Genomic DNA, 223,746 nt, shown 5'->3' with positions numbered 1-223,746 from the left:
ACTGGGCGCGTTCGGCGAGGCGCTGTTCCTGCACCTGGACGAGATGGCCGCGGCGACGACCGCCGGGTACACCGAGGCCCGCCTGCACGCCGCCGGCGAGCTCCAGCAGCGCCGCATGCGCCTGATCGACCTGCTGACCGCCGACCCACCGGCGTCACCGGAGGCCATCGCGGAACTGGCACACAGCGCCCGCTGGCCGGTACCGAAGTCCCTAGCGGTGGTGGCGATCGACTACACCCCACAACCACCACCCCCTCCGACCACCCCGCCCTGGCCGACGCCGGCCGGAACCGCCATGAGGCCATCGCCGGCTACCGGCTCCGCGACGCACCCACCGACACCGACGACCGGGCCGGTCGCGAGATCATCGCCGACAACGGCCGGGCGGCCGGACCCGAAGTCCGCACCGCCCCCCGGCGGCCCGGACCCGAGGCGCTCGCCGTCGACGGACGGGCAGAGCCCGAGGCCTTCGGCGTCGACGGGCCGGCCGGACCCGAAGTCCCCACCGCCGCCCAGCGACCCCGCTCCGAGGTCGACAACCCCGACGGGCGGGCCGGACCCGAGCCCGTCCACGTCCCCCGGCGGACCAGACCCGAAGCACTCGCCGTCGACGGGCAGGCAGAGCCCGAGGACTTCGGCGGCGATGGGCGGGCAGGGCCCCAGGGCTTCGGCCTCGACGGGCGGGGCGGCCAGCAGGTCATCACCGCCGCCAGGGAGGCCTGCCCCGGGGTCAACACCCCCGATGGGCGGGCCGGTCCAGAGATCATCGCCATCGACGGGCGAGCCGGCCACCAGGTCATCGCCGTCGACGGGCGGGCCAGTCCACAGAACATCCCCGTCGACGGGCGGGCCGGCCCCCAAGGCAGCTCCCTCGGGGAGCGGGGCCGGGGGAAGGCCGTCGTCGTCGGCGCACGGCCCCGCCCCGAACCCGGCCTTCCCGGCGCGTGGGCCCATCGTGCCGCCCGAGTTTCTCGGTCGGTTCGATGTGGAGCCCGCTGTGCTGGTGGTGCCCGATCCCGAGGGGCCGGGGCGGGCGCGGGCGGTGGCCGGGGCGTTGCAGGGGCTGCGGGCGGCGATGGGGCCGACGGTGTCGCTGCAGGAGGGCGCGCGGTCGTTGCGCTGGGCGTCCGAGGCGCTGGAGCTGGTGCGCCGGGGTGTGCTGTGGGACGCCGAAATGGTGCGCTGCCAGGACCACTTGGCCACCCTTCTGCTGCTGCGCGACGACGCCCTCGTCGACGCCATGGCCGAACGCCGGCTGCGTCCACTGGAGCAGGTACGGCCACCGCAGCGCGAGCGCCTCGCGGAGACGTTGCTCAGCTGGCTGAGCTCCGGCCACAACGCCAGCGAGGTCGCCGTCCGGCTCGCGGTGCACCCGCAGACGGTGCGCTACCGCATGCGCCAGCTGGACGAGCTGTTCGGAGACCAACTGCAGGACCCCGCGGCCCAGTTCGAGATGATGCTGGCGCTGCGGGCGCTGCAACTGCGCCGGGGCGTCAGAGGGTCCGGCGCAGAGTGAGCAACTGCGGACCGAATCCGTTGCGTTCGTAGAAGCGGATGGCGTCCGTGTTGGCGGCGTAGGCGGTCACCTCGACCTGCTCGGCACCCGCACCCTTGGCCCAGGCGAGAAACTTCCCCATCAGGCGCGCCCCGGCCCGGGCCCGCCGGTGCGCCGGGCGGACGTACATGCTGATCAGCGTGGCCGAGCTGACCAGCCGTTTGTCCGTCGGCCCGGTCACCGCGCCCATCAGATGCCCGACCACCTGTCCCCCGTGGTCGACCACGAGCACCAGCCGCGTCGGGTCCTCGATGGCCGCGGCGAACGACTCGGCGCCGTGCTCCCGGGGCCAGTCGACGTTGATCGTCGCGTCCCGGGTGCCGCCGTCCTCCGCGAAGAGCCCCGCACTGGAGGCGACGAGTCCCGGTAGGTCCTCCGTGCGGGCCCACCGCACGATCACGTCCTGATCATTCATGCCCGCACCCTAGCGGCCGTCGGTGACATCCTGGACACCTGTCCAGCTATAGTGGACACCTGTCCAGCAAACAGGTCCACGCCCCGAGGGAGATCATGGAAGCCGTCGCGAACGTTCTGGTGGGCCTGGTGGCCGCGCTGCACGCGTACATCCTGGTGATGGAGATGTTCCTGTGGCAGAAGAAGCCCGGGATGCGCTTCCACGGCTTCGACCGGGACATGGCCAAGGCCACCGCCGCGATGGCCGCCAACCAGGGCCTCTACAACGGCTTTCTCGCGGCCGGACTGGTCTGGGGCCTGATCGCCGCCGACCCGACCGGCTTCCGCGCCCAGGTTTTCTTCCTGTCCTGCGTGATCGTGGCCGGCGTGTACGGCGCGGTCACCGCCAACGTCCGCATCCTCGTCGCGCAGGCCCTGCCCGGTGCGCTGGCGCTGGGCGCGGTCCTGCTGGCGCGGTGACGGCCGCCGAGGACCCGCGGGCGGCTCGCACCCGCGAGAAACTGCGCCGGGCCCTGCTCGCCGAGTGCGCCGAACGCCCGCTCGCGGAGGTCGGCGTGGCCGCCCTGGTGCGCCGGGCGGGGGTCGGCCGGGCCACGTTCTACGTCCACTACGACGGCCTGGAGGCCCTGGCCGTCGACGCCTGCGCCGATGTCGTACGCGAGGCCGTGGAGGCGCTGCACGCCTGGCGCGGCCGGCCCGACCCGGTGCACGCGCCGCCCGCGCTCCCGGAGTTCTTCGCCTCGCTCGCCCCGCACGCCGGGCTGTACCGGGCCCTGCTGAGCCCGGGCGGCGGCGGCCCGCTGGGCCGGGTGCTGCACCGGGACCTGCGCGCCTACAGCCTGCGCGAGCGCGAACTGGCGGGCGCCGCGGACGCCCCGCTGGTGGCCTCGGCGGTCGCCGCCACGTTCGCCGGGGTGCTGGCCGACTGGCTGCACGGCCTTCTGGACGGCGACGCGGGTCACATCGCCGACCAGGTCTGGCAGTTGCTGGTCGCCCTGCACGCCAGCCGGTGACGGATCAGGCGCAGAGCTTGCCCTTCACCCGCGGCCAGGCCTCCACGCCGTCGGGGGTACGGACGTACGCCGTGCCCTTGTCGGCCGTCAGCCACAACTGCCAGTCCCCCCGGCGGTATCCGGTGTCCTCGGCGTCGGCGGGCAGGCGGACGTCTCCGTCGTAGGGCGTCGCCAGCATGTCGCTGCCGAGCACCCCGTGCGGATCGCGGGCGTAGATCTTGTGGCCCCTGCCCTCGCCCAGGCCCAGGAAGTGCGCCTCCTGCCAGTCGCAGTGGGCGGGGCCGACCGAGCTGTTGATGACGGTGAGCGGCACCCGCTTGCCGTCGCGGTTCGTCCAGATCTCGTACTCCTGGGAGTCGGTGAAACTCGGCTCGAACTCGGCGGGATCGCAGGCGGCGCTGGTCTCCGGCCCCCAACCGGGCCTGTTCTTCTGGTCCTTGGCGACGATGACCGCCACCTTGGTGCGGCCCCCGACGTCGTAGGAGAACAGGACGCGCCCGCCCTCCTTCCGCTCCACCCGGTAGCCCTCCTGCGGCACGCCGGGCTGCTCGATGTCGAAGTACGCCTTGAGCCCTTCCTCCGGTGTCTCTCCTCCGTCGCCCTCGCTCCACGGCTCGCTGCCGCCGGCGGTGTCGATCGGCCAGTCGCACTCCAGGGCGCGGGCCGCGGCGCCGGTGTTCACGAGGTCGGACCGGTCGTCCTTCTCCTCGTCCCAGTCCTTGGCCGGGATGTACAGCGGGCCGCTGTAGGGCGTGGGCGGAGCCGTGCCGGTGACGACCAGGTCCCCTTTTTCCGTCCCGCACGCCACGGCCGCCACCCCGAGCAGTGCCGTCAGTGCCACGAGTCCTCTGCGCATCCCCCACCCCTGTTCACCCGCCGTGGTTCCGTTCCTCCGACGCGGCAGCGCGGGGAAACGTTCAGCGCGCCGCCTGGAACGTACGCCGGTACGCCTGCGGCGACACTCCGATCGCCGCGTGCAGGTGCTGGCGCAGTGAGGCGCCGGTGGCGAAGCCGACCTGGCCGGCGATCTGGTCCACCGACAGGTCGCTGGACTCCAGGAGATGGCGGGCGCGGGCCACGCGCTGCTGGATCAGCCAGCGGCCTGGGCTGAGGCCCACCTCGTCGTGGAAGCGGCGGGCGAAGGTGCGCAGGCTCATCCGGGCGTGGGCGGCGAGGTCGGTCAGGGCGAGGGGCTCGTCGAGGCGCTCCAGGGCCCAGGCGCGGGTGGCGGCGGTGCTCGCGGCGCCGCTCTGCGGGACCGGCTGCTCGATGTACTGGGCCTGGCCGCCGTCCCGGAAGGGCGGCACGACGCAGCGCCGGGCCACCGCGTTGGCCAGTTCGCTGCCGTGGTCGGTGCGGACGATGTGCAGGCAGACGTCCACGCCGGAGGCGGCGCCGGCCGAGGTGAGGATGCGGCCGTCGTGGACGAACAGGACGTCCGGGTCCAGCTCGACGTCCGGGTGGAGCCGCCGGAAGGCCTCGGTCACCTGCCAGTGCGTGGTGGCCCGGCGGCCTTCGAGGAGGCCCGCCGCGGCCAGCACGAAGGCGGCGGTGCAGATGGACACGACGCGGGCGTCCGGGCGGATCAGCGCGAGCGCCGCGGCGACCTCGGCGGGCAGCTCGGCGGGGATGTGGGCCGGGGCCATGGAGGCGACCACCACGGTGTCGGCCGTGGCCAGGATCTCCGGGCCGTGTTCGACACCGATCGTGAAGTCCGCGTTGCTGCGAACCGGCCGGCCGTCGACGCTGCACGTCAGCACCTCGTAGTGCCCGTCGGCGGCGCCGAAGATCCGGCTGGGGATACCCAGCTCGAAGGGGTAGACGCCCTCCAGGGCCAGGACCACGACTCGTTCGACCCGCCGCTGCGCACTCATGGCACGATTCTATCGAAGCTTGGCAATCATGCCATTTTCCGTGGAGGCGGCCCCCGGCAGGCTGGTTGACCATGAGCACTGTGAAGACGATGCGAGCCATCAGCCAGGACGTCCTCGGCGGTCCCGAGGTCCTGAAGGAGATCGAGGTGGAGCGGCCCGAGCCGCGCGCCAACGAGGTACTGGTCCGGGTCCGGGCCGCCGGGGTCAACCCCACCGACTGGAAGCACCGCGCCACCGGCGGCTTCCTGGGCGAGCCGCCCTTCGTCCTGGGCTGGGACGTCTCCGGCGTGGTCGAGGCCGTCGGCATCGGCGTCGCCCGGTTCAAGCCCGGCGACGAGGTGTTCGGCATGCTGTCGTACCCGTACGGCCACGGTTCGCACGCCGAGTACGTCACCGCCCCGGCGCGCACCTTCGCGCACAAGCCGGCCTCGATCGACCACACCGAGGCGGGGGCGCTGCCGCTGGTGTCGCTGACCGCCTGGCAGGCGCTGGTGGAGTACGCCGACGTACAGCCGGGGCAGCGGGTGCTGATCCACGCGGCGGCCGGCGGTGTCGGGCATGTGGCGGCGCAGATCGCCAAGGCGCGGGGCGCGTATGTGATCGGTACCGCGAGCGCGGGCAAGCACGAGTTCCTGCGCGGTCTCGGCGTGGACGAGACGATCGACTACCGGGAGGCGGACTTCGCCGAGGCGGTCAAGGACGTCGACGTCGTCCTGGACACCATCGGCGGTGAGACGTCCGTGCGCTCGCTGCGGGTGCTGCGGCCGGGCGGGCTCGTGGTGTCGATCCTGCCGGTGGGTTCGGACGAGTTCTACGAGGAGGCCGAGCGGCTCGGCGTGCGGGCGCTGCGCATGCTGGTCGACGCCTCCCACAGCGGGATGACGGCGATCGCGGAACTGGTCGAGGCGGGGAAGCTGCGTCCCACGATCGCCGGCACCTTCCCGCTGGCCGACGCCGCCGAGGCGCACGCCCTCGGCGACACCGGCCGGACCACGGGGAAGCTGGTCCTGGTGACGGACTGACTCAGAAGGTCAGCACGGGCTTGATCGCCTTGCCCGTGCCCATGTCCCGCACCGCCTGGTCGATGTCCGCGAACGCGTACGTGCTGATCAGGCGGTGCAGCGGCAGCCGTCCCTCCTTCACCAGCCGGACCAGGGCGGGGATGAAGGACTGCGTCTCCGCGTCGCCGAGGGTCAGACCGACGACCCTCTTGCCGCCGAGCAACCCGTTGACGTCCAGGGCGACTTCGGTGCCGAACGGCGGGGCGCCGACGACGACCAGGGTGCCGCGGGCGCCGAGCGCGTCGACGCCCTGGCGGAGCACACCGACGTTGCCCGTGGTCTCGACGACCCCGTCGGCCCCCTGGCCGCCGGTGATCTCGGCGAGGGCCTTGCCGAGGTCGTCGTCACCGGCGTTCACCACATGGGTGGCGCCCAACTCCCGTGCCAGCGCAAGGCGTTCGCCGACCCGGTCGACGGCGACGACCGTCGTGGCGGGGGTCAGGGCGGCGGCCATGACCGCGGAGAGTCCGACGGCGCCGGCGCCGAGGACGACGACCGTGCTGCCGGTGACCGGCTTCAGTACGTTCCACACCGCGCCGACACCGGTCTGCACCCCGCAGCCCAGCGGGGCGATCGACGTCAGCGGCACCTCGGGGTCGACCTTGACGAGGCTGCGCTCGTCCACCAACGCCCGTTCGGCGAACGAGGACTGGCCGAAGAAGTGGCCGCCCAGCGGTTCGCCGCCGCGGCTGATGGTGCTGCTGCCGTCGGCCCGCCGGCCACCGATGAGGTTGAGCGGCAGCCAGGTCGCGCAGTACGCCGGGTGGCCGCCGTCGCAGTTGCGGCAGGCGCCGCAGGACGTGAACGACAGCACGACATGGTCGCCCGGCGCGACACCGGTGACGGCCGGGCCCACGGCCTCGACGACCCCGGCGCCCTCGTGGCCGAGCACCCCGGGCAGCGGGAAGGGCAGGCCGCCGCTCGCGACCCCGAGGTCGGTGTGACACAGCCCGGTGGCCACCATGCGGACGACCGCCTCGCGGGGCCCCGGCTCGTCCAGCTCGACGTCGGCGAGGGTGAAGGGCGCCCCGCCGGACTCGACGACCGCGGCGCGGGTGGGGATGGACATCGTACGAACTCCCTTGTCTTTGCAGCCGGTTCGGGACGGTTCAGCCGAGCGACACGACGACGGACTTGACCTTGGTGTAGGAGGCGAGCGCCTCGGGGCCGTACTCACGGCCGAAACCGGAGTCCTTGACGCCGCCGAAGGGGACCGCGGGGTCGAGCATCGCCCAGTCGTTGACCCAGACGATGCCCGCCTGGAGCCGGTCGGCGACGCGGTGGGCGCGGGCGAGGTTGCTGGTCTGGACGCCCGAAGCCAGGCCGTACGGCGTGGAGTTGGCGAGGGCGACGGCCTCGTCCTCGGAGTCGAAGGGCTGCACGGTCAGGACCGGGCCGAAGATCTCCTCCTGGATCACCCGGGAGTCGTTCGGGAGGTCGGCGACGACCGTGGGTTTGTAGTAGTAGCCGCCGTCCAGGTCGAGGCGTTCGCCGCCGCAGACGATGCGGCCGCCTTCCTTGCGGGCGAGTTCGACGTATTCCTCGACCTTCTTGAGGTGCTTCTCCCCCGCCATCGGGCCGACGACCGTCTCCGGCTGCCGCGGATCGCCCAACGGCACACCGGGGACGGCCTGTTCGAGGATGCCGAGGAGGGTGCTGTAGACGGAGCGGGCGACCAGCAGCCGGGGGCCGCCCATGCAGAACTGGCCGGAGTTGAAGACGAAGGCCTTGATGATCGCGCCGACGGCCTGCTCGAGGTCGGCGTCCTCGAAGACGATGTGGGCCGCGTTGCCGCCCAGCTCCATGGTGACGGGCTTGAGGTTCTCACCGGCGACGCTCGCGGCGTGCCGGCCCACCGCGGTGGAGCCGGTGAAGGCGATCTTGTCGACGCCGCTGTGCCGCAGCAGCGCCTCGCCGGCGACCGGTCCGGCACCGGTGACGACGTTGACCACGCCGTCGGGGACACCGGCCCGCTGGAACAGCTCGGCCATGTAGAGCGCGCTGAGCGGGGTCTCGTCGGCGGGCTTGTGCACGACCGTGTTGCCGGCCGCGAGCGCCGGGGCGATCTTCGAACCGGCCAGGATCAGCGGGAAGTTGAACGGGGTGATCGCGGCGACCACGCCGAGCGGCTCGCGCCGGGTGTAGGCGAGGGCGTTCATCGGGGTGTCGCGGTGGGAGCCGTGCAGGGAGTGGGCGAGGGCGGCGAAGTGCTCGTAGTCGTTGGCCGCGTTGGTGACGTCGACGGCGTGGGCGAGGGTGATCGGCTTGCCGACGTCGAGGCTCTCCAGGCGGGCGATGTCGTCGGCGTTCTCCCGGATGAGCTCGGCGACGCGGTGCAGCACCCGGCCGCGCTCCCGGCCGCTGAGTCCGGACCAGGAGCCGTCGTCGTAGGCCTTCCGCGCGGCGCGCACGGCCGCGTCGACGTCGGCGGCGCCCGCCTCGGCGACGGTGGTGACGACCGCGCCCCGCGACGGGTCGACCACCTCGGTGCGGGCCCCGTCGGCGGCCTCGCGCCACTGTCCCCCGATGAACAGCCGCCCGGGTTCGATCTCGAAGGTGGTCATCGCCACTCCTCAGCCTCATTGCCAAGATTTCAACCAACAGGATTCCTGTTGGTCCGCGTCATGGTCCGCAGTCTCATTACAGACAGGATTCCTGTCAATGCTCTAGGCTGAACTCATGCTCGACACCCAGGCGACCAAGGCGCCCCCGTCCCTGCTCTACATGGTCAAACAAGTGGAGCTCGTGGTCCGTTCCCACCTGGACGAGCTGGTCAGACCGTCCGGGATCACGGCGTTGCAGTACACCGCGCTGACCGTCCTGGAGCGGCACGACGGACTCTCGGCCGCACAGCTGGCCCGCGACTCGTTCGTCACGGCCCAGTCGATCGCCGATCTCGTCCGGTCACTGGAGAACCGCGAGCTGGTGCGCCGGGAGCGCAATCCGCGCAATCGCCGGGAGCTGCTGATCCTGCTGACCGACGCCGGGCGCGCACTGCTCGCGCGGCACGAGGAGCCGGTCCGCGAGCTGGAGGAGCGGATGGTCCGGGACCTCACCGCGCACCAGACCGAGCAGTTCCGCCAGGCCCTGTCCCGCGCGTGGCACGCCCTGTCCTGAGGCTGGGTCGCAATTCACAGACATATGTCAATCGAACATGCTCAAATTCACTCCATCGAGGGTAACTTGCAGGGCGGGGAAAGAACTTGCACGCACTCCGGGCACGGTGACACGGCGGTAGCTCGTACGCTCGCCGCACGACGTCACCCCAGCCCCCGGTGACCTGCACCCCGTCACTCGAAGGGCCGGTTGGAGGCGATGTCGTCGTGCAGCAGGAACCTGCACCGATCGGTCGGCACCTGCGCGTCCGCCAGGACCGGGGACACACGGTGCTGGAGTTCCGCGGCGAGATCGACATCGCCGCCGCCCTGGAGATCGTCCCGCATCTGGACCGGGAGACCGGGCGCGACCACTCCCGGGTCGTGATCGACCTGCGCCAGGTGGAGTTCTTCGACTGCTCCGGCCTACGGCTGCTCTACCGCGCCCGCAGCAGGGTGCTCGACCACGACGGGCAGCTGCACCTGGTCTGCGCCCACCCCCTCACCCTGCGCATCATGAAGGTCACCGGCCTGCACCGATTACTGCCGCCGCACGCGACGCTGGACGCGGCCCTGGGACAGTCCGAGGCCACGTCCGGGTCGCTGTGACCGCGCCTATTTGAGGATCTTGGTGACCTGACCTGCGCCGACGGTCCGCCCGCCCTCACGGATGGCGAACTTCAGCCCCTCCTCCATGGCGACGGGCTGGATCAGCTGCACGTTCATCGTCGTGTTGTCGCCCGGCATGACCATCTCGGTGCCCTTGGGCAGCGTCACGACCCCGGTGACGTCGGTGGTGCGGAAGTAGAACTGCGGGCGGTAGTTGTCGAAGAACGGCGTGTGCCGGCCGCCCTCGTCCTTGGACAGGATGTACGCGCGCGCCTCGAACTCCTTGTGCGGGGTGACCGAGCCCGGCTGGATGACGACCTGCCCGCGCTCGACGTCCTCCCGCTTGATGCCGCGCAGCAGCAGCCCGACGTTCTCCCCGGCCCGGCCCTCGTCGAGGAGCTTGCGGAACATCTCGATGCCGGTGACGGTGGTCTTCGTCTTCGTCTCGTGGATGCCGATGATCTCGACCTCCTTGTTGACGTGCAGGACACCGCGCTCGATCCGGCCGGTGACGACGGTCCCGCGCCCGGTGATCGTGAAGACGTCCTCGATCGGCATCAGGAACGGCTTGTCCACGTCCCGCTGCGGCTCCGGCACCGCCGTGTCCACCGCGTCCAGCAGCTCGAGCACCGACTGCGCCCACCGCTCGTCGCCCTCCAGCGCCTTGAGCGCGGAGACCTGTACGACGGGGACGTCGTCGCCGGGGAACTCGTACTCGGTGAGCAGCTCGCGCACCTCCAGCTCGACCAGCTCCAGGATCTCCTCGTCGTCCACCATGTCGGTCTTGTTGAGGGCGACGACGATGTACGGCACGCCCACCTGCCGGGCCAGCAGGACGTGTTCCTTGGTCTGCGGCATCGGCCCGTCGGTGGCGGCGACGACGAGGATCGCCCCGTCCATCTGGGCCGCGCCGGTGATCATGTTCTTGATGTAGTCGGCGTGGCCCGGGCAGTCGACGTGCGCGTAGTGCCGGGCTTCCGTCTGGTACTCGACGTGGGCGATCGAGATGGTGATGCCGCGCTGCCGCTCCTCGGGCGCCTTGTCGATCTGGTCGAAGGGCGTGAACGGGTTCAGGTCGGGAAACCTGTCGTGCAGCACCTTCGTGATGGCCGCGGTGAGCGTGGTCTTGCCGTGGTCGATGTGACCGATGGTGCCGATGTTCACATGCGGTTTGGTCCGCTCGAACTTCGCCTTCGCCACTGGGGCCTCCAGGTCACCTGAGGGGCGCCGGGCCGAACCCGGCTCTCCCTCCTGTCTATTCGCTCGGCCGCGCGTCGAACAGGGCGCTGACGGACTCGCCGTTGTGAATGCGCCGCACGGCCTCGGCGAGCGCCGGGGCGATGGACAGGATGCGCAGCTTGTCGGTGCGCTCCTCCTCGGGCACCGGCACGGTGTTGGTGCAGACGATCTCCAGCACGTCCGGCTGCTCGCCGATCCGCTTGAGCGCACCGGCCGCGAACAGGCCGTGCGTGCAGGCCACCCGGATCGAGCGCGGCTTCAACTCACGCAGCCGGTCGAGGAGTTCGAGGACGGTGCTGCCCTTGGCGATCTCGTCGTCCAGGACGATGACGTCCCGGTCCGTCACCTCGCCGATGACGTCGCTGATGCTGACCCGGTCGTCCGCGAACCGCTGCTTGGCCCCGGCCGCGACCTGCGCGCCGATGAGCCGGGCGAACGCGGCGGCCTCCTTGGCGTTGCCGAGGTCCGGGGAGACGACGGTGGTGCGCGTCAGGTCGTACTGCTGGAAGTGCGCGGCCAGTTCACGCAGCGCGTGCAGATGGTCGACCGGGACCGAGAAGAAGCCGTGCACCTGCGGCGAGTGCAGGGTCATGGCGAGGACCCGGCTCGCGCCGGCCGACACCATCAGGTCGGCGACGAGACGGCCGCCGAGCGAGATGCGGGGCGCGTCCTTCTTGTCGGAGCGGGCGTAGGAGTAGTGCGGCATGACGACGGTGATCCGGCGGGCGGAGGCGCCGCGGGCCGCGTCGCACATCAGCAGCAGCTCCACCAAGTGCTCTTGGACGGGTTTGACCAGCGGCTGGACCAGGAAGACGTCCCGTTCCCGGCAGTTGGCCTGGAGCTGCACCTCCAGACAGTCGTTGGCGAACCGGCTGACCCGGGTGGGGCTGAGCGGCACACCGAGATGCGCGCAGACCTCCGCCGCCAGCTCGGGGTGGGCACTACCGCTGAACACGGCGATGTCTCGCACGATCCGCTCCTCGCATGATCATCTCGGGCTGCCGCCCTCATGCTACTGACCAGGGAAATTCGGTTGCGCGCGGCCCACACCGGCAGGCCATCATGGCGTCGTCCGTGTTCCCTCACGTCAGGAAGACCCGCATGCGCCGACTCCTCGGAATCCCCCAGCCCCTCCACAGGCCCACGGTTCTCGAGGACTCATTCACGCATGCACACCCTGAACATCGGAATTCTGGCCCACGTCGACGCCGGTAAGACCAGCCTCACCGAGCGGCTGCTGTTCCATTACGGCGCGATCGACCGGCTCGGCAGCGTCGACGCCGGTGACACCCGTACGGACGACGGGGCGATCGAGCGGCAGCGCGGCATCACCATCCGCTCGGCGGTCGCCGCCTTCACGGTCGGCGACACCCAGGTCAACCTCATCGACACCCCGGGTCACTCCGACTTCATCGCCGAGGTCGAGCGCGCCCTGGCGGTCCTGGACGGCGCGGTCCTGGTGCTCTCCGCCGTGGAGGGCGTCCAGGCACAGACCCGCGTCCTGATGCGCACCCTGCGCCGGCTGCGGCTGCCGACGCTCGTCTTCGTCAACAAGGTCGACCGGGCGGGCGCCCGCGCGGAGGGCCTGCTAGACGACGTCCGGCGCAGGCTGACCCCGCACATCGCGCCGCTCACCACGGTCCGGGACATCGGCACCCCGCAGGCGCGGGTGACACCCCTGCCGGTCGACGCGCTGGCGGAGCCACTCGCCGACGTGGACCCGGACATCCTCGCGGCGGTCGTCGACGGCCCCACGCCCACCCCGGCCGACCTGCACAAGGCCCTCGCCGCACACACCGCCGACGGCTCCTTCCACCCCGTCCTCTTCGGTTCCGCGCTCGGCGGTGAGGGCGTCGGCGACCTGGTCGACGCCCTGGTCCGACTCGTCCCGCCGGCACCGACGGCCGGGGGCGGCCCGCCGCGCGGCACGGTGTTCGCCGTCCGGCCCGGACCCGGCGGCGAGCGCACCGCGTATCTCCGGCTGTACGACGGTGAGGTGACGGAGCGTCAAAGGTTTACACTGCTGCGGCGCGACGCCGACGGCCGGACCGGCGAGGTCTCCGGCCGGGTGACGCGCCTGGACGTCATCGGCGGCAGCGGTCCCCTCACCGCCGGGAACATCGGGGCGCTGACGGGCCTCGCGGGCGTCCGCGTGGGCGACCGGCTGGGTGAACTCGGCGACCAGGAGGCCCAGTTCGCGCCGCCGACCCTGGAGACGGTGGTCACCGCCCGTCGCCCCGACCAGGCGGCCCGACTCCGCTCCGCGCTGCTCGCCCTGGCCGACCAGGACCCGCTGATCCACGCCCGCCCGGCGGCCGACGGCAGCACCGCGCTGCTGCTCTACGGCGAGGTCCAGATGGAGGTGCTGGCGGCAACCCTCGCCCAGGACTTCGGCATCGAGGCGGAGTTCGAACCGGGCCGGGTGCGGTTCCTGGAGCGCCCGCGCGGGGTCGGCGAGGCCGCGGAGGAGAACCCCTGGCTCGACGGCACCCGCTACTGGGCGACGGTCGGGCTGCGTGTGGAGCCGGGTGAGCGCGGCTCCGGTGGGGTCTTCACGTACGAGACCGAACTCGGCGCGCTCCCCCGGGCCTTCCACCAGGCCATCGAGGACACCGTGCACACGGGCATGCGGAGCGGGCTGAGCGGCGCGCCGGTGACGGACTACCGGGTCACCCTGATCCGCTCCGGTTTCGTCGCCCCGCTCAGCACGGCCGGGGACTTCCGCGGGCTCACCGCGTACGTGCTGCGCCGCGCCCTGGAGCGGGCACGGACGCGGCTCTACGAGCCGTACCACGCGTTCGAGACGGAGATCCCGCTCGACGCGCTGGCGCCGGTGACCGCGCAACTCGCCTCACTGGGAGCGGAGTTCACCGGTACGACCGGCGGCGGCACGGCGTGGGTGATCACCGGCGAGCTCCCGGCCCGCCGGGTGCGCGAGATGGAGCTGCGACTGCCGGGGCTCACGCGCGGAGAGGGGGTGTGGTGGTCCCGTGCGTCGGGCGACCGTGAACTGCGTCCGCACTGACCGGCGTTGTCACCACGACACCGGCAGCCGCAGCGGACTCCGCGTCATCTGTCCCACCCGCCACTCGATCGTCTCCGGCGCGAACTCGGCCCGTAGCTCCGGGAAGCGGGCGGCGAGATGGTGCAGGGCGAGTTCGAGTTCCAGTCGGGCCAGCCAGGCGCCGAGGCAGTGATGGGGTCCGGCGCCGAAGGCGATGCTGGGCGAGGTGAGGGGCGCGGACAGGTCGGGCGGGCCCGGCGGGAAGACGTCGGGGTCGCGGCCGGCGGCGTTGGTCTGGACGGCGACCACGCCGCCCGCGGGGATCAGCACCCCGCCGACCTCGACGTCCGCGACCGCGCGCCGGATGAGGCCAGGCAGGACCCGCCCCTCGCTGAGCGGCACGGTGCGCAGCAACTGCTCGGCCGCGGTCGCGGCGGCCTCCTCGTCGCGGGCGAGCAGCGGCCAGCCGTCGTGTCCGTCGGTGAGGAGGTAGACGACGGCGTTGCCGAGGGCGCTCATGGTGGTCTCGTGGCCGGCCACCACCAGGCCCAGGGTGAGGGTGATCAACTGCCGTTCCTCGATGCCCAGTTCGTCACCGGCCGCGACCAGCCCGCTGACCAGGTCGTCCCCCGGCTCCTTGCGCCGCTCGGCGATCAGTCCGGCGGCGAAGACACCGAACTCCGTCATCGCCGCCACGACCTCCTCGGCCGTGTGGGCGCCGCCGGACAGGGCGTGGTCGGCCCAGTAGCGGATGCGGTCGCGGTCCAGGTGGTCGAGTCCCATGAGCCGGCAGATCACGGAGACGGGCAGGGGCCGGGTGAACCCCTCGATGATGTCGGCGGGTTGGGGCCGGGCCGCGAAGTCGTCGAGCAGCGAGGCCACCACGGACCCCACCCAGGGCCGCCAGCGTGCGATGGCCCGCGGGGTGAACGCCCGCTGGACGGTGCCGCGCAGCCGCTGGTGGGCGGGGCCGTCCTGGTTGAGCAGCCCGTTGGGGTCGTCGAGCAGATTCGGTACGACGAGCAGCGGCGGGGCGTTCTCCGCGTGCAGCGACCGCCGGTCGAACCGGGGGTCCATGAGCACCTGCCGCACCTCGGCGTACCGGGTCACGAGCCACACCGGGGTGCCGGTGGCGAGGGTGACGAGCCGGGGCGGCCCGGACTCGGGAAGGCCGATGCGATGCATGGGACGTAACGGCCGGGACGCGCTCTCCGCACTCATCCGGTTCTCCAGAAGCGCCGACAGGGACGGCCTTCCACGCTAGTGCGCCGCCCGTGCCTCCGTCAGGGGTGCCAATCGGCCAACGGCCCGGTCTGGCAAGGGCTTTGGGGGGCATTCGTTGAAGGAGGAAGGAGGGCCGTCGCATGACGACTCCCACTAGGAGCACGACTCCCACTAGGCGCGTGACTCCCATCAGGCGCATGTCCAAACGCATGCCCGGCTGGGCGAAGCTGGTGAGCGCCGTCGTTCTGGTGCTCGTCGTGTTCTTCGCCGGTATCCGGCTCAGCGTGCTCCCGGGCCTTAAGGACCTGTTCGGCACCGAGACCCAGGACCGCTCGGGCCCCGCTCTGCTCCAGTCCATCCAGGACATCAGCCGTTACGACGCCGCCTCCGGCAACTTCCAGGTCGTCGTGGACCTGGAGAAGGACGCCAAGTACCTGCCCGACGCGATCCGCGGCAGCCGCACCCTGTACGTCGGGGCCGGCACCGTCGACGCCTTCGTGGACCTCGGCAAGGTGGGCGAGAACGACGTCACGGTCAACGAGGACCGTACGTCCGCCACGCTGGTGCTGCCGCACGCCCAGCTCGGCAAGCCCGCCCTCGACGCCGACCGCTCCTACGCGGTGTCGAAGCAGCGGGGTCTCCTGGACCGCCTGGGCGACCTGTTCTCGGACAACCCCAACAGCGAGCAGGCCGTGCAGAAGCTCGCGGTGAAGCACATCCGCGACGCGGCGAAGGAGAGCGCGCTGACCGGCCGTGCCGAGAAGAACACCACGGACATGCTGGAAGGCCTGCTGCGCTCGCTCGGCTTCAAGGAGGTGAAGGTCACCTACAAGGCCTGATCAGGGGGTCAGGATTCCCGGCAGGGCCAGCGCCCCGAGCAGTCCCGCGCCGACCAGCAGCCAGGCCACATAGTCCCCGATGTGCCCGGACTGCAACCGGCGCAGCGGCAGCGCCCAGCCCGGGGCGGCGAGCAGCTTCGGGCGGGTGACCGCCACCGCGGCGAGGCCCGCCGCCAGCAGGGTCGAGGTGATCCCCAGCAGGACACCGAGCGGCGTCCAGTGCACCGGGGCCACCACCACCCCACCGGACCCGGCTTCGTTCACGGCGTGGGCGACCACGTCGCCGAAGCCGGGTGCCACGCCGACCGTGAGCGACCCGGCGAGCAGCAGTGCCGGGACGGCCGTCATCGTGCCGGGGACCCAGCGCAGCCGTTGCCCGGTCTCGGGCTCCTCGCCGGAGCCGGTCGTCTCGTAGCCGCCGCCGTCGGACGGCCTGGGCCCGAGCCCGAGGAACACGCGGGCGGCGACGCGCAGTACGGCACCGGCCGTGACGGCGGTGACGGCGACGTAGAGCACGGTGAGGGGGCCGCCCGCGGCCTCCTCGGTGACGGCCTTGCCGAGCGCCGTGCCGAAGGGCGGCAGCCCGGCGAGGCCGAGGCCGCCCAGGGTGAACAGCACGGCGACACCGCGCAGTTGGCGTGCCTTACCGTGCAGGGCGTGTTCGTCGACGCTGCCGTAGCGGTCGAGGAGGATGCCGGTACAGGCGAACAGTGCGGCCTTCACCCCGGCGTGGCCGAGGAGGTACAGGGCGACGCCGTCGTCGGCCTCGGGCTTGAGGAGGCCGATGCCGATGAGGAACAGGCCGGTGTGGGCGACGGTCGAGTAGGCGAGCAGGCGTTTGATGTGGCGCTGGTACCAGCACATGACGGCGCCGACCGCGGCGGTGAGCACGCCGAGCACGAGCAGCAGCCGTTCCAGGTCGTCGGCGGGGATGCCGCCGGGCCCGGAGAACACGGTGGTGTAGATCCGCCAGACGCCGTAGGTGCCGAGTTCGACCATGACGCCCGACAGCAGCATGCAGACGGGGGTGGGGGCGACGGCGTGGGCGTCGGGGAGCCAGAAGTGGAAGGGGACGGCGGCGGCCTTGACCAGCAGCCCGGTGAGGACGAGGACGAAGGCGGCGAGGACGAGCGCGTCGGGCGGGCCGTGCTCGTCGAGGCCGCGTCCGATCTGGGTCATCGCCAGCTCGCCGGTGCGGGCGTACAGCAGCCCGATGCCCATCAGCAGGGCGTACCCGCCCAGCGAGGTGACGACGGCGAAGGTGAGGGCGCCCTGCACCGCCTTGGCCTCCTCCACCCGGTGGCCGGTGAGGGCGTAGGCGCACACGCTCATCAGCTCGAACCACACGAAGGCGTTGAACAGGTCGCCGGCGAGCGCGAAGCCGCACATGCCCGCCTGGAAGAGCAGCATCAGCGCGGGGAAGGAGCCCGCGTGCCGGCGCGGCGGTTCGTCGAAGTAGTGCCAGGAGTAGGCGAGCGCCGCGAGGGTCAGCAGCGAGGCGAGCGCGGCCATGCCGAGCCCGGGCCCGTCGCCGACGAGGACGATGCCGACGCTCTCGCCGTTCACCGGCACCCAGCTGCCGGCCCACTCGACCATCGGCGGCGAGGAGTTGAGCAGCAGCACGATCGCGAGCGCGGCCGTGCCCGCCGACACCGCGCAGCCGGTGGACTCGGCGACGACCCGGGGCAGCCGGCGGCCCCCGGCGACCAGCAGGGCGGCCCCGAGCAGGGGGACGGCGACGAGGAGCGGCAGCAGGTCGTTCATCAGCCGCGCAGCTCCGAGAGTTCGTCGGGGTCGACCGTGCCGTGCCGCTTGGAGACCTGCACCACGAGGGCGAGCAGTAGCGCGGTGACGGTGGCGCCGACCACGACGTCGGTCAGGGTCAGCGCCTGCACGACGGGGTCGACGACCGGCCGGGAGCCGGGCTTCACGTCGGAGAAGACCGGCGCGGTCGCGTCGTCGCGATAGCCGACGGCCAGCAGCAGGACGTAGGTGGCCGACTGGCACACGGACAGACAGCCGACGGCGTGGATCAGATTGCGGCTGGTGGCGAGGCCGTAGCAGCCGGCCAGGAAGATCCACGCGGCGACGAGGTACGGCAGGACGCCCATCACTTCCCCTCTTCCTCGATCTCGACGGCCTGGTCCAGGAAGCGGGCGAGCAGCACCACGACCGCGCAGGCGACCTCCATGCCGATGGCCGCGTTCAGCAGCGGGACGGTGCCGCCGGAGGAGAGCGTGTTGAAGGTGCCGTACGGCAGCAGCGTGTTGGCGAGGAAGGCGGAGCCGCCGATGAGGCCCGCGATGCCGGTGACCAGGTAGGCGGAGACGGCGAGGGCGTCGCCGACCTCGTACAGGCCGACCGGGCGGATGCGTTCCAGGGCGCGGTAGTCGGCGCCCAGGTAGAGCAGGTGCAGGGAGGTCGCGGCGACGACGCCGCCCTGGAAGCCGCCGCCGGGGCTGAGCTGGCCGTGGGCGACGACGTAGAGGCCGGTGAGCAGGGCGACGGGCAGCACGACGAGGGCGTAGCGGCGGACCGGCAGGGCCACCGGCTCGGGCTCGGGGCGGGCGCGGTGCTCGTCGCGGGTCTGGCGCAGCAGGACCACGCAGCCGAGGACGGCCGCGAACAGGATGGTCATCTCGCCGAGGGTGTCGAAGGCCCGCTGGTCGAAGTTGACGGAGGCGACGGTGTTGGCGGTGTGCCGGGCGAGCGCTTCGCGCACGGCCCGGTCGCCGTAGGGGTGCCGGGCGCCGCCGAAGGCCGGCAGGTCGAGGCAGGCGGCCACGAGCAGCGCGGCGAGAGCGCCGCCGCCGACGGCCACGAGCCACAGCCGGACGCGCCGGCTCACTCCTGGCGCCCCTTGCCTCGGGCACGCCGTCTGACCTTGCGGACCGTCAGCAGCAGCAACAGCGGTGTGAGCGCGGAGCCCACGGCGAGCTGCGACAGCCCTACGTCGGGCGCTTGCAGCACCGTGAACAGGACGGCGAGGACGACGCCGAGGACGGACAGCACGAGCGCCTGCCGCGCGGGGTCGCGGACCGCGACGGCCGTGGTGGCGGTGGCGCCGACCAGCAGGAGTACGACGACGATCACGGCGTCAGCCACGGCCGACCCCGCGGAATCCGCCGGACAGCGCGCGGGAGGCGACGACGTTGCCGCCGATCAGCAGCGCCCCGATCACGAGGAGCTTCACCATGGCCCGGCTCGGCCCGGTGGCCGCGCTGACGACCCCGACGACCACGGCGCCGAACCCGGCGACCGCCCAGGTCACGCCCCAGGCGCGGGGCGGGTCGTCGGCCAGTTCGTCGGCGAGCAGCCGGGCGAAGACGAGGGTGCCGACCGGGCCCAGCAGCGCGAGCACCAGGGCGAGATCGACGTACGACGGCCGGGTGTACCCCTGGGAGAGCAGCAGGAGGGCCGGGCAGACCAACGCGGTCGACATGTTCTGGGCCACCACCCGGCGGCGCAGCGGACCGGTGGCGACGCCCCACAGGGCCGTGCCCACCCCCGCACCGAGCGCGACGGTCGCGGCGAGGATCCAGCCGTTCACCGGGCGCTCACCACCCGCCGGGCGGCGGTGGCCGCGAGCGCCGCCACGCCCGCGGCGCTCGCCCCGACCACGAGTTCGAGGGTGTCCACCGTGCTGATGAGGACCAGCCACAGTGCGGCGAGCGCGCACCACCAGGCCAGGGCCTCGGCCGCGATGAGGAGCGTCGTACGCCGGTTCATGCGCCACCTCCTCGGGACCTGCCGGCACGGCTTTCGCGCCATCCAAACACCGCCCCGGGGACGGGTGGCGGCGGCGCGCGCGGGTCTCAGCCCGGAGTGCCCCGCCCGTACGAAGGGAAACCGCGGGCGTCTGCGACCGGACCGGGCGGCGCCGCATTCTCGGCCCGTTCGCGGGTAATCGCCTTACGACGCAGGGAAGTTGAAGACTGGAGGACCGCATGGCCCGAGCAGCCTTACGTCCGCGATCCGCGTTCCGCCTGCGCACCACCAAGTCCGACAAACCCGAGCCCGCCCCGAAGCCGCGGCGGAACCCTTTGGCGGTCGTCCGCCGACTGGTGGCGATGGTGGCCGCGTTCGCCTTCATGGTGGCGTTCGCGGTGGTGCTGGCCCGGCTGACCCTGGAGCCGTCGCCCGCGTCGGAGGCGCTGACGCACACCAATCTGCACCCGGGCCGCTCCCTGCGGGCCTATCTCGACCAGCCCGAACTGCGGGACGCCGTCAAGCAGATCGGCGGCAACCTGCTGCTGGGCATCCCGTTCGGCGTCCTGGTCCCGGTCCTCGCGCCGCGAACGCGCGGGGTGCTGCGGGTCCTGCTGCTGACGGCCGTGGTGATGCTGCTGGTGGAGTTCGCGCAGGGCGCGCTGATCACGGGGCGGGCCTTCGACATCGACGACGTCATCCTGAACACCACGGGGGCGCTGATCGGGTATCTGCTGCTGGGGCGGCGGCTGAGCCGGGCGGTGCACCGCTGAGGGTCAGCGCGTCGACAGCTGGACGATGGCCACCGTGCCGACGACCACGATGAGGGTGCGCAGGACCGCCGGACGCAACCGGCGGCCTGCCGCGGCCCCGATCTGACCGCCGGCGGCGGACCCGACCGCGAGGAGCGCCACGGCCGTCCAGTCGAAGTCGGCGGCGAAGAGGAAGAAGAGCGCGGCGACGGTGTTCACCAGGGCGACGAGGACGTTCTTGACTGCGTTGAGCCGTTGCAGGCCGTCGTCGAGGCGCATGCCCATCAGGGAGACGTAGATGATTCCCTGGGCGGCGGAGAAGTAGCCGCCGTAGACGCTCGCCAGGGTCAGCCCGACCAGCAGCGGCGGGCCGCCGTCGGCACGGACGGCGGTCCGGCCGGTGCGGGCGCGGCGCTCGCGGAGGCGTCGGCCGATCAGCGGCTGGAAGGCGACCAGCACGAGCGCGAGGCCCACCAGCACGGGCACGATCGCCTCGAACGCCGCGGCCGGCAGCACCAGCAGCAGCGTGGCCCCGGTCAGTCCGCCGAGCACGGCGCCGGCGCTCCACTTGAGCACCCGGCCGCGCTGCCCCGCGAGTTCCCTGCGGTAGCCGATGGCGGCGCTGATCGAGCCGGGGACCAGGCCGAGCGCGTTGGAGACGGTGGCGGTCACCGGCGGCAGCCCGGTCGCGAGCAGCACCGGGAAGCTGATGAGCGTGCCCGACCCGACGGCGGCGTTGACGGCACCGGCGCCGACGCCCGCGGCGAGGACGGCGAGTATCTCTCCGAGGCCTTCCATGGGGCGATCTTAGGAACCGGAGACTTCGGCGCCGACCGAAGTGTGGCCGCGCATCGGGTCTCGCCTCTCAACTCCTGGTCCGTACCAAGGTATTGACGGACGCTTATCTCACTTCTTAAATCAAGAGGCGACGCCTTCACCCCCCACCTCAGGAAGGGAGCACCGTGACAGCCCCACGCCTGCTCCGGAAGTGCCTGTTCGCCGCTCTGTCCGCCGTCCTCGTGGCCACCGCCGCCACCGGCTCCGCGCAGGCGCAGCAGCCTGCCGACGCCATCGCCGCGGCCGTGACCTTCTCCGACACCTTCGACGGCCCCGCCGGCGCCTCCGTCGACACCTCGAAGTGGCAGATCGAGACCGGCGACAACGTCAACAACCACGAACGGCAGTACTACACGGCGGGCAACCGGAACGCGGCCCTCGACGGCCAGGGCCATCTGGTCATCACCGCCCGCCGCGAGAACCCCGCCAACTACCAGTGCTGGTACGGCACGTGCCAGTACACGTCGGCCCGCCTCAACACCTCGGGGAAGTTCACCGCACAGTACGGGCACGTCGAGGCGCGGATGAAGATCCCGCGCGGGCAGGGCATGTGGCCGGCGTTCTGGATGCTCGGCACCCCGGTCAACTGGCCCGACTCCGGCGAGATCGACGTCATGGAGAACGTCGGCTTCGAGCCCTCCACCGTGCACGGCACGATCCATGGCCCCGGCTACTCCGGCTCGGGCGGCATCGGCGCGGGGTACACCCTCCCGGGCGGGCAGGCCTTCGCGGACGCCTTCCACACCTTCGCCGTCGACTGGGCGCCGGACTCGATCACCTGGTCCGTGGACGGAAACGTGTACCAGCGACGCACCCCGGCCGACTTGGGCGGCCGCACCTGGGTGTTCAACAAGCCGTTCTTCCTGATCCTGAACCTCGCGGTCGGCGGCTACTGGCCCGGCGACCCCGACGGTTCCACGGCCTTCCCGCAGCAGCTGGTCGTGGACCACGTCTCGGTGACCACCGGCGACACCGCCACCGGCACCGCGATCAGGGGCCTCGCCGGCAAGTGCGTCGACGTCGCCGGCGCGAACCCCGCGAACGGCACCCCCGTACAGCTCTACGACTGCAACGGCACCGCCGCCCAGCAGTGGACCGCCGGCGGCGACGGCACGCTCCGCGCGCTCGGCAAGTGCCTGGACGTGACGGGCGGCGGCACCGCGGACGGGACCGCCGTACAGCTCTACGACTGCAACGGCACCGCCGCCCAGCGCTGGACCGTCACCGCCGCGCACGACATCGTCAACCCGCAGGCCGACAAGTGCCTGGACGTGACCGGCAACAACTCGGCCAACGGCACCCGGCTCCAGCTCTGGACCTGCACGGGCGGCGCCAACCAGAAATGGACGGTCGGCTGACGGTCAGGGCTGGTGCCGGGTCCAGGTGAACTTGTCGCCGCCCACCCAGCGGACCACGTCCGGGTCGTCCAGGTCGTGGACCGTGATGCCGAACGCGGCGGCGGCCTCCAGGACGTCGGTGACGGTCTTCGCCTCACCGACCACTTCTCCGTCGATCTCCACGATGCGGAACGGCGGCGTTCCGGGCTGGACCCCGAGCACCAGGATCCGCGGATGGGAGATGTGCGGGCTCGCGACTTCGGTCATGCAATAGAGCGTAGAACGCATTCCGGATCGGCGAACCGTGCGAGAACCGTACGAGTTGTCCCGGATGTACCCGACGGGCTCGCCGTGCGCTCCCCTCCGGGCCGGGGAACCCTGGAAGGGACCCCGGTCGAGGAGGTGGCGATGGAGCCCGTGGCGGCACTGGACCGGATCGCCTTCCTGCTGGAGCGGTCCCTCGCACCCTCGTACCGGGTGCGCGCCTTCCGTACGGCCGCCCGGGTGCTGGCCGGCCTTCCGGAGGCGGAGCTGCGCGAGCGGGCGGCCGCCGGGACGCTGGAGGACCTGAAGGGCGTCGGCCCCAAGACCGCGCAGGTGGCGGTCGAGGCGCTGGCCGGACGGGTGCCGGGATACCTGGAGAAGCTGGAGGGCGAAGCGGCGGAGCGACCCGCCACCCGGGGCGGCGACAAGCTCCGGGCCCTCCTGCGCGGCGACTGTCATCTCCACTCCGACTGGTCGGACGGGGGCAGCCCGATCGAGGAGATGGGCCGGACCGCGGCCGAGCTCGGGCACGAGTGGGCCGTGCTCACCGACCACTCCCCGCGCCTCACCGTGGCCCGGGGCCTGTCCCCCGAACGGCTGCGCGAGCAGCTGGACGTGGTGGCGGAGCTGAACGCGACCTGGGCACCGTTCCGGCTGCTCACCGGCATCGAGTGCGACATCCTCGACGACGGCTCGCTCGACCAGGAGGAGGAGCTGCTGGAGCGGCTGGACGTCGTGGTCGTCTCCGTGCACTCCAAGCTGCGCATGGACGCCCGCTCGATGACCCGCCGCATGGTGGCCGCCGTACGCAATCCGCACGCCGACGTCCTCGGGCACTGCACGGGACGGCTGGTCACCGGGCGCGGACGGCCGGAGTCGGAGTTCGACGCGGACGAGGTGTTCGGCGCGTGCGCCGAGTCCGGCACGGCCGTGGAGATCAACAGCCGTCCCGAGCGGCTCGACCCGCCTCGCCGGCTGCTCCGCCAAGCTGTGGCGGCCGACGCGCTCTTCTCGATCGACACCGACGCGCACGCGCCGGGCCAGCTCGACTGGCAGATCCTCGGCTGCGCCCGCGCCGAGGAGTGCGAGGTGCCCGCCGAGCGGGTGATCACCACGTGGTCACAGGAAGAGCTGCTGGCCTGGACCCGGGACCGCCGGACGCCGTCCCGAGTGATCGGCTCCTGAGGTGGTACCCGTGCGGTGAGGCGAGGGAAGGACGGGGCGTATGGAACGGGCCGCCGTGTTCGACGTCGACGGCACACTCGTCGACACCAACCATCTGCACGTCACCACCTGGTGGGAGGCCTTCCGCCAGGCAGGGCACCAGGTGCCGATGCACGCCGTCCACCGCGCGGTGGGACTCGGCTCCGACGATCTGATCGCGCATCTGCTCGGCGACGACCGGGACAAGGACGAGGACGAGCAGCTCAGCGCCGCGCACAAGGCGCTCTACGGCCAGTACTTCGACCGGCTGCCCCCGCTGCGGGACGCCGGACGGCTGCTGCGGCGCCTGGACCACGAGGGCTGGACGGTGGTGCTCGCGACCTCGGCGGGCGGTGCGGAGCTGTCCGCGCTGCGCCGTGCGATCGGCGCGGACGACGCGATCACGGCGACGGCCAGCGCCGACGACGTCACCGAGGGCAAGCCCGCCCCGGAGCCCGTCGAGCACGCCCTGGAACTGGCAGGCGCCCCCGCCGAGCGGGCGGTGTTCGTCGGCGACACCGTGTGGGACATGAAGGCGGGCAGCCGGGCCGGGGTGCGCTGCGTGGGCGTCCTGTGCGGCGGCATCCCACGCGCCGACCTCGTCGGGGCGGGCGCGGAGGCGGTCTACGACGACCCCGCCGACCTGCTCTCCTCGCTGGCGGACAGCCCGTTCGCCTGGCTCCCGTTCGGCCAGTGACACAGCTCACGCCATAACGCGACAGACCGGGGAACACCCAAGGGTGGTTGCCCGTTGAACGACACGTGGGTACGGACGGGACAGTGTCCCCGGGCCTCACCTTTTGCCCACAGGGACGATCGTTCGGCTGAAGCCCTGTGGAGCCTTTCGCCGAGAGGCGACCGCCGTCCGTGCCCACCACAGGACCGCCCCGACCGTGATTCCCCCGTCCGGTCGGGGCTTTCTCTTGTCCGGCGCACGCACGGCTGTCCGCGCTTGACTTCGAGAGCACTCCAATTCGTAGCGTTCCGAGCATGAGCACTGCACAGCACAAGATCGGTTCGGGATACGACGCCCACAGCACGGCCGAGGACGTCCTCGCCGGCATCGACCTCTCCGGGAAGCTCGCCGTCGTCACCGGCGGCTACTCGGGGCTCGGCCTGGAGACCACCCGTGCGCTCACCAAGGCGGGCGCCCGCGTGGTCGTCCCGGCCCGCCGCCCCGACACCGCCCGTGAGGCGCTGGCGGGCATCGACGGCGTCGAGGTGGACGCCCTCGACCTCGGCGACCTGGACAGCGTCCGCGCCTTCGCCGAGCGCTTCCTCGCCTCGGGCCGCACCATCGACCTGATGATCGACAACGCCGGCATCATGGCCTGCCCCGAGACCCGGGTCGGCCCCGGCTGGGAAGCCCAGTTCGCCACCAACCACCTCGGTCACTTCGCCCTGGTCAACCGGCTGTGGCCGGCGATCGCGCCCGGCGGCGCCCGCGTGGTCTCGGTGTCCTCGCGCGCCCACCACTTCTCGGGGATGCGCTGGGACGACGTCCACTGGCGGCAGGGCTACGACAAGTGGGAGGCGTACGGCCAGGCGAAGACCGCGAACGTCCTGTTCGCCGTCCACCTCGACAAGCTCGCCGCCGACCAGGGTGTGCGCGCCTTCTCCCTCCACCCGGGCGGCATCCACACGCCGCTCCAGCGCCACATCCCCAAGGAGGAGATGATCGAGCGCGGCTGGATCGACGAGGACGGCACCCTCCTCAACCCCGGCTCCTTCAAGACCCCGGAGCAGGGCGCGGCCACCCAGGTGTGGGCGGCGACGTCGCCGCAGCTGGACGGCATGGGCGGGGTCTACCTGGAGGACTGCGACATCGCCGAGCCCGCCGTCGACGGCGACACGAGCGGCGGCGTCAAGGCCTGGGCGACCGACCCGGAGCAGGCGGCCCGCCTGTGGGAGCTGTCGGCGGAACTGACCGGCGTGAACGCCTTCGCCGCCTAGTCGTCCTCGGCCGCGGGGTCGGGTTCCTCGCCGACGGTGTACGTGTCCTTGACCTTCACCTCGGAGACCCCGCGGCCCTCCGGGAAGACCCGCCGCCAGTCACCGATGACATGCAGCTCGTCGGTGCCCATGGCGCGGACGACCGTGAGGCCCTCCTCGTGGGCCTTGAACGCCTTCATCCAGAGGTTGGCGAAGGCCTGCGAGCGGATGAGGTGCATCCAGTCGGGGCGGTACAGCTCCCGGTTGTAGTTCGACTCCCCCATCGTGGAGACGAACTTGGAGTACATCGCCTTCACGTACTCCAGCGTCACGTCGTCGTCCTCGGCGATGGCCCGGTCCCGGGCCTCCTTCAGCGCGACCCGGAACTTCTCCAGCAGGCCCTCGGTGGCGCCCGAGGTGAACGACTCGTGGATCTCCGGAGGGTCGCACAGCCCGTACTTCGGCCCCGACAGCCGCAGCAGCAGCCGCAGCGTCGGTTCGGTGACCCAGAGCGGGCCGGGTTCGTCGCGGTTGCCGATCGGGTTCGGCAGCTCGGCCTCGTGGTCCCAGGCGGGCGGGGTGATCAGATGGACGCCGGCGCGGCGGCGGTCGTGGTCGAAGCCGGTGGAGTGCTCCAGCTGACCGATCGGCAGATGGGTCTTGAGCGCCGACAGATACGCGCCGTTGATGTCGAGCGCGGTCACCTCGTGCAGGCCCGGCGGGAGTTCGGTGCGGGCCCACTTGGGGCGGGCCTCCCAGATGCGGTCGGCGCCCCGGGCGGTCTGCTTGCGCAGGATCTCCGGGATCCAGGGGTGCGCGACGACGTCGTACCGGCCGCCCTTACGGGTCTCGTCCAGCAGCGCCATGGCGTCCGGGATGGCCTTCTTGACCAGCGCCGCGGTCGCGGCCTCCAGATCGCCGCTGTGCTTCTCGAGGGCGGCGGCCACAGCCGAGGCGATGAGGTCGGGCTCCTGGGAGGCGGTCTGCATACGGCGTCCTACGGGGACGACGCGGACGGGTTTGGTGGCGTGGGCGGACTTGGTGGCCTGGGCGGACTTGGTGGCCTGGGCAGGCTCTGTCTCCGGCTCGGGTTCTGGAGCGGGCGCCGCCGGTGTCGTCGTACCGCAGTCAGCCGGGTCGAGATGCTGGGGGAAGCCCGCGACCTGGTGCCGGGCGGGCATGCCGCACAGGACGCAGGGCTCGGGGGACGCCAGGGCCTCGACCTCGTCGGACCCACCCGTCTCGTCATCGGCGGTCGCGGGCTCTACGTCCTCCTCGGCGTCCGGCGTGTCCGGTGTGTCCGCGGCGTCGGCCGCCCGGTCCGCCACCTTGGCCTGGGCGCCCTCCAGGAAGTACGCGTACTTCTCGCGCACCTCTCCACTCGGGTCTCGCCCCGCCTCCCAGCCGCCGACGGTCGAGGGGCTCACACCGAGGGCCTGGGCCACCTGGGCGCGGGAGAGGTTGAGGCCTTCGCGCAGGGCGCGTCGTACGTCGACCGGCGGCAGCGGCGCTTCCTGGCGGGCGCCGGCCAGCAGGGCGTCGATCGCGTCGAAGTCCGTCATCGGGCCACCGCCTTCGGGCCACCGGGGCGGCGCTTCCGTACGGGCAGGGTCTCGCAGGCCCGGGTGGGCCCGGCGAGGAGGTCGAGGACGTCGATGCCGAAGTGCGCGGCGAGCGCGTCGCAGTCGGCCAGGCTCCAGGCGGCTGTGCCGGACTGGCGGCGGCTCACCTGCGCCTGGCTCACGCCGAGTGCGACGGCGACGTCCGCCTGTGACTCACCCGTCGCGTGCATCAACGCGGCCACCGACGACCTCACCCGTTCTCCCAAGGACAGTCCCACCCCGGCAACCCTACCCGGCCTCATGCGTCAGCCGTATGAAGCATGCTGTCCGCGCATGGGCGCGTCGGGTGCGGCTGCCCGGGTACTCGGGTGCTCCCCCGCAGCGCAGGCCCGAGAGGAGCCGAAGGTGAGCAGCACAACGGGCAGCAGGATCGTCGTCACGGGCGCCACCGGCAACATCGGCACCAGTGTGGTGCGGCTCCTGTCGGAGGATCCGGACGTCGGCTCCGTGGTGGGGCTGGCGCGTCGGGCCCCCGAGTGGTCGCCGCCGAAGACGGACTGGGTCACGGTCGACCTGTCCTCCGAGGAGACGGATCTGGCGGCGGAGTTCACCGGTGCGTCCGCCGTGGTGCATCTGGCCTGGGCGTTCCAGCCGACGCATGATCCGGCGGTGACCTGGCGCACCAACGTCCTCGGTTCCATCCGGGTGTTCGAGGCGGTGGCCGCGGCCAAGGTGCCGACGCTGGTGCACACGTCGTCGGTGGGCGCGTACTCGCCGGGTCCGAAGGACGAGGCCGTGGACGAGTCGTGGCCGACGCACGGGTGGCCGGACGCCGCGTACTGCCGGGAGAAGGCCTATCTGGAGCGGGCCCTGGACACGTTCGAGCGCGACCACCCGGAGGTACGGGTGGTGCGGATGCGGCCGGCGTTCCTCTTCAAGCGGGAGTCGGCGAGCGAGCAGCGCCGCATCTTCGGCGGCCGCTTCCTGCCCGGCCCGCTGGTCCGCCCGGAGCTGCTGCCCTTCCTGCCGGACATCCCCGGTCTGCGGGTCCAGGCCCTGCACACGGACGACGCGGCCAAGGCGTACCGGCTCGCGCTCCACTCGGACGCGCGGGGCGCCTTCAACCTGGCGGCGGAGCCGCTGGTGGACGCGGAGCTGCTGGGCGAGCTGCTCGGAGCCCGCCCGGTCCGCCTGCCGCGCACCGCGGCCCGCTCGGCGATCGCCGCCGCCTGGGGCCTCCATCTGCTGCCCGCCTCCCCGCACCTCTTCGACGCGGTCCTGCGCCTGCCCCTCATGGACTGCACCCGAGCCCGTACAGAACTCCGCTGGCGCCCGGAGCACACGGCGAACGAGGTGCTGGAGGAGTTCCTGAAGGGGCTCCAGCAGGGAGCCGGGGCCGAGACGGAGCCGATGCGGGGGCGGAAGGCGGGCTGAGCCCGCGCCTCCTCGCCCGGTCAGTCGGACGGCTCCTGTGGTTCCGGGTGTTCGGGGTGCACGGTGGCGGAGTGCGGGGCGCCCTGGCGGCCCGTGCCCGCCTCGTCCGTGTCGGGGACGTCGGTGGCGGGTTCGTTCTCGTCGGACGGTTCGGGGGCCGCGTCCCAGCGGTCCTCCCCCTGTCCGGCCTGCTGGTCCGGCAGATCCCTCGGGACGGGTTCGCCGTCCGGTCCTGGGCGGTGCTTGTCGGCCACGGCGTCCTCCCTTCGCATCGTGCGGGAGACACGCGAGTACCTCCGCCGGTCGCCGATGAAACCCGGCGACCGGCCTGCGGAAAACCTCAGTGCGGGGTCCGCTCCTCCAGGGCCGTGCGCCAGGCCGGGTGCGGTCCCTCGGGGGCGGGCTCGGGGCGGCGGCCGCCGCGGGCGAAGAAGTCGGCGAGCGGCAGGATCGCGGCGCCGACGGTGACCGCGTCGGGGCCGAGCCGGCCGAGGTCGATGGTGACCTTCTCGGCCGGGTGCCGCAGGGCGTACGAGGCCGCGTGGCGACGTACGGCGGGCAGGAACCGGGTGCCCAGCTGGAGGCCCGCCCAACCGCCGATGAGGATGCGTTCGGGCTGGAAGAGGTTGATCAGGTCGGACAGGCCCGCGCCCAGGTACTCGGCGGTCTCCTCCAGCACGGCCAGCGCCACCGGGTCGGCGGCGCTGTCGTCGGCCGGGTAGGCGGCGGCGAGCATCGCGGTCAGCGCCGTCTCCTCGTCGGTGTCCTCGGGCGGGCGGCCGCCCTCCTCGCGCCAGCGGTCGAGCAGCGACTCGGCGCCCGCGTACGCCTCCAGGCAGCCGAGCGCACCACAACGGCAGCGGCGGCCCCGCACCCGTACCGTCAGATGCCCCCACTCGACCGCCCGGCCGTTCTCCACCTCGGGCGTGACCAGACAGGCGCCGACGCCGGAGCCGAAGAGGACGACGACCGCGTTGTGCGCGCCGCGTCCGCCGCCGAACCACATCTCGGCCTGACCGAGGGTCTTGGCGCCGTTGTCGATGAAGTACCGGACGGTGTCAGGGAGTCGGGAGGTCGAGCGGAGCAGCGCCTCCAGCGGGACCGCGTCCCACCCGATGGTCTGGCCGTGCACGACCGCGCCGCGCTCCGGGGTGCGCTCCACGATGCCGGGGACACCGATGCCGACGCCGAGGAGCTGCTCGGGGGCGATGCCCGCGTCGGCGAGCACCTCGGCGACGCCGTCGCGGATGTGGCCGACGATGACCTCGACGTCGTAGCGCTGCTGGGTCAACGGCCGTTCGGCGCGGGCGAGTTCGGTGAGGGTCAGGTCGAACAGCTCGACGCGGACCCGGGTCTCGCCGACGTCGACGCCGATCATGTGGCCGCTGCCGGGGGCCACACGCAGCAGGGTGCGGGGGCGGCCCCCGTCGGAGTCGACGCTGCCCGCCTCCTCCAGCAGGCCGTCGGCGACGAGATCGGCGACGACGTTGCTGACCGAGCCGGAGCTGAGGCCGGTCGCCGGGCCGAGTTCGAAACGACTGAGGGGCCCGTCGAAGTAGAGCCGTTGCAGCACGGCTGTCCGGTTGGCCCGCCTCAGATCGCGTACCGTACGCCCGTTCCGCCCCGCCATGTGGCTCCCCTCCGAACCCTGTCCGACCTGCAACATACCGCTGCGGGGTCCAGGAAGGCGACTTTCCCCACCCTCTTAATTCACGATGTGAACTATGCGGGGTCCCGCATGGACCGCCTGATCGGGTGCCCCTCGGTGTCCCTCGGCCCTCGACGAGGGCCGTTCAGGGCAGTGCCCGCTCCCTCCGGGGCGCCGTAGCGGGCGAGGGTGTGCCAGACCATCTTCAGGTCTTGGAGCTCATGGCGGCCGGTGCGGGCGGCGTCGCCGATGATTCTCGGGTCGAGGTGGCCGTCCTCGGCGATCCGGGCACCCAGCTCGGCGTACTCCTCACCCCGGTAGTGCGCGCGCCGGCGCAGCTCCGGCACGGTCAGCCGGTACCCGGGGTGCCACTCGACGGGGCAGGGCAGCAGCCGGGCCGCCGCCTCGACGGGCGTGCCGCGGTAGCAGGCGTCCAGCACCAGCGCCTCCACGTCCCCGGCGAGGGTGATCCCGCCGTGGATCTGGGCCTCGATGTAGTCGTTGAGGGCGTCCTGCTCGTCCGCCTCGGCCAGCGCGATCAGGGACATCCCGGCGGCCACGCCGAAGTGGGCGGGCTCGGCGGCGCTGTCGGGGTAGCAGAAGGTGGCCCGGGACAGGGCGGTGCCGGTCAGCCGGAAGTGCGAGGAGCCGAACCTCGGGGCCGCGCCGACGATCTGCCGACGGAAGTTCAGCGCGCCGTACACGGGCCGGTCGTACGGGGCGGCCTCGTCGTAGGCGCCGCCGAAGATGCGACTCTCCCAGCGCCAGCGATCGCCTCCGGGGTGCGCGGTCAGGCCGCCGTTGCTCGTTCCCGTCACGAACTGGGAGTGATAGGTGCCGTCCCGCAGCAGCGCCTCCAGGATGGGCAGTCCGCCGGTCAGCCGGTCCGGGTGGAAGTTCAGCGTGATGCGTACGTCGGGGTCGACGGCAGGCCCCGACGACAGTGCCGCCACGTGCCGCAGCGCCGCCCGGGCCCGCGGTGACCGGACGCCCTCGAAATTCACTGGCTCCCCCTCGGAGTCGTCGACTACCCTCACAGAACCTAGGGATACTAGGTAATTCGCCCCCTTGTTTCACCTGAAGCAAGACTCCCAAGGAGGCTCTTCCATGAGATCACTCACCGAGCACGACATCCGCAATGCTTTCGTCAATTGCTCCAAAGGAGAGGCCAAGCGACTGACCGTGCCGCGCGATCTCGACGAACGCCCTTGGGACGACCTGGACTTCCTCGGCTGGCGAGATCCCGGAGCGCCGGACCGCAGCTACCTGGTCACCGAGCGGCGCGGGCGACCGGTCGGCCTGAGCATGCGGCTCGCGTCCGCGCACCGCGGCTTCCTGCACCGCAGCATGTGCTCGCTCTGTCTGACGACCCACCCGGGCGGCGGCGTCGCGCTGATGACCGCGCGCAAGGCGGGCGCGGCCGGGCGCGACGGCAACTCGGTCGGCCTGTACATGTGCTCCGACCTGGCCTGTTCGCTGTATGTCCGGGGCAAGAAGGTGCCGCAGAGCACGCTGCGGATCGAGGAGAGCCTGACGCTGGAGGAGCAGATCGCCCGCACCACGGGCAATCTGTCCGCCTTCCTCGACAAACTGGACGCCTGACTCAGTCCAGATCACTGACGGCCAGCACGATCTTGCCGCGGTTCGCCCTGTTCTCCAGCCGCTCGTGCGCGGTGCGTGCCTGTGCGAGCGGCAGCACCGTCTCGACCGGTACCCGGTAGACGCCCGCGGCGACCCGGTCGGCCAGTTCGCGCAGGTCGGACCGGGGGTCGTAGCCCTGCAACTGGCGGTTGGTGAGCTGGAAGCCGTGGATCGTCACGTTCTTCGGATAGAAGTCGCGGGTGTCGATCGTGCTGGGCTCCAGCGCGACGTTGGCGAGCGCGACGACGCGGCCGCCCGGCCCGACCTGGCGCAGACTCCGGCCGAAGGCCGCACCGCCGACGGTGTCGAGGACGACCTCGGCACCGCGCCCGCCGGTCAGCCGCAGCACCTCCTCGACCTCGGCGTCACCGGGGTGCGCGGAGGTGTCGACGACGGCGTCCGCCCCGAACTCCCCCGCCCAGGCGGCCCTCTCGGCCGATCCGGCGAGCGCGATCACCCGCGCCCCCGCGTCGGCGGCGATCTGCACGGCCGCGGTGCCGACTCCGCTCGCCGCGGCCTTCACCACCACGGTGTCGTCCTTGCCGACCCGGGCGAGGTGCCGTACGCAGTACCAGGCGGAGAGCCAGGCGATGGGCAGGGTGGCCGCCTCGGTCAGGCCCACGCCGTCCGGCAGCACGACCACCTGGGTGGCCGGAACCACAGCCGACTCGGCATAGAAACCTGGGGACTTCCCCCCGTCCAGGGCGACGACCCGCTGCCCGACCGCGAGCCCCTCCACCCCCTCCCCCAGCTCGGCGATCACACCGGACGCCTCGGCGCCCGGGATCAGCGGGGGCTTGCCGGCGCGGTGGTAGACACCGCGCCTGACGAGGGCGTCGACGCGGTTCACGCCGGCCGCCGCGACCCGTACGAGCACCTCCCCAGGACCCGGTACCGGATCGGGCACCTCGACCTCGACCAGCACCTCGGGCCCGCCGAACTCGTCGATCCGCACCGCACGCATACCCCACCCGCTCTCACCCGCCGCTGACACCGCTTGAACAGGTGTCACCTTGCGACACTGGTTCAAGAGGTGTCAAGGCCTGGCCCGCGGCAGGTAGGCTCGACGTCGTGACCGTCACGAGCACCGACCCCGATCTCGTCTTCCCGTTCATCGGGGGCCGCCCCTGTCTGAATTTCGTCGCCACGCTCGGCAAACGGCACGCCACGCCCAAAGAGCGGCTGCCGGACACCGCCGCCCTGGCGCGCTGGCTGACCCAGGCGGAGCTGGCGGCGGGCGAGGAGCCGGTGCGGGTGACCGCGCGGGATCTCGCGGACGCCCGGCTGCTGCGCGAGGCCGTTCATCGCTTCGTGCGGGCCGCGATGGCGGGGCGGGAGCCGGAGGAGGCCGACGTCGAGCTGATCAACGCCACGGCGGCGCGGCCGGATCTGGCACCCCAGTGGGGCGCGGTGCGCTGGACGGCGCGGCATCCCGCGCGGGCGGCCCTGGCCACCGTCGCGCGGGACGCCGTACTGCTGGCGAGCGGGCCGCTGATGGCACGGGTCAAGGAGTGCGAGAACCCGGAGTGTTCCCTGCTGTTCCTCGACGACTCCCAGGCCCGGCGGCGGCGTTGGTGCTCGATGGAGCGGTGCGGCAACCTCGCGAAGATCGCCGGTTACCGGTCCCGCAGCCGGGCCGCCGGCACCGCCTGACCCCGGGGGTTCAGGGCTTCCAGTGCGGGTCGCGGCCGAGGAAGGCGAGCAGGGACTCGGCCCGGCTCGCGCCGGCCGGCACCTGCCGTGCGGGGGCGAACACCTGGTAGGAGTCGCGGAGATGGTCCACGAGGCGGTCCGCGAGTGGCCGGATGCCCTCGGCCAGCGCCTCCGTGAGCGGTAGGTCCTGGCCCGTCGCGACGGCAATGTCCCAGGCGTGCACGGCCGCGTCCATCGCGGCCGCCGCAGCGGCGAACGGCAGGGGCAGCGGGCCGAGGGGCGTGGGCACCGCCTCGGCGTCGGCGGGCAGCCCGGCGTAGGCGGCCTCGACCGCCCGCAGCACCTCGTCGAGCTGCGCCGACGGGTCCGCGGCGAGGGCGTCCTCGGGGTGGAAGGGGTCGGAGTCGGGGCGACCGCCGGTGAGCGCGAGACCGTAGCCCTGCTGGTCGAGCCGCGCGTGGTTGAGCACCTGGCGTGCCGTCCACGCGCTGCACGGCGTCGCCGCTCCCCAGGCCCCCGCCGGCACCCCCGCGACCGCCTCGCGAAGATAGTCGTGCGCACCTGTGAGAACCTCGAAGCCTCGGGTGTCCGCCATCACTGGTCTCCCCTCTTGCCGCCGACCTGCTGTTGCCAACAATCTAGGCATCCTTGCGGACAGTTACGGTCCGCAATGAGTACGACGGTGCCCCTGTGGAAGAGGAACAGCCTGAGGATGCTGGATGTACGTGAGTGGATGGCGTCCCTGGTGCGCTTCGTGAAGCGACGCAGGGACCCCGCGGTCGTCCATGCGCTGCGGTCCGCGGCCGCGGCGACGATCGCGTACGTCATCGCGCTGCGCCTGAGCCCGGAGGCGGCCCCGCTCACCGCGCCCCTGACCGCGCTGCTGGTCGTCCAGGTCACCCTCTACGCGACGCTCACCAACGGCATCCGCCGGGTCAACTCGGTGGTGGCCGGTGTACTGGTCGCCATCGCCTTCAGCCTGCTGGTGGGACTGACCTGGTGGAGTCTCGCACTGCTGATCCTGGCCTCGCTGGCGGTGGGGCATCTGGTGAAGGTCGACGAGTACGTGCCCGAGGTGGCGATCAGCGCGATGCTGGTCCTCGGGGTGACGACGGTCGGGGACACCGCGTGGGCGCGGGTGCTGGAGACGCTGATCGGGGCGGTCGTCGGGCTCGGCTTCAACCTGCTGTTCGCGCCGCCGGTGTGGGTGGACGAGGCGGGCGAGTCGATCGAGGGACTGGCACGCCGGGTACGGCAGTTGATGCTGCGCATGGGCGAGGAGGCCGCGGGCCGCACGCCCGTGGAGCGCGCGCGGGAGCGGCTGCACGAGGCACGCCGGCTCGACCACGACATCGTCGAGGTGGACGCCGCCCTGAGACAGGCCGAGGACAGCCTGCGGCTCAATCCGCGCGTCCGCGAGGGGCTGCTGCACCGGGTGGTGCTGCGCACCGGGCTGGACACGCTGGAGATCTGCACGGTCGTGCTGCGGGTCCTCGCCCGCACGTTCGCCGACCTCGCCAAGCAACGCGACCCCGAGCCGTTGTTCCCCGCGCAGCCGGGCGCCGTCGTGGACCAGCTGCTGTCCGAGGTCGCCGACGCCATCGTCAGCTTCGCTGTGCTGGTCACCGCCCATGTCAGCCAGAGCGCCGAGTCGGCCGAGGAGCGGCTCGCCTCCGAGCTGCGGCAGGCCGCCGCCACTCGCGACAAGCTCGCCCAGCTGCTCCTGGAGGAGGTGCAGCGCGACGCCCGTCAGTGGCAGCTGCACGGGGCGGTGCTGACCGAGGTGAACCGCATCCTCGACGAGCTGGACACCGAGCACCGCTCGCGCCGGCTGCTGGAGGAGCTGGACCGCACCTCCCGGGAGCAGCGCGAGCGGCTGCCCCGGCTCACCAAGTTCCAGGAGCGCGTACGCAGGAACCGGCTCGCCCTCGCCAGGCGTTCCAGGTGACCGCCAGGGGCGCGTGTTTGCGTACGGGACGTGGTCCGGGTCATGGTGGCTGGCGAACGGGCAACCGACCTTAGGTGCGTGCATGGGCAGGGGCGACTGGAGCAGGCGTCGGTTCGTCGGCGCGCTCGCGGGGACGGCCGCGGTGACGGTGGTTTCCTCGTGCGACGACGCCGGGCCCGAGGCGCCTCAGGCCGCCTCTCCGGAGGCGGGCCCGGACACCGCCGCCACCTCACCCTCCCCCTCGCCCACGCCTTCCGGCCCCCGCCCCCTGGCCCTCGGCACCTACACCTCCGTCGAGGACGGCGGCACCGGCATCTCCTTCGCCACGTACGACACCGAGACGGGCGAGGTGACCGGCGGCAGCACGCTCACCGGCGTCGGTGACCCGTCGTACCTCGCCCTGCACCCCGACGGCCGCACGCTGTACGCGGTGAACGAGCGGGAGAAGGGCGCCGTGACCGCCGTACGGCTCTCCGACCGCGAGGTGCTGGGGAGCCGGAGCAGCGGCGGCGGGGCGCCCTGTCATCTGTCGGTGCATCCGGGCGGGCGCTGGCTGCTGAGCGCGAACTACGGCGACGGCAGTGTGGCCGTGCATCCGCTGGACGCCTCGGGGGCGATCGGCGAGCGCGCCGACCTCGTCACGCACTCCACGCCGGAACCGGGGCCGGGGCAGGAGGGCCCGCACGCCCACCAGTTCGTCACCAGCCCGGACGGCGGTCATCTCCTTGCCGTCGACCTGGGCACGGACACGGTCTACACGTACCGCCTCGACGAGCGGACCGGAAAGCTCACCGAGGTGGCGCGGGCCCACACCCGGCCGGGGGCCGGGCCGCGGCATCTCACGTTCCATCCCGGCGGCCGGTACGCCTACCTCGCCAACGAGGTCGACAACACCGTCGCCGTCTGCGCCTACGACGCCGACACCGGCCGGCTCACCATCGGCGCGGCGCAGTCCACGGGCACCGGCCCGGGCACCAGCTATCCGGCGCAGCTCGTGGTGACGCCGGACGGCGGGTACGCCTACCTCGCCAACCGGGGCCACAACAGCCTCACGCGCTACGCGGTGGAGACGGACGGCGCCCGGCTCCGGCTCCTCGACACGGTGCCGGTGGCCGGTGACTTCCCGCGGCAGATCGCCCTGTCGCCGGACGGCACGCTGCTGTTCGCGGCGAACCAGCGGTCGGGCACGGTGAGCGTGTTCCGCGTGGACGCGGACAGCGGTCGGCTGCGGCTCGCGGGCCGGCCGTTCGCGTCACCCGTCGCCGTCTGTGCGCTGCCGCTGTAGCGCACGCGCGCAGGAGGCGGAGGCGGCCTGGCCGAGCAGGACGTGCATGCGCTCGGTGAGCTGTCCGACGTCGTCGGCGGGCCGGTGGAAGGGCAGGCGTACGTCGCCGTGGGCGCGGGCGCGTTCGATGCGCAGGGTCAGTCCGTGCCGGTCGACCGCGACGGGCTGGACCTTGACCGCGCCGTGCAGGCTGTCGGGTTCGACGAGCCGGGTGAGGCGCTCGACCGCGTCGGAGTGGCAGTCGGCGAGATGCGTCAACAGCCGGGCCTCAGCCGCGGCCAGCGGGTCGGGTGCGGCGGCGGCGAACTCGTCGAGGTCGACGACGACGGCGCCGGACGGCTGCCGCAGGACGACCCGGGTCGCCGTGAACGCCAGCCGCTCGTCCTCGGGGGCGAACCAGCCCGCGAGCCACATACGGGCCCGGATACGGTTGCGCACGGGAACGGGCGAGACGTCGGCGAACTCCAGCACGGCGGACGGCTCTCCGCGCGGGGCGCAGATCGCGGCCGCGAGCAGCGCGCTGTCGTCGGGGACGTCGAGGAGCACACGGCCGTCCTCGGCGACCGTGTGCGCGCCGACGAGCTCCTCACGACCGCCGTCCGCGGTCACCGCGCACGACCACGCGGTGGCGAGCACAGAGCGCGCCCGCTCCGCCGCGGAGGGCGCGGCCGCCCAGCTGTGGCTGTCAACCGTCCCAGCACCCATCCCAGAACCTCCTTAGGTAAGCCTTGCCTAACCTATCGGAGATCGGGGTGCACGCCAACCACCACCCCTGACCCTTCGCGAAAGTTCAGACGCCGAGGACGCCCAGCAGCGCGCGAGCACACAGGTCGCGCACCTGCTCCCGGGACAGCTCCGAGCCCCTCAGCCACTCCAGGCAGACGGCCGTGATGAACGCCAGCCAGCCGCGCACGGCGAGCGTGGTCTCGGGCCGCGCCTCGAAGCCGGCGCCGAACTCGGGGTCCGCGGCCAGCGCCGCCAGGATCTGGCGTTCCTGCGCGGCCAGGGCCCGCTGATAGACCTTGCGCACGGCCTGGTCCCCGGCCGCGTCGGCCCGGTGGAAGGCGCGGAAGCCGTGCGCGTGGGCCTCGACGTACTCCAGGAACGTGTCGAGCCCCGCGGCCAGTTGCTCCCGCACCGGGATGCCGGGGACCGCCGCGGTCATCCGCAGCATCCGGCCGCTCTCGCGCTCGACGACCGCCGCGAAGAAGTCCCGTTTGGTCGGGAAGTAGTAGTAGAGCAGGCCGCGCGAGACACCGGCGATCTCGGCGACGCGCTCGATCCACACGTCGTCGTACGGGCTCTCCGAGAACAGCCGCGCGCCGACGACGAGGAGTTGTTCCCGGCGCTCCTCGGTGCTGAGCCGGCGGCGGGTGCGCTCCCCCTGGTTGGCGGCCATGACCGCACCTTATCCCGGCCACGGTTCCTTTACTTGACGCCGGTTCAACAACGGGACCAGACTTGAGCGCGTTATTGAACCCACGTACAACACGCCCAACCCGCCCCCGTACCAAGGGAGATCGCGTCATGGCGGAGACGAGCAACCAGGCGCTGCCGAAGGGGTTCCGCAGCGCCGAGCAGGGCTGGCCCGAGCTGCACCGCATCCCGCATCCGCCGCGGCGGCTGCCGCTGCTCGGCGATGTGCTCGGGGCGAACCGGCGCACCCCGCTCCAGGACTCCCTGAAGTACGCCCGTCAGCTGGGGCCGATCTACCGGCGCAAGGCCTTCGACCGGGAGTTCGTGTTCGTCTGGGGCGCGAAGCTGGCGGCCGACCTCGCGGACGAGACGCGGTTCGCGAAGCATGTGGGGCTCGGGGTGGCCAATCTGCGGCCGGTCGCCGGGGACGGGCTGTTCACGGCGTACAACCACGAACCGAACTGGCAGCTGGCGCACGACGTGCTCGCGCCCGGCTTCAGCCGGGAGGCGATGGAGGGCTACCACCCCATGATGCTGGCCGTGGCGGGGCAGCTCACGGACCACTGGGACGCGGAGCTGGCGGCGGGCCGCACGGTGGACGTGCCCGGCGACATGACCAAGCTGACGCTGGAGACGATCGCACGGACCGGCTTCGGCCATGACTTCGGCTCCTTCGCACGCTCGCGCCCGCATCCCTTCATCACCGCGATGGTGGGCACGCTGACGTATGCGCAGCGGCTCAACTCCGTGCCGTGGCCGGGGTTGCTGCGCCGGGCGGGGCGCCGGAACGAAGCCGACATCTCCTATCTGAACCGAACGGTCGACGACTTGGTGCGGCAGCGCCGGAGGGCGGGCGGCGGCAACGGCGACCTCCTCGACCGGATGCTGGAGACCGCCCATCCGGAGACCGGTGAGCGGCTGTCCGCGGAGAACGTCCGCCGCCAGGTGATCACCTTCCTGGTGGCCGGGCACGAGACCACGTCGGGCGCGCTGTCCTTCGCCCTGCACTACCTCTCCCGGCACCCCGACGTCGCGGCGCGCGCCCGTGCGGAGGTGGACCGGGTGTGGGGCGACGCGGAGACACCCGGCTACGACCAGGTGGCCAGGCTCCGCTACGTCCGCCGGGTCCTCGACGAGTCGCTGCGGCTGTGGCCGACCGCGCCCGCCTTCGCCCGGGAGGCCGTCGAGGACACGGTGCTCGCCGGGGAGCATCCGATGCGGCGCGGCGCGTGGACGCTCGTCCTCACGCCGATGCTGCACCGCGACCCGGAGGTGTGGGGCGCGGACGCCGAACACTTCGACCCGGACCGCTTCGACCCCAAGGCGGTACGCCAGCGCGCCCCGCACACCTTCAAGCCGTTCGGCACGGGCGCACGGGCCTGCATCGGCCGCCAGTTCGCCCTGCACGAGGCCACGCTGGTACTGGGCCTGCTGCTGCGCCGCTACGACCTGCACGCCGACCCGACGTACCGCCTACGGGTGACCGAGCGGTTGACCTTGATGCCGGAGGGGTTGCGGCTGGGGCTGGAGCGGAGGCGGGTGGGGGTGCCGGTCGGTGCGGAGGCTGGGGCGGGCTCGGGGGCTGAGGTGGACTCGAGGGTTGAGGCGGGCTCGGGGGCTGAGGCGGAGGTGATGCCGGGGGCGGAGACGCGGTGCCCGGTGCACGGGGTGGGGGACTGAGCCCGGGGCGTGCACGGCGGGCGTTCGGCGGTCTTCGGAGACGGGGAGCAGGCCGCTGTCAGCGCGCGGGGCCCAGCCCTGCGGTCTTCGGGGCCGGAAGCAGGTCGCTGACGCCCGGCGCTTGCCCAGCCCCGCGGTCATCGGGGCCGGAAGCAGGCCGCCGTCCACCCGGGCGCGGCCCAGTCCCGCGGTCGCCGGAGCCCGGCAGCAGAGCGCCGCCACCCGGGCGCGACTCAACCCCGCGGTCCTCGGAGCTGACAGCAGCCCGCCGCCACTCGGGCGCGAGTCAGCCCCGCGGTCCTCAGAGCCGGCAAGCAGACCGCCGTCACCCAGCGCGGCCTAGCCCCGCGGCCTTCGGCGCCCAGCAGCAGACCGCCGTCACCCGGGCGCGGCCCAGCCCCGCGGCCTTCGGCGCCCAGCAGCAGACCCCCGTCACCCAGCGCGGCTCAGCCCTGTGTCCAGTGCCCCGGGCGCGTGACCGACGTCGGCAATCGCGTGCCCGCACTCCCCCGCGCCGCGTTCACCTGGGGCTGGGTCAGGAAGAAGGCGTCGGTCAGGTCGGCGTTCGTGAGGTCGGTGTCGCGGAGGTCGGCGCCGATCAGGTCCGCGCCGCGCAGGTCGGCGCCGGTGAGGTCGGCAGCGATGAGGTAGGCGCCGCGGAGGTTCGCGCCGCGCAGGTCGGCGTTCCGGAGGCGGGCGCCCATCAGGTCCGCGCCCCGGCGGTCCTTCTTCTTGCCGCGGGTACCGGCCCGCACCAGTTCGCTGGTCCGCAGCAGGAGCACGTTGACCTCTTGGCGGTGCGCGCCCACGTCCAGCGCCCCCAGTTCCTCGGGGGTCCAGAGGGTGAGCTTCTCTGTCCGCTCCAGCATGCGGCGCAGGTCGGCGTGGACCGGGCGGGCGGCGGGGAGGGTGAGCGCCTCCGTGAGATACCAGAGCAGTTCGTGCAGCTGGCGCACGACCGGGAAGACGTCGAACATGCGGCGCGCGTGCTCAGGCCCGCCGGTCCGCCAGTCCGCGCCGCCGAAGGTCACCTGCGAGACCTTCTGTCCGGCGCCGAAGCAGTCGTAGACCGTGCAGCCCGTGAAGCCCTGCTGCCGCAGCCGGGCATGGATGCCGCACCGGTGGTCGTCCTGGAGGTTCGCGCAGGGCTTGCCGGCCGGCTTGTCCACGGCGAAGTCGGTCGAGGCCGTGAAGGGCAGGGCGACGCAGCACAGCCCGAAGCAGCTCCCGCAGTCCCCGCGCAGGGCTGTCTGATCTTGCATGCGTCCAGGATACGGAACAAAAACTCACCGATGAATTTCCCGCGGTGTGGGGGTCTCCACATACAGCAGAAAACAAACTCGGCTACGACTGAGGTTGCAGCCGACGGAACCAGGAGCCACACCGCATCGAGGAGAGACGTCATGTGCAGCCACCAGCCCGCGTGCCCCACCGCCGAGAGCCCCGACCACCACGCCGCGGTGATCGTCTCGTCCCACCCCGAACAGGGCTGGAGCCTGCTGTGCAACGGCACCATCGTCTTCGACGACACCGGTGAACTCCTCCCGGACGGACGGGCGGTGAGCCCGCACCGCCCGGTCGGCGCGCTGCTGGTGGCCGCCTGACTCAGCCCTCCGTGCCCGGTACTTCGAGGCGGGCGAGCCGCTCGGGGTCGGCCAGGATGTGCAGTTCGGTGATCCGGCCGTCCACGACGGTGACGCCCATGACCGAGAGCAGCTGCCCCTCGGGCGCGTTGAGCACCCCGATCGCACCGTTGACCAGCACCAGCTCCGCGTACTGCGCGAACTGCCGGAACAGCATGGCCTGTTCGGCCACCGGCCGCGCCCCGCGCACCAGCTTGGACGCCGCCGCCCCGCCGACCAGCGCACCGGAGTCGGCCCGCAGCACGACGTCCGGGTCCAGGACCGCGAGCAGGGCCTCGAAGTCCCCGCCGCGGGCGGCGCTCATGAAGGCCTCGACGACCTGCCGCTGCCGGCCGAGGTCGGGCTCGGCGGACGGAGTGGCGCCCTTGACCCGGCGCCGGGCCCGGCTGGCCAGCTGCCGGGTGGCGGCCGGACTCTTCTCCACGATCGCGGCGATGTCGTCGAACGGCACCGCGAACATGTCGTGCAGCACGAACGCGAGCCGTTCGGCGGGCTCCAGGGTCTCCAGGACCACGAGCAGGGCGAGGCCGACCGAGTCCGCCTGGAGCACCTCCTGCTCGGGATCGATCCGCGACAGAGGTGTGAGCACCGGGTCGGGGACGAAGGCGTCGTCCAGCGGGTCCTCACGGCGCGTGGTGCGGGACCGCAGCATGTCGAGACAGACCCGCCCGACGACCGTGGTGAGCCAGCCACCGAGATTGCGGATCTCGTCCGCGTCGCTGCGGCCCAGCTTGAACCAGGCCTCCTGCACGGCATCCTCGGCCTCGGCGAGCGAGCCGAGCATCCGGTAGGCGACCGCCTTGAGGTGCGGCCGATGCTCCTCGAAACGGTCGGCCAGGGCGTCGGTGTCGTTCATGTTCTCCCCCGTTGTCATCGTCATCCGCCGAACAGCGTCAGCTGCTCAACAGCCGTCATCTGCCGAACAGTTCGTAGGCCACGGCGGGTGTCCCGCCGAAGCGCTCCGCGGTCTGCTCCGCCACGCCGGTGAGGAACCCGCGGACGTACGTCTCCGGGTCCTCGCTCGTCAACGCCTCGATGTACGCGCGGTGTTCGAGGAGTGAGCGCACCGCGCGTTCCAGGCCGGGTGTCGCGTCCACGGCGTGGGTGGGTGAGGACGAGCCGGCCACGGCGACCCAGCGGACGCCGTTCCAGGGTTCCAGGCCCTGGTCCGTCAGCTCCGGGAAGATCCAGCGGTTGCCCGCGTCGCCGGCCGCGTCGAGTGTGGCCCGGCCCACCGCGACATGGTCGGGGGTGTTCCAGGCGACGCCGCCCCAGGTGTCGCGGTGGTTCAGGGTGATCACCAGCTCCGGGCGGTGCCGGCGGATCGCGGCGGCGATGTCGCGGCGCAGCGCGGTGCCGTACTCGATCACGCCGTCCCGGTGGTCCAGGAACTCCACCGTCGACACCCCCACGACCGCGGCACTGGCCCGCTGCTCCTGCTCGCGCAGCGGGCCGCACTTCGCCGGCTCCAGGGTGTCGATGCCCGCCTCGCCGCGGCTCGCCAGGACGTAGGCGACCTCGCGTCCGGCGTCGGTCCAGGCGGCGATCGCCGCGGAGCAGCCGTACTCGAGGTCGTCCGGGTGGGCCACGACCGCGAGTGCGCGCCGCCAGTCCTCTGGCATGGGCTGGAGTTGACTGATCGTCGGCTCTGTCATGGGTGCACAGTAGCCCGTGGCTGTGACCTCAGACCTCGTCGCGGGTGAGGGCCAGCAGCCGGTCGAGGACGCGTGGGCCGCCGGCCCGGACGCCGTCGTGCTCGAACTCGTCGGTGACCCAGGTGCGCAGGCCCCGGACGGTGCGGGCGGTCTGGAGGGAGTGGGCCGTGTCGACGTACATGTCGTCGTGGTAGACCGCCGCGGCGACCGGGACCTCGTTGGCGGCGAGGCGGGCGCTGTCGTAGAGCGGCTTCCAGTCGGTGCGGGCGGCGAGGAGTTCCGCGGTCTCCCGCAGGGGGCGCAGGGCCGGGTCCGTGTCGAACATCCAGGGGTGGATCGACTCGCCGGTGAACAGGACGGGTCCGTCGCCGGTGAGCGCCTTCGCGGCGTCGAACTGGGGGAACTCGGAGCGCACGCGTTCGGCCGACCAAGCGGTGGGGCGGTGGTCCTGGCCGTAGATCGCCTCGTGGACCAGGGCGTAGAGCGGATGTCCGGCGTACGACAGGAGGCCCTGGACCTCTTCCTGGAAGGCGTCGGAGAGGGCCGGGCCCTGCGGGGTGCGCACGAAGGCGTGTTCCAGGAGGAAGTGCAGCCGGTGGCTGCCCTCGCCGCCGCCGAGGACGATGCCGAGGGACTGGAAGGCCTCGACGGTGAGGCGGTAGCCGTTGGGGAGGACCACCTCGTGGTTGAGGAGGTGGTCGGCGATACGGCGGGCGCGCTCGACGTCCTGCGGGTAGCGGGCGTAGTGGGCGGCGACCTTGCGCTCGATGCGCGGGTAGGCCGCCCGGTAGACGTCGTCGGCGTGGGCGTCGAGGGAGGGCAGACCGCCGGTGATCACGGCGGCGCTGAGGCCCTCGGGGGCGGCGGAGAGGTAGTTGACGGCGCAGAAGCCGCCGAAGCTCTGGCCGAGGACGGTCCAGGGGGCGCCGCCGGTGAGCTTCGGGCGGATGGTCTCGCAGTCGCGGACGATCGAGTCGGCGCGGAAGTGCGTGAGGTAGTCGGCCTGTTCTGCGGGGCCGCCCCTCAGCGGGAGGGTCTGCCGGTTGGCGGGCGTGGAGTGGCCGGTGCCGCGCTGGTCGAGCAGGAGGACCCGGTACTCCTTCAGGGCGCGGCCGAGCCAGGCCGGCTTGCCGACGAAACGGTTGGCGCCGAAGCCCGGGCCGCCCTGGAGGTAGACCAGCCACGGCAGGTCCTGCCGCGCCTTGTCACCGGCGACCACCTCACGGGCGTAGAGCTCGATCGTCTCCCCCGCGGGGTTGTCGTGGTCGAGCGGCACGGTGAAGTGGTGGTCGGTGAGGACGACGCCGGGCTGGCGATAGGTCGCGGTCAACGGGGCTCCCGGGACGGACGGACGTGCGGACGCGTCCCAGTTCAGCACATGTCCGTCCGATATCCGATGCCCGGGATCATGAAATCGGACTGAACCGCCGATCAGCGGGCGGACAGGCTGGAGCGGCGTACGACCAGTTCGGGCTGGAGCACGACCCGGCGGTGCTCGTGCCGGCGCGGCGCGGTCTCCGCCTCCGTCTCCTCCAGCAGCAGTTCGGCGGCCAGGGCGCCCATGGTGACGGCGGGCTGGCGGACCGAGGTGAGCGGGACGGCCGCGGCGGCGGCGAACTCGATGTCGTCGTAGCCGACGATGGCGAGGTCGTCGGGGACGTTTATCCCGGCCGCGTACATGGCCTGGAGGACGCCCAGGGCGAGCAGGTCGTTGGCGCAGAAGACGGCGGTGGGGCGGTCAGCGAGGCCGAGGAGGCGCGCGCCGGCGTCCCGGCCCGCGGCGACGTCGAGGCGCTCGGTGGGCAGCTCGCGCAGCACGTCGGGGCTCAGGCCGGCCTCGGCGATGGCGTTGAGGGCGCCGGTGCGGCGGTCGCGGACCTGGTTGAAGCCGGGCGGACCGCTGACGTACGCGATGGTGCGGTGTCCGGCGTCGATGAGATGCCGTACGGCCAGGGCGCCGCCCGCGACGTCGTCGACGGAGACCGAGCACTCGGTGGTGCCCTCGGCGACCCGGTCGACGAGGACGAAGGGGATGCCGTGGCGCCGGAAGGTGTCGATGTTGCGGCCGGTCGCGTCGGCGGGGGTCAGCAGCACGCCGCGGACCCGCTGCTCGGCGAAGAGGGAGAGGTACTCGGCCTCCTCGCCGGGGCTCTGCGCGCTGTTGCAGACCATCACGCCGAGCCCGGCGTCGCGGGCGGCCCGCTCGGCGCCGCGTGCCACGTCGACGAAGAAGGGGTTGCCCATGTCGAGGACGAGCAGCCCCATGATCCGGCTGCGTCCGGCGCGCAGCTGGCGGGCGGACTCGCTGCGGACGTAGCCGAGCCGGTCGATCGCGGAGAGCACGCGCGCGCGTGTCTCGGTCGCGACGGAGTCCGGGCGGTTGATGACGTTCGAGACCGTGCCCACCGACACTCCGGCGGCGCGGGCCACGTCCTTGATACCCACCGACTGGGCCATCGGGCAGGAACCTCCAGGTGAAAGAAGGGCGGCGGGCAGGCCATCACATTACCGGCACGCCGCCCCGAAGCGATCCCGATCAGGCGGGCAACGCGAAGTCGACGACATGGAGCGCCGACGGTGTCGTACCGCTGGACTTCTCCTGGTACATCACCGACAGGACGTTGTCCTGGGCGATGCGCATCTCGTCGATCACGACCTCGCCGAAGGCGTTGAGGCCGCTGCCGTCGTACAGGAGCGTCCAGTCGGTGTAGCCGGACGCCTTGGAGGCGCCGGCGATCCGGCCGAACGGGAAGATCGCGTAGGCGTTGTCGTACTTGTCCAGGACCAGCTTGGTGCGCTGGCTGGAGTTGAGCGGGACCGGGATCTCCGTCTTCTGCCAGGTGCCCGCGGAGTTCTTGCGGACGTGGAAGGCGCGGCCGTTGGCGGTGCGGTCGGTCACGTAGTTGGTGGTGCACTGGCCGAAGCGGCCGGGGACATAACTGATGATCGCGTGCGGCAGGCCGGCGGAGTCGGTGAACTGGCTCTCCTGGTTCATCAGGGAGTGGTCCGGGTTCAGCGAGTCGATGACGAGGCCGGAGTCGGTGACGGCGACCGTGTTCGTGGTGCCCGTGGTGGCGACCAGGGTGCCCGCGTTGTTGCGCCAGGTGCGGCCGCGGTCGTCGGAGTAGACGTAGCCGGTGTCGTGGTTGGTGATGCCACCGCTGTTGCACATGACGGCGCCGTTCTGCTCGCGCCAGGTGAAGAACGAGTGCAGTCGGCCGTTCTTGTCGTAGTCGATGCCGTGCAAGTACATGTTGCGGGCCGTCGAGGAGCCGTGCTCGCTGGTGTACGTGCCAGTGGAGCTGGACCACTCCCCGAGGTTGGTCCAGGTCGAACCGTCGTACTCGGCGAGCGCGTTGCGGCCGTTGCCGGATATCGCGACCCGGTAGCTGAGCTGGAGCTTGCCGTCCGGGGTGGAGATGAACTGGGGGTAGGTGAACTGCGAGGTGAGGGCGAGTCCGTCGAGCGTGGACTGGGGGGCGCCGAAACGGCCGGCGGTCCAGCTCAGTCCTGCCGGGTTGTCCATGAGCCCGGCGACCGACTTGACGTAGGTGAAGCCGTCGCTGTGCGAGTCCATGTTGAGGTGGAGCCGGCCATCGACCTTGGAGACGCCCATGGAGATCACGTTGTGGGAGTCGCTGGCCTTGAGGGTGTGGCCGACCTGGACCGTGGACCAGGTGCTGCCGCCGAGGACGCGGCGGCCGACGACGGCGTTCTTGTCGGCCGTGTACCAGACGGCGTACTGGTAGCCCTTGTAGGTCAGCAGACCGTTCTTCTGGAACGAGTTGTTGTTGACCAGGCCGTCGTAGGAGACGAAGAAGACGGCCTGGCTGTCGAGCGTGGTGGTGCCGGTCTTGGTGACCGAGGGGCCGGGGTCGGCGGCCCGGGCGGTGCCGCCGGTGAGCGCGGAGGTGGACATGGCGGTCACGATGGCACCTGCGAGGAGGGTGCGTCTTCTCATGGAGCGGCTCCAGATGGTCCTGATGGGGAAGGTCAGGCGAGGTGGAACACTTCGGTGAGCGGTTTCATGGCCTCGTCGGGGCGGGCGCCGTCCAGCGACTCGAAGAACGGCGCCATCTCCTTCTGCCAGCGGGCGTTGACCTCGGTGGCTTCCATGCCGGCCTGGGCGGCCGCGAAGTCCTCGGTCTCCAGATAGCCGACCAGCAGGCCGTCGTCTCTCAGAAAGAGCGAGTAGTTGTGCCAGCCGGTGGCCGAGAGCGCGTCGAGCATCTCGGGCCACACGGCGGCGTGTCGTTCGCGGTACTCGTCGAGCTTGTCCTGACGGACCTTGAGCAGGAAACAGACGCGCTGCATGAAGTACCGCTCCTTGACGGGGAGTTGAGAGGTGAGCCGGTCGATCAGAAGTTGAACTGGTCGATGTTCTTGGCGTTGAAGACGGTCGGCTTGCCGAGGTTGATCACGCCGTCCTTGCCGATGGTGTACGTGGTGTCGCCGGCCTTGAAGGTCTCACCCTCCTTGCCGGTGATCTGACCGGACGCCAGGGCCACGGCGGTGCGGGCGGCCAGGTCGCCGAGCTTCGCCGGGTCCCACAGCTCGAAGCCCTCGACGGTGCCGTTCTTGACGTACTTGCGCATGTCGTTGGGGGTGCCGAGGCCGGTCAGCTTGACCTTGCCCTTGTACTTGGAGCCCGACAGGTACTGGGCGGCGGCCTTGATGCCGACGGTGGTCGGGGAGATGATCCCCTTCAGGTTCGGGTACTCCTGGAGCAGGCCCTGGGTCTGCTGGAAGGACTTCTGGGCGTCGTCGTCGCCGTAGGCGACCTTGACGAGCTTGATGTCCTTGTACTTCGGGTCCTTCAGCTCCTCCTTCATGAAGTCGATCCAGATGTTCTGGTTCGTCGCGGTCTGCGCGGCCGACAGGATCGCGATCTCGCCCTTGTAGCCGATCTGCTCGGCGAGCAGCTGCACCTCGGTGCGGCCCAGGTCCTCGGCGGAGGCCTGCGAGACGAAGGCGTTGCGGCAGTCGGGCTTGGTGTCGGAGTCGTAGGTGACGACCTTGATGTCGTTCTTCATGGCCTGCTTCAGCGCGGTGCACAGGGCGCCCGGGTCCTGCGCGGACACGGCCATCGCGTCGACCTGCTGCTGGGTGAGGGTGTTGACGTAGGAGACCTGGCCGGCGGTGTCGGTGGCGCTGGAGGGGCCGACCTCCTTGTAGCTGGAGCCGAGCTCCTTCAGGGCCGCCTCGCCGCCCTTGTCGGCGGAGGTGAAGTACGGGTTGTTGACCTGCTTGGGCAGGAAGCCGACGGTCAGGCCCTTCTTGGTGGCCGCGTTCGGGTCGGCCTTGGCGGTGGAGGCCGCGGAGGCGCCCTCGTTCTCCACGTCCTTCTTGGTGGTGCCGCCACAGGCGGTGAGCGCCAGGGCGAGAGAGGTTCCGGCGGCGAGAGCCGCACAGGCACGGCGGAGGGATGACTTACGCATGGCGTGATCCTTTGAACGAGGGTGAGAGGAGAGGCTTTTAGGGGCGCGGGGAACTGCGCGACCAGCCACAGCGAACCCGCAGCTTCAAACGGCGCTAAGACGTAAGCCTTTGCGCCCTGGCCACTGCGATCTGCTTGGCGACTCGCGGACCGAGTACGGACAGCACCAGCAGGACTCCGGTGACGACGATCTGCGACTGGGCGGAGACGTCCTGGAGGCTCATCACGTTCTGCAACGCCCCCAGCAGGAACACCCCGGCGATGGCGCCGCCCAACGTGCCCTTGCCGCCGTCGAAGTCGATGCCACCGAGCAACACCGCGGCGATGACGGACAGTTCGAGCCCCGTCGCGTTGTCGTAGCGAGCGGACGCGTAGTGCAGCGCCCAGAAGATGCCGGTGAGCGAGGCCATCAGGCCCGTCACCGTGAACAGGATGAGCTTCTGCCGCTTGACGCGGATGCCGGCGAACCGCGCGGCCTCCTCGCTCGCGCCGATCGCGAACGTGGCCCGCCCGAACGCCGTGGCGTGCAGCACGATCACGGCGATCACGAGCAGCACGAGGAAGGGCACGAAGGCCTGCGGGACGAACGTGTCGCCGATCCGGCCGGCCGCGAAGTCCAGGTACTGGGTGGGGAAGTCGGTCACCGCGTCCGAGCCGAGCACGATCTGTGCGATGCCCCGGTAGGCGGCGAGGGTGCCGATGGTGACGGCGAGGGAGGGCAGTCCGAGCCGGGTGACGAGCAGGCCGTTGATCAGGCCGCAGACCACGCCGAGCACGAGACAGATCGGGATGATCACCTCGATCGTCATGCCCTGGTTCCACAGGTAGCCCATCACGGCGCCGGAGAGTCCGGCGGTGGAGGCGACGGAGAGATCGATCTCGCCCGAGACGACCAGCAGGGTCATGGGGAGGGCGATCAGGGCGATCGGAAGGGTGTTTCCGATCAGGAACGACAGGTTGAGAGCGTTTCCGAAGCCGTCGACCGTTCCGAAGGACAGCAGGAGCACGACGATCAGCAGCGCTCCGACGATCGTGTCCCACCGCACCGCGTCGGACCAGCGGCTCGCTCGCTCGAGTGACTCAGGCATGGCGGGCGTTCCTCTTCTTCAGGGCCGAGGCCACGCGCAGCGCGACGATCCGGTCGACCGCGATGGCGAGGATGAGCAGGATGCCGTTGATGGCGAGCACCCAGACGGAGCTGACGCCGAGGGCGGGCAGCACGCTGTTGATGGAGGTCAGCAGCAGGGCGCCGAGGGCCGCGCCGTAGACGCTGCCGGAGCCGCCGGTGAAGACGACACCGCCGACGACGACCGCGCTGACGACGGTGAGTTCGTAGCCGTTGCCGGTGCCGGAGTCGACGTTGCCGAACCGGGCCAGGTACATCGCGCCGGCGAGACCGGCGAGGGCCCCGCAGAAGGTGTACGCGGCGAGGATCCGCTTGCGGACCGGGATGCCGGCGAGGCGGGCGGCCTCGGGGTTGGAGCCGAGGGCGTAGAGCTCGCGGCCGCTGCCGAAGTGCTTGAGGTAGTACGCGGTGGCCACCAGGACCGCCAGCGCGATGAGCGCGAGGTAGGGCACGGCGGAGATGCCGCCGGAGCCGAAGTTGATGAAGCCGTCCGGGAGGCCCGCCGCGGTGATCTGCCGGGAGCCGACCCAGATGGAGTCGATGCCGCGGATGATGTAGAGCGTGCCGAGGGTGACGACGAGGGCGGGCACCTGGCCGAGGCTGACGAGCAGACCGTTGACGAGGCCGAACCCGATGCCCAGGAGGACGGCGAGGGCGATCGCGACGACCGAGTTCCCGCCGCCCTGGAGGTAGTTGCCGGCGGCGAAGGCGCTGATGCCGAGGGTGGAGCCGACCGACAGGTCGACGTTCCTCGTGATCACGACCAGGGACTGGCCGGTGGCGACCAGCACCAGGATGGTCGCGTTGAGGAGCAGGTCCTTGATGCCCTGTTCGGACAGGAACTCGCTGTTGCCGGCCTGGGTGATGGCGATCATCACCAGGAAGACGACCAGGATGGCGAGTTCGCGCATCTTGAAGACGCGGTCCACCAGCCGGGTGCCGCTGGACTTGGGCACCTCGGCGACGGGCGCCTTGTCGGGGGTGGTGACCGTCATGCGGCGGCCCTCCCGGTGGCTGCTGCCATCACGGATTCCTCGGTTGCTTCGGAGCGCGGGATCTCGGCGGTGAGCCGGCCCTCGTGCATCACGAGCACGCGGTCGGCCATGCCGAGGATCTCGGGCAGGTCGGAGGAGATCATCAGGACCGCCACACCGTCGGCGGCCAGCTCGCTCAGGAGCCGGTGCACCTCGGCCTTGGTACCGACGTCGATGCCGCGGGTGGGCTCGTCGACGATCAGCACCTTGGGGCCGGTGGCGAGCCACTTGGCGAGGACGACCTTCTGCTGGTTTCCGCCGGACAGGGTGTTGACCGTGTCGGCGATGCGGGCGTACTTGACCTGGAGCTTGACGGCCCAGTCGAGGGACCGGCTGCGTTCGGCGCCGCGGTCCATCAGGCCGGCCTTCACGGTCGTACGAAGTCCGGTGAGGCCGATGTTGCGCTCGATGGACATGTCCATCACCAGGCCCTGGGCGCGCCGGTCCTCGGGGACGAGGGCGAGTCCGGAGGCCATCGCGACCGACGGGGCTCCGTTGGTGAGCTTCTTGCCGTCGAGCTCGACCTCGCCCGCGTCCCAGCGGTCGATGCCGAAGACGGCCCGGGCGACCTCGGTGCGGCCGGCGCCGACGAGTCCGGCGAGGCCGACGATCTCGCCGCGCCGGACGTCGAAGGAGACGTCGGTGAAGACGCCCTCCCGGGTCAGCCGGCGCACGCTGAGCGCCACATCGCCGGCCTCGACGTCCTGCTTGGGGTAGAGCTCGTCGAGGTCGCGGCCGACCATGCGGCGCACCAGGTCGTCCTCGGTCATGCCGTCGAGGAGCTCACTGGAGATCCAGGCACCGTCGCGGAGCGTGGTGACCCGCCGGCAGATCTGGAAGATCTCCTCCAGCCGGTGGGAGATGAACAGGACGGCCGCGCCCTGTTCGCGCAGGGTGCGCACGACGCCGAAGAGGCGGGCGACCTCGCTGCCGGTGAGGGCGGCGGTCGGCTCGTCCATGATCAGGACGCGGGCCTCGAAGGAGAGCGCCTTGGCGATCTCGACGATCTGCTGGTCCGCGATGGACAGGCCGCGTGCGGGGCGGTCGGGGTCGAGCTCGACGCCGAGCCGCTGCATCAGTGCGGCGGTGGCCGCGTGGGTGGCCTTGTGGTCGATCCGGCCGAGGGCCTTCCGGGGCTGACGTCCCATGAAGATGTTCTCGGCGATCGACAGGTCGGGGAAGAGCGTGGGCTCCTGGTAGATCACGGCGATACCGGCGTCGCGGGCGTCACCGGGGCCGTGGAAGACGACGGGCTCGCCGTCGAGGAGCACCTGACCGGCATCCGGTCGGTGCACCCCCGCAAGGGTCTTGATGAGAGTCGACTTGCCCGCGCCGTTCTCGCCGGCGAGGGCGTGGACCTCACCGGGAAACAGCTCCAGGGAGACGTCCCGCAGGGCGCGTACGGCTCCGAAGGACTTCGAGATGTCCTTGAGCGCCAGCACCGGGGCCGGTCCCGCGTCGGACGGGTGGGTCATGAGGGGCTCCTCGACGACGCCCGGGGACTGCCCTCACGGCGTCGTGAAAGGTTTCAACTTGGTTGCCGGGACGTTAGGCATGGCGCCCATGTCACGTCAATGGGTTCGTGTCGAAAAAATTTCGAGACTCATAGGTCACAGCCGGGTCACGAGCAACATCCTTGGTCGCAGGGCTTGACACTCCACCGGTCGGCTCATACTTTCCCGTCTTGAATCGTTTCACAGTGAAGCCGTTCGGAAACCCTTCGGACCCGACGTCACAGGAGCCCTCAGTGACCGAGCTCGCCGCGGTGAAAGCCGCGCTCAAGACACAGGCAGTCGAAACGCCGTCGTGGGCGTACGGGAACTCGGGGACCCGCTTCAAGGTGTTCGCGCAACAGGGTGTCCCGCGCGATCCCTGGGAGAAGCTCGACGATGCCGCGCAGGTGCACGCGTTCACCGGAGTGGCGCCCACCGTGGCGCTGCACATCCCCTGGGACAAGGTGGAGGACTACGCCGCGCTGGCCAAGCACGCGGAGGAGCGCGGGGTGAAGCTCGGCGCGATCAACTCCAACACCTTCCAGGACGACGACTACAAGCTGGGCAGCATCTGCCACCCGGACGCGGCGGTGCGCCGCAAGGCCGTCGACCACCTGCTGGAGTGCGTCGACATCATGGACGCGACCGGGTCCCGGGACCTGAAGCTGTGGTTCGCCGACGGCACGAACTATCCCGGGCAGGACGACATCCGGGGCCGCCAGGACCGGCTCGCCGAGGGCCTCGCCGAGGTGTACGAGCGCCTCGGTGACGGGCAGCGGATGCTGCTGGAGTACAAGTTCTTCGAGCCGGCCTTCTACTCGACGGACGTGCCGGACTGGGGCACGGCGTACGCCCACTGCCTCAAGCTCGGCGAGAAGGCACAGGTCGTGGTCGACACGGGGCACCACGCGCCGGGGACGAACATCGAGTTCATCGTCGCGACGCTGCTGCGGGAGGGGAAGCTCGGCGGGTTCGACTTCAACTCGCGGTTCTACGCCGACGACGACCTCATGGTCGGTGCCGCCGATCCGTTCCAGCTGTTCCGGATCATGTACGAGGTGGTGCGCGGGGGTGGGTTCACGCCCGAGGTCGCGTTCATGCTCGACCAGTGTCACAACATCGAGGCCAAGATTCCGGCGATCATCCGGTCCGTGATGAACGTGCAGGAGGCGACGGCGAAGGCGCTGCTGGTCGACCGGGATGCGCTGTCTACTGCGCAGGCTTCCGGGGATGTGCTTGAGGCCAACGCCGTGATCATGGACGCGTACAACACGGATGTGCGGCCGTTGCTTCGTGAGGTGCGGGAGGAGATGGGGTTGGACGCCGATCCCATGGCTGCGTATCGGCGGTCCGGGTGGGCCGAGAAGATCGTGGCTGAGCGGGTGGGTGGGCAGCAGGCCGGGTGGGGGGCGTAAGCGTCTGCCTGGATCTGTTTCGTTGCGGGGTGCGGGCCGTATGTGGCTGGTCGCGCAGTTCCCCGCGCCCCTAGTAGACCAACTGTCTGTTTAGAAGGAACTGGAAGTCATGGCTACACATCCCGAGGCTGCTGCTCTCCTCGCTCGCTCCCATCGGCTCGGTGCCGACCCCCGTAACACCAACTACGCCGGTGGCAACGCGTCGGCGAAAGGTATCGATAGTGATCCCGTCACCGGGGGTGACGTCGAGCTGATGTGGGTCAAGGGGTCCGGTGGGGATCTCGGGACCCTGACCGAGGCGGGGCTTGCCGTGTTGCGGCTGGACCGGCTGCGGGCGCTCGTCGATGTCTACCCGGGGGTCGAGCGCGAGGACGAGATGGTCGCCGCGTTCGACTACTGCCTGCACGGCAAGGGCGGGGCCGCGCCCTCCATCGACACCGCGATGCACGGGCTGGTCGACGCCGCGCACGTCGATCATCTGCACCCCGACTCCGGGATCGCGCTCGCCTGTGCCGCCGACGGCGAGAAGCTGACCGCCGAGTGCTTCGGCGACACCGTGGCCTGGGTGCCGTGGCGGCGGCCCGGGTTCCAGCTGGGTCTGGACATCGCCGCGATCAAGGAGGCCAACCCGCAGGCGATCGGTGTCGTCCTGGGCGGGCACGGCATCACGGCGTGGGGCGCGAGCGCCGAGGAGTGCGAGCGGAACTCGCTGCACATCATCCGGACCGCCGAGAAGTTCCTGGAGGAGCGCGGCAAGGCCGAGCCCTTCGGGCCGGTGATCGAGGGGTATCAGGCGCTGGGCGAGAGTGAGCGGCGTGAGCGGGCCGCCGCGCTGGCTCCCTACGTACGGGCCATCGCCTCGCAGGACCGGCCCCAGGTCGGGCACTTCAACGACTCGGACGTGGTGCTGGAGTTCCTGGCGCGTGCCGAGCACCCGCGGCTCGCCGCGCTGGGCACCTCCTGCCCTGACCACTTCCTGCGCACCAAGGTGGCCCCGCTCGTCCTCGATCTGCCGCCGGCCGCCCCGCTGGACGAGGCGATCGCGCGGCTGAAGGAGTTGCACGCCGCCTACCGCGAGGAGTACGCCGCCTACTACCAGCGGCACGCCCTGCCCGACTCCCCCGCGATGCGCGGTGCGGACCCGGCGATCGTGCTGATCCCCGGCGTGGGCATGTTCTCCTTCGGCAAGGACAAGCAGACCGCGCGGGTGGCCGGCGAGTTCTACGTCAACGCCATCAACGTGATGCGGGGCGCGGAGGCCGTCTCCACGTACGCGCCCATCGAGGAGTCCGAGAAGTTCCGGATCGAGTACTGGGCGCTGGAGGAGGCCAAGCTCCAGCGGATGCCGAAGCCGAAGCCGCTGGCGACCCGGGTCGCGCTGGTGACGGGTGCGGGCAGCGGCATCGGCAAGGCCATCGCGCAGCGGCTGGTCGCCGAGGGCGCGTGTGTCGTGGTCGCCGATCTCAACGGTGACAACGCCTCCGCCGTCGCCGAGGAGCTCGGCGGGCCCGACAAGGCCGTCGCCGTGACCGTGGACGTGACCTCCGAGGAGCAGATCGCCGAGGCGTTCAAGGCCGCCGCGCTCGCCTTCGGCGGGGTGGATCTCGTGGTCAACAACGCCGGCATCTCCATCTCCAAGCCGCTGCTGGAGACGTCGAGCAAGGACTGGGACCTCCAGCACGACATCATGGCCCGCGGTTCGTTCCTCGTCTCGCGGGAGGCGGCCCGGGTGATGATCGCGCAGGATCTGGGCGGCGACATCGTCTACATCGCCTCGAAGAACGCCGTGTTCGCCGGGCCCAACAACATCGCCTACTCCGCCACCAAGGCCGACCAGGCCCACCAGGTCCGGCTGCTGGCCGCCGAGTTGGGTGAGCACGGCATCCGTGTCAACGGGGTCAACCCGGACGGTGTGGTGCGCGGTTCCGGGATCTTCGCCGGTGGCTGGGGTGCCCAGCGGGCGGCCGTGTACGGCGTGGAGGAGGAGAAGCTGGGCGAGTTCTACGCGCAGCGGACCATCCTCAAGCGAGAGGTGCTCCCGGAGCACGTCGCCAACGCCGTCTTCGCGCTGACCGGTGGGGAGTTGACTCACACCACCGGTCTGCATGTCCCCGTCGACGCCGGCGTCGCGGCCGCCTTCCTGCGGTGAGCGCGCTCGTGAAGTCGTACGCCGCGGTCGACCTCGGCGCGTCCAGCGGACGTGTCATGGTCGGCCGCGTCGGCCCCGACAGCCTGGAGCTGGCCGAGGCGCACCGGTTCGTGAACCGGCCGGTGCGGGTGCCGGAGGGGCTGCGGTGGGACGTTCTCTCGCTGTACGCCGGGGTGTTGGACGGGCTGAAGGCGGCGGGGCAGGTCGACTCCGTCGGCATCGACAGCTGGGCCGTGGACTACGGCCTGCTGGACGCCGACGGGGCGCTGCTCGGCAACCCGGTGCACTACCGCGACTCCCGCACCGAGGGCGTCGCGGAGAAGGTGTGGGCGACCGTGCCGGCGGAGGAGCTGTACGCCGCCACGGGCTTGCAGTACGCGCCCTTCAACACCCTCTACCAGCTGGTCGCCGCGAAGGATCAACTCCCGTCCGCTCAGCGGTTGTTGCTCATCCCGGATCTGCTGACGTACTGGCTCACCGGCGAGCAGGGCACCGAGCTCACCAATGCCTCGACGACGCAGTTGATCGATCCCCGGACGCGCGAGTGGTCGTACGACGTCGCCTCCCGGCTGGGGATCGACCTCGGGTTGTTCGCGCCGCTGCGGCAGCCCGGTGACCTTGCCGGGGTGCTGCGGGCCGAGGTGCTGGAGGAGACGGGGCTGCGCGGGCCCGTACCGGTGACGACGGTCGGTTCGCACGACACCGCGTCCGCGGTGGCCGCCGTCCCGGCCGCGGCCGGTGAGCGGTTCGCGTACATCTGCACCGGCACCTGGTCGCTGGCGGGGCTCGAACTCGACGCCCCCGTGCTGACCGAGGAGAGCCGCGCCGCCAACTTCACCAACGAGCTGGGGCTCGACGGCACGGTCCGGTATCTGCGCAACATCATGGGGCTGTGGCTGCTCCAGGAGTGCGTACGGGCCTGGGGCGAGCCGGAGTTGGGGGCGCTGCTCCTCAACGCGGCGAAGGCGCCGGCGCTGCGGTCGGTCGTGGACGCCTCCGACCCGGTGTTCCTCGCGCCGGGCCGGATGCCGGAGCGGATCGCCGAGGCGTGCCGTGCCTCGGGGCAGCCGGTACCGGAGACGCCCGGGGAGATCACGCGCTGCATCCTCGACTCGCTGGCGCTCGCGCACCGCAAGGCGATCGAGGAGGCCCAACGGCTTGCCGACCGTCCCGTCGACGTCGTGTACGTAGTCGGAGGCGGCACCCGCAACGCGCTGCTGTGCCAGCTGACCGCCGACGCCTGCGGGCTGCCGGTGGTGGCGGGCCCGACGGAGGCGGCGGCCCTCGGGAACGTGCTGGTCCAGGCGCGGGCGCACGGGCTGGTCGACGACCTCGCGGACGGGCGGGCCCTGCTCACCCGCACTCAGCCGCTGACCCGGTACGAGCCCCAGGGGGACACCGCGCCTTGGCGCGAGGCGGAGGCCCGGCTCGCCGCGCGGTGAGCGGGGTCTCCCCCCGGCCGCGGGTCCGCACTACCCTGCACTCATCCGATGATCGATCACAAGGAGCCGCGATGCGTGTCGCCCTGTTCCTGACCTGTGTCAACGACACGCTCTATCCGGACACCGGGCGCGCCGTGGTGAAACTGCTGACCAGGCTGGGCGTCGAGGTCGACTTCCCGATGGCCCAGACCTGCTGCGGGCAGGCGCACTACAACACCGGTTACCGGCATGAGACGGAACCGATGGCCCGGCATTTCTCCGATGTCTTCGGGGAGTACGAGGCGATCGTCACGCCGTCCGGTTCGTGCGGGGCGATGGTGCGGGAGCTGTATCCGCGGCTGGGTGAGCGGGCGCGAGCGGAGGGCCGCGGGGACGGGCTCGCGACCGCGCTGGCGCCCGTGGTGCCGAAGACGTACGAGCTCACGGAGTTCCTGGTGGACGTGCTGGGGGTGACCGACGTGGGCGCCTACTACCCGCACAAGGTGACCTACCACCCGACCTGCCACGGACTGCGCGGACTGGGTCTCGGCGACCGTCCACGGCGGCTGCTCCAGGCCGTGAAGGGGCTGGAGTTGGTGGAGCTTCCGGGGGCGGAGGAGTGCTGTGGCTTCGGCGGCACCTTCTCCCTGAAGAACTCCGATGTCTCGGCGGCGATGGGCGCGGACAAGGTGCGCAACGCCGAGTCGACCGGTGCCGACGTGCTGTGCGCGGCCGACAACTCCTGTCTGATGCACATCGGCGGGACGATGGCCCGGCTGAGCACGGAGATGCGGCCGGTGCACATCGCGGAGATCCTGGCGAGCACGGAGGAGGAGCCGGCGGCATGAGCGGCACGTTCGTAGGAATGCCGGCCTTCCCCAAGGCCGCGCACGAAGCGGTCAACAACCCGACCCTGCGCGGCAATCTGCGGCACGCCACGCACACGATCCGCGCCAAGCGCGAGAAGGCCGTCGCCGAGGTCTCCGACTGGGCCGAGCTGCGCGAGGCGGGCAAGCGGATCAAGGACCACACGCTCCGTCATCTCGACGACTACCTCGTCCAGTTGGAGGAGTCGGTGACGGCGGCGGGCGGCATCGTCCACTGGGCGGCCGACGCCGACGAGGCCAACCGGATCGTCACCGAACTCGTCAAGGCCACCGGCGAGTCGGAGGTCGTCAAGGTCAAGTCGATGGCCACGCAGGAGATCGGGCTCAACGAGGCGCTGGAGGAGGCGGGCATCCATGCCTACGAGACCGATCTCGCCGAGCTCATCGTGCAGTTGGGCAAGGACCGGCCCTCGCACATCCTGGTCCCGGCCATCCACCGCAACCGGGGCGAGATCCGGGACATCTTCGCGAAGGAGATGAGCGAGTGGGGCCGCCCCGCCCCCGAGGGCCTCACCGACACGCCCGCGGAACTCGCCGAGGCGGCCCGCCTCCACCTCCGCGAGAAGTTCCTGCGCGCCAAGGTCGGCGTCTCCGGCGCCAACTTCATGGTCGCCGAGACCGGCACCCTGGTGGTCGTGGAGTCCGAGGGCAACGGGCGGATGTGTCTGACCCTGCCCGAGACGCTGATCTCGGTCGTCGGCATCGAGAAGATCGTGCCGACCTGGCAGGACCTGGAGGTCTTCCTCCAGACCCTCCCCCGCTCCTCCACCGCCGAGCGCATGAACCCGTACACGTCGACGTGGACCGGCACCACCGACGGCGACGGACCGAAGACCTTCCACCTGGTCCTCCTGGACAACGGCCGCACCGACACCCTCGCCGACGAGGTCGGCCGCCAGGCCCTGCGCTGCATCCGCTGCTCGGCCTGTCTGAACGTGTGCCCGGTGTACGAGCGGGCCGGCGGCCACGCCTACGGCTCGGTCTATCCCGGTCCCATCGGCGCCATCCTCAGCCCCCAACTCCGGGGCACGGCAAGCGAGATCGACGCCTCGCTGCCGTACGCGTCGTCGCTGTGCGGCGCCTGCTACGAGGTGTGCCCGGTCGCCATCGACATCCCCGAGGTGCTGGTGCATCTGCGGGAACGGGTCGTGCAGGGCGGCGAGGTGACGCGCGAGGGCAACAAGGTGGTGCTCAAGCCGGCCAAGGGGCATGCCGCCGAGCGGGCGGCGATGCGGGCGGCCCGCTGGGCGTTCGCCCGCCCCGGCGCCGTGCGCGCGGGCCAGCGCCTGGCCTCGCGCACCCGTCGGCTGCATCCGCGCCGCCTGCCGCTGCCGGGTCCCGGCAAGGCGTGGAGCGAGACACGGGATCTGCCACCCGTGCCCGCGGAGCCGTTCCGTGACTGGTGGCAGCGGACTCAGGGCGGAAAGGGCGGTGCCAAGTGAGCACCGAGGGAACGGACTCAGGGCGCTGCCAGGTGAGCAGCAGGGAACGCGATCTGGGCGGTGCCGAGTGAGCAGCAGGGAACGGATTCTGGGCCGGGTGCGGCGCGCGCTCGCCGACGCCCCGGGCGACGACACGCCGATCGAGCGCACGTATCTGCGCGAGCACGGCGACCGCACCGTCGAGGAGACCACCGAACTCCTCGCCGAGAACCTCGCCGACTACCGCGCGATCGTGCACCGTTGCTCCCCCGACGACCTCGCGGTGACGCTCGCGGGGATGCTGGCCGCGCGCGGCGCGAAGACGGTCCTCGTGCCGCCGGGGCTGGACCCGTCCTGGCTCGCGGACGCCGACGCGGAGCAGGTGCCCGACCGGCTCGAGAGCACCCCGCACGAACTGGACCGGATCGACAGCGTGGTCACGGCCTGCGCGGTCGCCGTCGCCGAGACCGGCACGATCGTGCTGGACGGCGGCCCCGACCAGGGCCGCCGCCGGATCACGCTCGTGCCGGACCACCACATCTGTGTCGTCCGGGTCCCGGACCAGGTCGTCGGGTCGGTGCCGCAGGCCCTCGAACGCCTCGACCCCGTCCGCCCGTTGACGTGGATCTCCGGTCCGTCGGCGACCAGTGACATCGAGCTGGACCGGGTCGAGGGGGTGCACGGTCCGCGCACCCTGGAGGTGGTGCTGGTCGGCGCTCAGCCCAGCGCGGAGGCCAACTCGTAGCGCCCGGAGGGCAGTCGGTAGGAGGCGGTGCCGTCCGCGAAGTCCAGGTACCGCACACCCCGGACGCGTGACAGGGGTGTGCGGCCCTCGCGGACGGTGTCCGGGTCGGACGTCGGGATGCGCAGGGTCGCGGTGCTGTTGGCGGGCACCGTGGCCCGGTAGGTCAACTCCCGCTCCCTGACCGCCCATTGGCTGACGATCTCGCCGTACGGCGAGAGGTGCGAGCCCTTCACCCGGGTGATCCTGCCGGTCGGGTCGAGGTGCGGCCTGAGGAAGAAGTGCCGGAATCCCGGGTGGGCGGGGTCCTTGGCGATGCCGGCCATGCTCTCGTACATCCACTCCATGATCGCGCCGTAGGAGTAGTGGTTGAACGAGTTCATCGCGACCGGCCCGAAGCCGTCCTTCTCCGAGTACGAGTTCCAGCGCTCCCAGACCGTGGTGGCACCGTTCTTCACCGAGAACAGCCAGGACGGCATCGCGTCCTGGTGCAGGAGCTTGTAGGCGAGGTCGGCGTGGCCCGCGTCGGTCAGCACCGGCGCGAGCACGTTCACGCCGAGGAAGCCGACGGAGAGGGTGTTCTCCGGGTAGTTCACCCGGGTGCTGTCGGGGTGGGCGGCCTTGTAGGCGGCGTCGTTGCCGATGTTCTCCGCCAGCATGGTGATCAGCCGGCGGCGCTGGGCCTCGGTGTCGTGGAAGCCGAGTTTGAGGATCCACAGCAGCGCGGTCTGGGTGTTGTCCTCGGTCTTGGTGGGGGTGTCGCCGGGGGTGGGCGGCGGGTCGCCGAGGCTGGAGCGGACGGTGAGCGTGCCGTTCTCGGTGCTCAGGTACTTGGCGATGAACGCCCGCTTGATGCGGGCGAAGAGCTCGTCGTAGGCGCGGCCCTCGGCGGTACGGCCGGTGGCGCGGGCCATGTCGGCCATGAGGCGGGCGCTGTAGCCGTAGTAGACGTCGCTCATCAGCTGGGTGCCGGTGTTCTGGAAGGCCAGCCAGTCACCGAAGATGGCGCCCTGTCCGGCGTAGGTGTCGCCGGTGCGCTGCTGGATCCAGTCCAGGTACTTGGTCATCGCCGGCCAACTGCGGTCGATGACGGTCGGGTCGCCGGACATCTGCCAGACGGTCCACGGCACGACGACACCGCAGTCCGCCCAACCGCTCGCCGGGACGGGGTGGTTGTAGCGGTTGCCGGGGGCGACCCAGGTGAACTGGGCGCCGTCCTGGCCGTAGATGCGCTGTGAGTCGATGAGGCTCTCCTCGAAGTGGCTGAGGAAATTCACCGCGTCGGCGTTGTAGAGGCCGGTGTTGGAGAACAGCTGGGTGTCGCCGGTCCAGCCGAGGCGTTCGTCGCGCTGGGGGCAGTCGGTCGGCACCCACAGGTAGTTCCCGCGCTGACCCCAACGGACGTTGCTGATCAGCTGGTTGACGTCGGCGTCGTCCGTGGTGACCGCGCCGATGTCACGGATGGCGGAGGTGGCGACCCGGCCGGTGAAGTCGGTCAGGGTCACGGTGTCGGTCGTGGTGACGGAGACGTAGCGGAAGCCGTAGAAGGTCAGGGAGTCCTGGTGGGTCTCGCCCTCCGGGGCGCCCTTCAGGATGTAGGTGCTGGTCGCCTTGGCCGAGCGAAGGTTGGCGCGGTAGACGGAGCCGACCGGGCCGTCCGCGCCCGCGCTGTCGTCGTTGAGCATCTCGCCTGGTTTGAAGGCGACTTGGGCGCCCGCGGGGCCGCGCAGCGAGTAGCTGGGGACGCCGACCATGTTCTGGCCGAGGTCGATGACGGCGGTCTCGCCGGGGTGAAGGGTGACGGGGAGAGCGGCGGCCTCGCCGTGCTCGCCGGTGTACACGGTGACCGACTGCGGTGTGCGGTCCCACTCGGGGATCAGCCGGGCGCTCTCTCCCGGATAGGCCACGAGCCGGGAGTCCGGGAACTTCGCGGCGAAGCCGTGTTCCTCCACGCCGGCCCAACCGGCGGTGTCGAAGCCGTTCGCCGTCCAGCCCGGCAGTTCCCTGCGGGCGTCGTAGGTCTGCCCGTCGTAGATGTCGTCGGCGCGGTAGGGACCGGTGTCCGTGGCCTTCCAGTCGGCGCCGGGTGCGGTCACCACGGTCTGGGTCGAGCCGTCGGCGTACCGGATCAGCAGCTTGGCCTTGAGGGCGAGCCGGTTGCCGTCCGCCGAGTAGTACGAACTCGCCTCCGAGACCCGGCTGTTGTACCAGCCGTTGCCCAGCACGGCGGCGAGCGTGACCTGCCGCTCCCCCGCGACGAGGGACGTGACGTCGTAGGTCAGATAACTGACGCGGGCGTCGTAGTTCGTCCAGCCGGGGGTGAGCAGCTCGTGGGTCGACCCCCTGCCGTGCGGCACCGCGACCCGGCGGCCGTTGACGTAGGCGTCGTACACGCCGAGCGCGGACACGTACAGCCGCGCCTCCCGCACCCGGCGTCCGGTCAGCTCCGTCTGCCGTCTGAGGAGCGGCGCACCGGCGCTGTTCGGCGCCTTGCCGGCCATGGTGATCCAGCGGGCGCCGTCCCAGCCGGTGACGCCGTCGGTGCCGAGGAGGCCGGTCTCGAAGTGGGCGGCCGGGGCGCCCGGGAGCGCGCGGCCGTTCTCGTCCCAGACCCGGACGGTCCAGTGGTAGCGGGTCGAGGCGCGCAGCTCGGGCCCCGCGTAGCGCACGGCCACCGAGTCGGCGGAGGCGACCCGGCCGCTGTCCCACACGTCCGCGCGGCCGGCGGTGAGGCGGTCGGGCGTGGAGGCCACCAGGATCTGATATGCCGTCTGGCGGCGGCCACGGGTGGTCGAGGCGGTGCGCCAGCCGAATCTCGGCCGAGGCGCGTCCACGCCGAGCGGGTCAGTGCGGTGCTCGACGGTGAGGCCCTCGACGGCGCCGCGGTCCCCGGCCGGTGCCGCCGAGGCCGGTCCCGCACCGCCGATCCCGCCCGCCATGGCCACCGGTACGGCGCCGAGCGCCGTGGTGAGCACCGTCCTGCGGCGTACCGTCCTGCCGTTCGTGCTGTCGACTCCGTCTGTCATGCCGTTGTCCCTTCGGCGTTCGGAGTTGTATCGATTCAGCTCGCTCGGCGGTTGAAGCTAGTGGCGGATGTGACGGGTGTCCACCGCTTCAGCGTCGCGAATTCCTGCCAGATTCCAACAGAACCGCCCAGCAGCGACGCATGGCGTGAAGTCGACTTTTGAAACCGTTCAAAACCGGAATCGCCAATTCACCAGCCGGTGGGACCCTGCTGAAGGGCGTGATCGGGCGGGCGCCCTTAGCGTGAGGTCATGATCCGGTTCGAGCAGGTCAGCAAGCGGTATCCGGACGGTACGACGGCCGTGGACGACCTCAGTTTCGAGGTGTCCGAGGGGGAACTCGTCACGCTCGTGGGCCCGTCCGGCTGCGGCAAGACGACGACCATGATGATGGTCAACCGGCTGATCGAGCCGACCTCGGGCCGGATCTACGTGCACGGCGACGACATCGCCACGGTGGACCCGGTGCGCTTGCGGCGCCGCATCGGTTACGTCATCCAGCAGGTCGGTCTCTTCCCGCACCGCACGATCCTCGACAACACCGCGACCGTGCCGGCGCTGGTCGGCTGGAAGAAGACGAAGGCACGGGCGCGCGCCGCCGAACTGCTCGACCTGGTGGGCCTCGACCCCAAGCGGTACGGGCCGCGCTACCCCGACCAGTTGTCCGGCGGGCAGCGGCAACGGGTCGGCGTGGCACGGGCGTTGGCCGCCGATCCGCCGGTGCTGCTGATGGACGAGCCGTTCGGCGCCGTCGACCCGGTCGTGCGGGAGCAGTTGCAGGACGAGTTCCTGCGGATGCAGGCCGCCGTGCGCAAGACGGTGCTGCTGGTCACGCACGACATCGAGGAGGCGGTGCGGCTGGGCGACCGTATCGCCGTGTACGGGCAGGGCCGCATCGAGCAGTTCGACACGCCCGGTGCGGTGCTGGGGGCACCGGCGACGCCGTACGTGGCCGAGTTCGTGGGCGCCGACCGCGGGCTGAAACGGCTGTCGGTGACCGAGATCGAGGTCGACGACCTGGAGCAGCCGCCGCTGGCCCGTCTGGACGAGCCGACCGGGGCGGCGGCGGAGCGGCTCGGGGCGGAGGGCGCGCGCTGGGCCGTCGTGCTCGACGACAGCGGCACGCTGCACGGCTGGATCGGCGCCGACGACCTCGCGGCGGACGGGACGGTCGGCGACCACGCGCACCGGATGAACGCCTGGGTGCCGGTCGGAGCGCCCCTCAAGCAGGCCTTCGGCGTGATGCTCCAGCACGACGCCGGGTGGGTCGCGGTCTTGGACGGGGCGCGCTTCCTGGGCGTGCTGACCCCGGCGAAGCTGCACGAGGCGCTGCGGCGGTCGGTGGACGCCGACGCGCTGGGGGTGGCGCGGGATCAGGTGCGGTTCGACTCGGTGGCGGACGCGTAGGCGGGGCGTGCGGCCGACATGCGAAAGGCGAGGAGTTCATCAACTCCCCGCCACTATCAAGCTATAGCCCATCGGGGGGCTTGCCGCAAGGCCCCCCTCATGCCGCACAATCTCCGGCCTGACCGCCTGGACCAGCGGAAACGGGAGTGTCGAAGTGCGTGTGTTGCTGATGTCGTACGGGTCGCGCGGGGACGTCGAACCGCTTGCGGGGCTGACGGCGGCGCTGCGGGAGCTCGATGTGGAGGTGCGGGCGTGTGTGCCTCCGGACGAGGAGCTCGCGGCGCTGCTGACCGGTGCCGGGGCGGAGGTGGTGTCGTTCGGTTCGTCGGTGCGGGCGCTGGTGACGGGGGCGCGCGGGCCGTCCCCCGATCTCGCCTTCAAGGTCGCGGCCGAGTTGGTCGCCGGTCATTTCGGGGAGGTCGCCGAGGCGGCCGAGGGGTGTGACGCGCTGCTGGCGACCGGCCTGATGCCGGCCGGCGCGCGGTCGGTGGCCGAGCATCTGGGCATCCCCTACGTGCTCGCCTGCTTCCACCCGTGCGGGCTGCCGTCGTCGCGGTACGCGCCGCTGAAGCGCCCCGGCAAGCCGAACCCGCCCGGCGTGACCGACCTCAAGGAGCTGTGGCGCCTGGACGCGGAGCGGGTGAACGCGCTGTACGGCGAGCCCCTCAACACCCACCGGGCCGCTCTCGGCATGCCGCCGATCGACAACGTCCGCGACCACGTCCTCACTGAGCGGCCATGGCTGGCGGCGGACCCGGCGCTGGGGCCGTGGCAGGAGATGACGGACCTCGAACTCGTGCCGACCGGCGCGTGGATCCGACCGGACGACCGGCCGCTCCCGGCCGACCTGGAGGCGTTCCTGGCCACCGGTGCCCCGCCGGTGTACGTGGGGTTCGGCAGCATGGCCATGCATGCCGCGAGCGATGTCGGCCCGGTGGCGATCGAGGCGGTCCGCGCGCAGGGCCGCCGGGTGCTGCTGGGGCGTGGCTGGGCAGATCTGGCGCTGGTGGACGGCCAGGACGACTGTTTCGCCGTCGGTGACGTCAACCACCAGCTGCTGTTCCCCCGGGTGGCCGCCGTCGTCCATCACGGCGGCGCGGGTACGACCACGACGGCGGCGCGGGCGGGTGCTCCGCAGGTGATCGTGCCGCAGGTCGCGGACCAGCCGCTCTGGGCGGCCCGGGTGGCCGAACTGGGCATCGGCGTGGCGCACGACGGCCCGAAGCCGACCCTGGTGTCCCTGTCGGCCGCGCTGGAGACGGCGCTGTCCCCGGAGACCCGCGAGCGGGCCGAGGCCGTGGCGGGCACGATGCGCACCGACGGGGCGATGGTCGCCGCGAGGCTGCTGATCGACGAGATCGGCCGGGAGAGGCCGCCCGTGCCCGCGTGAGGGACACCCGTGCCCGCGTGAGGGACACCCGTGCCCGCGTGAGGGACCTCGGTGCCGGGCCGTTGTCAGTGGTGCGTCCTAGGCTCGGGGCATGAGAGCTTCGGGAACGTTCAAGGTCGCGGACTTCACACCGGCCCCGGTGCCGGCGCCGGGCATCGAGACGGCGGTGCCGGTCGGTGTCGCCACGATGGAGAAGAGTTACGAGGGTGAGGTCGCCGGGCGTTCGGCGACCCTGTTCACGGCCGCGTACGACCAGGGCACCGGGGTCGGCACGTATGTCGCGATGGAGTCCTTCGAGGGCTCGCTCGGCGGCCGGGCGGGCGCGTTCAACTTCGCGCACTCGGCGACGACCCTGGGCGAGTTCAGGGAGAGCGAGTTCTTCGTCATCGTCCCGGGCAGCGGCACGGGCGCGCTGGCCGGGATCACCGGTTCGGGCGCCATCGAGATCGACGCGGACGGCACGCACCGGGTGTGGTTCGAGTACGAGCTCGACGCTCAACGCCCCTCCGACGCCTAGTCCTTGCCTCGGGGACCCGTCACGTCAGCTGAAGACGATCGGGCAGCCCCGGCGCAGCGAGTGCTGGGCGGCGCGGAGGTAGAGGGCGACGTAGAAGGCGGCGTCCAGGTCCTCGGCCCAGGGGCCGGGGCGGGCGGCGGCGGTCTCCTGGGCCTGGCCGTCGAGGAACCAGTTGGTCAAGCCGAGGTTCGTGCGCGAGACGGGCAGCATCGGCGGCAGCCCGATCGCCGCCGCCAACCGCTGGGCCAGGGCGAGGACTTGGGGCGCTCCCGCCACGACGGTCGTATCGGTGTAGGCGGAGCCCACGGGCAGGTCGACCGGCTCCTCGAGCGGGACCGGCACCAGAACCGACCAGCCGCAGAGCAGCTCCTCCTCGTCGCGGGTCAGCTGCACGCGGCACAGCTCGACGAAGCCGTCCATGGAGGGGCTGAGTTTCTCCTCGAACTCCAGCCCCTGGCATGCCGCCGGGACCTCGTACCGCGGCAGGCCTCGTGCGCTCAGCTTCTCGTCGAGGGCGGCGGCGATCTCGCCGTACCCGCCCTCGTACTCGGCGCGCCAGTCCTTCGCGCCCACATCCACCAGATAGACACCCATGACGGCAATCTACGAGGCCCCACTGACAATTCACTTCAGCAGGCCCTTGTCCTCCAGATACGCCCGCGCCACGTCCCGCGCCAACCGCCGCCAGCTGTCCACCTGTTGGTTCATCGACGCGAGGTCGGCCGTCGTCAGGACGTCGTTGAGTCGGCCCAGCGCCTCGGTGACGCCCTCGCTGCCGGCGCGGGAGCGGTTGACGACCGGCACCACGTAGTCGGCGTTCTGGAGGTGCTTGTCGTCGGCCAGCAGTACCAGTCCGAAGTCGCTCAGCGTGGCGTCGGTCGTGGTGGTCAGCACCATCTGGTCGTGGCCGCTCTGCACGGCCCGCTTGGCCTGCGTGGTGCCGACGCCCTTCGGGTCGACGCCGGTGATGTCGATGCCGTAGGTCTTCTTCAACCCCGGTTCGCAGTACGGCCGTTGCACGCACTCGTCGCCCGCGGCCAGCCGTACCTCCAGTCCCGAGGCGCCGAGGTCGCTCAGGGTCTTCAGGTCGTGCTCGCGGGCGTACGACGCGCTCACCGCGAAGGCGTTCTGGTCCACGGCCCTGCCGGGGTCGAGGACCGTCAGACCTCGCGGCGTGGCCAGTCGGCGCAGGGCCGTCATCGTGGCGTCGAGGTCCGGTGAGCCGGCCGGGGCGGCGTCGGCGCCGTTGGTCTTGGCGTTGAGCCAGTCGGCGAAGGTGGCCGCGTACTCGGGGACGACGTCGATCTGGCCCGACTCCAGGGCCGGTTCGTACAGTTCGCGGTTGGCGACGGTCAGCAGGGACGTCTTGTAGCCGGCCTGGTTGAGCAGCAGGGCATACATCTGGGCGAGCAGGTCGCTCTCGGTGAACCCGGCGGAGCCGATGGTCAGATGGTGGCTGTCGCCGGGTGCGGCGGTGACGGCGCCCTGGTTCTCCAGGGACGGGCCGGTGGAGCAGCCCGCCAGGAGCAGGGCGGCCAGCACTCCCCAGAGCCGCCTCACCGGCTCCCCCTCGCCCAGTGCGGCGCGAGCCGTTCCGCGATCTCGAAGACGCCCTCGACGATCAGCGCGAACGCGGCGACCAGCACCGCCCCGGCCACCACCTGCGGCGTGCTGGCGAGGTTGAAGCCGGCCGTGATGATCCGGCCCAGTCCGCCCCCGCCCGCCAGCGCGGCGATCGTGGCGGTCGCGACGAGCTGGACGGCGGCGATCCGGACCCCGTTGAGGATCATCGGGAGCGCAAGGGGCAGTTCCACCTGGACCATCGTCTGCCGGCCCGTCATCCCCATACCGCGCGCCGCCTGGACGACGCTCCGGTCCACCTCGCGCATGCCGACGTACGCGTTGGTGAGCAGGGGCGGCAGGGCGAACAGGACGAGCGCCACGACCGTGGGGCCTTCGCCCCAGTCGCCGATCGGGGTCAGGAGCAGCAGGACCAGCACGGCGAAGGTGGGGACCGCGCGGCCGATGTTGGAGATGTTGACCGCGAGCGCGCCGCCCTTGCCGAGGTGGCCCAGCACCAGGGCGATCGGCAGGGCGATCAGACAGCTGATGACCAGGCAGACGACCGTGAGGACGAGGTGTTGCAGCAGCCGGTGCCAGATGCCGTCGTCGCCCGCCCAGTGCGCGGGGTCGGTGAGCCAGTCCCAGGCGTCGGTGAGGGTCGTCATCCGCGGGTCGCCCTCGTCCAGGGGGTGAGCAGGCGCTGCACGCCGAGGAGCAGGACGTCGGCGAGGATCGCGATGACGACGCACAGGACGGAGGCGGTCAGGACCTGCGCCTTGAAGTAGGTGTTCATACCGGCGTAGATGAGGTTGCCGAGTCCGCCGTGGCCGACGATCGCGCCGACCGTTACCAGCGACACCGCGGACACCATGGCGATGCGGAGTCCGGCCATCGCGGCGGGCAGGGCGAGGGGCAGTTCCACGGTGAGCAGGAGGCGGATCGGGCCGTAGCCCATGCCGCGCGCGGCCTGCCGGGTCTCCTCGGGGACGGCCCGCAGACCGGCGAGGATGTTGCGGACCAGCAGGGTGAGCGAGTAGAGGACGAGACCCGCGACGACCAGGCTCGCGGAGAGCCCGTACACGGGCAGGAGCAGCGAGAACATCGCCAGGGACGGGATCGTGTAGAGGATCGTCGTGACGGCGAGGACGGGTCCGGCCGCCCAGCCCCAGCGGCGCGCCAGGACGGCGAGCGGCACGGCGATGACGAGGCCGATGAGCACCGAGACCGCGGTCAGTTGCAGGTGCTGGACGACGGCGTCGAGGAGGATGTGGCGGCGGGTGCTCAGATACTCGCCGCAGATCCACTCGTTGCGCGCGAGGCAGTCGTCCGGGGGCGCGGTCATGGGGCCATTGCACCGGGCCGGACCGGGGGTCGGCGCGTTGTGGTGACCCGTACGGGGTGGTGCTGAGTACACCCTCGGATACGGGTTCTGCGCCCCGTGTGGTCCGTCCTTCGTCTCCGTAGCTTCTTTGCCAGGGCACAGGGGGTGCCCGACCGAGAGGTGATGACGATGTTTCGCACAGGCTCGCGACGCAGGCACGACACGGGACCCGCCGCCGAGGCACTGCGGCTGGTCAAGGTCAGCAAGACCTACGGCAGCGACGACAGCGCCGTGACCGCCCTGGACGGGGTCACGCTCGGGCTGGGCCGGGGCACGTTCACCGCGGTCATGGGGCCGTCGGGGTCCGGGAAGTCCACGCTGCTCCAGTGCGCGGCCGGACTCGACCGGCCCGATCACGGCATCGTCGTCGTGGACGGCACCGAGCTGACCGGCGGCACGGAGGCGGAGCTGACGAAGTTCCGGCGCGGGCGGGTGGGCTTCGTGTTCCAGCAGTACAACCTGCTGGACACGCTGACCGTCGCGCAGAACACGGTGCTGCCGCTGAAGCTGGCCGGGCGGCGCGTCGACCGCGAACGGGCCCGGGAGATCCTGACCCGGGTCGGGCTCGGCGACCGGCTGGGGCACCGCCCCGACCAGCTGTCCGGAGGTCAGCGGCAGCGGGTCGCGATCGCCCGGGCGCTGGTCTGCGAGCCCCGGGTGATCTTCGCCGACGAGCCGACCGGCGCCCTGGACACGCGCAGTGCGCGCACGGTGCTGCGGCTGCTCCAGGAGGCGGTACGGGTGCACGGGCGGACCGTGGTGATGGTGACGCACGACCCCGTGGCCGCGTCGTACGCCGATTCGGTGCTGTTCCTCGCGGACGGCCGGCTGGCCGGTCACCTGCACGCGCCGACGGCGGACGCGGTCGCCGAACGCCTCGCGCACCTGGGCGACGACGTGACGGCGGGGGTGTGAGCGATGTTCGTACTGGCCCTGCGGTCGATCCGGCGACGGCCCGGACGGTTCCTCGCAACGCTGCTGTCCGCCTTCCTCGGCGCGGCGATCATCATGACGTTCAACTCGATGCACGACACGGCGGCCGGGAGCGGCGTCGACTCGGTGAGCTCGAACACGCTGACGACCGCGGCGAGCGTCGTGGGCGGTTACGGCTCCCTGCTGGTGTTCTTCGCCGTCGCCTCCACGCTGACGGTGAACGTCCGTCAGCGGGCCGCCGAGCTGGAGCTGCTGCGCTGCTCGGGGGCGACTCCGGCGCAGCTGAAGCGGATGGTCGTCGGTGAGGCGCTGGCCGTCGCCCTGGTGGGCGCGGCGCTGGCGATCGGGCCCGCGATGCTCGGCGGGCGGGCGCTGCTGGAGGTGTTCCAGGACAGCGGACAGGTGGCGGAGTCGGTGGACTACGCGTTCGGTCCGATCGCGTTGCTGACAGGCGTCGACATCACGCTGGTCGCCGCGGTGGGCGCCGCGTTCCTCGCCGTGCGGCGGGCGACGCGAGGGCAGCGGCGGCGGGGCGGGGCGCGGACGTTCCTCGCGTACGCCGCTCTGACGGCCGGCGCCCTGGGCGTGTGCTGCACCTTCCTCATGAAGGCGACGGACGAGACGCTGATGGCGCCGCCCGCGTACGGGGCGATCCTGCTGTCGGTGGGCTTCGCGCTGCTGTCACCACGGCTGCTGAAGGGGCTGCTGGACCGGCTGGCGCTGTCCGGGGCGAGCGGCTGGCTGGCGGTGCGCAATCTGCGGGAGCGGGCCGGGGAGCTCGCCGGCATCCTGATGTCGCTGATCCTGTTCACGGCGGTGGCCACGACCACGCTCACCGTGCAGGCGGTGGAGAGCGACGAGGTCGCGGCCTCGGGGCTGGTGAAGTCGGTGGACGCGAAGAACCTGGAGACGCTGAACTTCACGGTCGTCGGGATCATCGTGGTCTTCGTCTGCGTGATGCTGGTCAACTCGCTGTACGCCGCGACCACGTACCGCAGCCGGGAGTTCGGCCAGCAGCGGCTGGCCGGTGCGACGCCCGGTCAGGTGCTCGGCATGGTGGGCGCCGAGGGACTGGTCCTCACGGTCGCCGGGGTCTTCTTCGGCACGGTCGCGGCGCTTGCGGGGATCGTCCCGTTCACCGTGGTCCGCAGCGACGCGGTGCTGCCGGGGCAGGCCGTCGGCATCTGGCTCGCGGTCGTGTCCGTCGCGGCGGCGGTGACGGTGGGGACGAGCCTGGCGACGGCCCGGAAGGTGCTGCGCACACCGGCGACGGAGGCGGTGGCGCTGGCGGCGTGAGCGGTCTGCGGGCGAGGAGGGACGGCTGCTTCGGCGGCCGCCTCTCTTTCTGCGCCGCGGGATACCGGGTGACAGCAGCCCTGAACAAGCGCTTAGATAGGTGGACCACCGCTCAGCCCAGGAACCGCCACCGCCCAGGAGGCCCCGTTGTTCACCTCCGTCGACGACGTCTCCGCACGCCTCGCCGAGACCGGCTACCTCGCCTCGCCGTCGGTCGCCACCACCGTCTTCCTCGCGGACCGCCTCGGCAAGCCGCTCCTGGTCGAGGGCCCCGCCGGGGTCGGCAAGACCGAGCTCGCCAAGGCCGTCGCCGAGATCGCGGGGGCCGAGCTGGTGCGGTTGCAGTGCTACGAGGGCGTCGACGAGTCCCGGGCGCTGTACGAGTGGAACCACGCCAAGCAGCTGCTGCGCATCAGCGCGGGCCGCGACGAGACCTGGGACGAGACCCGCACCGACATCTTCAGCGAGGAGTTCCTGCTCACCCGCCCGCTGCTGACGGCGATCCGCGGCGACGAGCCGAAGGTCCTGCTGATCGACGAGACCGACAAGGCGGACGTCGAGGTGGAGGGCCTGCTCCTGGAGGTGCTCAGCGACTTCCAGGTGACGGTGCCCGAACTGGGCACGATCACCGCCACCCGGCGCCCCTTCGTCGTGCTCACCTCCAACGCGAGCCGTGAGCTGTCCGAGGCGCTGCGCCGCCGCTGTCTGTTCCTCCACATCGGTTTCCCCGAGGAGGAGCTGGAGCGCCGGATCGTCCGGCTGAAGGTGCCCGGCCTGGACGCGGCGCTGGCCGAGTCGGTGGTCCGGGTGGTGGGCGCGCTGCGCGCGATGGACCTGCGCAAGGTGCCGTCGGTCGCGGAGACCATCGACTGGGCGCGCACCCTGCTCGCGCTCGGCGCCGACTCGCTGGACGAGACCGTCGTACGGGACACCCTGGGCGTCCTCCTCAAGCATCAGGACGACGTCCTGAAGGCCGCCGCGAAGCTCGACCTGGACGCGCTGTGACCACGCCCGTCGCCGAGCGGCTCACCTCGCTCGTCGCCGCGCTGCGCGCCCACGGCATCCGGGTCGGGACGGGCGAGACCGTGGACGCGGCCCAGGCAATGGAAGCGCTCGGGTTCGAGGACCGGGAGCTGCTCCGCGAGGGGCTGGCCGCTACGCTGCTGCACGGCACCGCCCAACGGCCGGTGTTCGACCCGGTCTTCGACCTGTACTTCCCGCGCGGTGTCGGCGCGCCGGAGCCCGGGACGGCGGACCGGGACGACCTGCGCGACCGGCTGGCGGCGGCGCTCGCGGCGAACGACGAGGCGCTGCTGGCACGGCTCGCGGCCGAGGCCGTCGACGGCTTCGGCGGCTACGGCTCCTCCCCGGGCTCGGACGGCTGGTCGTCGTACCAGACCCTCGACCGGGTCCGCCCGCAGACGCTGCTCGCGCGGGTCCGCGCCGACGTCCGGGCGCAGAACGGGAGTTCGGGGTTCGCGGACCGGCTGCTCGACGACGAGATCCGGCGCCGGATCGAGGCGTTCCGGGGGCTGGTGGCCACGGAGGCGCGGCGGCGGGTCGCCGAGCGGCGCGACCGGGACCAGATCGCGCGCCGCGCGGTGGCGCCGACGGCGGACCGGGTGGACTTCCTGTTCGCCGGGAAGGACCGACTGGCCGAGCTGCGCAGGACGGTGCAGCCGCTCGCCCGGAAGCTGGCGACCCGTCTCGCGGCCCGTCGGCGGCGGGCCGCCCGGGGCAGCATCGATCTGCGGCGGACGCTGCGCGGGTCGCTGTCCACAGGCGGGGTGCCGATGCGGCCGGTGCTGCGCCGGCGCCGTCCGGCACGGCCCGAACTGGTGCTGCTGTGCGATGTGTCGGGCTCGGTGTCCGGGTTTTCCGACTTCACGATGCTGCTGGTGCAGGCGCTGCACGATCAGTTCAGCAAGGTGCGGGTGTTCGCCTTCGTCAACCGGATCGACGAGGTGACGGGGCTCCTGGAGCACGGCGCGGCCGACGCGGCGGGGCTCGGCGCCCGTATCCAGGCGGAGGCGACGCTCACCGGCTGGCACGGCAGCAGTGACTACGGCGTCGCCCTCGGGGAGTTCGCGGAGCGGCACGGCGACGCGATCGGCCCCCGTACGACGGTGTTCGTCCTCGGTGACGCCCGGACGAACATGAGCGACCCGAATCTCGCGGCCGTCCGGCAGATCACCGAACGGGCCCGCCGCGTGTACTGGTTGAACCCCGAGCAGCGCTCCCAGTGGGGGACGGGCGACTCCGCGGCGCCCGAGTACGCCGAGCTGGTGGAGATGCACGAGTGCCGCAACGTAAGGCAGTTGGGCGCGCTGGTGGGACGGCTGCTGCCGATCTAGGCGGCAGCAGCCCTTCTTCCGTCCGGCACGTCGCGCCCGTCAGCCCTCGGCAGGCCTGGCGTACTCGTTCGCCATGGTGCCCGCGAAGTCGTAGACCACGCACTGTTCGTCGCCCACCACCCAGGCGTCGTGCCCGGGCGGGATCACGAAGACGTCGCCGGGTCCCACCTCGGCCTCGCCGCCGCCGTCCATGGTGACGTGCATGCGGCCCTGGACGACATAGCCGTTGTGGTGCACTTCGCAGCTCTTGGTGCCGACGATCGGCGCCACGGACTCGGACCAGCGCCATCCGGGTTCGAAGGTCCCCACCGCGAAGTCGAGGCCGGTGAGGTGGACCGCTTCCAGGTGCCCTCGGGGGAAGTCCCGCCGCTCGTCCGGCTTGTCGAGGGTTTTCGTCTCCAGCATGTCGGCTCCCTTCACCACACGCCCCACTCCATCGTCCGCCTGTCCACTCGGCGCCGCCATTCGAGTGAGGCGTCACTCCCCCGCGGAGCCGCAGAGCTCGGCGAACCGCGCCGCGTCGACGTTCCCGCCGGAGACGATCACCCCGACACGGCGCGGCAGCCCCTCCACCCGGCCGGACAGCAGCGCGGCCAGCGGGGTCGCGCCGCTCGGCTCGACCACGATCTTGAGGTGCTCGAAGGCGAAGCGCATCGCGTCCCGGATCTCGTCGTCGGTGACCAGCGAGATCCCGTCGACGAGCCGCTGGTTCACGGGGAACGTCAGCTCTCCGGGGATGTGCAGGGCCTGCCCGTCGGCGATGGTGCGGGGCACCGGGATCGCGACGCGCCGACCGGCCTCCAGCGACCTCTTGGTGTCGTCCCCGGCCTCCGGCTCGACGCCGACGATCCGGACGCCGGGATGCAGGCCCTTGGCCGCCGTGGCGCACCCGGCGATGAGCCCGCCCCCGCCGACGGGCACCAGCAGGGCGTCCAACTCGCCTGTCTCCTCCAGGAGTTCCAGGGCGGCCGTGCCCTGTCCGGCCATGACGTGCGGATGGTCGTACGGCGGGATCAGGGCGAGACCGCGCTCGGCGGCCAGGGCTTCGGCGATGGCCACGCGGTCGCCGGTGTAGCGGTCGTACGAGACGATCTCGGCGCCGTAGCCGGCGGTGGCGGCCCGCTTGGAGGGCGGGGCGTCCTCGGGCATGACGATGACCGCGGTGCTGCCGAGCTCACGGGCGGCGAGGGCGACCGCCTGGGCGTGGTTGCCGGAGGAGTAGGCGGCGATCCCGCGGGCCAGTTGCTCGGGGGTGAGGCGGGAGGCCGCGTTGTAGGCGCCGCGGAACTTGAAGGCGCCGACCCGCTGGAAGTTCTCGCACTTGAGGAAGACCTCGGCGCCCACGCGCGCGTCGAGGGTGCGTGAGCGCAGTACCGGGGTGCGGTGGGCGACGCCCTTGAGCCGGTCGGCGGCGGAGCGGATGTCGTCGAGGGTGACGGGCGGGGGTGTGGTGGTCACGCGGGTCCTCCGGGAGGGGTGGAAGTCGTGGCGCGGGCCCGGGAGAGGTAGCTGTAGGCCGAGGCGCGGGAGATGCCTAGGCGGGCGGCGACCTGCTCGATGGCGCGGCGCACGGCGAAGACGCCGCGCTCGTCGAGGCTGCGGAACAGCGCGAGGCGTCCGGCACGGTCGAGCGCGCCCCACGGCTGGTGCCGGTGGGTGTCGAGGATGACGTCGACGACGGAGTCGATGTCGTCGCCGAAGGTGGTGACCGGCAGTTCGGCGGGGGCGGCGCCGCCACCGGCCAGGGCGCCGAGCAGTGCGTGGGCCTCACTGACGGCAGTCACGTCGAGGTTGACGCAGAGGGCGCCGAAGACGGTGCCCGTGGAGTCGCGCAGCACCATCGTGGACGACTTGACGGTTCTGCCGGTCCCCGTGCGCGTGACGTAGTTCAGCTCGTCGTGTGCCTCGTCGCCGCGGGCCACGATCCGCAGGCCGATCTCACTCATCGCCCCGCCCACCGCCCGCCCGGTCACCGCTCCGGCGAGGGCGACGACGGACTTCTCGGGGTTCCGGTAGTCGTGCAGCACGACCTCGCACAGCGGCCCGAACGTCGCCACCAGCCCGTCGACGACCGGCGTCAACGCGGCGACGATCGCGTCCCGCTCGGCTTCCAGGGCTCGCTCGGACGTCATGCCGTACTCCCGATTCTCGCGACCGACCAGCACGTCTAGACTACATATCCAAGGCTTGGACGTAAAGTCCAATCCACATCCGTCAGCTTCGGGGGCTTGTCGAGGGTCCGGCTGTGGAACGGCAGCACGCCGTGGCTCGTCACCCGGTACGAGGACCAGCGGGCGCTGGACGGCGACGCGCAGCCGAGCGTCAACCCGTGGCAGCAGGCTCCAGGCGAAGGCCGCCGACCCGGCCGACGACCTGCTCTCGCCCCTTGGCAGCGCGGATGCGGGACGGCGAACTCGCCCGCCACGACGCCGCGATGCTCGGCCCGCTGCTGCTCGGCCTGTTGTCTTCCATGGCGATGCGTCAGTTCCTCGGTTTCCTGCCCAGACAGATCCCGTACGAGCTGCTGGAAAAGCTGATGGAGATGAGCACGGCGTCCCCCGGGCCGATCGACAGCTGATTGCTCTCGAGCGGCTCTCCCCAGAACGCGGCGCGCTGTGCCCTGACACACAGCGGGCCGCTTGACACCTCGCCGCCCGATCGCCCGACAGCAGTACACACCTCAGGCGACGGCCGGTTCATCCGCGCCACTCACCCCGCTCGCCCCGAAGTGGAAGAGCAAAGTCGCCTCGGCCTACCCGCACGACGACGCGGTCCTCTACCTCTTCACGCTCTACTCCCGCGCGTACTGTTGGGAGGTGGCGAAGTTCGCGGCGCAGGATGTGTGTTCGGGCGCGGCGGCAACTCGCTGGGCGACGCCGTCTTCTGCGGTCAGAAGGTGATCGGCGTCGACAACCTTCGTCGTGTACTGCAGCGCCTGACCGCGCTCAACAATCACCCTCGCGCCGCGACTGAAGGATCAAGACATTCGCCAAGCGTTCCGGACGCCACTTCGCCCCCAGGCACACACAGGCAACAGCGCCATACAGAAGCCGGGCCGAACAGCACGCCCAGGTTCAGGCCGAGTCAGAACCAGCGGCGGAGCATCTCCCGGCCAGCAGCGCGGACACGACGAACGCGAGCACCGCATACGGTGGCCAGACCCAGCAGCGGGTTGGGAAAGCCGAAGACGGACGCCGGGCGCTGCGCATCATGTTCGAGGCGCCCCGTTGCCGAGACAGCATGCTGGCTCACCCTGACGCTCGGCGCGGCTGAGAGGGGCACCGACACCATCGACGAGTAGCGGATTGGACCATCAAGCGACCGCGGCAGAGCAAGGACATTGCGGCTCAGCTGGATCCCACCACATACCGTCGGCTGAAAACCGCACGCGTTCCCACCCGTGTCCCGTCTCGACGGGTGTAGCGGGCTACACCTCCGGTTCGGGAGGGTGCTCCCTCGTAACGACGCACTGCCGACGGAATCGTGGAGGGCGACGAAAGGACCCCTCCCAGCTCCCTTTTGAACTGGGTGCGCATCCCCCACAGAGGCGGTTCTTCGATTTCTCGCCGTTCCTGAACCGCTGATGTGGAGGCGTATCCCGCCATGGCAACCGTCCTTTATCACCTGGGCCGTGTGTCCTTCCGGTGGCGCTGGTTCGTCACCTTTTTGTGGGTGGCGGTACTGGGCGCCGCCGGCTTCGCCGCCTCGAAGGCGCCTGCCGCTGCGGACGAGGGCTTCACCATGCCCGGTATCGAATCGCAGAAGGCGTTCGACCTGCTGGAGCAGCGCTTCCCCGGCTCGGCGGCCGACTCGGCGAGCGCCCGGATTGTATTCGTGGCACCGAGCGGCGAGAAGGTCACGGCCACCGAGAACAGAAGGGTCATCGAGCACCTCGTCGACCAGGCTGCCGACGGCTCCCAGGTCGCCGACGCCGTCGACCCCTTCCAGGCGAAGGCGGTGAGCGCGGACGGTAGGACGGCGTACGCGACCGTCAGGTTCAAGACCGGCGCCGCCGACCTGGCCGATGCGAGCAAGGAGCACCTGGAGCGGGCCATCGACGGGGCCCGCGACGCGGGCCTGAGCGTCGAGGTCGGTGGCGACGCGCTGGCCAGCCAGCCCTCGGCGGGCGGCGCAGCCGAGGTGATCGGCATCGCGGTGGCCGCCCTCGTCCTGCTGATCACCTTCGGGTCGATGGCCGCCGCCGGGCTGCCGCTGCTGACCGCGATCCTCGGTGTCGGCCTCAGCATGGCCGGGATCATGGCCGTGTCGGAGGCGTTCGGCCTGTCCGAGAGCACCGGCACGTTGGCCACCATGCTCGGTCTGGCCTGCGGCATCGACTACGCCCTGTTCGTCGTCTCACGCTATCGGGAGGAGCGCGCGAAGGGGCACACGCCGCGGGAGGCAGCAGGTCTCGCCGCCGGTACGGCCGGTTCGGCGGTCGTCTTCGCCGGCCTCACGGTCGTCATTGCGCTGGCCGGGCTGTCCGTCGTCGGTATTCCGCTGCTCACCAAGATGGGGCTCGCCGCCGCTGCCGCGGTCCTGGTCGCGGTGCTGGTGTGCCTGACACTGGTTCCGGCCGTCCTCGGCTTCTGGCCGAACGCCGTTCTCTCGCGCGGCGCCCGCCGCAACTCCCGGCGCTACCGCGGGAAGCAGCGCAAGGAAGACAACGGCGGATCTCGCTGGGCGCGCATCGTCGTACGCCACCCGCTGCCGGTCCTGCTGCTCGGCGTCGTGGGGCTGGGTGCCGTCGCCACGCCCGTCCTGGACCTCCAACTCGGCATGCCCGGCGACGAGGCCAAACCCACCTCCACCACCGAGCGCCGCGCGTACGACGCTCTGGCCGAGGGCTTCGGTCCCGGCTTCAACGGGCCCTTGACGATCATTGTGGACGCCCAGGGCTCCGCGGACCCGAAGGCGGCTGTGGCAACGATCGCGAAGGACGTCCGGGCCACGGAGGGAGTCGTGTCCGTCTCGCTGGCCCGCTTCAACTCCGCGGGTGATACCGCGGTGTTCTCCGCCGTCCCGTCCACCGCACCGACGGACGAGAAGACCAAGGGTCTCGTCAGCACCATCCGCGACGAACGCCCCGGCATCGAGTCCAAGGCCGGCGCCTCCTTCGAGGTCACCGGCAAGACGGCGCTAGACATCGACGTCGCCGAGAAGGTGCAGGCCTCGCTGTTGCCCTATCTGACGGTCGTGGTGGGACTCGCCATCGTCCTGCTGCTGGTGGTGTTCCGGTCTCTGTTGGTGCCGGTGAAGGCCGCGTTCGGGTTCCTGCTGTCCGTGCTGGCGGCGCTGGGTTCGGTGGTGCTGGTCTTCCAGCAGGGGCACGGCGCGGACCTGCTGGGTGTGGAGTCCACCGGGCCGATCATGAGCATGATGCCGATCTTCCTGGTGGGCATCGTCTTCGGTCTCGCCATGGACTACGAGGTGTTCCTGGTCTCGCGGGTGCGCGAGTCCTACGTTCACGGGGACGCGGCCAAGACAGCGATCGTCTCCGGGTTCAAGCACAGTGCCCGGGTTGTCGTGGCCGCCGCGCTGATCATGATGGCCGTCTTCTCCGGTTTCATCGGGGCCGGCGAGTCGATGATCAAGATGATCGGGTTCGGGCTGGCCATCGCGGTCCTGTTCGACGCCTTCGTCGTCCGCATGGCGATCGTCCCCGCCGTCCTGTCTCTCCTCGGTGACAAAGCCTGGTACCTGCCCCGCCAGCTTGACCGGCTGCTGCCCGACATCGACGTCGAGGGCGAGAAGCTCAGCCGCAAGGTTCCCGCACCGACTGGTCCCGCCGCCGGCCCGGACGACCGGCCGCTGGCAAAGCCCGTCCCCATCCGCTAGCCGCAACCGCTCGGCCGCCTCTGAGGGCGGTCGCCCTCGACCGGGGCCGCCGAAGCGGCGGCGGCCCGGCGCGCCGCCCCCGTGGGGACAGAGGCGGCGCGATCCAAGGCCCGGCGGCGGGAGCTTTACCCCTGCTCCGGCCGCCGGGCCCGTGGCCATGACCGGAGGCGCGGGGTGTAGCCAGCTACACCCCCACCTCGGGAGGGCGCTCCCTCGTCCCGGCCGGCGGCCCACGGAATCGTGGACGACACAGTGAGGCTCCCCGCAAGCCCCGCTGAGCAGGCCTGACTTCGCCAGCCGCAACGCCCCCCGACTGGAGCCCTCGCGATGAACATCATGGTCGCCGTGGTACTGGCGCTCGCCTCCATCGCCGCCTACGCCGCCGCGGCCGCGACGCAGCACCACGTCGCCTCCACCGACGGGAATGGGCTGCGACGCCTGTTGGCCAGCCCCGCCTGGTGGGCGTCGAACGCCGCCAATGCCACGGGCGCGGCGCTGCACGTCGCCGCCCTGAAGTACGGTCCGCTCACCCTGGTCCAGTGCCTCGGCGCGCTAACCGTCACAGCCGCCATGCCGCTCGCCGCCCGCGGTGCTGGACGCCGCGTCAGCCGCGGCGAATGGCACGGGATGGCGCTCACCCTCCCCGGGTTCGCCGCCCTGCTCCCGCTCACCGCGACCGGCGGGGATTCCACGGGCGTCCCCACCACCCCCGCCGCCCCGGCCGTCGCGGTCACCGCCTCCCTCGTCATCCCGCTCGCTCTCTCGGTCCGCACCGGTACCCGGCGTACCCTGGCCCTGGCGGCGGCCTCCGGGATCGCCTCCGGCACGGGCTCGGCGCTCACCCAGACGGTCCTGCACACCGACTGTCTGCTGACCTGGCAGACCTCGCTGGTGGCTGTCCCGGTCGTCGCCCTGGCCGTGGCCGGTCTGCTGCTGTCCCTGACCGGCCACGGCCGTGCTCGGCGCTCCCCTCGCCACCCGTACCCTGGCCAACCCTCTGGCCGCATCGGCCATCGGCCTCACCCTCCTGGGCGAGCGCATCCACAACGGCCTCCCCGGCACCGCCCTGGCCCTCACCGGCGCAGCGCTCGCCAGCCGCGGAATCTTCTTGCTCGCCCGCCCCACCACCGCCTTCCCCGCAGCGGACGGCGCCCGAGCCCACGTCGCTCACGGCCCCGTCCGTACCGCTCCGGCCCTGCGGCCCCCGGTAGTTGGCCGCCTTACGTACCCGCGCCTCGCGGGAGCAACCCAGCTGGAAGGTAGGACCCTTTGAAGACGACCCATCTCCGAACCGCGCTGATCGGCGTCCTCGTCACCTGCGGCACGCTGGCCACCGTGGTCGGCGTCGCCCACAGCGAGCACGACGAGGCCCAGGCCGCCCCCTCTGCCAAAGGCCCGTACGTCGCCCTCGGCGACTCCTACACCGCCGGCCCGAAGATTCCCGGCCAGACCGGCGCTCCGGCCGGCTGCGACCGTTCCGACCACAACTACCCCGCACTGGTCGCCTCCCAGCTCGGCGTGAAGGACACCGGCTTCCGCGATGTCAGCTGCAGTGGCGCCACCATCGCCGACCTCACCAGACCCCAGCTCACGGACCAGGGCAGCAACCCGCCCCAGTTCGCGGCGCTTTCACCGAAGACCCGGCTGGTCACCCTCGGTATCGGCGGCAACGACATCGGTTTCGGCTCGATGATCAAGCGGTGTGTCACGATGGGAGTGGCCTACGAGGCCCTCGGCAGCGGCAAGTACATCCCCGAGGACACCCCTTGCAAACGGCACTACGTCGACGGCGGCACCGACGAGGTGGCGCGGAAGATCGAGGCCGCGGGGGAAGGGCTGGCCGGCGCGCTGACGGAGATTAACAGGCGCGCGCCCCAGGCGCGGGTCTATGTCGTCGGCTATCCGGCGATCCTGCCCGCCGACGGCGCCAGTTGCGGCGGCGAACTGCCCCTCGCACCCGGCGACATGAGCTACCTGCGGGAAAAGGAGCAGCAGCTCAACAGCGAGTTGCGGGAACGGGCTCAGGCATCCGGAGCGGTGTACGTCGACACGTACCGTCCGTCCGAGGGCCGCGATGCCTGCTCGGACGCGGCCACCCGCTGGATCGAACCCCTTGTCCCCAGCAGCCCGGCCGCGGCCGTCCACCCCAACGCGCGCGGCGAACGCGGGATGGCGGACGCCGTGCTGGATGTCCTGTGGTGACCGATCAATCACCCTTGTACTGATGGTCGTTGAGGTAGGCCAGCGATAGCGAGCACCCGGCGGTGCCCGCTGTCGCTGGGCGGCAGGTGCAGCTTCAGGAAGACGTTGCCGATGTGTTTGCTGACCGACCGCTCGGTGATGACCAGCGTCTTGGCGATGGTGGCGTTGTCGTGCCCCTCCGCCATCAGCTTCAGCACCTCGCGCCCGCGCGGGGTGAGGGAGTCCAGCGGTGAGTCCCGGCGGCGCGTCAGCAGCTCGGTCACCACCTCCGGATCCAGCGCCGCACCGCCGGAGGCGACCCGCTCCAGGGCGTCCAGAACTCGTCGACCCGGCCCACCCGGTCCTTGAGTAGGTAGCCGACCCCGCTCGCCCAGCAGCTCGGCGACGTACGACTCCTCGACGTAATGGGACAGGACCAGCACGTCCCGGACACAGGCTGATCGACACCGCCACCCGACTGGTCGACATCGTGGTCGACATGCGGCTGGCACCGGTCACGCCGACGCCCTGATCCCGAACCCGAACCTCCGCGGGAATTAGTTGAGTCAGGCAAGCTGAACGGTAGGGTGAAACACATGCACGGCAGTGGCACCCGAGTGAAACCGGCACTCGCCCGGGGAGCGGGTCAACACCTCCTACTCATCGTCCATGAGCCGGGCGTCGCCGAACTCCTTTCCACCACCCTGGAGTTAGCGGGATACCGCACCACCCTGGCCGGGACCGGGGGTGAGGCTCTGGCGCGGCTCGTGGAGCAACGGTTCGACCTGATGGTTGTTGACGCGTCACTTCCGGACATGGCGAGCCTCAGCCGGGAGCGGCCCGTGGTGCCCCATCGCCCACCGGCGCTCGTCCTCACGGAGTACGACTCGCTGGACGACCTCGTGCCCGAACTGGGCCCGGGGGAGCGGGACTACGTCACCAAGCCCTTCCGGGTGGCCGAGGTGCTGGCCCGTGTGCAGGTCCTGCTGCGGGACGCGCACCCCGGGCATCCGCGGGACGGCGCGCTCAGCTACCGCGACCTGGTCCTGGACGCACCTCTGTGCGAGGCGCGGCGCGGCACCCGTCCCCTCGACCTGACGCCCGCCGAGTACCGGCTACTGCGTCACCTCCTGCTCAACGCACACCGGGTGCTCTCCAAGGAGCAGATCGGCCGGTACGTCTGGGGCGACCACCACGGCGACAACTCCGTCGAGCAACTCGTCTCCCGTCTGCGGCGCAAGGTCGACCGTGACGCCCCCCGCCTGATTCACACACGCCGAGGGTTCGGCTACTGGTTCGGGTACGTCGACACCAAGCACTGACCTGCCGCATCAAACGGCGCCTGCGCTCACAACTCCCTTAGGCAACAAGCCATTTAGGCACCCAACGCGACTGTGATCTGAGTCACGTCAGCTCTCTGTCAGGGAACTGATCGGAAGGCGTCAGCCTGCTCTGTTTGCATGTGCTCATCGAGGCCTCGACCACTTCACCCCGGCGCTCCCGCCAGTCGAGCGGAGCCCCCCGCCACCGAGGAGAACCATGGCCGACACCCTGGCCGGACCCGTACCCGAGGCACCGGACTCTCCCCCCGAGTTCCCGATGCCCCGGGAGGCCCGCTGCCCCTTCGACCCGCCGCCTGCCCTGAAGGACCTCCAGGCACAGACGCCCCTGACGAAGGTGCGGCTGTGGGACGGCAGCGAACCGTGGCTCGTGACCCGGTATGCCGACCAGCGCGCCATTCTCGGCGACCTGCGGGTCAGTGCCGACCCCGACAGCCCCGGCTACCCGACCAAGGCCTCGCCCGAGGGCGGCGAGGGCAAGCTCAGCTTCATCATGATGGACGACCCCGAACACGCCCGGCTGCGCCGCATGGTGACGGCACCGTTCGCCGTGAAGAAGGTGGAGGCCCTGCGGCCCGCCGTGCAGAGAATCGTCGACGACCTGATCGACGGGATGCTGAGCCGGCCGGGCCCGGTGGACCTCGTGGAGGAGTTCGCCCTGCCTATCCCCTCCCTGGTGATCTGCGAACTGCTCGGCGTGCCCTACGACGACCACGCGATGTTCCAGGAGAACACCAAGACGATGGTCCGCACGACCGCGACCCCCGAGCAGCGCGGTGTGGCGACCCGGGAGATGGCCGGATACCTGGCCGGTCAGATCGCCCAGCGGCTCGCCGAGCCGAAGGACGACCTGCTATCCAGCATCGCCGGGCGGGTCACGGCCGGGGAGATCGACCACCAGCAGGCCACCGAGATGGCCCTGCTCCTGCTGATAGCGGGCCACGAGACCACCGCGAACATGATCGCCCTCGGCACCCTCGCCCTCCTCCAGAACCCCGACCAGCTCGCCCTGCTGCGCGAGAGCGACGACCCCAAGTTCGTCGCCGGCGCGGTCGAGGAACTCCTGCGTTACCTGCACATCACCCACCTGGGACGGCGCCGAGCGGTGACGGAGGACATCGAGGTCGCCGGGCAGGTCGTCATGGCCGGCGACGGCGTCATCATGGCCAACGAGATCGCCAACCGCGACCCCGAGGTGTTCCCCGACCCGGACCGGCTCGACCTCACCCGCGACGCCCGCCGCCACGTCGCCTTCGGCTTCGGCGTCCACCAGTGCCTGGGCCAGCCGCTGGCCCGCATGGAACTCCAGGTCGTCTACGGCACCCTCTACCGGCGCATTCCCACGCTGAAGCTGGCCTGCGCGCTGGAGGACGTGAAGTTCAAGAACGACGCGTTCATCTACGGCGTGCACGAACTGCCCGTCTCCTGGTGACGGCTCCCCGTCCCGCGAACGAACCAAGAACCACGAGCGAAGCAAGTAAGGGGAATCCCATGAAGGTGGAGCTGGACGCCGACAAGTGCGTCGCCTCCGGGCAGTGCGTGCTCGCCGCGATGGACGTCTTCGACCAGGACGACGACGGCATCGCTATCCTCCTGGAAGAGCAGGTCGGCGACGACCGACTCGACGACGTCAAGGAGGCCGTTGTGGTCTGCCCGGCCGCCGCCATTCGGCTGGTCGAGCAGTGAGGCGGATCGTCGTCGTCGGTGCCTCGGCTGCCGGACTCGCAGCGGCCGAGACCCTCCGCCGGGAGGCCTACGAAGGCATCATCACCCTGGTCGGCGACGAACCGCTCGCCCCGTACGACCGCCCGCCCCTGTCGAAGCAGATCCTGGCCGCGGAGTGGGAGCCCGAGCGGCTGGCGCTGCGCACCCCCGACACGCTGGCCGCGCTCGACCTCGACCTGCGGCTCGGCGTGACGGCCACCGGCCTCGAACCGGCCGACCGCACCATCGAGTTGGCCGACGGATCCGCCGTCCCGTACGACGGGCTGGTTATCGCCACCGGGGTCCGGCCGCGCCGACTGCCCGGCGAGGGCGCGCACGTCCTGCGCACGCTCGACGACGCGCTGACCCTGCGGGAGCAGCTCACCCCGGGACGGCGGCTGGTCGTGGTGGGCGCCGGTTTCCTCGGCGCGGAGGTCGCCGCCGTCGCTTGGCGACTCGGCTGCGAGGTCACCCTCCTCGAACCCGCCCCGGTGCCCCTGGCCCACGCCGTCGGCATGGAGGTCGGCAAGGTCCTGACGAACGCCCATCTGGAACGGGGCGTTGACCTGCGCTGCGGAGTCACCGTCACCGAGGTGACCGAGGACGGCGTGCGGCTCGCGGACGGCTCCGAGATCGAGGCCGACGAGGTGCTGGTCGCCATCGGCTCCCTGCCCAACACCGACTGGCTCGCGGGCAGCAGCCTGACCGTCGGGGACGGCGTGGTGTGCGACGAGTACTGCAAGGCCGGCCCGAACGTGTACGCGGCCGGTGACGTCGCCCACTGGTACAACCCGTTGTTCGGTACCTCGATGCGCATCGAGCACCGCACGACCGCCGCCGAACAGGGCATGGCCGCCGCCCGCAACCTGCTGCACCCCGAGGCGGGTAAACCCTTCGCACCGGTGCCGTACTTCTGGTCCGACCAGTACGACATGAAGATCCAGGCCTACGGCTATCTCCGCGACCACGCCGAAGTCGCCCTCGTCGAGGGCGACCTGGCCGAGCGGAAGTTCGTCGCCGCATACCGCACCGGCGACCGCGTCACCGGCGCCCTCGCCGTCGGCATGCCGCCCAAGGCGATCCGCCAATGGCGGCAGGCGATTGCGACGGGTGCGGCGTGGCACGACACCGTGAGCACCGCCGTCCCCGCCATGGAGTCCTGACCCCCGATCCATGCGAGCGCGGCGGCCGGGGGGACGCTTCGTGCCTGATCAGATCACATACGCCGGGCTCGAAGCCGGTATCTCGCGCACGCACCGTCCAACGACGTCTGGCCATTCTCGGCCTCCCGAGCCGCCCCGTGCCGCACATCGACAAACTTCATCCCCCCCATGAGGAGATAGACGATGTCCACTACTCCATCAGGCCCGCCGCCGACAGCGTCCCCGCACGAGGAGCGCCTGCTGATCGACGGAGAGCTCCGTAGCGCCGCGGGCAGCGGCACGCTCGAGGTGCTCAACCCGGCGGACGGCACCGTTCTGGGCAAGGTCGCCGACGCCGGCCGGGAGGACATGCTCGACGCGATCGCCGCGGCCCGGCGCGCGTTCGAGGAGACGGACTGGGCCGTCGACCGGCAGTTCCGCAAGCGCGGCCTGACCCAGCTCCTCGACGCGCTGGTTGAGGAGAAGGACGAGCTGCGTGAGGAACTCATCGCGGAGGCCGGAGCTCCGCGCATGCTCACCTATGGTGCCCAGCTGGAGGAGCCTCTGCAGAAGTTCCGATGGCACATCGACCACATCGACCGGTTCGAGTGGGTACGCCGACTCGACGACACCGTCAACCGGTTCACCAACGAGCCCAGCGAGCGGTGGGTGGTCAAGGAGCCCGTCGGCGTCGTCGCCGCCATCACCCCATGGAACTTCCCCTTCGGGCTCATGCTCGTCAAGCTCGCCGGCGCTCTCGCCACCGGCAACACGGTCATCGCGAAGCCCGCCCCCGAGACACCGTGGAACGCCACCCGCATCGGCCGGATCGTCGCCGAGCGCACCGACATCCCGGCCGGCGTGGTCAACGTGGTGCCGACCAGCAACCTCGACACGGCCGAACTCCTCCTGACCGACCCGCGCGTCAACATGGTGTCGTTCACCGGCTCCACGGCCACGGGGCAACGCATCCTCGAACTCGCCGCGCCCACCTTCAAGCGCACGATGCTGGAGCTCGGCGGAAAGAGCGCGTCGATCATCCTCGACGACGCGGACCTCACGCAGGCCATCCCGCAGGCGCTCGGAGCGCTCGCACACTCGGGCCAGGGGTGCGCACTGCCGACACGACTGCTCGTGCACCGCAAGGTCTACGACCAGGTCGTCGCCGGCCTTGCACAGGCGTTCCAGCAGGTGTCCTGGGGTGACCCTCAGGACCAGGGCACGCTGGCCGGCCCGCTCATCTCGGCCCGGCAGCGCGACCGCGTCGCCGACTACATCCGCATCGGCCGGGAACAGGGCGCGAGGCTCGCCGTCGGCGGTGGCGTCCCCGACCGCGCGGGCTTCTGGGTGGAGCCGACACTCTTCGTCGACGTCGACAACGACTCCACCATCGCGCAGGAGGAAATCTTCGGACCGGTGCTCACCGTGACACCGTTCGACACCGACGAAGAGGCGATCCGGCTCGCCAACGCCAGCCGGTACGGCCTCGCCGGATACGTCGCGTCAGCCTCGACGGAGCGCGCTCTGCGCATCGCACGCGCCGTCCGAGCCGGCAGTCTCATGATCAACGGCGGCTCGTTCTCCGGCGGGGACGCCCCCTTCGGCGGTTACAAGGCCAGCGGCATCGGCCGCGAGGGCGGCCGCGAGGGCTTCGAGGCCTACACCGAGACCAAGACCATCGGGTCCGCTCTTTCACTCCCCCTTTCCTGACCCACCCCCTCCCCCACACACGGCAGATCCGCGACCGCCATCAGGCGTGGATGAGAGGAACCGGACACATGGACGACTACCTTCAGTACACCGGCAAGACCGCGGTCGTGACCGGCGCCGCCTCCGGGATCGGCAGGGCGACGGCGAAGCGCCTCGTGGAACTGGGCGCGCATGTCCACGCCATCGACTACGCCACGACCGAGCTGCCAGGTCTCGCCTCCGCGATCCAGGCGAACCTGGCGGTACGCGACGACATCGACCGGGCGTTCGCGAAGCTCCCCGAGCACATCGACACATTCTTCGGCGTGGCCGGAGTCTCGGGTCTCCAGCACGATTACAACACGACCCTGCTGATCAACTTCGGCGCCAACAAGTACATCTCGGACGCGTACCTGGAGACGCGGATGGGTGACGGCGGCGCCATCGTCTATGTGACCTCCACGGGCGGCATCAACTGGGAGCGCTACCAGGAAGAACTCGAAGGACTGATCCACGTCGACGGGTGGGACGCCATCGTCGCGGCGATCGAGGGACTCGGTCTCAAGGACCAGCCCGGGCCGGCCGCCTATCCCCTCTCGAAGCGGGTGCTCAACCTGTTCATGGCGCACAGCGCCACCGCACTCGGGAGCCGCGGCATCCGGGTGAACGCAGTGCTCCCCACGAGCACCGAGACCGGTCTGACGTCGGACTTCGCCGTGATGGCCGGCGGACGCGCATCGCTTGAGTCGCGTGCCGGCCTGAACCAGCGTCTGGCCACGCCGGAGGAGATGGCGGACCCCGTCGTGTTCCTCAACTCCCATGCGGCGCGGTACATCTCCGGGCACCCGCTCCTGGTCGACTTCGGCGCCCGCAACCTGCAGCTCCTCGGACGCACGGCCGACGCGCTGGACCGCCCGCTTATCGGGAACGCGCAGGCCGCGCGCTCCTGATTCCCCGCACGCCTGCCTGCCGCGGGGGTGCGCGAAGGTCTACGCCCGTCCTCACCCGCGCGCACCCCTCTGCCCTGACGTCAGGTGAGCGTCCTGTTGTTCTCCGGCGCCGCGGCTGCGATGTCCTCCACGCACGCGTCGAGCGCGACACACAGCAAACCGGTGACCTGAAAACCGTCGAGGAGCACAGTGAACGAGTCGACACTCACGGAGGCGTCCCCCACGTCCCGTCGTCAGGTACTGAAGGTGCTCAGCGGCCTGCTCCTCGCGCTCTTCGTCTCGACACTCAGCAGTACGGTGGTCTCCAGCGCGCTGCCGAAGATCATCGAAGACGTGCACGGGACACAGACCCAGTACACGTGGGTCGTCACCGCGACCCTCCTCACCACGACGGCGACGACTCCGATCTGGGGCAAACTCGCCGACCTCTTCAGCAAGAAGACCCTTCTCCAGGTCTCCATCGTCATCTTCGTGCTCGGTACCGTGGCGTGCGGGATCAGCCAGACGGGCGGTCAGCTGATCGCCGCGCGGGCCCTCCAGGGCGTCGGCGTGGGAGGTGTCCAGGCGCTCGTCCAGATCGCCATCGCCGCCACCATCCCTCCTCGCGAACGCGGCCGTTACAGCGCTTACCTGAGCGGCACCACCTCGACGTCGACCATCGGTGGGCCGCTCCTCGGCGGTGTCATCGTCGACACCTCGTGGCTGGGCTGGCGGTGGAGCTTTTTCATCGCCATTCCGCTCTCCGCCGTCGCGTTCCTCCTGCTCCAGCGGACGCTGAACCTTCCTGTGCTGCGCCGGGAGAACGTGCGGATCGACTATCTGGGGGCCACCCTGATCGCTACCGGGGTCAGTGTCCTGCTCATCTGGGTGTCCTTCGTCGACGGCTCCTTTGCCTGGGCCTCCTGGCAGACCGCCGCCATGCTGTCCGGCGGGCTGGCCCTGCTCGCCGCCGCCGCGTGGGTGGAGAAGCACAACACCGAACCGATCGTCCCGCTCGCCATCGTGCGGCAGCGCACCACGGCACTGGCGATTCTCGGCAGCCTGGCCGTCGGTACGGCCATGTTCGGCGCCTCGGTCTTCCTCAGCCAGTACTTCCAGCTCAGCCGCGGCCGCACGCCCACCGAAGCCGGCCTGCTGACCATTCCGATGATGGCCGGCATCCTGATCGCCTCCATCGTCGCCGGCCGGCTGATCAGCCGGAGCGGGAAGATCAAGCCGTTCCTCATCACCGGCGCCGCACTGCTCACGGTCGGCTGCGCGGGCCTCGGCGTCATCGACAACAAGACCCCCATGGTCCTCCTGGCCGTGTCGATGCTGTGTGTCGGGATGGGCGTCGGCATGACTCTGCAGAACTTCGTACTCGCCGTGCAGAACACCGTGCCACTGAAGGACGTCGGGGCGGCGAGCTCCACGGTGACGTTCTTCCGCTCCCTCGGCGGCACGATCGGCGTCGCCGTCCTCGGCGCAATCTTGGCCCGGCAGGTCGAGGACGGAACCGCAAGCGGTCTTGCCTCCGCCGGACTGTCCGGCGCGGACTCGAACTCTGCCGCGGTGCAGGAGATCATCCGCGTCGCCTACGGCGACGCGACAGCACACATCTTCCTCCTCGCGGCCGCCGCAGCCCTTCTCGCCGTCATCGCCGCCGTCCTGCTCAAACCAGTCAACCTGCGCAGCAGCCTCGACCTGCCTGAGAAGACCGACGACGCGGTGACTGCGGCACCCGGCCCCGACCAGGGCACGCGTTCGAACACAAGATGCCGATGTGCCCGGTCGCTGCCATACCGGGGCGGATCACGGAAGACCACAAACCGGTGGGCGTCCGGGTACCGGCCCTCGCCGACCAGCACCGGGCCACCTCGGCAGCAACCGCCTTCAACGGACACGGACGTTGACTGTGGACCACCACCCGCCACCCACCACCGTCACCGGACGGTCGCGCCTCCGGCCTCGCCACCGCCTGGCCCGAACCAGGAAAGCCCCCCCACATGACCGCGATCACCCCCTTTCGCATCGACATCCCCCAATCCCAGCTGGACGACCTGCACGACCGCCTCGACCGCACCCGCTGGCCCGACGAACTCCCTGGCGTCGGCTGGGAGTACGGCATCCCCCTCAACTACAGCAAAGAGCTGGCAGACTACTGGCGGCACTCCTACGACTGGCGCGTCCACGAAAAACGCCTGAACTCCTTCCCGCAGTTCACCACCGAGATCCACGGCCAGAACGTGCACTTCATGCACGTTCGTTCGGCGAACCCCCACGCCCTGCCGCTGATCGCCACCCACGGCTGGCCCGGCTCCCTCGTCGAACTCCTCAACATCATCGAGCCGTTGAGCGAGGACTTCCAGGTCGTCGTCCCCTCCATACCCGGCTACGGCTTCTCGGGCCCCACCCGCGAGAAAGGCTGGAACGTCGAGCGCGTCGCCCGGACCTGGGCAGAGCTGATGAGCCGGCTCGGCTACACCCGTTACGGGGCCCACGGCAGTGACTGGGGCTCGGCCATCACGCGAGAACTGGGCCGAATCGACGCCGAACATGCCGCGGCCGTACACGTCACCATGATCGGCATGCCTCCCCAGCCAGGCCTGGAGCCCTACACCGAGGAAGAGCAGCGGCGGCTCCAGCACGGGCAGCGATACCAGCGTGAGCTCTTCGGCTACGCAGCCATCCAGTCCACTCGGCCGCAGACACTCGCCTACGCCCTGCACGACTCACCGGTCGGACAACTGGCCTGGATCGTGGAGAAGTTCAGGGACTGGACAGACTCCGCCGACATACCCGAGGACGCCGTGGACCGCGACCAAATGCTCACCAACGTCATGGTCTACTGGCTCACCGGCACGGCCGGCTCCGCAGCCCGCCTGTACTACGAGTCCCTGGCCGCCCGGGTGCGGCCGGTGGAGCCCTCCCCCACCCCGACCGGTGTCGCGGTCTTCCCCAAGGATCTCAGCCTGTCCGTCCGCCGGTTCGCAGAGGCCGCCAACACCATCACACACTGGTCCGAGTTCGACCGCGGCGGCCACTTCCCCGCCATGGAGCAGCCCGATCTGCTGGTCGCCGACATCCGAGGGTTCTTCCAGAGCCTTCCGGAGATATCACGGTCATCATTTCGATCTCGGCCGTGAGAGGCCGAGCTTGTGGACTGAGTGATTCACGCCTCGTGCGTTCCCCGGTCTGCCTCCACGTCCATCAGTGGTGGCAGACCGGGCCCCGGCTCCCGGCGGTCTCCTTGTACTGCGTGGCCCGGGGGAAGATGTCGACGACCATGCAGGCTCTTCGGCAGGGTGTCGCCATGGACGAGCCTTGACCACGCAGCCCGCAACTGCCGTCGACCCCTGTCAGCCTTTGCCCCTTCTGTCCAACCGGGCCGGGCAGGTCTCCTGAAAGACCCCATTCCCATTCGACCAACTGCGGTTCAGCGAGTGGCGGCGTCGACCAGCTCCTTCACCCGATCGACAGGCACCGGCACACCCGGCGTCTGGAAGAACCAGCGCTCAGCCTCTTCCCGGCTCAGCCCCTCCGGCCGCTCGGCCATGTACGGCTGGACGTAGACAGGGGTGCCCGGCTGGCTGCGCCAGCTGTCGGTGAGGGTGCCGATGTCGACCGCGTCGTAGCCGAGGGCGTCCAGCAAGCGTGCCGCCTCCACTTTGGCTGCCGGGTCGTCGCCGGCGAGGGGCAGGGCGCTGCGATCGGGGGCGCCGGAGGGGCGGGCGCTGGTGGACAGGCGGCGGAAGTCGATGTTGTTGAACGCCTTGACGACGCGGGAGTCGGCGAGGTGGCGCTGCACGAGTTCACTTGAGGTCGAGTCGCCGGTGTCCAGGCCGGCGATGGCGCCGTCGCGGTCCGGGTAGTAGTTCATCGTGTCGATCACCGTCTTGTCGGCCAGAGCGGCGGCGGGCAGCTGCTCGTAGGCCTTCAGCGGGATGGTCGCCACCACGAGGTCACCGGCGCGCGCCGCTTCCTGCGGCGTGGCAGCGCGGGCGTGGTCACCGAGTTCCGCGACCAGGTCGGCGAGGGTCTCGGGGCCCCGGGAGTTGCTCAGGACGACGTCCAGGCCGGCGGCGACGGCTAGTCTGGCCAGAAGCACTGCCGATCATTCCGCTGCCGATGAGGCCGAGGGTCTTGGTGGACATGCTTGGTGACTCCGTTTCTTTTGACTGCCGAAATCGTGACCAGTGGGCGCGGGTGCGACCCGCGGCCCGGCTCAGGGACTACGGCGTGATGGAAGCGGCGGGGACGGCGCGTCCGAAGAGGTCCAGCAGGGCCGTCCAATGCCGTTCTGTGGCCTCGGCGTTGTGCATGGCGGTGTCGGCGTGGGCTCGACTGCCTCGGCATCGCCCTGGATCGCTGGACCGCCTCCGACGGCGCACTCGACCTCATCGGCCTGCTCGACAAGGCCTTCGCCGCGCTCGGTTCGTGTTAGGCCGTCCGCGCCGCATGACGCGGATCCTCCCACCCTCTGGGAGAAGACGGCGGGCGGACCCGCGCTAGAAGGACGCCGTGCGGCACCGGCCGCGGGCCCGGGTCAGTGGATCATGACCGGAGCGTCCGCCTCCGCAGCGTCCTGCTCGTCGCTCCCTGCCGCGACCCGCGAGGCGGATCGGGCCGGTCTCGTCAACGCCCACGGCGGCGGCATCGCACACGACCCGCCCTTCGGCGGTCACAGTCACAGGGGCATCGACGTCGAAAACTGCCATGGGACCTGCACAGCTTCACCGAGACCCAGGTCAGCGCTGGCCCGGCCTGCGGCGGCCGACAGGAGACCCAACACTGACACGTGCCGCTGCTTGGAAGTAAGCAGTCCATCGTGTTGCCGTCACCCGCAGCGACATGCCCACAGAATGTTGGCACTCACGGCTCGCCCAGACTCTCCGCCGGGCTGTCCGTCGGTACATCTACGCCTGTGCGCCGTACCGCGGTCGTGGAGCCTCGGCAGGCGGGGAGGAGGAGTGTGTGGTCCAGCCGTCCCTCAGTCCTTTGACCCCGTCTCGGGAGCCGACGCAGGGGGGTCGACGAAGATGTCGTACGCGAGCGTGTCGCCGACGCCGTACTTCGAGAGGTCGTTCATTCCGGCGCCGCGCAGGACATCAGCGTCGATGAAGGTGTTGCCGGTGCAGTCCCGGGACGGCCGAGTGAGGATGTGCAACGCGGCATCGGCGACGATGTCCGGGGTGCGGGACTTCACCACAGCGTTGTCACCGCCAAGCAGGTTCTGGACTGCCGCGGTGCTGATGTAGGTCTCGGGCCAGAGGCAGTTGGCGGCGATCCCCGCGTCGGCGTACTCGGCCGCCCAGCCGAGTGTCTGCAGGGACATGCCGTACTTGGCCACCATGTAGGCGGGCGAGAAGGCTAGCCATCTGGGGTTCATGTTGAGCGGCGGCGACAGGCTGAGGATGTGCGGATTCCAGGCCTGACGGAGGTGGGGAAGACATGCCCGGGTCAGCAGGTGACTGCCGCGGAGCTGAATCGCCATCATGAGGTCGAAACGCTTTGTGGGCAGTTCCTCGGTGGCGCTCAGCGCGATCGCGCTGGCGTTGTTGACACAGATGTCGATGCCACCGAAGTGGTCTACGGTCCTCGCTACCGCCCCTGCGACCGACTTTTCGTCCCTCACGTCCCCGACGATGGGGAGAGCTTTGCCGCCGGCCGCCTCGATCTCCGCGGCGGCGGTGTGCACCGTGCCCGGCAGGCGCGGGTCAGGCACGTCGGTCTTCGCCAGCAAGGCCACATTGGCGCCCTGACGGGCGGCGGCGACGGCGATGGCCAACCCGATGCCGCGAGAACCGCCTGAGATCAGGATCGTCTGGTCCCGGAGGGCCTTGTCACTCATCTTTTCTTCCCTCCTTGGGGATTCGTGGTCGAGCGGAAGGCGTCGTTGTGACGCAGGAGGGAGCAGTGGGTCAGGAAAGCCCCAGTTCGGCCAGCCGGGCGCGGTAGCGGTCGACGTTCGCGAGCTTGATGTCCTCGTAGCCGCGAACCATGTCGGCGGCTTCTGCCGCGGCCGCCGCCGTGCTGTATGACTCCTCAGTCAACTCGTTTGCGAGGCGAAGCACTGTCGTGCGGTAGGAGTCGCGCAGTTGACGCTCCAGTTTGCGCACTGGCAGGTGGCCGAAGGGGTCGAACGGGGTGTCTCGCAGGACGCGGCCCTTGGCCAGCATCCTCAACACCGGGCGCATCCAGGGGCCGAAGGCGATTTTCTTCTCGCGTCCCATCGCCTTGAGGATCGGCGGATGCAGCCGATAGCGCGGCTTCACCCCGCCGGGAACTTCGGCCTGCAGTTGTGCCTCGAAGGCCGGGTCGGTCAGCAGCCTGGCCACCTCGTACTCGTCCTTGTACGCGGTGAGTTTGTACAGCCCTCGAGCGACGGCCTCACTGAACGCCGTGTCCTGCCCCACTGCGCGTTCCGCGCGCCACACGGTCAGCATGTCGGTGACGTAGCGCTGTGCAACGCTCTTGCTCTGATAGCCGATCAGCTGGGTGGCTCGGATGCCGGCGAGGCGCCGGGTCTCGCCCGTCAGGTCGCCCAGGTCGATGTCGGCCGGCGCTTTCAGCGTACTCGCGGGCCGATCCGAGCTCACGGCTGCCGCGAAGGCGGTGGCGTCGGCGACAGCGACACGGCCCCACCGGAAGGCGGCGATGTTGTTCTTCACCGCGACGCCGTTGGCCTCGATCGCCCACTCGATCGCCGCGGCCGACATCGGCAGCACACCAGCCTGATAAGCGGCGCCCACCAGAAGGAAGTTCGCCGGCATGCCGTCGCCGAACAGCGCCTGGGCCGCCGCGGTCGTGTCGAGGGGCAGCACGTCCTTGGTGCGCCGGATGAACCGCGAGAGCAGCTCGTCGGCGTCAGGAGGGGTGAGCGAGGCGTCGCGCACCTGCGCGCCGGTCGGAACGGCGCTGGTGGAGACCACGGCGACGGTGCGTTCGAGCGACGCGAACGCGAGGTTCTTGGCGTCGGCGCCGACCAGAGCGTCGAAGGCGAGGTAGCAGGCAACCTCGCCGCCGACCCGGTTCGCCGGCTCGAGGACACTGTCCCGGTGCGCGATCCGCAAGTGCGAGACGACTGGCCCCGCCTTTTGGGACAGTCCGGTCTGGTCGAGGCCGTTCACGGTCAGCCCATCGCGGATCGCGGCCGTGGCGAGCACCTGGTTCACAGTGACGATCCCCGTGCCGCCGATACCAGCCAGGAAGACATCGGACATGCCGTGCGGCGCCGTCCGGTTGGGCTCCGCCACGGCGGTGGGCTCTGGGCGCTGCGGCGCGGACCGTTTGGACGGCGTTCCGGGTGGCAGCTCGATCGTCATGAACGATGGACAGTCACCGTCGAGGCACGAGTAGTCGGTGTTGCAGGAGCTCTGGTCGATGTGCGTCTTGCGGCCGAACTCCGTGTCCACCGGCTGCACCGACAGACAGTTGCTCTTGACCCCGCAGTCCCCGCACCCCTCACAGACCGCCTCGTTGATGACGACCCGAGTACGGCGGACCGGCTGCGCGCCCCGCTTGCGCAGGCGCCTCGCCTCGGCGGCGCACTGCTGGTCGTAGATGAGGACCGAGACTCCCTTCACCTCGGCCAGCACCTTTTGTGCCTCGTCGAAACGGTCCCGTTGCCACAGGGCAACACCGGCCGGCAGCTTCGGCAGGCGACGATAGCGCTCGGGTTCGTCCGCGCAGATGATGATCTTGTTGACGCCCTCCGCGAGCAGCTTCGCGGCGATTGCGGGCACTTCGAGACCACCGGCGGCATCCTGACCGCCCGTCAGGGCGACGGCCTTGTTGTAGAGCAGCTTGAAGGTGATCGACACACCCGCGGACACACATGCCTGTACGGCGAGCTGTCCGGAATGCGCGAAGGTGCCGTCCCCCATGTTCTGGTACAGGTGACGGGCCGTCGTGAACGCTGCCTGGCCGATCCACTGGGCGCCTTCCCCGCCCATCTGGGTCAGCGACACCACATCCGTTTCCGGACGCCCGTCGAGCGTGACCATCCCGTGGCAGCCGATGCCTCCGGCGGCGACCGATCCGTCAGGGACTAGCGTCGAGCGGCTGTGCGGACAGCCCGAGCAGAAGTACGGGGTGCGTCCCGTCGACAGCAACTCCAGGACCGGCGGTTCGCGGCGCGACGGCGCGAGGTCGACCCGTCCGCGCAGCACTCTGCGCAGCGGTCCTTCCAGGCTCCGCGCGTTCAGGTCACCGGTGACGGGCACCAGCGGCCGTCCCTCCGCGTCCGCCGCGCCGATCACGACCGGCGCGGCGGACATGCCGTACAGCACGTCACGCACCGCACGCTCGATGAACGGCTCCTTCTCCTCGACGACCAGAACCGTTTCGAGGCCGGCGGCGAACGCACGCACCTCGTCACGCTCGAGAGGGTGGATCATGCCGAGGCGCAGCAACCGGATACCGGCACGCCTCAGAGCCGTCTCGCCGTCCCCTTCGTCGAGTCCGACGTCGCGCAGTGTCTGGCGCACGTCCGCGTAGGTCTTGCCGCCCGCGATGATCCCGAGCCAGGCATCGGGGGTGTCGACCTCCACGGTGTTGATCGGGTTGGCGGCGAGAAAGGCCCGCACCATCGCAGCCCGTGGCCCGTGCAGCTGCTCCTCCGCCCGCAGGGACGCAGGCGGGGTGAGGCTGGGGTATTGCCGGTAGGTCCAGGGCTTGCCCTCCCACTCCAGCTCCGGAACGGTTACCTCGACTTCACCCACTGAGCCGTCGACGGTGTAGATGCCGTCGGCGACGTCCGTGGTGATCTTCATTCCGACCCACATGCCGGACGCACGCGACAGGGCCACGCCGTAGCGGCCGAGACGCACGATGTCCGCGGCGTCGGCCGGGTAGAGCACCGGCAGCCCGTAGGAGGCGAGCGTCTGCTCGCTCGTGCAGGGGATGGTTGAGGACTTGCAGCCCGGGTCGTCGCCCGCGAGGACGAGTACACCGCCGTGGGGGTGCGCTCCGCTGATGTTCGCGTGCCGGAGCGCGTCCCCGGACCGGTCGACGCCAGGGGCCTTCCCGTACCAGATGCCCACTGCACCATCGACTGTGCGCGCGTGCCCGGGCACCTCCAGTTGGCTGCCCCACACCGAGGTGGCCGCGAGTTCCTCGTTGACGGCGGGTACCAGCTTCAGGGCGGCGGTCTCGGTGAGTTCCGATGCCTTCGCCAGGGTCATGTCCAGCCCGGCGAGCGGGCTGCCCTGGTAGCCGGACACGAAGGTCGCGGTGTTCAGGCCGGCTGCGCCGTCGGCGGCGTGCTGCTCGACCAGCAGCCGGGCGATCGCCTGGACTCCGGTCACCGGCACCGGTCCGGCACCCGGTCGGTAGCGGGCAGACAGGTCGAGTTCGGCGGGCGGCCTTGGTGTGGTGGTCTGCGACACGGATCCGTCCTTCCCTCAGTTCGCGACCGGAACGGCGGCGGGAACGATCCGGTTGGTGAGTGTGCCGATACCGGTCACCTCGATGGCGACCTCGTCTCCCGCGCGGAGGTAGCGTGGCGGCTTCTGCCCCGCGCCGACCCCGGCCGGGGTGCCCGTGCTCAGGAGGTCGCCCGGCGCGAAGCTGTAGTAGCGAGACATCTCCTCGACGAGCTGCGGAATCCCCACGACGAGGTCGGTGATGTGGGCGTCCTGCATCACGGTGCCGTTGAGCCGGGTCGTCAGCCGCAGGGCGCCGGGGTCGGGGACCTCGTCCGCGGTCAGGATCGCGGGGCCGACGGGGGCGAACGTGGGGAACTGCTTGCCCATGAGCATCTCGATGACCGACCAGCGGCCCTCGATCGGTGTGGCGGCCGTGAGAAACGCCCTCACCCCGTCACGGGCGGAGACGTCGTTGAGGATCGTGTAGCCCGCGACGTAGTCCATGGCCTGGTGCGCACTCACCCGGTGGCACTCGCGGCCGAACACCACGCACAGCTCACCCTCGAAATCGACCATCTCGGCGAATTCGGGCGGCAGGACGATGGGTGCGTCCGGACCCGTCACGGCGTTCGGGCTCTTGATGAATGACGGCGCCTTCTCAGGTACGGAGTCGCCCATCTCCTCGAGGTGACTTCGGTAGTTGCCACCGGCGCACAGGATCAGCGCGCCAGGCCGGATCGGCGCATGCAGGCGCACGTCACTTCGAGGGATGCGCGGCAGGCCGTCGTTGTCGGTCGCCCGCATGACCCGCTCACGGATGTCGTCCCATGCGACGAGCATGTCCGGGACCGAGGCAGGGGCGCCCGGACCCAGGACGGTGTCGGCGGGCAGGACGGCGTCGCCGACCAGGAAGCCCGGCCGAGGGCTGCTGCCCGGTGTCGAGAAAGACACGATGTTCATGCTTGAGCTCCGAGCGTGTCGAGATCCGGTGTGCCTGCGACCACTGACTGCCACCGCGGCGGATCGGACAGCAGGCGGCGCATTTTCTGGAACTCGCGCATGCGGCCCAGCGCGATCACTCCGGCGAGATCGGGGCCGCGCCGTACCAGGGCTAGGTATGCCTCGGTGTCGGGTCCGCCGTCGACGAAGCGCACCTCGTCGCCATAGGTGACACCGGCGATCTGCAGCCGGGTGCCGTGCTGGTCGGTCCAGATGAAGGGCACGTCCCGGTAAGGGACGGTGGTGCCGAGCAGGTCGCGGGCGACGTGGGCAGCCTGGCGATGGGCCGAGGTCCAGTGCTGAAGGCGCACGAGCGCGCCGGTGGCGCTGTCACGGCGACGGGCGATGTCGCCGATGGCGTAGACGCCCTCGGCCCGGGTGCGCAGACCCTCGTCGGTGTGAACGCCGTCGCTGAGCTGCAAACCGGACCGGTCCAGCCAGCCGGTCTCCGGTGCGCCACCGAGACCGAGCACGACGATGCCGCCGGGCAGCCGCGTTCCGTCCGCAAGCTCGACGGACTCGACGCTGCCCTGGCCGTGCAGAGCGGCCACCGTCCGGCCGCAGATCACTCGCACACCACTGGCTTCATGCAGACGTTCGAGGGGACGGGACAGGCCGGGGGTCAGGACGCTGGGCAGGAGGTTCCCGCCGCCCTCGACGATCGTCACGTCGAGCCCCTGTTCGGCCGCCGAGGTGGCGACCTCTCCGCCGATGAAGCCACCGCCGACGACGACAACCGGGCCGGGCTTTGTTCTCAGTGCGTCCCGCAGCGCCCGGGCGTCGGCGAGCGATCTCAGCGTGTGCACCCCGTCGAGCCCCACGAACGCCGCAGGGCGCCGAGGGGCGACGCCGGTCGCCAGCACGAGCCGGTCGTAGGCAAGCTCGTCGGCGCCGTCAGCGGCAGAGCGCACGGCGACACGCCTGCGGGCGGTGTCGAGGCCGACAGCCCTGGTCGACAGCCGGAGTTCGACCCGCAGTTCCGTTATCCGGTCGGCGCTCCAGAGCCTGAAGTCGTCCTCGTCGAAGACGCCAGTGAGGAATTCCTTCGACAGTGGCGGACGGTCGTAAGGCAGTTCGGGATCGGCGTCGACGACCGTCAGGGCGCCCTCGAAGCCGTTCTCGCGCAGCGACTCCACGACCCGGACACCTGCGATTCCCGCTCCCACGACGACGACGCGTTGCGCAGTGCTCATGCGATGATCACGCGTCCCCGGGGCGGGAAGCCTGTTCGTCACTGCCGGTGTGCTCCAGCGCGTCCAGGTCGATGTCGGTCCGGCCGGTGATGTCTAGTGCGGGGTTCTCGTACATCGGGGCGTAACCACGGGGGCCGAAGTGCACGATCTCCCACCAGTTGCCGTCGCAGTCGGCGAAGTAGAAGGAGTAGGTCCCGTGCTGCATGAGCGGCTTGGTGACCCGCCCGATCCCGTATTCGCTCTTGTTCGCCACCAGCGCGGCATAGGCGTCGTCGACGGCCTCGGCACTCGGGACATCGAGGCCGTTGTGGTCGAGGAGGCCCATCGTGCTGGGCTGCCCTGTCTCGACGACAGCGTAAGTGTGGTCGCTGCCCAGGCGGATCAGCATCGACACGGGGCTGGTCTGGATCACCTCCAGGCCGAGGACCTCCTCGTAGAAGCGCCGCGACTTCTGCAGGTCGAGAGATGTGAGCGTGCCGTGGGAGATCATTCCGACGGGGACGAGCGGATTTTCGGTACGGCAACTGGTGGTGATCTGGGGCATGACGTTTCCCTTCGTGTGCCGACGCGGTGGGTGTGGGGGTGCGGCTATATACGCGTGGCGACCGTGAGCTCCAGGCCGTCCAGTGCGGGCGTGTAGACGATCTGACAAGCCAGGCGGGAGTTCGGCTGCCGATCCGGCAGCGTCTCAAGCATTTCCTCCTCGTACTCGTCAATCGGTTCGAGCAGGTCCCACTGATCGGGCCGGACCGTGACATGGCACGTGCCGCACACGGCGTTGCCGCCGCAGACGCCGATGACCCCTACCTTGAGAGGGCGAAGCTGGAGCATGAGGCTGTCGCGGGTGTTGACGTCGACCTCGCGACGCGTCTGGTCACGGCCATGTACCACAATCGTCATCAGGTCCTCCTTGTCCGCTGCGACTCATTGCACAGCCAGGCGGCGTCCGGTCGCATCGGAGGATGCACGGAAAGCCCTGAGTCAAATGACGTAGCGTGCGAAGGCCAGAGTCGAGTGCGGTCCGGCCCGGAGAACACGGCACTGATCAGCCATGACGTGCGGTTCTGACGGCGTCAGCGCTATGTTCACCAGTCCGAGCACCACCTCGCCCGGCCGTGCCCGTTCCCGCACGCAGTCCGCCCCCGGGTCTGCCCGGTCGCGCCTTCCGTGCGGGTCGCATTCCGGCGAACGGCGTACTCGGCTCAGCAGAGAACGTATGCAAAACTGTCAGATCAGCCTCGCCCTCCCAGTCACCTACCAGCACCGGAGCTGCGCACGGATCGTGCCGGGCGTCCGGCATATTCAGCGCGAGGGTCACGAGTATCGAGAGTGCCGAGGGTGCGATATGCGGCAAGGAGGCCTCATATGACCGACTCCCGAGGAACCGTGACGGCTGAGGCGATACCCGCGTCGTTGACGACGCTGCTGGGGTTCATGCGTGACGGAGTGGTTCTGCTCAACCGCGACCGCCGCATCTCCTACCTCAACGGCGAGGCCAGTCATCGACTCGGGTTGGACACCTCCGTCCTGGTCGGAGAGCGTCCGTTCCTTCCGCCGGCATCGAGCGACACCGTCGAGGTCGAGTTGGACATCGACGGCGAGCCGTACACCGCCGTCATCGTGCGGGACGACACACGCTCTGTCGCTCTGGATCAACGTCGCCTCGTCGCCTTCACCCGGACAACGGCTCGTGCGGCCTGCATGGGCTCCCTTCAGTCCACCCTCAACGCCGTCGCGGCAGAGGTGCTCAACGTAACCGCGGCGGTCTCGTGCACCCTGACCCTCACGGACCCGGAGGCCGGCGAAACATGGATCGAGGGCGAGGCCGGGGTTCCTCCGGAACACTGGTCGAAGGTGCAGGCCGCCTTGCGTCTCGGCGCCCCCCTGCTCGCATTGGCCGCAGCCAAAGGCCGCAGTCCGTACATGGAGCGAGACCTTCGCAGGAGGATGCGGGACGACGTGCGGCTCGCGCCCTTGGCGCCCATCGTCGAGCAAGGCCACTGGAAGTCGCTGGTGGCGGTGCCCATGGTCGTGCGCGATGTCAGTCTCGGTGCGCTGACGGCGTACTACCCTGCTCCCGCCCATCCGGACGAGGCAGAGGTCGCGTTCATCAGTGCCATGGCCGACCAGGCGGCGATCGCTGTGAACACGGCACGGTTGTTCGCGGACGCCCAGGAGAAGGCCGCACTGGAGGAGCGCAACCGGCTCGCGCGTGACCTTCACGACTCGGTTAGCCAAAATCTGTACTCGCTCGTGCTGCAGGCGCGGGCAGCACAGTCGGCCGCTGCGCGCATCCAGGGTGCTGACGGCGCGATGATGGGGGAACGGCTCCAGACGCTGTACACCCTGGCGGAAGCGGCCCTCGACGACATGCGATCCGCGATCCTGCAGTTGCGGGAACCCGCGACCATGGGTGATTCGGGCCTCACCGCAGCAGTCCGCGAGCACGCGGCCGCGGTCGCGCGTCGAGAAGGCGCCGACATCAGTGTTGCCATTCCGGACGAGCCGCTGTTGCTGTCGCTGGAGACCGAGCACGAGCTGTTCCGGGTGATCTCGGAGGCTCTCACGAACAGCATGCGTCACGCGCGCGCCACCCATGTGGAGATCCGCATCATCGAACCGGATGACCGCAACGAGCTGGTGGTGACGGTCACCGACAACGGCACCGGCTTCGACACGTCACGCCATCGACCCGGTCACGTGGGCCTGGTGAGCATGCGTGAGCGCACTGAACGGCTCGGCGGCCGGCTTTTCGTCGAGACCTCCGGAGAAGGCACAACCGTTCGCGCCGTTGTGCCGTGCCGACGCTGGCCGACCGGAAGTGCCCAATGATGACTTCATCCACCGAGGATGACCAGGTCATCCGGGTAGTCGTCGTGGACGATCACGTCGTCGTTCGACGCGGCCTGGCCGCTTTCCTCGACGAGACGCCCGATATCCGTATCGTCGCACAGGCCTCGGAGGGTTCGGGGGCACTCGCCGAGGTGCAGCGCCTGAAGGCAGCGGGAACCCCACCTCATGTCGTGCTCACCGATCTGATCATGCCCGGACTGGACGGCATCGAGACCACGAAGCTGATGAAGCACTACCACCCCGATGTGGTGGTCATCGTGCTGACCAGCTTTGGCGAAGCCGACCGCGTCCGAACCGCTCTCGCCGCGGGCGCGGCGGGATACGTCCTGAAGGACGCCGATGTCGACGAGTTGGCGGCCGCGATCCGGGCGGGCAATCGAGGGGAAATACACCTGGATGCCGCCGTCACGCGCCACCTCACGTCCGATCCGACCCAACGCGCCGCGCCCGATGCGCAGCTGACGGCACGGGAGTGGGAAGTGCTACGTCACGTCGCCGCCGGGCACTCGAACCAGGCGATCGCCGATCGGCTGGTCATCAGTGAACGGACCGTGCGCACCCACGTGAGCAACATCCTCGGCAAACTCGGGATGGCCTCCCGTACCCAGGCCGCTCTCTGGGCGCGAGAACAGGGCGTCGCATCTGATTGGGGCCGCGGGCCGGCGCGGTAGCGCGATCCGCCAGACCACGTCACACTCCGTGTTGCACCGCGTCGGCCCTACGACAAGTGCCCCAGCTCGCGCGACGCCGCGGTCACCGTGGTGTGCAACTCGGCGGCCACTTCAGCGAGGTGGTCGGGTGTTCCGGCACTCTCCGGGAGCGCCACGGACAGTGCGAGCGGCAGCGGATCATTGGCGGCGAACACGGGAGCCGCGACGGAGATGACGCCTGCAATGACAGCGCTATGGGTCACGGCGTGCCCGCGCTCACGGATATCGGCCCGGATGGCTGCGATGCGCTCCGCAGGCCATTCGCTCTCCCTGCCCCGCACCTCCCGTCCCAGCACCTCGTTGGTGAGGGTTTCGGGCAAGTGGGACAGGTACACCTGGCCGACGGAGGAGGTGAGCAGAGGGAGCGTGGCGCCGACCCGCACCGTGAGTGGCAGCGGTCGGGTCCCATACGCCCAGCTCACCACGATCGGACCGCGGTCTCCCCACACCGCGACGTTCACGGAGTGGCCCGTGCGGTCCCTCAGCCGCATTGCGTGGCCGGCGGCGACCGCCACCTCGTTCGTACGCCGCAGCGCCTCCGCTCCGAGGCGACGCATGGAGGGCCCGAAGTCGTAGAGACCGGTCGCGGAGTCCTGGAAGGTCAGCCCGATGCGCCCGAGGCTGACGAGATAACGGTGCACCTTGCTCGGCTGCATCCCGCTCGCCTGAGCGATCGCCGACAGGCTCAGAGCACCTCCGCCCTCCTCAAGCGCCAATAGCACCCGCATCGCGGTTTCAACCGACTGGATCCCCTGGCGTCCGAGCCCGTCGGACACGGCGTGCTGCGCGTGCTGCCCGTTCTCGGCTGGATCGGCGACCGCCACGGAGCTCTCCTCTGCATGCCGCCAGTGCATGAACGTGTTCAGCCTATCGGAGCCCACGATCCACCCTCCTGACGCCGTGGCCTGCGGTCTTCTCGATGGAACCGAGTGCCGACTCTCACGCGCCGGATGCGACACCGTTGATTCACCATTGCATAACACGTTACGCTCTGGTGAAATTCGATAGCCTTCCCCGTCATCTCGCCAGTCCGCGCCCCGACGAAGGCCAGGCCCGGTAGTCGGCAAGAGCCACCGCCAGCGAACACGCCGACGAGCCACCTCATGCACGAACCCCGCCACCCCGTGGGCGACGTGCGCTCCGCGAATTTCGCGCGCAACCACACAAGATCCACCGAGGAGACGCCGCAATGAAGCTGATCGCCCTCGAAGAACACTTTGTGACCGCCGACCTGGTCGGCCACGGTGCATCCACTGCATCCATCGCCCAGCCTCACGTCTGGGCCGAGGCCTCCCGCAGGCTTCTCGATCTCAACGAAGAGCGCCTCGCCGCCATGGACGCGGCCGGCCTCGACATGCAGGTTCTCTCGCTCAACTCCCCCGGTATCCAGGCGGAGACAGACCCCGCCGCCGCCGTACGGCAGGCGACCACCGTGAACGACTTCCTCGCCGGCGTCATCGCTGAACACCCTGACCGCTTCTCCGGTTTCGCTGCCCTTCCTCTGCAGGATCCTGCCGCTGCGGCGGACGAACTGGAGCGTGCGGTGGCGCAACTCGGCCTGCGCGGCGCCCTCGTCAACGCCCACACTCACGGCACCTACCTGGACGACCCCGCCCTCCGCGTTGTCTGGGAGCGCGCTGAGCACCTCGATGTACCGCTCTATCTGCATCCGGCGAACGGCGTCGACACGGCCCACGTGTTCTCGGGCCACCCCGAACTCGTCGGACCGATGTGGAGCTGGGGGCTCGACACGGCCACTCACGTCCTGCGGCTCATCTTCGGAGGCGTGTTCGACGACTTCCCGAAGGCGAAGCTCTTGCTCGGGCACATGGGCGAGGGGCTGCCCTACGTGCTGTGGCGCTTGGACTCCCGCTGGGGATTCCACGCGCACCACGGCATCGAGCTCAAGCGTGAGCGCCCCTCCGAGTACATCCGCCACAACCTCTACATCACGACCAGTGGCGTCTGCTCCTCCGCCCCACTGCTCGCCGCTCTGCTCTCGATGGGCGCCGACCACATCCTCTTCGGCACCGACTACCCGTTCGAGGACATCGAGACGGCCACGCGGTTCCTGCGCACCGCACCGATCAGCGATGCCGACCGGCTCAAGATCGGCCAGCAGAACGCCGAGAAGCTCCTCCGCCTCACCCCCTCGTCCGCATACGCGAGCGTGTGAGCAGAAGAGTGAGCACTTCCCTGACATCCCCGGTCGTGTTTGAGTCCTGGGGGCAGCGAGTCCTCTTCGGCTCGGGCACCGCCCGGGCTGACGTGGCAGCCGAAGTCGCGCGGCTCGGCTCGACCCGTGTCCTCCTCATCGCTGGTCAGCGGGAAATGGCCTTGGCTAAGGAGATCTGCCGGGACGTGCCCACAGTGGCCGCCTTCGGGCACGTCAAACCGCATGTACCGGCCGACGTGGCCGATGCCGTACGCGAGGCTGTTCGTGCACACGCGGCCGACCTGCTCCTCAGCGTCGGCGGAGGATCGACGACGGGCACCGCCAAGGCGGCCGCGCTCACCACCGGCCTGCCGATTCTCGCCGTCCCCACGACCTACGCCGGCTCGGAGGCGACCCCCGTGTGGGGCCTCACCGCGAACGGCGACAAGCGCACCGGCGTTGACGCTACCGTGATTCCCCGCGTCGTCGTGTACGACGCGACCCTGATGCTGTCGCTACCGGCACGCCTGTCGGTCACCTCGGGTCTCAACGCCCTCGCCCACTGCGTCGACGCCATGTGGGCACCGCGGAACAACCCGATCAGCTCGGCCCTCGCCGTCGAAGGCGTTCGCTCGCTGGCCGCCTGCCTTCCGTCCATCGTCACCGACAGCCAGGACGTCACGGCGCGGCGGGACGTCCTCTTCGGCACCTACCTGGGGGCCGTCGCATTCGCCGGCGCCGGGTCCGGCCTCCATCACAAGATCTGCCATGTACTCGGTGGAGCGTACGACCTCGAACACGCCGCGCTGCATTCCGTGGTCCTTCCACACGTGGTCGGCCTGAACCTGCCCGCGGCACCCGACGCGGCGCGCCGGCTCGGATCGGCACTCGGGAACAGCGCCGACCCGTTCGGTGCGTTGCTCGAGCTCTACGCGGAGCTCGATCCGCCCGGTTCTCTGCGCGAGCTGGGACTTGGGGAGTCGGCACTCGATCAGACGGCTGACCTGATCGCGGCACAGGTGCCGGAGTCCAATCCCCGCCGGATGACACGCGAGGCCATCCGGGAGCTGCTGGCACGAGCCTGGCGTGGCGAGGCTCCGGTTCTCGTCCCGCTCACCAGCACATGAGCGATGACTCCCCGACGAAGGAGGAACCGATGGCAGAGCAGAGCAGCGACCGTGCCCGGCGGGAACAACGGGTGACGGACCAGGTCGTCGCGAGCTTCGAGACGACCGACAACGACCGGTTCAGTGAGGTCATGCAGGCACTCGTACGGAACCTTCACGCGTTCGTGCGAGAGACCCGGCTCACCGAGGAGGAGTGGAACGCGGCGATCGAGTTCCTGACGGCGGCGGGTCACATCACGACCGACACGCGCCAGGAGTTTGTTCTGCTCTCCGACGTCCTCGGCATCTCCATGCTGACCGTCGCTGTGAACGAACCCGATCTGGGCGAGGCCACGGAGTCCACGGTGCTGGGACCGTTCTTCGTCCAGGGCGCACCGGAGATTCCCCTCGGCGGCGACATCGCGAAGGGCGCCACCGGCGAGCCGTCGTGGGTCTACGGCACGGTGACGGACACCGATGGACGACCGGTCCCCGGTGCACGCATCGAGGTCTGGGAGGCAGACGGCGACGGCATGTACGACGTCCAGTACGAGGACGGCGCTCTTGCCGGGCGTGCGCACCTTTTCAGCGACGACGAGGGCCGCTACCGATTCTGGGGGCTCACCCCCACGCCCTACCCGATCCCGGACGACGGTCCTGTTGGCCGACTCCTGCGCCGCGCCGGGCGCTCTCCGATGCGGGCGCCGCACCTGCACTTCATGGTGACGGCGCCCGGCTTCCGTCCTCTGACCACGCACATTTTCGTATCCGGAGGCCCATACCTGGACAGCGACTCGGTGTTCGGCGTGAAGGAGTCCCTCATCCGCACCTTCGAGCGCCACCCGGCCGGCACACCCGCGCCAGACGGACTCCGTCTGGAGCGCCCTTGGACTTCGGCTCGCTTCGACATCGTCCTTGGACAAGCCTGAACGCGGTGGTTCACTCGACGGGCGTGCGCGCTGGTGCCTACGTCAAAAGTCGCAGGCAATCCCAACATTCAGCCCTGCACCTGAAAAGGTACTGAGCCTACCGTCCAGGCATGCATCACTGACATGACGCACTTGTAGAACGGGACAAGTAGAAGGACCTGTCGCGCCAGCAGCATAGCTTGGCGCCGCAAGCTCGACACAGCAGGTCTCCTCGCCCTCATCGACGACTCGAACAGTTCATTGCGTTCGTCGAAGCCGACGGGGCAGCCCAGCCCTTTCCCTGCCAGAGCATTCGTTGGCGCGGCATCTACATCAGGCCGCTCCATGGACGACCAGCGAGCAAGAGAGGAGCACACTGATGGATTCCCCGATGAGTTCGATGCCCGTGATCCAGGTATCTTTCAGCACCCTGAATCTTGAGGCCACCGCAGCGTGGTACCGGGAGGTCATTGGCTTCCTGCCGGGCGGCGCCTGGCAGGGAGTCACCGGGCCGGAAGCCGCCGCCTTCCTCGGCTTCCCGTCCTGCAACGCCGACCTGATGTGGCTGCTCGATTCGACCGATCTTTTCCAGCTGGAGTTCTTCCAGTTCAGCGATCCTGCGTCCGTGCCGGGAAGCCGCCGTCCGGACGACGCCGGATGGTCGTTGGTCGGCCTCTACGTCGACGACCTGGACGCAGTCCTGGCCGGGCTGCGTGAGGCCGGCTCTCAAGTCGGGCCGGTTCTCGGCGACAAGCCTGAGCGTCGGGTCTGTACACGTGATCCTGAGGGGGTATGGCTCGAACTGCGCGAACGTGTTCCGGGAGTTTCCCTGACCCGCACGATCCGGGAAGCCCCAGTGACGACGGCCTTCGTCCGGGTCGTGGTCACCGATCTGGCCGGAGCGCAGAACTTCTTCTGCGACACACTCGGGCTGCGCGACACCGGCGCGGTACTGCACACGGAGGCCGATGAGGAACTCTGGGGGTCCCCGGCCACCAGCGCCACGTCCTGCGTGCTTTCCGCGGAAGGTTTCCATGACGGTCCCGTGATCGAGCTGGTGCAGTACGAGACCCGGGTTCCGCGACCGTTGCCGGAGGGCTACCGGGTCTCTGATCAAGGCATCCTCAACGTCGCATTCGGATCCCGTTCCCCCGGGATCTACGACGCCGTTCTGGACCGGTTCCGTGCCAGCGGGTTCCAGCTGCACGCCGAACTCAAAGTCGCCTCGGCCCGGGGCCACTTCGCGGTGGGTGCCGAGGGTCTGAGCGTGGAGTTCCTGACCGTTCCTGACCTCGAGACCGAACAGCTACTCGGATTTGGCCCCAAGGGCACATTCCCCGAACCTCACTGAGGAAATGCTGAAGGCTCGGATCCCAGGCGAAGCTCGGCAGAGCGCGATACCAGGCTGGACTTGGCGTCGCGCTCGTTCTCCGGTTCGCCCTGTTCATGGTCGCCACTCGCGGCCCGGGCCGCGTCAGCTCGCCTGAGTTCTCTGACTGCGCATCAAGTCTGGTCCGCTTTCGCCGTCACGGCCCGAGGCCCAGACGAGCACCCACGAGCAGCGCACCAGTGTCAGGATGGCGATCAGTGTCGATAGGCACATGACCTTCCGGTACTGACACCCGTGTGCCTTTTGTAGGGCGTCTCATACTGTCGCATCATGGCGCTCCGTCCGACTGACAAGAATCGGAGAGCGCCTTCATGTCCTATCTCCTGCACATCGATTCCTCCTCCCTGGGCGCCGACTCTGTGTCCCGGCAGGTCGCCCAGTCTTTTCGGGATTCGTGGCGGGGCCCGGTCGTTCACCGCGACCTCGGAGCCGCACCGGTGCCTCACCTCAGTGCCGCCGGCATCACTACTCGCAGCACGGACGAATCCGCACGCACCCCGGATCAGGCCGCGGCCGCGGCGATCCAGGAAGAACTGGTCGGGGAATTCCTCGGGGCGAGCGCTTACCTGTTCACGGTACCGATGTACAACTACTCGATTCCCTCGGTGTTCAAGGCATGGCTGGACCAGATCATGTCCGTGGGTACCACGATGGGCCTTCCCGATGGCCCGCCGGCCGCCGGCCGCCCGGCGTTGGTGATCTCCGCCCGCGGCGGCGGCTACGGCCCCGGGGCCCCCAACCACGGCATGGATCATGTCATCCCGACGCTGGAGACCGTCCTGGGCCACCGGCTGACGCTCGGCCTCGACGTGCGCGTCCTGACCCCCGAGCTCACCTTCGCCCGCATAATGCCCCACATGTCGGACCTCGTACCGCTGCACGAGGCGTCCCTGGCGGACTCCCATGAGCAGGCCCGCAAGCTGGCGGAAGCCTTCCAGGCAGCCCTGTAGCGGCTGTAAAAGTCGCCTTCGCCCCACCTACGGGCGTCGCGGAGCCCGACTACGGTGGCGAGACTGGAGCCGGCGACGCCAGCCCGCCGGATCCCTAGCTCAGTTCGGTGTCACTGGCGTGGGCAGCGAGGTTGGTTTCGAGGTGTTCGAGGACAGCGAGAGTCTCGCTGCGTTCGACTTCGGTGAGACCGCCGGTGACGTAGTCCTCGAGGCGGGACCAGAGCTCTTCGACCTGTTGGCGCAGGGCCAGGCTGGCGGCGGTGGGTTCGACCAGGACGGAACGCTTGTCGCTGGTGGAGCGCTCGCGGCGCACGTAACCGGCCTTTTCCAGCCGCTGAATCGTGCGGGTCATGGTGGCGGCGTCGGCGCCAACGTGTCGGGCGAGGTCGGTCTGGCGCATCCGGCCGCGGTCCCACAGTTGCATCATGACCAGTTCCTGGGCCGGGTGCAGGCCGACCTCGCGCAGCACCTGGCCGGCGAGCATGCGGTGCAGGCGGGCCACCCGGAAGATCGCATGGCTGATCGGTCCGCGGCGTGCGGCCTCGGGGAGTTCACCGGTCTCGGAGACCTGGGGTACTGCCTCGGATTCCATGGTGCCGCCTTCTGCTTTCTCCCGTGCGACCGTCTTTTCCGCGAGCCGCCCGCGGCAGCCGGCACTGGGCCGGCTGCCGCGGGCAGGCCTTCGAGTCCGCTTCCTGGGAGCAGGGTATGTGCTGCTCAGGCGTGGCATGCCCGGCTGGCCCAGTTCCGTCTCCCAGCCGTCAAGCGCGCGCTTCCTCCAGCGTGGGGTAGTCGGTGAAGCCCTTCTCGTCGCCGCCGTAGAAGGTTGCGGGGTCGGGGGTGTTGAACGGGCCTCCCTGGGCCAGCCGGGCAGACAGGTCGGGGTTGGCGAGGAAGAGCTGGCCGTAGGCAAGCAGGTCCACTGTGCCGTTCTCGACGAGTTCCAGCTCGGCGGCTCCGGTGGGCTCCTGGCCGGTGAAGGGGTTGAGGACAAAGGCCGAGGGCCATGCCTTACGCAACCGAAGCGTCAGATCGCGTACACCGGGAGCCTCCAACTGGTGCAGGTAGGCGAGACCCAGGGGGGCGAGGGCCTCAACCAGGGCGGTGTACGTGGCCTCGGTGCCGACGGCGTCGGACTCGTCGATGTCGTTGAAGCCGTTGCCCGGAGAGATGCGGAAGCCGACCCTTTCCCCGCCGATGGCCTCGGCGACGGCCCTGGCTGTCTCCACGGCGAAGCGGATGCGCTTCTCGGGGCTGCCGCCCCACGCGTCGGTGCGCTCGTTGCTGTTCGGGGCGAGGAACTGGCTGATCAGATACCCGTTGGCGCCGTGCAGCTCGACGCCGTCGAAGCCGGCCTCGATGGCGTTGCGAGCGGCGGCGGCGTAATCGGCGATGGTCGCGCGGACCTCGTCGTCGCTCAGTTCGTGCGGGGTGACGAAGTCCTGGGGGCCTTCGTGGGTGTACACCTGCCCGGCGGCCGCGACAGCGGAGGGGCCGACGGGCTCCAGGCCCGTCAGTGCGGGGTGTCCGACCCGTCCGGTGTGCATGATCTGCAGGTAGATCACACCGTCCTGGGCGTGCACCGCGTCCGTCACGTGGCGCCAGGCAGCGACCTGCTCCGCGGTGTGGATGCCCGGGGTGTCGGGGTAGCCCTGGCCGACTCGGGAGGGTTGAACACCCTCGGTGACGATCAGTCCGGCAGTAGCGCGCTGCGCGTAGTAGTCCGCCATGAGCGGCGTGGGGGTCTGTCCAGGACCGTAGGCACGGCTGCGGGTCATCGGCGCCATCACCAAGCGGTTGGCGAGGCGCTTGCCACTCAGCTCGTAGGGCTCGAATGCCTTCAACATGGTCATCTCTCTCAGGGGGAAGTGGAGTGTCCAGACGGCCCCGCAGGTCCACGAGGCGTTACTTGTCTGAACAACAAAATCCACTCCCCCCTTCCCGCGGCGCATGTGAGCTGCAACACAAGCCGAATCGCGGTCGGAGAGGTAGCAGATGGTGAGCGTGAATAAAACCTGCTCCGATCAGCCCTCGGGTCGATCGCGCATTAATTGTCCGAACAGATTAGGTGTGGCCTTCCAACGCTTTCCGTCGAGGATGCAGGGGCCTCGCGCCCGTCCTCCTCGAGGTCACCCTGCCCGCCCTGCGGCAGCTCAGCTGCGGAGCCCCTTCAGCATCACTTCCAAGTACCGGCGGCCGGATGCCAGACGCGCCTCCCGGTCGTCGGCGTGAACCTTGGCGGCAAAGGCGATGCCGCACACGAGCGGCAGCAGATCGTCCCAGGTGACCACGCCACGTACGGCATCTGCCGCGCGGGCACGATCAAGCAGTCGGCCGGCCAGCGAGTCCAATGCGGCAGTAAGTTCCTCGGTGCGGGCCACGACACGTTCCGGTGCGGCACGCACAGCGGTGAGCGAGGCATCGGTCAGTAGCGCCTCCACGGTGACGCCGAGGAAGCCACTCAAAGCCTTCCAGGCATCTTCCTCGGCCAGCGCCCGTTCCGCGCGAGCGATCAGCGCTTCCAGGCCCGGGGTCGCCACGGCCTCCATCAGGGCTTCCGGCGTCGGGAAGTGCCGGTAGACGGTCGCAACCCCCACGCCGACGAGGCGGGCGACGTCGTTGAGCTGCAGCGGGGTGCCGTCGTCGACGAGTCGCCGGGCCACATCGACGATGCGCTGCCGGTTACGGGCAGCGTCTTTACGCATCGGTGCACTGGTCATGCACACAGATTAACCGGATGAATCATCCGCTTGTGCTAGCATGAAATGGATACATCATCCGTTTCAGTGCGGTCCTGCGCTCCAAGGAGGAATCCCTGTGCCGTTCACCGTCACCGACGTGCCGAACCTGCCCGACGGGTTCACCGACACGTTCACCAGCCACACCGTCAAAGCCGACGACCTGACCCTGCACGCCGTGGTCGGCGGCGACGGGCCGCCGCTGCTGCTCCTGCCCGGCTGGCCCCAGTTCTGGTACAGCTGGCGTCTGGTCATGCCCGCTCTCGCCGAGCACTTCACCGTCGTCGCTCCCGACCTGCGCGGCATGGGTGCCAGCGACAAGCCGGCAACCGGCTACGACGCCGCCACGCTCGCCGACGACATGGCGGAGTTGATGACCGCCCTGGGCCACGAGCGCTTCGCCGTCGTCGGCTACGACCTCGGCATGCTGGTCGGCTACGCCCTGGCCGCGAGCCACCGCGACAGCGTCACCCGCCTCGCCGTCAGCGAGGCCGTCATCCCCGGGATCTCGCCGTCCCCGCCGCTCATGTCGGACCCGGCCACCAACGAGATGCTGTGGCACTTCGCCTTCAACCGACTCGCGAACATCAACGAGCGCATGGTCGCGGGCCGCGAGGAGATCTACTTCGGCCACACCTTCACATCCAAGACCGCCACCCCCGGTGCCATCCCGCAGCAGGCCATCGACGTCTATGTCGACTCCCTGCGCGACCCGGCAGCTCTGCACGCCAGCTTCGAGTACTACCGGACCCTCGACGAGTCCGCCCAGCAGGCCCAGCGCTGGCGCGACGAGGGGCCGCTTACCATCCCGGTCCTGGCCATAGGCGGCCAGTACAGCACCGGCACCATGCCGAAGGAGACCATGAGCACGCTCGCCACTGACGTCACCGGGCTGGTGCTCCCCGGAGCCGGCCACTTCCTGCCCGAAGAAGTTCCGCAGGAACTGGCGATTGCCCTGCTGAACTTCCTGCACTGACCCGCCGCGTTCAAGTGGCCACTTCGGCCGGCAGGCCGAGGTGCTCGGAGGCCCACCGTGGTGGTGACCGTCCCCTGGTCGCCGACCTGGACAGCGGTGACCTGGGCAAACCACACACTGCCGATCGCCTCGAGGCTGCCGTGGCCGAATGGCTGGTCGCAAGGTGGGACACCACTTCCTTGTTCTCCGTGGGCAACGGTGGGCCTCCGGTTGGTTACTACGAGAAGATGTAGTAGGAGGCACTCTCGTGTCGGATACGCACAGCAACGTGGCAGCCGAGGACCCCGTCGAGCAGGACTGTTCGATCCGCGATGTACTTGACCGGGTAGGCGACAAATGGAGCGCCCTGATCGTGCTCAGGCTCAGCGACGGCCCGCGACGGTTCAGCGAACTGCACCGCGAGGTCGACGGGATCAGCCAACGAATGCTGACCCTGATCCTGCGCGCACTGGAGCGCGACGGCCTGGTCAGCCGCACCGTGTATCGGACTATGCCGCCGCGCGTCGACTACGAACTCACCGATTTGGGCCGCACGCTGCTCACGCCGATCGCCGCGCTGCGCGAATGGGCCATGGCACACCGCGACGACATTCGACGCGCTCGCGCCCGCCACGACCACACGACCGGCGACCCCGATGCGAAGCCTGCACCCACATCCCTGACGCCAGGCGCTTGATCAGGACGCCAAGCGTGGACCTGTCGCCCTTCGCAGCGCCTCCGCGGTGGTTGATGCCGCACCCATCGGCCCGGCACACCGCTGACACGGTGCGGGCGCCATTGCCTGCGATGTCGCCTCGGCGGGCTTGCCCATGCGTAGGGAGCGGACAGCGGCTCTGCGCAGTAGAGCACCCAGGCACGGCGTAGTCGATGGCGAGAGGATCGGACGCTAGGCCAGCGCCAGGCCGCCTCGCGTTGCGCGAGAGCGGCCTATTCTTCTGCTATGAAGAAGTCCGAGGTCCAGTCATCGGTCGGCAGTGGGCCGGCGCCGCAGTACCCGATCGAGTCGGTGGACAACGCGCTGCGGGTGCTGCTCATGCTCGGTGAGCGGAACGAGCTCAAGCTCACCGACGTCGCTCACCAGCTGGGGGTCGCGAGCTCGACCGCACACCGCTTGCTCGCGATGTTGATGTACCGCGGCTTCATCAGGCAGGCCGAGCGAGGCAAGGCTTACGTACCGGGAACAGCACTCACCGGTGTCGCCTTTTCGATTCTGCAGCGCTTCGATGTCCGGCAGGCCCTGCGCCCCTTCCTGGAACAGCTGAACGCCGAACTGCGGGAGACCGTGCACCTTGGAGTGCTGGACGGGACGACAGTCCGGTTCGTGGACGCGCTGGAGAGTCCGCGTGCCGTGCGTGTCGCATCCCGCCTCGGTCAGTCGATGCCGGCGCACTGCACCTCGACCGGTAAGGCTCTCCTCGCGCAGTTGTCCGACGATGAGCTGCGACGGCGTTACCCGGATGAGGAGCTTCAGCAGTTGACGCCGAACTCGGTTGCCACGCGGGCGGAGTTGGAGAAGGAGGTTGAAATGGTCCGCCGACTCGGCTACGCCACGAGCTCCGAGGAGAGTGAGGAGGGCGTGGGCTCCGTCGCCGTTGCGCTGTCTGCCCAACGAACCCCCATGCAGGCCGCCTTCAACGTCTCCGTGCCGATCAGCCGCATGAATCACGCCGATCAGCGTCGGATCAGTGCAGTACTGCGTGAGGTCGCAGAGGAGGCTGCTGAGGTGCTGCATTGAGCGTAGGTCGCCTTCCAGCACGGCCTGCGTTCCCCCTCGACCTCGTCGCCTGCGCCCTCCGCGGTCCGAAAGCGCAGGCTCACCGGCGATGACTGTACGGGGATCCGGGCCGCTTGCTGGCCGGCGGCGGAAGGACGGACAGCACCGAACCCGCACCGGATGCCCCCTACCACGGTCTGCTGCAGCACTCGACCGTCCGGCCCGCCGCGTCCGCCGTCTGTGAACGACCAGCAGCCGGCGAACGGCTGGCTGTGGCTACCCTCTCCGACTCATCGACGGATCGGCACTGTCGCTCACCAAGCAGAGTCTGCCTACTGCCGACCCGTGCGTCCCTCGACCTGCCGAACGGTCCTGCCTTCACCACGGCCCTGTTGGCCGCTTTCACCACGGGCTGGTCGCGGTACCCATTCACCCTCACAGTTCTGACCAGCCCGGTCCGGGCGTGTACTCGCAGCATGCGACCAGCAAATTCCAGGGTGGTTGGCCATTGGTTTGCGGCATCGCTCGATCTCGCTTGCCGTCCCCGCCGAGCGCACGAGTGCCTGGCGACCGTCGCAGTGCCGGTACCAGTACGAAAGATGGGCGCTGAAGCCGCCTCGCCCTGCAGCGAAGGGCATTCCATTCCATGCAGTAGATCTGACGTCTGCATGACGGAAGGATGATGGCTCGCGAATCAAGCCGCATGTCAGCCCGCGGAAGGTGATGCCGGGGACACCTCCATAGCGAGCGCTCCGGCGCCCCCCCCCTGAGACCGACCAGGATAACTGGCGCAAGTGCACTCATGACGATCACCTCTGTGGCCGCCGACCGCTGCGGATGGTTCCTCTTCGCTGGATCGACCTATCGAGCCTGCAGTCTTGTGACAGGGGCCTCTCAGTGCTAGCTTCAGAGAAGCGTTCTGCACGACAGAATTTCCGGCAAGGGAGGCGGGAGATGCAACGCGGTATCCACCACATGGGTTTCGCGACGTTCGACTACGAGCGCTGTGTCGACTTCTACACACGTGTGCTCGGCTTCGAGATCGCATGGCAGGAACTGCAGCAGGCGGAGGACGGGACGGTCACCATGCGCCACGTCTTCTTCGACGTCGGCGGCGGCAGCTACATGGCCTTCATGGCCCCGACGCCTGAGTCCGGCGCTCCGGCGAGTTGGCCGGCCGACTTGGACAAGGCGCTGGGACTCCGCCCGTACACCTACCACTTCTCCCTCCGAGTCGACAGCGAGCAGGAGCTGCAGGCTTGGAGGGACCGCCTGGTCGAGCACGGGGTCAAGGCGAGCGCGGTGTTCAACCACGGTTGGTGCAGGTCCGTGTACTTCACCGACCCCGACGGGCTCCAGTTGGAGTTCTGCTACAACACGCGGGTCCTGAGCGAGGACGACAAGATCCTCAAGCCTCGCGAACAGCCGTTCATCGATGACCTGCGGCGCGACCCGCAAGCAGCCCGCGAGAGCTCCGAGGCCATGGGCATCCCCCTCGAGGCGTTCCTGGGCGGGCAGGAGCTCGAAGAGGCCCGCAGCTGAGGCATTGCGTGGCCGCTGCTGGAGAAGGAGCGCCAAGGACGTGGCGACCGGCCTCGCCCGGCCGCCACGGAGAAGGTGGCCGCGGCGGTGATCAGCACGGTGTGCTCCGAGAGCTGGTCCCCGAGTACTCGTCCGACAGTTCGACGAGGCCGCATCCGCCCCCGGCCTTCGTCCCCCTGCGGTGCACCGCAGGGGGACGAAGGCCGGCAACTCATATGAGATGGAATCGGAGACGAAATGGGTTCGCTGAAGGGTGAGACGGTCCTCGTGATCGGAGGGAGCTCAGGTCTCGGGCTTGCGGTCGCGGCAACAGCTCTCGAGGACGGCGCGGAGGTCACGATCGCCGGTCGCTCCGAGGACCGACTCCGCGAGGCTAGGGCCGTCATCGGTGACGGGGTGCAGACTGCCGCTGTCGACGCCGTCGACGAGGAACAAGTGGCGGGACTGCTCGATGGTTTCGACACCGTCGACCACGTTTTCGTCACCGTCGGAGTTGTCGGCGGGGGCACCCTCTTCGAGGCGGACACCGCGACGCATCGTCCGCGTCTGGATGCGCGGGTCTGGGCGGCGGCGCACGCGGCCAGGTACGGAGCGCCGAAGATGCTCCGAGGCGGATCGATCACCTTCTGCTCGGGAGCGGCCGGTGTCCGACCGGGCAAGAGCACGAATCCGCTCGCCGCGGCCTCAGCGGGGGCGGTGGAGTCGATGACCCGCACCCTGGCGGTGCAGCTCGCGCCCGTCCGCGTCAACACCGTCGTCCCCGGCATCGTCGAGACCCCTCTGCTCACAGCATCGGCGGGTGACCTGGAGGCGATCGCCCAGCGCCTGCCGGTGGGGCGCGTCGGCCGAGCTGAGGACATCGCCCAGGCGGTGCGGTTCTTCATGACCAACGGATACGTCACGGGCCAGACGCTGATCGTCGACGGGGGCGGCGTCCTCGTCTAGGGCCCCGCGGCCGGGTGAACGCCGCGCCAGCAGGACAAAGACAAGAAACGACGAAGGACGGAAATGACCGAGGTCACACGTGAGCCGGTGGCGATCGACTCGCCCACCGCACCGAGGACAGCATTCGGGGCGTTCCCACATGAGGGCGTCTACCACACGCTGAAGGGGAGCAGGCCCGACGTCGCCTTCATCATCTGCCACCACGTCGCCAACTTCAGCGACCACTACCTCGGACCGCTGCTGGCCGAGCAGGGCTTCGGCGTTTTGGGCTGGCCGACCCGATACAAGACCGATCCGGCCTACTTCCAGCTGGAGAACGCGCTGATCGACATCGGCGTCGGGATCCAGTGGCTGCGTGAGGTCGCCGGAGTGAAGACGGTTGTGATGGTGGGCAACTCCGGTGGTGGTTCGCTGATGGCCACCTACCAGGCACAGGCCACCGACCCCAGCACGATCAAGGTCGCAGATCAGTTCAAGGCCGCGGCGGACGCGGGCGCCAGCTCGGCGGCCGGCCAGCTGTCCACCTCGATGGCCGTGCATGTGTCGGTCGATTCGGAACTGCGGCAGCTGCCCCCGGCCGACCTGTACATCTCGCTCAACGCCCATCAGGGCCGTCCGGACGTCCTGACGACGTGGATGGACCCCTCGGTCATCGACGAGAACGATCTCTTCGCGACCGACCCCGAGCTGGACATGTTCAACCCGCGCAATGGTCCGCCGTACTCGCCGGAGTTCGTGGTCCGCTACCGGCAGGCCCAGCGGGAACGCAGCAACCGCATCAGCACGTGGGCGCGTCAGGAACTGGCCCGCCTTAATGAACACGGCGTCACCGACCGTATCTTCACGATCAACAGGCTTTGGGCGGACCTGCGCTTCCTCGACCTGTCCATCGACCCCTCCACGCGGGAGACCGGCTGCTACTTGGGCGACCCCCGTATCGCCAACTACGGTGCTCATAGCCTCGTGCCCTTCGTGACCCTCCGAGGCTGGCTCTCGATGTGGAGCCTGGAGGACGCGCAGTCCCGCGGCACCGATCAGCTCAAGAACATCAAGGTGCCCTCACTCGTGATCCAGGCAACCGGTGACACAGGGGTGTTCCCCTCCGACGCACACGCCATCCACGACGGACTGGGCGCCGCGGACAAGACGCTCGAGTTCCTCCCCGGCGGACACTTCTTCGAGGGCCCCGGCGAACGCGATGCGCCCACCAAGCTCATCGTCGAATGGACCAGCAGCCGCACGCACTGACGCCGCGCGCTGAAGGATCAACGACTCACCAAGCCGTGCGGACAGGTCGACACACCGGGGCCCCAGCGCGTACGCGATGCTCGAAGTCTGGAGCGCGGCCATCCGATACCTCCCTGTCGTTCAGACCGGAGGCATTCAACACAGCATTTCAAGGAGTGATCGATGCCGCGCCCTTACGCAAGTGGAGTGGTCGCCGCGCCCGCCTACCGGGTATGGACCCTTCTCAGAGAGTTCAACGGCCTGCCGGGCTACATGCCGGGCCTCGACCGGAGTGAGCTCGTCGAAGGGCAGGAGGGACAGGTCGGTGCTGTGCGCAGGCTGACACTCGCCGCGGGCGGGGACACGTTCGAGGAAAGGCTCCTGGCCCTCGACGACGCCCAACGCACTTGCACCTACGCCTTTCGAGGCGCCAACCCGTTCGGCGTCCGCCGGTATGTCTGCACGGTCCGGGTATCCGAGATCACCGACACCGGCGATGCCTACGTGGAGTGGTCAGCTGAGTTCGATGCCGACGAGGCCCAGGAGGAGGAGCTGACCCGCTCCTTCGCAGGTAGCTACGCCGGTGGAATCGAAGGCGTGCGCAAGGTGCTTGCTTAAGCCGCGTATCGAAGGTGTGTCTGGAGCGGTGAGAGGGGCCCGCACGGACTGCCGTCATCGCCGGCGATGGCAGACATGTCGCAGGCCCGCGCGTTGTCCCCCCGGAACGGGCCCAGGGCGAGGTCCGGAGTTGCAGGGCTCTCCTGCAGGAGGCGGCTGCGGCCGGCCGGAGGTTGACGGCGCCCGTGACAGTGCCGCGATGGGGCGCGTCGAGACGGGTGACACGTACATGTAGCGGTCGTCGTGCAGTCCCCGTGCTCGAGAACGTGGGGTACAGGATCGCGCGGGTCAAGTTTCCGGTGACCACCCTGTCAACGCAGGTAGCCCCTGGTCTTCCCTCGAAGCCAGGGGCTTCTGCCATTGCGGGGTCGCCATTTCTCGTTGTCGGTCCTGCTGCTGGTGGAGAACGCTGCCGCGATGCGGCCGACTCGGGATCGGGGCTGACATGTCCTGCGACACTCCTTGCCCCCTCGACGCCAGGCCGGCCGGGGGGATTACGCGCGTTACGCGCTGACTCCCCGACCCGCGACGAACGTCGTAGCGATCTGTGCCACTCGGCCGCCCAGGTGCTCCGCGCCGCACTCCGGCCTCCTGCCATCTTCGGCAGCAGCGGCTTGAGCACCGCTCGGGCTCGTCACTGACCGGACGACGCTTGACACAGCGACGCAGTCATGGTTTTTGGTAAGCAGACATTAATTCTGGTGAGCAGAGAAAATGCAAGGAGTGAGTCGATGACCGACCTCGACCTCGTGCTGGGTGATGTGCGGCGGGGGATGATCCCCGCGCACATCTACAACGACGAGGAGATCTTCCGACTCGAGCGCGAGCGGTTGTTCAGCCGGGCATGGCTGTTCGTCGGGCACGAGTCGGAGATCCCCCAGGCCGGCGACTACGTGGTGAGGCGGGTGCTCGACGACTCGTTCATCCTGTCTCGGGGGGAGGACGGTCAAGTACGGGCGCTGTTCAACATGTGCCTGCACCGGGGTATGCAGGTCTGCCGGGCGGAGATGGGCAACGCCTCGCACTTCCGCTGCCCGTACCACGGCTGGTCCTACCGCAACGACGGGCGCATCGTCGGGCTGCCTTTCCACAAGGACGCCTACGGCGGCGAGGCCGGTTTCCGGCGCAAGGGGCAGACCCTGCTCCCTGCGCCGTCCATGGACACCTACAACGGCCTGATCTTCCTGAGCCTGGATCCCGACGCCCCGCCGCTGCGTGAGTACTTGGGCGACTTCGCCTTCTACCTCGACTACTACACCCGCCAGTCGGCCAGCGGGATCGAACTGCGCGGTCCGCAGCGCTGGCGGGTGAAGACGAACTGGAAAATCGGCGCCGAGAACTTCGCCGGCGACATGTACCACACCCCGCAGACGCACACCTCCGTCGTGGAGATCGGGCTGTTCCGTGAGCCCAAGGCGGAGAAGCGCAAGGACGGCAATACCTACTGGGCCGGCAATGGCGGGGGCACTACCTACAAGCTGCCTGCGGGGACGCTGGAGGAGAAGCTGCGCTACGTCGGCTACCCCGACGTGATGATCGAGAGAATGAAGGAGCAGTGGTCGCAGGACCAACTCGACGTCATCGGCCGGGACGGGTTCATGATCTCGGCCGCGTCGGTCTTCCCGAACATGAGCTTCGTGCACAACTGGCCCCGGGTCGAGGACTCCGACGATGTGCTCCCGTTCATCTCGCTGCGCACGTGGCAACCGGTCGGCCCTGACGAGACCGAGGTCGTCTCCTGGTTCGCGGTCGACGCGGAGGCGCCGGAGGAGTTCAAGGCGCTCTCCTACAAGGCGTACCTGATGTGCTTCGGATCGACCGGCATGTTCGAGCAGGACGATGTCGAGAACTGGGTCTCGCTGACCAACACCGCGGCCGGGGCCATGGCCCGCAGGCTGCTCCTCAACAGCCGTATGGGCCTGCTGGAGGACGGTACCGAGGTCGTTCCGCCGCTGACGCGCGAACAGTACTCGGGTCCGGGTGAGGCCCACGTCGGATACGGCGAGTACAACCAGCGCCACCTGTTGAGCCGCTGGGCGGACCATCTGGAGCGCCCGGTGGAGAAGGTTTCTCAGGTTGAGGTGTCCGGTGTCCCGGCGGACCACAAGGAGGTGCGAGCGTGAGTACTCAGACACAGCCGACGGCCCCTGAGCCGGCGAAGGAGAAGGTTGCTGCCGCACCCACCGGAAACGGAGGTCCCTACTCTGCGGAATCCCGGCTGGGCGGGCATGCGCCGCGTACCCAGCGGACTGGTCGGAGCCTGGCGTTCGACGACCCACGTCATCTGCAGGCCCACCACTGGATGGTGGAGGAGACCTACATCCTCGACGCGCAGAACTACGAGGACTGGCTGGACCTGCTCACCGACGACATCCACTACATCATGCCGGTCCGGGTCACCACCGCCCTCACAGCGGGGTTCGACTCGGCCCCGCACATGGCGCACTTCGACGAGAACAAGTACTCGCTGTCACGGCGTGTGGCCCGGTTCCTGACGGAGCACGCCTGGACCGAGGACCCGCCCTCGCGACTGCGTCACCACGTCACCAACGTCCGCACGTTCGCAACGCCGAACCCGGACGAGCTGATCGTGGACACAGCGGTCCTGCTCTACCGAAGCCGCGGTGACATCCGGGAAGCCTCGATCATCTCGGCAGGCCGCGAGGACCTGCTGCGCTGCGTCGGAGACGGCTGGCAGCTGGCCCGTCGCACCATCCTGGTGGATGACGCCGTGCTGCGGACCCAGAACCTGGCGGTGTTCCTGTGACCGAGCAGGGGAGACTGCAGTGGGACGGCGAAGCCGAGGACGCCGCCGCCGCGGGCCGGGTCGCGGCCGAGCTGCGCGAGCTCCAGGCCCACCAGACGGGAGAGGCGATCACGCTGGGCAACGAGTTCAGCGAGATACGAGTGTCCCGGGTCAAGACCCGGAACGGTGCGCGGCTGTTGGTCGAGGCACCGAAGTCCGGTCAGTGGGTGGCGCTGTGCCCACTCGAGGTGGAGTCACTGACCTGGCAGAACGCGGAAACGTTCTCCGCGATGATCGGCCGCCCCTTCGGCCCCTTGTTCGAGGAGGAGCCGTGAGTGATTGGTTGACCGGCCGACGTGCTCTCGTCGTGGGAGCGGGATCCGGGATCGGTCGTGCGGTGGTCGACGCTTTCCGCTCGGAAGGCGCGCAGGTAGCCGTCCTCGAACGCGACGAGGTCAAATGCGCCAAACTCTCCGCCGAGATACCTGGCCTGCCTGTGGTCGTCGGGGATGCCACCACTCGCCAGGCCAACGAGCGGGCTGTCACGACCACGGTGGAGGCGTTCGGCGGTCTGGACGTCCTAGTGAACTGTGTCGGTGTCTTCGACTTCTATCGCGGCATCGGCGATCTCGACGAGGACAGGATCGACGACGCGTTCGACGAGATCTTCCGGGTCAACGTCAAGAGTCACCTGCACTCGGTGAAGGCGGCTCTGCCTGCCCTGCGGGAGAGCCGAGGGACCATCATCCTCACCGAATCGACCTCGGCGTACTACCCGGGTCGGGGCGGAGTGCTCTATGTCTCGAGCAAATTCGCCGTCCGCGGGCTCGTCACCGCGCTCGCGCACGAGCTGGCACCCGACATCCGGGTCAATGGGGTCGCACCCGGCGGAACTCTCAACACCGACCTGCGCGGGCTGGGCAGTCTCGGGCTGGATCAGCGGCGTCTGAACGACAGCCCTGACCGGGAAACGGAGTTGGCCGCCCGTGTCCCCTTGAAGGTCGCGCTGTCAGGCGAGGACCACGCGTGGAGCTACGTGTTTCTCGCCTCCGGGCGTTCCCGCGGGATCACCGGCGGGGTCGTGCATCCGGACGGCGGCATCGGAGCCAAGGCGTAAGTTCCGGGGGCCTCAACCCCGGGGAGGACGAGAGGAAGAGCGACATGGTGATCGTGAAAGCCGATCTTGAGGCGTGCCAGGGCTACGCGAACTGCGTGGTCGGCGCGGACGATGTATTCGATCTCGACGACGACGGGGTAGTCGTGCTGCGCCGGACGACGATCGAGGACTCTGAACGCACCAGAGTCGAGGAGGCAGCTCGCAGCTGCCCGGTCTCCGCGCTGGTGATTGAGGACGACTGATGGCACGCACAGTGATCGTTGGCGCCTCCGTGGGCGGTGTCCGGACCGCCCAGGCCCTGCGGGCGGCGGGCTACGACGGCGAGATCGTCCTGATCGGCGACGAGGATGTCCCGCCCTACGACAAGCCGCCGCTGTCCAAGGCACTGCTGGCGGGAACAACGACTGCGGACCGTATTGGTCTGTTGCGCGCGAATGCCGCGGCCGAGGCACGCGTCGAGCTCGCTCTGGGCAACGCGGCAACAGGCGTCGACCGAGAGCACCGGCAGGTGCTCCTCACCGACGGCACCAGCCAGTTCTACGACGATCTCGTGATCGCCACCGGGGCTCGGGCCAGGCCGTCACCCTGGGGGACACCACCTGGCGTGCACGTGCTGCGGTCTCTGGCCGACGCCGAGGCGCTCGGCGTCGCCCTGAGGGCCGGCGGACCGTTGGTGGTCATCGGGGCCGGGTTCATCGGCGCCGAGGTCGCGGCCACCGCGCTGGGCATCGGCCTCGACAACGTGTCGGTCGTCGACCCGGTGCCGGTGCCGCTGTCGCGGGTGCTCAACCCTGACGTCGCCGCTGTGTTCGGCGCGTTGCACACCACGCGCGGAGTACACACCCGCTTCGGTGTGGGCGTCACCGACGTCAAAGAAACCGGAGACGGACTGGAGGTGTACCTCGACGACGGCTCCGTGCTCCCTGCCGCCACGGTCGTTGTGGGAATCGGGGCCGTCCCGAACGACGACTGGCTTGCGGGCAGTGGGATTCCTACCGACGACGGCGTGCTCTGTGACAGCCACTGCCGCTCCATCGAGGACCCCCACATCTGGGCGGTCGGGGACGTTGCCAGGTGGTGGCATCCTCGCTACGGGCGCAGCGTCCGGCTGGAGCACTGGACGAACGCGGTCGAGCAGGCCGTCTGCGTGGCCCACAACATCACGCACCCGGAAGCCCTCCGCGACCACACCCCGGTCGAGTACGTCTGGAGCGACCAGTACGACTGGAAGGTCCAGCTGGTGGGGCGGACGGGTGGCGAGATCGCGCATGTCCGGGTGGACGGTGCCGACCCCGAGCGTTCCTTCGCCGTGCTCTACGCGGACGAATCCGACCGGTTCATCGGCGCCCTCACAGTGAACTGGCCGAAGGCGCTGATCACCTGCCGTCGGCTGCTCAACAGGGCCGATGCGGTGCCCAGCTCGCTGCCTGAGGTACGCGCGCTCGTGGACGACGTGCGGCGGGCCGCCCGGATGGGGGCTCGATGAGTATGCTCAACCCGGCATCGACCGAGCTCCGGTCCCGGCGGGAGCTGGTCGCACATGCCTGCCGGGTCATGGCCGGCCGTGGCCTGGCCGACGGCATCCTCGGCCACATCAGCCTGAGAATCGATGAGCGCAGGCTGCTCATCCGCTGTCGAGGCCCCCAGGAGCGCGGGCTCGGCTACACAACGCCTGACGACGTCCGGCTGGTCGACTTCGACGGGAGCGAAGGAGCCCCGGGCGAATTGAACGGTTACTCCCCGCCGAACGAACTGCCGCTGCATACCGAACTCCTCCGGCAGCGCCCGGAGATAGACGCGGTCCTGCACGCCCACCCACCCGATGTCGTCGCCGCAGACCTCGCCGGCATCAGCATCCGTCCCATCGTCGGGGCGTTCGACATCCCCGGCACCCGCCTCGCCGCCGGCGGTGTTCCGGTGCATCCGCGCGGGGTCCTGATCCGAAACCGTCGCCTGGCCGATGAGATGGTCCGCTCGATGGCGGATCGTCCGGTCGTGGTGCTTCGCGCTCACGGCGTGACCAGTGCCGCGGCCACCGTCGAGCAGGCAGTGCTCCAGGCGATCAGCGTCGACGGCCTGGCCCGGCTCTCCCTGCGAATCGTCTCCGCCGGCGGGACCCTCCTCGACCTGCCCGACACCGACATGGCCGAACTGCCTGACCTCGGTGCGGGCTTCAACACCGACACCGCCTGGCGGCACGAACTCGCGCGGCTTTGTGGCGTCGTGGCGTCAAAACCGCTCTGACCCAGTACCCCGCGGCCAACCGTCCCCACCGAGCTCTCGACGGGACGCGTCTGCCAGCCTCCTCGGGCTGCGTGCATGACCTGCCGGTCGCGTCGCCCGGACGCGAGTCCCGGGCGAAACTTCGGTCGTCACGGGAGTTCACACCCCGGGGATCACTCCGGAGGTGCGTTCCACAGCTCCCCGAGTTCCACCCAGTGCGGTGCCGGGCCCGTCAGGGCGCCGGGTTCGCCGACCGGCGAGGTGCGCAGTCCGGCGAGGACCAGGTCGAGGTAGCGCAGATGCAGCGCGGTGGCACGCTCACCGGCGACCGGGACACGCGCGGTGAGGTGTTCGAGCAGCAAGGGGATGTCGGCGGAGGTGAAGTCGCTGCGCAGCACCCCGGCCCGCTGCGCGCCGCCCACCAGGTCGTCCAGGGCGGCCCGGAGCCGGTCGGCCGCGTCGACGATGTCGTCCGTGGCCGGGAGTCGTCCACCGACGAGAGGCAGGAGTGGACCGCCCGGCTGCTGGGCGGTCAGTACGTCCCGCAAGAAGCGTGCGAAGGCGGACCAGGGGTCGGGCGCCTCGGCGAGAGCGGTGCGTGCCTGGGTGACGAGCTGCTCCATGGCCACGATCCGCATGCGCTGGGCCAGCAACTCCTTGCTGGGGTAGCGGCGGTAGAGGCTGCCCATGCCGATGCCGGCGCGGCGGGCGATCTCGGAGACGGGAGCGTCCCAGCCACGCTCGGCGAAGACCTCGCGCGCCGCCTGGAAGAGGCGGGCGTCGTTACGGTCCGCCTCCCGCCTGCGGCCTCGCGGTCTGCCCTCGTACGTGTCACCCATGGCACGGATTCTCCCTCAGCGGCGGCCCACGCCGTGCCCGCCGTCGACGGTGACGACCGACCCGGTGACGAAACCGGCCTCCGCCCCCACGAGCATCGCGATCGCCCCGGCCACATCCTCCGGTTCCGCGACCCGTCCGAGCGGGGTGTGGTCGGCCAGCCGCCGCTGGAACTCCACCGGCAGCCGGGCGCTGGCCTCGGTGCGCACATAGCCGGGCGCCACGACGTTGACGTTGATGCCGAGCGGGCCGGCCTCGTAGGCGACGAACCGGGCGAAGGTGTTCAACGCGGCCTTGGCGGTACCGTGTGCGGCCATGCCCACCATGGGCGGGCCGTCGGCCACCGCGCTGGAGACATACACGATCCGGCCCCCGCCCTGGGCCCCCATAATGGCCAGCGCCCGCTGGGTGAGGGTGTAGGCGGACGCGAGTTCGTTCGTCACCTTGGTGTGGAAGTCGTCCCAGGACAGGCCGGAGAGCGGGGTCGGAGTGAAGCGGGCACCGGCGTTGCACACCAGGATGTCCAGGCGCTCGTCGCCCGCAGAGCGGTCCAGCAGTTCGGCCGCCTGGCGGGGGTCGTGCACGTCGGCGTGTATGGCGAAGGCTTCGCCGCCGTCGGCCTCAATCCGCTTGACCACCTGGTCGGCGGCCTCGCGGTTCGAGAAGTAGTTGACGGCCACGCGGTAGCCCCGGGCGGCCAGCGCACGCGAGGTGGCCGCCCCGATTCCCCGGCTGCCACCGGTCACCAGGGCCCTCGGCATGCTTGTCGTCTTCAATGTGTCCTCCGGGTCGGCGCGACGGTGTCTCCTGCACCAACCTATCGGAGCGGAGCGCTCCGCTCAAATGACACGACCGGACCAGCGCAGTTAACAAGCACATCTGCCAGGATCTGCCGTGGGAGTCAGTGCTGTGAGGGGTAAAGACAGGGACCCCCAGCGGCGGCACCGGCTCCCTAGGCTGGCTGTATGGACAATCGGGCTGAAGTAAGCGCATTTCTCAAGTCCCGCCGTGACAAGATCACTCCGGAGCGGGCGGGAATGCCGGTGTACGGGCAGCGCCGGGTGCCCGGCCTGCGTCGTGGCGAGGTGGCGATGCTCGCCGGAGTGAGTGTGGAGTACTACACGCGCATGGAGCGTGGCGATCTCAGCGGGGTCTCCGACAGTGTCCTGGACGCAGTCGCCCAGGCCCTTCGACTGGGTGACACCGAGCGCGATCATCTCTACGCGCTGGCCCGTGCAGCGAACACCAGCCCGGCTCGGGTGCGGCGGCGTCCGAAGAAGACCGTCGTGCGGCCGAGCGTGCTGCGCATCCTCGAGGGCCTGCATGACCAGCCCGCGTATCTGCGCAACAACCGCATGGACATTCTCGCGGCCAATCCACTCGGCCGTGCCCTGCACTACCAGCTGTTCGAGATGGAGCCGCCGAACACCTGCCGGTTCGTCTTCCTCGACCCCCGCGCCACCCGCGTCTACCCGGACTGGGAGCGCGTGGCCCGTGACGGGGTCGGTGTGCTGCGGGTCGAGGTCGCCAAGAACCCCTACGACAGAGAACTGTCGAACCTGATTGGTGAGCTGTCCACACGCAGCGACGCCTTCCGCACCATGTGGGGCGCGCACGACGTGCACGTCTTCACCGAGGGCGTCAAGCGGTTCCATCATCCGGCGGTGGGCGAGATGGAACTGGTCCACGAGAGCCTGGACCTGCCCGGTGACGAGGGGCTGTCCATCACCGTCTACAGCGCCGATCCCGGCACCCCGGCCGCCGATGCTCTGAAACTCCTGGCCAGCTGGGCCGCCACGCCGGACCAAGCTGAAACACCGGCCGACACCGAAGGCTGACGCCAAGCGCCGTCCGTCCCGTGTCAGGGCCTGCACCCGCGGGTTTCCCGCCCTGCGGGCAGATCACGCCGGTTCCGGTCTGCCCACCGGCGTCACCGTACGCTTCCACGAAGAAGCCGACAGTGATCACCTTCGCTCCCCGTGCTCGGGCGCACGGCATGAGGGGGGCACTGCTGTTACCCCTCACAAGCGTGACTCCCCGAGCTGCTCACCAGCTGGTTTCGTGGATTGCGGCGGGCCTGAAGGGGCCCGCCCGCCCCCCCTCGGCGCGTATGACGCTTGCCGGCCCGCCTTCGGTGACCGGGGCCCCGCGCCACCTCTAGAAAGGATCGTCAGTGAGTTCCCCCTCGTCCACGAAGCCGGATACCTCGGCCACCGCACCGCTCACCGCCGACGACGGCACGCCCGTGCCTGCCGGGAAGGTCAAGCTGCCGCCGGTGGTGTGGCTGATGGGCAGCATCACCTTCATCATGGGCACCAGCGAGTTCGTCGTCTCCGGCCTGCTGCCGCAGATCTCCGACGCCCTGAACGTCAGCGTCTCCAGCGCCGGAATGCTGATCACTGTCTTCGCCATCGGCATGACGATCGGCGCCCCCCTAATGGCGATCGCGACCCAGCGTCTGCCGCGCCGCTCGGCCCTGATCGCCGCACTGCTGGTCTTCGCCGCCGGGCACGTCCTCAGCGCACTCAGCCCCAACCTGACCCTGGCGATCGTCGGTCGGCTCGCCGCCGCGCTGGGCCACGGCACCTTCTGGGCCGTGGGTGCCGTGATCGCCACCGCCGCAGCCGGCCCCGCCGCCAGCACCCGCGCCACAGGTGTGATGGTCGGTGGCATCACCCTCGCCAACATCATCGGCGTCCCGCTCGGTACGGCAGCCGGCCAGCTAGGCGGCTGGCAGACCCCCTACTGGGTGCTCGCCGCACTCTCTGTGGCCGCCGCGGCCGTGATCGCCCGCCGTATCCCGGCCGACACCACCCGCGCCGACAGCTCCGTGCGCGCCGAGGTGGCCGCGCTCAAGCAGCCCCGGCTGTGGCTGGTCTACCTGTCCATCGCCCTGCTCCAGGCCGGCATCATGGGCGCCTACAGCTACGTCGCCCCCCTGCTGACCGACCGTGCCCACCTGGCGAGCTCGGCGGTACCGCTGGCAATGCTCGGCTTCGGCATCGGCGCCCTGTCCGGCACCACCGTCGGCGGCCGCCTCGGCGACCGGCGGCCCTACGGCACGCTCATCCCGACGGCCGCCCTGACCACCGCAGCCCTGGGCGCGATCACCCTGTGGGCGACCAACAGCGTCGTGGCCGTCATCCTGATCATGCTGCTCGGCGCCGCCGGCTTCGCCGGCAACCCGATCGTGGTCGGTCAGGTCGTCAAGATCGCCGGACAGGGCCGGTCCCTGCCGGTAGCCATGGCCACCTCGGCCTTCCAGATCGGTATCGCCACGGGCTCCTGGCTCGGTGGCGTCGCCCTGAATTCCAGCCTGGATCTAAAGGGCCCGTCCCTGACCGGCTTCGCCTTCGCCCTGGTGGCCCTGCTGCCCCTCGGCCTGCTGGCCGCCTCCCAGCGCAAGGCGGAGGCAGCGCGGAGCTAACCCTTCCAGGGAATGTCGGCCCCTCCCGCACGCGTCCGACACTCCCACCCCGACTTCACGTACGCGACTGCTGGAGACGACCGTGGAAGTCCGTCTGCTCGGCCGGCCCGGACTGTCCGTCGGCAGGATGCGCCTGCCTGCATTAGCTCCCCGGTACGCCGCGCGGCTCCGGCGCGAGGGGGTCACTGCCGTTACCCCCAAAGAGCGTGCCTGTCAGCGGGACGCGGGAGCTGATTTCGTGGATATCGGCGGCTCTGAACAACTCCGCCCGCACCTCGTCTGCCGTTGCCGCCCGGGCCCTGCTACCTCCGCCCTGCCGGCCGTCCCGCGGCACGCGGCGGAATGAGCGCGGAGTTGACACCACACGGGAAGGCCGGTCCTTCCCGCCCGGCATCCGACACCTTGGTTCCGAGAGATGAAAGGAAGCGCATGCGTACGACGACACTGGGCCCCGGCGGTCCCGAGGTGGGCGTGATCGGCCTGGGATGCATGGGCATGAGCTATGCCTACGACATGGCCGCCGCCCGCGACGAGAACACGTACGTCTCGGTGATCCGCCAGGCGCTGGATCTGGGCATGACCCTGATCGACACCGCGGACGTGTACGGACCCTTCACCAACGAGGAACTCGTCGGCCGGGCCCTGTCAGGCGGCCACCGCGACCGGGCGGTCTTGGCCACAAAGGTCGGCGCCCTGTCCCGCGACGAAGCAGGCAACCCGGTCCGCGCCGAGAACGGCCGCCCGGAGCACATCCGCCGCTCCATCGACGAGAGCCTGCAACGCCTGGGCACCGACCACGTCAACCTCTACCAGCTTCACCGGGTCGACCCCCAGGTGCCGATCGAGGAGAGCGTCGGCGCCCTGGCCGAGACGGTCGCCGCCGGCAAGGCCCGCGCGATCGGCCTGTCCGAGGTGGACGTCGAACAGATCAAACGCGCCCAGACGGTGCATCCGATCGCCACAGTGCAGTGCGAGCTGTCGCTGTGGACGAGGGACTGGATGCAGGACGTGCTGCCCTACTGCCAGGAACAGAACATCGCCTTCCTTCCTTACTCCCCCCTGGGCAGGGGCTTCCTCACCGGCCGCTTCGCCTCGGTGGACGACCTGCCCCAGGAGGACGTCCGCCGCCGGATGCCGCGCTTCCAGCAGGACGCGCTCCAGCAGAACCTCGCCCTCGTCGGCCGGGTGCGCGAGATCGCCGAGCGCATCGACGCCTCCCCGGCCCAGGTCGCCCTCGCCTGGGTCCTGGCCCAGGGCCGGTACGTCATCCCGGTCCCGGGCACCAAGACCCCGAAGTACCTGCTGGACAACGCCGGCGCCGCCGACATCCGGCTCAGCGAGGCCGACCTCGCCGCACTCAACGCCCTGCCCGCCCCACACGGCGGCCGGGGCAACTGACCACCCCTACCCAGCCCACTCCCATCGACATCGAAAAGGCATCACTGTGAAGATTGAACACACGACCGTCAAGGGCGTGTTCATCGAATACGCCCTCTCCGAAAGCAGCCCCTCGGCCGCGCCCATCGTCTTCGTGCACGGCGGCGGCCAGGGCAGCTGGGTGTGGGAGAACTACCTCCCCTTCTTCGCCGCGACCGGCCGGGACTGCTACGCCTTCAGCTGGTACAACCACCACCGCTCCCATGAGCTGCCGGATGAGCAGTTCGCGGCCCGCTCCATGGCCGAGACCGTGGAAGAGCTGGAGATCGTGGTCGACCACATCGGACAGGTGCCCATCCTGGTGACCCACAGCATGGGCGCACTCGTCGGACAGAAGTACGCCGAGAAGCACCCAGTCGTCGCCGAGGTGCACATCACGCCCGCCATCTGCGCCGAAGTCGGTCTCCACCCGGAGCGGGAGCTCGATCTGTCGAAGCCGGTCGGCATCGGCTCGTTCGAGGAGGAGTGGCCTCGTGTGCTCGCGGGGTGCTCGGAAGAGGACGCCCGCCGCTACTACGCCCTGCTGTCCAGGGAATCGGCCCTCGCCATCCAGGAGACCATCTCCACCTCCTTCAGCGTGGACCGCACGCGCATCGGCGGCCCGTCCCTGGTCATCGCGGCAGAAAACGACGTCGTCGTCCCCGCCGAAGCGATCCGCCGCAGCGCCGCCTACTTCGGCTCCGACTACCTCTTCCTTCCCGGCCGCACCCACAACGTGCTCCTCGAACCCGGCTGGCGCGAGACGGCCCAGCGCATCCACACCTGGCTGGAACGCCAGACCTGGTAGAGGCCGAACGGCCTGCCGTCTGGGCCCAGGTCGGCAGCAGCTTCGCTGCCCCACCGGCTGCTGCCCGGCCGACATCCCCCCACCGTCAGAAAGCGGAGGCTTCACCCATGACGATCAAGGTGCCGCAGGTTGCCCTCAACAACGGCGTGCACATGCCGATCCTCGGCTTCGGCGTCTTCCAGATCCCCGAGGAGCAGACCCAGCAGGCGGTCGAGGCCGCGCTCGAAGCCGGCTACCGCCTCATCGACACCGCCGCCGGCTACGAGAACGAGCACGCCGTGGGCCGTGCGATCGCCGCCAGCGGCATTCCCCGCGACGAACTGTTCGTCACCACGAAGTTGTGGGTTCAGGACTACGGCGAGGAGAGCGCCAAGCGTGCCTTCGACCGCTCGCTCGACCGCCTGGGCCTCGACTACCTCGACCTGTACCTGATCCACCAGCCCTTCGGTGACTACTACGGATCATGGCGGGCCATGGAGGCTCTCAACCGGGACGGCCGCGTCCGGGCGATCGGAGTCAGCAACTTCTACCCCGACCGGCTCGCCGACCTCATCACACACAACGAGATCGTCCCCGCGGTCAATCAGATCGAGACGCACGTCTTCTTCCAGCGCAGTGCCGACCAGGACCTGATGCACAAGTACGGTGTCCAGCATGAGTCCTGGGGACCGCTCGCGGAAGGCGGCCAGGGCTTCTTCGACAACCCTGTGCTCGTCGACATCGCCCGCGCACACGACAAGACCGTCGCCCAAATCGCCCTTCGCTGGCTCGTCCAGCGCGACATCGTGGTGATCCCGAAGTCGGTACGGCCCGAGCGCATGACCGAGAACCTCGACGTCTTCGACTTCGAGCTCACCGCCGACGAGCTGGGCCGCATCGCCGGCCTGGACACCGGCCGCAGCGACATCTTCGATCACCACGACCCGGAAAGGGTCGTCTGGCTCGGCGACGTGCGGTTCGACACCTGATGCCGCACCGCGTCGCACTCACCTGATCCCCCACGCACAGTCAGTTCCCCGGCCGCCGACGGCCGGCCGGGGTATCACCCGGCATGGAGTCTCAGGGCACCGCTGTGTCGTCCTCCAGCCGCTTCCACGGAAAGCAGCACCATGCGCATTCGCTTCGCTCACACCGCGGCAGTCTCCGCTCTGGCGGCTGTCCTCGTCGCGGCCCCGTCCGCGTCCGCCACCAACGGAGGGGACGGTCTTCAGCCGATCATCACTCAGGTGAAGACGGTGGTCGGATTCGACTTCGCCTCGGGCGACTCGCCCGAGAACATCAACGTCAACCCGGACCGCTCCCTGACGGTGTCCATGCTGGGTGTGCCCGCGAACAAGCCGCCGAAGCTGGTACGCATCACACCTTCCGGACAGCGCACCACCCTCGTCACCGGGCATCTGGGCGATCAGATCACCGGTAACACCCGTGGCAGCGACGGCACCGTCTACTACAACGTGGACTCCGACGACGCCGCCCGTAACGGCGTCTGGAAGCTGCCTGCCCACGGCCGTCCCGAGCGTTTGGCCGCCCTGCCCGACGGCCTGCCCAACGGCCTGGCCATCGATGCGGCCGGCCGTACCCTCTACGCCGCCGACAGCTACAACGGAACGGTGTGGGCCGTGCCCGCCTCCGACGGGCAGCCGAAGATCTGGAAGAGCGGCCCGGCGCTCGCGGCCGACCCCGACGGCTCCCTGCCGCTGGGCGTCAACGGCGTCCGCTTCCACAAGGACGCCGTGTGGGTGAGCAACTACAGCCAGGGCACCCTGCTCAGGATCCCGGTCGCCGCCCACGGAGCCCCCGGCCGCGTCCACACCGTCGCCGACGACATCCCCGACCTCGACGACTTCGCCTTCCTCAACAACCACTCCGACATCGTCTTCGCTGCGCAGAACGACCCGACCGACCGGGTCACCGTCGTACGCCCGAACGGAACCACCCAGACCGCCCTCACCGCCGATGACGGCCTCGCCTCCCCCACCACCACCGCCGTAAGCGGCAACCAGCTGTACATCGCCGACGCCGGGTTCAAGGCACCCCACGACGCGAAGCTGCAGCGCGGAACCATCAACCTCAAGGCCCTCACCGGGCACTCCCACCGCTGAGCGGCCCGTAAAGTCCCGCGATCCGTGGAACGGACTCGCCGCAGACTCGTGAAGGCAATGACATCCGGCTAGTTCGGGGGACGGTGACACCGCCCCCCGAACCGTACAAGCCGCACGCCACCTCGAAATGACACCGCAAACCGTTCCGTCGTCCCGAGCCTGCCGCAACTGTCCCCCCACCGCGGCGTGAGCCGCACAACGACAAGGAATCCCATGGAGTACCGCAAGCTCGGCAACACCGGAACCGCCGTCTCCCGCATCGCCTTCGGCACGATGTACTTCGGCGTCCAAACCCCCGAAGACGAGGCGTTCGCGCTCCTAGACGCGTTCGTGGACGCCGGCGGCAACCTGGTCGACACCTCCAACGTCTACGGCGGCGGACGCAGCGAAGAGATCATCGGCCGTTGGTTCGCCAGCCGCCCCAACGACATCACCGACCGCGTCGTCCTGGCCACCAAGGGCCGCTACGGCCCCGGCACCGACGTCAACAGTCTCGGCTCCACCCGCCGGCAGCTGCGCCGCTCACTGGACGCCTCCCTGCGCCGCCTCGGACTCGACCACATCGACCTGTACCAGATCCACGCCTGGGACCCCCTGACCCCGATCGAGGAGACGCTGTCGTTCCTCGACGACGCCGTCCACGCGGGGAAGATCAACTACGTGGGGCTGTCCAACTTCACCGGCTGGCAGCTCCAGCTCGCCCTCTCCACCGCGCGGCAGATGGGCACCCACGCCCCCGTGTCCCTCCAACAGCAGTACAGCCTGCTGTCCCGGGAGAGCGAGTACGAGGTCATCCCCGCCGCATCGCACAACCAGATCGCCCTGCTGCCATGGTCACCCCTCGCAGGCGGCTTCCTCACCGGCAAGTACCAGCGCGGCACCACCGCCGATCCCGACTCCCGCGCCGGTTCCGAAGACGAGCTCTACCAGTGGGTCTCCGCCGAGTACGCCGCCTCCGACCGTAACTGGCACACCATCGACACGGTCGTCCGCATCGCCCGCGAGACCGGCCACACCCCCAGCCAAGTCGCCCTGGCGTGGGCAGCCGACCAGCCCTCCGTCGTCGCCCCCATCGTCGGCGCCCGCACCCTCGGCCACCTGACCGACAACCTCGGCGCGGCCGAACTGCACCTCGACGCCGAGACCACCGCGGCCCTCAACACCGTCAGCACGCCACAGCACGGCGGTTACCCCTACGGCGGGTTCGGCAGCGCGCAACGCTCCCGCGACTTCCACGGCAGCAAGGCCCAGGCGAACCTCGTCGAGGGCGGAAGTGCCGCACCCCTCGGCCACGCATAGTCGCACTCGAAAGCTCCGCAATTCGCTGCCAGTGAAGTAGACCGGCGCCTCCTGATGCCGGGAGGCCGGAACAGGCCAGCTTTGGGAATGGCTGCGCGACGGATGGACGGCGCGCGGGACCTTGTGGCCGCGCGTCGGCGAGAGGGCGGCACTGGCAGTGTCCACCGACACCTCCAGCCGGCCGACCCGATCGATCTCCAAGACGTTCCAGTAACCGTCGCGCACCACGCCGACGCCTGCGGGCGTGCCGTGGAGATCACATCCCGGAAGCAGCCGCATCGCGCTCGAGATGTACGACAGAAGCCGCGGGACGTCCCAGATGAGGTCGGCGATGCGGGCGGGTTGCCGCTGTGTGCCGTCCACCGAGCAGCGTAGTTCGAGCGCCTTGGCGGCTCAGCTTCGTCGGCGGAGACCAGCTGGGCCCCATGGGGGGAACGTGTCGAAGGACTTACGGAGCGCGCGGCCCTCATTCCGCGGGTCACGCATCGTCATGTCGAGCAGGCAGGTGCAGCCGCCGATGTGGTCGAGCTCCACGTCACCCTCCTGGTCGAACCGCCAATCCTGATACGGCAGTCGAACGACACCGCAGTCCGGAACAAGAGACGAGGGCGACTTGAGGAAGACGCCGAGAGTATCGACACCCCGAGGGGATCAGGCCACTTCCGAATGCGCGCCACCCGACTCCGTCGACGGCAGGGCATCCGGATTGAGCTCGGCGAGTATCCGATGCAGCAGGGAGTGAACGACTGACCGCTCAGCCGGGGTAAGAACCGCAAGCGCCTCCCTGTCGAGACGCTCCACCACATCCCGCGCACGTTCGGCGACCTTGGCACCCCTGTCCGTGATGGCCAACTGGACGGTTCTGCGGCTCGCAGGGTGCTCACGGCGCACCACAAGGTCTCGGTCCTCCAAGGCGCTGACAGCGGTGCCCATGGACTGCGGAGTGATGCCGGTGCGACGCGCGATCTCCGCGGCGGAGATTCCCGGGGTCCAGACGAGGTGCTGGAGGGCGTTGTGCTGGGCGATCGTGAGATCGAGCGAGCGCAACGCCCTCTCCAGACGCGTCCCCATCACATGAGTCACCTGCCACGCGAGATAGCCGGTACGTGCCGAGGGGTCCACCTGAGTGGAACGCATGAGCGCAGCTCCGAAAGTAAGGTGCCTGATATTTCTATGGTAGGAATAGAAGGTACCTTACATTTCAAGTGAGGAAGAAGCCCGTGTCCACATCACCCCCAGCTTCCTTCGAGCCCAGCCATGCTCAGCACCACGCAGTCGACTCCGCTCCCTCACTGCAGGGTGCGACCGGCGTGAAGGGCGTTCTGATGCCAGTCGCAATCGTTCTGATCATTGGCTCGATCTTCATCAGCGTCTTCCTGGCGGCCTTTCACGCTCCGCGACCCCATGACCTTCCGGTCGCCGTCGTGGGCACGACCGAGCAGGCCGAACAGGTCACAGCAGGGCTGGAGGCCGGGCTGCCCGGCGGCTTTGCGGTGAAGCGCTACGCCGACCAGAGGGCGGCCCGCCACGCTCTGGAGGACCGCAAGGTGTACGCCACTTACATCACGGGCTCCGGCAAGTCCTCCGAACTCCTGTACGCCGGCGCCAACGGCCCTTCGGTGACCTCGACGGTCACCGGCGCCTTCTCGGGTGTCGCCAAGGCGAGCGGCGTCCGGCTCACCGTCCAGGACGCCGTTCCGGCCTCGGCGGGCGACACCCGCGGCATGTCGGTGTTCTACGCCGGCTTCGGCGTCGTGCTGGCCGGGTTCCTGTTCGGCATGATGACCTACCAGATCGCTCCCAGCCTGGAGTATCGGTGGAGGCTGACCAGCCTGTTCACCTTCAGCGTCCTCGGCGGGATCGTGGTCGCGGTGATAGCCGGGAGCGCGGGCTTCGCGGCACTGCCCGGACCCTTCCTGGGCATCGCGGGGGTCATCGCCTTGATGGCCGCGGCTGTCGGCAGCGCGACCATGGCGTTCATGCGACTCTTCGGCCGAGCCGGGATGTCGCTGGCCGCCGTGGTCCTGTTCACCTTCGGCAACAGCACCAGTGGCGGCACGCTGCCCACTGCCTACCTGCCGGACTGGCTCCATCCGTTCTCGAAGATCCTCCCGGTGGGAGTCGGCGTCCGAGCCGTCCAAGGGTTGTCCCACTTCAACAACGACGGCCTCACCGTCGGCATCGTCGTCCTGGTCGTGTGGATCCTGATCGCCTCCGCGACGCTGTACTGGCGCGACGCGCGCGCTCCGCGCCGCGAAGCCGTCGTCTGACCAGCCTTCCGCCGAGTGTCGTCGCCGACCACCCCACAGCGCCTCCGTCGACGGGCATCGCCGAGGGCACCATGAAGTGCTCTCGTAAACTGCCGATGTGACCGACGCAGCCTTCCCCACCACCGGATATTTGGCCTGGCAGTTCTCCCAGATCGTCGCAGGAAGGCTGGAGAAGGCACTGCGCGTGGAGGCCCTGACGTTGGCCCAGCACAACGCTCTCCAGCATGCCGCGCGCACACCGGGGGTGTCCGCAGCCGAGATCGCACGCCGCTCCGGCATCACGGCCCAGTCCATGGGCGCCGCGGTGGGCCAACTCATCGAGCGAGGCCTGCTGCGCCGCGAGCCCCATCCGACCAGCCGCCGCAGTATGCGCCTATACACCACCGACGACGGGCACTCGCTGGCCACCCGCGCGGCGTCGATCGCTGCTCGGATCGAAGCGGAGACAACCTCACCGCTCGGCCCGGACGACAAGGACACAATCCACCGCCTGCTCCGCCAGTTGGTCGAGCAGCTCAACCCCGAGGCCCTGGCCGTCGACGGTCGATCCTGACCTGAGGACACATCAGAACGACACCGCGACGGCCACGCTGGCGCATATCTTCCGCATCGGCGGGCCAGGCCGGCTTGACCGCGTGCACGGCGCCAGCCAGGGTGCCCGAACCTTGGTCGACCTGCCGCCATTTGTCTCACGGCACTAGGACGATTGTGCCCCGTGGTGTGACCGGTCATCATCTGGCAACGGGCGGCGGCTTCCCGCAACGGGTAATTGCCGGCGGCCTGGCTGACCGAGTGGGGCACACCGGTCTACGTCCAGCCACCAGGACGAGGGCGAGAGAGCCGACGGGGTCAACTGGAGCGAGAGCCTCCTGGACGAGACGGTACGGATCCGGGTACGTCCGCACTCTGCTCCTGCTCCTAGAGCGCAGCGGCGGAGCACCGGAAGTGGTCGCTCCCCACGCTGCGGGCACCCCGCACACGTCAACATGATCACCGACAAACTGCGCACAGGCTCCCTCAACGAGCCGGTGGACCTGACGGTCGGCGCCTTCGTCCGCTTCCCCGGGCGATGTCCCGCACCGGCACGTCTGGCTCAGCGAACGGGTCGCGGCCCACAAAGTGACCACGATCCCCCAGATCCGACAGTTCGGCCCGGCCGTCGCCAAGGGGGTGACGGCCGTTTGGCGTCCAGGAGCGCCGCCGCGCACTATCCACTGGAGAACACCGCTGGCCGTTTTGCGCATGGCGTCCGCACCGGCACCCCACGCCCGCCGCCCGAAGGCGGTCGCATGCCCCTGACGCCCGGCACGCAAATAGAGGACAATCTGCACCAATAGTCGAATTCAGCAGTTTGTAGCATTTTCAAGAATCACCGTTCGCATTGCGCTAAACCGTCACGATTTCTACACAGGGGAGAATCCGACGAAAGTGAGATGAATCGACCATGGAGCGGTCTACTGCGGACGGCCTCGATGCCCATCCTGCCCGAGGCATCGTCGGGGAGGCTCTCACCGCTCGGGCCACTATCGATGAACACGGCACAGTGACCGGATGGAGCGACGGCGCTGAACGACTCCTCGGGTACTCGTCGGCACAGATCGTGGGCCGCCCGGCGACCACCCTTCTCGCCGAGGAACCATCGGTGCGGAACCTTCCTCCACTCGCACGGCTGCCGAGGTGGCACGGAGTGCTCGCTCTCAGACACCGGGATGGTCGGCAAGTCGAGAGGAGGGTGCTTGCACACCACAGGAGGCCGGGGCAGGGGGGCGCCGACTGGCTGGTGGTCTCGGCCTTGGACGGAGCAGCACCCCATCCGGCTGACGAGGCGCTGGTGAGTTGGAGCTTTGCGCAGTCGCCATGCTGCTCTATGGCGCTGTACGACACGGCTCTTCGCCTGCGGTGTGCCAACGAGAACATGGAAAGAGCCCAGGCCCTCACCGAAGCCGAAATGCGCGGATTGCGCGTGACAGAGATCGTCGACGAAGACGCAGCCGAGCGGGCTGAACAAAGCATGGCGCGGGCGCTGGAAACCGGTGATCCGCAGTACCTCGAGCACTACCTGCGCGTCGCCGGTGAAGCACGCGAGCACGCCTGGTCGGTCTTCATCGCGCCGCTACGGGACCGGAGTGGCCGGATCCAGGGCGTCGGTCTCTCCGGACACGACATCACGGAGCAGTTCTGGGCCCGCAAGCGCCTCCAGCTGATCGCCGAAGCCAGTAAACGCATCGGCAGCACTCTGGACGTGACGCGCACGGCGCAGGAGTTGGCAGACATGGTGGTCCCGGAGTTCGCCGACTTCCTCAGTGTCGACCTGCTGACGTCCCTCGACGAAGGGCTGGAGCAGCCTTCCGGAGCGCTCACAAAAGCGGGAAGTCTTCTGTTGCGGCGCATCGCACATCAATCTGTACTCCCAGGTATCCCTGAGGCTGTCGTTGCTCCAGGGGAGGTGGACGAGTATCCGGGTAGCTCCGCACCTGCGGAAAGTCTCCGATTGGGACGTGCCGTTCGGCACCAAGTGGGCGATTCCGCAATCGCCGACTGGGTGGCCCAGGACCCTCTACGGACCTCCAGGATCCGTGAGTTCGGCTTCCATTCGGTGATGTCCGTGCCTCTTTCGGCTCGAGGCACCATCCTAGGCGTCGCTGTGTTCCTTCGGCACCGGCACCCCGAACCGTTCCACGCGGACGACCTCATGCTGGCCGAGGAACTCGCCGCCCGGGCCGCTGTCTGTCTCGACAACGCCCTGCGCTACTCCCGTGAACGCGCCACCGCGATCACGCTGCAACGCAGCCTGCTGCCGCAGCACCTGCCCGAGCAGGCCGCGGTGGAGGTCGCTTCCCGTTATCTCCCGGCAGGCGGCAAGGCCGGGGTGGGGGGAGATTGGTTCGACGTCATCCCACTGTCCGGAGCCAGGGTGGCGCTGGTTGTCGGCGATGTCGTGGGGCACGGCATCCATGCTTCCGCGACCATGGGACGCCTCCGGACAGCCGTACGGACTCTTGCCGACATCGATCTGCCCCCGGACGAACTCCTCACCCATCTCGATGACCTGGTGGCCCGCCTGTCCGTGGAGCCGGCTGGCACGGAGCAGACCGCAGTGCAGGGCGAAACCACGAGTGACGTCGGAGCAACCTGTCTGTACGCGGTCTACGACCCGGTGTCACGCCGCTGCACTCTCGCCAGGGCCGGACATCCACTGCCGGTCCTGGTGAACTCCGACAACACCGCGAGCCTGCTCGACCTGCCCGCAGGCCCCCCACTGGGCCTGGGCGGACTGCCATTCGAGGCGGTCGAGGTCGAGCTGCCCGAAGGCAGCACGCTCGCCCTCTACACCGACGGCCTCGTCGAGTCCCGCGACGACGACATCGACGACGGCATTGCTCGTCTGCGCCAAGCCCTCACCCGTCCTGCGGCCTCCCCGGACGCTCTTTGCGACTCGGTTCTCGCCACCGTGCTCCCCCAGCACCCCACCGACGACGCAGCCCTGCTCATCGCCCGGACCCGGGCACTCACCGCCGACAAGGTCGCTACCTGGGAAGTGGCTCCCGATCCAGCTGCTGTCGCCGGAGCCCGCAGGTCCGCCCTCCGCCAGGTGGAGGCCTGGGGCCTGACTGACGCCGTGTTTGTCACGGAGCTGATCGTCAGCGAACTGATCACTAATGCCATCCGTTACGCCGAGCCGCCCATCCAGCTGCGCCTCATCCACGACGAGAACCTCATCTGCGAGGTCTCGGACGCGAGCAGCACCGCACCCCACATGCGCCGCGCCCGCACCTACGACGAAGGCGGCCGCGGACTGCTCCTGGTCGCCCAGCTGACCCAACGCTGGGGCACACGTCCCACTCCCACAGGCAAGACGATCTGGGCGGAACAAAACACCGCGCCGCACTATCACGCGGCCGCTTACTGAGCCCTCAAGGCACGATCGTCGTCGGCCTGTGTTCGCCGGAACGGGCGCCGTGCCAGCCCTCCACCTCGTGCCAGATGCGATGTCCTGGACCCTCAGCTGAGGACTCTGCCGAATTCCCTCTGCCTGCCAGACACCATCCACCGTGGGGGCTGCTCTCACGCTCCACCCGCTGCAGGCGGGCGACCGTCCGTTTCCGAGGCCCGCTACGCGCGTGCCGCGTCTTCCTTTGGCGTCCAGGCAGGCACCGCTCATGCCGATGCCTTCCACCTACCGCAGAGCACCTCGGACCGGACCGCGTTTACGCACTGTTCGGCTTTCTCCATCCGCAACACCGGAAGCCGACGGGGCACAGTGCACGTCGGACCTTGCCCGTCTATCGCGCTACCTCACTCGTACCACGTTCGTTCGGATCGAACGCAAGCGACACTGCCGAGAGACGGCGGCGGCGTCGGAATCTTGTGGAATCTCCACAAGGAGGCAGTGTGAGCAACGCCGCCCCTCCGCAACGCCCGACTCGACCGCCAGGCAGGTCAGCATTGGTCCGGACACCACCGAACCTGCAAACGCCTCCGCAAGCCCTGGGGCTTGGAAAAGAACCCCTCACCCGATCCTGACGGAGCGTCAGCAAAGTCAGCATTAGGTCAGCAAGAGTCCTGCCACAGCCGCCCAGAGGCAGCCACACCGTGGAATCGCCAACCGCACCGGCCGGAGCCAGCCAGCTGTTCAGACGCCTCCCGGCAAGCAGGTGGAAGACTGTGAGAATTACCCGACCGCCTTCCGCCTTGCGGCCACCAACGCCAACGCGTTTCAGCAGGTCAGCGCACTCTCCCCCGTGGCTTCAACGGCACCGGCGGCAGTTCCGGTGCAGGCAGTGGCGCCCCGTCGTACCCCTTCACCTCCCCGAACCGGGAGCCTTCCATCCAGTCCTGACGCGCCTGTACGATCTCTTCTTGGGACCGCCCGATCCAGTTCCAGAACATGATCAGCTCCTCCTCGAACGGCTCACCGCCCAGGAGCATCAGCCCCGCGTCCGACGCGGCGCGCAGCGGGAGTTCGGTGCGTCCGCAGCCGAGGTAGAGCATGGAGCCGGGCAGCACCGGCACGCCGTCCACGTGGGCCTCGCCGGACATGGACAGCACGGCGTACTCGAAGTCCGGTTCCAGCGGGAGGCGTACGTCCGCGCCGGCGGCGAGCGCCAGGTCGGCGCCGACGATCGGGGTGTACGTCGTTCCGGGCGAGGTCGCGCCGTCGAGGTCGCCGAGGATGAGGGTGGCGGTCAGCCCTGGCGCGGTGACCTGCGGCAGCTCGGCGTGGTGCTCGAAGCGCGGGTCGGTGTGGCGGTGGCCGTCCGGGAGGGCGACCCACAGCTGGGCGCCGTGCAGGAAGCGGGCGTGCGACTTGGGGCTCTCCTCGGAGTGGCTGATGGCCCGTCCGGAGGTCATCAGGCCCAGCTCGCGCGGGCGGATCGTCTGGAGGCTGCCGGTCGAGTCGCGGTGCAGGACCTCACCCTCGTGCAGCCAGCTGACCGTCTGCAGGCCCATGTGCGGGTGCGGGGGCACCTGCATGCCGGGCTCGTCGGCGATGTCGTCGGGGCCGTAGTGGTCGACGAAGCACCAGGCGCCGACCATGCGCCGCCCCAGGTTGGGCAGCAGCCGGCGGACCTCGCTGGACTCGCCGAGTTTGACGGTGCGCGGGCTGAGGAGTTCGCGAACGGGCTCCGCCACCACGAAGCCGCGGCCGCCGCACAGGGCGGGAGCCGCCTCGCGATCAAGATTGCTCATGCCGCCCAACCTAGCCCCGTGGGCGGTGTCCCGTCAGGTCGTCACCGGGGACTCCCCGAAAATAGTAGCCCTGTACATAGTAGCCATGTACTGTATTCGTCATGAGCAAGGGCTACGAGAAGGCGACGCCGGGCTTCCTGGTGTGGCGACTGTCGATGAAGTGGCGGACCGCGGTGGACCGCGCGATGGCCCCACTGGGGCTCACCCACGCGCAGTACTCGCTGGTGGCGTCCCTGTACGACATGCAGCGCGCCGGTGAGCGCCCGAGCCAGCGGCGGCTCGCCGACCAGACCGGCCTGGAGCCGCTGTACGTGTCCAAGCTGGCCCGCGCCCTGGAGTCCGCTGGCCTCATCGAGCGCGCCCGCGACCCGCGCGACCCACGCGCCGTGCAGCTGACCCTTACCGATCAGGGCCGCGAGACCACACGGCAGGCCATCAAGGTCGTCCGGGGACTCCTGGACCAGCTCCTCGCCCCCCTCGGCGGGCTCGACAGCCCGCGCACCCGGGAGTTCAGCAGTGAACTCGCGACCCTGCTCGACGCACCCCTCGATCCCCTCACCGGCATCAGTGAGTCCGACAAGGAGCAGCCATGACCACCACCACACCTCCCCTGCTCAACCCGCGCGTCATAGCCCTGGCGCACTACGCGGCCCGCGCGGTCCTGGAGCAGGTACTGGCCCGCCACGACATGACGTTCCAGCAGTCCGTCACCCTCCGCCTCGCCGCCGTGGCCGACGGGCCGGTGGAGCGGGAGCACATCGTCGACGGTGTCGTCGGCTCGCTGAAGATCGACGCCGCGGAGGCCCGCTCCGTCGTCGACGAGCTGCTCGCCGCACAGCTGCTGGCCCCCGAGGAGCTGTCGCAGGTGCGGATCACGGAGGCCGGACGGAAGCTGTACGACACGACGTCCGCCGCCACCGCTCCCCTCAGCGCCCGCGTCTACGCCGGCATCCCCGAGGAGGACCTCGCCGTCGCCGGACGGGTGCTGACGCTCATCACCGAGCGGGCGAACGCCGAACTCGCCACCCTGAACGGTTAGTGGAATATTGAACCACCGCGCTCCGTTGACGGCGTCGAAGGAGGTCAGAGTGGACATGACGTACTACGACCACGGAACGCCGGCGGAGCGCTGGGAGCGCGCGCGGATGTTCTTCGACGCCAAGGACTACGCCGCCGCGGCGCGCGTCCTGGGCAAGCTGGTCGAGGAGGTGCCGGAGCAGACCGGACCGCGGCTGCTGCTGGCCCGCTCCTACTACCACTCGGCCCAACTGCGCCGCGCGGAGGCGGAGTTGCGCATCATCGTGGAGCGCGACCCGGTGGAGCACTACGCCCGTCTGATGCTGGGCCGCACGCTGGAGCGGCAGAGCCGGCACGAGGAGGCCGAGCCGCATCTGCGCCTCGCGTCCGCGCTGGCCGGCGACTTCGACGAGCTGTAGGCGACGCCGTACGGCACGACAGTCGGCGCCGTACGACACGACCGGGGCCCGGTTCCGTCAAGGAACCGGGCCCCGTCGTCGTATGCCGTCCGTCAGGCGCGGCGCCGGCGCCGATGTGCGATCTCGCCGAGCATCACGTCGGCCACGAGGAACGCGGCCAGCGGAATGCCCAGCAGCGGCACGAAGTAGCCGAGGACGGCGATGGCCGCCACGCACGGCACCAGGATCTGCGGGGGCACCTTCTGCCAGGCGCCGCGCGGGATCGGACGGCCGAAGGCGTTGCCGCGGCCGCGCATCCACCACATGCGGTAGCCCCACACGATCAGCAGGATCAGGGAGAGCGCCACGAGCATCAGGACGATCTGGTTGGCGAGGCCGAAGAGGGTGCCGGTGTGCAGGTCGATGCCCCAGCGAGTCAGCTTGGCCAGCACCGGATAGTCGTCGAACCGCAGCACGTCGGTGACCTGGCCGGTGGTCGGGTCGATCGCGACCGCGTCCTGCTTCTCGGGCCAGCTGCGCTGGATCTGCTTCACGACGTACGCCGACGACGCGTCGGCCGGCGGCACGATCTCGACGGGGTCGCCGAGGCCTTCGGCGCGGGCCGCGGCCAGGACCTTGTCGAGGCCGACGCCGTGCTCGGCGCCTCCGGCCGAGGTGGCGGCACCGTGCCCGGAGTGGTCACCGCCTCCGGCCGCCGACACCGAGGGCGTGGTCTGGCCGATCGAACTGCGCAGGTCGTCGATGCTCGCGCCGGCGTAGGTGGACCAGGTCAGACCGGTCACCGACAGGAAGAAGAAGCCGAGGGCGGCCCAGGCGCCGACGCCGGCGTGCAGCCCGAGCGTGCGGCGCCGCCCTTCGGTGCCGCGCACCTTGCGCCGGGCCCGGCGCCGGGTGAACCACAGCACCAGACCGGCCCCGGCGATCACCCACAGCCAGCTCGCCGCGAACTCCGAGTAGAGGCGGCCCGTTTCGCCGAGGTGCAGATTGCGGTGGAACTCGGAGATCCAGGTGCGCAGCGGCAACGCGCCCGTGGAGCCGTACTGTTCGAGGGCGCCCTCGACCTTGCCGGTGTACGGGTCGACGAAGACGGCGAGCGTGTGGTCGGGGTCGACGCCCTTGACGCCGGACAGCAGGACCCTGGTGGTCGCGTCGTCCGCCGGGGAGGGCCGTACGGCCGCGACGGAACCCTCGGGGTGGGCCTCGCGGGCGGCGGTGACCTGCTCGGATATCGGCAGTTTGGCGTCGCCGACGGCGGAGACGGTCATCTCGTCGGCGTACAGGATCTTCTCGGCCTGGAACGAGGTGGCGTACAGGAATCCGGTGACCGCGGCCACCAGCAGGAAGGGTGCGACGAACAGCCCGGCGTAGAAGTGCAGGCGCAGCACCAGTGGGCGCAGTGGCGCCCAACTGCCGGGTTTCGGCGGCGGGTCGGCGGCTTTCGGGGTCTCGTCGGTGGTCGTCATGGGAGCGGAGGTCATCGGCGGCTTGCTCCGGGGGGTGGGGACGTGCGCGGCTGGTTCGGTCGGTCCAGTAGTCGGGAGAAACGCGCCCTGAGTTCCCGGGGGTTGAAGTGGCCTGCGTCACACGGGCGGACGGCATGGCATCCTGGCGCGATGGCAACTCCCCCTGATCACGCGCCCCTTGCCGAGCTGGTCGAGGAACTCCTCGCCACCGACGGTCCGCTGCCGATTGTGGCGGCCGGCGATCCGGTGCTGCGGCGCGGCACCGAGCGTTTCGAGGGCCAGCTGGACCCCGCGCTGCTGGCCCGGTTCGTCGAGGCGCTGCGCGTCACCATGCACGCGGCCCCCGGGGTCGGTCTCGCGGCGCCGCAGGTGGGCGTGCCGCTGCGGATCGCGGTGATCGAGGACCCGGCGCCGGTGCCGGACGAGGTGCGCCTCGCGCGGGGGCGGGTGCCGCAGCCGTTCCGGGTCCTGGTCAATCCGTCGTACGAAGGGGTCGGCGCCGTGCGGGCCGCGTTCTTCGAGGGCTGTCTGAGCGTCCCGGGCTGGCAGGCGGTCGTGGACCGGTTCGACCGGGTGCGGCTGACGGGCGAGGACGAGCACGGGCGGTCGGTGGACGAGGTGTTCTCCGGGTGGCCCGCGCGGATCGTGCAGCACGAGACGGACCACCTGGACGGCACGCTGTACCTGGACCGGGCGGAGCTGCGCTCGCTGTCCTCGAACCAGGCGATGGCGGAGCACTGGGCGCAGCCGACGCCCAGGGAGGCCGCCGCCTCCCTGGGGTTCCGGCTGCCGGACTGACCCTCAGCTGTCCCGGAACGTCTCCAGCAGGCGCAGCCACACCTCGCTGATCGTCGGGTAGGACGGGACGGCGTGCCACAGCCTGCTGATCGGCACCTCTCCGGCGACGGCGACGGTCGCGGAGTGGATGAGCTCGCCGACGCCCGGGCCGACGAAGGTGACGCCGAGGAGGATCTCGCGTTCGAGGTCGACGACCATGCGGGCGCGGCCGCGGTAGCCCTCGCCGTACAGGCCCGCGCCAGCGACGCCCGCGAGGTCGTAGTCGACCGCGCGGACCCGGTGGCCGGCCTGCTCGGCCTCGGCGAGGGACAGGCCGACGGCGGCGGCCTCGGGGTCGGTGAAGACGACCTGGGGTACGGCCGAGTGGTCGGCGGTCGCGGTGTGCGCGCCCCACGGGTCGGCCTGAACGTCCGTCCCGGAGGCGCGGGCGGCGATGGCGGCGCCGGCGATGCGGGCCTGGTACTTGCCCTGGTGGGTGAGGAGGGCGCGGTGGTTGACGTCGCCGACGCCGTAGAGCCAGTCGGTGCCGGTGACGCGGAGGCTGTCGTCGACGTCCAGCCAGGAGCCGGGTTCCAGGCCGACGGTGTCCAGGCCGATGTCGTCGGTGCGCGGGGCGCGGCCGGTGGCGAAGAGGATCTCGTCGGCCTCGATACGGTCGCCGCTGTCGGTGACGGCCACGACGGTGCCGTTCTCCCGGGTCACCGACTGGACCGAGGTGCCGGTGCGGACGTCGACGCCGGCCTCGGTGAGCGCCTCGGCGACCAGTTCGCCGGCGAAGGGCTCCATGCGGTTGAGCAGGCCCTTGCCGCGCACGAGGAGGGTGACCCGGGAGCCGAGGGCCTGCCAGGCCGTGGCCATCTCGGTGGCGACCACTCCCCCGCCGACGACGATCAGCCGGCCGGGCGCGGCCTTGGCGCTGGTGGCCTCGCGGCTGGTCCAGGGCTTGACCGTGTCGAGTCCGGGCAGGCCGGGCAGGACGGCGCGGGTGCCGGTGCAGACGGCGACGGCGTGCCGGGCGGTGAGGACCTTGTCGCCCACGGTCACGGTGCGCGGCCCGGTCAGGCGGCCGTGGCCGCGGTAGAGGTCGACGCCGATGCCGTCGAGCCACCGGATCTGGCCGTCGTCCTTCCAGTGGGAGGTGTACTCGTCACGGCGGGCGAGGACCGCGGCCGTGTCGAGGGGGCCCTGCACGGCCGGGGCGAGGCCGGGCAGGCGCCGGGCGTCGGCCTGGGCGATGACCGGCCGCAGCAGGGCCTTACTGGGCATACAGGCCCAGTACGAACACTCGCCGCCGACCAGTTCGCTCTCCACGACCGCGGTGGTGAGGCCGGCCGCGCGCGTGCGGTCGGCGACGTTCTCCCCCACGGGCCCGGCTCCGAGCACTACGACGTCATACACAGTGGATTCCGTTTCCGTCATGGGGTCAGTCTGGTGGGTGGTGTGCGCTCGGGCCACATGGGTACGCGCGCGGAATACCTACTCGGCAGGCCGTGTTTGTGCGGACAGGCCCGAAGGCCCCGACATCAGGAAGAGGACTGACGCCATGAGCAACACCGTGGAGCTCACCAAGGAGAACTTCGACCAGACGGTCACGGACAACGACTTCGTCCTGATCGACTTCTGGGCGTCCTGGTGCGGGCCGTGCCGTCAGTTCGCGCCCGTGTACGACAAGGCTGCCGAGGAGAACCCGGACCTGGTCTTCGGGAAGGTGGACACCGAGGCGCAGCCGGAGCTGGCCGCGGCCTTCGGTATCCAGTCGATTCCGACGCTGATGATCGTCCGCGACCGGGTGGCCGTGTTCGCGCAGCCGGGCGCGCTGCCGGAGGCCGCGCTGACGGATGTGATCGGTCAGGCCCGCAAGCTGGACATGGACGAGGTCCGCAAGGCGGTCGAGGAGCAGCAGGCGAACGCGGAGCAGAACGGCCAGTAGTGCCGCGGGACTTGCCCAGGGGTGCTCACCACTCCAGGGGAAGTCCCGTGTAGTTCGCGGCCAGTTCGGCGGCGGCGTGCCGGGACGCGGTGATCCGTCGCAGCCGGGCGAGCTGGAGCCGGTGGTCGAAGGGGTCGGCGTCGGGGCGGGTGTGCAGCATCGTCGTCATGTCGTACGAGAACCGGGTGGCCTGCCAGACCCGGGCGAGGCAGGACGCGGAGTAGCGGTCGAGGAGTTGCTCGGAGCCGGTGCGGTGCAGTTCGGCGAAGGCGCGGGCGAGCAGGCGTACGTCGGAGACCGCGAGGTTGAGTCCTTTGGCGCCGGTCGGCGGGACGATGTGGGCGGCGTCGCCCGCGAGCAGCAGCCGTCCGTGCCGCATGGGTTCGTGGACGTAACTGCGCATGGGCGTAACGGACTTGGCGGTGATCGGGCCGCGGTGCAGCGTCCAGTCGGCGTCGATGGCGAAGCGGGCGGCGAGTTCGTCCCAGATGCGGTCGTCGGGCCAGTCGTCGGGGTCGGTGCCGTTGGGGACTTGAAGGTACAGCCGGGACACCTGCGGTGAGCGCATGCTGTGCAGGGCGAAGCCGCTTTCGCCGCGCGCGTAGATCAACTCGTCGCAGGACGGGGCGACATCGGCGAGGATGCCGAGCCAGGAGTACGGGTAGTCGTGGGCGTACGTCCGTCCCGTCCCCGGCGGGAAGGTGTCGCGGGCGATGCCGTGGAAGCCGTCGCAGCCGACGACCCACTCGCAGCTCAACGTCTGCTCACGGCCCTCGTGCACGAAGCGGACGGCGGGTGTGTCGGACTCCGGCTTCTCGATCGTGAGCGCCTCCGCCTCGAACAACAGCGGTGGCCCGTCGGCCAGTTGAAGGGCGACGAGATCCTTCACGATCTCGGTCTGGGCGTAGATCGTGACCGTGCGGCCGCCGGTGAGGACCGGGAAGTCGATGTGGTGGCGTTCCCGGTCGAAGCGCAGCTCGATGCCCTGGTGGACCAGGCCCTGTGCCGCCAGCCGGTCGGCCGCGCCGCACTCGCGCAGGGCGTCGACCGTGCCCTGCTCCAGCATTCCGGCCCGCTGGCGCTGCTCGACGTACTCCCGTGTCCTCGCCTCCAGGACGACACAGTCGATGCCCGCGCGGTGCAGCAGCCGGGCGAGGAGCAATCCGGCGGGGCCGCCGCCGATGATGCCGACCGTCGTGCGCATGGGCCCACCTCCCGTGGCTGTGCACCAGGTTGTCAGCTCGACTCGCGGTGCACCACCGTGGCTTCCAGCACCTTGTGGGTCTCCGGCGCGGCGGCGGGGTTGCGCACCGCGCGGTCGACGAGTTCGGCGAGATCGCGGCCGGAGGGCAGCTCCAGGCGGACCGTGCTGAGCCGGGGGCGCAGCAGCCGGCCGAGCATCAGGTCGTCGGCGCCGATCACGGCGGTCTCGCCAGGGACGTCGATCCCCTGGTCCAGCAGAGCCCGCATCAGCAGCATCGCGTACTCGTCGTTGTACGCGAACACCGCGTCGAGGCCGAGCTCGCGCCAGCGGGCGGCGAGCCGGGCGCCGGCCTCCTCGGTGTAGGCCAGGGGCAGATCGGTGACGGTGGCGTCGGTGCCGCGCAGGGCGGCGCGTACGCCGGTCAGGCGGGGCAGAGAGAAGGCCTCCAGGCCCGCCTCCTCGGGGACGACGACGCCGATGCGGCGCCTGCCGCGCTCGTACAGGTGGCGTCCGGCGCGGTGGCCGACGGCCTCGTGGTCCATGAGCAGGGCGTGGGCGCCCTCGACGGTGTCGGGGCCGAGGGTGACGACGGCCCGGGCGCCCGAGCGCTTGAGGACGGCGACGCCCTTCGGGCCGAGTCCGGCGCCGGGCACCAGGACGGCGACGGGCCGCAGCTCGGCCCAGGCGCGGGCGGCCTCGTCGCCGTGGAGGCCGACGCTGCCGTGCTGGACGACGGTGTAGTCGAGGCGGCTGAGGGCCCACTGGAGCTCGTTGATGAACTGGCCGTAGAGCTGACCGACGGGGATGGTCGGGGCGGGCATCAGGACCAGGCGGCTGTGTCCGGCGCGCAGGCTGCGGGCGGCCGCGTGCGGCACGTACCCCAGCTCCTTGGCCGCCTCGTGGACGCGGCGGCGGGTGGGTTCGCTGATCCGGACGGCGCTGGTGTTGTTCAGGACGTAGGAAACGGTCGCGCGCGAGACGCCTGCCAGGCGGGCCACATCGGCGCTCGTGGGCACGGAGCGCGGTGCGGGGACCCCGGGGGCGGGCGTTTTCGGTATCTGCACCATGACGTGACGCATCTTTGCAGAACCTGTGGAGACCCCTCCCGGCGGGGCTCTCAGGCGGGCGGAGCGGTCCGCGTGACCCGGGCGACGAGGTCCGCCCAGCCGGCCTCCAGCCGCTCCATGGGCATCCCGCACTCCCTGGTCAGGTGGTGGATCTGGGCCGGGTCGAGGTACGCCAGCAGGGTCCGGGCCAGCAGCTCGCAGTCGGCGTCCGGCACGATCTGGCGCAGCAGGATCGTCACGTGCATGCCCACGGCCCGGTACGAGGGGTGGGAGAACCGGCGGGTGGGCTCCGGCTCCGCGGCCAGGTGGAGGTCCAGCTGCTCCACCGAGCGGTACAGCATGGCCACGCCGAAGGCGCGCAGCCGCTCCAGGGGCGGTGCGCCGGGCCCCAGGGGCGGCGGGCCGCTCATGAAGTCCGCCTGGAGCCGGCGCGCCGAGTGGTCCAGCAGCGCCATGAGCAGTCCGGTGCGGTCGCCGAAGCGGCGGAAGACGGTGCCCTTGCCGACCTGGGCGGCGGCGGCCACGGCCTCCATGGTGACCCCGGCCGCGCCGTGCTCGGCGATCAGCCGGGCGGCGGCCTCCAGCAGCCGGGCCCGGTTGCGCGCGGCGTCGGCGCGCAGGCACTGCTCCTCCTCGCGGGTGCCGAGCTGGAACAACTCGGTCTCACGAAGGGGATCTTGGGACCGCGGGAACGGCGGCAGATCGGCGGACATGACGACAGCGTAAAGCATCGGGAATGAAACTGGACCGCGGTCCGGTTAGGGTGATACACATTAAACGGACCCCGGTCCGGATTGTGACGGCAGTGTTTCAGCATCCCTGGAGTTAGCATGTCTGTTCGTATCCTTGCGCTCGTCGGCAGCCTTCGCGCCGGTTCGCACAACCGTCAGCTCGCGGAGGCGGCCGTCAAGTTCGCTCCCGAGGGTGCGAGCGTGGAGCTGTTCGAGGGCCTGGCCGAGATCCCGTTCTACAACGAGGACATCGACGTCGAGGGCAGCGTCCCGGCCCCCGCCGCCAAGCTGCGTGCCGCCGCCCAGGCCGCCGACGGCTTCCTGCTCTTCGTCCCCGAGTACAACGGCACCATCCCGGCCGTCCTGAAGAACGCCATCGACTGGCTGTCCCGCCCGTACGGCGCCGGCGCCTTCGGCGGCAAGCCGGCCGCCGTGGTCGGCACCGCGTTCGGCCAGTTCGGCGGCGTGTGGGCGCAGGACGAGACCCGCAAGGCCCTGGGCATCGCCGGCGCCAAGGTGCTGGAGGACGTCAAGCTCTCCATCCCCGGTTCCGTGGTCCGCTTCGCCGAGACCCACCCGGCCGACGACACCGAGGTCGCCGAGCAGCTGACCGAGGTCGTCGCCCGTCTGCACGGCCACGCCGGCGAGACGGTCGCCGCCTGATCGTCCGCACCACCTCGCGAGGGGCCGGAGCTGTTGGAGCTCCGGCCCCTCGCGCATGCCGTTCGTCGCTTCAGGCGACGGCGGTCGGGGCCAGGTCCCTGAGCTGGGCCAACGCGGCCTCCACCGCGGGACGTTCATGGCCGCCGCGCCGGGTGCAGGTGAGGAACCTGCGGTGCGGGTTGCGCGTGCACGGCACCCGGGTGATGGGCAGGTGCGGGGTGAGCTGGGCCAGCCGCGGGATGAGCGCGACACCGAGCCGATGGGCGACGAGCTGGGCGGTGACGTTCCAGTCCACGGCCTGGTGCACCACCTCGGGGCTGAACCCGGCCTCCCCGCAGGCGGAGATGACATGGGTCCGGCAGGGACTCTCCGGCATGGGTGCGATCCAGTCCTCGTGCGCCGCCTCCGAGAGGTCGACGCGTTCCCTGCCGGCCAGCGGGTGATCGGCGGGCACGACGAGGTCGAACGGGTCGTCCAGGAGCGGCCGTTGATCGAAGCGGGCGTCGCTCAGCGGCGGGTTGGACGGGGTCGCCTCGACGATCGCCAGGTCGATCTCGCCCTCGAAGAGCAGGTCGAAACTCTCCGGCACACCCGCCTCCCGGATGCGTACGGCCAGCCGCGGATACCGCTCCTGGAGCCGGGCCGCCATCGGTGCCAGCAGTACCGAGATCGCCACCGGGTACCCGCTCACCCGCAACGGCCCGGCCGGGGCGCCCCGTTCGGCGCGCAGGTCGATCTCGGCCTGCTCCCAGCGGGCCTGGATGGCATCGGCGTGCGTGAGCAGACTCTCGGCGGCCGGGGTGAGCCGTACCCCCCGGCCCTGCGGTTCGAGGAGGTCGACGCCCAGGTCGCGGGCGAGCTGACGGATCTGCTGCGAGGCGGCGGACGGGGTGAAGTGCAGGGCGCGGGCGGCCGCGGTGACCGTGCCGTAGTGCGCGACCGCTCGCAGGACGTGAAGCCGGCGCAGGTCAATCATGAAGTCCACGCTTCAAGGTGCCGTCCAGAAAGTCAACCTGGACGTGTACGAAAGCGATGCCGCACCCTGGATCGTGTCGCGACGGCCCCATCCGCGCCGGCCAACCGGCCACGACGTACGAGGAGTTCTCATGACCAGCACGACCCGCACCGGCTGCCCGCACTGCGGATGGCCGGACGACGCCGAGCCGTTCCAGGTGGTGTCCCGGCACGCGACCGCCGCGGGCAGCACGCTGTGGACGCGGTGCGGCTGCGGTTCCCTGCAGGTCCGCACCGTCGACGACCGCGGCATGCGCATCGTCTCGCGCAGCGGGCCCGCCCAGTAGTACTCCGTCAGGCTCAGTCGAGCCCGGCCAGCCGCTGGACGGCCGGGGCCGCGAAGCGTTCGATGAACGCCGCCGGTTCGCCGGTGCGGGGGGAGAGGATCACCGTCTCGATGCCGAGCTTGGTGTAGCCCGTGATGTCCCGGGTGAAGGCGTCCAGGTCGGCCGTGGCGAGCGCGTCGCCGCTGTAGGCGACGGTCTTGCGGATCGTGTCGTAGTCGCGGCCCTCGGTCTCGCAGTGGCCGCGCAGGACGTCCAGCTTGTGCGCGACCTCCTCCGGCGTGGTGGTGAAGAGGTTGCAGGCGTCGCCGTAGCGGGCGACCAGCCGGAGCGTCTTCTTCTCACCGCCACCGCCGATCATGATCTCGGGGCGCGGGCTGCTGACCGGGGCCGGGACGCACAGGGTCTCGGCGAGCCGGTAGTGCTTGCCCTCGAAGGGGCCGTTGGTGTCCGGGTCCCACATCTGGAGGCAGATCCGCAGGGTCTCCTCCAGCCGCTCGAACCGCTCGGCGAGCGGCGGGAACGGCACACCGAGGCCCGCGTGCTCCCGGTCGTACCAGGCGGCACCGATCCCGAGGGTGGCCCGGCCGCCGGACAGCACGTCGAGGGTGGTGGCGATCTTGGCGAGCAGTCCGGGGTGGCGGTAGGTCACCCCGGTGACCAGGGCGCCGAGCTGCACCGTGGAGGTACGGCCGGCGAGGTAGCCGAGGGTCGTGTAGGCCTCCAGCATCGGGTCCTCGGCGCCGTCGTTGAACTCCATCTGGAAGTAGTGGTCCATCACCGACAGCCAGCTGACCCCCGCGGCCTCGGCGGCGGCACCGGCCGCGCCGAGTTCGGCGGCGAGCGCGGGCCCGCCCCCGGGGTGGTCGAACCGGTTGATGTGCACGCCGACCCGCATGGCGGTCTCCGTTCCACTGGACCTTCGTCGTCCTGGCCGACGCTAGAACTTCGAGCGCTCTCGAAGTCAAGGGCTACGACGGGGAGACGCGCTCCTCCTCTTCCTGCTTCCTGGAGGCGCGCAGGCTCGTGAACGTGGTCACCGCGAGGACGAGCACGATGAAGCCGAGGGAGAAGGGGATGCTGATCTCGGGGACGTGCACGCCGGACTCGTGGAGTGCGTGCAGCAGGAGCTTGACGCCGATGAAGCCGAGGATGATCGACAGGCCGTAGCTGAGGTGGACGAGCCGCTTGAGGAGGCCGCCGATGAGGAAGTACAGCTGGCGCAGGCCCATCAGGGCGAAGGCGTTCGCCGTGAAGACGATGTACGGCTCCTCGGTGAGCCCGTAGATCGCGGGGATGGAGTCGAGGGCGAACAGCAGGTCCGTGGAGCCGATGGCCAGCATCACGACCAGCATCGGGGTCATGACCCGCTTGCCGTTCTGCTCGATCCACAGTTTGGTGCCGTGGTAGCGGTCGGCGACGCCGAAGCGCTCCTCGACCATCTTCAGCATCTTGTTCTCCTCGTACTCCTCCTCGTGGTTCCCCTTGCGGGCGTCCTGGACCAGCTTCCAGGCGGTCCAGATCAGGAAGGCCCCGAACAGGTAGAACACCCAGGAGAACGCGGAGATGATGGCCGCGCCGGCCGCGATGAACCCGGCGCGCAGCACCAGGGCGAGCAGGACGCCGACCATGAGCACCCGCTGCTGGTACTGCGAGGGCACCGCGAACTTGGACATGATCAGGACGAAGACGAAGAGGTTGTCGACGCTCAGCGACTTCTCGGTGATGAACCCCGCGAAGAACTCCCCGGCCGGGCCGCCCCCGCTGAAGGCGAGCAGGCCGATCCCGAAGAGACAGGCGAGCAGGATCCAGACGGCGGTCCAGACACCGGCTTCCTTGACCGACACGTCGTGCGGTTTACGGCCGATGAAGAAGTCGACGGCGATCAGCGCGCACAGGGCGGCGACGGTCACCAGCCAGGTGGTGAGGGAGACGTTCACGTGCTTACTCCTGGTGCGGGTGGGGGCCGCGGGTGGGGCCTTGACAGCGTTGTCTCAGGTTCCGATGCCTTCCACCACCGGAAGGTGAACAACGGGTCACGACCTGGCAAGATCGGCGTTCACGCCGGTGCCACCCGCCGTTCGGCGGGCAGCTTCCGCCGGACGGCGGCATCCGGGGCGAGCGGCTCGGTGCCGATGATGGGCACTCGAGCCGCCGCATCCCCGCGTGAGGAGAAGCCATGAGCCTGGTCCCGCCGCCCTTCGATCCCGAGCTGGCCGCCGCCCTGGAACTGATCAAGGACGTGATCTCGCCCGGCCTCACGCTCGACCAGATCGACGAGATACGCCAGGGGCCGGGCATCGCGCTGCTCGCCGAGCTGGACCTCACCCTCGACGGGTTCTTCGAGGTCGAGGACCGCAAGGTGCCGGGCCCCGAGGGCGCCCCCGAGATCTCGCTCCTGATCTGCCGCCCCACGGCTCCGCCCGCCTCGGGTCCGCGGCCCATCGTCTATCACGTCCACGGCGGCGGCATGGTCATCGGCAACAACAGGGTGGGCGTCGACGTCCCGCTGGCCTGGGCGAAGGAGGTGGACGCGGTCGTGGTGTCGGTCGAGTACCGGCTGGCTCCCGAGCATCCGCATCCCGCGCCGGTGGAGGACGTGTACGCCGGGCTGGTGTGGACGGCGGAGCACGCGGCGGAACTGGACGCCGATCCGGAGCGGATCGTCATCGCGGGCGCCAGCGCGGGCGGCGGCCTGAGCGCGGCGCTGGCGCTGCTCACGCGGGACCGCAAGGGGCCGCAGGTGATCGGGCAGGTCCTGATGTGCCCGATGCTGGACGACCGCAACGACACTCCGTCCGCCCAGCAGATGGCGGGCGTCGGCGTCTGGGACCGTACGGCCAACGAGACCGGCTGGACGGCCCTGCTGGGCGAGGCGCGCGGCGGCCCGGACGTCCCGGCGTACGCCGCGCCGGCCCGCGCCGAGGACCTGTCCGGCCTGCCGCCCGCGTTCCTCGACGTGGGCTCCGCGGAGACCTTCCGGGACGAGGTCGTCGCCTACGCCTCCCGCATCTGGCAGGCGGGCGGGGTGGCAGAGCTGCACGTCTGGCCGGGCGGCTTCCACGGCTTCGACGGCTTCGCCCCGCAGGCGGCGTTGTCGCAGGGGGCGCGGGCGGCTCAGCTGCGGTGGCTGCGGAGGTTGTTGGGGAGCTGAGGGGCGGTTCGCCTTTGGTGGTGGGTGGGGCGTGGGGGCGAGGTCATTACCGGTGCACTCGGCACCCCACGCCCCCCGCTGACACCCCCGGCCCTCCCCATTCCGCACCCTCATCCCGCACCATGGACCCATGAAAGAGCTGGCCGGGCGCCTGACCGCGCTGGACCCGGATGCCGGGGCCGCGGTGCAGGTCATCGCCTACTTCGATCGGCTGGCCGAGTCGCGGGCCGGGCTGGAGGCGCTGGTGCGGGGCGCCGCCGTGCTGGCCGGGGTGCCCGCGCGGCTCGTCGACGGGGAACGGCGGGTGCAGGTGCGCGTCGAGGCCGACGGCACCCGGCGGGACTCCGGGTCGCCGCCGGACCCGGCGTGGCCGTCCGCCGCGCTGTCGCCGGACGGCGTTCCCGCCCTGTGGCTGGAGCGGGCCGGGGCAGAGCCCAGCGTGGTGGACGCGGTGATCCTGGAGCGCGCCGCCGGTGCCGTACGACGGGTGCTCGACCGTACGCGGGGACGGGCCCCGGCGGACGATCCCGCGCTGGTGGAGACGCTGCTCGACGCGACGGCCCCCGAGTCGGCGCGGCTGCACGCGGCACGTCGGCTGGGCCTGGACCCGGCGGCACGCGCGCGTGCCCTCGCCCCGGCCGACGGTCCGCCCCAGGTGGTCCCCGAGAGGACGGCGGACGAACCGCCTGCCGGAAGGGTCGGCGCGGAACCGAACGTCCCGCTCGCAGGGAAAGCGGGCGCGGGTACGGTCATCCCGCCCACGGGGAAGTTCGGCGCGGGGCCGGCTGCCCCACCCACGCGAAAAGCGGCCGCAGGACCGGGCGTTCCGCTCGCGGGAAAGGCCGGCGCAGGACCGAGCGTCCCGCCCGCGGGAAGAGCCGGCGCAGGACCAACCATCCCGCTCGCGGGAAGAGTCGGCGTGGGCCCCGCCGTCCCGGTGCTCCGGTTGCCCGAGTCCTGGGACGCCGCCCGTGTCGCGCTGCGGTTCGCCTCGGAGGAGCCCGGCCGTCGTGTCGTGCACGCCGAGGAACTGGGCAGCCTCGCACTGCTCGCCGACCTCGTCGCACCCGGCGCCGAACCCCCGGCCGACGTACTGGCGTTGGAGGCGGCCGCGGCGACGGCACCCTGGCTGCTCGCCACACTGGACGCCGTCGCCTCGACGACGAGCCTCAGGGCGGCCGCCACGGAGATCAACGTCCACCACTCGACCCTCCAGGACCGCCTCACCCACGCAGAGCATCTGCTGGGCTGGCCGGTGCGCACACCACAGGGCCGCTTCAGGCTCCAACTGGCGCTGACGCTGCGCCACTTGACCCGCCCTTAGCTGACGTCACCGGAACTCGTGGACGACCTCGATCTCGCCGACGATGTGGGCGTTGAACTCGTCCAGTTCCTCCGCCGGTACCCACAGCTCCAGGATCGTCCGGCCGCCCGCCTGCTGGACGGGGTAGCGGCGCACGAACTCCGCGTCGACCTCGAAACGGGTGACGTATCCGACGCCGCTGTGCTTGACGTTCCAGTCGCGGGCGATCTTCACGGCGTAGTCCTCGTTCAGGACGGGGTAGAAGATCGGCTGCTCGGGCAGTCGGGGCGGCCAGGCGCGCCAGTTCAGCTCGCGCACCAGGGCCAGCTCCTCGGGGCCGGTGGGGCGCCAGAGGGTCGTCGTGGTGGGGCGGGGGCTGGTCATGGCTTCGCTTTCGGTCTGGGGAGCGCCGCGTCGAGTCGGCGGTCGGCATCTTGAACGTATCTGCTGATCAGGGGCCGGGCACATCATTTTCGTCACGGCATACCCGCGTTTGCAATTAACCCGCGCCTGCAACTACAGTCGTCTGCATGAGTACAGCCTTCCCCACCGTGACCCTCAACAACGGCATCGAGATCCCGCAGCTCGGCTTCGGCGTCTTCCAGGTCCCCGACCCCGAGACGGCCGCTGCGGTCACCTCGGCCCTGGAGGCCGGCTACCGCAGCATCGACACCGCGGCGATCTACGGCAACGAGGCGGGCGTCGGCCAGGCGCTCGCCGCGTCCGGCATCGCCCGCGACGACCTGTTCGTCACCACCAAGCTCTGGAACGCCGACCAGGGTTACGACGCCACCCTCAAGGCCTTCGACGCGAGCCTCGCCAAGCTGGGCCTCGACTTCGTCGACCTCTACCTCATCCACTGGCCCACCCCCGCCCGTGACCTGTACCGCGAGTCGTGGCGGGCCATCGAGAAGCTGGCCGGCGAAGGGCGCGTCCGTGCCGCGGGCGTCTCCAACTTCCAGCCCGCCCATCTGCGGCGGCTGCTCGACGACAGCTCGCTCGTCCCGGCCGTCAACCAGATCGAGCTGCACCCCGGCCTCCAACAGCGCGAACTGCGCGAACTGCACACCGAGTTGGGCATCGCGACCGAGGCGTGGAGCCCGCTCGCGCAGGGCGCGGTGCTGGGCGAGCCGGTGCTGACGTCGATCGCCGAGCGGTACGGCAAGTCGCCCGCACAGGTGGTGCTGCGCTGGCACCTCCAGCTCGGGAACGTCGTGATCCCGAAGTCGGTCACCCCGGCCCGTATCCGCGAGAACGCCGACGTCTTCGACTTCGCCCTCACCGACGAGGAGATGACGGCGATCGCCGGGCTCGATCGAGGTCTGCGGACGGGTCCGGACCCCGACACCCTCAACTAGGGGCGTCCCGCCGCGCGGCTCGGACAGGTTCCGGGAGGAGTTGCCGCTCAACGCCATGGGCAAGGTGTTGAAGGACCGATCGCGATGAGCCTCGTCTCGCCACCGACGACGCTTGTCGCGCGACCGCGGGAGAACGGAGAACCATCGTGACGACCCACCACGCCGCCGACCTGACGGCGGACCCGTCACCGGCACCGATAGAGCGGCTGGACGAGGAGATCATCGCCCTGCTGGCCCGCCGCCGCGCCATGGCCCGGGAACTGCCCCCTCCCGCACGTGCCCGCGCCGTGGACCCCGAGTTCGCGGAGACCGTCAAGGAGATCACGGACCGCTACCGCCAGGAACTCGGCGGCGCCGGCGAACTCGTCGCCCGCGCGGTGATGGTGCTCTGCCATCCGAGCCGCCAGTCCTGAGCACATGAGAGGGAGGGGACGCGTACGGGACTGCGCGTCCTTCCTCCGGGTCCGTCACAGCCGGTGTGTGGTGCGTGCCTCACCAGGGGCGGGTTGTCAGGTGCGGAAATTTGGCCGTACAAATGGGCCTCATGAGCGTACCGAAGCTTCCCCTCGCCGGGATCACGGTCGTCAGCCTGGAGCAGGCCGTCGCCGCTCCCTACGCCACCCGGCAGCTGGCCGACCTCGGGGCCAGGGTCATCAAGGTGGAGCGCCCGGGCGACGGCGACTTCGCCCGCCGGTACGACACCACGGTGCACGGCCACTCCAGCTATTTCGTCTGGCTGAACCGCTCCAAGGAATCCCTCACCCTGGACCTCAAGGACCCCCGGGGACTGGAGATCCTGCGCCAACTCCTCGACGGCGCCGACGTCTTCGTACAGAATCTCGCCCCCGGAGCGACCGACCGGCTCGGGCTCGGCACGGACGTGCTGGCCGAGCGGTACCCGCGGCTGATCCCGTGCACGATCTCCGGGTACGGCACCGACGGGCCGTGGGCGGACCGCAAGTCGTACGACCTGCTGGTGCAGTGCCAGACGGGGCTGGTGTCGCTGACCGGGACGCCCGAGGAGTCGGCGCGGGTCGGGATCTCCGTGGCGGACATCGCCGCCGGGATGTACGCCTACACCGGTGTCCTCACCGCCCTCTACACCCGCGCCACCACCGGGAAGGCCCACGCGGTGGAGGTCTCGCTCTTCGAGGCACTGGCCGAGTGGATGAGCCAGCCGGCCAATTACACCCGCTACGGCGGCTCCCAGCCCCCGAGGCTGGGCACCCAGCACGCCACCATTGCCCCGTACGGCGCCTTCACGGCCGCCGACGGCAAGGACGTGCTGTTCTCCATTCAGAACGAGCGCGAATGGGCCGCCCTGTGCGCGGAGTTCCTCGGGGACGCCGGGCTGGCCGAGGACCCGCGCTTCGCCACCGGTTCCGACCGGGTCGCGCACCGCGACGCGATCAACGCCATCGTCGCCGAGCGCTGCGCGCGGTCCGACGCCGCGGAGATCCTCAAGGACCTGGAGGACATCGGGATCGCGTGCGCCGGGGTCAACGACGTGGCCGCGTTCCTCGACCACCCGGTGCTGGCGGCCCGCGGCCGCTGGCGCGAGGTCGGCGTGCCGGGCGCCACCGTGCAGGCGCTGCTGCCGCCGGCCGACCTCGCGGGGCTGCCCGCGCGCATGGACCCGGTACCGGCCGTCGGCGAGCACACGGAGGCGATCCTCGAGCAACTGGGCCGTACCCGCGACGACATCGCGGCGCTGCGCGCCGACGGTGTGGTCTGAGGGGAGGCCGGCGCCGATGCTTCAGCAACCGCAGCGGGAGAGCGCCTATGTGAGGCTGGCCCGCGAACTGCGGGCCGCGATCCTGCGGCACGACTACCCCGAGGGGGTGCGGCTGCCGACCGAGGCCGAGTTGGCGGAGCGGTACGGGATCAGTCGGCAGACCGTGCGCCGGGCCTTCCAGGATCTCGTCGCCGAAGGCCTGGTCCACCGGGTGCCGGGGCGCGGCACCTTCGCCACGCCCCGCGACGAGCAGTACCTGCGCCAGTTCGGGTCGGTGGACGACCTGATGGGGCTCTCCCTCGACACCCGGACGGACCTGGTGACTCCCCTGCACCGGCGCGTCGACGTCGACGCGGCGGGCCGGCTCGGTCTGCACACCGACCGGGTGCACAAGCTGGCGTTCCTCCGACTGCACGAGGACACCGCGTTCTGTCACACCTCCGTCTTCCTGCCGCCCGCCGTGGGCCAGTTGCTGGAGTCGGTCCCCGAACTGACCGATCCCGGTACGTCCAGTGCCTTCACCGTCATCGAGCTGCTCGACCGCCGGCTGCCCGAGCCGATCGCCGAGGCCGAGCAGAGCATCACGGTCGCGGAGGCCACCCCCGAACTCGCCGATCACCTCGGCTGCGAGGTGGGCCGCGCACTGCTGCGCATCGACCGGGTCTACCAATCAGCCGGCGGACATCTCGTCGAGCTGGCGATCAGCCACTTCCTGCCCGAGCACTACTCGTACCGGGTGCGGCTCCGCCGCAGCGGCACGTAGACAAGGCCCGCAAGGGCTGAGGCTGTCCGATCAGGACGACCTGGGCGCTCGCGCAGCCCCCACCCACCGGCGACCCGGCTCAGCCGCGGGCGGCGAGGCGTTCCAGAACCGTCTCGGCCCACCGGAGGTTCCCGCGCTCGAAGGCCATGCCGCCGAGGAGGGTGAGGTAGGGGCCGATGCGGTCGGCGGTGGCGAAGTACTCGTCCTCGGTCCGGCCGGCCAGCATGCGTTCCTGCATGCGCTCGTAGCGGGCCAGTTTCGTGGCGGAGCGTTCCCTGCGCTCGGCGACCGCTTCGCGTACGGCACGGATGTCGTCGCGGTCGGCGATGTCGAGGCACTGGACCTTGACCATGAGCTCGTCGCGGATGGCCGTCGGCTTGGCGGGCGCGTGGGCGACGTAGGACCGCAGGACGTCGAGTCCGGCGTCGGTGAGGGAGAAGAGCCGCTTGTTGGGGCGGCGTTCCTGCTGGACCACGCGGGCGGAGACGAGCCCTTCGCTCTCCATGCGCTCCAGCTCGCGGTACAGCTGCTGCGGGGTGGCCATCCAGAAGTTGGCGACGGAAGCCTCGAAGCCCTTGGCGAGGTCGTATCCGGAGGCCTCGCCCTCCAGGAGGGCCGCCATCACCGCGTTGCGCAGAGCCATGCACTCAACCTAACAGCCGGTTCGATCAGTCCAGGGCGAGGACCGGGAGCAGCTCAGGGCGCTTGGCCTGCCGTCCGTCGCCGGACGAACGGCCCGTCACCCGCCGTACCAGCCAGGGCCCCAGGAAGGAACCGGCCCAGCGCACTTCACCGCCGAGGGCCCGCAGGCCCGAGGCCGCGCGCGGGTCGGCGGGCAGGTCCCGGGTCCAGCTGTCGTCGCTGCCCGGCAGGGCGAGCGCGTGGGCGACCGCCGCGGCGATACGGGCGTGCCCGAGGGGACTGGCGTGCAGCCGGTCGGGGCTCCAGAGGCGGGGGTCGGTGACAACCGGGTGGTCGGCGGTCTCGGCGACCAGCACGCCGTGCCGGGCCGCCGCCTCCCGGATGCGGGCGTTGAGGGCGGTGACGCGGGGGCCGACGGGGCGGGCCAGCGGGGTGATCCGGGAGGCGTCGGGGAAGGTCAGCGTCGCCACGCGGGTGCCCTGGGCGGTGAGCGCGGCGAACATCGCCTCCAGGTGTCCGGCCACCTCGTCGGCGTCGAAGCGGGGGCGCAGCAGGTCGTTCACCCCGGCGACGACCGTGGCGAGGTCGGGCTGCAACGCGAGGGCGGGCGCGAGCTGTTCGGCCCGTACCTGTCCGGCGAGGCGGCCGCGGACGGCGAGGTTGGCGTAGAGCAGCCCCGGCGACTGCCGTACGAGCTGCTCGGCGAGCCGGTCCGCCCACCCGCGCAGTCCCTGTACGTCGTCGCCGTCGCCGAGCCCCTCGGTCTGGCTGTCGCCGAGGGCGACGTACCGCGCGTACCGGCTGTCCACCATGAGCGCCCCGCTTCGTCGTCCACCACTGAATTACACACCTACTCGCATTATTGACTATAGATGGTCCGCGCGGTCACGGCACCGCCCCGTGCGGACGCGGTCGCGTTGCGCGGGGACCTGTGCTGTGCTGGAAGCAGTCGCAGGAGAGCACGCCGATGCGTCACAGCCGTACGTCCGTCGTCGCATCCGCTCCGCCGGTCGCGCCGACCGGAGCGGGCGGCGGGCTGCTGCCGGCGAAGGATCTCGCGGCCGCCTGGTTCCTGGTGGTGCTGATCGCGGTGCCCGCCTGGGTGCTGACGATCGGCCAGGCCCGGGACATGGGGGTCGAGCCCGGCACCATGGGGATGGCGCTGCCGCTGTTCCTGCTGCTCTGGGTGACGATGATGGCGGCGATGATGCTGCCGTCCATGGCGCCGGTGGCCATCACCTGGGTGCGGGGCATCGGCCGGCAGTCCTCGGGCTGGGTCCGGACCGCCCGTACCGTCGAGTTCATCGCGGGATACCTGCTGGTGTGGACGGCGTTCGGGCTCCTCGCCTACGTGGCCCTCGCCCTGACCGGAAACCTCGTCGACGACCACCCCACCGCCGGCCGCTGGATCGGCTCGGTCGCCTTCCTGCTCGCGGGCCTGTACCAGCTGGGCCCGCTGAAGTACGTCTGCCTCCGGCACTGCCGCGACCCGCTGAGCCACCTCGTGCGCTACTCCGGCTTCCGGGGGCCGGTCCGCGATCTGCGGGTGGGGCTGCACCACGGCGCCTACTGCGTCGGCTGCTGCGCCGGGCTGATGGTCGTCCTCGTGCCGCTGGGCGTGATGAACGTGGCGGCGATGGCCGGGCTGGCCGTGGTGATCTTCCTGGAGAAGCTGTCGCCCCGGGGTGTGCTGCTGGGTCGCTTCGTGGGCGTCGTGTTCCTCGTCCTGGCCGTGCTCGCGCCCTTCCAGGACTGGCTGCTGCCGGGACTGCAGGACTCGATGCCGTCGATGGACGGCATGTGATCCCCTGCGCCTGACCGGGCGGGTTCCGCGCGAGGGGCGGGAGGTGCAAGCTGGAAGGGAGACCGTCTCCCGATCCCGGGACGACCGGGCTCGGCACACGCGGTCTCGCCACTCCGAGTGAGCTCCCCGGGGCTCGGCAGGAGGGAAGCGAGATGACTGAACAGGCCACCCCCACCGCGCCGCGCTGGCATCTGGCCGGCGACTGGTTCGACGTGTGCAAGTGCGCCGTCCCCTGCCCGTGCACGTTCGCACAGCCCCCGACGTACGGCGACTGCGAAGGCGTCATGGTCTGGCACATCCGGGAGGGCAACTACGGCGACGTCCGGCTCGACGATCTGAACGTCCTGATGCTCGCCTCCTTCACGGGTGACGTCTGGGCCGGCGAGCACACCGACCCCTACGCAGCGGTCTTCCTCGACGAACGCGCCGACGAGCGACAGCGGGCCGCACTGGGAGCCGTCTTCGGCGGCGAGGCGGGCGGCTGGCCGGCGCAGTTCGGGGCGATGTTCCATCCCGAGATGCGCGGCATGGACGTCGTACCCCTCCACGTCGACGTGGACGACGACCTCGGCACCTGGCGGGCCGAGATCCCCGACCGGGTCACGGCCGCCGCCGAGGCCCTCACCGGTCCGACCACCCCCGACGGCAGCCGCGTCCAGGTCCACAACGCGCCCGGCGCCGAGGTCGGACCGGGCCAGGTCGCCACGTGGGGCCGAGCCACCACCGACCGCGCCAACGCCTTCGGCTTCTCCTGGGACCGCTCGGGCAAGTCGAGCAAGTACTTCCCGTTCGACTGGAGCGGCCCGGACTGAGGCCGGTCGGTTCGCCTTTTGCGCGGGCGCGCCAGATAGGTCGCGGGCGCGCACGGGACGGCCCTGCGAGCCCGTTCCCCGGATCAGCTCAGCGCGGCGATGCCGTACGACGCCCCCAGCGCGGCGGCCAGCGTGCCGAGCAGGAGGCGGAGTGCCGTGTCCGGGACGTGGGGCTGGAGGTGGGCGCCGAGGTAGCCGCCGATCAGGCCGCCGAGGCCGCAGGCCAGGCCGAGGGACCAGTCGGGGGCGACGTCTCCGGAGCCCGTCAGGGAGAGCAGTGCGAAGGCGGTGGCTCCGGCCAGCGAGGTCACGAAGGTGGAGGCCAGCGCGGCCGGTGCGACCTGGGCGACCGGCAGACCCCGGCCGACCAGGAGCGGGCCGAGCAGTGAACCGCCCCCGATGCCGTAGACCCCGCCGACGATCCCCACCGCCAGCGCGAGCCCCGTGACGGCGCGCGGGGACGGCATCATCGCCGTCGCGGTGACCCGTGCCGGACGCAGGGTCCTCGTGATCAGCCACCCGCCCAGCGGCAGAAGCAGCAGCGCCACCAGAAGGCGGAACACGCCGGGCCCCGGCACCGCGAAGACCCGTACGGCGGCACCGATCACCACGCCCGGCAGCGTGCCGGCCACCAGCAGCCGCGTCAGCGGACCGCGCAGTCTGCCGTCCCGGTGGAAACGCACCAGCGCTCCCGGCCCGGCCACCACGTTGAACAGCAGGTTCGTCGGCGTGACGGCCGGACTGGGCACGCCGAACACGCTCAACTGCACCGGCAGCAGGAACACCGCGCCGGACACCCCCACGGGCGAGGTGACCACCGCGATCAAGAGCCCGGCGACCAGCCCGCCGATCTCCGACTCTCCCAACCTTGCCCGCCCTCCCCTACGACACCGGACATCCTCCCCCGGCTGCCTCCCCCACCACACCCTCACCTACCCTGAGACCTCGAAAGGGTGGGGAAAGAACAGATGCGTGCGGGGCGGCGGACCGGAGCCGTGGTGCTGGGCCTGCTGGTGGCCCTGGCCACGCTGCTCGGTGCGGCCTGTCTGTGTGCCCGAGGCCCGCAGCCGGCGGCGTATCACGCACCCGCGACGGTCGTTCTCGGCGTGCCGGACCAGCAGGTGCGTGAGCACGTCTGCGTCTCCTCCGGCCACGACCGGTGCGGCGGAAAAGTCGTCGTCGGCAAGCCCAGCACCGCACCGGGCCCGCACCCCCAACCCGTCGCCCCGCCCACGCGCGTGGACACCCGGCCGGCCCTCGCCGCCCCCGCCCGCACCCCATACACCGCGGAGCCCCGCGCCCCCGACCTCCACGCCCTTCAGGTGCTGCGGACCTAGACCGGACGCCGATCCCCCGACCATCCACCGGCGTCCGTCGATCTCCGCTGCCCACAAGGGACTTCACCATGGCTTCCGCCAACTCCAAGAACACCAGAACGAACCCGAAGAAGAACAGGAACACCAACGCCTCCAAGGCCGAGGCGCGCCGCGCCCGCGTCGAGGAACAGCGCCGCGCCGAGCAGGCCCGCGAGCGCCGCAACCGGATCATCACCGTCGCCGTGTCCGCCGCGATCCTCGCCGGACTGATGGGCGGCGGCTGGTACTTGCTCGACGCCGCCGACGCCGAGGAACAGGCCCAGGCGGCGCCGGTCTCCGGCGAGAAGACGTGGGCGAAGCTGAGCCAGACCCACGTCGACACCGCAGTGAACTACCCGATGACACCGCCGGTCGGCGGCGATCACGCCCCCGTCTGGCAGAACTGCAACGGCGACGTCTACACCGACCCGATACAGAACGAGAACGCCGTGCACTCCCTGGAACACGGCGCGGTCTGGATCACGTACAACGACAAGGCGTCGGACGCGGACGTCAAGGCGCTCTCCGACAAGGTCGCCAAGACGCCGTACACGCTGATCAGCCCGTACCCCGACCAGTCCTCGCCGATCACGCTCTCCGCCTGGGGCCACCAGCTGAACGTGACGAAGAGGTCCGATCCCCGGGTGTCCGAGTTCCTGGAGAAGTACGTCCAGGGCAGGCAGACTCCGGAGCCGGGCGCCGCCTGCACGGGCGGCAAGTCCGCGTGAGCACGGTCGCGTGACGCCCGGTGGCCGGGTGCTGCGGCACCCGGCCACCGGGCATGCTTGCCCTCTCCCACGAAACCGCCACCACCAGTCAGGGGGACGACACCGGTGAGCGACGACACGCCCCGCACGTACGCTCCGCTTCCGGACCGCCGGGACGACCGCCGTGCCGCCTTCCACGGGCACGTGGCGCAGCTCATCGAACTCCTCGGCGCCGAGCCGCCCGCCACTCCCGGTCCGGGCCGGGAGTGGGAGCACGAGGCACGGTCGATCGTCCGGCGCACCCTGCGCGCGGCGGACGTGCCCCCGGAGGGACTCTTCGAGCAGCTGGTCCGGACCGGGGTGTACGACCCGAACCCCAGCTTCAACCGGCAGTTCATCGAACCGGCCGTCCTTCTCTACGGCCGTCGACGGGTGAAGGCGGCGCTGATCGACGTGCTGCGCACCGGCAGCGACGCGGAGCGGGCCGGAGCCGCCCGCGCCTGGTACTGGACGGGGGTGTCCGTGCGCTACCTCGACCGGGAGAACCGCGTCATGACGCCCGAGAGCCGGGCCGAGGTCGACTCCGTCGCCGACCTCGGGGCCGAGTGGCAGGAGGCGGCGCTCCGGGAGTTCGTCGCGAACGAGGATCTCGACGTGCGCCGGTGCCTCCTGCCGGGCCTCGTCCTGAACGCCCGGCGCCGGCCCGCCGAGCTCCACGGCCTGGTGGCCGAGGCGGTGCGCATCGCCCGCAACCATCCGGACGCGTACCTGCGGCATCGCGTCGAGATCCAGGTCGGAGAGTAGGGGCGGGGGCGGGTCATACCGCCCCGAGGCGGGCGTTCAGGCCCGGCAGCGGAGCATCACCAGCGGCGGGTGGGCCAGCAGGTCCGCCCAGAACTCCTCACCGAACTCCCGGACGCCGGCCTCGGACACGCTCAGCGGCACCCACTCGATCTCGCTGAACCCGGCCGCGCGCAGCGACTCCTCGTAGACCTCGCGGCGCGGAACCGTGCCGAGGATGCTGATCGGCTGCGGTTCGAGGAGGGCGGTGACCCGGCACCGCGGGCCCGCCTCGGCCTCCTCGCCGGTCGGCTCGCAGCGGAAGCCGTACGTGTCGAGGGACGCGCAGTCGAATCGGTAGTCGGGCCGCTGGCAGAGCACGAAGAACTCGCCGCCCGGCACCAGGTTCCGGTGGATGTTGCGGCACATCCGCTCCAACTCGGCGATGCTCTCGGCGTAGTTGAGGCACTGCACGCCGAGGGCGACGTCGAACCTGGTGTCCAGCGGCCGCAGTTCGGCCACGTCACCGACCTCGTAGCGCACGCCGAGCGGTTCGCGCCGCTCCATGTCCTGTGCGGCGGCGATCATCTCGCCGGAGATGTCGACCCCGAAGACGTCCGTGGCGCCGCGCCGCTTGAACTCCCGGCTGTAGAAGCCGGTTCCGCACGCCAGATCCAGCACCGACCTGCCGCGCACGTCCCCGACCAGGGCCAGGAAGCTGGGCACTTCGCCGAAGCGCGTCAACGGCAGGGACTTGAACCCCTCGAAGGCCTCACCGATCGCGTCGTACTGCTGGACACTCATGTGTCTCCCCCTTCGCTTGCGGATCATCGGTACGCGGCAGCGAGTCTCCCTCCGCCCGGTCCGGCGTCCGTACTGGCAGATGACACGAAGAAGTCGGCCGCCGACGCTCGTATCACCCAACACGTCCGGGAACAGAGGTCCGCCCCGGAACCGTTGAAGGCGGGGTCCCTGTCCCGACTCCGAGGTGCGGTGGTCAAGTGATGAAGGCGGTACGGTTCCACGCGTACGGCGAGATCGACGTGCTCCGCGTCGAGGACGTGCCACGTCCGTCACCCGGGCCGGGGCAGGTGCTCGTCGAGGTCCGCGCGGCCGGCATCCAGCCCGGCGAGGTGATGATCCGCAGGGGCGCGCGGCACGGGCGCTGGCCGGCGACGTTCCCCTCCGGGCAGGGCAGTGATCTGGCCGGCGTGGTGGTGGACCTCGGCCCCGAGGTGCGCGGCTTCGCGGTGGGCGACGAGGTGCTGGGCTTCACCCATCGGCGGGCGAGTCACGCGGAGTTCGTCGTGGTGGACGACGTGAACCTGGTCTCCCGTCCGCAGGGGCTGCCCTGGGAGGTGGCCGGGTCGCTGTACGTGGCCGGGACGACCGCGTACGCCACCGTGTTCGCCGTGGATCCCGGCCCCGGGGACACGGTCGTGGTGTCCGGCGCGGCGGGCGGAGTCGGGTCGCTGGCCGTGCAGTTGGCGCGACGGCGGGGCGCCACGGTGATCGGGCTGGCGAGCGCGCGGAACCACGCCTGGCTGAAGGAGCGCGGGGTCGTCCCGGTCGCGTACGGCGAGGGCGTGGCCGATCGGGTCCGGGAGGCGTCCGGCGGGCAGGTCGACGCGTTCATCGACACGTTCGGCGACGGATATGTGGACCTGGCGGTGGAGTTGGGCGTTCGGCCCGAGCGGATCAACACGATCCGCGACTGGCAGGCCGCCGCCAAGGTCGGCGCGCGGACCTACGGCGAGGGCTCGGCGGCCTGCGCGGTCGTCCTCGGCGAACTGGCCCGCCTCGCCGCCCGCGGGGAACTGGAGGTCCCGGTCGCCCGCACCTACCCGCTGGAGCAGGTGCGGGACGCGTACCGCGAACTGGAGCAGGGGCACACGCACGGCAAGATCGTGCTGCGCCCCTAGCCGTCAGTCATCAGGCCCAGGCCGTCACCGGGGTGAACGAGCTGTCCTGACGGAACAGGGCCGTGCCGTCCGAACGCTCCACCCTCAGCTGGTAGTTGTAGTGCCTCAGGTAATAGCCGGGGTAGTTGTACGACTCGAAGCGGAGCGAGCCGGTCGCCGTGCCCGTCCGCGCGATGAACGTGGCGTCCTTGGCGAAGGTCGAGGTGCCGTCGTTGGCGTCGAAGCGGGCACGGAAGTCCCAGTGGCGCAGGTAGTTGCCGGAGGAGTCGCGGAAGGAGTAGCCGTTGGAGTCGGCGAGGCCCGCGACGACCGTGAAGGTGGACGCCGTCTTCTCGGCGGAGGTGCTGGAGCTGGTCACCACCGGCAGGTTGAGCAGCGAGGACTGGTTCTGCCAGTAGCGGGTGGTGTAGTTGGCCGACTGGAAGGAGCGCGTGACGTTCTTCGTCAGGGTCGGGCCGCCCGAGACGGTCTCCTTGATGACCGTGAAGTGCCGTGCCGTACCGGAGATCGCGGGCAGGGCCGTCGGCGCGGACCAGGTGGCGAAGGTGTCGTAGCTGTCGCTGTAGTAGTAGTTGCCGTCGCCGTAGCCGTCGAAGAACAGCCGCCAGGCGCCGTTGTCGAGCTGCACCAGCGCCGGGCCCTCGCGGTAGCTGCCCCAGCCGGCCCAGTCGCCGGTCTTCGAGATCGTGTAGGGGCCGTTCAGCGACGAGGCGGTGGCGTACTCGATGTACTTGGTCGTCTCGTTCTTCGTGAAGGCGTGGTAGGTCGAGCCGATCTTCACGATGAACGTGTCGATGTGGTTCGCGCCGATGCCGGACAGGGCCACAGGTGAACTCCACGCCGTGAGCGCCGAGTTGGTCGCCTTCAGCCGGTACGGCGTGAAGATCCACTCGTCGCTGGTGAGCGAGCAGGACACGATGACGTTGACACTGCCGTCGCTGTCGACGAACCACTCCGGCGCCCACGCCCGGGACAGGTTGGTGATCGGGACCGTGTAGTCGTACAGGAAGGTCCAGTTGACCCGGTCGGAGCTGCGGGCGAAGCCGATCGTGGTGCTGACGTCCTGCCAGGTGTGCGTGGTGTAGGTGATGTAGTAGTAGCCGTCGGTGTGCTTGAAGACGCTGGCGTCGCGGATCCTGTTGCTCGGCGGCGTGTAGGCCGACGCCTGGACGAGCCGGAAGTCGGTGGCGTCGTCGGACTGGTAGACGTTCACCGTGCCGTCGTTGCTGTTGAGGAACGGCACGATCGTGTAGCGGGTCGCGGAGCCGCTCGGCGGGGCCGCGGCGAAGGCCGCGCCGGGCAGTTCGCCCAGCAGGACGACCGAGGCGGGCAGCGCCGCCATGGCGCGCAGCAGGGTACGGCGTGACGGCATGGGGGGTCGTGTGGTCACGGGCGGCTCTCTCTCGGACAGGACGCGGCTCAACGTCCGGAATACCGAACAAGGTTCGGAAAGTCGATCAGAAGGTAGGGGTGAGACCCCGGCGCGTCAATGGTTTGCGCATGACCTGGCGAGCACTGTGAGGCCGCTGTGCCGGGTGCCGAACGGCCGTCCCCGTCAGGGGCGTTCCGGCGAAGCGCTTTCCGACGTTACCGTTCGGTAGGCAACGTCCCGGAAGACGCCTCGGAGGTGTCCCGTATGACGCACGACCGTTCCGCCGGCCTGGTGGAGACCGCACGCGCGCTGGCCGACGGCACCGTCACGGCACGGGCCCTCGTCGAGCGGACCCTCGCCCGGATCGAGGCCGGGCAGGGCTCGCTGAACGCCTTCCGGATCGTCCGGGCGGAGGCCGCGCTCGCCGAGGCCGACGCGGCGGACAAGGAACTCGCGGCCGGGGTGCGCAAGCCGCTGCTCGGGGTGCCGGTGGCCGTGAAGGACGACATGGACGTGGCGGGCGAGCCCACCGCGTTCGGCTGCCAGGGCGAGTTCCCGCCGGTCGCCGAGGACGGGGAGGCCGTACGACGGTTGCGGGCCGCGGGGGCCATCGTCATCGGCAAGACCAACACCTGCGAGTTCGGGCAGTGGCCCTTCACCGAGGGGCCCGCCTTCGGGGCCACCCGCAACCCGTGGAACGCGGACCACACGCCCGGCGGATCGTCGGGCGGATCGGCCGCCGCCGTCGCCGCCGGGCTCGTGCCCGCCGCACTCGGCTCGGACGGCGCCGGGTCGGTGCGCATCCCGGCGTCCTGGACCCACCTCATCGGCATCAAGCCGCAGCGCGGCCGCATCTCCACCTGGCCGCGCGGCGAGTCCTTCCAGGGCATCACCGTCAACGGCACCCTGGCCCGTACGGTCGCCGACGCCGCCCTCCTGCTCGACGCGGCGAGCGGCAACCATGCCCTCGACCCGCACCGCCCGCCGTCCGTCGACGCCTCCGGGGCCGCCCGCCGCGACCCCGGACGCCTCCGTATCGCCCTCGCCCTGAAGCCCCCGTTCACCGCCCTGCCCGCCCGCCTCGATCCTCAGGTACGGGCGAAGGTCGTCCAACTCGCCGAGCGGCTGGCCGCGTTCGGCCACACGGTCGAGGAGGCCGATCCGCCGTACGGGCAGATCGGGCTCACCTTCATCCCGCGCGCGACGGTCGGCCTCGCCGAGCGCGTCGGCGAGGCGCCCTTCCCCGCACTCCTCGACCGGCGCACCCGCGACGCCGCCCGGCTCGGCCGGCTCCTCGGCGGGGCACCGCTGCGGGCGGCACGGCGTGCGGAGGCGGTCCTGCACCGCCGTATCGGCGCGTTCTTCACGTCGTACGACGTCGTGCTCGCCCCCACCACGGCCGCTCCCCCGCCCCGCATCGGCTCGATGCTCCCGCTCGGCGGCTTCGCCACCGACCGCGCCATGATCGCGGCCTGCCCCTATGCCTGGCCGTGGAACGTGCTGGGCTGGCCCGGCGTCAACGTCCCGGCGGGGTTCGTGGACGGCGGGCTGCCGGTGGGGGCGCAGTTGCTCGGGCCGGCCAACAGCGAGCCGCTGCTGATCTCGCTCGCGGCGCAGTTGGAGGCGGAGCTGCGCTGGCACGAGGCGTGGCCGCCGCTGCGGCTCGACGCCGACTCGTCCGCCGCGTAACAGGGTTGGGCCCGTACCCTGTGACCATGGACGATGCGTCGATGGTCGGGCTCATGGGGCGGGTCACCGGAACAGTCGGGCCGGGGCTCGTCGGCGAGGTGATCGTCCGCGTGCGCGGCGGCGCCGAGCACTTCCTCGCCTACCCGGCCACCGGCACCGACCGCATCGAGCGGGGCACGGTCGTCATGGTGGTGGAGTACCAGCCGCCGAGAACGGTCTACGTGCAGGCCGCGTACGACAGTTGAGCAAGCCTTGTCGCAGGTGAGAGCCGTTTGCGTCAAGGTTGCGACAAGAGTGCGTAAGGGTCTGTACCCCGGCTGCGGCGAGGCGCACACTCCCTTCGTTCGGTGCCGAAAGGGCACCATGCAAAGGGGGCGAATGCCGATGGTCATCGGCGTCGTTGCGGGGATCGCGGTAGGTGCTGTCCTCGTTCTGATCGGTGTGTTCAAGATGATGTGGCGGGTGGCCGAGCCCAACGAGGCGCTCATCATCTCGGGTTCCAAGCACAAGACCGAAGGCCTCGAAGAGGGCATGGGATTCCGGATCGTCACGGGGCGCGGCACGCTGGTGCTGCCCGGCGTGCAGGCGGTGCGCAAGCTGTCCCTCGACCTCAACGAGACCGAGCTGCACGTGGACTGCGTGACCCACCAGGGCATTCCGCTGAAGGTGCGGGGCGTCGTCATCTTCAAGGTGGGCGACGACTTCGTGTCGATCGCCAACGCGGGGCGCCGCTTCCTCGACCAGCAGAAGCTGATGTCGGAGCGGGTGCACAACGTCTTCGCCGGTCATCTGCGGTCCATCGTCGGCGGGTTGACGGTCGAGGACATGATCCGCGACCGGGAGAAGCTGACCGGGCAGACGCGGGCCGCGTGCGGCACGGAGATGGAGAAGCTGGGGCTGATCGTGGACTCGCTGCAGATCCACGAGATCGAGGACCCGACCGGGTACATCCAGAACCTCGCGATGCCGCACGCCGCGGCCGTCCAGCGGGACGCGCGCATCGCGCAGGCCGAGGCGAACCGGCTGGCCACCGAGGCCGAGCAGCAGTCGTTCGCGCGGATGGCGGAGGCCACCCGGGACAGCGAGATCCTCCAGGCCGGCTACCAGGCGGAGCGCGACAAGGCCGCCGCCAAGGCCCAGCAGGCGGGACCGCTCGCGGACGCCGCGGCCCGGCAGGAGGTCGTCGTGCAGATGACCCGGGTCGCCGAACTGGAGGCGCAGCGCACCGAGCAGCAGCTCCAGGCGGACGTGCGCAAACCCGCGGACGCGAAGGCGTACGAGAAGCGCACGCTGGCCGAGGCCGAGCGCGACGCCCGTATCTCGGCGGCCCAAGCCAAGGCGAAGGAGACCGAGTTGGCCGCCGCGGCGGAGGCGACGCGGGTGAAGACGGCCGCGGGCGCCGAGGCCGAGGCGACCAAGGCGCGCGGTACGGCGACGGCTGCCGCGACCCGCGCCACCGGTGAGGCCGAGGCCGCCGCGGCCCAGGCCAAGGGCCTCGCGCAGGCCGAGGCGACGAAGGCCAAGGGTCTGGCGGAGGCGGAGGCCATCAAGGCGCGGGCCGCCGCCCTCGCCGAGAACCAGGAGGCCGTGGTCGCCCAGCAACTCGCCGAGAACTGGCCGGAGATCGTGCAGGCGGGCGCGTCCGCGTTCGGGAACGTCGACAACATGGTGGTGCTCAACGGCGCCGACGGCATGGCGGACATGTTCGCCAAGGCGCTCACCATGGGCGGCACGGGACTTGGCCTGGCCCGCCAGCTGCTCGCGTCCATGAACCAGAACGGTCAGCCACCGGCCGGGACTTCGGCCCTGAACGGGGTCGCGCCCCAGAAGGTGCCGGTCCAGGAGGACTGACGCAACGGTTCACGGGGGCACCCTCTAAGGTGCCCCCGTGACTGCGTTTACCGATGAGAACGTCCCCGGCCGCTTCGGCGCCACCGCCACCACCGAGGCCGACCCCCGCGAGGTCGGCCGGGTGCGCACCGAGTACTCGCCCGCGCACGACGGCGACCCGGACCCCGGGGAGATCGTGTGGACCTGGGTGCCCTTCGAGGAGAACGACGGGCGCGGCAAGGACCGGCCCGTGCTGGTGGTGGCCAGGGAGGCGGCCGGGACCTTCCTCGCCGTGCAGTTGTCCAGCAAGCGGCACGACGGCGACCGCGAGTGGGTGGCGATCGGCAGCGGGCCCTGGGACAAGTCGGGCCGTGACTCCTGGGTGGACGTCGACCGCATCCTGCGGCTGCACGAGGACGGCATGCGCCGGGAGGCGTGCGCGCTGGACCGCGGCCGGTTCAACCTGGTCAGGAAGCGGCTGCACGAGCGCTACGGCTGGACCTGAAACACCTTCTCGAACGCGCCCCGCACCACGCTCCCGGATGTGCGGTCCAGGACCCCGAAGACGACGTGCTCGAACGCCGTGCCGAACCGCCCTCCGGGGGCCAGCAGCGCCTGGAAGGCACCGGCCACCTGCACCGGGTCGTTCTGGAACACCCCGCACCCCCACGCCCCGAGCACCAGCCGCCGGTACCCCTCGGCCGCCGCCACCTCCAGCACCCGCTCGGCGCGGACGGCCAGGGCCCGCGGCAGCTCGCCGGTCCGCTCCGGCGCCGTACGACGTACGACACCGGCGTTGGGCGCGGCGGCCGTCAGGAAGCCGCAGAGGTACGGCTCGTCCAGGAGTCGGCCGCGGTCGTCGCGGAAGACGGGGACGGCCGGTGAGTGGATGACACGGTCCGTGTAGAACGGGTCGCGGTGGGCCCGGTGGTGGTCGTAGAAGTCCCGGGTCTCCCGCACGCACGCGTACAGCGCGGAGGCCCGGCACAGGGCCTCCTCCTGGGCCTGGGCGCCGTTGAGGTAGCCGCCGCCGGGGTTGCGGGCCGAGGCGAAGTTCAGGACGGCCGGGTCGCCGCCGAGCCGGCGCGCGGCCTCCAGGCTGCTCTCGCCGGTGACCTCGACGAACAGCTCCGCCGGCGTCCAGGACGGCACGGCCACCGGCTCCGGCCCGTACATCCGCGTCCCCGCCCGGGCGGCCTCGACCTCCGCCGCGATGGACACCTCGCGCCCGTCCGAGGCGCGATAAGAACCCGCCTCGACGATCTGCTCCGTCTGCTGTGCGATCCCACGCAGGCGCGCGCTCATGGCGCCACCCCCGTGGGCGCCTCGATCGCGCGCCGTGCGCGCTCCCCCGTCGTGCTCATGCACGCATCGTGGGCGATGCTGGTCGTACGGTGCAACGGAGTTTCCCGGCCTCGAGAACACCCAGGAAACACGCAGGAAACGGAGATCGTCGGCCCCGAATGCGGGGATGTGCACCCTTGTGCGATTCGCCGCGAGGGTTTTGGGTGGGACGAGCGATGCCGGTCCGGCCAACATCATCCGGGCCGGTGGCATGGTGGAATCTCAGGAGGATCCCGACATGTCCGATTCGGTTACCGACTGTAGCGACTGTACGGAGCCCCGCACCGCTCTGTCCGCCGCCGAGGTGGAGGCCCTGGTCAGGGGCATCTGCTTCAAGACCGGACCGCCCCGCACCGTCGGGGTCGAGGTGGAATGGCTCGTCCACGAGCTGCGCACACCGCAGCTCCCCGTCACATCCCAACGACTCGAAGCGGCCTACGCCGCCCTGCGGGCCGTGCCCCTGAGCTCGGCGCTCACCGTCGAGCCCGGCGGCCAGCTGGAGCTCAGCTCGCCACCCGCCGCCTCCCTGATGGAGTGCATCGGCACCGTCTCCGCCGACCTCGACGCCGTACGCACGGTGCTCGCCGGGCATGATCTCGGCCTCGTCGGCCTCGGTCACGATCCCTGGCACTCGCCCCGCCGGTATCTCCACGAACCCCGCTACGACGCCATGGAGGCGTGCCTGGACCGCACCGGTCCGGCCGGCCGCGCCATGATGTGCACCTCCGCGTCCGTGCAGGTCTGCCTGGACGCCGGCCACGAGGAGCCGGGCCCGCTCGGGCACGGGCGGCGCTGGTGGCTCGCGCACCAGCTGGGCGCGGTCCTGGTCGCCGCGTTCGCCAACTCCCCGCTGGTCGGCCGCGAACCCACCGGCTGGATCTCCACCCGGCAGCTGCTGTGGATGGAGATCGGCGCGGGTCGCGCGGGCGCGCCCCCACTGGAGGGCGACCCGCGTGCCGCCTGGGCGCGGCATGTGCTCGACGCCCCGGTGATGTGCATACGGCAGGACGGCGGGGCCTGGGACGTCCCGGACGGCATGACCTTCCGGGAGTGGACCCGCACCGGCGTCCCGAGGCCGCCGACCCGCGAGGACCTCGACTACCACCTCACCACCCTGTTCCCGCCGGTCCGACCGCGCGGCCACATCGAGCTGCGCATGATGGACGCCCAGCCCGGCGAGGACGGCTGGATCGTGCCGCTGGCGGTGACGACGGCGCTGTTCGACGACCCGGAGGCGGCCGAGACGGCCTACCGCGCGGTGAAGCCGCTGGCTGAGCGTTCGCTGGGGCTGCCCGCCCCGCACAACCCGCTGTGGCTGGACGCGGCGCGCACCGGCCTCGCCGATCCGGAGCTGCACGAGGTGGCCGTGGAGTGCTTCACGGCCGCCCTCGACGCCCTGCCGAGGCTCGGCGCGACCGACGAGGTCCAGGGCGCCGTCGCCGCGTATCTGGAGCGCTACGTCCGCCAGGGCCGCTGCCCCGCCGACGACCTGCTGGACCGCCTGCACGGCAGGAACCTCGGCGACGACCTGCTGGACCAGCTGCACGGCAAGGAGCCCGCCGACGATCCACTGGCCCAGCCGCACGGCAAAGACCTCGCCGACGATCCACAGACCCGGCCGCACGGGAAGGACCTCCGCACATGACCGACGACGCCGAGACGCTCCGCGTACGGGCGCTGACCACCCTCACCACGGCCCGCGACCGCACCACGCTGCTGACCAGCTGCGTCGACGACCCCGACCTCACCGCCCAGCACTCGCCGCTGATGTCCCCGCTGGTGTGGGACCTCGCCCACATCGGCAACCAGGAGGAGCTGTGGCTGCTGCGGGGGGTCGCGGGCCGGGAGGCGATGCGCCCGGAGATCGACGGCCTGTACGACGCCTTCGAGCACCCGCGCGCGGAACGGCCCAAGCTGCCGCTGCTGCCGCCCGTCGAGGCCCGGCAGTACGCGGCAGAGGTCCGCGGCAGGGTCCTGGACCTGCTGGAGTCGACCGCCTTCCACGGCACCCGGCTCACCGAGGCCGGTTTCGCCTTCGGGATGATCGCCCAGCACGAACAGCAGCACGACGAGACGATGCTGATCACCCATCAGCTCCGCAAGGGCCCCCAGGCCCTCACCGCGCCCGACCCGGACCCGGCCCCGCTGTACACCGGGCCGGCCGAAGTCCTCGTCCCCGGCGGCCCGTTCACGATGGGCACCTCCGACGAGCCCTGGGCGCTGGACAACGAACGCCCGGCGCACCGGCGCGAGGTGGCCCCGTTCTGGATCGACACGGCCCCGGTCACGAACGAGGCGTACCAGGAGTTCATCGAGGACGGCGGCTACTGGGTCGACCGCTGGTGGACACCGGCCGGCTGGGCGCACATCCGGGAGCACTCGATCGACGCCCCGCTGTTCTGGCGCCGGGACGGCGACCAGTGGCTGCGGCGGCGGTTCGGCGTCACCGAGGTGGTGCCGCCCAACGAGCCGGTGGTGCACGTGAGTTGGTACGAGGCCGACGCGTACGCCCGCTGGGCCGGGCGCCGACTGCCCACGGAGGCCGAGTGGGAGAAGGCCGCCCGGCACGACCCGACCACGGACCGCTCGATGCGCTACCCGTGGGGCGACGCCGACCCGGCGCCGGAGCACGCCAACCTCGGTCAGCGGCATCTGCGCCCGGCCCCGGCGGGCAGCTACCCGGAGGGCGAATCACCGCTGGGCGTACGCCAGTTGATCGGCGACGTGTGGGAGTGGACGGCGAGCGACTTCCTGCCGTACCCCGGGTTCCAGGCGTTCCCGTACAAGGAGTACTCGGAGGTCTTCTTCGGCCCCGAGTACAAGGTGCTGCGCGGCGGTTCGTTCGCCGTGGACCCGGTGGCCTGCCGGGGCACGTTCCGCAACTGGGACTACCCGATCCGGCGGCAGATCTTCTCCGGCTTCCGCACCGCCCGGTCCGCGGAGGGCGTCTGATGTGCCGTCACCTGGCCTACCTGGGGCCCGAGGAGCCGCTCGGCAGACTCCTGGTGACGCCGCCGCACGGCCTGTACCGGCAGTCGTGGGCGCCGCGGCGCCAGCGGTACGGCACCGTCAACGCCGATGGTTTCGGGGTCGGTTGGTACGCGCCGGACGACCCCGTGCCGGCCCGCTACCGCAGGGCGGGCCCGATCTGGGCGGACCAGTCCTTCGCCGACCTCGCGAGAGTCGTCCGCACCACGGCCCTCCTCGCCGCCGTCCGGGACGCGACCCTGTCCGGCGCCGACGCCGAGGCCGCGGCGGCGCCCTTCGCGAGCGGGCCGTGGCTGTTCAGCCACAACGGCGCCGTCAAGGGCTGGCCCCGCTCCCTGGCACCGTTGACGGAGACCCTTCCGGCAGCGGATCTGCTGGCGATGGAGGCCCGCAACGACTCGGCGTTCGTGTGGGCGCTGGTCCTCGCCCGGCTCCGGGCGGGCGACGAGGAGGGGCAGGCGCTGGCCGACACGGTCCTGGAGGTCGCCGAGGCGGCCCCCGGGTCCCGGCTGAACCTGCTGCTCACCAACGGCGAGTCCATCGCCGCGACCGCCTGGGGCGACACGCTCTGGTATCTGGCGAGCCCCGGCCGCAGCACGGTCGTCGCCTCCGAGCCCTACGACGACGATCCGCACTGGCAGGAGGTCCCCGACCGCACCCTGCTCGCGGCCAGCGGCACGGACGTGCTGCTCACGCCGCTCAAGGAGCCCTCCACGGAACCACCGAAGGAGCCCCGCACGTGAGCCCGTTCCACCTGACCCGCACCCTGCCCGAGGACGCCACCGAGGCCGCCCTGCGCGCCGACGTCCTGCACGGCCTGACGCACACCCCGAAGACGCTCCCGCCGAAGTGGTTCTACGACGCCCATGGCAGCGAACTCTTCGATCGGATCACCGAGTTGGAGGAGTACTACCCCACCCGCGCCGAACGCGAGATCCTCGTCGCCCGGGCCGGCGAGATCGCCGCGGCGACCGGGGCCCGGACCCTGGTCGAACTGGGCTCCGGCTCCTCGGAGAAGACGCGGTACGTCATCGACGCGCTCACGGACCTGCACACGTACGTGCCGGTCGACGTCAGCGAGAGCGCGCTCACCCAGGCCGGTCACGCGCTCATCGCCGAGCGGCCGGCGCTGAGCGTGCACGCGCTGATCGCCGACTTCACCGCCGAACTGGCGCTGCCCGAGACACCGGGTCCCCGGCTGGTCGCCTTCCTCGGCGGCACGATCGGCAACCTGCTGCCGGCCGAGCGGGCGGTGTTCCTGGCCTCGGTGCGCGCCCTGCTCTCCCCCGGCGACGCCCTGCTGCTCGGCACGGACCTCGTCAAGGACGAGAAGGTGCTGGTCAGGGCGTACGACGACGCGGCGGGCGTGACGGCCGCGTTCAACAAGAACGTCCTGACCGTCGTCGACCGCGAGCTGGGCGCCGACTTCGATCCCGGCGCCTTCGACCATGTGGCGCTGTGGGACGCGGAGAACGAGTGGATCGAGATGCGGCTGCGCTCCCGTACCGCACAGACGGTGAAGATCCCGGCGCTGGACCTCGCCGTGGACTTCGCGGCGGGCGAGGAGCTGCACACGGAGATCTCGGCGAAGTTCCGGAAGGACGGCGTGCGGGCCGAACTATCCGCCGCGGGCCTTGAGTTGTCCCACTGGTGGACGGACGAGGAGGGCCGCTTCGCGCTGTCGCTGAGCCGGGTGCGGTGACGGACGGCTCGCGCCCGGCCGTCGCCTGGGGCACGGTGGTTCCATGACGAATCACACCTATCGGGTGACCGAGATCGTCGGCACCTCGCCCGACGGCGTCGACCAGGCGATCCGCAACGGCATCAGCCGTGCCTCGCAGACCCTCCGACAGCTGGACTGGTTCGAGGTGACGCAGGTACGGGGTCAGATCGAGAACGGTCAGGTGGCGCACTGGCAGGTGGGCCTGAAGGTCGGCTTCCGCCTGGAGGACTCGGACTGACCGTCCGCCCTGGGACAGGCCCTGGGACAGCGCTCAGGTCCGCCCCTCCCGCTCCTGCGCGTTCTCCAGCGCGGCGGAAGGGGCGGCCCAGCGCGCCCGTACCACCGTGAAACCGGCCTGTTCGGCGTCCGCGCAGACCAGTTCGTCGTCGTCGACCAGCACCCGGACGTCCCGGGTGCGGTCGAGGCGGCGGAGGATCTCCAGCTTGGTGCGCCGGGCGGGCCTGCGGTCGTTGTCCCGCCGCATGTGGACGCGCCCCTCGGGCAGACCCTGCGCGGCGAGCCAGTCCAGCGTGTCCTGGCGGCAGCGCTCGGGCCGGCCGGTGAGATAGACGACCTCGCACTCCGCCGCGTGCTCCAGGACCAGCGCGATGCCCTGCGGAAGGGGCGGGTCGGCGGGCGCGGCGGCGAAGAAGCCGTCCCAGTCGCGCGGCTTCCGCTCCAGGAAGTGCTGCCGGTGGGCGGTGTCCGCGAGGGTGTTGTCGAGGTCGAACACGGCCACGGGGCGCTTGCTGCTGTCGGTCACACGGCCCACCCTAGGTCGCGTCTTTCGCATCGGCCCGACCAGGACCCGGCAACCTTCCGGCGCCGTGCGCCGACTGCTCTGCGACAGGGCAGGCAGGCGGAGGCGGGAGGGTTCCATGCGGAACGCGTCGATCTGGACGGCGGCGGTCGTGGGCGCGATGGCGGCGACGGCACTGGGGCCGGCGGGCGAGGCGTCCGCCGCGCCGAGAACGCTGGTGGTGGCCACGAACGGGAACGACTCCGCCGCGGGCACGCTCGCGCAGCCGCTGCGGACCATCCAGAAGGCGGTGGACCTGGCCGCACCCGGTGACGTCATCGCCGTGCGCGGCGGCACCTACGCCCTCACCGACAACATCACGATCACCCACTCGGGCACCGCGTTCCAGCCCATCACCCTGGGCGCCTACCAGGGCGAGCGCGTGGTCGTCGACGGCGAGCAGCTGCCCGCGAGCCACACGCCGGTCGGGGGCAGCATTCCGCGGGCCGAGCGCGGGGCGGTCCACCAGGAGGCGTCGTACTGGCGGATCTCGGACCTGGAGATCGTCAACGGCCCGTACGGGATCTACTGCGACGGCTGCAACGGCAACGTCTTCGCCCGGCTGAAGACCCACGACAACTACGAGTCCGGCTTCCAGCTCCAGGGCGCCTCCGGCAACAACCAGATCCTGGACCTGGACAGTTACGGCAACCGCGATCCGCGCAAGAACGGCGAGAGCGCGGACGGGCTGGCCGTCAAGGAGGGCAGCGGCACGGGCAACGTGGTGCGCGGCGCCCGGCTGTGGAACAACGTCGACGACGGCTTCGACGCCTGGAAGTTCGGCTCGCCGATCACCATCGAGAACACGGTCGCGTACGGCAACGGCTTCAACCGCTGGAACTTCCCGGACTTCGCTGGCGACGGCAACGGCTTCAAGCTCGGCGGCGGCAGCCCGGCCCCGGCGGTCGGCCACACCGTGCAGAACAGCGTCGCCTTCAAGAACGCGGCCCACGGTTTCACCGACAACGGCAACCCGGGGACCCTGGCACTGTCCCGCAACTCGACGTGGGCCAACGCCGGCACCGGTTTCGACGCCGACGCCTCGGGCGGGAAGGCCACGCTCACGGCGAACCTGGCGGTCGCCGACGCCCGGGCGGCGGCGGTCGGCTCGGGAACGTCGGCCAGCGGCAACTCCTGGAACCTGGGCGGTAGTTGGAACGCCGCGGCGGTCCTGAGCACGGACCCGGCGCCGCTCACGGGCGCGCGGGCCGCCGACGGTTCGCTCCCGCAGGCGCCGTCGTTCCTGGTGCCGCGGAGCGGGGCGAGCATCGGAGCCCGCTTCTGACACGACCCCGGGACCTCCGGGACCCTTAATTGTTAATGGAACCCATTTTCATGTAGCGTCCTCGGTGCTCGCCGCCCCACCGAGGAGGTCCCTGTCATGGCTGTCCCCAAGCGGAAGATGTCCCGCAGCAACACCCGCCACCGCCGCGCGCAGTGGAAGGCGGCCACGCCGTCGCTGGTACCCGTCACGATCGACGGCGTACGTCACCTCGTACCGCAGAACCTGGTCAAGGCGTACGAGCGCGGCCTGCTGCGCCCCGAGGGCTGAGCACCTGATGTCTGCGCACGACCGTCTGCCGGTCACCGTCCTGTCCGGCTTCCTCGGGGCGGGCAAGACCACGCTGCTCAACCATGTGCTGGCGAACCGCGAGGGCCTGCGGGTCGCCGTGATCGTCAACGACATGAGCGAGGTCAACATCGACGCCGCGCTGGTGCGGGGCGGCGAGGCCGCGCTGTCGCGCACCGAGGAACGCCTGGTCGAGATGACCAACGGCTGTATCTGCTGCACGCTGCGCGACGACCTGCTGGAGGAGGTCGACCGGCTGGCCCGGGAGGGCCGGTTCGACCACCTGCTCATCGAGTCGTCGGGTATCTCCGAACCCATGCCCGTCGCGGCCACCTTCGCCTTCGCCCGCGACGACGGGGCGACGCTCGGGGAGGTGGCCCGCCTCGACACCATGGTCACGGTCGTGGACGCGGCCAACTTCCTGCCCGAGCTGGCCGGCGGCGACGAGCTCGCCGAGCGCGGGCTCGCCCCGTTCGAGGACGACGAGCGCACGGTCAGCGATCTGCTCGTCGACCAGGTCGAGTTCGCGGACGTCATCGTGCTCAACAAGCTCGACCTCGTCGACGCGGACGCCGCGGCCCGGCTGCGGGCGGCACTGCGCCGCCTCAACCCCGTCGCCCGGATCGTCGACGCCCGCCACGCCCGTGTCGACCTCGAACAGGTCCTGGGCACCGGCCTGTTCGACCTGGACCGCGCGCAACAGGCGCCCGGCTGGGTCCAGGAGCTCAACGGCGAACACGTCCCCGAGACCGAGGAGTACGGCGTCTCCTCCACGGTCTTCCGCTCCGAACTCCCCTTCCACCCCGACCGGTTGTGGACGTTCGTCACCCAGCACCTGGACAGCGGCGCGTACGGCCGCGTCCTGCGCTCCAAGGGTTTCTTCACCCTGGCCAGCCGCCCGCACGTCACGGGCCTGTGGTCACAGGCCGGTTCGGTAGCCCGCTTCGAGCCGTCGGCGGCACGCGACGAGGACGCGCCGTGGGCCCAGGAGCTGGTCTTCATCGGCACGGGGTTGGACCAGGCGAAGCTGCACAGGGCGCTCGCGACCTGCCTCATGACACCGGACGACAGCACGCCGTCCCCGGACCCCTTCCCGGCGTGGGACACGTACGGGATCGACGACGCCTGCGAGCACGAGCACACCCTGACCGCCTGAAACCGCTCGACAGGCCGCCTGACGGAATACCGGCGCCCCTGTCCGGTGTCATGACCTACGTGAGCCTCAGCCAGCAGACCGTCCGGTTCTCCGTCCTCGACCGTTCCCGCACCCGCGAGGGGCACTCGAACGCCGAGGCCCTGCGCGACACCGTGCGGTTCGCGCAGGAGGTGGAGGCGCTCGGTTATCACCGGTTCTGGGTGTCGGAGCACCACGGCGTGCCCGGTGTCGCCGGTTCCGCGCCCACGGTCCTGGCGGCGGCCGTGGCGGCCGCGACGCGGCGTATCCGGGTCGGCACGGGCGGTGTGATGCTGCCGAACCACCGGCCCCTGGTCGTGGCCGAACAGTTCGGCGTGCTGGAGTCCCTCTTCCCCGGCCGTGTCGACATGGGCCTGGGGCGCTCGGTCGGCTTCACGGACGGTGTCCGCAAGGCGCTGGGCCGGGACAAGGACGACGCCGACGACTTCGCCGCCCAGCTCGACGAACTGCTCGGCTGGTTCACCGGCACCTCCCCGACCGGGGTCCACGCCCGCCCCGCGGAGGGCCTGACCGTCCCGCCCTTCGTCCTCGCGATGGGCGAGGGCGCCGCCATCGCCGCCCGGGCGGGCCTGCCGATGGTCATCGGCGACCTCAGGAACCGCGAGCAGATGCGCCGCGGCATCGACCACTACCGCACCCACTTCCGCCCCTCCCCCTGGGCGAGCGAGCCGTACGTCGTCATCTCCGGCACGATCGCCGTGGCCGCGACCCCCGAGGACGCCCGCCGCCTCCTCGTCCCCGAGGCCTGGTCGATGGCCCACTCCCGCACCCACGGCACCTTCCCGCCCCTCCCCCCGGCCGACCGCGTGGAGCCCCTCCCCCTGCCCCCCAAGGAACGCGCCTTCTACGACTCCGGCCTCACCGGCCACATCGCCGGCACCGAGGACCAGGTCGCCCACGAGCTGGAGACGGTGCTCAAGGAGACGGGCGCCCAGGAGGTCCTGGTCACGACGAGCACGTACGACCGCGACGCCCTACTGGACTCCTACCGACGACTGGCCTCGATCGTCTCCGACTAGAGTTCCCCCTCATGCACACCCCACATGACCCGTATGTCCGTGTCCGCGGTGCCCGGGAGCACAACCTCCAGAACGTGGACGTCGACATCCCCCGGGACGTGCTCGTCGTGTTCACCGGGGTGTCCGGGTCCGGGAAGTCATCGTTGGCGTTCGGGACCGTGTACGCGGAGGCGCAGCGACGGTACTTCGAGTCGGTGGCGCCGTATGCGCGGCGGCTGATTCATCAGGTCGGGGCGCCGAAGGTCGGGGAGATCACCGGGCTGCCGCCGGCCGTGTCGTTGCAGCAGCGGCGGGCCGCGCCGACGTCGCGGTCGTCGGTCGGGACCGTCACCAATCTCTCCAACTCGCTGCGGATGTTGTTCTCGCGGGCCGGTGACTATCCGGCGGGGGCCGAGCGGCTCGATTCCGACGCGTTCTCGCCGAACACGGCCACCGGGGCCTGCCCGGAGTGTCACGGGCTGGGGCGAGTGCACCGGACCAGTGAGGAGTTGCTCGTACCCGACCCTTCCCTGTCCGTCCGTGACGGGGCGATCGCCGCCTGGCCCGGGGCCTGGCAGGGCAAGAATCTGCGCGACATCCTCGACGCGCTCGGCTACGACGTGGACCGGCCGTGGCGTGAACTCCCCGCCGAGCAGCGGGAGTGGATCCTGTTCACGGACGAGCAGCCGGTCGTCACCGTGCACCCGGTGCGGGACGCCGACCGCATCCAACGGCCGTACCAGGGCACGTACATGAGCGCGCACCGGTACGTCATGAAGACCTTCTCGGACTCCAAGAGCGCGACCCTGCGGGCGAAGGCGGAGCGGTTCCTGAGCAGTGCGCCCTGTCCGGCGTGCGGGGGCAGCCGGCTGCGTCCGGAGGCCCTGGCGGTGACGTTCGCGGGGCGGACCATCGCCGAGCTGGCCGCCCTGCCGTTGACCGACCTGGCCGGGCATCTCGTCGCGGACGGCGAGACCGCCCGTGTCCTCACCGACGACCTGCGGTCCCGTATCGCGCCCGTCCTCGAACTCGGCCTCGGCTACCTGAGCCTCGACCGGGCGACCCCCACCCTCTCCGCGGGCGAACTCCAACGCCTGCGCCTGGCCACCCAGTTGCGCTCCGGCCTCTTCGGTGTGGTGTACGTCCTCGACGAGCCGTCCGCCGGACTCCACCCGGCCGACACGGAGGCGCTGCTCACCGTTCTGGAGCGGCTGAAGGCGGCGGGCAACTCGGTGTTCGTGGTGGAGCACCATCTCGACGTAGTCCGGGGCGCGGACTGGCTCGTGGACGTGGGGCCGCTTGCCGGTGAGCACGGCGGCCGGGTGCTGCACAGCGGCCCGGTGGCGGAGCTGGCCTCGGTCGAGGAGTCGGCCACCGCCCGGTATCTCTTCGACCGCTCGCCCGTTCCGGTGCGTGAAGTGCGTACACCCAGTGGGCAGTTGAAGGTCGGCCCCGTCTCCCGGCACAACCTGCGTGCCGTGACCGCCGAGTTCCCGCTCGGCGTGCTCACCGCCGTGACCGGCGTCTCGGGCTCGGGCAAGTCCACGCTCATCGGCGAGATCACGGAGGACCTCGCGGGCGTGGGCCGGCTCGTCTCGGTCGACCAGCGGCCCATCGGACGCACCCCGCGTTCCAACCTCGCCACCTACACCGGCCTCTTCGACGTCGTCCGCAAGGAGTTCGCGGCGACGAAGGAGGCCCGTCGGCGCGGCTTCGGTGTGGGGCGGTTCTCCTTCAACGTCAGCGGCGGACGCTGCGAGACCTGTCAGGGCGAGGGGTTCGTCAGCGTCGAGCTGCTGTTCCTGCCGAGCACCTACGCCCCGTGCCCGGACTGCGGCGGCGCCCGCTACAACCCCGAGACCCTCGAAGTGACGTACCGGGGACGGAACATCGCGCAGGTGCTCGACCTCACGGTGGAGTCCGCGGCGGAGTTCTTCGCGGACACCCCGGCGGTGGCGCGCAGCCTGCGCACGCTGCTCGACGTGAGCCTCGGCTATCTGCGCCTCGGCCAGCCCGCCACCGAACTCTCCGGCGGCGAGGCCCAGCGCATCAAGCTCGCGAGCGAACTCCAGCGCGGCCGCCGCGGCCACACCCTCTACCTCCTCGACGAGCCCACCACCGGCCTCCACCCCGCCGACGTCGACGTCCTGATGCGCCAGCTGCACGGCCTCGTCGACACCGGGCACACCGTCATCGTCGTCGAGCACGACATGTCGGTCGTCGCGGGCGCGGACTGGGTGATCGACCTGGGCCCGGGCGGCGGCGACAAGGGCGGGCGGATCGTCGCGGCCGGACCGCCGGCCGCGGTGGCACGCGCGGAGGGCAGCTCGACGGCTGCCTATCTGGCACGCGCCTTGGGCTGAACTCCGGCACGCGCCTCAAGCTGAACTCCGGCACGCGCGTTGGGCTGAACTCCGGCACGCGCCTTGGGCTGAACTCCCCTCGCAGGCCTCACTGTTCCGGCAGGACCGTATACCCCTGGCCTCCGGCGTCGTGCAGCTGCCAGAGGCGGTCGGCCACCCGCTCCGGTTCGACCCGGCCGACCACCACGAGGTGGGCGACCCGCAGCGGGGTGTCGGCGAGGGCCCTGGACAGCAGCGCGGTGTACGTCCGCAGAGCGGCCCCGGCGACCGCGCTCGCCGCACGGTCGGGATGCGGGTCCTCCACGGTGCCGTGGGAGACGAACAGCAGGGTGCCGCGCCCGGCCGTCCGCATGGCGGGCAGCACGGCCCGTACGGCGGCCGCGGCACCGACGACGTTCAACGCCAGCGTCCGCTCCAGCTCGGCCGCGCCGGTCTCCAGCACCGGCTCACTCAGGGCTGCGTCCGGCGGCGGGCCGAAGCACAACACCTCTGCGGGGCCCTGCCGTTCGGCGAGCACCGCCAGGGCCCGAGCCAGCTCGACGGGGTCGCTCGCGTCGGCCGGGTACGACTCCGTCGCGACGCCCTCCCCGGTCAGGTCCAGGGTCAGCGCGGCGAGCCGGGCGGGGTCGCGGGCGATGAGACCCACAGGGTGCCCGGCGCGGGCGAAGCGCCGGGCCACCGCGGCGCCGACCTCGGGCCGGCTGCCGACGACATGGACCGGTCCGGGGCGCGCGCATCTCATGTCCACTCCCTCGACGGCGAGTTCACCTGCCAGGTCCACCCGCACAGGCGTGCTGCCGAGGAAGAGTCTCAGGCCGGTTCGCCGGTGTCGACCGGTCGGCGATGCCTACGCCACCAACGCCGAGTGGATCCACCCCGGTTGGACCGTCGTGCCCGGCTGCGCGGCCCGGGCGAGCGAGCGCCGGTCGGGATGGACGCCGTACGGAATGGCCTCCCGGATCTCCACCTCCGCCACCAGTCCCCGCGCCGACACCACCCGCCACAGCGAGGCGAGCAGACTGTCCTCGCCGACGAACGCGGGCGCGGTACTGGCCGTACCGCCGTCCAAGCGGTAGCGCAGGTGCACCGGTTGGACGGGGACCCGCGCGTCGAGGGCGGCCTGGAAGGCGGCCCGGCGGAAGGTGCCCTGGGCGCGTCCGCACCAGGTGCTGCCCTCGGGGAAGACCCCGACCGCCTGGCCGGCGCGCAGCGCGGCCGCGATGCGGTCGACCGTGTCCGGGAGGGCGCGCAGCCGGTCCCGGTCGATGAACAGGACCCCGCCCCGGGCGGCGAGCGCGCCCGCCACCGGCCAGCGCCGGATCTCGGCCTTGGCGACCATCCGCGCCGGACGCACGGCGCCGAGCAGCGGGATGTCCAGCCAGGAGATGTGGTTGGCGACCAGCAGGGTGCCGCCCGTGGGCGCGGCGGTGCCGGTGACACGGACCCGGACCCCGGCGGCCCGTACGATCCACCGGCACCACCGCCTGACCACCTCGGCGGGGACCCGCCCGCCGAGCGGCAGCAGCGCGACCCCGGCGAGCACGAGGGCCGCGACCGCCGCCAGCCGCAGCACGGCACGCGGTACGGCCGTGGCGGACCCCGTCGGCTCCACGCACGTCCCCGGGGTGCAGGGCGCGCTCGGCAGCCAGACGCTCATCAGGCCGGTACGAGGGAGAGGAAGTGCCGCAGATAGCGCGGGTTGACCCGGCGCATCGACAGCAGCACGTACAGGTCGGCGACCCCGAAGTCCGGGTCGTGGGCGGGCTCCCCGCAGACCCAGGCGCCGAGCCGGAGGTAGCCGCGCAGCAGGGCGGGCAGCTCGCCGCGCCCGGCGGCGGGCTCGCCCGGGGCCCAGGGCAGCAGCGGGCGTACCCGGTACTCCTCCGGCGCCAGGTGCTTGGCCCGCACCCGGTCCCAGGTCGCGGAGGCCAGCGCGCCGCCGTCGGCGAGCGGGATGGAGCAGCAGCCGGCCAGCCACTCGTGGCCGCGGTCGATCATGTAGCGGGCGATGCCGGCCCAGATGAGCCCGATGACGGCGCCGTCCCGGTGGTCGGGGTGCACGCAGGAACGGCCGACCTCGACCAGGCCGGGGCGCAGCGCGTCGAGCGGGGCGATGTCGAACTCGCCCTCGGAGTACAGGCGTCCGGCGATCGCGGCCCGCTCGGGCGGCAGCAGCCGGTAGGTGCCGACGACCTGGCCGGTGAGGGTGTCGGTGACGAGCAGGTGGTCGCAGTAGGCGTCGAAGGCGTCGACGTCGTGCCCCGGCTGGGGGCTCGCGAGCAGGGCGCCCATCTCGCCGGCGAACACGTCGTGCCGCAGCCGCTGGGCGGCGCGCACGTCGGCCTCGTCGCGGGCGAGGGAGACGGTGTAGCGGGTGGGGGCGGCGGGGAGGGGCGGGGAGTCCAGAGCGGATACGGCGGTCATGGCTCACTCCAGGTCACGGGCCGGTCGGCCTGAGGGGGAAGAACAGGCCGGCGGGTACGGCCTGCGCGTACCTGTTCTTCCGATGCCGTCTGGCCGGTACATGACCGGGGGCGGGAGCCGGGATGTGGGGTTGTTGAACGCCGTGGTCCGTGACCGTCACGTGGCCGGGACGCAACCTCCCAGCCAGTAGCGCGTCTCCGCCTCGTCGAGGACGCACTCCAGGACGAGGTCTCCGGTCATGCCGGGGAAGAACCGGCCCGACGGCCAGCTGCGCTCGTAGGCCGGCGGGTCGAGGACGAGCAGGCGTACGCCGTCGACGACGGGGATGTCGGCGGGCGTGCCCTCGTTCCACACCCATTCCCCGCCGGGCGTCATGAGGTTGAAGGAGCCCACGGTGTGCACCTGGCCGGGCGCGTCCCGGCACACGGCGACCTCCTGCGGAGACGGGGCCCGGCCGGGCACGTGACCGCCGCCGACGAGGAGGTCCGCGAGGAGGGTGTGCAGCTGGAAGTTGTCGCCGATGCCGCCCATGCGCATCCGGTAGCCGGTGCCGGACGGGCGGTGCAGGACGACGAGCGGTTCGTCGTCGAGGACGAGCAGCGCGTACTTGAGGCACTTGAACTGGTGCCCGGTCGTCTCCTCGACCGCCGTGACCGCCCGCACGAGCCGGGCGCGCAGCGACTTGTCGAGCGCGGTGCGCACGCCGGGGTCGTTGAGCAGGGCGAGGCAGGCCATCTCGAACTGGGGCAACGACAGCCAGGCCAGGGCCGCTTCGGGGCCGACCCGCTCGAAGAGGGCCGGGTGGGCGTCGCTGTCGTCCGGGTGGGGGTGGTCGCCGCCGCCGGTCTCCTGCCAGCGGTCGCAGAACTCCCCGATCTCGGCGAGGGTTTCGGCCAGTTCCACGAAGACGTACGGTGCGCACGGCCGCGGGTCCGCGCCGCGCTCCACGCACGCGCCGACGATCACCGCCACGACGCCGCGCGGGCCGGGCGGCACCTCGGGCAGCAGCGCGGCGAGCCGCGGGGCGGCCTGCGCGGTCTCCTGCGGGCCGGCCTCGCCGAGGCTGCGGTGCAGCTCCTGGAACGCGCGCTCGGCCCCATCCGGGTCCTGTCCGCGCACCGCGGTCTCGAATCCGGTGACGGCGTCGAGGAACCGCTCCCCCGTCTGTGTTCCGAAGATCATGCGCACAGGCTATCGAGGCCGGGAGTGCGAGACGGGGCCGGGGAGCACCACTCCCGGCCCCGCCCGTCCGCACCCTGTCGGCGAACGTCCTTGTACGGCCTACCTCTTGGCGACCTTGCGGGTGGCCCGCAGCCACTCCTTGTTCATGCTGGTGATGGAGACGAGCGGGATGCCCTTCGGGCAGGCGGTCGCGCACTCGCCGGTGAGGGTGCAGCCGCCGAAGCCCTCCTCGTCCATCTGCGCCACCATGTCCAGCACCCGCGTCTCCCGCTCGGGCGCACCCTGCGGCAGCACGTTCAGGTGGTTGACCTTGGCCGAGGTGAACAGCATCGCCGCCCCGTTGGGACACGCGGCCACACACGCACCGCAGCCGATGCACTCGGCGTGCTCGAAGGCGAAGTCGGCGTCCGGCTTGGGCACCGGCGTCGCATGCGCCTCCGGCGCGGCACCCGTCGGCGCAGTGATGTAGCCGCCGGCCTGGATGATCCGGTCGAAGGCCGACCGGTCCACGACCAGGTCCTTGATCACGGGGAACGCCGAGGCCCGCCACGGCTCGATGTCGATCGTGTCGCCGTCCTTGAAGGACCGCATGTGCAGCTGACAGGTGGTGGTGCGCTCGGGTCCGTGGGCGTCGCCGTTGATGACGAGGGAGCACGCGCCGCAGATGCCCTCGCGGCAGTCGTGGTCGAAGGCCACGGGGTCCTCACCGCGCAGGATGAGCTCCTCGTTGAGCGTGTCGAGCATCTCCAGGAAGGACATGTCGGAGGAGATGCCGTCCACCTCGTACGTGGACATGGCGCCTTCGGCGTCGGCGTTCTTCTGCCGCCAGACGCGCAGGGTGAGCTTCATGCGTAGCTCCGCTGGGTGGGGTGGACGTACTCGAAGACCAGGTCTTCCTTGTGCAGAACGGGAGATGAGCCCGTGCTCGTGAACTCCCAGGCGGCCGCGTAGGCGAACTCCTCGTCCCGGCGGGCCGCTTCGCCGTCCGGGGTCTGTGACTCCTCGCGGAAGTGGCCGCCGCAGGACTCCGCGCGGTGCAGTGCATCGAGGCACATGAGCTCGGCGAGCTCCAGGTAGTCGACGACGCGGTTGGCCTTCTCCAGCGACTGGTTGAACTCCTCGCCGGTGCCGGGGACCTTGATGCGCCGCCAGAACTCCTCACGGATCTGCGGGATGCGCTCCAGGGCCTTACGCAGTCCGGCCTCGGTGCGGGCCATGCCGCAGAACTCCCACATCAGTTCGCCGACTTCGCGGTGGAAGGAGTCGGGGGTGCGGTCGCCGTCGACGGAGAGGAGCAGGTTGAGCCGGTCCTCGGTCTCCGCCAACACCTCCTGGACAGCGGGGTGTTCGGCGCTCACCTCGCCCTGGTTCGGGTTGCGGGCGAGGTAGTCGTTGATGGTCGCCGGGAGCACGAAGTAGCCGTCGGCGAGACCCTGCATCAGCGCCGAGGCACCGAGCCGGTTCGCCCCGTGATCGGAGAAGTTGGCCTCGCCGATCGCGAAGAGTCCCGGGACGGTGGTCTGGAGGTCGTAGTCGACCCACAGCCCGCCCATCGTGTAGTGCACGGCGGGATAGATCCGCATCGGGACCTGGTACGGGTCCTCGTCGGTGATCCGCGCGTACATGTCGAAGAGGTTGCCGTACTTGGCCTCGACGGCCTTGCGGCCCATGCGCTTGATGGCGTCGGCGAAGTCCAGGTAGACGCCCTGCCCGCCGGGTCCGACCCCGCGCCCCTCGTCGCAGACGTTCTTCGCGGCGCGGGAGGCGATGTCACGGGGGACGAGGTTGCCGAAGGACGGGTAGATGCGCTCCAGGTAGTAGTCGCGCTCGTCCTCGGGGATCTTGTTCGGCGGCCGGTCGTCGCCTTTGGCCTTCGGCACCCAGATCCGGCCGTCGTTGCGCAGCGACTCGCTCATCAGCGTCAGCTTGGACTGGTGGTCGCCGGTGCGCGGGATGCAGGTGGGGTGGATCTGCGTGAAGCAGGGGTTGGCGAAGTAGGCGCCGCGCCGGTGGGCCCGCCAGACGGCGGTGGCGTTGGAGTTCATGGCGTTCGTCGACAGGTAGAAGACGTTGCCGTAGCCGCCGCTCGCCAGGACGACGGCGTCCGCGAAGTAGGTGGAGATCTTCCCGGTGATGAGGTCCCGCGCCACGATCCCGCGCGCCCGCCCGTCGACGACGATCAGGTCGAGCATTTCGGTGCGCGGGTGCATCTCGATGTTCCCGGCGGCGATCTGCCGACTGAGGGCCTGGTAGGCGCCGAGCAGCAGCTGCTGACCCGTCTGGCCACGGGCGTAGAAGGTCCGCGAGACCTGCACACCTCCGAACGAACGGGTGTCGAGCAGCCCGCCGTACTCCCGGGCGAACGGCACGCCCTGCGCGACGCACTGGTCGATGATCTCGACGGAGATCTGCGCGAGCCGGTGCACGTTGGACTCGCGGGCCCGGAAGTCGCCGCCCTTGACGGTGTCGTAGAACAGCCGGTGGATGGAGTCGCCGTCGTTGCGGTAGTTCTTCGCCGCGTTGATGCCTCCTTGCGCGGCGATGGAGTGGGCGCGGCGCGGGGAGTCCTGGTAGCAGAACTGGACGACGTGGTACCCCTGTTCGGCGAGCGTGGCACCCGCCGAACCACCCGCCAGCCCCGTCCCCACCACAATCACGGTGTGCTTGCGCCGGTTGGCGGGGTTGACCAGCTTGGCCTCGAAACGGCGCTTGTCCCAGCGCTCGTTGACGGGCCCGGAAGGCGCCTTGGTGTCGACGACCGGTTCGCCGGTCGCGTACTCCGCGTAAGAGGTCATGTTCAGCTCACCACTCCGGTCATGACGCCCACGGGTACGGCGATGAAGCCGGCCGTGAGCAGCAGTGCGAGGACGTTGGCCGTGGCCTTCAGGGCGCGGTCGCGGGTGCGGCTGCCGGCGCCGAGGGTCTGGGCGGCGCTCCAGAAGCCGTGCCGGATGTGCAGGCCGAGGGCGAGCATCGCGACGATGTAGATGACGTTGCCGTACCAGGTGGAGAAGGTGTCCACGACGTTCTGGTAGGGGTGGCCCTCCTGGAAGCCGCCCGAGTGCACGGTGCCGGTCGTCAGGTCGAGGAGGTGCCAGACGATGAAGAGGCCGAGGATGATGCCGCCCCAGCGCATGGTGCGGGTCGCGTAGCTGGCCCGCGGCCTGCTGTGAACGTACTTGGTGGGGCGCGCCCTGATGTCGCGGCGGCTGAGCTGGTAGGCGGAGACGGCGTGCGCGACGACCGCGACGACGAGGACGACGCGGATGACCCACAGCGTCCACTCGTAGTGCATGAAGGGCTCGCCGAGGGTGCGGAGCCAGTGCGCGTAGTGGTTGAACTCGCCGGCCCCGAAGAAGATCTTCAGGTTCCCGATCATGTGGACGACCAGGTACGACAGCATGATCAGACCGCTGACGGCCATCACCGTCTTCTTGCCGACGGAGCTGTCCCACACGGTGCGTGCCATGGACGGCCGTCGGTCCGTCCGCGTTGCCAGTGCCATGTTCATGAACGCTAGGGCCGTTCGGCCCCATCGGTCCAAGACATGGTCCGGCTTGATTCGATAGGCAGCGGCTATCGTACGACCATGCAGTTCACGCAGCTCCAGTACTTCGTGGCGGTCGCCGAGACCAGGCACTTCACCCGGGCCGCGGACCTGGTCCACGTCGCCCAGCCGTCCCTGTCCCAGCAGATCAAGGCGCTGGAGCGGGAGCTGGGCGCGGACCTGTTCCTGCGGGCCCGGGGCAACATCACCCTCACCGACGCGGGCGAGGCCCTGCTCCCGCTGGCCCGCCGCATCCTGGCCGACGCGGACACCGCCCGGTACGAGGTGCAGGAACTGGTCCAGCTGCGCAGCGGCCGGGTCCGCCTGGGCGCGACCCCGAGCCTGTGCACCGGCCTCCTCCCGGACGTGCTGCGCGCCTTCCACGACCGCTATCCCGGCATCCACCTCCTCATCGAGGAGGGCGGCTCCCACGACCTGGTCCGCGAACTGGCCCGCGGCGCCCTGGACCTCGCCCTGGTCGTCCTCCCGCTCCCGACCCCGTCCCCCGCGCTGACGACGGTGGAACTGCTGCGGGAGGACCTGGTGGTGGTCTCGTCACCGGAGGCTCCCAAGCCGGGCGACGGCCGCCGCACCGTACGCATCGCCGACCTGGAGGGCGAACGCCTGGTGATGTTCCGGCACGGCTACGACCTGCGCGAACTGACGGTCGCCGCCTGCCGCGCCGAGGGCTTCGAGCCGGACTTCGCGGTGGAGGGCGGGGAGATGGACGCGGTGCTGGGGTTCGTACGGGCGGGGCTGGGGGTGGCCGTCGTACCGCGCATGGTGGCGGCACGGTCGGGTCGGGGCCTCCGGGTCACCCCGCTGGCCCGCCCCGGCCTGCACCGCACGATCGCCCTGGCCCACCGCAGCGACGTGGCCCCGCCGAGAGCCGCGCGGGAGCTCCAGCGGATGCTGCTCGAAAGGTGACCTATCGCGCTCTGCGCGCCGCCGCTGCCTCTCGTACGGCGTCCAGCGGAATCCCCGCCTGCTCGCACAGCGTGGCCAGGTCGAAGTAGATCGTCTCGCCGGCCATCAGGCCCTGCTCGAAGGGGACGACGTTGGCGAAGGGCACCTCGAAGGCACCCCCGCCGGGCGGGACCCCGAGCCAGTCGCCCCGGCTCGTACCGCGCAGGGTTCCCCACACCACGATGACCTTGTCGCCGAACGCGATGCCCTCGTCCTGCGGGGAGAGGTCCGGGAAGGCGATGAAGTACTGCTGTTCGTACGCGGCCCGCACCGCGTCCCGCCCCTGACTGCGCAGCCCCAGGGCCTGTGTCTCCAGGAAGCAGTCGTCGCCGAAGGTCTGCAGGATCGAGTCGATGTCCCGCGCCGCCTCGGCCTCGCGGTGGGCCTCGAAGAGGCGACGCATGTTGATGACGTCCATGTCCGCACTCCCTCCGCTCGGGGTGCCGGTGGCCCCTCTTCGATCGTAGGAAGGGGGGCACCGGACAGCCACCGCTCGGGTCACCGCACGGCCAGGGCCCTCACCCCGTCGCGTCCACCAGCGCCAGCTCGTGCAGCCGCTCCGGCGGGCCCGGGCGGGCGTAGTACCAGCCCTGGGCCGTGTCGCAGCCCAGTATCCGCAGCTGCTCGGCCTGGGCGCCGGTCTCCACGCCCTCGACCGTGACCGCGAGGTCCAGGCTGTGCGCGAGCGAGACGATGCCCTCGACGATCTTCAGGTCGACGGGGTCGGCCGGGAACTGCTGCATGCTCTGGGTGAAGGAGCGGTCCAGCTTGAGGATGCTCACCGGCAGGCGGCGCAGGTTCGCCAGGTTCGAGTAGCCGGTGCCGAAGTCGTCCAGGGCAATGTCGACGCCCATCTCGGCCAGCCGGCGCAGGGGCTTGAGCAGGTCGTCGTCCGCGCCGATCAGCGCCGACTCGGTGACCTCCAGGCAGAGCGCGTCCGGCTCGACGCCCGTGCGCTCCAGGATGTCCACCGTGTCCTGCACCAGGCCGGGGTGGGTGAGCTGGCACGGCGAGAGGTTGACGTTGATGCGCATCGGCCCCGCGTCCGCGTGCCGCTCGCGCCAGTCGCGGGCCTGCCGGACGGACTGTTCCAGGACCCAGCGGCCCAGTGGGACGATGAGGCCGGTGTGCTCGGCGAGCGGGATGAACCGGTCGGGGCCGAGGACGCCGTGCTGCGGGTGCAGCCAGCGGACCAGGGCCTCGGCGCCGCGGACGCTGCCGTCGCCGAGGTGGACCAGCGGCTGGTACTCGATGAAGAACTCGCCCCGGTCCAGGGCCGTCGGCAGCGCGGTCGTCAGGCCGTGCCGGGTGATGGCCCGGGCGTCCGCCTCCGCGTCCGCCAGTTCGAAGCGGTTGCCGCCGGAGGCCTTGGCCCGGTACATCGTGATGTCGGCGCTGCGCAGCACCTCGGCCGCGCTGCGCTCCCCGGCGGGGCCCTCGACGATGCCGATGCTGCCGCGCACGGTCAGTTCACGGCCGTCGACGCTGACCGGGGCGACCAGCGCGTTCATGATCCGTGAGGCGAGCTCGTCGACCTCGCGCTCGGTGTCGGTCCCCGTCGTCAGCGCCACGAACTCGTCACCGCCCAGACGGGCGACCATCTCACCGGGCGCGGTCGCGCAGGACTGGAGCCGGTCGGCCACCTCCACCAGCAGCCGGTCGCCGGCCGCGTGGCCGAGGCTGTCGTTGATGGTCTTGAAGCCGTCGAGGTCGAGGTAGCACAGCCCGAACCGCTGGCCCTCGCCCGCGCCGAGCGCCTTCTCCAGACGCTCGAAGAAGAAGGTGCGGTTGGGCAGGCCGGTGAGCGCGTCGTGCGTGGCCTCGTAGCGCAGCCGGAGGTTGAGGAGCCGACGCTCGGTGGTGTCCTCCATCAGCGCCAGCTGGTACTGCGGGTTGCCGTCCGCGTCGCGCAGCAGGGAGACCGTGAGGTTGGTCCACAGGACCGTTCCGTCAGGGCGGGAGAACGCCTTCTCGACGTGGTAGTGCTCGCGGTCGCCGCGGACGAGCTCGTCGTAGAGGGTCCAGGTCTGCGGCGCGTCCTCGGGGTGGGTCCACTCCACCACGTTGCGGCCGAGCATCGTCTGCTCGGTGATGCCGAACATCCGCAGCAGCGCCTCGTTGACCTGGAGGATGTTGCCTTCGAGGTCGGCCATGCCGATCCCTATGGCGGCGCCCTCGAAGACCGCGCGGAAGCGGGCCTCGCTCGCGTGCAGCGCCTGCGCGACCACGCCCTGCGCCTTCAGGGCGGCCGCGGAGATCGCCTCCTGCTCGGCCAGCGTCCGCTCGCGCAGCGCCTGCGCGAACCCGGCGGCCATCGCGTGCTGGAGCCGGGAGGCGCGCACCCGCAGGTCCTGCTGGTCGCCGTCGCCGCCGCAGTACAGCACCAGGTAGGCGTCGACGCAGTCCAGCGTCCGGCTGAGCGCCTCCGGGTCGGTGCAGTGCACGGTGACGAGCGCGGCGCCGACCGCCTTGGCCTCGTCGGCGTCGAAGGTCCTGGCTCGCAGCGCCTCGCTCAACCGGCGGGCCAGCGGCAGGAGTTGCTCCTCGAACTCGGGCCGGGTCGAGGACGTCGTGGTCACCGGGAACACCGCCCGGCTCCAGATCGTCGCGAACCGGCGCAGTCTGTCCTCCGGCCCGTCCGGCTCGGCGATCACGCGGTACGCCCCACGCCGGCGAATCCGGAGAACGCCCAGGGATCGTCGTCCTCGGGCGCCGTGTCCGGCCGCCAGTGCGGCATCGGCACCAGTCCCGGTTCCACCATGTCGTACCCCTCGAAGAACCGCGCGATCTCGTCGCGCGAGCGCATGATCAGCGGGTTGCGAATGTCCTTGTATACGTCCACCGCACCCCCGGCCCGCTCCGCCGGCAGCGGGATTCCCTCGTACGAGGCATGCGTGAGCACCAGCAGGCTGCCGGGCGCGAGCGCGTCGCGCAGTTCGGCCACCGCCCCGTACGGGTCGTCCTCGTCTTCCACGAAGTGCAGTATGGCAACGAGAAGCAGGGCCACCGGCCGGTTCAGGTCGATCAGTTGCTGTACTTCGGGGCTCGCGAGGATCTCCTGCGGCTTGCGCAGATCCGCCGCGACGACGCCCGCCTGCTCGTTGCCGGCGAGGACGGCCTGGCTGTGGGCGACGGCCACCGGGTCGTGGTCGACGTAGACGACGTGCGCGTCGGACCTGGCGACCTGGGCCACTTCGTGGACGTTGCCGAAGGTGGGGATGCCCGAACCGATGTCCAGGAACTGGGAGATGCCCTGCTCGGCGGCGAAGCGCACGGCGCGCCGCATGAACGCCCGGTTCGCCTGCATGATCTTGGGCAGTCCCGGCATGAACTCCATTGCCTTGCGAGCGGCTTCCCGGTCGACCTCGAAGTTGTGCGAGCCGCCCAGGTAGTAGTCGTAGATCCGCGAGACGCTCGGCACCGAGATGTCGATGCTCCGTGGGGCCCAGGCAGGACGCTCCATCTAGCTCTCCAAGGCTTCAGGCGATCCGGTGTTCGAGCTGAGGCTACTGATCGCCTGCCAAAGGAGCGAGCTGAAACGGAAATTGACCGTCCGTTCCCGGTCACTGCCTGCGGCACGTGCCGAGTTGACGTTGCCACAGAAGCGGTGATTCACGGCAAACCGGTCCGCCCCCTGCGTGCGGTGCGCAGGGGGCGGACCGGTGGGTCGCGCACGCCGGCCGTTCGTCCGGCACTCTCGCTGAATCCTCGTGCCTCCCTTCCGCGATGCGTCACTGACGGGAGTCGGGCGGTCAGCCCTGGGGAGTTGACCTTCGGGTCGGCCGGGAGGGGCGACCCTTGTTCCTGCTCACTTCTTCGGCGCGCCGACCGGCTTTCCGTCGGGCGAGACGGCGTACCAGGTGCCGCCGACGCCCTGACCGTTGGTGTCGCCCGGCTCCTTGTCCTGGGCGAAGGTGTAGATGGGCCAGCAGTCGATGGTCTGCTGCTTGACCCCGTCGGGCCGGGTGAAGCTCATCAGGCCCTTCTTCTCGATGCCCTTGGTGTCATTCGCTTCGACGGGACCGACGGCCGGCCACTTCTCCAGGCAGGCCCCGGTGCACCGGGAGATCGGGTCGGGCCAGGCGGTGTCCTTCAGGAAGCGGTAGACCGTCATGCCGTTCTTGTCGACGACGATCTCGCCCAGGTTGGGGTCCTCGCGGGTGGACAGTCCGGGCAGCGAGGCCAGCGAGGCCTTCTTGCCGGTGGGGGCGAGCGCGTACCACTTGCCGCCCACGCCCTGGCCGTTGACGTCGCCCGCGTTGACGTCCTTCGCGTAGCGGTACGCCGGCCAGCCGCCGATCGTCAGCTGCTTGCTGCCGTCGGCGCGGGTGACCTCGCCGAGCAGCGCCTTGTCGATGCCCTCGCCTGCCGAGGCGTCGTCGGCCGGCACCGGGGGCCAGGTCGTCGCGCAGTCGCCGGCGCAGTTGGACTTCGGCGGCTCCGCGGTGTCCGTGTCGAAGCGGTAGAGGGTGAGGCCGGCGTTGTCGGTCAGCACCTTGCCGAGCTCGGGGTTGGTGACGACGGCCAGCTTGCCCGCGGACTTGGCCGGCGATGCGGGGCTGCTCGCCGAGGGGCTCGCCCCGGCGTTGCCGATGCCGGAGCCGATACCGGCGCCCGCGTTTCCGTAGTCACCGGCCGCGGCCGTCGCGCCCACGTTCTGACTGCTCGCGGACGGGGCTGCTTCCTGGCCGCACGCCGTCGTCAGCGCCAGCACCGCCGCAGCGCTCGCCACGAGCGATGCACTCCGCCAGGAGGTCTTCATCGTCAACTCCCCATATTGGTACGGGTGTTGCAGCGCCCTGCTGCGCCGCCGCACGGCCATGGGTACGGACGGAAGTGGCTGTTGTGTTCAACCGGGGCACATTTTTCTTTCCGGAAGCTGTGACACCGGTCCACCGCGAGGCACGAGAACCCCTCCTCAAACCCCTGCGCGGCTCGCTCACTCCTTCGGGGCAATCACCCGCCACCAGGACACACCGCGGCGCGTTCTGGGTTCATGATCTGCGTCGTGCATCGACCCGAACCGACCCAATACGCCCCCGTCATACGGGTGTTGACCGCCCTGGCCCTGGCGTGGCTGTGCGTCGGCGTACCGGCCGGCACCGCGCGGGCCGACGCCTGCGCGTCCGCGTCGACCGGTCCGGACGGCACGGTCGCGGTGGCGGTCGCCGGCAGTGGCCTGACCTGGCCCACCCCTCCGGGGTGCCCCACGCCCACTCCCCCGCCACCTCCGCCGTGCCCCACGCCGACCCCCACTCCGACACCCACCCCCACCCCGAAGCCGACCCCGACCCCGACGCCCACGCCGACGAAGGCGAGCCCCACCCCGAAGCCCACGCCGAAACCGCCCCCGCCACCCCCGGCCCCGCGGCCCGCGGCCCCCGCACCGCGCCCGACACCCACGCCCACCCCCACGCCGACGCCGACGCCGACCCCGACGCCCGAGCCGTCGCCGAAGCCGACCCCGCGGCCGACTCCGACCCCGACGCCGGTGACCTATCCGGCGTACCACGCACCGGCCCCGCACCGGACCCCGCACCACGGCACCTCGCCACTCACCTTCGTCCTGCTCATCGCGGCGCCCGCCATCGCCGCCGTCGCCGCGCTGCGTCCGCGCTGATCCCTGGAGGCCTCCCTTGCCGGAATGGCTTGTTCTCACCCTCGCGATGCTGGCCGCCTGTGCCGTGGTGGTCCTCATCACCGTCATCCGCCACGGCGCGGCGTCGGAGGACGAGGACCCCGACGAGACCCCGGACGTCATCGAGTACATGACGATGTGGATCGGCGTGGTGTACGCCATCGTCCTGGGCCTGGCCATCGCCGGGGTGTGGGAGGGGCGCAGCGCGGCCCAGGACCACGTCCAGGCGGAGGCGGTCGCCCTGCACGAGGTCTCGGAGCGGGTCCGGGTCTACCCGGCCGACGTCCGTGACCGCATTCGGGAGGATGTCAACGCCTATGTCGGACACGTCGTGAACACCGAGTGGAAGGCGATGGCCGACAAGGGTGACGTCACCGAGCGCGGCACCCAGCTGCTGGAGAAGCTCCGCCAGGACGTCACCGACTACGAGCCGGCCGACGACTTCGAGGCCCAGGCCTATCAGCCACTGGTCGACCAGGTGGCCGCCGCCGACGCGGCACGCACCTCCCGCACCAACGCGATGGGCGCGACGATGCCGGGGGTGGTGTGGTTCGGGCTGATCGCCGGGGCCGTCATCACCATCGGCATGGTCCTGGCCCTCCAGATCCGCAGAACACCACGCGAGCTGATCCTCGCCGGACTGTTCTCCGCCCTGATCGCCTTCCTGCTCTTCCTGATCTGGGACTTCGACGCGCCCTACAGCCGGGGCATCACGGCGTCGGCGGAACCGTTCCTGAACCTCTTCCCGAACATCAAGGGCTGACAGCCCCTCACCTGAGAGAACCCCCGCGGGGACGCCGCCACGCCGTCGGCGTCCCCCGGCCGGCCCACAACCGTGCCCCATTCGCCCGACAGCGTTCGCGCAGGTGTGCGTACCTTCCTAGCGTTCCGATCATCGAGGTGCATTTCCGGCAAAGGCGGAAAAGGTCCGCAGCTGCTCCTCGGGGACCCGGAGGACTCACCATGCGCGCGATACGCGTAGCTTCGGCCGCACTGCTGGGCGTAGGCGCCCTCGCCCTCTCCGCTCCGGCCGCCGTGGCGTCCGGCGGCGGCAACATCACGCCGTTCGGCTTCAGCGTCATGCCCTCCACGATCGCCGCGGGCGGCCAGGTCACCCTGCAACTGGACCGGGACAGCGGCGGCTGCACCGGGTCCGCGACCGTCAGCTCGGGGGTGTTCGACACGATCACCATCCCGGGCAACCGCTCGTCGGCGACGGCGGTGGTCGACTGGGACGCCAAACCGGGCGCGGTCTACAAGGTGACGTTCTCCTGCAACGGCGTGAGCGGTTCGACGGACCTGACCATCGCCACCGGCCGCACCACCCCGACCACCCAGCCGCTGTACCCCGACCGCGGGGTGCACGCCGGTGAGGGCGGCAGTGTCGCCGGTTTCGACCTCAAGGAGATCGGACTGGGCGCCGCGCTCATCGCCGGCTCGGTCGGGGCGGCGTACCACTTCTCCCGGCGCCGCACCGGCGAGGACGGCGCCTGACCGCACCGCGGGTATCGCCGCACAGGCCTTCGCCCCGGACCTTGGAAGAGGTTCCGGGGCGAAGGCCTGTTACGTGCGATGCGTGACGGCGAAGGAGGAGCGGGGATCAGATCCGCTTCTCGGAGCGGCGGCGCATCCAGAACAGCCCGCCGCCGACGACGGCCGCGGCGACGAGCCCGCCGCCGATCGCCATGTCTGTCGGGGTGGCACCGGCGGAGCTGCTGCCGCCGAGACCGCCGCGCACAGCGCCGATGACGGTGAAGGCGGTCGGGTTCGTCAGACGCCCGTTGGCGCACATGACCGTGATGCTGTGCGATCCCTGTCGGGCGTTGTTGTCGACCCTGGCGGTGCCGCTCGCCAGGCCGCCGGACGAGGTCAGAGTGACCGTCGGGAATGCGTCGGAGCTGGCGGTCGCGGGCGCGTTGCAGTTGTTGACGGTGATGTTCAGTTGCCCGCCGCGGGCGATGGCGCTCGGCAGGGCGGTGACGTTGGACGGGGAGTTCATGCCGTCGGCGACGGCGGCGGGGGCGGCGAGGCCCAGGGCGGCGACCGCGGCGGCAGAGGCCGCCAGGGCACGAGTGGTACGCATGTGATCCTCCGCGGAAGACGCCCCCGGGAACGGTTCCCGGTGGATCGGCGAGAAAGCGCCTCCCAGAAAGACCCTCAGATGCCGTGCACGCGGGCGCATTTCGGCGATGGTCCGTCCTGGTGAGAGGACACGCCGACCGAAAAGCGCACAATCGGATATTGCCGCAGGTCACGGACCGTCAGAAATTTCCTGGGAGCGTCAACTCGGATGGCGCACCCACACCGGTGGCGGCCACCCGTTCGCCTTTGCCCCGTCGCCGGTTCCGTGTCCGGCACTTAGCGTGCTCGTATGCGCGACTGACGTGGCGACGGCCGCGTCGAGAGGGGAATGCGAATGTCTGCGTCCGAGCTGGCCGATCTGGCCGAAGAGGAGGAGCAGCGGAAGAGGCGCGCTCCTTGGGGCGTGATAGCGCTTGTTCTGCTGACCGGCCTCGCGCTCATTCGGAACGGTTCGGGAGAGTTCGACGTGGGTCCGCCGCAGCCGGCGACAGCGGCTGCGGCGGACAGTCGTGTGCCCGGGACCTTCTCCGGGTCGGCGACGCCTCTGTCGTTCTCCGAACCCGAGCGGGTGCGGATTCCCGCGATCCAGGTGGACGCGCCGGTCATGCCCGTCGGTCTGGACACCGAGGGCTGGGTGGGCGCGCCGCCGCCGGAGGACCCGAACCTGGCGGGCTGGTTCACCGGCGCGGTCTCGCCGGGCGAGAAGGGCACCGCCGTGGTGGTGGGCCATGTCGACAACAAGTCGGGGCCCGCCGTGTTCTACGGACTCGGTGCGCTGAAGAAGGGAAATCGCGTCGAGGTGCGGCGCAAGGACGGGAAGACGGCCGTTTTCGAGATCTACGGCATCGAGGTCTTCGAGAAGCAGAACTTCCCGGGCGACCGTGTCTACGGCTCCAAGGGCACTCCCGAATTGCGGGTCATCACCTGCGGAGGCGGTTTCTCGAAGCAGAACGGTTATGCCGGGAACGTCGTCGCGTTCGCCCGCCTGGTCGAGGTCCGCTGAGCGTTCCCCGACCGGGCGGGCCGGCGATCCGGGTCAGGCGTAATGCCGTCTCGGGACGGTGACGTGATATCCGGAGTCCAGGAGTTGCGGCAAATATTCGCGCAGCGCCCGGACGCTCTGGGAGCGGTCGCCCCCGGCGTCGTGCGAGAGCACCACGACGCCGGGGGCGGCGCCGTTCTCTACCCGCCGTTCGATGGTGCGGGCGCCGGGGGTGGTCCAGTCGAGGGTGTCGACGGTCCAGGCGAGGGGTTCCATGCCGAGTTCGGCGCCGAGCTGGAAGGCGGCGCGGTTCCAGGCGCCGTAGGGCGCGCGGAACCACTGGGGGCGTTCGCCGTAGGCCTCCTCGATGACGTCGCTGGTGCGTTCCATCTCGGAGCGGATGCGGCCGCGGCTGAGGCGGGTCAGCAGAGGGTGGGACCAGGTGTGGTTGCCGACGATGTGCCCCTCATCGGACATGCGTTCCAGCAGGTCCTTGTTGTCGACGGCCATCTCGCCGCAGACGAAGAACATCGCGCGGACGTCGTACTCGGCGAGGGTGTCGAGGACGGCGGGCGTGTAGCGCGGGTCCGGTCCGTCGTCGAAGGTCAGCACCATGGTCCGGCCGCGTCCCTGCATGCGCAGCAGCGGTTCGCGGCGGACCGGGGTCCGGCCGGGGGCGGTGCGGGGCGGGCCGTATCCGGTCAGGGGCTGGAGCCGGTAGGCGGAGGGCTTGAGCGGGCGGCGGGCCGGGGGGCCGGCGGCCGGGAGCGGGGGCTTGACCGGGTCCTCGCCGCCGAGCGTCGCGAACAGCCCGGCGGTGCCGGCCGCGCCGACGGCGGCGGCACCGGCGAGCAGGGCCCGGCGTCGCGTGAGCAGCCGGGTGAGCAACTGATCCTTCGTCATGACTCATCAGTCGCCCGAACCGGGGCCGACGCACCAGGACAGCACCGGTGCGGCGGCAGGAATACACCCGCCCGGCCTATGACGGGCCGTCAGTGGCGGCGCACGAGGGGGAACGGGAGGGTGTCACGGATCGTCAGCCCCGTGAGGAACATGACCAGCCGGTCGACGCCGATGCCGAGCCCGCCGGTGGGCGGCATCGCGTACTCCAGGGCGTCGAGGAAGTCCTCGTCGAGTTCCATCGCCTCCGGGTCTCCCCCGGCGGCGAGCAGCGACTGCGCGGTGAGGCGGCGGCGCTGTTCGACGGGGTCGGTGAGTTCGGAGTAGGCGGTGCCGAGTTCGGTGCCGAAGGCGACGAGGTCCCAGCGCTCGGCGAGCCGCGGGTCCTCGCGGTGCTGGCGGGTGAGCGGGGAGACGTCGGTCGGGAAGTCCTTGTAGAAGGTGGGCAGCTGCGTCTTCTCCTCGACGAGGCGTTCGTACATTTCGAGGACGACGTCGCCGCGGCCGTCGTCGGGGGTGTACGGCACTCCGGCGCGGTCGCACAGCCGGTGCAGCCGGGCGAGTTCGGTGTCGGCGGTGACCTCGTCGCCCAGCGCCTCGGAGATCGCGCCGTAGACGGTCTTGACCGGCCAGGCCCCCGAGATGTCGTACTCCTGCCCGTCCTTGCGGGCGACGGGTGTGCCGAAGGCCGCGGTGGCGGCGCCCTGGATGAGTTCGCGGGTGAGGTCGAGCATGACGTCGTAGTCGGCGAAGGCCTGGTAGGCCTCCAGCATCGTGAACTCGGGGTTGTGCTTGTAGGAGACGCCCTCGTTGCGGAAGGTGCGGCCCATCTCGAAGACCTTTTCGAGGCCGCCGACGCAGAGCCGTTTCAGGTACAGCTCTGGGGCGATGCGCAGGTACAGGTCGAGGTCGTAGGCGTTGATGTGGGTGGTGAAGGGGCGGGCGTTGGCGCCGCCGTGGATCTGCTGGAGCATCGGTGTCTCGACCTCGAGGTAGCCGCGTTCCAGGAGGCCCTGGCGCAGGGCCTGTACGGCGGTGGAGCGGGCGCGGACGACGTCGCGGGCGTCGGGACTGGCGACGAGGTCGAGGTAGCGCATGCGGACCTTGGTCTCGGGGTCGGTGAGGCCGCGGCGTTTGTCGGGCAGGGGACGCAGGCACTTGCCGATCAGCTGCCAGGAGCTGACGAAGACGGTCGGTTCGCCCTTGTCGCTGGCGCCGGCCGTGCCGGTGGCGGTGATGTGGTCGCCGATGTCGGTGTCCGACCTGAAGCGGTCCACGCCCTCCTGGGTGAGGGCGAGTTGGTGGTCCCCGGACCAGTCGCGCAGCGTGACGAAGACGATGCCGCCGAAGTCCCGCACCCGCATGATCCGCCCCGCGACGGTGACCTGCTCGCCGTCGCGGACGTCGGCGAGGGCATGGGTGCGGGCGGGGATTCCGACCGGATAGGGGTCGATGCCCTCGGCCCTGAGCCGGGCCAGTTTGCGGCGGCGGACGCGGGCCTGTTCGGGCAGGCCCGCGTCCGGGTCGTCGGTCCCGGCCTCGTCCCCTCCGGCGAGGCCGAGCGCCGACAGCGACGGCAGGCCTTCGGTGGTGGCCGGCCGCGGCCCGGCCTTCGGGTGCCCCTTTCCCCAGAGTTTGCGCAGCGACGGTACGGAGACAAAGCCCTCGGCGATTCCGGAGGCGAGGCCGATGCGGGCGAGGGCGCCGGTCTCTCCGTAGCAGATGAAGCGGGGGTACCACTCGGGCTTGTACTTGGCGTTGGAGCGGTACAGGGCCTCCAGTTGCCACCATTTGGAGAAGAACAGGAGGAGCCTGCGCCAGAGCCGAAGGACCGGTCCGGCGCCGATGCGGGCGCCCTCCTCGAAGACCGAGCGGAAGACGGCGAAGTTGAGGGAGATCCTTCGGACGCCCAGCTTCGGGGCGGCCGCGCAGAGTTCGGCGACCATGAACTCCATGACGCCGTTGGGGGCGCTGCGGTCACGGCGCATCAGGTCCAGGGAGACGCCGTCGCGGCCCCAGGGCACGAAGGAGAGCAGGGCGAGGAGTTTGCCGTCCTCGCCGAGGGCTTCCACGAGGAGGCAGTCGCCGTCGGCCGGGTCGCCGAGGCGGTCCAGGGCCATGGAGAAGCCGCGTTCGGTCTCGGTGTCGCGCCAGGCGTCGGCCTTGTCGACGACCTCCTCCATCTCGGTGTCGGTGAGAGTGGAGTGCCGGCGGATGCGGCAGTGGGCGCCGGTGCGGCGCACGCGGTGCACGGCCTGCCGGGTGACGCGCATGTCGCGGCCGTTCAGGTCGAAGTCGGCGACGTTCAGGATCGCCTCGTCGCCGAGCTGGAGGGCGCCGAGTCCGGCGCGGGCGAAGGCCTTGGCGCCGTCCTCGGAGGCGCCCATCGCGGCGGGCGCCCAGCCGTGCCGGCGGGCCGCGTCGAGCCAGGCGGCGATGGCGTGCGGCCAGGCCTCGCGGTCGCCGACAGGGTCGCCGCTGGCGAGGCAGACGCCGGCTTCGACGCGGTAGGTGACGGCGGCCTTGCCGCTGGTGGAGAAGACGACGGCCTTGTCGCGGCGGGTGGCGAAGTAGCCGAGGGAGTCCCGGTCGCCGTAGGCCCCCAGCAGGGCGCGGATGCGGTCCTCCTCGTCGCCGTGCAGGGCGGCTTCCATGCGCTGGGAGCGGAAGAGGGTGGCGGCGGCGTTGAGCAGCGCGAGGGCGCCGAAGAGGCCGAGCAGGAAGAACAGGGCGCGCGGCGGGGCACCGTCGAAGGAGCGGCCGGAGACCAGGCCGCCGCAGACCCGGTTGGCCGACCAGAGCAGCCGCTGGCCGCGCGGCAGCGTGCCGGGGAACAGCTCGACCAGGCCCCAGCCGACGAGGATGCCGAGGAGCAGGCCGAGGAGCAGCACCCCGATGGCCCGGCGCACCGCGCCCCGGCGCGAGTCGGCGTAGAACTCGCCGCGGGCGACGACGAGCAGGGCGAGCGCCAGGCAGCACACCACCAGGGACGGGACGGAGTCGGCGTACAGGCCGACGACCACGCCGAGGACGTCGACGAGGACGAGCAGGCCGAGGTAGACGACCACCAGCCACCAGGCGACGCGTTTGCGGGCGGCGGTCGCGCCGGCGAGGAGGAAGAGGAAGACGGCGTAGGCGAGGTTGGCGCTGACCGGGACGATGAGCACGTCGAGGAAGCGCACGACGGGACGCAGCGGTCCGCGCAGCGGCGGGATGAAGGCCAGCAGCAGACAGAGCAGTCCCAGGGCGCCGAAGAACGTGGCGAAGCCTTCGGGCACCCTGCTGAGGAGGCCGCTGCCGGGCCGTCGTATCGGGCCCTTGCTGTCCTTCGCCGGGGCGGCCTCGACGGTGGCACTCATGTTCCGACTGTAGGAACTGACCGCCGACCTCGCCCGTCGGGAGGTCCCGCGTGCGGGCGGGACCTGCGCTTTCCGATAGCCTCCGTGCCGTGACGGAACAGCACTCGCACCAGTTCGAGCGGGGCACGGACGGGCCGAAGGTCATCGTCGTGGGAGTGGACGGCTCCGATTCCTCCCTCCGGGCCGCGGCATATGCCGGCGGCCTGGCCCGCCGCCAGCACGCGCTCCTCGCCGTCGTGTACGTGCGGCCGGTGATGGCGGCGGGGGCGGCGATGGGCGCGCCGGTCGCCGAGACGACCGACGAGATCGCCGAGGACCTGGTCGCCCAGATCCGGGAGGCCACCGAGCGCACGAAGGGGATATTCGACGTGCGCTGGGAGTTCCACACGTTCCGCGGCGACCCGTACAGCGGCCTGGTGAAGGCGGCGGACGAACTCAAGGCGGACGCGGTGGTGGTGGGCGCCTCGGAGCAGGCCGGCCACCGGATCGTCGGCTCGGTCGCGATCCGACTGGTCAAGGCCGGGCGGTGGCCGGTGACGGTGGTGCCGTAGGCACCCTCGGAGGCCCCTGGTACCGCCCGGATGCCTCTACAGATCCCGCAGGAAGTCCAGCAGGAGGCTGTTGAACTCCTCGGGCTTCTCCAGGTTGGGGAAGTGCGCGGCGCCCTCGACGATGACCGAGCGGCCCTTGCGGGCCGTGTGGGCGAAGAGTTCGGCGTCGGCGATCAGGTCCGGTGAGTCGAGGGCGCCGTTGATCATGAGGACCGGTACGTCGATCTTCCGCACCCGCGGCCAGGTGTCGGTCATGGGGACGTGCCAGTCGCGCTCGTCCGGCGTGTGCTTGGCGATGGTGTGCAGGGCCATCTCGCGCAGCCGGTCCAGGATGACCGGGTCGATGTCGTCCGCGGTGCGGAACGGGCCCGCCATGGCCCGCAGGAACACCTTCAGCCACGCCTCGATGTCACCGGAGCGCAGGGTGCGGGCCGATTCGGCCACGACCTCCCGGGTCTTCTCGTAGGTGTACTGGAAGTCACTGACGGACGCCCCGCTCAGCACGATCCCCCGGACCAGTTCCGGGTATTCGATCGCGGTGTCGCCGGCGATGGCGCCGCCCATGGAGACGCCGGCGAGGACGGCCGGGCCGGCGTCGAGGTGCCGGAGCAGGCAGGCGAGGTCGTCGGCCCAGCGGAAGGGCTCGCTCGCGTTGGCGGACCAGCCGTGTCCGCGGACGTCCACGGCGACCACCCGGTACCCGGCGGCGACCAGTGCCGGTGTCTGGTCCTCGAAGAGGCGGTGGTCGACGTAGCCGGAGTGGAGCAGGACCACGAGGTCGCCGCTGCCGGTGTCGCGGTAGGCGAGGTCGCCGTCGGTGGACGGGAAGTAGCTCAGTTCCGAAGTCACTGTCATGACAACCAAGGTGTCATCTTCTGGCGACTTTGACAACCCAGTTGTCATGATGGACGGGTGCATGATGACTCCGTGAACGACGACGACACCCCGCTCTCCCCCGACTCCGCCCCGCTCTCCCCCGACGACCTCGGCGACCGCGTCTCCGAGGTGTTCGATCTGATCGGCGCGCTCTACCGGCGCGGCCTGCGCAAGCTCGAACAGGCCGAGAAGGAGGAGGGAGTCTCCGTCGGCGTCCGCTCCGTCCTCGTCCTGCTGCGCCGCTACGGGCCCATGACGGTGCCTCAGATGGCCCGGATCATGGCGCTGACCCGGCAGTTCGTGCAGCGGATGGTCAACGACGCGGTGGCCGAGGAATGGGTGGAGGTCACGCCGAACCCCGCGCACCAGCGGTCCTCGCTGATCCGGATCACGGGCGCGGGCGAGGCGCTCATCGATGCGATCCTCGCGCGCGAGCACGCCCTGAACCGGCAGGTCGGCGGGGATCTGACCGAGGCCGAGCTCACGGCGTGCCGGCGCGTCCTGAAGGAGATGCTGCGCACCTTCGACGAGGTGAACGTCGACTGACCTACTCCCCCATCGTCAGCCCGTCCTTCGCCGCACCCCGGCTCAGCACCACCTCGCGGATGCGGTCGCGCACACCGCTCAGATCGGCGCCGCTCTCGATCGCCTTGTTGAGGTTGACCACCCGGCCGGCGTCGATGTCGAACAGCTGCGGGACGAACTCCGCCTTCCGCACCTCCCAGCGGCCACCCGGTCGCGCGGGCGGGGCGAAGGTGAAGCGGCCGATCGTGGACTGGTTGCCGCGCGGGTCCTGGGCGCCCTCGTAGTTGAACATCTCGCCGGCGATCTGGTCGCCCATGCCGTAGATGACCCAGGTGCCGTTGACCTTCTCGTAGGCCTGCGGGATGTGGGCGTGGGTGCCGAGGATCAGGTCGATGTCGGGGCGGTCGCCGGTGCGGGCGGCGGTGAGCGAGCGGGCCAGCGTGAGCTGGCGGTCGTCGGGGGCGTCCTGCCACTCCGTGCCCCAGTGCACCGAGACCACGACCACGTCGGCACCCGCCGCCCGCGCGGCCCGCGCGTCGCCGATGATCCTGTTCTCGTCGATGAGGTTGACGGCCCAGGGCTGACCGGCGGGCAGCGGATAGCCGTTGGTGTCGTAGGTGTAGGAGAGGTGGGCGACCTTCGCGGCGCCCGCGCGCAGGATCGTGACCGTGCGCGCCTCGTCCTCGGTGCGGGCGGTCCCGGCGTGCCGTACGCCCTGGCGGTCGAGGGCGTCGAGGGTGCGGCGGATGCCGTCGGCGCCGTCGTCGAGGCTGTGGTTGGAGGCGGTGGAGCAGCCGTCGTAGCCGGTGGCGGCGAGGCCCTCGGCGACCTCGGGCGGGGACTTGAAGGCGGGATAGCCGGTGTAGTCGCCGTTCGCGCCGTAGACGGTCTCCATGTGACACAGCGCCAGATCGGCGCGGGAGACGAGCGGTTCGACGCCGGAGAGCATCGGGCGGAAGTCGTAGCCGGCGCCGCCCGCATCGAAGCGGGCGCGGTCGATGATGGAGGAGTGCGGGAGGACGTCGCCGGAGGCGACGAGTGTGAAGCCGCGGGCGGTGTCGCCGGACGGGGCCGGTTGGCCGCTGCGGGCGGGTGGGTCGGGTTCCTCGTGGCCCCGGGCCTGGCAGGCGGCGCCCGCGGCGAGGAGCGCGGTCAGGGCCAGGGCCACTTGTCGACTGCGTGCAATCATCAGCTCACCCCACTGTGATCATATTTACGCACAAATAAGTACGAAGATGAACACAGCCGCAAACGGACCGGCGGCCTTCTTTCAACCGTTGGGCGAGGCGGAGGGGACCGTTCGTCGTACCGTTCGTCGACGCGATCGACCGCCCGCCGCAGATCCGCGCGCACGCCCTGTCCCTCACCGTCACCCTGCGATGCCATACGGCCATGACGGCCGGAACCACGCTCACGAACGGGACGACCGCCGAGCACGAGCTCGCCGCACTGCAGCGGGAGCACGGCCGGCCTCTCTTCGCGCTGCTCCTCCGGCTGTGCGACGGAGACCGGCAGCGCGCCGAGGACCTGGTCCAGGAGACCCTCGTCCGCGCCTGGCAACACCCCGAGGCGCTGCGCGCCGACGACTTCGACTCCGTACGGCCCTGGCTGCTGACCGTGGGACGGCGGCTCGCGATCGACGCGCGGCGGGCCCGGCAGGCGCGGCCGCCGGAGGTCGGCGACGCGATCCTGGAGAACGCGCGGGTGTGCGCCGACCACGCCGAGCGGGCCGCCGCGGCCCTCGATGTGCGCGAGGCTGTGAAGACACTCACTCCGGAGCACCGTGAAGTCCTGGTGCTCGTGTACTTCCAGGGGGCGAGTGTGGCGGAAGCCGCGGAAACCCTCGGAATTCCTCCCGGTACCGTGAAGTCCCGCGCGTACTACGCGCTGCGCGCCCTGCGCCGGGTCCTTCCGGGCTATGCGGCCGACCTGCGATGAAACTCATGGTGAAGCAAAGCCTTCGCAAAGCGCCTTGCTGAGGACCATGGTTGAGTAATCGGCTGTCTTCATCCGTGTTCCCGACTGGGGGCCCGGCGACGGGCGACGCGCACGCACCGGAGGAAGGCAGGAAGGGATGCTGCACAGAGGTCAAGAGAGCACGGACGGCGCCGACGGCGGTGAACTCACCGTTCCCATGGCCTGGTTGTACGCCGAGTACATCGCCGACGAGCTGCTGCGGACCGGCGATCTCATGCCGCCGACGTCCTTCGAGTTCCGCGCCGGGCGGGACGCCCTCGCGCTGACCATCTTCCTGTCCGACACCGACGGCGAGCTGTCCGGCATCCGGGTCGTCTCCCAGCTGGAGACGTGGCTGTCGCTGACGGCGTACGACCAGCCCTGGCAGGACTGGGTCCGTGAACGCATGGCGGGACTCACGGCCGAGGTCATCGATTCCGGTGGGCCGGACCCGGACCTGGACCTCGCGGAGGCGGCCTGGCGCTGGCTCCAGGAGACCGAGCTGCTCGCCCCCGATCTGAACGCGGTGCCGGGCGGCGCCCCGGTGATCGGCGAGGACGAGGGCCCGAAGGTGTGGACCCCGGCCTGGCAGCTCGGGCTGCCGCTGGGGCATCTGGCCATCCACCTGTTCTAGCCACACCCTGCCCGCGTTCAACGCGTCCCGGACTTTTTTCGAACGGGACCAATCCTCGTGTCCGGCCGCTCCGAATCCCTTGGTTGCGATTCTGTGCGGGGCTTGAGTGATTCGGCGGTCCGGTGCGTACCGGTGGGAGCAAGGAGTAACCCCACCCGCACCCAACGGCACGAGGATTCCCCATGAGGTCCCAGGAGAGGCATCGCGACGTCGCCGCGTACGCGCTCGGCGTGCTGGACGAGGCGGACGCGTTCCGTTTTGAGGACCACCTCATGGAATGCCCGAGGTGCGCCGCGCATGTCACCGAATTCGGCCCGATCACCCGGCAGTTGCTGCTGTACCGGCGCTCGACCCCCCAGTTCGTCAGCCCGTTGGCCAAGCCCGGCCCCCGGCTGCTGGACCGGCTGCTCTCCGAGGTCGGGGCGCGGCACCGGGCCGGACGCCGGCGCTTTCTCTGCGCGGTCGCGGCCACCGTCGCCTTCGCGGTGGCCGGGCCCGGGCTCGTGGTCCTCGCGGGCGGTGGGGAGAACGCAGTGCAGATCGACGCCACGGACGCGCGGTCCGGCGTGTGGGCGCAGGTGACCGCCGAGGACTACACCTCGGGCAGCCAGCTGGAACTGAAGGTGAAGGACGGGGCGGGTCCCCGCACCTGTCGTCTGGTCATCGTCGGCACGGACGGCTCCGAGGAGACGGTCACCACCTGGAACGTCCCGCGCCACGACGCCCGTGAACTCACCATGCAGGGCTCGTCGTCGCTCCACCCCGACCAGATCGCCCGCTACGAGGTGCGCTCCTCGGACAATGAACACCTGGTGACCCTCAAGTCCCCCTGAATCCGCTCGAACGCCGGGCCCGCTTCCCGCGTCTCAGGACCGATACGTTCGATCCTGGGGGAAGACATGCGGGCACAGATCGCGCGAACTCTCGCCGTCCTCGTACCTTTTGCTCTCTTCGCGACCGGTTGCGGCAGCGAGAGGGCCGACGACGGCGCCGGGTCCGCCGAGTCGAAGGACCGCGCCCGTGACGTGGCCGCCGCATGGGACGGCTCGAAGGCCGCCGAGGTGTGGCGCGCGGGCTACTACCCGTTGTCGGACGTCGTCCAACTCCCCGAGCACGCCTTCCGCGACGAGGACGACAAGAGGGCGTACGCCACCGAGAACTACGTCCTGGACGCCGAACTGCCCGCCGACGCACCGGAGAAGGGCAAGGTCGAGTGGGAGAGCGGGAGTTCGCTCAGCCTGCCCCTGATGGACGCGCGGAAGGCGTACGACAGTATCGCCCGCGGCGGCGACGACGGACCGCATCTGACCGTGACGGCGGTGAAGCTCGGCAAGGCGACCCTCGTCACCAGCCGCGGGCCGGCCACCGTACCGGCCTGGCTGTTCACCCTGGACGGATACGACACCCCGCTCAAGCGCGTCGCCCTGGAGCCGTCGGTGCTGCCCGACTCGCCGATCGAACCGCTCGAGAACGCCACGGACGACCTGATGGAACTCCAGCAGCTGGTGAAGGTCAGCCCGGACGGCCGGTCGGTCACGGTCCTCGCGGGGCACGGCGCCTGCGACGACGGGGCCGCCGTGGACGTACGGGAGACAGCCGGCAGCGTGGTGCTGTCGGGGTCGATCGTCGGGGCGAGCGACGGTGACTGCACCGACCAGTTGCTGCTTCAGAAGGTCACGGTGGAGCTGAAGCGGAAGCTCGGCGACCGGGTCCTCCTGGACGCCTTCACGGGGGCGCCGGTCGCCCAGCGCCGTGTCCCCACTACTTGAGGAGCCGCGACATCCTGCGGTCCGCGAGCGGCTTGCCGCCGGTCTGGCAGGTGGGGCAGTACTGGAGCGAGGAGTCGCTGAAGGAGACCTCGCGGATGGTGTCGCCGCACACCGGGCAGGGCTCGCCGGTGCGGCCGTGGACCCTGAGGCCGCTCTTCTTCTCCGCCTTCAGGCGCCCGGCGGCCACACCGTGCGAGCGTTCGACGGCCTCGGTGAGGGTGTCGCGCAGGGCCGCGTAGAGGCGGGTCGTCTCCTCGGGGGTGAGGGACGCGGCGAGTTTGAAGGGGGACATCTTCGCCGCGTGCAGGATCTCGTCGCTGTAGGCGTTGCCGACCCCCGCGATGAGGCTCTGGTCGCGCAGGGCGCCCTTGAGTTGGCGCCGTTCGTTCGCCAGGAGTCCCGCGAGGCGCGCCTCGTCGAAATCGTCGGCGAGCGGGTCGGGGCCGAGGCGGGCCACGCCCGGGACCTCCTGGGGGTCCTGGACGACGTACACGGCAAGGCGCTTCTGGGTGCCGGCCTCCGTCAGGTCGAACCCGGCGCCGGTCTCCAGGGCCACCCGCAGGGCGAGCGGGCCCTTGCCGGGGCGGGGCATGCCGCTGGGCAGCTCGTCCTTCCAGTGCAGCCAGCCCGCGCGGGCCAGATGGGTCACGAAGTGCGGGCCGCCGTCCGTGACGAGGTCGAGGAACTTGCCGTGCCGGTGCACGGCGGTGACCTCGCGTCCTTCAAGGGCGGCGAGCGGTGGATCGTACGTCTTCAGGACACTGATCGCGACGGGCAGCACCCGGACGATCTCGTGGCCGACCAGGTGCTCGGTGAGGAAGTCCTTGAGCGCTTCCACCTCGGGGAGTTCCGGCATACGTCCAGGGTGCCATCCCCCGTCACGCGCGTCCCGGGACGATGAACTCGCACCACACGCACTTGCCGCCGCCCCGCGCCTCCACCCCCCACACGTCGGTGAGCAGGTCGACGAGGAGCAGACCACGGCCGGAGACCCCCGACTCCCCCGCCTCCCGGCGGCGCGGCAGGGCGCTGGAGGAGTCCTCGACCTCGACGCGCAGCCGGCGTTCGGAGCCGGCCAGGACCCTGAGGGTGACGATGGCGGAGCCCTCGGTGTGCATCAGGGCGTTGGTGATCATCTCGTCGGCGACCAGCTCGATCTCGTCGGCCCGGTCGCCCGAGCCCCAGGCCCGGACGGCGGCCCGAATCATGTGCCGGGCCTCGGACAGCGCCTCCGGGTCACCGGGGGCGACGTGCTGCTGGAGCCGACCGCCGGACTGCGGGGCGTCGAGGCCCCGGCGGCGCAGCAGGAGCAGGGCGACGTCGTCGTCGCCGCCGCGTTCCTCGGCCACGTCGATGAGCTTGTCGGCAAGGTCGCGTACGTCGGCGGGGCCGGAGCCGATGAGCGCGGTGAGGGTCTGCATGCCGTCGTCGAGGTCGGCGCCGGGCTGTTCGACCAGGCCGTCGGTGCAGAGCAGCAGGGTGTTGCCGGGGTCGAGTTCGATGGTGGCGACGGGGTATTCGAGGCTGCCGAACTCGGCGGACAGGCCGAGCGGAAGGCCGCCCTCTACGGGGACCCGGCGGCAGCTGCCGTCGGCCTGACGCACCAGCGGGTCGATGTGGCCGGCCCGGACGACCTGGACGACTCCGGTGGCGAGGTCGGCCTCGGCGTAGAGGCAGGTCGCGAAGCGGTCGGTGTCGAGTTCGTGGAGGAAGACGGAGGCGCGGGCCATGACCGTGGCGGGCGTGTGGCCCTCGGCGGCGTAGGCGCGCAGCACGATCCGCAGCTGGCCCATGACGGCGGCGGCGTGGGTGTCATGGCCCTGGACGTCGCCGATGACCGCGCCGACCCGGCCGCCGGGGAGCGGGATGAGGTCGTACCAGTCGCCGCCGATGTCCCGGCCGAGGGAGCCCGCGGCGGAGCCGGCGCGGTAGCGGACGGCGACGTCGGCGCCGCGCACGCTGGGGATGGTGCGCGGCAGCATGGCCTGCTGGAGCCCGGAGGCGAGGTCCTTCTCCTGCTCGTAGAACATGGCCCGCTGCAGGCTCTGCGCGATGCTGCTGCCGAGGGCGACGAGGACGTTGCGGTCCTCGGGCGAGAAGCCGCTCCGGTCGCTGTAGAGCAGGCCCATCGCGCCGATCGGTCTGGCCTGGGCGATCAGCGGGAGGTAGGCGGCGGCGGTGATGTTCAGGCCGGTGATGTGCGGCCACAGCAGCGGGTAGCTCTCGGCGAACTCCTCGGGTGACTCGATGAAGCGCGGGGTCAGGGTCCGTACGACCTCGCTCATCGGGTACTGCTCGTCGATGCCCGTGACGTCGGTGCCGGGCACGAAGCTGCCCGCGGGGCCCTCGGCGATCAGCCGGATGCGGCCCGCCTCGACCAGGCCCATGACCAGGCTGGTGGCGCCGAGGTGGGTGAGGCCGTGGGTGTCTTTCAGGACCTCGATGACGTCGTCGACCGAGCGGGCGTAGGCGAGGGCGGCCGTGGTGAGCTGGACGACGTTGGTCTGCTCCTGCCGGGCGGCGTCCTGACTGGCCTGTTCGCGGCGGGCCGCAAGGTCGTCGAGCTCCTGGGTGGCGTCGCGGACGATGCCGACGATCCGGCGCGGGCGGCCCGTCTCGTCGCGCCGGATGTAGCCCTGGGTGTGGGTCCAGCGCAGGGAGCCGTCGCGGCAGCGGATGCGGAAGTAGGTGCCGTAGTTCTCGCTGCCGTCCTTCATCGCCTGGGAGACCAGGGCGTCCAGCCGGTAGCCCTCCGGGGCCGGGACCCGGACCGCGAGGGTCTCGGGGTGGCCGTCGTATTCGTCGGGGCGCAGGTCGAAGACCTCGTGGGCCTGCGCGTCCATGTGGAACAGACCGGTGTCCAGGTCCCAGTCGAAGCTGCCCATGCGGTTGAGCGCCAGAATCGGGTCCGGGTGGGCGGGCCAGTCGTCCGGGAGTGACAGGGCGCTCGCTCCCCGATCAACCATGGGGCCACCTTGCCAGGATTTGTCCGATTCTTCGACTGGGGACCGTCAGTTGCCGCGGGCCATCAGTCGCCGAAGACGTCGGTGGGGCTGTCGAAGATGCTGTCGGTGGTGGCGGGCTCGTCGGCGCCGCTCGGTTCGTCGGGGCTGTCCGGGATGAGCCCGCCACCGTCGGGCAGGTCGGGGGTGTCCGGGACGGTCTCGGGACCGACGTCCTGCGAGGTGTCCGTGGGCTCCGCGGCCGAGGGCACGTCCGGGACGGTCGGGGTCTGAGGCGCGGTCGTCGGGGGCGGCGCCGTGACGGTGACGGCGGGGCAGGCGGGGCCCTGCGTGCCGGAGGTCGCGGGGAGGGGCGTGCCGGGGGTGACGGTGACGGTCGGGGTGACGCAGTCGGGCGTCAGGTACTCCTCGTCGGAGTCGGACGGGGAGTTCTCGCTCACGCTCGGGTACGCGCTCTCCGACGGGCTGAGCGTGGCGGGCGTGGTCGCCGCGGAGGTCGGCACCGGCGTCACCGGCTCCGGCCGGGGTACGACGTGGTCATGGCGTACGTCGTGTCCGCAGCGCCGCTCGATCCAGGTGTTGTCGACGACGTTGATGATCGTGATGTGGGTGACGACCTGGGGTGCGGGGGTCACCACGATCACCCGGTCGGGCCGGTAGCCGGACCAGGACTGCCCCTTGGCCCCGGCGTTCCCGCTCTGCGCCGCCGAGGGCGTCAGCGGATTGCCGCAGGCGCAGCGGACCCGCGGTACGCCCCGGTTGTCGACGAGGACGGCGGTGCCGGCCTGGAGGACGGACGGGAAGCTGGTGGCCTCTCCGGCCCGGTAGCCGTGGTTGGTGACGCGGGTGTCCGCGCGCAGCACGACCGAGGTGAGGGAGCGCAGATAGCTGGGGATCGAGGCCTGCGTGACGCCCGCGACCTGCGCGAAGGCGCGCCCCTTCGCCGGGTCGGTGGTCAGGTGCTCGATCTGCCGGTTCACGTCACAGCTGCCGGTCCGCGCGGTGCCGCCGTAGAGGCCGGGTGTGGCGCCGGAGACGGCCCGGACGCCCGACTGCTGTGGTTGCTGCGTTCGGGTGACGGGCGAGGGGGTGGCCGTCGCGGTCGCCGTGGACGCCGTGAAGGGGTCGGGTCCCTGGGCCGCGGCGGGCTGGAGGAAGAGCTCCCCGCTCGCCTGGGTGTCGTTGCCGCCTGCGCAGCCGGCGACGATCAGCGCCGCCGAGAGCGCGCAGGACGTGACGAAGGTTCCGGTGAAGGTACGCACCGTGGTCTCCCGCCTCATGCCGGGCAGTTCGTCACCATTGTTTGCTTCACTCACTTGGGTTACGCAAGCGGAGGGTGCGGTACGCGGAGAGTGACCTAGGCTGCCCGCGCGACAATGGCAGGGAGGAGCACCTGGCCGTGGACTGGTTCACCGCATCCGACTACTGGCTGAGCCGGCTGGTCTTCCAGCGGGCTCTGGCCGGCGTGTATCTCGTCGCCTTCCTCACCGCGGCCCTCCAGTTCCGCGCGCTGCTCGGTTCACGCGGCCTGCTGCCGATCCCCCGCTATGTCGAGCGGATGCCCTTCAAGGCGGCCCCGAGCCTGTTCCATCTCCACTACTCGGACCGCTTCTTCGCCGCCTGCGCGTGGTCGGGCTGCGCGGTGTCGGCGGCCCTGCTCGCGGGCCTGAACTCCCGACTCCCGTTGTGGGCGGGCATGCTGCTGTGGCTGCTGCCCTGGCTGCTGTACCTGTCGATCGTCAACGTCGGCCAGACCTGGTACGCGTTCGGCTGGGAGTCCCTGCTGCTCGAAGTCGGGTTCCTGGCCGTCTTCCTGGGCAACGACGACGTGGCGCCGCCGATCGTGGTGCTGTTCCTGCTGCGCTGGATCCTGTTCCGGGTGGAGTTCGGGGCGGGGCTGATCAAGATGCGCGGGGACGCGTGCTGGCGGAAGCTGACGTGCCTGGACCACCATCACGAGACCCAGCCGATGCCTGGCCCGCTGAGCTGGTTCTTCCACCATCTCCCGCGCCCGCTGCACCGGGTCGAGGTGGCCGCGAACCACTTCACCCAACTCGTGGTCCCCGTCCTCCTCTTCACCCCGCAGCCACTCGCGACGGCGGCCGCCGCGCTGATGATCGTCACCCAGCTGTGGCTGGTCCTGTCGGGCAACTTCTCCTGGCTGAACTGGATCACCATCGTGCTGGCCCTGTCGGCGGTGGAGTTCCCGTACGACGCCCCGTCGACGCCCGACGCACCGCTCTGGTACGAGATCGTCGTCCTGGCGGTCGCCGCGCTGCTCGTCTATCTCAGCTACCACCCGGTGACGAACATGGTCTCCCGCCGCCAGATCATGAACCGCTCCTTCGACCCGCTCCATCTGGTCAACACCTACGGCGCGTTCGGCAGCGTCAGCCGCATCCGCTACGAGGTGGTGGTCGAGGGCACGGCCGACGACGTGCCGCGGGAGGACTCGGACTGGCGGGAGTACGAGTTCAAGGGCAAGCCCGGCAATCCCCGGCACTGGCCGCGCCAGTTCGCCCCGTACCACCTGCGGCTCGACTGGCTGATGTGGTTCGCGGCCCTGTCGCCCGGGTACGCGGGGTCCTGGTTCGGCACCTTCGTGGAGCGGCTGTTGGAGAACGACCGCGCCACCCTGAAGCTGCTCCGCCGCTCCCCGTTCCCGCCCGACGCCCCGCCCCGCTACATCCGCGCCCGGCTGTTCCGCTACCGGTACACGAGTTGGCGTGAGATGCGTCGGACGGGCGCGTGCTGGGAGCGGACGTACGTACGGGAGTACCTGCCGCCGACGCGACTGGCGGGGGTGGCTCAGAGGTCGTAGACGCGGCCGGCGGTCGCCCCGAAGATCCGGGTGTCCGTGCCGACCAACTGACGTGTGGCATCGAGCACTTGGCCGTAGCTCGCCGCCAGTCGGCACACCGGCCAGTCCGAGCCCCACATGAGGCGGTCCGGACCGAAGGTGTCCAGGGCCGTCTCCGCGTACGGGCGGAGGTCGTCGACGGTCCAGTGCGCGGGGTCGGCTTCCGTGACCAACCCCGAGAGTTTGGCGACGGTGTTGGGCAGGGCCGCGAGGGCACGCAGGTCGGTGGTCCAGGGGTCCAGGGCTCCGGATGCGATCGGCGGCTTGCCCAAGTGGTCGAGGACGAAGGTGAGTTGCGGCAGTAGGGCGGCCGCCTTCGCGCACGCCGGGAGTTGATGGGGCAGGACCACCAGGTCGTACACCAGGCCCGCCGCCGCCACCGCGGCAAGGCCCTGGAGCACGTCCGGCCGCAGCAGCCACTCAGGGTCCGGCTCGCCCTGGACCTGGTGCCGGATGCCCTTGAGGAACCGGCCGCCCGGGAGCTCGCGCAACCGGGCCAGTTCGTCGGTCACGGCAGGGCTCGTCAGGTCGGTCCAGCCGACCACACCCGCGATCAGGTCGTGGGCCGCCGCGAGTGCGAGGAACTCGGGGGTCTCCTCCGCGACGGTGACCGTCTGCACGAGCACCGTCCGGTCGACACCGGCGGCCCGCGTCTCGGCGGCGAGGTCGTCGACGGTGAAGTCCCGCCGGATCGGGCTGCCTTCCGCGATCCAGTCCTGGTCGCGCACCGCCAGGTCCCAGAGGTGGTGGTGCGCGTCGACGACGGTCATGGCAGCTCCCACACGACGGGGAGACCGGCCTCTTCATTGCTGTAGTCGTGGACGACGTCCAGCAGCTCCGCCATCCTCGCCTGCCAGGCGACGTTGACCGGCAGCTTCTCCAGTTCGGCGAGGAGTCGGCCGTAGTCCTCGCACTCCAGGACGTGGAAGAGGTCGGTGCCGCTGCGCCAGATCGTCCAGGAGGTCGCGCCCGCGGCGCGGATGGCGTCGGTCAGTTCCTTCGGGACCTCGCGGTGGGCGGCCTCGTACTCGGCGACGCGGTCCGCGCGGACCTTGGTGTGCAGGGCGATCC

Annotated in this window: 217 protein-coding genes and 3 pseudogenes (1 of these 220 only partly in view); 121 read left to right on the top strand and 99 right to left on the bottom strand. The window is 70.6% G+C overall.

Annotation, left to right across the window (positions count from 1 at the left end):
- Positions 1–1,516: the 3' portion of a helix-turn-helix domain-containing protein gene (locus IQ210_RS48340; protein WP_322657587.1), read on the top strand. The gene continues 404 nt to the left of window position 1, outside the view; the window shows 1,516 of its 1,920 coding nt (coding positions 405–1,920); its start codon lies beyond the left edge, outside the window; it ends in the stop codon at positions 1,514–1,516.
- On the opposite strand, the gene IQ210_RS37000 is transcribed toward IQ210_RS48340, so the two are convergent.
- Entirely contained in the window at positions 1,494–1,970 is a 477-nt protein-coding gene (locus tag IQ210_RS37000; RefSeq protein WP_194083613.1) for a GNAT family N-acetyltransferase, read from the bottom strand. The genes IQ210_RS48340 and IQ210_RS37000 overlap by 23 nt on opposite strands.
- Before the next feature lie 95 nt (positions 1,971–2,065).
- Here IQ210_RS37000 and IQ210_RS36995 point away from each other — a divergent pair, with 95 nt between their 5' ends.
- Entirely contained in the window at positions 2,066–2,428 is a 363-nt protein-coding gene (locus tag IQ210_RS36995; protein WP_097271723.1) for a DUF1304 domain-containing protein, read from the top strand.
- On the top strand, positions 2,425–2,982 hold the full coding sequence (locus IQ210_RS36990) for a TetR/AcrR family transcriptional regulator (RefSeq protein ID WP_194083612.1): 558 nt from the start codon (positions 2,425–2,427) through the stop codon (positions 2,980–2,982). Before IQ210_RS36995 ends, IQ210_RS36990 begins: the two co-directional genes overlap by 4 nt.
- Before the next feature lie 4 nt (positions 2,983–2,986).
- Here IQ210_RS36990 and IQ210_RS36985 read toward each other — a convergent pair whose 3' ends face one another.
- Positions 2,987–3,838 carry a hypothetical protein gene (locus tag IQ210_RS36985; RefSeq protein ID WP_194083611.1) on the bottom strand — a complete coding sequence of 284 codons (852 nt, stop codon included), beginning with the start codon at positions 3,836–3,838 and terminating at the stop codon, positions 2,987–2,989.
- A gap of 61 nt (positions 3,839–3,899) precedes the next feature.
- Complete coding sequence (locus tag IQ210_RS36980; RefSeq protein ID WP_194083610.1) at positions 3,900–4,856, bottom strand: GlxA family transcriptional regulator; 957 nt, start codon at positions 4,854–4,856, stop codon at positions 3,900–3,902.
- Between the two features lie 71 nt (positions 4,857–4,927).
- On the opposite strand from IQ210_RS36980, the gene IQ210_RS36975 reads away from it, so the two are divergent.
- Complete coding sequence (locus tag IQ210_RS36975) at positions 4,928–5,878, top strand: NADP-dependent oxidoreductase (protein WP_194083609.1); 951 nt, start codon at positions 4,928–4,930, stop codon at positions 5,876–5,878.
- 1 nt (position 5,879) lies between these two features.
- Here IQ210_RS36975 and IQ210_RS36970 read toward each other — a convergent pair whose 3' ends face one another.
- Together IQ210_RS36970 and IQ210_RS36965 are read right to left on the bottom strand one after the other, a co-directional pair.
- Entirely contained in the window at positions 5,880–6,986 is a 1,107-nt protein-coding gene (locus IQ210_RS36970) for an NAD(P)-dependent alcohol dehydrogenase (RefSeq protein ID WP_194083608.1), read from the bottom strand.
- Positions 6,987–7,026: 40 nt separating this feature from the next.
- Entirely contained in the window at positions 7,027–8,481 is a 1,455-nt protein-coding gene (locus IQ210_RS36965; RefSeq protein ID WP_194083607.1) for an aldehyde dehydrogenase family protein, read from the bottom strand.
- A 115-nt stretch (positions 8,482–8,596) separates the two neighbouring features.
- Here IQ210_RS36965 and IQ210_RS36960 point away from each other — a divergent pair, with 115 nt between their 5' ends.
- A complete protein-coding gene (locus IQ210_RS36960) occupies positions 8,597–9,034 on the top strand; it encodes a MarR family winged helix-turn-helix transcriptional regulator (RefSeq protein WP_194083606.1) in 438 nt (145 codons plus the stop codon).
- A gap of 206 nt (positions 9,035–9,240) precedes the next feature.
- Positions 9,241–9,621: an anti-sigma factor antagonist gene (locus IQ210_RS36955; protein WP_194083605.1), complete on the top strand. Its 381-nt coding sequence runs from the start codon at positions 9,241–9,243 to the stop codon at positions 9,619–9,621.
- Positions 9,622–9,627: 6 nt separating this feature from the next.
- Here the strand turns inward: IQ210_RS36955 and tuf are convergent, their stop codons facing one another.
- Together tuf and IQ210_RS36945 are read right to left on the bottom strand one after the other, a co-directional pair.
- Positions 9,628–10,821, bottom strand: coding sequence for an elongation factor Tu (gene tuf / locus IQ210_RS36950; RefSeq protein WP_194083604.1), 1,194 nt, complete (start codon positions 10,819–10,821; stop codon positions 9,628–9,630).
- A 55-nt stretch (positions 10,822–10,876) separates the two neighbouring features.
- The gene (locus IQ210_RS36945) at positions 10,877–11,830 is read right to left on the bottom strand and encodes a ribose-phosphate diphosphokinase (RefSeq protein WP_194083603.1); all 954 of its coding nucleotides are present in this window, start codon (positions 11,828–11,830) and stop codon (positions 10,877–10,879) included.
- Between the two features lie 198 nt (positions 11,831–12,028).
- Here IQ210_RS36945 and otr(A) point away from each other — a divergent pair, with 198 nt between their 5' ends.
- Entirely contained in the window at positions 12,029–13,885 is a 1,857-nt protein-coding gene (gene otr(A), locus IQ210_RS36940) for a tetracycline resistance ribosomal protection protein Otr(A) (protein WP_194083602.1), read from the top strand.
- A gap of 9 nt (positions 13,886–13,894) precedes the next feature.
- On the opposite strand, the gene IQ210_RS36935 is transcribed toward otr(A), so the two are convergent.
- Positions 13,895–15,085, bottom strand: coding sequence for a cytochrome P450 (locus IQ210_RS36935; RefSeq protein WP_194083601.1), 1,191 nt, complete (start codon positions 15,083–15,085; stop codon positions 13,895–13,897).
- Positions 15,086–15,285: 200 nt separating this feature from the next.
- On the opposite strand from IQ210_RS36935, the gene IQ210_RS36930 reads away from it, so the two are divergent.
- Complete coding sequence (locus tag IQ210_RS36930) at positions 15,286–15,927, top strand: DUF4230 domain-containing protein (RefSeq protein ID WP_194083600.1); 642 nt, start codon at positions 15,286–15,288, stop codon at positions 15,925–15,927.
- On the opposite strand, the gene IQ210_RS36925 is transcribed toward IQ210_RS36930, so the two are convergent.
- The 6 genes from IQ210_RS36925 to IQ210_RS36900 are packed head-to-tail and all read right to left on the bottom strand — an operon-like array spanning position 15,928 to position 19,656.
- Positions 15,928–17,691 carry a complex I subunit 5 family protein gene (locus tag IQ210_RS36925; protein ID WP_194083599.1) on the bottom strand — a complete coding sequence of 588 codons (1,764 nt, stop codon included), beginning with the start codon at positions 17,689–17,691 and terminating at the stop codon, positions 15,928–15,930. It abuts the gene before it with no gap.
- Positions 17,691–18,038: a sodium:proton antiporter gene (locus IQ210_RS36920; protein WP_194083598.1), complete on the bottom strand. Its 348-nt coding sequence runs from the start codon at positions 18,036–18,038 to the stop codon at positions 17,691–17,693. Before IQ210_RS36920 ends, IQ210_RS36925 begins: the two co-directional genes overlap by 1 nt.
- Entirely contained in the window at positions 18,038–18,775 is a 738-nt protein-coding gene (gene mbhE, locus IQ210_RS36915; RefSeq protein ID WP_194083597.1) for a hydrogen gas-evolving membrane-bound hydrogenase subunit E, read from the bottom strand. The genes IQ210_RS36920 and mbhE overlap by 1 nt, the downstream gene beginning before the upstream one ends.
- A complete protein-coding gene (locus IQ210_RS36910) occupies positions 18,772–19,032 on the bottom strand; it encodes a hydrogenase subunit MbhD domain-containing protein (RefSeq protein ID WP_194083596.1) in 261 nt (86 codons plus the stop codon). The genes mbhE and IQ210_RS36910 overlap by 4 nt, the downstream gene beginning before the upstream one ends.
- Entirely contained in the window at positions 19,025–19,477 is a 453-nt protein-coding gene (locus IQ210_RS36905; protein WP_194083595.1) for a monovalent cation/H+ antiporter complex subunit F, read from the bottom strand. Before IQ210_RS36905 ends, IQ210_RS36910 begins: the two co-directional genes overlap by 8 nt.
- The gene (locus tag IQ210_RS36900) at positions 19,474–19,656 is read right to left on the bottom strand and encodes a hypothetical protein (RefSeq protein ID WP_194083594.1); all 183 of its coding nucleotides are present in this window, start codon (positions 19,654–19,656) and stop codon (positions 19,474–19,476) included. Before IQ210_RS36900 ends, IQ210_RS36905 begins: the two co-directional genes overlap by 4 nt.
- 218 nt (positions 19,657–19,874) lie before the next feature.
- On the opposite strand from IQ210_RS36900, the gene IQ210_RS36895 reads away from it, so the two are divergent.
- Positions 19,875–20,408, top strand: a complete 534-nt coding sequence (locus IQ210_RS36895; RefSeq protein ID WP_194083593.1) for a VanZ family protein — start codon at positions 19,875–19,877, stop codon at positions 20,406–20,408.
- A gap of 3 nt (positions 20,409–20,411) precedes the next feature.
- Here the strand turns inward: IQ210_RS36895 and IQ210_RS36890 are convergent, their stop codons facing one another.
- A complete protein-coding gene (locus IQ210_RS36890) occupies positions 20,412–21,185 on the bottom strand; it encodes a sulfite exporter TauE/SafE family protein (protein WP_194083592.1) in 774 nt (257 codons plus the stop codon).
- A gap of 164 nt (positions 21,186–21,349) precedes the next feature.
- On the opposite strand from IQ210_RS36890, the gene IQ210_RS36885 reads away from it, so the two are divergent.
- Complete coding sequence (locus tag IQ210_RS36885; protein WP_194083591.1) at positions 21,350–22,582, top strand: ricin-type beta-trefoil lectin domain protein; 1,233 nt, start codon at positions 21,350–21,352, stop codon at positions 22,580–22,582.
- Between the two features lie 3 nt (positions 22,583–22,585).
- Here IQ210_RS36885 and IQ210_RS36880 read toward each other — a convergent pair whose 3' ends face one another.
- Entirely contained in the window at positions 22,586–22,828 is a 243-nt protein-coding gene (locus tag IQ210_RS36880; RefSeq protein ID WP_194083590.1) for a hypothetical protein, read from the bottom strand.
- Positions 22,829–22,969: 141 nt separating this feature from the next.
- On the opposite strand from IQ210_RS36880, the gene IQ210_RS36875 reads away from it, so the two are divergent.
- From IQ210_RS36875 to IQ210_RS36865, 3 genes are all read left to right on the top strand, one after another.
- The gene (locus IQ210_RS36875) at positions 22,970–24,010 is read left to right on the top strand and encodes a PHP domain-containing protein (RefSeq protein ID WP_194083589.1); all 1,041 of its coding nucleotides are present in this window, start codon (positions 22,970–22,972) and stop codon (positions 24,008–24,010) included.
- 40 nt (positions 24,011–24,050) lie between these two features.
- Positions 24,051–24,725, top strand: coding sequence for an HAD family hydrolase (locus tag IQ210_RS36870; protein WP_194083588.1), 675 nt, complete (start codon positions 24,051–24,053; stop codon positions 24,723–24,725).
- Positions 24,726–25,018: 293 nt separating this feature from the next.
- On the top strand, positions 25,019–25,981 hold the full coding sequence (locus tag IQ210_RS36865) for an SDR family NAD(P)-dependent oxidoreductase (protein ID WP_194083587.1): 963 nt from the start codon (positions 25,019–25,021) through the stop codon (positions 25,979–25,981).
- Here IQ210_RS36865 and IQ210_RS36860 read toward each other — a convergent pair.
- On the bottom strand, positions 25,978–27,522 hold the full coding sequence (locus IQ210_RS36860) for a helix-turn-helix domain-containing protein (protein WP_194083586.1): 1,545 nt from the start codon (positions 27,520–27,522) through the stop codon (positions 25,978–25,980). The genes IQ210_RS36865 and IQ210_RS36860 overlap by 4 nt on opposite strands.
- A complete protein-coding gene (locus tag IQ210_RS36855; protein WP_194083585.1) occupies positions 27,519–27,824 on the bottom strand; it encodes a helix-turn-helix domain-containing protein in 306 nt (101 codons plus the stop codon). Before IQ210_RS36855 ends, IQ210_RS36860 begins: the two co-directional genes overlap by 4 nt.
- Positions 27,825–27,927: 103 nt before the next feature.
- On the opposite strand from IQ210_RS36855, the gene IQ210_RS36850 reads away from it, so the two are divergent.
- Positions 27,928–28,956 carry an SDR family oxidoreductase gene (locus tag IQ210_RS36850; protein WP_194083584.1) on the top strand — a complete coding sequence of 343 codons (1,029 nt, stop codon included), beginning with the start codon at positions 27,928–27,930 and terminating at the stop codon, positions 28,954–28,956.
- Between the two features lie 20 nt (positions 28,957–28,976).
- Here the strand turns inward: IQ210_RS36850 and IQ210_RS36845 are convergent, their stop codons facing one another.
- The 3 genes from IQ210_RS36845 to IQ210_RS36835 form a co-directional block, all read right to left on the bottom strand.
- A complete protein-coding gene (locus tag IQ210_RS36845; RefSeq protein WP_194083583.1) occupies positions 28,977–29,228 on the bottom strand; it encodes a hypothetical protein in 252 nt (83 codons plus the stop codon).
- 68 nt (positions 29,229–29,296) lie between these two features.
- Positions 29,297–30,586 carry an ROK family transcriptional regulator gene (locus IQ210_RS36840; protein ID WP_194083582.1) on the bottom strand — a complete coding sequence of 430 codons (1,290 nt, stop codon included), beginning with the start codon at positions 30,584–30,586 and terminating at the stop codon, positions 29,297–29,299.
- Between the two features lie 92 nt (positions 30,587–30,678).
- Complete coding sequence (locus IQ210_RS36835; protein WP_194083581.1) at positions 30,679–31,608, bottom strand: DUF3626 domain-containing protein; 930 nt, start codon at positions 31,606–31,608, stop codon at positions 30,679–30,681.
- A gap of 103 nt (positions 31,609–31,711) precedes the next feature.
- Between IQ210_RS36835 and IQ210_RS36830 the strand changes: the two genes are divergently transcribed.
- Complete coding sequence (locus tag IQ210_RS36830; protein ID WP_194083580.1) at positions 31,712–32,206, top strand: FBP domain-containing protein; 495 nt, start codon at positions 31,712–31,714, stop codon at positions 32,204–32,206.
- A 1-nt stretch (position 32,207) separates the two neighbouring features.
- On the opposite strand, the gene IQ210_RS36825 is transcribed toward IQ210_RS36830, so the two are convergent.
- A complete protein-coding gene (locus IQ210_RS36825; protein WP_194083579.1) occupies positions 32,208–33,209 on the bottom strand; it encodes a quinone oxidoreductase family protein in 1,002 nt (333 codons plus the stop codon).
- Positions 33,210–33,316: 107 nt separating this feature from the next.
- Here IQ210_RS36825 and IQ210_RS36820 point away from each other — a divergent pair, with 107 nt between their 5' ends.
- Complete coding sequence (locus tag IQ210_RS36820; RefSeq protein ID WP_194083578.1) at positions 33,317–33,898, top strand: CGNR zinc finger domain-containing protein; 582 nt, start codon at positions 33,317–33,319, stop codon at positions 33,896–33,898.
- 10 nt (positions 33,899–33,908) lie between these two features.
- Here IQ210_RS36820 and IQ210_RS36815 read toward each other — a convergent pair whose 3' ends face one another.
- On the bottom strand, positions 33,909–34,493 hold the full coding sequence (locus tag IQ210_RS36815; RefSeq protein WP_194083577.1) for a TIGR03086 family metal-binding protein: 585 nt from the start codon (positions 34,491–34,493) through the stop codon (positions 33,909–33,911).
- Positions 34,494–34,610: 117 nt separating this feature from the next.
- On the opposite strand from IQ210_RS36815, the gene IQ210_RS36810 reads away from it, so the two are divergent.
- Both IQ210_RS36810 and IQ210_RS36805 read left to right on the top strand, forming a co-directional pair.
- Complete coding sequence (locus IQ210_RS36810; protein WP_194083576.1) at positions 34,611–35,846, top strand: FUSC family protein; 1,236 nt, start codon at positions 34,611–34,613, stop codon at positions 35,844–35,846.
- 82 nt (positions 35,847–35,928) lie between these two features.
- The gene (locus IQ210_RS36805; RefSeq protein WP_194083575.1) at positions 35,929–37,131 is read left to right on the top strand and encodes a lactonase family protein; all 1,203 of its coding nucleotides are present in this window, start codon (positions 35,929–35,931) and stop codon (positions 37,129–37,131) included.
- Here the strand turns inward: IQ210_RS36805 and IQ210_RS36800 are convergent.
- Together IQ210_RS36800 and IQ210_RS36795 are read right to left on the bottom strand one after the other, a co-directional pair.
- Positions 37,099–37,836 carry a DUF2470 domain-containing protein gene (locus IQ210_RS36800; RefSeq protein ID WP_194083574.1) on the bottom strand — a complete coding sequence of 246 codons (738 nt, stop codon included), beginning with the start codon at positions 37,834–37,836 and terminating at the stop codon, positions 37,099–37,101. The two genes, IQ210_RS36805 and IQ210_RS36800, sit on opposite strands and share 33 nt — an antisense overlap.
- 85 nt (positions 37,837–37,921) lie before the next feature.
- A complete protein-coding gene (locus tag IQ210_RS36795) occupies positions 37,922–38,530 on the bottom strand; it encodes a TetR/AcrR family transcriptional regulator (RefSeq protein ID WP_194083573.1) in 609 nt (202 codons plus the stop codon).
- A 128-nt stretch (positions 38,531–38,658) separates the two neighbouring features.
- Between IQ210_RS36795 and IQ210_RS36790 the strand changes: the two genes are divergently transcribed.
- Positions 38,659–40,227, top strand: a complete 1,569-nt coding sequence (locus IQ210_RS36790) for a cytochrome P450 (RefSeq protein WP_194083572.1) — start codon at positions 38,659–38,661, stop codon at positions 40,225–40,227.
- Between the two features lie 446 nt (positions 40,228–40,673).
- Here IQ210_RS36790 and IQ210_RS36785 read toward each other — a convergent pair whose 3' ends face one another.
- Positions 40,674–41,489 (bottom strand): pentapeptide repeat-containing protein, encoded by an 816-nt coding sequence (locus tag IQ210_RS36785; protein WP_194083571.1) that lies wholly within the window; start codon positions 41,487–41,489, stop codon positions 40,674–40,676.
- Positions 41,490–41,630: 141 nt separating this feature from the next.
- Here IQ210_RS36785 and IQ210_RS36780 point away from each other — a divergent pair, with 141 nt between their 5' ends.
- The gene (locus IQ210_RS36780; protein WP_194083570.1) at positions 41,631–41,831 is read left to right on the top strand and encodes a DUF5999 family protein; all 201 of its coding nucleotides are present in this window, start codon (positions 41,631–41,633) and stop codon (positions 41,829–41,831) included.
- A 1-nt stretch (position 41,832) separates the two neighbouring features.
- Here the strand turns inward: IQ210_RS36780 and sigJ are convergent, their stop codons facing one another.
- From sigJ to IQ210_RS36730, 10 genes are all read right to left on the bottom strand, one after another.
- Entirely contained in the window at positions 41,833–42,726 is an 894-nt protein-coding gene (gene sigJ, locus IQ210_RS36775; RefSeq protein WP_194083569.1) for an RNA polymerase sigma factor SigJ, read from the bottom strand.
- 55 nt (positions 42,727–42,781) lie between these two features.
- Positions 42,782–43,525 (bottom strand): PIG-L deacetylase family protein, encoded by a 744-nt coding sequence (locus IQ210_RS36770; RefSeq protein ID WP_194083568.1) that lies wholly within the window; start codon positions 43,523–43,525, stop codon positions 42,782–42,784.
- A gap of 28 nt (positions 43,526–43,553) precedes the next feature.
- Positions 43,554–44,855, bottom strand: coding sequence for an alpha/beta fold hydrolase (locus tag IQ210_RS36765; protein ID WP_194083567.1), 1,302 nt, complete (start codon positions 44,853–44,855; stop codon positions 43,554–43,556).
- 101 nt (positions 44,856–44,956) lie between these two features.
- Complete coding sequence (locus tag IQ210_RS36760) at positions 44,957–45,982, bottom strand: LacI family DNA-binding transcriptional regulator (protein WP_194083566.1); 1,026 nt, start codon at positions 45,980–45,982, stop codon at positions 44,957–44,959.
- Between the two features lie 79 nt (positions 45,983–46,061).
- Positions 46,062–47,486, bottom strand: coding sequence for a BNR repeat-containing protein (locus tag IQ210_RS36755; protein ID WP_194083565.1), 1,425 nt, complete (start codon positions 47,484–47,486; stop codon positions 46,062–46,064).
- A 32-nt stretch (positions 47,487–47,518) separates the two neighbouring features.
- Positions 47,519–47,839, bottom strand: coding sequence for an L-rhamnose mutarotase (locus IQ210_RS36750; protein WP_194083564.1), 321 nt, complete (start codon positions 47,837–47,839; stop codon positions 47,519–47,521).
- 44 nt (positions 47,840–47,883) lie between these two features.
- Positions 47,884–48,963, bottom strand: coding sequence for a rhamnose ABC transporter substrate-binding protein (gene rhaS, locus IQ210_RS36745; RefSeq protein WP_194083563.1), 1,080 nt, complete (start codon positions 48,961–48,963; stop codon positions 47,884–47,886).
- A 94-nt stretch (positions 48,964–49,057) separates the two neighbouring features.
- Complete coding sequence (locus tag IQ210_RS36740) at positions 49,058–50,050, bottom strand: ABC transporter permease (protein ID WP_194083562.1); 993 nt, start codon at positions 50,048–50,050, stop codon at positions 49,058–49,060.
- Positions 50,043–51,083 carry an ABC transporter permease gene (locus tag IQ210_RS36735; RefSeq protein ID WP_194083561.1) on the bottom strand — a complete coding sequence of 347 codons (1,041 nt, stop codon included), beginning with the start codon at positions 51,081–51,083 and terminating at the stop codon, positions 50,043–50,045. The genes IQ210_RS36740 and IQ210_RS36735 overlap by 8 nt, the downstream gene beginning before the upstream one ends.
- Entirely contained in the window at positions 51,080–52,597 is a 1,518-nt protein-coding gene (locus tag IQ210_RS36730; protein WP_194083560.1) for a sugar ABC transporter ATP-binding protein, read from the bottom strand. Before IQ210_RS36730 ends, IQ210_RS36735 begins: the two co-directional genes overlap by 4 nt.
- 272 nt (positions 52,598–52,869) lie before the next feature.
- On the opposite strand from IQ210_RS36730, the gene rhaI reads away from it, so the two are divergent.
- The 6 genes from rhaI to IQ210_RS36700 all read left to right on the top strand — a co-directional run bounded on the left by rhaI (position 52,870) and on the right by IQ210_RS36700 (position 60,653).
- Complete coding sequence (gene rhaI / locus IQ210_RS36725) at positions 52,870–54,030, top strand: L-rhamnose isomerase (RefSeq protein ID WP_194083559.1); 1,161 nt, start codon at positions 52,870–52,872, stop codon at positions 54,028–54,030.
- Between the two features lie 109 nt (positions 54,031–54,139).
- On the top strand, positions 54,140–56,179 hold the full coding sequence (locus IQ210_RS36720) for a bifunctional aldolase/short-chain dehydrogenase (RefSeq protein ID WP_194083558.1): 2,040 nt from the start codon (positions 54,140–54,142) through the stop codon (positions 56,177–56,179).
- Positions 56,180–56,187: 8 nt separating this feature from the next.
- Complete coding sequence (locus IQ210_RS36715) at positions 56,188–57,621, top strand: rhamnulokinase (protein ID WP_194083624.1); 1,434 nt, start codon at positions 56,188–56,190, stop codon at positions 57,619–57,621.
- Between the two features lie 71 nt (positions 57,622–57,692).
- Positions 57,693–58,448 carry a (Fe-S)-binding protein gene (locus IQ210_RS36710; protein WP_194083557.1) on the top strand — a complete coding sequence of 252 codons (756 nt, stop codon included), beginning with the start codon at positions 57,693–57,695 and terminating at the stop codon, positions 58,446–58,448.
- Complete coding sequence (locus tag IQ210_RS36705; protein WP_194083556.1) at positions 58,445–59,929, top strand: LutB/LldF family L-lactate oxidation iron-sulfur protein; 1,485 nt, start codon at positions 58,445–58,447, stop codon at positions 59,927–59,929. The genes IQ210_RS36710 and IQ210_RS36705 overlap by 4 nt, the downstream gene beginning before the upstream one ends.
- Positions 59,930–59,996: 67 nt before the next feature.
- A complete protein-coding gene (locus IQ210_RS36700; protein WP_194083555.1) occupies positions 59,997–60,653 on the top strand; it encodes a LutC/YkgG family protein in 657 nt (218 codons plus the stop codon).
- On the opposite strand, the gene IQ210_RS36695 is transcribed toward IQ210_RS36700, so the two are convergent.
- The gene (locus IQ210_RS36695) at positions 60,626–63,676 is read right to left on the bottom strand and encodes an alpha-L-rhamnosidase (RefSeq protein ID WP_194083554.1); all 3,051 of its coding nucleotides are present in this window, start codon (positions 63,674–63,676) and stop codon (positions 60,626–60,628) included. The genes IQ210_RS36700 and IQ210_RS36695 overlap by 28 nt on opposite strands.
- Before the next feature lie 249 nt (positions 63,677–63,925).
- Here IQ210_RS36695 and IQ210_RS36690 point away from each other — a divergent pair, with 249 nt between their 5' ends.
- The 3 genes from IQ210_RS36690 (at position 63,926) to IQ210_RS36680 (ending at position 66,987) form a co-directional block, all read left to right on the top strand.
- Positions 63,926–65,080: an ABC transporter ATP-binding protein gene (locus IQ210_RS36690; protein WP_194083553.1), complete on the top strand. Its 1,155-nt coding sequence runs from the start codon at positions 63,926–63,928 to the stop codon at positions 65,078–65,080.
- A gap of 154 nt (positions 65,081–65,234) precedes the next feature.
- The gene (locus tag IQ210_RS36685) at positions 65,235–66,470 is read left to right on the top strand and encodes a glycosyltransferase (RefSeq protein WP_194083552.1); all 1,236 of its coding nucleotides are present in this window, start codon (positions 65,235–65,237) and stop codon (positions 66,468–66,470) included.
- 91 nt (positions 66,471–66,561) lie between these two features.
- On the top strand, positions 66,562–66,987 hold the full coding sequence (locus IQ210_RS36680) for a DUF3224 domain-containing protein (RefSeq protein ID WP_194083551.1): 426 nt from the start codon (positions 66,562–66,564) through the stop codon (positions 66,985–66,987).
- Positions 66,988–67,011: 24 nt separating this feature from the next.
- Here IQ210_RS36680 and IQ210_RS36675 read toward each other — a convergent pair whose 3' ends face one another.
- Genes IQ210_RS36675 through IQ210_RS36660 form a run of 4 tightly spaced genes read right to left on the bottom strand, consistent with a single transcriptional unit; the run spans position 67,012 to position 69,892 of the window.
- Positions 67,012–67,581, bottom strand: a complete 570-nt coding sequence (locus tag IQ210_RS36675; RefSeq protein WP_194083550.1) for a hypothetical protein — start codon at positions 67,579–67,581, stop codon at positions 67,012–67,014.
- A gap of 30 nt (positions 67,582–67,611) precedes the next feature.
- Positions 67,612–68,547 (bottom strand): ABC transporter substrate-binding protein, encoded by a 936-nt coding sequence (locus tag IQ210_RS36670; RefSeq protein ID WP_194083549.1) that lies wholly within the window; start codon positions 68,545–68,547, stop codon positions 67,612–67,614.
- Positions 68,544–69,215, bottom strand: coding sequence for an ABC transporter permease (locus IQ210_RS36665; RefSeq protein ID WP_194083548.1), 672 nt, complete (start codon positions 69,213–69,215; stop codon positions 68,544–68,546). The genes IQ210_RS36670 and IQ210_RS36665 overlap by 4 nt, the downstream gene beginning before the upstream one ends.
- The gene (locus IQ210_RS36660; protein WP_194083547.1) at positions 69,212–69,892 is read right to left on the bottom strand and encodes an ABC transporter permease; all 681 of its coding nucleotides are present in this window, start codon (positions 69,890–69,892) and stop codon (positions 69,212–69,214) included. The genes IQ210_RS36665 and IQ210_RS36660 overlap by 4 nt, the downstream gene beginning before the upstream one ends.
- Before the next feature lie 168 nt (positions 69,893–70,060).
- Between IQ210_RS36660 and IQ210_RS36655 the strand changes: the two genes are divergently transcribed.
- The 4 genes from IQ210_RS36655 to IQ210_RS36640 all read left to right on the top strand — a co-directional run bounded on the left by IQ210_RS36655 (position 70,061) and on the right by IQ210_RS36640 (position 74,514).
- The gene (locus tag IQ210_RS36655; protein WP_194083546.1) at positions 70,061–70,846 is read left to right on the top strand and encodes an ABC transporter ATP-binding protein; all 786 of its coding nucleotides are present in this window, start codon (positions 70,061–70,063) and stop codon (positions 70,844–70,846) included.
- 3 nt (positions 70,847–70,849) lie between these two features.
- A complete protein-coding gene (locus tag IQ210_RS36650) occupies positions 70,850–72,160 on the top strand; it encodes an FtsX-like permease family protein (protein ID WP_194083545.1) in 1,311 nt (436 codons plus the stop codon).
- A gap of 147 nt (positions 72,161–72,307) precedes the next feature.
- Positions 72,308–73,165, top strand: a complete 858-nt coding sequence (locus IQ210_RS36645) for an AAA family ATPase (protein WP_194083544.1) — start codon at positions 72,308–72,310, stop codon at positions 73,163–73,165.
- Positions 73,162–74,514, top strand: coding sequence for a vWA domain-containing protein (locus IQ210_RS36640; RefSeq protein ID WP_194083543.1), 1,353 nt, complete (start codon positions 73,162–73,164; stop codon positions 74,512–74,514). Before IQ210_RS36645 ends, IQ210_RS36640 begins: the two co-directional genes overlap by 4 nt.
- Before the next feature lie 39 nt (positions 74,515–74,553).
- On the opposite strand, the gene IQ210_RS36635 is transcribed toward IQ210_RS36640, so the two are convergent.
- The 3 genes from IQ210_RS36635 to IQ210_RS36625 form a co-directional block, all read right to left on the bottom strand.
- Positions 74,554–74,919 carry a cupin domain-containing protein gene (locus IQ210_RS36635; protein ID WP_194083542.1) on the bottom strand — a complete coding sequence of 122 codons (366 nt, stop codon included), beginning with the start codon at positions 74,917–74,919 and terminating at the stop codon, positions 74,554–74,556.
- Positions 74,920–74,991: 72 nt separating this feature from the next.
- Entirely contained in the window at positions 74,992–75,972 is a 981-nt protein-coding gene (locus tag IQ210_RS36630; RefSeq protein WP_194083541.1) for a threo-3-hydroxy-L-aspartate ammonia-lyase, read from the bottom strand.
- A complete protein-coding gene (locus tag IQ210_RS36625; RefSeq protein WP_194083540.1) occupies positions 75,969–76,646 on the bottom strand; it encodes a helix-turn-helix transcriptional regulator in 678 nt (225 codons plus the stop codon). Before IQ210_RS36625 ends, IQ210_RS36630 begins: the two co-directional genes overlap by 4 nt.
- 254 nt (positions 76,647–76,900) lie before the next feature.
- Here IQ210_RS36625 and IQ210_RS36620 point away from each other — a divergent pair, with 254 nt between their 5' ends.
- The 4 genes from IQ210_RS36620 (at position 76,901) to IQ210_RS36605 (ending at position 82,554) form a co-directional block, all read left to right on the top strand.
- A complete protein-coding gene (locus IQ210_RS36620; RefSeq protein ID WP_194083539.1) occupies positions 76,901–77,092 on the top strand; it encodes a hypothetical protein in 192 nt (63 codons plus the stop codon).
- Between the two features lie 1,025 nt (positions 77,093–78,117).
- A complete protein-coding gene (locus IQ210_RS36615; RefSeq protein ID WP_194083538.1) occupies positions 78,118–80,352 on the top strand; it encodes an MMPL family transporter in 2,235 nt (744 codons plus the stop codon).
- Between the two features lie 327 nt (positions 80,353–80,679).
- Positions 80,680–81,615, top strand: coding sequence for a DMT family protein (locus tag IQ210_RS36610; protein WP_228049117.1), 936 nt, complete (start codon positions 80,680–80,682; stop codon positions 81,613–81,615).
- Between the two features lie 6 nt (positions 81,616–81,621).
- Complete coding sequence (locus IQ210_RS36605) at positions 81,622–82,554, top strand: SGNH/GDSL hydrolase family protein (protein ID WP_228049116.1); 933 nt, start codon at positions 81,622–81,624, stop codon at positions 82,552–82,554.
- Positions 82,555–82,558: 4 nt separating this feature from the next.
- Here IQ210_RS36605 and IQ210_RS36600 read toward each other — a convergent pair.
- Positions 82,559–82,976, bottom strand: a pseudogene (locus IQ210_RS36600) (LuxR C-terminal-related transcriptional regulator); the annotation flags it as partial.
- 153 nt (positions 82,977–83,129) lie between these two features.
- Between IQ210_RS36600 and IQ210_RS36595 the strand changes: the two are divergent.
- The 6 genes from IQ210_RS36595 to IQ210_RS36570 all read left to right on the top strand — a co-directional run bounded on the left by IQ210_RS36595 (position 83,130) and on the right by IQ210_RS36570 (position 89,358).
- Positions 83,130–83,855 carry a response regulator transcription factor gene (locus IQ210_RS36595; RefSeq protein WP_194083537.1) on the top strand — a complete coding sequence of 242 codons (726 nt, stop codon included), beginning with the start codon at positions 83,130–83,132 and terminating at the stop codon, positions 83,853–83,855.
- A 217-nt stretch (positions 83,856–84,072) separates the two neighbouring features.
- Positions 84,073–85,305: a cytochrome P450 gene (locus tag IQ210_RS36590; RefSeq protein ID WP_194083536.1), complete on the top strand. Its 1,233-nt coding sequence runs from the start codon at positions 84,073–84,075 to the stop codon at positions 85,303–85,305.
- A 59-nt stretch (positions 85,306–85,364) separates the two neighbouring features.
- Positions 85,365–85,559: a ferredoxin gene (locus IQ210_RS36585; protein WP_194083535.1), complete on the top strand. Its 195-nt coding sequence runs from the start codon at positions 85,365–85,367 to the stop codon at positions 85,557–85,559.
- Complete coding sequence (locus IQ210_RS36580; protein ID WP_194083534.1) at positions 85,556–86,740, top strand: NAD(P)/FAD-dependent oxidoreductase; 1,185 nt, start codon at positions 85,556–85,558, stop codon at positions 86,738–86,740. The genes IQ210_RS36585 and IQ210_RS36580 overlap by 4 nt, the downstream gene beginning before the upstream one ends.
- Before the next feature lie 183 nt (positions 86,741–86,923).
- The gene (locus IQ210_RS36575; RefSeq protein WP_194083533.1) at positions 86,924–88,429 is read left to right on the top strand and encodes an aldehyde dehydrogenase family protein; all 1,506 of its coding nucleotides are present in this window, start codon (positions 86,924–86,926) and stop codon (positions 88,427–88,429) included.
- A 68-nt stretch (positions 88,430–88,497) separates the two neighbouring features.
- Entirely contained in the window at positions 88,498–89,358 is an 861-nt protein-coding gene (locus IQ210_RS36570; protein WP_194083532.1) for an SDR family oxidoreductase, read from the top strand.
- Between the two features lie 80 nt (positions 89,359–89,438).
- Here the strand turns inward: IQ210_RS36570 and IQ210_RS48035 are convergent, their stop codons facing one another.
- Positions 89,439–89,567, bottom strand: coding sequence for a hypothetical protein (locus IQ210_RS48035; RefSeq protein WP_265584737.1), 129 nt, complete (start codon positions 89,565–89,567; stop codon positions 89,439–89,441).
- Here IQ210_RS48035 and IQ210_RS36565 point away from each other — a divergent pair.
- Positions 89,548–91,347: an MDR family MFS transporter gene (locus IQ210_RS36565; protein ID WP_194083531.1), complete on the top strand. Its 1,800-nt coding sequence runs from the start codon at positions 89,548–89,550 to the stop codon at positions 91,345–91,347. The two genes, IQ210_RS48035 and IQ210_RS36565, sit on opposite strands and share 20 nt — an antisense overlap.
- Positions 91,344–92,483 carry an epoxide hydrolase family protein gene (locus tag IQ210_RS36560; protein ID WP_194083530.1) on the top strand — a complete coding sequence of 380 codons (1,140 nt, stop codon included), beginning with the start codon at positions 91,344–91,346 and terminating at the stop codon, positions 92,481–92,483. Before IQ210_RS36565 ends, IQ210_RS36560 begins: the two co-directional genes overlap by 4 nt.
- A gap of 290 nt (positions 92,484–92,773) precedes the next feature.
- On the opposite strand, the pseudogene IQ210_RS36555 reads toward IQ210_RS36560, so the two are convergent.
- The 7 genes and pseudogenes from IQ210_RS36555 to IQ210_RS36525 all read right to left on the bottom strand — a co-directional run bounded on the left by IQ210_RS36555 (position 92,774) and on the right by IQ210_RS36525 (position 101,797).
- Positions 92,774–93,491, bottom strand: a pseudogene (locus IQ210_RS36555) (NADPH-dependent F420 reductase).
- 836 nt (positions 93,492–94,327) lie between these two features.
- The gene (locus IQ210_RS36550) at positions 94,328–95,188 is read right to left on the bottom strand and encodes an SDR family oxidoreductase (protein WP_194083529.1); all 861 of its coding nucleotides are present in this window, start codon (positions 95,186–95,188) and stop codon (positions 94,328–94,330) included.
- 70 nt (positions 95,189–95,258) lie between these two features.
- Positions 95,259–98,726, bottom strand: coding sequence for an indolepyruvate ferredoxin oxidoreductase family protein (locus IQ210_RS36545; RefSeq protein WP_194083528.1), 3,468 nt, complete (start codon positions 98,724–98,726; stop codon positions 95,259–95,261).
- Between the two features lie 15 nt (positions 98,727–98,741).
- Complete coding sequence (locus IQ210_RS36540; RefSeq protein ID WP_194083527.1) at positions 98,742–99,665, bottom strand: fumarylacetoacetate hydrolase family protein; 924 nt, start codon at positions 99,663–99,665, stop codon at positions 98,742–98,744.
- Positions 99,662–100,897, bottom strand: coding sequence for an NAD(P)/FAD-dependent oxidoreductase (locus tag IQ210_RS36535; protein ID WP_194083526.1), 1,236 nt, complete (start codon positions 100,895–100,897; stop codon positions 99,662–99,664). The genes IQ210_RS36540 and IQ210_RS36535 overlap by 4 nt, the downstream gene beginning before the upstream one ends.
- Positions 100,898–100,904: 7 nt before the next feature.
- Positions 100,905–101,441, bottom strand: coding sequence for a VOC family protein (locus IQ210_RS36530; protein ID WP_194083525.1), 537 nt, complete (start codon positions 101,439–101,441; stop codon positions 100,905–100,907).
- A gap of 44 nt (positions 101,442–101,485) precedes the next feature.
- Positions 101,486–101,797, bottom strand: coding sequence for a 2Fe-2S iron-sulfur cluster-binding protein (locus IQ210_RS36525; protein WP_194083524.1), 312 nt, complete (start codon positions 101,795–101,797; stop codon positions 101,486–101,488).
- Positions 101,798–102,262: 465 nt separating this feature from the next.
- Here IQ210_RS36525 and IQ210_RS36520 point away from each other — a divergent pair, with 465 nt between their 5' ends.
- Both IQ210_RS36520 and IQ210_RS36515 read left to right on the top strand, forming a co-directional pair.
- Positions 102,263–103,729 (top strand): GAF domain-containing sensor histidine kinase, encoded by a 1,467-nt coding sequence (locus IQ210_RS36520; RefSeq protein ID WP_194083523.1) that lies wholly within the window; start codon positions 102,263–102,265, stop codon positions 103,727–103,729.
- The gene (locus tag IQ210_RS36515) at positions 103,696–104,421 is read left to right on the top strand and encodes a response regulator transcription factor (RefSeq protein WP_322657551.1); all 726 of its coding nucleotides are present in this window, start codon (positions 103,696–103,698) and stop codon (positions 104,419–104,421) included. The genes IQ210_RS36520 and IQ210_RS36515 overlap by 34 nt, the downstream gene beginning before the upstream one ends.
- A gap of 47 nt (positions 104,422–104,468) precedes the next feature.
- Here the strand turns inward: IQ210_RS36515 and IQ210_RS36510 are convergent, their stop codons facing one another.
- Positions 104,469–105,284, bottom strand: a complete 816-nt coding sequence (locus tag IQ210_RS36510) for an IclR family transcriptional regulator (RefSeq protein ID WP_322657549.1) — start codon at positions 105,282–105,284, stop codon at positions 104,469–104,471.
- A gap of 365 nt (positions 105,285–105,649) precedes the next feature.
- Between IQ210_RS36510 and IQ210_RS36505 the strand changes: the two genes are divergently transcribed.
- The 5 genes from IQ210_RS36505 to IQ210_RS36485 all read left to right on the top strand — a co-directional run bounded on the left by IQ210_RS36505 (position 105,650) and on the right by IQ210_RS36485 (position 110,969).
- Entirely contained in the window at positions 105,650–106,636 is a 987-nt protein-coding gene (locus tag IQ210_RS36505; RefSeq protein ID WP_194083522.1) for an amidohydrolase family protein, read from the top strand.
- Between the two features lie 8 nt (positions 106,637–106,644).
- A complete protein-coding gene (locus tag IQ210_RS36500; protein WP_322657547.1) occupies positions 106,645–107,742 on the top strand; it encodes a maleylacetate reductase in 1,098 nt (365 codons plus the stop codon).
- 29 nt (positions 107,743–107,771) lie between these two features.
- Positions 107,772–108,650 (top strand): intradiol ring-cleavage dioxygenase, encoded by an 879-nt coding sequence (locus IQ210_RS36495; protein WP_194083521.1) that lies wholly within the window; start codon positions 107,772–107,774, stop codon positions 108,648–108,650.
- Positions 108,651–109,020: 370 nt separating this feature from the next.
- The gene (locus IQ210_RS36490; protein ID WP_194083520.1) at positions 109,021–109,980 is read left to right on the top strand and encodes a VOC family protein; all 960 of its coding nucleotides are present in this window, start codon (positions 109,021–109,023) and stop codon (positions 109,978–109,980) included.
- A gap of 350 nt (positions 109,981–110,330) precedes the next feature.
- Positions 110,331–110,969: an FMN-dependent NADH-azoreductase gene (locus IQ210_RS36485; protein WP_194083519.1), complete on the top strand. Its 639-nt coding sequence runs from the start codon at positions 110,331–110,333 to the stop codon at positions 110,967–110,969.
- Between the two features lie 94 nt (positions 110,970–111,063).
- Here IQ210_RS36485 and IQ210_RS36480 read toward each other — a convergent pair whose 3' ends face one another.
- The 3 genes from IQ210_RS36480 to IQ210_RS36470 all read right to left on the bottom strand — a co-directional run bounded on the left by IQ210_RS36480 (position 111,064) and on the right by IQ210_RS36470 (position 113,689).
- On the bottom strand, positions 111,064–111,561 hold the full coding sequence (locus tag IQ210_RS36480; protein ID WP_194083518.1) for a MarR family winged helix-turn-helix transcriptional regulator: 498 nt from the start codon (positions 111,559–111,561) through the stop codon (positions 111,064–111,066).
- A gap of 169 nt (positions 111,562–111,730) precedes the next feature.
- Positions 111,731–112,816, bottom strand: coding sequence for an alkene reductase (locus IQ210_RS36475; protein ID WP_194083517.1), 1,086 nt, complete (start codon positions 112,814–112,816; stop codon positions 111,731–111,733).
- A 306-nt stretch (positions 112,817–113,122) separates the two neighbouring features.
- Positions 113,123–113,689, bottom strand: a complete 567-nt coding sequence (locus IQ210_RS36470) for a TetR/AcrR family transcriptional regulator (RefSeq protein ID WP_194083516.1) — start codon at positions 113,687–113,689, stop codon at positions 113,123–113,125.
- Positions 113,690–113,786: 97 nt separating this feature from the next.
- Here IQ210_RS36470 and IQ210_RS36465 point away from each other — a divergent pair, with 97 nt between their 5' ends.
- The 14 genes from IQ210_RS36465 to IQ210_RS36400 all read left to right on the top strand — a co-directional run bounded on the left by IQ210_RS36465 (position 113,787) and on the right by IQ210_RS36400 (position 126,836).
- Positions 113,787–114,683: an alpha/beta fold hydrolase gene (locus tag IQ210_RS36465; RefSeq protein WP_194083515.1), complete on the top strand. Its 897-nt coding sequence runs from the start codon at positions 113,787–113,789 to the stop codon at positions 114,681–114,683.
- 247 nt (positions 114,684–114,930) lie between these two features.
- Positions 114,931–115,359 carry a winged helix-turn-helix transcriptional regulator gene (locus IQ210_RS36460; RefSeq protein WP_388203187.1) on the top strand — a complete coding sequence of 143 codons (429 nt, stop codon included), beginning with the start codon at positions 114,931–114,933 and terminating at the stop codon, positions 115,357–115,359.
- 264 nt (positions 115,360–115,623) lie between these two features.
- Complete coding sequence (locus IQ210_RS36455) at positions 115,624–116,418, top strand: IclR family transcriptional regulator (RefSeq protein WP_194083513.1); 795 nt, start codon at positions 115,624–115,626, stop codon at positions 116,416–116,418.
- Positions 116,419–117,351: 933 nt separating this feature from the next.
- Positions 117,352–117,939: a VOC family protein gene (locus tag IQ210_RS36450; protein ID WP_194083512.1), complete on the top strand. Its 588-nt coding sequence runs from the start codon at positions 117,352–117,354 to the stop codon at positions 117,937–117,939.
- Between the two features lie 237 nt (positions 117,940–118,176).
- Positions 118,177–118,884 (top strand): SDR family oxidoreductase, encoded by a 708-nt coding sequence (locus tag IQ210_RS36445; protein WP_194083511.1) that lies wholly within the window; start codon positions 118,177–118,179, stop codon positions 118,882–118,884.
- Between the two features lie 63 nt (positions 118,885–118,947).
- Positions 118,948–120,132 carry an alpha/beta hydrolase gene (locus IQ210_RS36440; protein WP_194083510.1) on the top strand — a complete coding sequence of 395 codons (1,185 nt, stop codon included), beginning with the start codon at positions 118,948–118,950 and terminating at the stop codon, positions 120,130–120,132.
- Positions 120,133–120,294: 162 nt separating this feature from the next.
- Positions 120,295–120,729, top strand: coding sequence for an SRPBCC family protein (locus IQ210_RS36435; protein ID WP_194083509.1), 435 nt, complete (start codon positions 120,295–120,297; stop codon positions 120,727–120,729).
- A gap of 731 nt (positions 120,730–121,460) precedes the next feature.
- Complete coding sequence (locus IQ210_RS36430) at positions 121,461–122,852, top strand: Rieske 2Fe-2S domain-containing protein (protein ID WP_194083508.1); 1,392 nt, start codon at positions 121,461–121,463, stop codon at positions 122,850–122,852.
- Positions 122,849–123,496 (top strand): 3-phenylpropionate/cinnamic acid dioxygenase subunit beta, encoded by a 648-nt coding sequence (locus IQ210_RS36425; protein WP_194083507.1) that lies wholly within the window; start codon positions 122,849–122,851, stop codon positions 123,494–123,496. Before IQ210_RS36430 ends, IQ210_RS36425 begins: the two co-directional genes overlap by 4 nt.
- A complete protein-coding gene (locus IQ210_RS36420) occupies positions 123,493–123,810 on the top strand; it encodes a hypothetical protein (protein ID WP_194083506.1) in 318 nt (105 codons plus the stop codon). The genes IQ210_RS36425 and IQ210_RS36420 overlap by 4 nt, the downstream gene beginning before the upstream one ends.
- Entirely contained in the window at positions 123,807–124,592 is a 786-nt protein-coding gene (gene hcaB, locus IQ210_RS36415; protein ID WP_194083505.1) for a 3-(cis-5,6-dihydroxycyclohexa-1,3-dien-1-yl)propanoate dehydrogenase, read from the top strand. Before IQ210_RS36420 ends, hcaB begins: the two co-directional genes overlap by 4 nt.
- Positions 124,593–124,636: 44 nt before the next feature.
- Positions 124,637–124,834 carry a ferredoxin gene (locus IQ210_RS36410; RefSeq protein WP_194083504.1) on the top strand — a complete coding sequence of 66 codons (198 nt, stop codon included), beginning with the start codon at positions 124,637–124,639 and terminating at the stop codon, positions 124,832–124,834.
- On the top strand, positions 124,834–126,078 hold the full coding sequence (locus IQ210_RS36405; protein ID WP_194083503.1) for an NAD(P)/FAD-dependent oxidoreductase: 1,245 nt from the start codon (positions 124,834–124,836) through the stop codon (positions 126,076–126,078). Before IQ210_RS36410 ends, IQ210_RS36405 begins: the two co-directional genes overlap by 1 nt.
- Positions 126,079–126,080: 2 nt before the next feature.
- A complete protein-coding gene (locus tag IQ210_RS36400; RefSeq protein ID WP_228049114.1) occupies positions 126,081–126,836 on the top strand; it encodes a class II aldolase/adducin family protein in 756 nt (251 codons plus the stop codon).
- A 152-nt stretch (positions 126,837–126,988) separates the two neighbouring features.
- Here the strand turns inward: IQ210_RS36400 and IQ210_RS36395 are convergent, their stop codons facing one another.
- Together IQ210_RS36395 and IQ210_RS36390 are read right to left on the bottom strand one after the other, a co-directional pair.
- Positions 126,989–127,654: a TetR/AcrR family transcriptional regulator gene (locus tag IQ210_RS36395; RefSeq protein ID WP_194083501.1), complete on the bottom strand. Its 666-nt coding sequence runs from the start codon at positions 127,652–127,654 to the stop codon at positions 126,989–126,991.
- A gap of 15 nt (positions 127,655–127,669) precedes the next feature.
- On the bottom strand, positions 127,670–128,413 hold the full coding sequence (locus IQ210_RS36390; protein ID WP_194083500.1) for an SDR family oxidoreductase: 744 nt from the start codon (positions 128,411–128,413) through the stop codon (positions 127,670–127,672).
- A gap of 204 nt (positions 128,414–128,617) precedes the next feature.
- Here IQ210_RS36390 and IQ210_RS36385 point away from each other — a divergent pair, with 204 nt between their 5' ends.
- From IQ210_RS36385 to IQ210_RS36355, 7 genes are all read left to right on the top strand, one after another.
- Positions 128,618–129,490, top strand: a complete 873-nt coding sequence (locus tag IQ210_RS36385) for a helix-turn-helix transcriptional regulator (RefSeq protein ID WP_194083499.1) — start codon at positions 128,618–128,620, stop codon at positions 129,488–129,490.
- A gap of 335 nt (positions 129,491–129,825) precedes the next feature.
- Positions 129,826–131,079 (top strand): MFS transporter, encoded by a 1,254-nt coding sequence (locus tag IQ210_RS36380; protein ID WP_194083498.1) that lies wholly within the window; start codon positions 129,826–129,828, stop codon positions 131,077–131,079.
- Between the two features lie 429 nt (positions 131,080–131,508).
- A complete protein-coding gene (locus tag IQ210_RS36375) occupies positions 131,509–132,477 on the top strand; it encodes an aldo/keto reductase (protein WP_194083497.1) in 969 nt (322 codons plus the stop codon).
- Positions 132,478–132,523: 46 nt separating this feature from the next.
- Positions 132,524–133,303, top strand: coding sequence for an alpha/beta hydrolase (locus IQ210_RS36370; protein ID WP_194083496.1), 780 nt, complete (start codon positions 132,524–132,526; stop codon positions 133,301–133,303).
- A 119-nt stretch (positions 133,304–133,422) separates the two neighbouring features.
- Positions 133,423–134,271, top strand: coding sequence for an aldo/keto reductase (locus tag IQ210_RS36365; RefSeq protein ID WP_194083619.1), 849 nt, complete (start codon positions 133,423–133,425; stop codon positions 134,269–134,271).
- A 141-nt stretch (positions 134,272–134,412) separates the two neighbouring features.
- Complete coding sequence (locus IQ210_RS36360) at positions 134,413–135,405, top strand: hypothetical protein (RefSeq protein ID WP_194083495.1); 993 nt, start codon at positions 134,413–134,415, stop codon at positions 135,403–135,405.
- Between the two features lie 213 nt (positions 135,406–135,618).
- Positions 135,619–136,704 (top strand): aldo/keto reductase, encoded by a 1,086-nt coding sequence (locus IQ210_RS36355; protein WP_194083494.1) that lies wholly within the window; start codon positions 135,619–135,621, stop codon positions 136,702–136,704.
- Between the two features lie 174 nt (positions 136,705–136,878).
- Here the strand turns inward: IQ210_RS36355 and IQ210_RS48555 are convergent.
- Positions 136,879–137,079 (bottom strand): annotated as a pseudogene (locus tag IQ210_RS48555) (fumarylacetoacetate hydrolase family protein); the annotation flags it as partial.
- A gap of 276 nt (positions 137,080–137,355) precedes the next feature.
- Positions 137,356–137,841 (bottom strand): MarR family winged helix-turn-helix transcriptional regulator, encoded by a 486-nt coding sequence (locus IQ210_RS36345; protein WP_194083493.1) that lies wholly within the window; start codon positions 137,839–137,841, stop codon positions 137,356–137,358.
- A 188-nt stretch (positions 137,842–138,029) separates the two neighbouring features.
- Between IQ210_RS36345 and IQ210_RS36340 the strand changes: the two genes are divergently transcribed.
- From IQ210_RS36340 to IQ210_RS36330, 3 genes are all read left to right on the top strand, one after another.
- Complete coding sequence (locus IQ210_RS36340; protein WP_194083492.1) at positions 138,030–138,974, top strand: ABC-2 transporter permease; 945 nt, start codon at positions 138,030–138,032, stop codon at positions 138,972–138,974.
- Between the two features lie 97 nt (positions 138,975–139,071).
- Positions 139,072–139,527 (top strand): MarR family winged helix-turn-helix transcriptional regulator, encoded by a 456-nt coding sequence (locus IQ210_RS36335; protein WP_194083491.1) that lies wholly within the window; start codon positions 139,072–139,074, stop codon positions 139,525–139,527.
- A gap of 891 nt (positions 139,528–140,418) precedes the next feature.
- A complete protein-coding gene (locus IQ210_RS36330; RefSeq protein WP_194083490.1) occupies positions 140,419–142,884 on the top strand; it encodes a SpoIIE family protein phosphatase in 2,466 nt (821 codons plus the stop codon).
- A gap of 815 nt (positions 142,885–143,699) precedes the next feature.
- On the opposite strand, the gene IQ210_RS36325 is transcribed toward IQ210_RS36330, so the two are convergent.
- Positions 143,700–144,665: a pirin family protein gene (locus IQ210_RS36325; RefSeq protein WP_194083489.1), complete on the bottom strand. Its 966-nt coding sequence runs from the start codon at positions 144,663–144,665 to the stop codon at positions 143,700–143,702.
- Between the two features lie 101 nt (positions 144,666–144,766).
- Between IQ210_RS36325 and IQ210_RS36320 the strand changes: the two genes are divergently transcribed.
- The 3 genes from IQ210_RS36320 to IQ210_RS36310 are packed head-to-tail and all read left to right on the top strand — an operon-like array spanning position 144,767 to position 146,101.
- Positions 144,767–145,258: a MarR family winged helix-turn-helix transcriptional regulator gene (locus tag IQ210_RS36320; protein ID WP_194083488.1), complete on the top strand. Its 492-nt coding sequence runs from the start codon at positions 144,767–144,769 to the stop codon at positions 145,256–145,258.
- Positions 145,255–145,704, top strand: a complete 450-nt coding sequence (locus tag IQ210_RS36315) for a winged helix DNA-binding protein (protein WP_194083487.1) — start codon at positions 145,255–145,257, stop codon at positions 145,702–145,704. The genes IQ210_RS36320 and IQ210_RS36315 overlap by 4 nt, the downstream gene beginning before the upstream one ends.
- A gap of 49 nt (positions 145,705–145,753) precedes the next feature.
- Entirely contained in the window at positions 145,754–146,101 is a 348-nt protein-coding gene (locus IQ210_RS36310) for a tetratricopeptide repeat protein (protein ID WP_059194731.1), read from the top strand.
- Positions 146,102–146,193: 92 nt separating this feature from the next.
- Here IQ210_RS36310 and IQ210_RS36305 read toward each other — a convergent pair whose 3' ends face one another.
- Positions 146,194–147,579 carry a PepSY-associated TM helix domain-containing protein gene (locus tag IQ210_RS36305; protein WP_194083486.1) on the bottom strand — a complete coding sequence of 462 codons (1,386 nt, stop codon included), beginning with the start codon at positions 147,577–147,579 and terminating at the stop codon, positions 146,194–146,196.
- Between the two features lie 135 nt (positions 147,580–147,714).
- Between IQ210_RS36305 and IQ210_RS36300 the strand changes: the two genes are divergently transcribed.
- Entirely contained in the window at positions 147,715–148,362 is a 648-nt protein-coding gene (locus IQ210_RS36300) for a peptide deformylase (RefSeq protein ID WP_194083485.1), read from the top strand.
- A 3-nt stretch (positions 148,363–148,365) separates the two neighbouring features.
- On the opposite strand, the gene IQ210_RS36295 is transcribed toward IQ210_RS36300, so the two are convergent.
- The gene (locus IQ210_RS36295) at positions 148,366–149,781 is read right to left on the bottom strand and encodes a dihydrolipoyl dehydrogenase family protein (protein ID WP_194083484.1); all 1,416 of its coding nucleotides are present in this window, start codon (positions 149,779–149,781) and stop codon (positions 148,366–148,368) included.
- Positions 149,782–149,905: 124 nt separating this feature from the next.
- On the opposite strand from IQ210_RS36295, the gene trxA reads away from it, so the two are divergent.
- Complete coding sequence (trxA, locus tag IQ210_RS36290; protein ID WP_194083483.1) at positions 149,906–150,292, top strand: thioredoxin; 387 nt, start codon at positions 149,906–149,908, stop codon at positions 150,290–150,292.
- A gap of 25 nt (positions 150,293–150,317) precedes the next feature.
- Here trxA and IQ210_RS36285 read toward each other — a convergent pair whose 3' ends face one another.
- Genes IQ210_RS36285 through IQ210_RS36275 form a run of 3 tightly spaced genes read right to left on the bottom strand, consistent with a single transcriptional unit; the run spans position 150,318 to position 153,294 of the window.
- The gene (locus tag IQ210_RS36285) at positions 150,318–151,496 is read right to left on the bottom strand and encodes a 4-hydroxybenzoate 3-monooxygenase (RefSeq protein ID WP_194083482.1); all 1,179 of its coding nucleotides are present in this window, start codon (positions 151,494–151,496) and stop codon (positions 150,318–150,320) included.
- 32 nt (positions 151,497–151,528) lie between these two features.
- Positions 151,529–152,575, bottom strand: coding sequence for a LacI family DNA-binding transcriptional regulator (locus IQ210_RS36280; protein WP_194083481.1), 1,047 nt, complete (start codon positions 152,573–152,575; stop codon positions 151,529–151,531).
- Between the two features lie 38 nt (positions 152,576–152,613).
- On the bottom strand, positions 152,614–153,294 hold the full coding sequence (locus IQ210_RS36275; protein WP_194083480.1) for a TetR/AcrR family transcriptional regulator: 681 nt from the start codon (positions 153,292–153,294) through the stop codon (positions 152,614–152,616).
- A gap of 99 nt (positions 153,295–153,393) precedes the next feature.
- On the opposite strand from IQ210_RS36275, the gene IQ210_RS36270 reads away from it, so the two are divergent.
- Positions 153,394–153,957, top strand: a complete 564-nt coding sequence (locus IQ210_RS36270) for an NAD(P)H-dependent oxidoreductase (protein ID WP_194083479.1) — start codon at positions 153,394–153,396, stop codon at positions 153,955–153,957.
- A gap of 70 nt (positions 153,958–154,027) precedes the next feature.
- Here the strand turns inward: IQ210_RS36270 and IQ210_RS36265 are convergent, their stop codons facing one another.
- Complete coding sequence (locus IQ210_RS36265) at positions 154,028–154,933, bottom strand: LysR family transcriptional regulator (RefSeq protein ID WP_194083478.1); 906 nt, start codon at positions 154,931–154,933, stop codon at positions 154,028–154,030.
- Between the two features lie 130 nt (positions 154,934–155,063).
- On the opposite strand from IQ210_RS36265, the gene IQ210_RS36260 reads away from it, so the two are divergent.
- Positions 155,064–155,258 (top strand): hypothetical protein, encoded by a 195-nt coding sequence (locus IQ210_RS36260; protein WP_194083477.1) that lies wholly within the window; start codon positions 155,064–155,066, stop codon positions 155,256–155,258.
- 13 nt (positions 155,259–155,271) lie between these two features.
- On the opposite strand, the gene IQ210_RS36255 is transcribed toward IQ210_RS36260, so the two are convergent.
- On the bottom strand, positions 155,272–156,153 hold the full coding sequence (locus IQ210_RS36255) for an LLM class F420-dependent oxidoreductase (RefSeq protein WP_194083476.1): 882 nt from the start codon (positions 156,151–156,153) through the stop codon (positions 155,272–155,274).
- Positions 156,154–156,226: 73 nt separating this feature from the next.
- Positions 156,227–157,195 carry a TerC family protein gene (locus IQ210_RS36250; RefSeq protein ID WP_194083475.1) on the bottom strand — a complete coding sequence of 323 codons (969 nt, stop codon included), beginning with the start codon at positions 157,193–157,195 and terminating at the stop codon, positions 156,227–156,229.
- Positions 157,196–157,434: 239 nt separating this feature from the next.
- On the opposite strand from IQ210_RS36250, the gene IQ210_RS36245 reads away from it, so the two are divergent.
- Positions 157,435–158,409 (top strand): alpha/beta hydrolase, encoded by a 975-nt coding sequence (locus IQ210_RS36245; RefSeq protein WP_194083474.1) that lies wholly within the window; start codon positions 157,435–157,437, stop codon positions 158,407–158,409.
- A 130-nt stretch (positions 158,410–158,539) separates the two neighbouring features.
- Entirely contained in the window at positions 158,540–159,733 is a 1,194-nt protein-coding gene (locus IQ210_RS36240) for a helix-turn-helix domain-containing protein (RefSeq protein ID WP_194083473.1), read from the top strand.
- A 6-nt stretch (positions 159,734–159,739) separates the two neighbouring features.
- On the opposite strand, the gene IQ210_RS36235 is transcribed toward IQ210_RS36240, so the two are convergent.
- On the bottom strand, positions 159,740–160,096 hold the full coding sequence (locus IQ210_RS36235; protein WP_194083472.1) for a hypothetical protein: 357 nt from the start codon (positions 160,094–160,096) through the stop codon (positions 159,740–159,742).
- A gap of 146 nt (positions 160,097–160,242) precedes the next feature.
- On the opposite strand from IQ210_RS36235, the gene IQ210_RS36230 reads away from it, so the two are divergent.
- The 4 genes from IQ210_RS36230 to IQ210_RS36215 all read left to right on the top strand — a co-directional run bounded on the left by IQ210_RS36230 (position 160,243) and on the right by IQ210_RS36215 (position 163,568).
- Positions 160,243–161,070, top strand: coding sequence for an aldo/keto reductase (locus tag IQ210_RS36230; protein WP_194083471.1), 828 nt, complete (start codon positions 160,243–160,245; stop codon positions 161,068–161,070).
- A gap of 146 nt (positions 161,071–161,216) precedes the next feature.
- Positions 161,217–161,483, top strand: coding sequence for a hypothetical protein (locus IQ210_RS36225; RefSeq protein WP_194083470.1), 267 nt, complete (start codon positions 161,217–161,219; stop codon positions 161,481–161,483).
- A 131-nt stretch (positions 161,484–161,614) separates the two neighbouring features.
- Positions 161,615–162,805 carry a CaiB/BaiF CoA transferase family protein gene (locus IQ210_RS36220; protein ID WP_194083469.1) on the top strand — a complete coding sequence of 397 codons (1,191 nt, stop codon included), beginning with the start codon at positions 161,615–161,617 and terminating at the stop codon, positions 162,803–162,805.
- Positions 162,806–162,821: 16 nt separating this feature from the next.
- Positions 162,822–163,568 (top strand): GntR family transcriptional regulator, encoded by a 747-nt coding sequence (locus tag IQ210_RS36215; protein WP_194083468.1) that lies wholly within the window; start codon positions 162,822–162,824, stop codon positions 163,566–163,568.
- Between the two features lie 79 nt (positions 163,569–163,647).
- Here IQ210_RS36215 and IQ210_RS36210 read toward each other — a convergent pair whose 3' ends face one another.
- Positions 163,648–164,211 carry a PadR family transcriptional regulator gene (locus IQ210_RS36210; protein ID WP_194083467.1) on the bottom strand — a complete coding sequence of 188 codons (564 nt, stop codon included), beginning with the start codon at positions 164,209–164,211 and terminating at the stop codon, positions 163,648–163,650.
- 25 nt (positions 164,212–164,236) lie between these two features.
- On the bottom strand, positions 164,237–165,022 hold the full coding sequence (locus tag IQ210_RS36205) for an SGNH/GDSL hydrolase family protein (RefSeq protein ID WP_194083466.1): 786 nt from the start codon (positions 165,020–165,022) through the stop codon (positions 164,237–164,239).
- 155 nt (positions 165,023–165,177) lie between these two features.
- Between IQ210_RS36205 and IQ210_RS36200 the strand changes: the two genes are divergently transcribed.
- Positions 165,178–166,014 carry a DUF2182 domain-containing protein gene (locus IQ210_RS36200; RefSeq protein ID WP_194083465.1) on the top strand — a complete coding sequence of 279 codons (837 nt, stop codon included), beginning with the start codon at positions 165,178–165,180 and terminating at the stop codon, positions 166,012–166,014.
- A gap of 152 nt (positions 166,015–166,166) precedes the next feature.
- Complete coding sequence (locus IQ210_RS36195) at positions 166,167–166,826, top strand: DUF1326 domain-containing protein (RefSeq protein WP_194083464.1); 660 nt, start codon at positions 166,167–166,169, stop codon at positions 166,824–166,826.
- A gap of 83 nt (positions 166,827–166,909) precedes the next feature.
- Here IQ210_RS36195 and IQ210_RS36190 read toward each other — a convergent pair whose 3' ends face one another.
- Positions 166,910–167,692, bottom strand: coding sequence for a TSUP family transporter (locus IQ210_RS36190; protein ID WP_194083463.1), 783 nt, complete (start codon positions 167,690–167,692; stop codon positions 166,910–166,912).
- Positions 167,693–167,794: 102 nt separating this feature from the next.
- Here IQ210_RS36190 and IQ210_RS36185 point away from each other — a divergent pair, with 102 nt between their 5' ends.
- From IQ210_RS36185 to IQ210_RS36175, 3 genes are all read left to right on the top strand, one after another.
- A complete protein-coding gene (locus IQ210_RS36185; protein ID WP_194083462.1) occupies positions 167,795–168,163 on the top strand; it encodes a hypothetical protein in 369 nt (122 codons plus the stop codon).
- Positions 168,164–168,231: 68 nt separating this feature from the next.
- On the top strand, positions 168,232–168,909 hold the full coding sequence (locus tag IQ210_RS36180; protein WP_194083461.1) for a DUF3105 domain-containing protein: 678 nt from the start codon (positions 168,232–168,234) through the stop codon (positions 168,907–168,909).
- A 105-nt stretch (positions 168,910–169,014) separates the two neighbouring features.
- Complete coding sequence (locus IQ210_RS36175) at positions 169,015–169,692, top strand: hypothetical protein (protein WP_228049105.1); 678 nt, start codon at positions 169,015–169,017, stop codon at positions 169,690–169,692.
- Between the two features lie 36 nt (positions 169,693–169,728).
- On the opposite strand, the gene IQ210_RS36170 is transcribed toward IQ210_RS36175, so the two are convergent.
- A complete protein-coding gene (locus tag IQ210_RS36170) occupies positions 169,729–170,472 on the bottom strand; it encodes a class I SAM-dependent methyltransferase (protein ID WP_194083460.1) in 744 nt (247 codons plus the stop codon).
- Between the two features lie 200 nt (positions 170,473–170,672).
- Between IQ210_RS36170 and IQ210_RS36165 the strand changes: the two genes are divergently transcribed.
- Complete coding sequence (locus IQ210_RS36165) at positions 170,673–171,590, top strand: NADP-dependent oxidoreductase (RefSeq protein ID WP_194083459.1); 918 nt, start codon at positions 170,673–170,675, stop codon at positions 171,588–171,590.
- Positions 171,591–171,600: 10 nt separating this feature from the next.
- On the opposite strand, the gene IQ210_RS36160 is transcribed toward IQ210_RS36165, so the two are convergent.
- Positions 171,601–172,980, bottom strand: a complete 1,380-nt coding sequence (locus IQ210_RS36160) for a glycoside hydrolase family 43 protein (protein WP_194083458.1) — start codon at positions 172,978–172,980, stop codon at positions 171,601–171,603.
- 237 nt (positions 172,981–173,217) lie between these two features.
- Here IQ210_RS36160 and IQ210_RS36155 point away from each other — a divergent pair, with 237 nt between their 5' ends.
- The 4 genes from IQ210_RS36155 (at position 173,218) to IQ210_RS36140 (ending at position 176,986) form a co-directional block, all read left to right on the top strand.
- Positions 173,218–174,651: an amidase gene (locus tag IQ210_RS36155; RefSeq protein ID WP_322657517.1), complete on the top strand. Its 1,434-nt coding sequence runs from the start codon at positions 173,218–173,220 to the stop codon at positions 174,649–174,651.
- Between the two features lie 26 nt (positions 174,652–174,677).
- Entirely contained in the window at positions 174,678–174,896 is a 219-nt protein-coding gene (locus IQ210_RS36150) for a hypothetical protein (protein WP_228049104.1), read from the top strand.
- 133 nt (positions 174,897–175,029) lie between these two features.
- Positions 175,030–176,502 carry a flotillin family protein gene (locus IQ210_RS36145; RefSeq protein WP_194083456.1) on the top strand — a complete coding sequence of 491 codons (1,473 nt, stop codon included), beginning with the start codon at positions 175,030–175,032 and terminating at the stop codon, positions 176,500–176,502.
- 37 nt (positions 176,503–176,539) lie between these two features.
- The gene (locus tag IQ210_RS36140) at positions 176,540–176,986 is read left to right on the top strand and encodes a type II toxin-antitoxin system PemK/MazF family toxin (protein WP_194083455.1); all 447 of its coding nucleotides are present in this window, start codon (positions 176,540–176,542) and stop codon (positions 176,984–176,986) included.
- Here IQ210_RS36140 and IQ210_RS36135 read toward each other — a convergent pair.
- On the bottom strand, positions 176,971–177,786 hold the full coding sequence (locus tag IQ210_RS36135) for a TIGR02452 family protein (RefSeq protein WP_194083454.1): 816 nt from the start codon (positions 177,784–177,786) through the stop codon (positions 176,971–176,973). The genes IQ210_RS36140 and IQ210_RS36135 overlap by 16 nt on opposite strands.
- A 277-nt stretch (positions 177,787–178,063) precedes the next feature.
- On the opposite strand from IQ210_RS36135, the gene egtA reads away from it, so the two are divergent.
- From egtA to IQ210_RS36110, 5 genes are read left to right on the top strand one after another with little or no spacing between them, the layout of a single operon-like run.
- Complete coding sequence (gene egtA / locus IQ210_RS36130; RefSeq protein WP_194083453.1) at positions 178,064–179,470, top strand: ergothioneine biosynthesis glutamate--cysteine ligase EgtA; 1,407 nt, start codon at positions 178,064–178,066, stop codon at positions 179,468–179,470.
- Positions 179,467–180,777, top strand: a complete 1,311-nt coding sequence (egtB, locus tag IQ210_RS36125) for an ergothioneine biosynthesis protein EgtB (protein ID WP_194083452.1) — start codon at positions 179,467–179,469, stop codon at positions 180,775–180,777. Before egtA ends, egtB begins: the two co-directional genes overlap by 4 nt.
- Entirely contained in the window at positions 180,777–181,556 is a 780-nt protein-coding gene (egtC, locus tag IQ210_RS36120; RefSeq protein ID WP_194083451.1) for an ergothioneine biosynthesis protein EgtC, read from the top strand. Before egtB ends, egtC begins: the two co-directional genes overlap by 1 nt.
- Positions 181,553–182,515, top strand: coding sequence for an L-histidine N(alpha)-methyltransferase (gene egtD / locus IQ210_RS36115; RefSeq protein ID WP_194083450.1), 963 nt, complete (start codon positions 181,553–181,555; stop codon positions 182,513–182,515). Before egtC ends, egtD begins: the two co-directional genes overlap by 4 nt.
- 43 nt (positions 182,516–182,558) lie before the next feature.
- Positions 182,559–182,774: a dodecin gene (locus IQ210_RS36110; protein WP_194083449.1), complete on the top strand. Its 216-nt coding sequence runs from the start codon at positions 182,559–182,561 to the stop codon at positions 182,772–182,774.
- Positions 182,775–182,807: 33 nt separating this feature from the next.
- Here the strand turns inward: IQ210_RS36110 and IQ210_RS36105 are convergent, their stop codons facing one another.
- Positions 182,808–183,299, bottom strand: coding sequence for a phosphatase domain-containing protein (locus IQ210_RS36105; protein WP_194083448.1), 492 nt, complete (start codon positions 183,297–183,299; stop codon positions 182,808–182,810).
- A 115-nt stretch (positions 183,300–183,414) separates the two neighbouring features.
- Between IQ210_RS36105 and IQ210_RS36100 the strand changes: the two genes are divergently transcribed.
- From IQ210_RS36100 to IQ210_RS36080, 5 genes are all read left to right on the top strand, one after another.
- Positions 183,415–184,620 carry a right-handed parallel beta-helix repeat-containing protein gene (locus IQ210_RS36100; protein ID WP_194083447.1) on the top strand — a complete coding sequence of 402 codons (1,206 nt, stop codon included), beginning with the start codon at positions 183,415–183,417 and terminating at the stop codon, positions 184,618–184,620.
- Positions 184,621–184,716: 96 nt separating this feature from the next.
- The gene (rpmF, locus tag IQ210_RS36095) at positions 184,717–184,887 is read left to right on the top strand and encodes a 50S ribosomal protein L32 (RefSeq protein ID WP_097271518.1); all 171 of its coding nucleotides are present in this window, start codon (positions 184,717–184,719) and stop codon (positions 184,885–184,887) included.
- A gap of 7 nt (positions 184,888–184,894) precedes the next feature.
- Positions 184,895–186,061 (top strand): GTP-binding protein, encoded by a 1,167-nt coding sequence (locus IQ210_RS36090; protein ID WP_194083446.1) that lies wholly within the window; start codon positions 184,895–184,897, stop codon positions 186,059–186,061.
- A gap of 50 nt (positions 186,062–186,111) precedes the next feature.
- Positions 186,112–187,119: an LLM class flavin-dependent oxidoreductase gene (locus tag IQ210_RS36085; protein ID WP_194083445.1), complete on the top strand. Its 1,008-nt coding sequence runs from the start codon at positions 186,112–186,114 to the stop codon at positions 187,117–187,119.
- 11 nt (positions 187,120–187,130) lie between these two features.
- Positions 187,131–189,461, top strand: coding sequence for an ATP-binding cassette domain-containing protein (locus IQ210_RS36080; protein ID WP_194083444.1), 2,331 nt, complete (start codon positions 187,131–187,133; stop codon positions 189,459–189,461).
- Positions 189,462–189,549: 88 nt separating this feature from the next.
- Here the strand turns inward: IQ210_RS36080 and IQ210_RS36075 are convergent, their stop codons facing one another.
- The 7 genes from IQ210_RS36075 to IQ210_RS36045 all read right to left on the bottom strand — a co-directional run bounded on the left by IQ210_RS36075 (position 189,550) and on the right by IQ210_RS36045 (position 196,536).
- Entirely contained in the window at positions 189,550–190,203 is a 654-nt protein-coding gene (locus IQ210_RS36075; RefSeq protein ID WP_194083443.1) for an SDR family NAD(P)-dependent oxidoreductase, read from the bottom strand.
- A 105-nt stretch (positions 190,204–190,308) separates the two neighbouring features.
- Positions 190,309–191,118 (bottom strand): lysophospholipid acyltransferase family protein, encoded by an 810-nt coding sequence (locus IQ210_RS36070; RefSeq protein ID WP_194083442.1) that lies wholly within the window; start codon positions 191,116–191,118, stop codon positions 190,309–190,311.
- Complete coding sequence (locus IQ210_RS36065) at positions 191,118–191,885, bottom strand: GNAT family N-acetyltransferase (protein ID WP_194083441.1); 768 nt, start codon at positions 191,883–191,885, stop codon at positions 191,118–191,120. Before IQ210_RS36065 ends, IQ210_RS36070 begins: the two co-directional genes overlap by 1 nt.
- A gap of 156 nt (positions 191,886–192,041) precedes the next feature.
- Entirely contained in the window at positions 192,042–193,067 is a 1,026-nt protein-coding gene (locus IQ210_RS36060; protein ID WP_194083440.1) for a hypothetical protein, read from the bottom strand.
- 99 nt (positions 193,068–193,166) lie between these two features.
- Positions 193,167–193,916: a succinate dehydrogenase/fumarate reductase iron-sulfur subunit gene (locus IQ210_RS36055; RefSeq protein ID WP_194083439.1), complete on the bottom strand. Its 750-nt coding sequence runs from the start codon at positions 193,914–193,916 to the stop codon at positions 193,167–193,169.
- Positions 193,913–195,862 carry a fumarate reductase/succinate dehydrogenase flavoprotein subunit gene (locus IQ210_RS36050; RefSeq protein WP_194083438.1) on the bottom strand — a complete coding sequence of 650 codons (1,950 nt, stop codon included), beginning with the start codon at positions 195,860–195,862 and terminating at the stop codon, positions 193,913–193,915. Before IQ210_RS36050 ends, IQ210_RS36055 begins: the two co-directional genes overlap by 4 nt.
- Positions 195,863–195,864: 2 nt before the next feature.
- A complete protein-coding gene (locus IQ210_RS36045) occupies positions 195,865–196,536 on the bottom strand; it encodes a succinate dehydrogenase (RefSeq protein WP_194083437.1) in 672 nt (223 codons plus the stop codon).
- Positions 196,537–196,656: 120 nt separating this feature from the next.
- On the opposite strand from IQ210_RS36045, the gene IQ210_RS36040 reads away from it, so the two are divergent.
- Positions 196,657–197,541 (top strand): LysR family transcriptional regulator, encoded by an 885-nt coding sequence (locus IQ210_RS36040; RefSeq protein WP_194083436.1) that lies wholly within the window; start codon positions 196,657–196,659, stop codon positions 197,539–197,541.
- A 1-nt stretch (position 197,542) separates the two neighbouring features.
- Here IQ210_RS36040 and IQ210_RS36035 read toward each other — a convergent pair whose 3' ends face one another.
- The 4 genes from IQ210_RS36035 to IQ210_RS36020 all read right to left on the bottom strand — a co-directional run bounded on the left by IQ210_RS36035 (position 197,543) and on the right by IQ210_RS36020 (position 202,342).
- Positions 197,543–197,998, bottom strand: a complete 456-nt coding sequence (locus tag IQ210_RS36035; RefSeq protein WP_194083435.1) for an ester cyclase — start codon at positions 197,996–197,998, stop codon at positions 197,543–197,545.
- 100 nt (positions 197,999–198,098) lie between these two features.
- Complete coding sequence (locus IQ210_RS36030; RefSeq protein ID WP_194083434.1) at positions 198,099–200,234, bottom strand: putative bifunctional diguanylate cyclase/phosphodiesterase; 2,136 nt, start codon at positions 200,232–200,234, stop codon at positions 198,099–198,101.
- The gene (locus IQ210_RS36025; protein ID WP_194083433.1) at positions 200,231–201,043 is read right to left on the bottom strand and encodes an SAM-dependent methyltransferase; all 813 of its coding nucleotides are present in this window, start codon (positions 201,041–201,043) and stop codon (positions 200,231–200,233) included. Before IQ210_RS36025 ends, IQ210_RS36030 begins: the two co-directional genes overlap by 4 nt.
- Before the next feature lie 345 nt (positions 201,044–201,388).
- Entirely contained in the window at positions 201,389–202,342 is a 954-nt protein-coding gene (locus tag IQ210_RS36020) for an SCO0930 family lipoprotein (protein WP_194083432.1), read from the bottom strand.
- Between the two features lie 246 nt (positions 202,343–202,588).
- Here IQ210_RS36020 and IQ210_RS36015 point away from each other — a divergent pair, with 246 nt between their 5' ends.
- The 3 genes from IQ210_RS36015 to IQ210_RS36005 all read left to right on the top strand — a co-directional run bounded on the left by IQ210_RS36015 (position 202,589) and on the right by IQ210_RS36005 (position 204,712).
- Positions 202,589–203,200 (top strand): hypothetical protein, encoded by a 612-nt coding sequence (locus IQ210_RS36015; protein WP_322657502.1) that lies wholly within the window; start codon positions 202,589–202,591, stop codon positions 203,198–203,200.
- Positions 203,201–203,216: 16 nt separating this feature from the next.
- A complete protein-coding gene (locus IQ210_RS36010; RefSeq protein ID WP_194083430.1) occupies positions 203,217–203,981 on the top strand; it encodes a bestrophin-like domain in 765 nt (254 codons plus the stop codon).
- Between the two features lie 200 nt (positions 203,982–204,181).
- Positions 204,182–204,712 carry a hypothetical protein gene (locus IQ210_RS36005; RefSeq protein WP_194083429.1) on the top strand — a complete coding sequence of 177 codons (531 nt, stop codon included), beginning with the start codon at positions 204,182–204,184 and terminating at the stop codon, positions 204,710–204,712.
- A 106-nt stretch (positions 204,713–204,818) separates the two neighbouring features.
- Here IQ210_RS36005 and IQ210_RS36000 read toward each other — a convergent pair whose 3' ends face one another.
- Positions 204,819–205,301, bottom strand: coding sequence for a hypothetical protein (locus IQ210_RS36000; protein ID WP_194083428.1), 483 nt, complete (start codon positions 205,299–205,301; stop codon positions 204,819–204,821).
- 333 nt (positions 205,302–205,634) lie between these two features.
- Between IQ210_RS36000 and IQ210_RS35995 the strand changes: the two genes are divergently transcribed.
- Positions 205,635–206,303, top strand: coding sequence for a class F sortase (locus IQ210_RS35995; RefSeq protein ID WP_194083427.1), 669 nt, complete (start codon positions 205,635–205,637; stop codon positions 206,301–206,303).
- A gap of 33 nt (positions 206,304–206,336) precedes the next feature.
- Here IQ210_RS35995 and IQ210_RS35990 read toward each other — a convergent pair whose 3' ends face one another.
- Positions 206,337–207,185 carry a polysaccharide deacetylase family protein gene (locus tag IQ210_RS35990; protein ID WP_194083426.1) on the bottom strand — a complete coding sequence of 283 codons (849 nt, stop codon included), beginning with the start codon at positions 207,183–207,185 and terminating at the stop codon, positions 206,337–206,339.
- A gap of 89 nt (positions 207,186–207,274) precedes the next feature.
- Positions 207,275–210,541, bottom strand: a complete 3,267-nt coding sequence (gene lysX, locus IQ210_RS35985) for a bifunctional lysylphosphatidylglycerol synthetase/lysine--tRNA ligase LysX (protein WP_194083425.1) — start codon at positions 210,539–210,541, stop codon at positions 207,275–207,277.
- 89 nt (positions 210,542–210,630) lie between these two features.
- On the opposite strand from lysX, the gene IQ210_RS35980 reads away from it, so the two are divergent.
- Entirely contained in the window at positions 210,631–211,092 is a 462-nt protein-coding gene (locus IQ210_RS35980) for a universal stress protein (protein WP_194083424.1), read from the top strand.
- Between the two features lie 36 nt (positions 211,093–211,128).
- On the opposite strand, the gene IQ210_RS35975 is transcribed toward IQ210_RS35980, so the two are convergent.
- The gene (locus IQ210_RS35975; RefSeq protein ID WP_194083423.1) at positions 211,129–211,947 is read right to left on the bottom strand and encodes an alpha/beta fold hydrolase; all 819 of its coding nucleotides are present in this window, start codon (positions 211,945–211,947) and stop codon (positions 211,129–211,131) included.
- A 72-nt stretch (positions 211,948–212,019) separates the two neighbouring features.
- Between IQ210_RS35975 and IQ210_RS35970 the strand changes: the two genes are divergently transcribed.
- On the top strand, positions 212,020–212,514 hold the full coding sequence (locus IQ210_RS35970) for a MarR family winged helix-turn-helix transcriptional regulator (RefSeq protein ID WP_194083422.1): 495 nt from the start codon (positions 212,020–212,022) through the stop codon (positions 212,512–212,514).
- Between the two features lies 1 nt (position 212,515).
- On the opposite strand, the gene IQ210_RS35965 is transcribed toward IQ210_RS35970, so the two are convergent.
- A complete protein-coding gene (locus IQ210_RS35965; protein WP_194083421.1) occupies positions 212,516–213,682 on the bottom strand; it encodes a CapA family protein in 1,167 nt (388 codons plus the stop codon).
- A 203-nt stretch (positions 213,683–213,885) separates the two neighbouring features.
- Between IQ210_RS35965 and IQ210_RS35960 the strand changes: the two genes are divergently transcribed.
- The 4 genes from IQ210_RS35960 (at position 213,886) to IQ210_RS35945 (ending at position 216,852) form a co-directional block, all read left to right on the top strand.
- On the top strand, positions 213,886–214,431 hold the full coding sequence (locus IQ210_RS35960) for a sigma-70 family RNA polymerase sigma factor (RefSeq protein ID WP_194083420.1): 546 nt from the start codon (positions 213,886–213,888) through the stop codon (positions 214,429–214,431).
- 136 nt (positions 214,432–214,567) lie between these two features.
- A complete protein-coding gene (locus IQ210_RS35955) occupies positions 214,568–215,083 on the top strand; it encodes a hypothetical protein (RefSeq protein WP_194083419.1) in 516 nt (171 codons plus the stop codon).
- 182 nt (positions 215,084–215,265) lie between these two features.
- Complete coding sequence (locus tag IQ210_RS35950) at positions 215,266–215,916, top strand: zf-HC2 domain-containing protein (RefSeq protein ID WP_194083418.1); 651 nt, start codon at positions 215,266–215,268, stop codon at positions 215,914–215,916.
- A 66-nt stretch (positions 215,917–215,982) separates the two neighbouring features.
- Positions 215,983–216,852: a hypothetical protein gene (locus tag IQ210_RS35945; RefSeq protein WP_194083417.1), complete on the top strand. Its 870-nt coding sequence runs from the start codon at positions 215,983–215,985 to the stop codon at positions 216,850–216,852.
- Here IQ210_RS35945 and IQ210_RS35940 read toward each other — a convergent pair.
- The 3 genes from IQ210_RS35940 to IQ210_RS35930 all read right to left on the bottom strand — a co-directional run bounded on the left by IQ210_RS35940 (position 216,845) and on the right by IQ210_RS35930 (position 221,131).
- Positions 216,845–217,708: an Fpg/Nei family DNA glycosylase gene (locus tag IQ210_RS35940; protein ID WP_194083416.1), complete on the bottom strand. Its 864-nt coding sequence runs from the start codon at positions 217,706–217,708 to the stop codon at positions 216,845–216,847. The genes IQ210_RS35945 and IQ210_RS35940 overlap by 8 nt on opposite strands.
- A 22-nt stretch (positions 217,709–217,730) precedes the next feature.
- Positions 217,731–219,818, bottom strand: a complete 2,088-nt coding sequence (locus IQ210_RS35935) for a SpoIIE family protein phosphatase (RefSeq protein WP_194083415.1) — start codon at positions 219,816–219,818, stop codon at positions 217,731–217,733.
- A gap of 62 nt (positions 219,819–219,880) precedes the next feature.
- Positions 219,881–221,131 (bottom strand): DUF6777 domain-containing protein, encoded by a 1,251-nt coding sequence (locus tag IQ210_RS35930; protein ID WP_322657494.1) that lies wholly within the window; start codon positions 221,129–221,131, stop codon positions 219,881–219,883.
- Positions 221,132–221,214: 83 nt separating this feature from the next.
- Here IQ210_RS35930 and IQ210_RS35925 point away from each other — a divergent pair, with 83 nt between their 5' ends.
- Positions 221,215–222,636, top strand: a complete 1,422-nt coding sequence (locus tag IQ210_RS35925) for a lipase maturation factor family protein (RefSeq protein ID WP_194083414.1) — start codon at positions 221,215–221,217, stop codon at positions 222,634–222,636.
- Here the strand turns inward: IQ210_RS35925 and IQ210_RS35920 are convergent.
- Both IQ210_RS35920 and IQ210_RS35915 read right to left on the bottom strand, forming a co-directional pair.
- Entirely contained in the window at positions 222,624–223,445 is an 822-nt protein-coding gene (locus IQ210_RS35920; protein ID WP_194083413.1) for an amidohydrolase family protein, read from the bottom strand. The two genes, IQ210_RS35925 and IQ210_RS35920, sit on opposite strands and share 13 nt — an antisense overlap.
- Positions 223,442–223,744, bottom strand: coding sequence for an L-rhamnose mutarotase (locus tag IQ210_RS35915; protein WP_322657491.1), 303 nt, complete (start codon positions 223,742–223,744; stop codon positions 223,442–223,444). Before IQ210_RS35915 ends, IQ210_RS35920 begins: the two co-directional genes overlap by 4 nt.
- Positions 223,745–223,746 lie beyond the last annotated feature (2 nt).

Origin of the sequence: Streptomyces justiciae (assembly GCF_015163075.1) — a bacterium.
Taxonomy (GTDB): domain Bacteria; phylum Actinomycetota; class Actinomycetes; order Streptomycetales; family Streptomycetaceae; genus Streptomyces; species Streptomyces justiciae.
Note: the sequence above shows the minus strand (reverse complement) of the source record. Positions and strands in the feature narration are given on the sequence as shown.

Coding starts and splice junctions, on each gene's coding strand:
- IQ210_RS37000 (WP_194083613.1), bottom strand. CDS start 1,970: ATGAATGATCAGGACGTGATCGTGCGGTGGGCCCGCACGGAGGACCTA.
- IQ210_RS36995 (WP_097271723.1), top strand. CDS start 2,066: ATGGAAGCCGTCGCGAACGTTCTGGTGGGCCTGGTGGCCGCGCTGCAC.
- IQ210_RS36985 (WP_194083611.1), bottom strand. CDS start 3,838: ATGCGCAGAGGACTCGTGGCACTGACGGCACTGCTCGGGGTGGCGGCC.
- IQ210_RS36980 (WP_194083610.1), bottom strand. CDS start 4,856: ATGAGTGCGCAGCGGCGGGTCGAACGAGTCGTGGTCCTGGCCCTGGAG.
- IQ210_RS36975 (WP_194083609.1), top strand. CDS start 4,928: ATGAGCACTGTGAAGACGATGCGAGCCATCAGCCAGGACGTCCTCGGC.
- IQ210_RS36970 (WP_194083608.1), bottom strand. CDS start 6,986: ATGTCCATCCCCACCCGCGCCGCGGTCGTCGAGTCCGGCGGGGCGCCC.
- IQ210_RS36965 (WP_194083607.1), bottom strand. CDS start 8,481: ATGACCACCTTCGAGATCGAACCCGGGCGGCTGTTCATCGGGGGACAG.
- IQ210_RS36960 (WP_194083606.1), top strand. CDS start 8,597: ATGCTCGACACCCAGGCGACCAAGGCGCCCCCGTCCCTGCTCTACATG.
- IQ210_RS36935 (WP_194083601.1), bottom strand. CDS start 15,085: ATGAGTGCGGAGAGCGCGTCCCGGCCGTTACGTCCCATGCATCGCATC.
- IQ210_RS36930 (WP_194083600.1), top strand. CDS start 15,286: ATGTCCAAACGCATGCCCGGCTGGGCGAAGCTGGTGAGCGCCGTCGTT.
- IQ210_RS36925 (WP_194083599.1), bottom strand. CDS start 17,691: ATGAACGACCTGCTGCCGCTCCTCGTCGCCGTCCCCCTGCTCGGGGCC.
- IQ210_RS36920 (WP_194083598.1), bottom strand. CDS start 18,038: ATGGGCGTCCTGCCGTACCTCGTCGCCGCGTGGATCTTCCTGGCCGGC.
- IQ210_RS36900 (WP_194083594.1), bottom strand. CDS start 19,656: ATGAACCGGCGTACGACGCTCCTCATCGCGGCCGAGGCCCTGGCCTGG.
- IQ210_RS36895 (WP_194083593.1), top strand. CDS start 19,875: ATGGCCCGAGCAGCCTTACGTCCGCGATCCGCGTTCCGCCTGCGCACC.
- IQ210_RS36890 (WP_194083592.1), bottom strand. CDS start 21,185: ATGGAAGGCCTCGGAGAGATACTCGCCGTCCTCGCCGCGGGCGTCGGC.
- IQ210_RS36880 (WP_194083590.1), bottom strand. CDS start 22,828: ATGACCGAAGTCGCGAGCCCGCACATCTCCCATCCGCGGATCCTGGTG.
- IQ210_RS36875 (WP_194083589.1), top strand. CDS start 22,970: ATGGAGCCCGTGGCGGCACTGGACCGGATCGCCTTCCTGCTGGAGCGG.
- IQ210_RS36870 (WP_194083588.1), top strand. CDS start 24,051: ATGGAACGGGCCGCCGTGTTCGACGTCGACGGCACACTCGTCGACACC.
- IQ210_RS36865 (WP_194083587.1), top strand. CDS start 25,019: ATGAGCACTGCACAGCACAAGATCGGTTCGGGATACGACGCCCACAGC.
- IQ210_RS36860 (WP_194083586.1), bottom strand. CDS start 27,522: ATGACGGACTTCGACGCGATCGACGCCCTGCTGGCCGGCGCCCGCCAG.
- IQ210_RS36855 (WP_194083585.1), bottom strand. CDS start 27,824: ATGAGGCCGGGTAGGGTTGCCGGGGTGGGACTGTCCTTGGGAGAACGG.
- IQ210_RS36845 (WP_194083583.1), bottom strand. CDS start 29,228: ATGCGAAGGGAGGACGCCGTGGCCGACAAGCACCGCCCAGGACCGGAC.
- IQ210_RS36840 (WP_194083582.1), bottom strand. CDS start 30,586: ATGGCGGGGCGGAACGGGCGTACGGTACGCGATCTGAGGCGGGCCAAC.
- IQ210_RS36830 (WP_194083580.1), top strand. CDS start 31,712: ATGAGATCACTCACCGAGCACGACATCCGCAATGCTTTCGTCAATTGC.
- IQ210_RS36825 (WP_194083579.1), bottom strand. CDS start 33,209: ATGCGTGCGGTGCGGATCGACGAGTTCGGCGGGCCCGAGGTGCTGGTC.
- IQ210_RS36815 (WP_194083577.1), bottom strand. CDS start 34,493: ATGGCGGACACCCGAGGCTTCGAGGTTCTCACAGGTGCGCACGACTAT.
- IQ210_RS36810 (WP_194083576.1), top strand. CDS start 34,611: ATGCTGGATGTACGTGAGTGGATGGCGTCCCTGGTGCGCTTCGTGAAG.
- IQ210_RS36805 (WP_194083575.1), top strand. CDS start 35,929: ATGGGCAGGGGCGACTGGAGCAGGCGTCGGTTCGTCGGCGCGCTCGCG.
- IQ210_RS36800 (WP_194083574.1), bottom strand. CDS start 37,836: ATGGGTGCTGGGACGGTTGACAGCCACAGCTGGGCGGCCGCGCCCTCC.
- IQ210_RS36795 (WP_194083573.1), bottom strand. CDS start 38,530: ATGGCCGCCAACCAGGGGGAGCGCACCCGCCGCCGGCTCAGCACCGAG.
- IQ210_RS36790 (WP_194083572.1), top strand. CDS start 38,659: ATGGCGGAGACGAGCAACCAGGCGCTGCCGAAGGGGTTCCGCAGCGCC.
- IQ210_RS36785 (WP_194083571.1), bottom strand. CDS start 41,489: ATGCAAGATCAGACAGCCCTGCGCGGGGACTGCGGGAGCTGCTTCGGG.
- IQ210_RS36780 (WP_194083570.1), top strand. CDS start 41,631: ATGTGCAGCCACCAGCCCGCGTGCCCCACCGCCGAGAGCCCCGACCAC.
- sigJ (WP_194083569.1), bottom strand. CDS start 42,726: ATGAACGACACCGACGCCCTGGCCGACCGTTTCGAGGAGCATCGGCCG.
- IQ210_RS36770 (WP_194083568.1), bottom strand. CDS start 43,525: ATGACAGAGCCGACGATCAGTCAACTCCAGCCCATGCCAGAGGACTGG.
- IQ210_RS36760 (WP_194083566.1), bottom strand. CDS start 45,982: ATGGCCCAGTCGGTGGGTATCAAGGACGTGGCCCGCGCCGCCGGAGTG.
- IQ210_RS36755 (WP_194083565.1), bottom strand. CDS start 47,486: ATGAGAAGACGCACCCTCCTCGCAGGTGCCATCGTGACCGCCATGTCC.
- IQ210_RS36750 (WP_194083564.1), bottom strand. CDS start 47,839: ATGCAGCGCGTCTGTTTCCTGCTCAAGGTCCGTCAGGACAAGCTCGAC.
- rhaS (WP_194083563.1), bottom strand. CDS start 48,963: ATGCGTAAGTCATCCCTCCGCCGTGCCTGTGCGGCTCTCGCCGCCGGA.
- IQ210_RS36740 (WP_194083562.1), bottom strand. CDS start 50,050: ATGCCTGAGTCACTCGAGCGAGCGAGCCGCTGGTCCGACGCGGTGCGG.
- IQ210_RS36735 (WP_194083561.1), bottom strand. CDS start 51,083: ATGACGGTCACCACCCCCGACAAGGCGCCCGTCGCCGAGGTGCCCAAG.
- IQ210_RS36730 (WP_194083560.1), bottom strand. CDS start 52,597: ATGACCCACCCGTCCGACGCGGGACCGGCCCCGGTGCTGGCGCTCAAG.
- IQ210_RS36720 (WP_194083558.1), top strand. CDS start 54,140: ATGGCTACACATCCCGAGGCTGCTGCTCTCCTCGCTCGCTCCCATCGG.
- IQ210_RS36710 (WP_194083557.1), top strand. CDS start 57,693: ATGCGTGTCGCCCTGTTCCTGACCTGTGTCAACGACACGCTCTATCCG.
- IQ210_RS36705 (WP_194083556.1), top strand. CDS start 58,445: ATGAGCGGCACGTTCGTAGGAATGCCGGCCTTCCCCAAGGCCGCGCAC.
- IQ210_RS36695 (WP_194083554.1), bottom strand. CDS start 63,676: ATGACAGACGGAGTCGACAGCACGAACGGCAGGACGGTACGCCGCAGG.
- IQ210_RS36690 (WP_194083553.1), top strand. CDS start 63,926: ATGATCCGGTTCGAGCAGGTCAGCAAGCGGTATCCGGACGGTACGACG.
- IQ210_RS36680 (WP_194083551.1), top strand. CDS start 66,562: ATGAGAGCTTCGGGAACGTTCAAGGTCGCGGACTTCACACCGGCCCCG.
- IQ210_RS36675 (WP_194083550.1), bottom strand. CDS start 67,581: ATGGGTGTCTATCTGGTGGATGTGGGCGCGAAGGACTGGCGCGCCGAG.
- IQ210_RS36665 (WP_194083548.1), bottom strand. CDS start 69,215: ATGACGACCCTCACCGACGCCTGGGACTGGCTCACCGACCCCGCGCAC.
- IQ210_RS36660 (WP_194083547.1), bottom strand. CDS start 69,892: ATGACCGCGCCCCCGGACGACTGCCTCGCGCGCAACGAGTGGATCTGC.
- IQ210_RS36655 (WP_194083546.1), top strand. CDS start 70,061: ATGTTTCGCACAGGCTCGCGACGCAGGCACGACACGGGACCCGCCGCC.
- IQ210_RS36650 (WP_194083545.1), top strand. CDS start 70,850: ATGTTCGTACTGGCCCTGCGGTCGATCCGGCGACGGCCCGGACGGTTC.
- IQ210_RS36635 (WP_194083542.1), bottom strand. CDS start 74,919: ATGCTGGAGACGAAAACCCTCGACAAGCCGGACGAGCGGCGGGACTTC.
- IQ210_RS36625 (WP_194083540.1), bottom strand. CDS start 76,646: ATGACGTCCGAGCGAGCCCTGGAAGCCGAGCGGGACGCGATCGTCGCC.
- IQ210_RS36615 (WP_194083538.1), top strand. CDS start 78,118: ATGGCAACCGTCCTTTATCACCTGGGCCGTGTGTCCTTCCGGTGGCGC.
- IQ210_RS36610 (WP_228049117.1), top strand. CDS start 80,680: ATGAACATCATGGTCGCCGTGGTACTGGCGCTCGCCTCCATCGCCGCC.
- IQ210_RS36595 (WP_194083537.1), top strand. CDS start 83,130: ATGCACGGCAGTGGCACCCGAGTGAAACCGGCACTCGCCCGGGGAGCG.
- IQ210_RS36590 (WP_194083536.1), top strand. CDS start 84,073: ATGGCCGACACCCTGGCCGGACCCGTACCCGAGGCACCGGACTCTCCC.
- IQ210_RS36585 (WP_194083535.1), top strand. CDS start 85,365: ATGAAGGTGGAGCTGGACGCCGACAAGTGCGTCGCCTCCGGGCAGTGC.
- IQ210_RS36575 (WP_194083533.1), top strand. CDS start 86,924: ATGTCCACTACTCCATCAGGCCCGCCGCCGACAGCGTCCCCGCACGAG.
- IQ210_RS36570 (WP_194083532.1), top strand. CDS start 88,498: ATGGACGACTACCTTCAGTACACCGGCAAGACCGCGGTCGTGACCGGC.
- IQ210_RS36560 (WP_194083530.1), top strand. CDS start 91,344: ATGACCGCGATCACCCCCTTTCGCATCGACATCCCCCAATCCCAGCTG.
- IQ210_RS36550 (WP_194083529.1), bottom strand. CDS start 95,188: ATGAGTGACAAGGCCCTCCGGGACCAGACGATCCTGATCTCAGGCGGT.
- IQ210_RS36540 (WP_194083527.1), bottom strand. CDS start 99,665: ATGAACATCGTGTCTTTCTCGACACCGGGCAGCAGCCCTCGGCCGGGC.
- IQ210_RS36535 (WP_194083526.1), bottom strand. CDS start 100,897: ATGAGCACTGCGCAACGCGTCGTCGTCGTGGGAGCGGGAATCGCAGGT.
- IQ210_RS36530 (WP_194083525.1), bottom strand. CDS start 101,441: ATGCCCCAGATCACCACCAGTTGCCGTACCGAAAATCCGCTCGTCCCC.
- IQ210_RS36525 (WP_194083524.1), bottom strand. CDS start 101,797: ATGACGATTGTGGTACATGGCCGTGACCAGACGCGTCGCGAGGTCGAC.
- IQ210_RS36520 (WP_194083523.1), top strand. CDS start 102,263: ATGACCGACTCCCGAGGAACCGTGACGGCTGAGGCGATACCCGCGTCG.
- IQ210_RS36505 (WP_194083522.1), top strand. CDS start 105,650: ATGAAGCTGATCGCCCTCGAAGAACACTTTGTGACCGCCGACCTGGTC.
- IQ210_RS36495 (WP_194083521.1), top strand. CDS start 107,772: ATGGCAGAGCAGAGCAGCGACCGTGCCCGGCGGGAACAACGGGTGACG.
- IQ210_RS36490 (WP_194083520.1), top strand. CDS start 109,021: ATGAGTTCGATGCCCGTGATCCAGGTATCTTTCAGCACCCTGAATCTT.
- IQ210_RS36485 (WP_194083519.1), top strand. CDS start 110,331: ATGTCCTATCTCCTGCACATCGATTCCTCCTCCCTGGGCGCCGACTCT.
- IQ210_RS36480 (WP_194083518.1), bottom strand. CDS start 111,561: ATGGAATCCGAGGCAGTACCCCAGGTCTCCGAGACCGGTGAACTCCCC.
- IQ210_RS36475 (WP_194083517.1), bottom strand. CDS start 112,816: ATGTTGAAGGCATTCGAGCCCTACGAGCTGAGTGGCAAGCGCCTCGCC.
- IQ210_RS36470 (WP_194083516.1), bottom strand. CDS start 113,689: ATGACCAGTGCACCGATGCGTAAAGACGCTGCCCGTAACCGGCAGCGC.
- IQ210_RS36455 (WP_194083513.1), top strand. CDS start 115,624: ATGAAGAAGTCCGAGGTCCAGTCATCGGTCGGCAGTGGGCCGGCGCCG.
- IQ210_RS36450 (WP_194083512.1), top strand. CDS start 117,352: ATGCAACGCGGTATCCACCACATGGGTTTCGCGACGTTCGACTACGAG.
- IQ210_RS36445 (WP_194083511.1), top strand. CDS start 118,177: ATGGGTTCGCTGAAGGGTGAGACGGTCCTCGTGATCGGAGGGAGCTCA.
- IQ210_RS36440 (WP_194083510.1), top strand. CDS start 118,948: ATGACCGAGGTCACACGTGAGCCGGTGGCGATCGACTCGCCCACCGCA.
- IQ210_RS36435 (WP_194083509.1), top strand. CDS start 120,295: ATGCCGCGCCCTTACGCAAGTGGAGTGGTCGCCGCGCCCGCCTACCGG.
- IQ210_RS36430 (WP_194083508.1), top strand. CDS start 121,461: ATGACCGACCTCGACCTCGTGCTGGGTGATGTGCGGCGGGGGATGATC.
- IQ210_RS36410 (WP_194083504.1), top strand. CDS start 124,637: ATGGTGATCGTGAAAGCCGATCTTGAGGCGTGCCAGGGCTACGCGAAC.
- IQ210_RS36405 (WP_194083503.1), top strand. CDS start 124,834: ATGGCACGCACAGTGATCGTTGGCGCCTCCGTGGGCGGTGTCCGGACC.
- IQ210_RS36400 (WP_228049114.1), top strand. CDS start 126,081: ATGCTCAACCCGGCATCGACCGAGCTCCGGTCCCGGCGGGAGCTGGTC.
- IQ210_RS36395 (WP_194083501.1), bottom strand. CDS start 127,654: ATGGGTGACACGTACGAGGGCAGACCGCGAGGCCGCAGGCGGGAGGCG.
- IQ210_RS36390 (WP_194083500.1), bottom strand. CDS start 128,413: ATGCCGAGGGCCCTGGTGACCGGTGGCAGCCGGGGAATCGGGGCGGCC.
- IQ210_RS36385 (WP_194083499.1), top strand. CDS start 128,618: ATGGACAATCGGGCTGAAGTAAGCGCATTTCTCAAGTCCCGCCGTGAC.
- IQ210_RS36375 (WP_194083497.1), top strand. CDS start 131,509: ATGCGTACGACGACACTGGGCCCCGGCGGTCCCGAGGTGGGCGTGATC.
- IQ210_RS36360 (WP_194083495.1), top strand. CDS start 134,413: ATGCGCATTCGCTTCGCTCACACCGCGGCAGTCTCCGCTCTGGCGGCT.
- IQ210_RS36355 (WP_194083494.1), top strand. CDS start 135,619: ATGGAGTACCGCAAGCTCGGCAACACCGGAACCGCCGTCTCCCGCATC.
- IQ210_RS36345 (WP_194083493.1), bottom strand. CDS start 137,841: ATGCGTTCCACTCAGGTGGACCCCTCGGCACGTACCGGCTATCTCGCG.
- IQ210_RS36340 (WP_194083492.1), top strand. CDS start 138,030: ATGCCAGTCGCAATCGTTCTGATCATTGGCTCGATCTTCATCAGCGTC.
- IQ210_RS36330 (WP_194083490.1), top strand. CDS start 140,419: ATGGAGCGGTCTACTGCGGACGGCCTCGATGCCCATCCTGCCCGAGGC.
- IQ210_RS36325 (WP_194083489.1), bottom strand. CDS start 144,665: ATGAGCAATCTTGATCGCGAGGCGGCTCCCGCCCTGTGCGGCGGCCGC.
- IQ210_RS36320 (WP_194083488.1), top strand. CDS start 144,767: ATGAGCAAGGGCTACGAGAAGGCGACGCCGGGCTTCCTGGTGTGGCGA.
- IQ210_RS36315 (WP_194083487.1), top strand. CDS start 145,255: ATGACCACCACCACACCTCCCCTGCTCAACCCGCGCGTCATAGCCCTG.
- IQ210_RS36305 (WP_194083486.1), bottom strand. CDS start 147,579: ATGACCTCCGCTCCCATGACGACCACCGACGAGACCCCGAAAGCCGCC.
- IQ210_RS36300 (WP_194083485.1), top strand. CDS start 147,715: ATGGCAACTCCCCCTGATCACGCGCCCCTTGCCGAGCTGGTCGAGGAA.
- IQ210_RS36295 (WP_194083484.1), bottom strand. CDS start 149,781: ATGACGGAAACGGAATCCACTGTGTATGACGTCGTAGTGCTCGGAGCC.
- trxA (WP_194083483.1), top strand. CDS start 149,906: ATGAGCAACACCGTGGAGCTCACCAAGGAGAACTTCGACCAGACGGTC.
- IQ210_RS36285 (WP_194083482.1), bottom strand. CDS start 151,496: ATGCGCACGACGGTCGGCATCATCGGCGGCGGCCCCGCCGGATTGCTC.
- IQ210_RS36280 (WP_194083481.1), bottom strand. CDS start 152,575: ATGCGTCACGTCATGGTGCAGATACCGAAAACGCCCGCCCCCGGGGTC.
- IQ210_RS36275 (WP_194083480.1), bottom strand. CDS start 153,294: ATGCTTTACGCTGTCGTCATGTCCGCCGATCTGCCGCCGTTCCCGCGG.
- IQ210_RS36270 (WP_194083479.1), top strand. CDS start 153,394: ATGTCTGTTCGTATCCTTGCGCTCGTCGGCAGCCTTCGCGCCGGTTCG.
- IQ210_RS36265 (WP_194083478.1), bottom strand. CDS start 154,933: ATGATTGACCTGCGCCGGCTTCACGTCCTGCGAGCGGTCGCGCACTAC.
- IQ210_RS36260 (WP_194083477.1), top strand. CDS start 155,064: ATGACCAGCACGACCCGCACCGGCTGCCCGCACTGCGGATGGCCGGAC.
- IQ210_RS36255 (WP_194083476.1), bottom strand. CDS start 156,153: ATGCGGGTCGGCGTGCACATCAACCGGTTCGACCACCCCGGGGGCGGG.
- IQ210_RS36245 (WP_194083474.1), top strand. CDS start 157,435: ATGAGCCTGGTCCCGCCGCCCTTCGATCCCGAGCTGGCCGCCGCCCTG.
- IQ210_RS36240 (WP_194083473.1), top strand. CDS start 158,540: ATGAAAGAGCTGGCCGGGCGCCTGACCGCGCTGGACCCGGATGCCGGG.
- IQ210_RS36235 (WP_194083472.1), bottom strand. CDS start 160,096: ATGACCAGCCCCCGCCCCACCACGACGACCCTCTGGCGCCCCACCGGC.
- IQ210_RS36230 (WP_194083471.1), top strand. CDS start 160,243: ATGAGTACAGCCTTCCCCACCGTGACCCTCAACAACGGCATCGAGATC.
- IQ210_RS36220 (WP_194083469.1), top strand. CDS start 161,615: ATGAGCGTACCGAAGCTTCCCCTCGCCGGGATCACGGTCGTCAGCCTG.
- IQ210_RS36215 (WP_194083468.1), top strand. CDS start 162,822: ATGCTTCAGCAACCGCAGCGGGAGAGCGCCTATGTGAGGCTGGCCCGC.
- IQ210_RS36210 (WP_194083467.1), bottom strand. CDS start 164,211: ATGGCTCTGCGCAACGCGGTGATGGCGGCCCTCCTGGAGGGCGAGGCC.
- IQ210_RS36205 (WP_194083466.1), bottom strand. CDS start 165,022: ATGGTGGACAGCCGGTACGCGCGGTACGTCGCCCTCGGCGACAGCCAG.
- IQ210_RS36200 (WP_194083465.1), top strand. CDS start 165,178: ATGCGTCACAGCCGTACGTCCGTCGTCGCATCCGCTCCGCCGGTCGCG.
- IQ210_RS36195 (WP_194083464.1), top strand. CDS start 166,167: ATGACTGAACAGGCCACCCCCACCGCGCCGCGCTGGCATCTGGCCGGC.
- IQ210_RS36185 (WP_194083462.1), top strand. CDS start 167,795: ATGCGTGCGGGGCGGCGGACCGGAGCCGTGGTGCTGGGCCTGCTGGTG.
- IQ210_RS36180 (WP_194083461.1), top strand. CDS start 168,232: ATGGCTTCCGCCAACTCCAAGAACACCAGAACGAACCCGAAGAAGAAC.
- IQ210_RS36170 (WP_194083460.1), bottom strand. CDS start 170,472: ATGAGTGTCCAGCAGTACGACGCGATCGGTGAGGCCTTCGAGGGGTTC.
- IQ210_RS36165 (WP_194083459.1), top strand. CDS start 170,673: ATGAAGGCGGTACGGTTCCACGCGTACGGCGAGATCGACGTGCTCCGC.
- IQ210_RS36150 (WP_228049104.1), top strand. CDS start 174,678: ATGGACGATGCGTCGATGGTCGGGCTCATGGGGCGGGTCACCGGAACA.
- IQ210_RS36145 (WP_194083456.1), top strand. CDS start 175,030: ATGCCGATGGTCATCGGCGTCGTTGCGGGGATCGCGGTAGGTGCTGTC.
- IQ210_RS36135 (WP_194083454.1), bottom strand. CDS start 177,786: ATGAGCGCGCGCCTGCGTGGGATCGCACAGCAGACGGAGCAGATCGTC.
- egtA (WP_194083453.1), top strand. CDS start 178,064: ATGTCCGATTCGGTTACCGACTGTAGCGACTGTACGGAGCCCCGCACC.
- egtB (WP_194083452.1), top strand. CDS start 179,467: ATGACCGACGACGCCGAGACGCTCCGCGTACGGGCGCTGACCACCCTC.
- egtC (WP_194083451.1), top strand. CDS start 180,777: ATGTGCCGTCACCTGGCCTACCTGGGGCCCGAGGAGCCGCTCGGCAGA.
- IQ210_RS36110 (WP_194083449.1), top strand. CDS start 182,559: ATGACGAATCACACCTATCGGGTGACCGAGATCGTCGGCACCTCGCCC.
- IQ210_RS36100 (WP_194083447.1), top strand. CDS start 183,415: ATGCGGAACGCGTCGATCTGGACGGCGGCGGTCGTGGGCGCGATGGCG.
- rpmF (WP_097271518.1), top strand. CDS start 184,717: ATGGCTGTCCCCAAGCGGAAGATGTCCCGCAGCAACACCCGCCACCGC.
- IQ210_RS36090 (WP_194083446.1), top strand. CDS start 184,895: ATGTCTGCGCACGACCGTCTGCCGGTCACCGTCCTGTCCGGCTTCCTC.
- IQ210_RS36085 (WP_194083445.1), top strand. CDS start 186,112: ATGACCTACGTGAGCCTCAGCCAGCAGACCGTCCGGTTCTCCGTCCTC.
- IQ210_RS36080 (WP_194083444.1), top strand. CDS start 187,131: ATGCACACCCCACATGACCCGTATGTCCGTGTCCGCGGTGCCCGGGAG.
- IQ210_RS36075 (WP_194083443.1), bottom strand. CDS start 190,203: ATGAGATGCGCGCGCCCCGGACCGGTCCATGTCGTCGGCAGCCGGCCC.
- IQ210_RS36070 (WP_194083442.1), bottom strand. CDS start 191,118: ATGAGCGTCTGGCTGCCGAGCGCGCCCTGCACCCCGGGGACGTGCGTG.
- IQ210_RS36065 (WP_194083441.1), bottom strand. CDS start 191,885: ATGACCGCCGTATCCGCTCTGGACTCCCCGCCCCTCCCCGCCGCCCCC.
- IQ210_RS36060 (WP_194083440.1), bottom strand. CDS start 193,067: ATGATCTTCGGAACACAGACGGGGGAGCGGTTCCTCGACGCCGTCACC.
- IQ210_RS36055 (WP_194083439.1), bottom strand. CDS start 193,916: ATGAAGCTCACCCTGCGCGTCTGGCGGCAGAAGAACGCCGACGCCGAA.
- IQ210_RS36050 (WP_194083438.1), bottom strand. CDS start 195,862: ATGACCTCTTACGCGGAGTACGCGACCGGCGAACCGGTCGTCGACACC.
- IQ210_RS36045 (WP_194083437.1), bottom strand. CDS start 196,536: ATGGCACGCACCGTGTGGGACAGCTCCGTCGGCAAGAAGACGGTGATG.
- IQ210_RS36040 (WP_194083436.1), top strand. CDS start 196,657: ATGCAGTTCACGCAGCTCCAGTACTTCGTGGCGGTCGCCGAGACCAGG.
- IQ210_RS36035 (WP_194083435.1), bottom strand. CDS start 197,998: ATGGACGTCATCAACATGCGTCGCCTCTTCGAGGCCCACCGCGAGGCC.
- IQ210_RS36025 (WP_194083433.1), bottom strand. CDS start 201,043: ATGGAGCGTCCTGCCTGGGCCCCACGGAGCATCGACATCTCGGTGCCG.
- IQ210_RS36020 (WP_194083432.1), bottom strand. CDS start 202,342: ATGAAGACCTCCTGGCGGAGTGCATCGCTCGTGGCGAGCGCTGCGGCG.
- IQ210_RS36005 (WP_194083429.1), top strand. CDS start 204,182: ATGCGCGCGATACGCGTAGCTTCGGCCGCACTGCTGGGCGTAGGCGCC.
- IQ210_RS36000 (WP_194083428.1), bottom strand. CDS start 205,301: ATGCGTACCACTCGTGCCCTGGCGGCCTCTGCCGCCGCGGTCGCCGCC.
- IQ210_RS35995 (WP_194083427.1), top strand. CDS start 205,635: ATGTCTGCGTCCGAGCTGGCCGATCTGGCCGAAGAGGAGGAGCAGCGG.
- IQ210_RS35990 (WP_194083426.1), bottom strand. CDS start 207,185: ATGACGAAGGATCAGTTGCTCACCCGGCTGCTCACGCGACGCCGGGCC.
- lysX (WP_194083425.1), bottom strand. CDS start 210,541: ATGAGTGCCACCGTCGAGGCCGCCCCGGCGAAGGACAGCAAGGGCCCG.
- IQ210_RS35975 (WP_194083423.1), bottom strand. CDS start 211,947: ATGACAGTGACTTCGGAACTGAGCTACTTCCCGTCCACCGACGGCGAC.
- IQ210_RS35965 (WP_194083421.1), bottom strand. CDS start 213,682: ATGATTGCACGCAGTCGACAAGTGGCCCTGGCCCTGACCGCGCTCCTC.
- IQ210_RS35960 (WP_194083420.1), top strand. CDS start 213,886: ATGACGGCCGGAACCACGCTCACGAACGGGACGACCGCCGAGCACGAG.
- IQ210_RS35955 (WP_194083419.1), top strand. CDS start 214,568: ATGCTGCACAGAGGTCAAGAGAGCACGGACGGCGCCGACGGCGGTGAA.
- IQ210_RS35950 (WP_194083418.1), top strand. CDS start 215,266: ATGAGGTCCCAGGAGAGGCATCGCGACGTCGCCGCGTACGCGCTCGGC.
- IQ210_RS35945 (WP_194083417.1), top strand. CDS start 215,983: ATGCGGGCACAGATCGCGCGAACTCTCGCCGTCCTCGTACCTTTTGCT.
- IQ210_RS35940 (WP_194083416.1), bottom strand. CDS start 217,708: ATGCCGGAACTCCCCGAGGTGGAAGCGCTCAAGGACTTCCTCACCGAG.
- IQ210_RS35935 (WP_194083415.1), bottom strand. CDS start 219,818: ATGGTTGATCGGGGAGCGAGCGCCCTGTCACTCCCGGACGACTGGCCC.
- IQ210_RS35920 (WP_194083413.1), bottom strand. CDS start 223,445: ATGACCGTCGTCGACGCGCACCACCACCTCTGGGACCTGGCGGTGCGC.